We start from the raw sequence: 218,475 nt of genomic DNA on the forward strand, positions 1-218,475 counted from the left end.
CCCGAACTGCGTCCCGCGCCTCATCCCCCACACCGGCTCCCGCGATTGCGAGTCGCCGGGCCTGGCCTGACCCGGGGCCCGTGCTCCCGGGTGGGCCCCCCCCGGGGCGGGGGGCCCCCCTTCGCACTGCCCGTCCGGAGAGCCGTGCGGAACGTCAAGTTCACGCCAAGGTGCCGTCCGACCGGTGAGAGGGGGGTCCTGCCCCGCGCCCCCGTCTGCTTCAATGGGGCCATGGCCAGCTTCCAGAACACCGCGACGGGTCGCCACGACCTCGAGCCCTTCTGGCCTTCCCGTCAGCACCATGACTTCGACCGGGTGTGTTGCCGCGCGGAGAACGCGCAGGCCCTCTAAAGCCGACTCACCCCGGCGTTCGGCCCGCGCGCACGACGTAGGTCCTTCTGCGACCTCGCAGTTCTCGACGATCTCGATGACTCCTCGCGCGAAAGAGTTGACCACTCATGGCGAACACCCGTTCCTTCTCCACCGCTTCCTCCGTGACCGCCGCCCCCTCCCCCGCCGTCTCCGGCCGCCACCGGCTGCGCGCCGTCGACCGGGACGAGGTGGTCGACGTCGCGGACTTCCTGCCGCCGGGCGCGACCTGGCTGCCCGCTCCCCCGCACACCCTGCCCACGCTCCCCGGCCGGCCGCCGATGATCGGCTACCTGGTGCTCGTACCCGCGGACCAGCAGCAGCTGCTCCCGGTGCCCGACGAGCCCGGTCCGCGGCCCGAAGCCGCGTCGCGGAACAGCGGCACCGGCACCGACGCTCTCGTCAGCATCGACGGCGTGCAGCGCACCGCATGGGTCGACGGGCGCCAACTCGACCTGACGTACCTGGAGTTCGAGCTGCTCGCGCACCTCGTCGCGCATCCGCACCGGGTGCACACGCGCGACCAGCTCGTGACCACGGTGTGGGGCTACGGGCACGTGGGCGACGGACGGACGGTCGACGTCCATGTCGCGCGGCTGCGGCGCAAGCTCGGGACCGAGCACCGTCAGGTGATCCAGACGGTGCGGCGGGTGGGGTACAAGTACGCCCCGCCGGCGACGCGGTGACCGACGGACGGTGACGGACGGGCGAGGTGCCGTCCTCCGGCCTCCCTCGGCCTCCCTCGGCCGAATCGTTCTCCCACGGGCAGAAACCGATTCCCTGACGCGCCGCGAGCGGGCAGAGTCACCGGCATGAGACTTCTGGTGCTGGGCGGTTCGGAATTCGTGGGGCGCGCCGTGGTGGAGGCCGCGGTCGCCCGGTCCTGGGACGTGACCGTGTTCCATCGCGGGCGGCACGCGGCGCCCGAAGGGGTGCGGTCCCTGCACGGGGACCGCACCGCGGACGGCGGGCTCGCCGCGCTCGCGCAGAGCGAGGGCGAGTGGGACGTCGTCGTCGACACCTGGGCCGCGGCGCCCCGCGTGGTCCGCGACTCCGCCCGGCTGCTCGCGGGGCGTGCGGGCCGCTACGTATACGTGTCGAGCTCGTCCGTGTACGAGTGGGCGCCCCCGCCCGGCTACACCGAGGACGCCCAGGTCGTCGCCGGTGCCTCGCCGGACGCGGAGCAGACGGACTACGCGCGGGACAAGCGGGGCGGTGAGCTCGCGGCGGTCGACGAGTTCGGCTCGGACCGCTCCCTGCTGGTGCGGTGCGGTCTGATCCTCGGGCCGTACGAGAACATCGGCCGGCTCCCGTGGTGGCTGGCCCGGATGGCGCGGGGCGGCCCCGTGCTCGCCCCCGGCCCCCGCGAACTGCCGCTCCAGTACATCGACGTGCGCGACCTCGCCACCTGGGTCCTCGACGCGGCGCAGGCCGGACTGAGCGGCCCGTACACCGTGATCAGTCCCTCCGGGCACACCACCATGGGAGGGCTGCTCGACGCCTGCGTCCGGGTCACCGGGAGTGACGCCGACCTGCGCTGGACCGCTCCCGAGGTGATCACCGCGGCCGGGATCGAGCCGTGGATGCAGCTGCCGGTGTGGGTGCCGCCGGGCGGTGACATGCATGCCGCGCTGCACAGCGGTGACGTGGCGAAGGCGGTCGCGGCGGGGCTGCGGTGCCGGCCCGTCGAGGAGACCGTCGCCGACACCTGGGCCTGGCTGGAGTCCATCGGCGGGACGGCCCCGCAGCGCCCGGACCGGCCGGTCCTCGGCCTCGACCCGGCGACGGAGGCCAAGGTCCTGGAGACCTGAGGCCTGAGTCACTGAGGCACTGAGGCACTGAGGCACTGAGTCACTGAGGTGTCTGGGGGTGGTGCCAGATACACCCCCGGACGGGTGCCCGGCCCCATGCCCCGTACGGCCCCGGCCGGGGAGACTGGGGGCGTACGGGCCGGGCGGTGGACGGAGAGCGGGATGGACGCATCGGGTGCGGGCGGCGGGCGGGCGCGCCGCGCCCTGGTGGCGGGGGCGCGTGGCCTCGTGCTGGCGGTGGTGGGTTTCGCCGGGTCGCTCACCCTCTTCGTCCTGTCCGTCCTTTCGATCGTGTTCATCGTCCTGGGTGTCGGTGTGCTCACCACGCCCGCGGTGCTCTCCCTGGTCAGGTCCTGGGCGAACCGGCGGCGCGTCCTCGCCGCCGAGTGGTACGGGATCCGCGTCCCGGCGCTGTACCGGCCCTTCCCCGCCGATGTGCGGACCGGGCTCGTCGGGCAGGCGGAGCGCTGCCGCCTGATGCTCGGCGACCCGGCGACATGGCGGGACCTGCTGTGGCTGCTCGTCGACATGACGGCCGGGTTCGTGACGGCGCTCCTGCCGGCCGCGGTCATCTTCTATCCGCTGGAGGGGTACGCCCTCGCGGCGGGCCTGTGGCGCGTCTTCACGGACGGCACGTATGTCGGCTGGTGGTACGGGTTCGTGCCCATCAGCGGTCAGGGCTCCGCGTTCCAGGCCGCCGGCCTCGCCAACGCACTCCTGGTGGCCGGCTACTTCACGGCCCCCCTCCTGCTGCGTGCCCACTTCCAGCTGACCCGCGCGATCCTCACCCCGGACACGGGAGAACTGGCCGCCCGAGTCGAGGTGTTGACGCAGACGCGGCGCGAAGCGGTCGACACCTCGGCCGCCGAGCTGCGCCGCATCGAGCGCGACCTGCACGACGGCGCGCAGGCCCGCCTGGTCGCCATGGGCATGGACCTCGGCACGATCGAGGCGCTGGTCGAGAAGAACCCGCAGAAGGCCAAGGAGCTGCTCGCGCAGGCCCGCAGATCCTCCGCCGACGCCCTCACCGAACTGCGCGACCTGGTCCGCGGCATCCATCCGCCGGTCCTCGCCGAGCGCGGCCTCGGTGACGCGGTGAAGGCGCTCGCGCTGCGGCTGCCGGTCACCACCGACGTCGACGTGGACCTGCCGGGCCGCGCCGAGGCGCCCGTCGAGTCGGCGGCGTACTTCGCCGTCAGCGAGGTCCTCACGAACGCCGTCAAGCACTCGGGGGCCGACCGCGTCTGGGTCGACGTGCACCACACCGGCGCGGCGGGCATGCTGCGTATCGCCGTCACCGACAACGGGAAGGGCGGCGCGAGCATCGGAGCGGGGTCGGGGCTGAGCGGGGTCGAGCGCCGGCTCGGTACATTCGACGGCATCCTCGCCGTCAGCTCCCCCGCGGGCGGTCCGACCATGGTGACGATGGAGATTCCTTGCGCGTTGTCCTAGCCGAAGATCTCTTCCTGCTCCGCGACGGTCTGGTGCGGATGCTGGAGGCGTACGACTTCGAGATCGCCGCGGCCGTCGAGAGCGGGCCCGAACTCACCAAGGCGCTCGCCGAATTGGAGCCCGACATCGCCGTCGTCGACGTACGGCTGCCGCCCTCGCACACGGATGAGGGGCTGCAGTGCGCGCTCGCCGCGCGGCGGGCGCGGCCCGGACTGCCGGTCCTCGTCCTGTCGCAGCACGTGGAGCAGCTGTACGCGCGCGAGCTGCTCGCCGACGGGAACGGCGGGATCGGCTATCTGCTCAAGGACCGGGTGTTCGACGCGGACCAGTTCATCGACGCGGTGCGCCGGGTCGCCGCGGGAGGGACCGCGATGGACCCCCAGGTGATCCAGCAGCTCCTTTCACGGCGGGCCGCGCAGGCGCCGCTCGGCGGTCTGACACCGCGCGAAATGGAGGTTCTGGAACTCATGGCACAGGGTCGGTCGAATGCGGCCATCGCGGGCCAACTCGTCGTCACGGAACGGGCGATCGCGAAACACACCTCCAATATCTTTCTGAAGCTGGGACTTCCGGTGTCGGACGACGACAACCGGCGCGTTCTCGCCGTCATCGCCTATCTGGATCAGGGCCGTTGAGAATCCGCCGGGAAATCACCGGCGCTCTCTTTGAACAAGGGGCCCTCGTGTTGCGTACGTAGCCCCATGGGACGCACATCACGAAAACGGCGCTCGTCACTCGCGACGCGCATGACGGTCGCGTCGGCCGCACTGCTCCTGGGTGGAGGAGGGCTGGTCGCGGTGAACGTCTACGCGTCCGCCCACGAGGAGAACCCGGCGCAGCGCGGCGACGGAGCGCAGCAGCAACAGCAGCAGGTCGCCACGATCGACTGCCCCGACGTGGGCAACGGGCTGTCCGACGTGCCGGACGCCGCGCGGTCGGAGGTCGACGGCGAACTGGCCACGATGGACAGCCAGATCACCGAGTCGTACCAGCGCCTCGCGGCCTCGCGGGACGCGGCGGCGCGGGATCCCAACTTTGTGCAGAACAGCATTCTGCAGCCGTTGAAGGAGCGGCGTTCGACCCTCATCGACCGGATCGGCCTGGAGATCAGCCGGGCCGGCGGGACGTCGCCCGAGGGCATGAAGGACCTCGCGGCCTGCACGGCCAGGTCGGCGGGCACCGACGGCAGCCCTCCGGCGGGCTCGGCCGCGCCGTCCGCCCCCGCGGACGGAGGCCAGCAGGACGGCGGTCAGCAAGGCGACGGCGGTCAGCAGGGTGACGGGCAGGGCGACGGCCAGCAGGGGGACGGCGATCAGCAGAACGGCAACGGCCCCGACGCCTCCGACTTCGTCGACATCAACTCCGTCCAGCCCAACGTCAAGACGCCGCGCAACCAGGGCGCCGCCTCCCGCGGCACGTTCACCACGAAATGCGGGCGCAACGAGAACGGCAAGTTCAATCCCGACAACGTCATCGTGGCGCCCGGCGTGAGCAATGGCGCGCACCATATGCACGACTACGTGGGAAATCAGGCGAACGACGCCTTCGCCAGTGACGACGATCTTGCGAACGGCGACACGAGCTGCCGTAACCAGGGTGACAAGTCGACCTATTACTGGCCTGTTCTGCGCCTCCAGAACGGAAAGGACGAGAACGACGCGCAGGCCGACGGCGGCGGCAAGGACCAGAATGTCGGCGAGATCCAGACCCCTGCCTCGGTCACGCTGAAGTTCGTCGGAAATCCGGCCGCCAAGGTCGTCGCCATGCCACGGTTCCTGCGCATCATCACAGGTGACGCCAAGGCCTTCACCAACGGTGACGCGAACGCGAACGCGTCCTGGAGCTGCACCGGCTTCGAGGACCGCCAGCTGAAGGACAAGTACCCGATCTGCCCGGAGGGCAGCAAGGTCGTGCGGTCGTTCAAGTTCCAGAGCTGCTGGGACGGGCGCAACACCGACAGCGCCAACCACCGAACGCACGTCGCCTTCGCCGACCCCGCCAGCGGGGCCTGCCCGCAGGGCTTCCAGGCGATTCCCCAGCTGCAGCAGCGCATCGTGTACGACGTCCCGCCCGGCCCCGGCTTCGCCGTCGACTCGTTCCCCGAGCAGCTGCACAAGCCCGTGACCGACCACGGCGACTTCATCAACGTCTTCGACGACGGCCTGATGAAGCGCGTCGCGAGCTGCATCAACCGGGGTCAGCGCTGTACTTGACAGCCTGACCCCCCGTCGACTGCTGCGCGGTCAGCTCGCGCGGTGACCGTAGTGCCCGGAGTGCCCGTCCGCCTCGTGACCCCCGCCACCGCTACTCCCCGAGTGGTGCGAGGAGGACTTCTCCACGGTCCCGCCGAGCCGACCGCGCAGCGCTGTGACCGCCTTGTCGCCGCCGACCGCGATCCAGCGGCGGCCGATCAGATACGTGCCGCCGTAGTCGTCGGCCTGGTCGAGCCACTCGGCCTGGCCGCGGTCGGTGGAGAAGGTCGCGAGGATGTAGCGGTCGGCGCCGTCGCCGCAGGTGGCCTGGCGCAGTTCGTCGGCGTCCGTCTGGATGTCGGGCCTGCATTTCGCCCTGGCCGCGAGCTGTTCCAGGCTGCCGGTCGCGGTCTTCGGCACGGTGTCGCCGTGCGATCCGCAGCCGGTCAGGACCGCGAGCGAGACCATCGCTCCCGTCACCCATATGCGCCGCATGCGTCGCGTCATTCCCATCGTTTCCTTCCGTCCCGTGCGGCGACACGAACTCGCCAGCTCCGTACACACCGTTGAGCGAGGGGGGTCACAGGGTTACCGTGCGCCGCATCATCCGACGCAGGGGGCACACCTATGACCGCACCGTCGCGACGTTCCGTCCTCGGCACCGCCGGCGCCATCGGCCTGGGAGCCGCCGCGGGGTTCCCCGTCACGGCTCACGCCGCCGAGGGCCCTGCCTTCGATACGGCTCCCGTACGCTCCGCACTCAACAGGCTGCTCCCCGGACACGCGGACCAGTTCAGCCTCGGACTCCTCTCCCCGCAGGGCGGCGACCGGTTCCGGGTGACCGGCACCCGGGGAAAGATCGCGGTGTCCGGTACGACACCGGCCGTGCTGCTCACGGGAGTTCACTGGTATCTCAAGTACGTCTGCGGAACGCACATCGCGTGGAACGGCAGCCAGCTCGACCTGCCGAAGACGCTGCCGGCGCCCCCGCGCCCGCTGGAGAGATCTACCGCGCTCCCCCACCGGTTCGCGCTCAACGACACGAACGACGGCTACACCGCACCGTACGCCGACTGGCCGTACTGGGAGCGGATGATCGACGTCCTCGCGCTGCACGGCTGCAACGAGGTCCTTGTCATCGCGGGCACGGAGGCCGTGTACGAGCGCGTCCTGAAGGACTTCGGGTACAGCGACGCGGAGTCGCGCGCCTGGCTGCCGGCGCCCACGCACCAGCCGTGGTGGCTCCTGCAGAACCTGTCGGGGTACGGCGGACCGCTCTCGCCCGAACTCATCGCGAAGCGCGTGGAGCTGGGCCGGAAGATCACCGGCAGGCTGCGCGAGCTCGGCATGTCGCCCGTGTTCCCCGGCTACTACGGGCATGTCCCCCACGGCTTCGTGGAACGCAACGGCGGCGACGCGCACGTCGTGCCGCAGGGCAGCTGGCACGGCTTCGACCGGCCCGACTGGCTCGACCCGCGCACCCGGTCCTTCGCCGACGTGGCCGCCTCGTTCTACGGGCATCAGCGGGATCTGTTCGGCGCGGCCGGGCACTTCAAGATGGACCTGCTGCACGAGGGCGGCACCGCCGGTGACGTGCCCGTGCCGGACGCGGCGCGCGGCGTGGAGAAGGCCCTCCAGAAGGCGCATCCTGGAGCCACGTGGGTGATTCTCGGCTGGGAGGCCAACCCGCTGCCGGCGCTCATCGACGCGATCGACAAGAAGCGCATGCTGATCGTCGACGGCGTCTCCGACCGCTTCACGACCGTCACCGACCGCGAGAAGGACTGGGGCGGCACCCCCTACGCCTTCGGCACGATCCCGAACTTCGGTGGGCGGACCACCATCGGCGCCCGCGCCCACATCTGGAACGAGAAGTTCTTCGCGTGGCGCGACAAGGCGGGCAGCGCGCTCACCGGCACCGCGTTCATGCCGGAGGGCACCGACCGCGACCCGGCGGCCTTCGAGCTGTTCTCCGAACTCGCGTGGACCGGGAGCAAGGTGGACCGGGCGGCCTGGTTCTCCGGGTACGCCGACTTCCGCTACGGGGGCAAGGACGCGGATGCGCGGGCCGCCTGGCGCGCCCTGCACGACACCGCGTACCAGCACACCGCGGTGGAGCGCAGCGACGCGCACGACTCTCTGTTCTGCGCCCGGCCCGACCTGGCCGCGAACCGGGCCGCCGAGTACGCGCCCCGCGCCCTCACCTACGATCCGGGGCGCTTCGACGCGGCCCTGAGCGGGCTGCTCGGCGTGGCCGGCGGGCTGCGGAGCTCCGCCGCGTACAAGTACGACCTGGTGGACGTGGCGCGGCAGGCGCTCGCGCACCGCTCGCGGCAGCTCCTGCCGCAGCTGCGGGCCGCGTACGCGCGGAAGGACCGGGACGCTTTCCGGGCCCTGGCGACGCTGTGGCTGAAGCTGATGCGGCTGTCCGACGACGTGACCGGGACGCATCCGGCGTTCCTGCTCGGGCCGTGGATCGACGACGCGCGGCGGCTCGCGACGAGCGACGGCGAGCGTGCCGAGTTCGAGCGCACGGCGAAGGTGCTCATCACGGTGTGGGGCGACCGCGCGACGTCCGATCCGGGGAACCTGCACGAGTACGCCAACCGCGAGTGGCACGGCCTGATGTCCGACTTCTACGTGCCGCGCTGGCAGAAGTGGCTGGACGTCCTGGAGGACGCGCTCGCCACGGGGTCGGCGCCCGCGGCCGTCGACTGGTTCGCGTTCGAGGAGCAGTGGACCCTGGAGCGCAAGGACTATCCGCTGCGGCCCATCGGGGACGCGTACAAGACGGCCGCGCGCGTGCGTGACGTGCTCGCGCGGGCGCCCTACCAGGGCTCGCTGACCGTCACCGCCCAGCCGGCCGCGTTCCCTCCCGGCGGGCACGCGCGCGTGGAGGCCGCTTTCCGCAACGTCAACGGGCTGCGGGCGACCGGCCGCGTGGACTTCACGCTGTCCGGCATCGACGCCGCGCCCGAGGGCCCCACGTCCCTGCCGAGCGTCGCGCCCGCGGGCGCGGGCAAGGTCCGCTGGCAGGCGAGCGCCCCCGGCACGCCCCTGGACCGGCCGCTGCGGCCCCTGCCGTACGAGCTCTCCGTGCGGTACGGGCCGCAGGGCGAGGACCGGGTGACGTCGGTCCACGCGGGCACGCTCTTCGAGGCCGGGCCGCTCGGCGGCGCGTGGCGGACCGTCACCAACAATGCCGCCGTCTTCGGGCAGTTGGGCGACCGGTACGCGATCGACGGGGCCGGCGCCGACCTGTGGAAGGGGACCACGGAGTTCGGCTCGGCGTACCGCGAAGGCGCCTTCGCCGGCGGGTCGTCGGCGCAGGTGAAGGTGACGTCGCAGGCCGCCACGGGCGCGTGGGCACGGGCGGGCCTCATCGTCCGCAACTCCCTGGCGACGCCCGGCTCCCCGGGGTTCCTGAACCTGTCCGTGACGCCGTCCAACGGGGTCGTGCTGTCGTACGACACGAACGGCGACGGCACGCTCGACACGTACCGGCGCATCACCGGGATCAAGGCGCCGGTGACGCTGAGGCTGACGCGGTCCGGCGGCTCGTACACGGGTGAGTGCTCGACGGACGACGGGGCGACCTGGCGCACCGTGGCGACCGTGGCCGTGCCAGGGACGGCGGCTCAGGACGTGGGGCTCTTCATGACGGCGACGAACGGGGGCGGCGGGACGCGCGGCACCGTGGAGTTCGACGGCTGGCAGCTCGGGTAGATCCTGGCGCTGGGTCAGAATGGGCGGGACAAAAGCCGTGTATCCGGTCACGGCTGCGACCTCTGGAGTCCCGCCCATGCCCGCGATCCCCTCCACCACCGTCGCCATCCTCCGTGACCTCGGCGGGATCCCGCTGTCCGGCGGCCGCGCCGTACGCCCGGGCCTCGCCCTGCGGTCCGGGCAGCTCGACCGGCTCGACCCCGCCGCCGATCCGGAGTTCTCCGCGCTCGGCATCCGCACGATCGTGGACTTCCGCACGAACGCCGAGCGTGCCTCCTACCCGGACCACGTCCCCGACGGCGTCCAGGTCCTGGTCGCGGACGCGCTCGCCGACAAGATCGCCCAGACCGGGGCCGCGCCCGCCGCCGCGCAGCTCAAGCAGGTCCTGTCCGACCCGGCGCTCGCCGACGAGAAGCTCGGCGGCGGGCGCGCCGAGGCGCTCTTCGCCGACACCTACCGCGCCCTCGTCTCGACGAATTCGGCGCGGGCCGCCTACCGCACGCTCCTGACCGAACTGGCCGACCCCGACACGGGCCCGCTGCTCTTCCACTGCACCGCGGGCAAGGACCGCACCGGCTGGGCCGCGACGGTCGTCCTGACGCTTCTCGGCGCGGACGAGGCGGCCCTGGAAGCGGAGTACCTGTCGGTCAACTCGGCGGTGCGTGAGGCCTTCGCGCCGCTCGTCGAGGGGTTCACCGCGCAGGGCGGCGACCCGGAGATCGCGCTCGCGCTGATCGGCGTACGGGCGTCGTACCTGCATGCCGCGCAGGACGAGGTGGCGGTGCGGTACGGGGACTTCGAGAGGTACGTGCGCGAGGGACTCGGGGTGCCGGACGAGGCGGTGGAGCGGATCCGGCAGCGGCTGACGGCCGGGTGACGCGGGGCGCGGGTGCCGCGGGGTCCCGGCGAAACCCCTGTGCCACGTGGGCACATCCGTGCCATGGTGACCCGATGAGCAGCGAAGACTGGGAAGTGCGCGTGGCCGCGGCGTGGGCGGGCATCGACGGCTACGACGAGTCCACCGCGGGCGACTTCCGCGCCGTCATCGACGACCTCGTCGCCGAGCTGCCGGACGGCAGCCCGGTCGGCCCGTTCGAGCGCGGCTGCGCCTTCGACTCGACCGGCCACTCGGACAGGGCCGTGCCGCTGTACCAGGAGGCCCTGAAGCTCGGCCTGTCCGGCTACCGGGGCCGCCGCGCGAAGATCCAGCTCTCCAGCTCCCTGCGCAACATCGGCCGGCCCGAGGAAGGTGTGGCGCTTCTCACGCCCGAACTCGACGCGCCCTCCGACGAGTTGGACGACGCCGTGCGCGCCACGCTGGCGTTGTGCCTGTCCAGCCTGGGCCGGGACCGCGAGGGCCTGTCGCTCGCGCTCGGCGCGCTCGCGCCCCATCTGCCCCGGTACCAGAGGTCGATGGCGAATTACGCCCGCCTGCTGGTCGAACCGGAGCCGGAGCCGGGGTGACACCGTGAAGTGACCATCCGACGATTCGCTCGTTCAGCTGAACGTGCAGTCGAAGGTGCAGTCACAGGATGTCGTCCCCCGTCCCGGTCCGGTCGTCGACGTGGAGCAGGCCGAGGCCGCTCTCGTGGAGCACTACCCGCGGCTCGTCCGGCTCGCCTATCTGGTGCTCCCGCCCAGCCTCGGCCGCAACCGCCGGGTGCTCACGGCGCACTCCCTGACCCAGCGCGCCCTGCCGCGCGCACGTACCGCGGCCGACGCCGCGGCCGTCCCGGCGCCCCGCACCGCCGAGGGGCGCAACGGCGATCCGGGCTACGGATTCGTACGGCTCAGGGTCCTGCGCACCGCGCTCGACGCGGGCCGCCCGCTGCGGCGCAGGGCCTGGCCGCGGCGCTCGCAGCTGCCGCCACTGCTCCCCCAGGTGTGGGGCCTGCGGCTCTTCCCGCGCTCGGGCGGTGCCGACGAACTGGCCCTGGACCAGGGGCTGTCCGCGCTCAGCGGCCCCGGCCGCGCCGCCTTCGTCCTGCGCGGTCTCGAACGGCTCGACGACGGGGCCGTACGGAACATGCTGGGCGCGGCCGGCGCCGAGGACCCGGACGCGGCGCTCGCCGAGGCGGACCGCGTGGCCGTGCCCGCGGGCAAGGACGCGCTCGCCCTGCTGGAGTCGACCGAGTTCGACCCGTGTTCGCTCCAGGCCAGGCCGCCGGACCTCATGCGGCGCAGGCAGCATGTGAAGGCCGTGATCGCGGCCGCCGCGGCGACGCTGGTGTGCGGGGCGCTGCTCGGCCTGCCGGGCGGCGGCTGGGCCCCGGACGGGGCCGCGGCGCCCGCGTACGCGCAGAACCCGGCGGGCCTGGCCGCCCTGGATCCGGGCAGGTTGACGAGGGTCCCGGCCACGGCGTGGCAGACGTCGGCCCGCACGGACTTCTCCGTCTGGCCCGCGCGCGGCTCCCTGACCGGCGACCGGCCGCTGCTGCGGCGCGCTCTCGCGGTCTGGGCGCGGCCCGGCGGCTCCGTCCAGGTCTCCGCGACACCGGGAACCCAGGCCGGCGCCCCGCCCGGACCCCCTCAGCTGCTGTACGCGGGCGAGGTCGACCAGGCGCGGATCGTGCTCTTCTACGACGGGCTGCGCATCGTGCGGTACGCGGAGCCGAAGGACGGCACGAGCGGCGCCGCGCTCGACTTCGCGCGGGCGGACGGCGCCACGGGCCCGGAGTCGGGCGCCCTGGTCGTGGACCGGGCCGACGGCAATGTGCGCTATCTGACGGCGCCCTGGGTGCGCGGCGCCGCCGTGCGGAACCTGCTGAAACCGTCGGCGGCACCGATGCCGCTCGGCCGCGCCCCCGACGGCGTGACGGCCCCGTTCGCCAGCCCGGCGCTCGCCCGCGACTGCACGTCCTGGAACGCGCTCGCGCTGCAGGACGACGCGGGCACGCGGCTCTCGACCGATCTCGGCGAGCTGGTGCCCGCGCATCTCACCGCGGGACGCCCGGGCGCGCCGCGCGAGGCGGTCGCGGCCGACTGGCAGCACTCGGCGTGCTCCCTCACCTCCGTACGCTCGCACGGCGTGCGCACCGTCAACTCCTGGGCGTACGCGCGCCAGCAGCTCCCCGAGGGCAGCGGCGCGGCGGACTGGGCGTGCGCGCGGGCCGACACCTGGCGGGGCGGCGGGGCGCGGACGCTGGCCCTGTTCACGGCGCCCGGCGGGACGACGGCGGCGGTCGCCGCGAAGTCGGAGGGGACCCCGGCCTGCGGCAGCCGGGACCCGCTGGTTCTCGCGGGCGTGCTGTGGAAGTCACGGGGCGGCACCTGGTACGTGGTGGCCGCCGCGAGCAGGCAGGTCACGTCGATCGCGTCGTCGGGCGGCGCCCGCGCCACGGACAACGTTCTGGCCGCGCCCACCCGGCAGGGAGCCAGGACGAAGCTGACCGGCCGCACGGCGACGGGCCGCGAGGTGGGCGCCCTGCGCTGAACCCGGCGCCGCGGGACACCCCTTGCTGACACGTCCGTAAAGAAAACGGTGCACGAGGGGTGTACCCGTCCCCTACCCGTCAGTACATTGACGCCATGTCTAATACGCAGAGCCGGGCACCGCGGCCCGTCGCTGACGAGCGCGTCGCGCTCAAGGCACGCAGGGTCTCCTTCTCCTGGGACAGGACACCGCTGCACTGGATACCGGACGACCCTTTCACCACGCACACGATCAACGTGCTGCATCTCCTGCTGCCCGCCGGAGAGCGGTGGTTCGTGCACGTCTACAAGCAGGTCCTGCCGTACATCCGCGACGACCGGCTCCGCGAGGACGTGATCGGGTTCATCGGCCAGGAGGCCATGCACTCGCAGGCCCACGACGAGGTGCTGCCGCACCTCAAGGAGCAGGGGCTCGACCCGACCCCGTACACCGCTCAGGTCGACTGGTTCTTCGAGAAGCTGCTCGGTGACCGGACGCTGCCGCCGGGGCGGGCGCGCGAGTGGTGGCTGATGGAGCGGGTCGCGCTCATCGCCGCGATCGAGCACTACACCGCGTTCCTCGGCGACTGGGTGCTGAACGCGGACGAGCTGGACCGCAAGGGCGCGGACCCCACGATGCTGGACCTGCTGCGCTGGCACGGCGCGGAGGAGGTCGAGCACCGCTCGGTCGCCTTCGAGCTGTTCGAGCACGTCGACGGCGGCTACCGGCGCCGGGTGCGGACCTGGGCACTCGCGTTCTCGGCACTGATGTTCCTGTGGCAGCGCGGGGCGCGCTTCTTCATGGAGAACGACCCGACGGTGCTCGACGGCAAGGCGTCGTTCAAGGAGTTCTACCGGGGCGGGAAGCGGGGCGTCCTGCCTTCCACGGGCGCCATGGTGAAGTCCATCCCGCGCTACCTCAGCCGCTCCTACCACCCCTCCCAGGAGGGCAGCACCGCGCAGGCGGTCGCCTATCTGGCCACCTCCCCCGCCGCCACGGCGGCGGAAGCCCGGACCCCGAACGGAGCCGTCTGACCATGCCCCGCCTCCGCACCCCACGGCTGCGTACCGTCCTGCTCGTCACCGGCACCGCGCTGCTCGCGCGCCGCGCGCTGCGCCGCCGCATCCAGGCGTCTCCGCTGTGGCCGATGCCCGCCCTCGATGAGCCCGTCTCGGGGCGTCCGCGCGCGCGTGCCCTGCGGCTCCTCGTCACCCGGCACGAGTCCGTCGCCGACGGCGTCGTCCAGCTGCGCCTGGAGGGTCATGACCTGCCACCCTGGGAGCCCGGCGCGCATCTCGACCTCGTCCTGCCGTCGGGGCTGATCCGGCAGTACTCGCTGTGCGGCGACCCCGAGGACACCTCGTCGTACACCGTCGCGACCCGGCTCATCGAGGACGGCAGGGGCGGTTCGCGCGAGGTGCACGAGCAGCTCCAGGAGGGGTCGGAGGTCGAGGTGCGCGGGCCGCGCAACCGCTTCCCCCTCGCCGTCGGCGCCCCGTCGTACGTGTTCGTCGCGGGCGGCATCGGCATCACGCCGATCCTGCCGATGCTGCGGGCCCTCGAAGCCCGGGGCGCCGACTGGCGGCTGCTGTACGCGGGCCGCACGCGCGCGTCGATGCCGTTCCTGGAGGAGGCGGAGAAGCTCGGCGGCGAGCGGGGCCGGGTGCGCGTCGTCGCCGAGGACGAGGACGGGCGCCCCGATCTGGCCGGTCTGCTCGCGGATTCGATGCCGGAAACCGCCGTCTACTGCTGTGGGCCGGAAGGACTGATGGAGGCGGTGGCCACGGCGCTTCCCGGCCACTGCGAGCTGCATCTGGAACGGTTCGCACCGCACACGTCGGCCGACGGGAACGGCCCGTTCGAGGTCGAACTGCGCCGCAGCGGCCGCACCGTCCCCGTACCGGCGGGCACTTCGGTGCTCGCAGCGGTGCGCGCCGAGGTGCCGAACGTGTCGTACTCCTGCGAGCAGGGGTTCTGCGGGACGTGCCAACAGCGGGTCCTGGAGGGCGAGATCGACCACAGGGACGAGCTGCTCACGGACTCGGAGCGTGACGACTCGATGCTGATCTGTGTCTCCCGCGCGCGCGGGGAGCGCCTCGTGCTCGACCTGTGACCGGCTCGTGCGGACGTGCTCCGCACGAGGCCGGAATCGCTCGGTAGGGTGTTCGTATGACAACCGGGGTGCGCCGCAGGATGGGAGTCGAGGAGCGGCGGCAGCAGTTGATCGGGGTCGCACTCGAACTGTTCAGCCACCGCTCCCCCGACGACGTCTCCATCGACGAGATAGCCGCGGCCGCGGGCATTTCCCGGCCGCTGGTCTACCACTACTTCCCGGGCAAACTCAGCCTGTACGAGGCGGCGTTGAGGCGCGCGGCGGACGATCTCGCGCAGCGCTTCGAGGAGCCGCAGGACGGTCCGCTCGGGGCCCGGCTCATCCGGGTCATGGGGCGGTTCTTCGACTTCGTGGACGAGCACGGGCCCGGCTTCTCGGCGCTGATGCGGGGCGGGCCCGCCGTCTCCGCAGGCGGAGCCTGCTCAATAAGCACAGCGTCGACGACGAACGCGCTCATCGACTCGGTCCGGCAGGCCGCGTACGTCCAGATCCTCACGCACCTCGGCGTCACCGACCCGCCGCCCCGCCTCGAACTGGTGGTGCGGTCGTGGATCTCGCTCGCCGAGTCCACGGCGCTGATCTGGCTGGACGGGCGGCGCATCCCGCGCCGCGAGCTGGAGGCCCAGCTCGTGCACGACTTCGCGGCGCTCGCCGCGGTGAGCGCCGCGTACGACGAGGAGATGGCGGGTCTGCTGCGCCACATCCTGGCCGACGAGCCGGCCGACGGGACGTTCGGCGACCTCATCGGGCGTCTTCTCGCACTCGCGCCCGCCCCCTCGGGATCATGACTCCATGACGCCACGACTCACGTTCCGCAGGGCGTCCGACGGGCCCGACGACCTCGCCGCGCTCGTCGCCCTGTACGACGGGGCGGCGCGCTGGATGGTGGAGCAGGGCATCGACCAGTGGCAGCCCGGCGAGAAGACCGAGGACCACTTCCGCCTCCGCATCAAGGAGGGCGAGGTGTGGTTCGCCGACGACGCGCAGGGCGCCGGGGCCGGCGCGTACGAGCTGTGGTGGGACGACGAGCCCGCGTGGGGTGTCCGGCCGCCCGAGGCCGGCTATGTGCACCGCCTCATGGTGCGGCGCGGCGCCCCGGCCGGTACGGGCCGCGCGCTGCTCGCGCACGCCGAGGAGCGGGTCGCCGCCGCGGGCCGCGCCCTGTGCCGCCTGGACTGTGTGTCGACCAACCCCCGGCTGCGGGCCTACTACGAGCGTGCGGGCTACGCCGTCGTGGGCGAGCAGCCGTTCAAGTCGGGCGCGGGCGGCAGCAAGTACGCGGTGACGCTCATGGAGAAGCGGGTCGGCTGACGCGAACGCCCGGCACGGCAGGGGCGGTACCCCTGTCGTGCCGGGCGTCCGGCTTTCCTTCCGGTCAGCGCGTGAACACCGCCACCGTGCGCGCCGGAACCTTGAACGTTCCCGAACCGGCGTCGTACGAGGCGGACTTCACCACGGCATCGGCGCCCGCCGCCTGCACCGGGTGCAGCCGGTACGACGTGCCCGCGGCCGCGCCGACGCGCTGCTCCTGTGTCTTCGGTGTGGCGTTGAAGACGACGACGAGGTCACCGAGACGCATGGTGATCACCCCTGGCGTCTCCTCCTTGCCGGAGAGCGGGAAGGACAGCTTCTCCTGCACCTGCCCGGCCGTTGCGAGGCCGAACGTCGGCTCCGTGGTGCGGATCTTCAGCAGGTCCCGGTACGCGGCGGACGTCCCTTCGATGTCCGCGCACTTCGCGGCGGGCACCGAGGTCAGCAGGGGTGTGGCGTAGGGCCACTTGTCCTTGTTGTCGGCGGCCGGCGGGAGTCCGCGCCCGAAGCCGTTGCCGTCGCGGCAGTCCCAGTGGATGGCGTTGAACCAGTCGCCGCTGTCGAAGGAGTTGCGGTCGAGGGACTTGGAACGCAGCAGATCGGTGCCGGCCTGGGAGAGCGCGGGGCCCTGGGAGAGCGCGGCCGTCGCGAGGGCGAGGACCTGCATGCGCGAGCGGTCCGCGGTGGTGGTGGAGGCGGGCAGTTTGTAGGTGAGCGCGTCGTAGAGCGACTCGTTGTCGTGGGCGTCGGCGTAGGCGAGGGCGTCGCCGGGCGCGTCGGCGTATCCGGCGGGTGCGCCGTTGTAGTCGACGTCCGCGCCCTTGACCGTGCGGCCGTCGCTGCCGGTGAAGCTGTAGGCGGCGAGGTTCCCCGTCAGACCGACCTTGATCAGGTCCTGGTAGTGCAGGAGGCGGGCCTTCTGCTCGGCCTCGGTGCCGTTCGCCTTCGAGGAGTTGGGGTCGGTGTAGAGGCCGGAGGCGAAGCCCTGGACGCCGGGGTCGGCGTCGAAGGGGCTGCCGCCGCGCACGGCGTCGCGGGCCCGGTCGGAGAAGGTGGCGATGCCGGTACCCGCCATGTTCTTCTGCGTGGCCTGCACGAAGCGGGCGTCGTCGGCGACCTCGCCGAAGTTCCAGCCCTCCCCGTAGAGGATGATCTTCTTCCCGTCGACGCCGTCCTTCGCGACGGTGAGCGCGTCGAGGGCCTTCCTGACGGCGAGGATGTTGGCCTTGGGGTGGTGTCCCATCAGGTCGAAGCGGAAGCCGTCGACCTTGTACTCCTTGGCCCAGGTGACGATCGAGTCGACGACGAGCTTGCCCATCATCGCGTTCTCGGGCGCGGTGTTCGCGCAGCACGTGGACGTGGCGACGGAGCCGTCGGCCAGGAGGCGCTGGTAGTAGCCGGGCACGATGCGGTCGAGCACCGACGTCTTCGCCTGACCGCTCGCGGCGGTGTGGTTGTAGACGACGTCCATGACGACGCGCAGCCCGTCCGCGTTCAGGGACCCGACCATCTTGCGGAACTCGACGGTGCGTGCGGTGCCGTCCGGGTCACTGGCGTAGGAGCCTTCGGGGACGGTGTAGTGGTACGGGTCGTAGCCCCAGTTGTAGGCGTCCTTGGCCGCGCTCTTGGCAACGCACTCCTGCTGCTGCTCCGAGGCCGCCCCGTACGAGGTCAGGTCGCAGTCGGGGGTGGCCTGTTCGGACTTCTTCTCGGGGATCGTGGCGATGTCGAAGGCGGGCAGGAGGTGCACGTACGACGTGCCGGCCTTCGCGAGCTCGCGCAGATGCCGGCTGCCCTTGCTGTCCTTGTCGGTGAACGCGAGGTAGGTGCCGGGGTGCTTGGCGGTGCGGTCCTCGACGGAGAAGTCGCGGATGTGGAGTTCCTGGATCTGCGCGTCGCGCAGCGGCACGGCCTTCGGCTTCTTCAGCGCCGACCAGCCGGACGGGGCGAGGTTCCTCGCGTCGAGGTCGACGACGAGACTGCGCTCCGAGTCGGCGGTGAGGGCGGTGGAGTACGGGTCGGTGACCTTGTTCGTGACGACCTTCTGGACGGTGGGCGCCCACACCTTCACGGCGTAGCGGTACTGCTTGCCCTGCCACGAGCGCGGGCCCTTCACGGACCAGACGCCGGTCGCGCCGTCGCGGCGCATGGCAACGGTGTGCCCGTCGAGGTCGAGGGCGACGGACTGGGCGGTGGGCGCCCAGACGGACAGGGTGACCCCGCCCTTGGTGAAGACGGGGCCGAGTGACGCCTTGCCGGCCTTCTGCGCGTACAGGTCGTCGAGAACTCCCGCTGTCTGTACGCCCGTTGCGGTCACGAGCGCGCCGTTGGCGATGCGGCGGGTGAGGATCAGCTGGCTCTTCAGGGCGTCGCCGACCCGGTCCCGGTCGCGGGGGTCGACGGTGTAGGCGTCGTACTTCTTCAGCTGCGGGAAGCGGGCGAGCTGGGCGTCGGTGAGCCCGCCGACGGCCTTGTTCAGGCGCAGCCACTGCCCCTCGCTGCTGAGCGCTCCGTCCTTGACGGTGATGCCGCCGTCCTGGGCGTAGACGAGCTGGGCGGACAGGGCCGCCGTGCCGTCCGACGGCAGGGCGACCGTGTCGCGGTCGATCCACTGCGCCTCGGACTTCGCGAGGTCGAGGTCGGGCGCTCCGCCGGTCTGCGGCAGGACGGGGCGGGGCTGTCCGGCGAGGAGCCAGACCTCGTTGCCGTTGGCGGCGATGTCGAGGGACTGGTCGGTGGGCAGGTCCTTCTCGTCGCCCTTGTGGAGGATGTAGCTCAGTGACGTCGCGCCGTCGGCGAGCGGCACCTCGAAGGTGACGCCGTACGCGTCCTTCTTGACAGGCTCCAGGGGCTTGGACCAGTCGGTGGGGTTCTTGGCGCCGGTCCAGGTGTGCAGCCCCCAGCCGTCGTAGTCGCCGTCGGCGCGCTGGTAGTGCAGGACGGCCTTGGTCTTGTCCTGCGGCGGGTAGGTGCCGTCGGGGGCGGTCGTGACCTGGCCGTCCTTGCCCTGCTCGACCCAGACCTCGCCGGTCGCGCCGAGGTCGATGGTTCGCTGCGGGCCGTCGGCGGCGCCGTTCTTCTCGACGGTGTACGTGAGGCTGCCGGAGCCGGCGTCCTTGTCGAGCTTCACCCAGGCGAAGGCGCCGTACGCGTCACGACCGGTGAAGTCCCCTGTTCCGGACGGCGACTTGAGCTGCCAGTCGCCGTAGTCGCCGTCGGTCCGCTTGTAGTGCACGACGGCGTAGGCGCGGTCGACCGCGCTGGGCTTCGCGGGCGCGGGCGCCTGCCCCGCCGTCGTCGCGTCGAGGTCACTGGCGGTGCGTCCGGCACGGTCGACCACAACTGCCTTGTACCGCAGGGGTGTTCCGGCGGCCACCGTGTCGGGGATGTGCTGGGTGATCCGGTACGGCGCGTGGTCGACGGAGCCGAGGGTGTGCCAGGCGCCGTTGCCGGTCTGGGCGGCGAAGACCACGCGGCCCAGCTGTCCGCCGTCGGTGTCGGCCTGGAGGGTCACGGTTCCGGTGGCCCCGGCGGCGGGGGCGTGGAGGGTGACCGAGGGCTTGGCGGCGGGGGCGGGCAGCGGCGTGGCGGCCTTGTAGACGACGGCGGAACCGGCCGGCACGGTGACGGTGACGTCCTTGTCGGAGCCGCTGGTCACGGCCTTGTCGGTGCCGTAGAGGCCGTCGAAGCGGGTGCCGGACGAGCCGGTCGCGAAGGTGGCGTCCTTGGCCTCGGCGGCGTTGTTCAGGGCGACGACGTACTCGGTGCCGGTCTTCGCGTCCGTGCGCGAGAACGCGTAAACGGAGCCCTTGGCGTAGCGCTCGGTCTGGACGCCGTCGGCCAGGGCGGGGTTGTCCTTGCGGAGCTTTCCGAGAGCGGCGATCTCCTTGTAGAGCGGTGCGCTCGTGTCGTAGGAGTCCTCGGCGTGGGTGCGGTTGGTGCCCAGTTCGTCGTCGTCGAGGTAGTCGTCGACCTTGGAGGCGAACATGGTCTGCCGGGCGTCCTTGTCGCCGCCGGAGCCGGTGAAGCCCTGCTCGTCGCCGTAGTAGACGACGGGGTTGCCGCGCGACAGGAACATCACGGCGTTGGCGAGCTTGTCGCGGCGCACGAGGTCGGCGTCCGACGCCTTCGCGTCGTCGGCCTCGAGGAAGGAGCCGATGCGGCCCATGTCGTGGTTGCCGAGGAACGTGACCTGCTCGTACGCGTTCGCCTTGCCGGAGGCGTACTTGTAGTCGTCGGCGAAGACCTTGGCCAGACGGTCGGCGGAGGCGCCCTGGGAGGCGTAGGCGCGGGCCGCGTCCTGGAAGGGGAAGTCGAGGGTCGCGTCGAGGCGGCCGCGGGTGACGTACGGGGAGGTGACGTCGGTGTCGGCGGAGTACACCTCGCCGAACATGAAGAAGTCGGGCCTGCCGTGCTTCTTCGCGTACGCGTCGAGGGCGGTGGCCCACTGCGTCCAGAAGTCCAGGTCGACGTGTTTGACGGTGTCGATGCGGAACCCGTCGATGTCGAAGTCCCGCACCCACCGCTCGTAGATCTTCTCCATGCCGGAGACGACCTCGGGCCGCTCGGTCCACAGGTCGTCGAGCCCGCCGAAGTCGCCGTACTCGGCGCTCTCCCCGGCGAAGGTGGAGTCGCCCCGGTTGTGGTACATCGCCGGGTCGTTGAGCCAGGCGGGCACCTTCTGCCCGGTGTTCTTCGGGGTGTACGGGAACGAGTCGGCGTCGACCTTGCGCATGCCGTCCCGGTCGTCGAAGGGGCGGCCCTGGGTGTCGAGGTAGGGGTAGGCGCCCTTGGGGCGGTAGCCGTACTCCTTCTCGGCGTAGTCGACGGTGTCGGCGGTGTGGTTGGTGATGACGTCGAAGAAGACCTTCATGCCCTTGGCGTGCGCGCGGGCGATCAGCTTCGTGAGGTCCGCGTTGGTGCCGAAGTGCGGGTCGACCTGCGTGAAGTCGGTGATCCAGTAGCCGTGGTACCCGGCGGAGGCGTCCTTGCCCTCGCCCTGGACGGGCCGGTTCTTGAAGATCGGGGCGAGCCAGATGGAGGTGGTGCCGAGGCCCTTGATGTAGTCGAGCCGCTCGGTCAGGCCCTTGAGGTCGCCGCCCTGGTAGAAGCCCTTGTCCGTGGGGTCGTAGCCGGTCGCCGAGCGTGAACCGGTGAGCCCGCCGCGGTCGTTGGAGGTGTCGCCGTTCGCGAAGCGGTCCGGCATGACGAAGTAGAACTGCTCGCGCGTGAGGTCGTGCCGCGCGGGCGCGGCGGCGAGCCGGGCGTCGGACGGCGGCGCGGGCGGCTTCTGGGCGGCCGCCGCCAGGGGCAGGGCCGGGGCCAGGGCCGCGCACAGGGCGACGGCGAGGACGGCCGCTGTTCTTCGCGGCAGGGCGGGGCGTATCACGGGAACTCCTCGGCGGGAGGGTGGCGGGAGGGACACAGGGGTGCACGGACAGGGCCGCCCGGCGCGAGCGGGGAGGACGCGCCGGGCAGCCGGAACGGGGGTTACCGGGAAAGGGGCGGGGCCGGGATCCGGGTCAGCAGCCGGACTTGCCGGCGTACAGGGCGAGGGCCGTGTTCGACCCGAGCATCGCCGTGAACTGGCCCGAACTGTTCACGCTCACCGCCTTGTTGCTCTGCACATCGCAGTACGTGCCCGCGGCGAGCGACGTCTGGTAGGTGCGGGTGAGCGCGGAGGACTCGTGGTTGATCGCGACGTAGCCCTTGCCGCCGCGGCCGAAGGCGATCGCGTCGGTGCCGTTGTCCCACCAGTCGGTGACGGACTGGCCGCGGGTGGCGTTGCGGAAGGCGACCATGGACTGGATCTCGGGCCAGGCGTGCTGGCACTTCCAGCCGTCCTGCCAGCAGGCGTTCACCGTGCCGCCGTTGGGCGGTCCGGCGTCCTTGTCGGTCCATTCGTAGCCGGAGTTGATGTCCGGCGATCCGTAGGGCCAGGCCAGCATGAAGACGTTCGCCAGGGTGTAGTCGGCGCCGTCCTTGTAGTTGAGGGTGTCGCCGCCGCGTTCGGTGTCGTGGTTGTCGACGAAGACGGCGGACTGCCCGGAGGCCATGTAGCCCCAGCCCTCGCCGTAGTTCTTGAGGTAGGCGAGGTTCTCGTTCTGGAAGACGCGCTTGAGGTCGCGGGCGTAGCGGAACTCCTGGACGTCGCCGGTGCCGAGGTACTCGCTGGGCGAGACCGCCTCACCGGCGCCGTAGATCGCCTCCTGCTTCCAGTAGGCGTTCGGGTTGCTGAGCCGCGACTTGATGTTGGCGAGGTCGGCGGCCGCGATGTGCTTGGCGGCGTCGATCCGGAACCCGTCGACGCCGAGCGAGAGGAGGTCGTTCATGTACGTGGCGATGCGGCCGCGCACGTACTCCTCGCCGGTGTCGAGGTCGGCGAGGCCGACGAGCTCGCACTCCTGGACGTTGAAGCGGTCCTGGTAGTTGCTGATCTGCGCGGTGCAGTTGTCCATGTCGGCGGCCGAGTAGGTGCCGGGGTAGTCGTACTTGGAGTACGCGGAGCCGCCGGTGCCGGTGCCCGATCCGGCCGCCATGTGGTTGATCACGGTGTCGGCGACGACCTTGACGCCGGCCGCGTGGCAGGTGTCGACCATGTTCTTGAAGGCCGTACGGTCCCCGAGACGGCCCGCGATCTTGTAGCTGACGGGCTGGTACGAGGTCCACCACTGGGAGCCCTGGATGTGCTCCTGGGGCGGCGAGACCTGGACGTATCCGTAGCCGGCGGGGCCGAGCCGGGCGGTGCACTCCTTCGCCACCGAGTCGAACCGCCACTCGAAGAGGACGGCGGTGACGTCCTTGGTGCCGGGCGGGGCCGCCTGAGCCGTCCCGGCGGATCCGGCGGCCCCTATGAGGGTGCCGGCCGCGAGGGCGAGCGCGGCCGCCCGCGATCTGATAGCCATGTTTCCTCCTGCACGTCGGTGTGCTGATGAGGTGTCCCTGCCAATAGCAGGGGGCTGTGGGGGGATGCCCTCCCCGGCCGCGCGGGGGCCGGGGAGAGCGGTTCAGAACGTCAGACGGTCCACCACACGGTCGTGTCGGCGGGAACGACCGCGTGACCGTCACCGTGCTCGATGTCGTCGGCGGCCGAGCTGGTCAGCAGGACCCGGCCCGACACGGTCATGCGCACCGCGGCGCCCGTCGTGTTCGCGACGCACACGAACGCCTCGCCGTCGCCGCGCGGCTCCCGCCGGAACGCGAGCACGCCCTCGGGCGCCGCCAGCCACTCGACGGAGTCACCCGCGCCGAGCGCCGGGTGCGCGCGCCGCACGGCCAGCGCCGAGCGGTACATCTCCAGGGTCGAGCCGGGCACCCCGGTCTGCGCCTCGACGCTCAGCGCGCCCCAGTTCGCGGGCTGCGGCAGCCACGAGCCGCCCGCCCCGAAGCCGTACGAGGGTCCGTCGACGGTCCACGGGATCGGCACCCGGCATCCGTCGCGGAAACCGTCCTGCCCGGCCGCGCGGAAGAACGACGGGTCCTGCCGCACCTCGTCGGGCAGGTCGACGACGTCGGGCAGGCCGAGCTCCTCGCCCTGGTAGACGTACGCGGAGCCGGGCAGCGCCAGCATGAGCAGGGTCGCGGCGCGGGCGCGGCGCAGGCCCAGCGCCGGCTCCGCGGCGACGCGCTGCTGGGTGCCGAGGCCGGGCGGGTTGGCGTAGCGCGTGGTGTGCCGGGTGACGTCGTGGTTGGACAGGACCCAGGTGGCGGGGGCGCCGACGGGACGCATCGAGTCGAGCGAGCGGTCGATGATGTCGCGCAGCTCCGTCGCGTCCCAATAGGAGGACAGGTACTGGAAGTTGAAGGCCTGGTGCAGCTCGTCGGGGCGCACGTAGTTCGCGGTGCGCTCGACGGTAGGGGTCCACGCCTCGGCGACGAAGATCCGCTCACCGGCGTACTCGTCGAGGATCAGACGCCAGGCGCGGTAGATGTCGTGCACGCCGTCCTGGTCGAAGAACGGCATGATGTCGTTGCCGAGCAGCTTCAGCTGTTCGTGCGCGCCGAGGTCGGGCAGGCCCTCGGCCTTGACGAGGCCGTGCGCGACGTCGATGCGGAAGCCGTCGACGCCCATGTCGAGCCAGAACCGCAGGATGGAGCGGAACTCGTCGCCGACGGCGGGGTGTTCCCAGTTGAGGTCGGGCTGCTCGGGCGCGAAGAGGTGGAGGTACCACTCGCCGTCGGCGACGCGCGTCCAGGCGGGGCCGCCGAAGATGGACTCCCAGTCGTTGGGCGGCAGTTCACCGTTCGCGCCCTTGCCGGCCCGGAAGTGGTAACGCTCGCGCAGCGGCGATCCGGGTCCTTCGGCGAGGGCCCGCTTGAACCACTCGTGCTGGTCGGACGAGTGGTTGGGCACGAGGTCGACGATGACGCGCAGTTCGAGTCCGTGCGCGTCGCGGATCACGGCGTCCGCGTCGAGGAGGGAGCCGAACATCGGGTCCACGGCACGGTAGTCGGCGACGTCGTAGCCGGCGTCCGCCTGCGGGGACGCGTAGAACGGGCTGAGCCACACCGCGTCCACGCCGAGGTCTCTGAGGTGCGGGAGCCGGGCGCGGATGCCTTCGAGGTCACCCATGCCGTCGGCGTTGCTGTCGGCGAAGCTGCGCGGATAGACCTGGTAGATCACCGCGTCGCGCCACCAGTCGGTGGACGCCTGCGCGGGAACGGAGGTCGAGGCGGAGGTCGTGGGGGCCTGCGCCGTGTCGGCAGTGTGCTGACTCATGGTGTCCTTGCTGCGTCAGGGGTTTGCGTGCGTGCGGGAGGCGGGCGGAGCGGCCGGGCTCAGCCCTTGGTGCCGCCCGCCGTGAGGCCGGTGACCAGGTTCCTCTGGACAAGGTAGAAGAACGCGGACACCGGAATGGCGATCAACACCGCAGTCGCCGCCATGTAGTTCCACTGCGCGTCGTGCTCGCTGACGAAGCTGCGCAGGCCCACGGCGAAGGTGTACTTCTCGTCGTCGAGCATGAACGTGGAGGCGAAGGCGACCTCGCCGAAGGCGGTGATGAAGCTGTAGAACGCGGCCACCGCGAGGCCCGGCTTGGCCAGCGGGACGATCAGCCGGGCGAAGGTGCCGAAGGGCGAGAGCCCGTCGATGCGGCCGGCCTCGTCGATCTCGTACGGGATGGTGTCGAAGTAGCCCTTGAGGAGCCACGCGCAGTACGGCACCGCGGTCGAGCAGTACACGAGGATGAGCCCGCCGTACGTGTCGATCAGGCCGAGGTCGCCGAGGATCTCGTACATCGGCACGATCAGGACGGCGATCGGGAACGCCTGCGTAAGCAGCAGGATCCACATCAGCTTGCGGTGGCCGGGGAAGCGCATGCGCGAGACGGCGTAGCCGGTGGTGGCGGCGAACAGGACGCCGACGACCGTCGTGCCGACGGACACGATCAGCGTGGACTCGAGCCACTTGAAGAAGTTGGTGTGCTCCAGGACGAACGAGTAGTTCGAGAAGGTCGCCTTGTCGAGGATGCGCCCGGGGTGGAGGTAGTCGTCCTTGTCCGGGCCGAGCGACAGATAGACCAGCCAGGCGATCGGGAACAGGGCTATCAGACTCGCGACGCTCAGCACGCCGTGCGACAGGAACGTCGCGAGGCGGCTGCGTTCGCCGCGCCGGCGCGCCCTGCGCGGGCGGACGGCTTCGGTGACCGGCTGCGCGCCGGTCGCCGGGGTGTCGACGGTCGTGGTGCTCATGGGGGCGGCTCCTGCGGCGTCAGGCGAGCTGCTCATTGCGGTTCAGCCAGCGGTAGTAGAAGGAGGTGAAGACGGCGAGGAGCGACAGGAGCAGCACGCCGTACGCGGCGGACTGGGCGTAGTCGCGCGGCTGCTGGCCGAAGCCCAGGTAGTAGGCCCAGGTGACGAGGATCTGGGCGTCGGGCGCGGTGTTGCCGAACAGCAGGAAGATGACGTTGAACTGGTTGAACGTCCAGATGACGCCGAGCAGTACGACGGTGGAGCTGACCGGCCTGAGGCCGGGCAGTGTGACGTTCCAGAAGCGCTGCCAGGCGCTCGCGCCGTCCATCTCCGCGGCCTCGTAGAGCACCGGGTCGATCGACTGGAGGCCGCCGAGCAGCGACACCATCATGAACGGCACCCCGCACCAGGTGTTGACCAGGACGGCGGCCGAGCGCTGGAAGAAGGTGTCCTCCAGCCACTGCGGCTGCGGCAGATGCAGCGAGCCGAGCACGGAGTTGATGACCCCGGAGTCCGAGAGCATGATCCGCCACGAGAACACGGTGACGAACGTCGGTACGGCCCACGGCAGGATGAGCAGCAGCCGGTAGAAGGTGCGCCCGCGCATCTTCTGGTTGAGGAGCATCGCGAGGCCGAGCCCGATGACGTAGTGCAGGGCGACGCAGAGCGCCGTCCACACGATCGTCCAGATGAAGTGCGACCAGAAGCGGTCGTAGGAGGTCGGGCCCCACAGGATGTCGGCGTAGTTGTCGAACCCGATGAACTGGTACGTGGCGTCGATGTGGTTGACGCCGATCGTGCGCGCCGAGTTGAGACTGTCGGCGTCGGTGAGCGTCAGGTAGAAGCCCCGTACCAGGGGATAGATCACGAGGACCCCGAGCACGACGACGACCGGCGCGATCATCGCGTACGCGTACCAGTGCTTCTGGTACGAGCGCCGCAGGCGCCCGAACGGGCCGGGGCGCGGCGCGCGGCCGCCGCGCGTCTTGGCGGCCGTGCTGTCGACGGCGACTGTCATGGTTCGGCACCTTCTGGGGATCGGCTGCTCAGTGCGTACGGCGCGGCGCCGCCGGTCCGCCCGCCCCCTCGCGGGCGGAACCGGCGGCAGCCGTCAAAGAGGGGTCACTTGCTGAAGTCGGGGACCAGCTTCGCGAACGAGGTCCGCGCGTTGCCGATGCCCTTGTCCAGGGACTCCTTGCCGGTGGCGACCTTGGGCCACTCGGTGTCGAGCGGGGCCCACAGCGAGCTGTACTCGGGCAGTTCGGGGCGCGGCTGGGCGGCGGTGAGGACCGCCTGGTAGCCGGCGATGCCCGGGTCGGTGACGACCTTCGTGGTGTACGCGTCCTTGCGCGTGGGCAGCGTCGAGTTCTTGAGGGCGATCTGCTCCTGCGTGGACGCGGAGGTCATCCACTTCACGAACTTGAGCGAGGCCTCCTGGTGGGCCTTGTCCGAGCCGGCGTAGACCGAGAGGTTGTGGCCGCCGGTCGGGGCGCCCGCCTTGCCGGTGGAGCCGGCCGGGACGGTCGCGATGCCCAGGTTCTCCTTGTCCTTGAACGCGGAGCCCTTGTAGAAGTTGGTGATCTCCCACGGGCCCTGGATGATCGCGGCGACCTTGCCGTTCACGAACGCGTCCTGGATGTGGGCGTACGCGTCGGCGGTGGCGTCGGCCTTGTGCAGGCCCTTGCCGTCGAAGAGGCTCTGCCAGGCGGTGAGGCCCTTCTTGGCCTCGGGCGAACCGATGGTGATCTTCTTCGCGGAGGCGTCGACGGTGTCGCTGCCCTCGCCGTACAGGAACGGCATGGAGTAGTAGCCCTGCGTGGAGCCCCAGTAGCCGTCGACGCCCGTCTTCGACTTGATCTTGGCGGCGTCGGCCTTCAGGTCGGCCCAGTTGGCGGGCGGCAGGTCGATGCCGGCCTTCTTGAAGAGGTCCTTGTTGTAGACGAGGGCCAGGGTGTCGGTGACCAGCGGCGTGCCGTAGGTCTTGCCCTCGAACTGGGCCTGCTTGATCAGGCTCGGCTGGAACTTGTCCTTGTCGGCGAGGGCCTCGGTGCCGTCGAGCGGCAGGAGGTAGCTCTTCTTCGCGAAGGCCGGCGTCCAGCCGACCTCGGCGCGCAGCACGTCGGGGGCGCCCTTGGAGCCCGCGGCGGTGTCGAACTTGTTCTGCGCCTGATCGAAGGGGACGTTGACGTACTTGACCTTGATGCCGGAGTTCGCCTTCTCGAACTCCTTGACCAGGGCCTTGTACGTCGGCGCCTCGTTGGTGGCGTTCGACGTGTCCCACCACGTGATGGTGACGGGCCCCGACGCCTTGCCGCTGCCGCTGTCGCTTCCGCCGCAGGCCGTCGCCGCGAGGGCGATGGACGCCACCAGCGCTGTGGCCGCTATGCCACGCCGCATGAGATCTCCTAGAGGGTGAAAGCCCGAAGTGGTGGGAGACGGTCCCGTCCGTACCCCTTGCCGACTCGCCGACCGCACCGTTGCCGCCGCCGGGCGACGTGAACGTAACAGCGTTGCAAGCACGGCGAAAGACCTTGCAGAAAAATATTGCAAGGAGATCCAGTCGGTTATCGGTCCGTGACCTGCACTCCGGGGCGTGCGGGCGCGTTGACGGGTCTGACAGGCCACGGATGGCTTGTGCAAGAATCTGCAAGCTCTTGCTACACCGGGCCGGCGCGGGGATCATCGGAACCCCATGGGCCCCACGCGAGCCACATGCCAGTCAGACGAGGGAGCGCCATGACGCAGCAGTCCGCAGCGGGCCGTTCAACTGCCCGCACGCGGCGACCGGTTGACGGTGGGCAGTCCGACGCGCGACCGGTACAGTCCCATCCCGTGACCGCGCGACTGGCCGACATCGCAGCGCAGGCGGGGGTCAGCGAGGCGACGGTCAGCCGGGTGCTCAACGGCAAGCCGGGGGTGGCCGCTGCCACCCGCCAGTCCGTGCTTGCCGCGCTCGACGTCCTCGGCTATGAGCGGCCCGTGCGGCTGCGCCAGCGCTCCGCCGGACTGGTCGGCCTGATCACGCCGGAGCTGGAGAACCCCATATTCCCGGCGCTCGCCCAGGTCATCGGCCAGGCCCTGACCCGCCAGGGCTACACCCCGGTCCTCGCCACGCAGACCCCCGGCGGCTCCACCGAGGACGAGCTCACGGAGATGCTCGTCGACCGGGGCGTCTCCGGCATCATCTTCGTCTCCGGGCTGCACGCCGACACCTCGGCGGACATGCAGCGCTACGAGCAGCTGCGCGCGCAGGGCGTGCCGTTCGTGCTGGTCGACGGCTTCTCGGCGAAGGTGCAGGCACCATTCATCTCGCCGGACGACCGGGCCGCGATGCAGCTCGCCGTCACCCACCTCGTCTCGCTGGGCCATACGCGGATCGGGCTCGCCCTGGGCCCGAAGCGGTTCGTGCCGGTCCAGCGGAAGATCGAGGGGTTCGTACGCACGATGCAGGACCTCCTGCCCCTGTCCCCGGAGGAGATCGAGCGCGACCTGGTGCAGCACTCGCTGTACACGCTGGAGGGCGGCCAGGCCGCTGCCACGGCGCTCATCGACCGGGACTGCACGGCGATCGTGTGTGCCAGCGACATGATGGCCCTCGGTGCCATAAGGGCGGCACGGCAGCGGGGCCTCGACGTCCCGTCCGACGTCTCGGTGGTCGGCTTCGACGACTCCCCGCTGATCGCCTTCACGGACCCGCCCCTGACCACGGTGCGCAAGCCCGTCCCGGCGATGGGCCAGGCGGCCGTCCGCACGCTCCTCGAGGAGATCGGCGGGACGCCCGCGCCGCACAGCGAATTCGTCTTCATGCCCGAACTGGTGGTCCGCGGTTCAACCGCTTCGGCCCCAGGGGACCGTCTGGCGCGCCCCTAGGTAACCAGTCCTCCGCAGGACGTAGAGCGTGCGTGGATGACCCACCCGGGGGATGATCGAGCGGGGGGTCGGTATCTGGCAGACTCTGTCTCTATGGGTGAATCCACCGTGACGACACTGGAAGGCCAACAGGGGGCCACCACATCACCCATGGCGGATGACCGCCGCGATGGGCGGGGACTCCTCGGCCGTATACGCGCACCGCGTCGCCCCAGGCTCTGGTTCGAGATCCTGCTGATCGCGGTGAGCTACTGGACGTACTCCCTGATCCGCAACGCCGTTCCGGAGCAGCGGTCGCAGGCTCTGAGGAACGCCGACTGGATCTGGCGCATGGAGCACCATCTCTCCATCGCCGTCGAGCAGAGCGTCAACCACGCCGTGAATTCGGTGACATGGCTCATCGTCGGCATGAACTACTACTACGCGACACTGCACTTCATCGTCACGCTCGGCGTGCTCGTCTGGCTGTTCCGCTACCATCCGGGCCGCTACGCGGCGGCCCGGATGGCGCTCTTCGCGACGACGGCGGTCGCCCTGGTCGGCTATTACCTGTACCCGCTCGCCCCGCCCCGGCTGATGAACGGCGGCCATTTCGTCGACACGGTCGCGGTCCACCACACCTGGGGCTCGATGGCGTCCGGCGACCTGAAACACATGTCGAACCAGTACGCGGCGATGCCGTCCATGCACATCGGCTGGTCCCTGTGGTGCGGCCTGACGATCTTCGCCCTGGCCTCGGCGCCGTGGGTGCGGATCCTCGGACTCCTGTACCCGGCACTGACCCTGGTCGTCATCGTCTCGACCGCGAACCACTTCTGGCTGGACGCGGTGGGCGGCATGGTGTGCCTCGCGTTCGGCTTCACGGTGGCGCGGCTCTGGCACGGGGCGCTGCCCTACACCATGCCGCGCCTCGTGCCGGCGCCCGCCACGTCCGGGGTCAGGCCCCCCGGTACGTGACGTGACCGCCGACCGCCGTCAGACGGACCGGCGCCTCGGCCACCTCGTCGGCCGGGGCCTCGACCGGGTCGATACCGAACGCCGTGAGGTCGGCCCGCAGACCGGGGGCGATACGCCCGGCGTCCTCACCGGCGGCCAGCGCCGCGTGTGACGTGCAGCCCTCCAGCGCCATGAGCCCCGTGAGCCCCTGCCCGGGCCCGGCGGCGCCCTCGGGGACCCGGGCCATGGACAGGACCCGGCGCACGTCGTAGTGCGCGATCGGCCAGTCCGAGCCCAGCGCGAGCACGGCGCCCGCGTCCCGCAGGTCCCTGATGCGCCAGGCGCGCGAGGCCCGGGTCGCGCCGAGGCGCTTCGACCACTCGTCGCCGTGGTCGCCTCGGGTGTACGCGGTGTGCGGCGGCTGCATCGACGCGGCGACGCCCAGCGCGGCGAACCGCGGGATCGTGTCGTCGGGGACCGTCTCGATGTGCTCGATCCGGTGCACGCCACGGCCGCTCTCGCCCAGGGATTCGACGGTGTCCAGGACGTGCCGGACGGCCGCGTCCCCGATCGCGTGGGTCGCGGTGCCGACGCCCGCCGCGTGCAGGTACCGCACCGCGGCCGCGTACGCCTTCGGGTCGGGCCAGAACGCGTCGGTGCCCTGACCGTGGCAGTCCGCGTGCTCCAGCCACGCGGTGCCGCCCTCGACGGTGCCGTCCATGAAGAACTTGACCCCGCCGACCCGCCAGTGCCGCCCGGCCTCGCGCTGGACGGCGATCAGCTCGTCCAGGCCGGCCTTGTCGACGCCCGGCATGCACCAGGGTGCCAGCCGCAGCCGCAGCGGCAGCACGGCCTCCTCCTCGACCGAGGCGAGCAGCTGCGGGACGTCGCCGTGGCCGAGGTCCATGACGTGGGCGCCGGTCAGACCCGTGGCGGCCATGTCGGACAGCAGCGCGAGCAGCCCGGCGCGGCGCTCGGCGAACGAGGGCCTCGGCATGACGGCGAGCATCAGGTCCATCGCGGCGTGCTCGACGAGGTGCCCGGTCGGGCGGCCGTCCGCGTCGCACACGATCTCGGCGCGCTGGACGAACTCGCGCGGCCCGGTGATCCCGGCCGCCGCGAGCGCGGCCCCGCCGGCCAGCGCGGAGTGCCCGTCGTAGAGGCGGACGAAGGCGGGCGCGCCGTCGAGGACGTCCTCGATCAGGGCGCGGTCGACGGCACGGCCGCCGAACGCGTTGTGGTCGAGCCCCCAGGCGACGACCCAGCCGTCGACGCGGGGCGCCGAGCGCAGGGCCGCCCGCAGCTCGTCCAGGTTCCGCACGCCGGACAGATCCGTTCCGGTCGCCATCTCCAGGCCCCACACCGGGTGGCTGTGCGCGTCCACCAGGCCGGGCACGAGGGTCGCGCCCGTGAGGTCGACGCGTTCCGTGCTTGGTCCGCTCCAGTCGCGTACGACGTCCTCGGTGGCACCCACGGCGGCGATCAGACCGTCGCGGACGGCCACGGCGGTCGCCTCGGGGAGCGCGGGGTCGAGGGTGCGGACGCGGGCGCCGGTGAGGAGGAGGTCGGCTGCGGGCATGGGGGTGAACTCCGTTCGGGGTGGGGCTGTGTCGCGTAGGGGCGGGCGCTGCGGCCTACGCGTCGGCGGACGGTTCCGCCGCGAAACGCTCGTACACGTCGGGCCTGGTGCGGCGCAGGCGCCGGGCGAGGCCGATGCCGAGGACGAAGACGGCGGGGGCCACGGCCATGAGGACCAGGTTGACCAGGGAGGACGCACCCGTGAAGAGGTCGAGGTGGGTGCAGACCAGCACGATGGCGATGCTGAGCAGCACCGTCGCCGCGATCGGCGCGACGACCGTGCGCAGCACGCCCTCCTCGTGGGTGATGCGGCGGAAGTAGAACGGCACGGCGATCGCGGCGAGCAGCTGGAGCGCCATCAGGCCGATCATGCCGGGGGTGTTCACCCACAGGAGCAGCTGCGCGTACGGGTCGGCGCCCGCGGCCCAGAAGGCGAGGACGACGGCCGCGCCGAGCACGGTCTGCGCGACGCCCGCGAGATACGGGGAGCGGTGCTTGGCGTGGACCCTGCCGAACACCTTCGGCAGGACGCCCTCCTCGGCGAGCGCGAGCCCGTAGCGGTTGATCGCGTTGTGGAAGGCGAGGAGCGAGGCGAGGACGCTGGTCACGATGAGGATGTGCATCAGGTCGGCCGCCCAGCCGCCCACGAAGGTGGTGATGGCGGAGAAGAACAGGCCGGCCGGGTCGCTGCCCGCCGCCTGGACGACGTGGGCGTCGCCGAAGGCCTGGATGACGGTCCAGACGATGAACGCGTAGAACAGGCCGAGGAAGGCGACCGCGATGTAGGTCGCGCGGCGCACCGTGCGGCCGGGGTCGCGGGCCTCGCGGCGGTAGATGACGGTCGACTCGAAGCCGGTGAACGCGGCGAAGGCGAAGGCCAGTACGGCGGCGGTGCCGGGGACGAGCACGTTGCCCGGCGCGAAGGACGCGGCGGACAGGCCGTGCGCGCCGCCCTTGAGGAGCACGCCGCCCGCCAGCAGGACGAGGATGCCGGTCTCGGCGCAGAGCAGGACGCCGAGGAGTTTGGCCCCGAAGTCGATGGACCGGAAGCCTCCGTACCAGATGAGCACGAGCCCCGCGAGGGACACGGGCAGCCAGGGGATGTCGATGCCGAAGAGGGCGTGCAGGGTGTCCTGCGTGGCGGTGCCGAGCAGGCCGTAGACGCCGATCTCCATGCCGTTGTAGCCGACCATGGCCAGCAGCGCGGCGCCGATGCCGACGGAGCGGCCGAGGCCGCGCGTGATGTACGCGTAGAAGGCGCCGGCGCTGCGGACGTGGCGGCTCATCGTGGTGAAGCCGACGGCGAAGACGGCGAGCGTCAGGCCGGCGAGGAGGTAGCCGACGGGGGCGCCGATGCCGCCGAGCGCGATGGCGAACGGGGCGACGCCCGCCATGACGGTGAGCGGGGCGGCGGCGGAGACGACGAAGAAGGCGATGTCGGCCGTGCCGAGGGTGCCGGCGCGCAGGGTGGGCTCCGCGGCGGTCGCGGTCGCGCTGTCCAGCGTCTGCGGTGAGGTTACGGGCATGGGGAGGGAAGCCCTTCTGGCGGCGGGGGACGGGGGTCCCGGAGGCGTCGTCCCGGAGGCCGGGAAGCGAAACCTAAAGGCTTTCGGTTTCGGCAATGTAGCCTCCCTTTGGGCATTCGGGAAGACCTCAGATTCGGGGAGCGCACGATGGGACGGCCGAGCAAGCCACTGCTGGACAGGGAGCGGATCACCACGACCGCGCTCGAACTCGTCGACGAGAAAGGCGACTTCAGTGTTCCGCGGATCGCGAAGAAGCTCGGGGTCCAGACGGGATCCGTGTATCACCATGTGGACGGCCGGGACGGGATCGTGGAGCTGCTGCGCGAGCGGGTCGCCGCCGCGATGGACCCCGCGACGCTCGCCCGCGACGAGCGGCCGTGGGCCGAGGCGCTCGCGGACTGGGCCCGCTCCTACCGGGCCGCCTTCGCCGCCCACCCCAAGGCGATCCCCCTGCTCACGACGTCACCCGTGCGGGCCCAGCGCGTCCTCGACCAGTACGAGCTCGCGGCCGGGCTCCTGCTGGACGCCGGGTTCGCCCTGCCGGACGTGATGCCGGTGATCATCGGCCTGGAGAACGTCGTACTCGGCTCCGCGCTGGACATGGCGGCGCCGGAGGCGATGTGGGAGCTGGCCGACGAGACGGCGACGCCGCGCCTTGCGGCGGCCCTGGCCGCGATGGGCGCGGGCCGCGCCGACGCGGCGTTCGAACTGGCGCTGACCGGGTTCCTCACTCACGTGTCCACGCTGCGGAGGTGACCCTCGGGGGCTACGCCCCGTAGAAGCGCTCCTCCATCACCGCGCGCGCCCGGCGCGTCATACGGCGGTAGTCCTCCAGCATGTCGCCGACGTGTCCGGGGTCGTAGCCCAAGTACCGTCCCACGGCCGCGAGCTCACGCCCGTCGGACGGGAACGTGTCGCCCGGACGGCCGCGCACCAGCATGACCGCGCCGCGCACGCGGGACGCGAGGACCCACGCCTCGTCGAGGATCGCCGCCTCCTCGCCCGGGATCAGCTCCGCCGCGCACGCCGCGGCGAGCGCCTCCCGGGTGCGGGTCGTGCGCAGGCCCGGCTCCGCCCACCCGTGCTGGAGCTGGAGGAGCTGGACCGTCCACTCGACGTCGGAGAGCCCGCCGCGGCCCAGCTTCGTGTGCAGCGTCGGGTCCGCGCCGCGCGGCAGGCGCTCGGACTCCATACGCGCCTTGAGCCGCCGGATCTCGCGCACGGCGTCCTCACCGAGCCCCTCGGCCGGGAACCGCAGCGGGTCGATGAGGTCGATGAAGCGCCGCCCCAGGTCCAGGTCGCCCGCGACCGGTTCGGCCCGCAGGAGCGCCTGCGACTCCCACACCAGGGACCACCGCCGGTAGTACGCCTCGTAGGACTTGAGGCTGCGCACGACCGGCCCCGACTTGCCCTCGGGCCGCAGGTCCGCGTCGATGAGGAGCGGCGGATCCGCGCTCGGCAGGGCGAGCAGCCGCCGCATCTCGGACACGACGCGGTTCGCGGCCTTCGCCGCCTCCTGGTCGTCGACGCCCTCGCACGGCTCGTGCACGAACAGCACGTCGGCGTCCGACCCGTAGCCGAGCTCGTGCCCGCCGAACCGCCCCATGGCGATGACGGTGAACCGGGTGGGCAGCTCGTCCCCCCACCCCTCGCGCACGACGGCCCGCAGCGTCCCGGCGAGGGTCGCGGCCGTGATGTCGGAGACCGCGCCGCCGACCCGGTCCACCAGGGCGCCCTGGTCGGCCTCGGCGGGCGTGTCCTCGGTGCCGTACGAGGCGATGATGTCGGCGGCCGACGTACGGAACAGCTCACGCCGCCGCACGCCGCGGGCCGCGGCGACGGCCTGCTCGGCGCCGTCCGCGCGCCCGACCGCGGCGAGCACCTCCTGCTCCAGCTGGGCGTGCCCGCGCGGTTCGAGGCCCCGCTGGTCGCCGAGCAGGGCGACGGCCTCCGGCGCGCGCATCAGCAGATCGGGCGCGAGCCGGCCGGCCGAGAGCACGCGCGCGAGGTTCTCCGCGGCCGCGCCCTCGTCCCGCAGCAGCCGCAGATACCAGGGCGTCTTGCCCAGCGCGTCGGACACCTTGCGGAAGTTGAGCAGCCCTGCGTCCGGGTCTGCGGAGTCGGCGAACCAGCCGAGGAGCACCGGGAGCAGCGTCCGCTGGATCGCCGCTTTGCGGGTCACGCCGGACGCCAGCGCCTCCAGGTGCCTCAGCGCGGCAGTGGGGTCGTGGTAGCCGAGGGCGACGAGCCGTTCGCGTGCCGCCTCGGTGCTCAACCTGGTCTCACCGGAGGCGAGTTGGGCCACGGCGTCGAGCAGCGGCCGGTAGAAGAGCTTCTCGTGCAGGCGCCGCACGACCGAGGTGTGGCGGCGCCAGGCCCGGTGGAGTTCGGTGATCGGCTCGGTCCGCATGCCCATGGAGCGCCCGGTGCGCCGCAGGTCCGCGTCGCCCTCGGGGACGAGGTGCGTACGCCTCAACCTGTAGAGCTGGATGCGGTGTTCGAGGGTGCGCAGGAAGCGGTAGGCGTCGTCGAGCTGGACGGCGTCGACCCGCCCCACGTACCCGCCGTCGGCGAGGGCGGCCAGCGCGTCCAGGGTGGTGCCGCTGCGCAGCGAGAGGTCGGCCCTGCCGTGCACCAACTGCAGGAGCTGTACGGCGAATTCGACGTCCCGGAGTCCGCCGGGCCCCAGCTTCAGCTCCCGGTCGACCTCACCGGCGGGGATGTTCTCGACGACGCGCTTGCGCATCTTCTGCACGTCGGGCACGAAGTTCTCGCGCTCGGCGGCCTGCCAGACGAGGGGCGAGAGCGTCCTGACGTACGCGTCGCCGAGTTCGAGGTCACCCGCGACGGGCCGCGCCTTGAGCAGCGCCTGGAACTCCCAGGTCTTGGCCCACCGCTGGTAGTAGGCGAGATGCGAGGAGAGCGTCCGCACGAGGGGGCCGTTGCGCCCCTCGGGGCGCAGGTTGGCGTCGACGGGCCAGATCGTGCCTTCGACGGTCGTGTCGGAGCAGATCCGCATCATGTGCGAGGCGAGCCGGGTCGCGGCCTGGATCGCCTTGCCCTCGTCGGCGCCCTCGACGGCCTCGCCGACGAAGATGACGTCCACGTCGGAGACGTAGTTGAGTTCGTGGCCGCCGCACTTGCCCATCGCGATGACCGCGAGCCGGCACAGCGCGGCGTCCCCCGGCGCGTCCGCCTGCGCCAGGGCGAGGGCCGCGCGCAGGGTGGCCGTGGCCAGGTCGGCGAGTTCGGCGGCGGTCTGGGCGATGTCGGTCGTCCCGCACACGTCACGGGCGGCGATCGACAGGAGGCAGCGCCGGTAGGCGACCCGCAGGGAGTTCGGGTCGACGGCGTCCGCGAGGCCCCGCTCGAACTCCTCCACACCGGGGTGCAGGTCGGACGGCTCGTAGGTGACGAGGGCCTGCCAGTCCAGCGGGTGCCGGGCCAGATGGTCGGCGAGCGCCTCGGACGCGCCGAGGACACCGAGGAGCCGGTCGCGCAGGGGCTTGGCCGTGATGAGCGTGTCGAGGAGCTCCCGGCGCTCGGGATCACCGGCCTGCGCCTCGACGAGCCGGACGAGCCCGAGGAGGGCCAGATCGGGGTCGGCGGTGGCGCCGAGGGCGTCCAGGAGCAGCGGGTCGGAGCGCACGGCGGAGAGGTCCGGCACGTCGAGGAGCCGCTCGGCGGCGGAGGGATCCGTGAAACCGTGCCGCAGCAGCCGCGTGAACGTACTGCTCCTGCGCCCTTGCGGCACCGACATCGCACGGCCTCCTGTTCGATCACGCACTGGTCCAGAGCCTAAGGCTTCGCCGGTGAGTTCCGCCCGCGTGCGGGGTCTGCCCTTTGACGGGAGCATCGGGAGAGCGGGAGGCGGATCATGACCAACGCGCAACCTCTGGCCCAAGTGGACGGCCGGCACACGGTACGGCCGGACGGGCGCCGGCGCTTCGCACGGCCGGCGCACACTCACGTCCGAGAACGCAGTCGAAAACCGCAGCCGGAAAGGGAGCACCCATGGACTGGACCCTCGAAGTGGTCGTCGTGCCCGTCTCGGACGTCGACCGGGCGAAGGACTTCTACGCGAACGGGCTCGGCTTCGAGGTCGACGTGGACCAGGTCGTCACGGAGGGCGTCCGCATCGTGCAGCTGACACCGCCGGGGTCGCGCTGTTCGATCGCCCTGGAGCAGGGCCTGCCGGGCGCGCCGGGGCAGCAGGCCATGCGGCCGGGGTCGCTGACCGGCATCCAGATGTGCGTGACGGACATCGACGCGGCGCGGGCCGAGCTGCTGGAGCGGGGCGTGGACGTGAGCCCGGTGCAGCACGTGGGGGCCAAGGGCTGGGAGGACGGGCCCGGCGACGTCTGGAACTCGTTCATGTTCTTCGCCGACCCGGACGGCAACGGCTGGACGGTGCAGCAGGCGCCGGCCCCGCTCTCGGAGCGCTGAGGGTTCACCCGCCCTTCACATGTGCGTGGGACAGGAGCATCTTGGCGTGTGCATGCTCTAGCCGCACCGCCGCCGTCTCTCCCCCCACCGGAGGTCTCACGTGCTTGGCAGATCACTGTTCCGACGCGGCCGCACCGCGGCGCTCGCGTCGGCCTTCGCCCTGACCGCCGCCGCGGTCGCGCTCTGGTCCGGCGTGGGCGGCTCGTCCGCGCAGGCCGCGGGGGGCGTCCCCACCCCGGACCACACCGTGGTCGTGGTCTTCGAAAACCACGCCTACAACCAGGTGATCGGCTCCTCCAGCGCCCCGTACATCAACAGCCTCAAGACGAACGGCGCCAACCTCTCGGCCTCGTACGCGCTGACTCACCCGAGCCAGCCGAACTACTTCGCGCTGTTCTCCGGCGCCACCCAGGGCATCACGGACGACAGCTGCTACACGCCGGGCTTCTCCTCGCAGCCCAACCTGGCCTCCGAGCTGATCGCCGCCGGCAAGACCTGGGGCAGCTACAACGAGGGCCTGCCGAGCCAGGGTTCGACCACCTGCTCGTCCGGCGACTACGCCCGCAAGCACAACCCGTGGTTCGGGTTCAGCAACGTCCCCACCTCCACGGCGAAGACGTTCGCGCAGTTCCCCTCGGACTACTCGACGCTCCCCCAGGTCTCCTTCGTGGTCCCCGACCTGTGCAGCGACATGCACGACTGCTCGGTGTCGACCGGTGACACCTGGCTGAAGAACAACCTCTCCGCCTACGCGACCTGGGCGAAGACGCACAACAGCCTCCTCGTCGTCACCTTCGACGAGGACAACCGCCTGGCCGGCAACAAGATCCCGACGGTCCTCTACGGCCAGCAGGTCACCCCGGGCTCGACCTCGTCGACCACCTACAACCACTACGACGTCCTGCGCACGATCGAGGACATGCACGGCCTCCCGCACGCGGGCAACGCGGCGTCAGGCAAGGACATCACGGGCATCTGGACGTCCTGACATGTACGTAGCGGACAGCCGCGCCGCGGCGTCCGCGGAACCCGCCGCCCGGCCACCGGCCGGGCGGCGCGGCACCGCGATCGCCCCCACGGTCCTGGCCCTCGGCTCGGTCAGCCTGATCACCGACATCTCGTCCGAGATGGTCACGGCGGTCCTGCCGCTCTACCTCGTCGCGGGACTCGGCCTCTCCCCCCTCGGCTTCGGCCTCCTGGACGGCGTCTACAACGGCTTCTCGGCGCTGGTGCGCCTCGTCGGCGGCCACTTCGCGGACCGCGGAGGCGGCCGCCACAAGACCGTCGCCCTGTTCGGCTACGGGCTCTCGGCGCTCTGCAAGCCCCTGCTCCTGCTGGCCGCCACGCTCCCCACGATCGGCATGGTCCTGGCGGCCGACCGCACCGGGAAGGGCCTGCGCACGGCGCCGCGGGACGCCCTGATCTCCCTGAGCAGCACCCCGGCCACCCGCGGCAGGGCCTTCGGTGTGCACCGGGCGATGGACACGACGGGCGCCCTCCTCGGCCCCCTCGCGGCCTTCCTGATCCTGCGCGCGACGACGGACGGCTACGACGCGGTCTTCACCGTCAGCTTCTGCGTCGCGGCCTTGGGCGTACTGGTCCTGCTGCTCTTCGTCCCACGCCGGCACGAAGCCGCGCAGGAGACCACCAAGAACAGCCGCCCCGCACCCGCGCGCCCCACCTTCCGGTCCGCGCTCGCCCTCCTGCGCCGCCGCGAAGTGCGCCGCACCACGGTCTGCGCCCTGCTCCTCGGCCTCGCCACGGTCAGCGACTCCTTCATCTACCTGCTGCTCCAGCGCCGCCTCGGCGTCCCCGACCAGTGGTTCGCGCTGCTCCCCCTGGGCACAGCGGCCGCGTTCCTGCTCCTGGCCGCGCCCCTGGGCCGGCTCGCGGACCGCCTCGGCAGCTGGCGCGTGTTCCTTGCCGGCCACGCCGCGCTCCTCGCCGCGTACGGCCTGCTGCTCTCGCCGTGGCACGGTACCGCCCTGCCGTACGCGGTCCTGGCGCTGCACGGCTGCTTCTACGCGGCGACGGACGGCGTCCTGATGGCGGCGGCCTCCACCGCCATCCCCCAGGAGCTGCGCTCGTCAGGGCTCGCCGTCGTCCAGACCGGCCAGGCGCTGGCGCGCTTCGTCTGCTCGATCGGCTTCGGAGCCGCCTGGACGGCGTGGGGCGACCGCACGGCTCTGGGCGCGGCCACGGTCGCGCTGGCGGCGGGCGCGGCGGTGGCGTACGCCTTCCGGCCCACAGCCCCCACACCCGCGGAGGTAGTCCCCGCATGACGACACGCAACAGGCTGCTCGTCCTCGTCGCCGCGGTCATCGCCCTGGCGGCCGTCGCGACCGCCTCGGTCTGGCACGCGGCAGCGCGCGCCGACCGCAGGAACGAGGCGCACGCGGGCGGCCCGATGGTCACGGCGGGCCGGGTGACCCTGCCGGCCGGGGCCTCCGACGTACCCCGCCACCTCGTCTTCCGCAACATGGCGTGGGGCCCCCACCGGGACGAGCTCACCACGGTCCCGGCGGGCCGACCGGACGCGCCCCGCACCGCGTCGGGCGTCAAGTGCCTGCGTTTCTACGCCGCTTCGGGCACGGCCGTCTGCCTGCGGGCCGAGCGGGGAGCGATGCAGGACACGTACACGGCACGCGTCCTGGACGCGCGGCTCAAGGAGAAGGCCCACTACGCGCTGCCGGGCATCCCGTCCCGTGCCCGCGTCTCGCCCAGCGGGCGGTACGCGGCGTGGACGGTGTTCGTGGGCGGCGACAGCTACGCGGGCACGAACTTCTCTACGCGGGCGGCGATCGTCGACACCCGCACGGGTCACCTCACGCCGACGCTCGAGGACTTCCGGGTCGTCAAGGACGGCCGGACCTACCGCGCGGCGGACATCAACTTCTGGGGCATCACGTTCGCGGCGGACGACCGCCACTTCTACGCGACCCTCGCGACGCACGGGAAGACCTACCTCGTACGGGGCGATCTGCGCACCCGCACGCTGACCACCGTCCACCAGAACGTCGAGTGTCCGTCCCTCTCCCCCGACGGCACCCGCATCGCGTACAAGAAGCGCGTGAAGGGCCTTTCGGCGGACGCCCCTTGGCGGCTGTACGTACTCGACCTGCGCACGCTCCACGAGACGCCCCTGGCGGAGACGCGCAGCGTCGACGACCAGGCGGTCTGGAGCGACGCGCACACGCTCACGTACGCGCTGCCGGGCGACTACGGCGCGGACCTGTACACCGTCCCTGCAGACGGCACAGGCGCTCCGCACCGCCTCACGAAGGCCGCGGTGTCACCGGCGTACCTGTGAAGGCCCGCGATCCGGAGCCGCGCATACCGGTGGCAGACGGGCCCGCGACCCACGAGGCTGGGGCGATGGACATGACCCTGGAAGTGATTCAGCTGCCCGTCTCGGACCTGGACCGGGCGAAGGACTTCTACACGAACAAGGTCGGATTCGGCGTCGACGTGGACCGCGAGGTGATGCCGGGCGTCCGGATCGTCCAGCTCACCCCGCCCGGCTCCGGCTGTTCGGTGACGCTCGCCGAGGGCGTCCCGAACCCCACGGGCACCCCGCAGCCGGGCACGTACCACGGCCTCCAGCTCGTGGTCGCGGACATCAAGGCGGCCCACGCGGAGCTGACGGCGCGCGGACTCGACGTGTCGGAGCCCCAGCAGTACGCCCCGGACGACGGCGGCACGTTCATGTACTTCACCGACCCGGACGGCAACGGCTGGGCGATCCAGGAGTACCGCAAGCGCGCCACGCAGCCGCTGCACGAGCTGCTGCACGAACAGCACCAGGGCTGACCCGGCTCACGGCTCCGGGATCAGCCGCACCACCGTCACGACCAGGATCGACCCGGACACGTAGTACCGGACGATGACGCCATGCACGGTCGCCTCCCTGCGGTCCGCCCACCGGCCGATGGGGAGGGACCCGTGCCCGTACGGGTCGACGCCGAGGGTGCGTTCCAGCTCCGCCCTGAACGGCACGGGTCCCGCCATCTTCGCGAGGGTGTCGTCGGCGGGCGGCGCGTACGAGATGCGGTGGCGGCGGCGATGACGGTGGCTCACGCGGCTCCGGCCCTCTCCGCTTCCTCGCGGGCGAGCCGGTCCATGATGGCGTCGGCGGCCGGGTCGGGCACGGCCTCCAGCATCCAGTGCCGCATCACGGCGTGGATCTCGTGCACCCCCGCCGCGTTGATCTCCCGGTCGAACGCGTCGCGCCGGTGCTCCGGCAGGGCGTCGCGGATGGCTGGGATGCTGTTGGGCACCTCGACCTCGACCCCGTCGACGACGGTCCTGAGCGGCTCGGCCATGATGCGCTCCCTTCTCGCTCCCCGACCACGGTAGCGACCGGCACAACGCCAAAGGGGCGGGACGCGTCACGCGCCCCGCCCCTCCGGTCCAAGTGCCTCACAGCACCGGCAGGTTCTTCCGCAGCTCGAAGGCGGTGACCTCGGAGCGGTACTCCAAGCAGTGACGGACGATCCCGCAGGGCCGTGGACAGCATGTACAGCGGCAAAACTGTCATGTAGGTCAACGCCTGCCGCAGTGGAGGTCCCTAATCATCAAGGTTCGCTGCCTAGGTGCCCTTTGGCGTCCGACTCCGACCTTGAAGGGTCAGTGATTCGCGGGCCGGAGCGACTTCCCCAATGCCACCCCGGCGGGGGCGTTGCCAACAGGGATCGGGGAGCCCACGACCGCGTTGGTCCTGGTGTCGATCACCGACACGCTGTCCGAGCCGGAGTTGGCCACGTAGGCGCGACCGCGGAGGGCGTCGGTGGCCACCCAGGCGGGGCCGTAGCGGACGGGGATCGGGGAGCCGACGACCGCGTTGGTCCTGGTTTTGATCAGCGACACGGTGTTCGAGTCGGAGTTGGTCACGTAGGCGCGACCGCGGAGGCTGTCGATGGCCACACCGGCGGGGAGTCCGCCGACGGGGACCGGGGAGCCCACGACCGCGTTCGTGTCGGTGTCGATCACCGACACGGACTTAGAGATGCCGTTGGTCACGTAGGCGCGGCCGCGGACGCTGTCCATGGCCACCCCGGCGGGGCCTTTGCCTACGTGGATCGAGGGCCCGACGACCTTGTTGGTGTTGGTGTCGATCACCGACACGGCGTACGAGTGGGCGTTGGTCACGTAGGCGCGACCGCGGACACGGTCGACGGCCACCCCGGCGGGGCCTTTGCCGACATGGATCGGGGAGCCCACGACGGTTTTGGTCCTGGTGTCGATCACCGACACCGTGTCCGAGCCGGAGTTGGCGACGTAGGCGCGACCGCGGACGCCGTCGACGGCCACCCCGGCGGGGCCTTTGCCGACATGGATCGGGGAGCCCACGACGGTTTTGGTCCTGGTGTCGATCACCGACACGGTGCCCGAGCCGGAGTTGGTCACGTAGGCGCGACCGCGGACACGGTCGACGGCCACCCCGGCGGGGCCTTTGCCGACATGGATCGGAGGGCCGACGAGCGCGTTGGTCCTGGTGTCGATCACCGACACGGTGCCCGAGCCGGAGTTGGCGACGTAGAGGCGATCACTGCGCCGGTCTTTGTGCGGCGCTGCAAAGGCGTGAGGAGCCGTGGCCGACAGGAGGGCGATGGAGAATGCCGCCAGGATGACGCTCAACCGGTCGCGCCACTGGCGCCGTGCGCCACGGCGTGGGGATGCGGGGACGTCGCCTGGCGGAAGCTCAGGGAGAGTTCGGGACATTCTTCCTCCAGGCCGGTCGACTCTTTAGGGCCGTCATGATGAGTGCGACGGCTGAGCAGCAAAGAGCGTCCACGACCGTCACAGCACATCCTTTGGTCCGCCACGGTGCTCTGCCAGCCGGACTGCGCTGAACGTGACCGCTTGCCCCTCGAAGGGTGGCAGCGAACAGTGCCGCAGGCCGCGCGCTGCTCGGCGATGTGGACGTCACGCAGTACGAGCAGGAGTCGTGCGACCTCAGCCACTCCGACACCTCCCGATAGGCGTCCTGGCCAAGCCTCGGAGCACGCAGCTGAGGCCCTGGTCCGGTTACCCCTGTGCCGCTTAAGTGATCCAGGAGGCCTGTCCGGTGGCCCGATCCGACGGCCCACGGCCCACAGACGACCCAGCCCTCCGGCGCACGCGACGGGGCCGCCGGTCATAGACCGACGGCCCCGGGGGCTCGACGCGGCGTGAAACCGCCCTGAGCTGCGCCTACAGCACCGGCAGGTTCTTCCGCAGCTCGAAGGCGGTCACCTCGGAGCGGTACTCCTCCCACTCCTGCTTCTTGTTGCGCAGGAAGAAGTCGTACACGTGCTCGCCCAATGTCTCGGCGACGAGTTCGCTGCGCTCCATGAGGGCGATGGCCTCGCCGAGGTTCTGCGGCAGCGGCTCGATGCCCATGGCTCGGCGCTCGGCGTCGGACAGGGCCCACACGTCGTCGTCGGCGCCCGGCGGGAGCTCGTAGCCCTCCTCGATGCCCTTGAGTCCGGCGGCGAGCAGCACGGCGTACGTCAGGTACGGGTTCGCGCCCGAGTCGATGGAGCGGACCTCGACGCGCGCGGAGCCGGTCTTGCCGGGCTTGTACATCGGGACGCGGATCAGGGCCGAGCGGTTGTTGTGGCCCCAGCAGATGTACGAGGGCGCCTCGCCCCCCGCGCCCGCCGTGCGCTCCGAGCCGCCCCAGATGCGCTTGTAGGAGTTCACCCACTGGTTGGTGACCGCGGAGATCTCGGCGGCGTGCTTCAGGAGGCCGGCGATGAAGGAGCGGCCGACCTTGGAGAGCTGGTACTCGGAGCCGGACTCGTAGAAGGCGTTGCGGTCGCCCTCGAAGAGGGAGAGGTGCGTGTGCATGCCCGAGCCGGGGTACTCGGAGAACGGCTTCGGCATGAAGGTCGCGTTGACCCCCTGCTCCAGCGCGACCTGCTTCATGACCAGGCGGAACGTCATGATGTTGTCGGCCGTGGAGAGCGCGTCCGCGTACCGGAGGTCGATCTCCTGCTGGCCCGGCGCACCCTCGTGGTGGCTGAACTCGACCGAGATGCCCATGGATTCGAGCATGGTGATCGCCTGGCGGCGGAAGTCCATGCCGACGTTCTGCGGGGTGTGGTCGAAGTAGCCGGAGTTGTCGGCCGGGGTGGGGCGGGACCCGTCGAGCGGCTTGTTCTTGAGGAGGAAGAACTCGATCTCGGGGTGCGTGTAGAAGGTGAAGCCCAGGTCCGAGGTCTTGGCCAGGGCCCGCTTCAGCACGTAGCGCGGGTCCGCGAACGACGGGGAGCCGTCGGGCATCAGGATGTCGCAGAACATCCGCGCGGTGCCGGGGGCCTCGGCGCGCCAGGGCAGCACCTGGAAGGTCGACGGATCGGGCTTGGCGATCATGTCGGACTCATACACGCGGGCGAAGCCCTCGATCGCGGAGCCGTCGAAGCCGATGCCCTCGTCGAAGGCCTGCTCCAGTTCCGCCGGGGCCACGGCCACCGACTTCAGGAAGCCGAGGACATCCGTGAACCACAGGCGGACGAACCGGATATCCCGCTCCTCGAGCGTCCGGAGCACGAATTCCTGCTGCTTGTCCATCTTCCGCTTCCACCCATCCTTGCTGGTCAGGCCGCCTGCGTCCGCGCCCTGCGGGACACCGTCGGCAGGCTCCTGAGCATCCCACCACATCACCGTTTCATGCGCGTTGCCGACCTTGATCGACTGGCCGACCAGGGCCCGAACATCGCGCGAACGGCAGACGAATACGACTCCGTGCCCATAGTGCCTGCTGGGGCCCCTCGACCCATAGTCCCTGCCGCCCGGAGCACCGGCTACACGGCATGGCAACGGCCCCCCGCTCCCCACTACGATCAGCGGACCCGTTCAGCCGTCCCGCCCCTTTCCCAGAAGGACTCACCATGGGTTCCGCCAAGAACACCGGCTCCGCGACGCGCAAGGCCCGGATAGAGGAGATGCGCCGCGCCGAACGCTCCCGCGAGCGCCTGCGCCGTGTCCTCGTGATCGTGGTGAGCGCCGTCGTCGTCGTGTGCCTCGCCGGATTCGGGGCGTGGGCCCTCATGAAGGGTGACGACTCGAAGGGCGGGACGGACGCGAAGTCGGCCGCCGGGTCGTTCAAGACCGGCTCGGACGGCGTGAAGACCTGGACCGGCAAGCTGGACCGCAACCACGTCGCGAAGAAGGTCACGTACCCGATGACGCCGCCGGTGGGCGGGGACCACAACCAGGTCTGGATGAACTGCAACGGCGACGTCTACAAGAAGCCGATCGCGAACGAGAACGCGGTGCACGCCCTGGAGCACGGCGCGGTCTGGGTGACGTACACGGACAAGGCCGACCCGGGCGACGTGCAGAAGCTCGCGGCGAAGGTCCGCCAGACGCCGTACTCGCTGATGAGCCCGGACCAGGACCAGAAGGACCCGATCATGCTGAGCGCCTGGGGTCACCAGCGGACCGTGAAGAGCGCCACCGACCCGGACGTGGCCTCGTTCTTCTCGACGTTCGTCCAGGGCAAGCAGACCCCTGAGCCGGGTGCCGCCTGCACCAACGGTCTGTCCCAGTGAGGCGCACGGTCTGGATCGCGCCGGCCGTGGCGGCGGTGCTCGTCGCGGCCGGGGCGGTCACGTACGCGGTCGCCGACGGGGACGGCGGCGGTTCGTCGGCCGTTCGGGTGCCGGGCGCCGAGTCCGCCGACGCCGGGTTCGCGCGGGACATGGCGGTCCACCACCAGCAGGCCGTCGAGATGTCGTACATCGTGCGCGACCGCACCGATGACGAGGAGGTGCGCCGCCTCGCCTACGACATCGCTCAGACGCAGGCCAACCAGCGGGGCATGCTGCTCGGCTGGCTCGACCTGTGGGGGCTGCCGAAGGTGTCCGCGAAGCCGCCGATGTCCTGGATGGGCATGGGTGACATGCCGCCGGGACAGGACGGCGCGCTGATGCCGGGCATGGCCACGAACACGCAGCTCGACGAGCTCCGCAAGGCCAACGGCAAGCGGGCCGAGGTGCTGTACCTCCAGCTGATGACCGCGCACCACAAGGGCGGCGTCCATATGGCCGAGGGGTGCGTCGAGCGCTGCGGGGTCGGGGTGGAGAAGCGGCTCGCGGCGGGCATGGTCGCCTCGCAGAAGTCGGAAATCGACCTGATGGCGGGGATGCTGAAGGACCGGTCGTAGGCAGGGGAACCCCGAGGGGAACCCCCGCCCCGATTACGTACCGCCTCAAATCGCCCTCGAATAGCGTTCCTTGGGCTCTTCTTGGCGCTTCCATTCCCCTTGCATGAACGGTTCGGCGCAACAGTGATCAGTTGCGTGCGCAGCTCGATCGGTGCACGCGCATCACAGTCGCCACACGCGACGAACCACATCGCAGGGGGTTGTATGAGATCCACCCGTGCCGCGGCCCGCGCCGGGCTCAGCCTGGCAGCGACACTGCCACTGCTCGCCGGCGCGCTCGCCATCGCAGCACCCGTCGCCCAGGCCGACCCGAACCCGGGCGCCCGCGACGCACTGACCGGCACCAAGCCGCTATGGGCAACGGCCAAGGCCGACCAGGGTGCCGCGTCGAACAGCTCCACCGTGCACGCCCGCGTCTACCTCGCGGGACGTGACGCGGCGGGCCTCGCGGCGTACGCCAAGGCCGTGTCCGACCCGCAGTCGGCGTCGTACGGCAAGTACCTCAGCGCCAAGCAGGCCCAGGCCCGCTTCGGCGCGACCAAGGCCCAGATAGCCGAGGTCACGAAGTGGCTCGAGTCCTCGGGCCTCACCGTGACCGACGTCAGCAAGCACTACATCTCCGTCTCGGGCGAAGTCGCCGCCGCCGAGAAGGCGTTCGGCGCCCAGCTGCACAACTACGCCAAGGGCAAGCACACCTACCGCGCGCCCACGGCCGCCGCGACGGTGCCCGCGTCCCTGAACGGCGCGGTGCTCACCGTGACCGGCCTGGACAGCGCGCCGCACAAGGCGGACCACGACGAGACGCTGCCGCCGCCGGACGCCGTGTTCCACAACGCCGGCCCCTTCTCGTCGTACTTCGGCTCGAAGACGGCGAGCACTCTGCCGTCCGCGTACGGCCAGAAGGCCCCGTACGCGGTGAAGGGCTACACCGGCAAGCAGCTGCGGGCCGCCTACGGCGCCGGCAAGAAGACCGGCAAGGGGGTCCGCGTCGCCATCACCGACGCGTACGCCTCGCCGACCATCGCGAAGGACGCGGCCACCTACGCCAAGCGCAACGGCGACGCGGCCTACCGCAGCGGCCAGTTGAAGCAGGTCCTGCCCGCGGACTACACCAAGACCGAGGAGTGCGGGGCGTCCGGCTGGTACGGCGAGGAGACCCTCGACGTCGAGGCCGTGCACGCCGTGGCTCCCGCGGCCGACATCACCTACGTCGGCGCCGCGTCCTGCTACGACGACGCGCTGCTCGACTCCCTCGGCAAGATCGTCGACGGCCACCTCGCCGACATCGTGTCGAACTCGTGGGGCGACATCGAGGCCAACCAGACCCCCGACCTCGCCGCCGCGTACGACCAGATCTTCCAGTACGGCGCGATCGAGGGCATCGGCTTCTACTTCTCGTCCGGCGACAACGGCGACGAGGTGGCGCACACCGGCACGAAGCAGGTCGACGTGCCCGCCAACTCGGCGTGGGTGACGTCCGTCGGCGGTACGTCGCTGGCCGTCGGCAAGGGCGACAAGTACCAGTTCGAGACCGGCTGGGGCACGCTCAAGGCCAACCTGTCGGCCGACGGCAAGAGCTGGGGCGCCTTCCCCGGGGCGTACACCTCGGGTGCGGGCGGCGGCACCAGCAAGACGGTGAAGCAGCCGTTCTACCAGAGCGGTGTCGTCCCGAACTCGTTGGCGCGCGCCAACGGCGGCTCGCAGAAGATGCGTACGGTGCCGGACATCTCCGCGGTGGCCGACCCGAACACCGGCTTCCTCGTCGGCCAGTCGCAGACGTTCCCCGACGGCTCGCTCAAGTACGACGAGTACCGCATCGGCGGCACGTCGCTGGCGGCGCCCGTCATCGCGGGTGTGCAGGCGCTGGTCCAGGAGGCCCGCGGCGGGCACGCCCTCGGCTTCGCCAACCCGGCGATCTACGACCGCTCCGGTTCGGGGATCTACCACGACGTGACGGACAAGCCGAACGGCCATGACCTCGCGGTGGTCCGCGTCGACTACGCGAACGGATTCGACGCGGCCGACGGCCTGCTGACCTCCGTGCGCAGCCTCGGCAAGGACAGCTCGCTCAAGGCCGTCCGCGGCTACGACGATGTGACAGGTGTCGGCTCGCCGGCGCCGGGCTACGTGACGTCCTTCGGCCGTCGCTGACCCGAGAAGAGCGGCGCCCGTCCCGGGACATCCCCGGGACGGGCGCCGCCCTCAATTCCCTTCCATTCCCTACTGCTCGACGACCCTCAGGTCGTCGCACCAGCCGCTGCCCTTACCGGTGCGGGTGTAGCAGTAGAGGGTCGCCGAGGTATTGGTGGCGCCCGTCGTGAAGGTGATGCTGCCGGTGCGCCACCCGAAGGCGCTGAAGGCGGGAATCCGGGTCTCGGACCCGCCGAAGTTCTTCACTCCCACGGCGAGTTGGGTGTCGTACGCGTCGACGCGCCCCCAGCCGGAGAGCGTGTACGTGGTGTTCGGCGCGACGGTGATCTTCTGCTCGGCCGTGCTCGGGGTCCCCGAGACGCGCAGGCTGGAACCGCCCCCGTGCGGATTCGCGGTGTCGGCCGCGACGGCCCCCGAGGGCACCCAGGGCGAGACGCCCGTCTCGAAGCCGGGGTCGGCGACCAGGTTGGTCCCGCCCGAACAGGCGGCGTCATCAAACGCAGAGACCTGGTGGGCGCCGATGTCGGGACGACAGGCGACGGGCGCGGGCGAGCCGAAGTAGTCCTTGCCGCCGGAGCCGGTGGTGACCTGCCCGGCGCCGCGCGCCGGGGATCCGGCCTTCAGCTTGTACCCCGCGGGATCGGCGGAGCCCGGGTCGGCGAGGAGCGGGTCGGCGGTCACCTTGCCGGGGTCGGCGGGCTCGGACGCCGGGTGGTTGCCGTACATGACGTTGTTGCGCCAGGTGTGCTCGGCGGGCTTGCCGCCGTAACCGCCGGTGCCGAGGTTGTAGAAGATGTTGTTGCTCCACAGCGTGGTGGACGCCCCACCGCTGCTCTCCACGACCGACGTGGTGGAACCGGCGCCCATGTAGAAGGTGTTGTCGAGGATCTGGGCGGCCGCGTCGCCGACGGCGTACAGGATGCGCGAGCCGTCGTTGACGGAGAGGTTGTAACGCGCGACCGTACCGGCAGTGTCGGCGCCGCTGCCGCAGGCCCCGCACAACAGCAGGAAGCCGCCCTCGTTGTCGTGGCTGTAGTTGTACTGGAAGAGGGCGCCGCGCGTGCCGAAGTCGGCGTCGAAGGCCATGCCGTCGTTCATGCCCGCCTTGCGGCGCACATGGTGGACCTCGTTGTACTGGAAGACGGTCCCGTCACTGTTGATGGTCCACAGGCCCGCGTTGTTGCCGGCCGAGCGCATCCAGATGTCGTACGCCTCGTTGTGCTCGGCCAGCGCGTCCCGGGTCACGCGGACGACCATGCCGTCGCCGCCGATGTCGTGGATCTTGTTGCCGCGGAACACGACACGCGTACTCGCCGTCCACGCGGGACCGCCGGTGCACCCGTATACGGCGCGGCATGCCCAGCTGGACTGGGTGGTCAGGCCCTCGCGGTCGACCTTGTAGATCTCGCTGTTCTGGACGAGTACGTCGTCGAAGCGGGTCGGCGTCGCGGTGCCGGAGACGCGGAACTGGATGCCGTTGCTGCTCTTGGTGTCGCCGCCGTTGACGTCGTGGACGTAGACGTCGTCGAGGACGTAGTGGGTGCCGGTGCCGTGGTCGGCGAGCTCGACGAGGATGCCGTTGCGCTCGGCGTCCGTGGCGCCCTTGTTGGTGACCTCCAGACCACGGATCTCCCACTGCTCGACATTGAGCAGGTGGACAGCGGCGTAGACCGTGCCACCGCCCTCGATCACGGGCCGAGCGCCGCCGGAGCCGTAGGGGGCGACCTTGACGGGGGCGGCCGCGGAGCCCGATCCGGTGGGCTTGAGCTGACCGCGGCAGGTGGCTCCCCGCTTGAAGTAGAGCCGGTCGCCGGGGCCGTAGGTGACGGCGTTGGCCGCGGCGAGGCTGTTGTAGGGCGCGGCGAGGCTGCCGTCGCCGTTCGCGGCGGCGGAACAGTCCACGTAGTAGGGGGTGCTCGCGGACTGCGCGGGGTGGGGCGGATGGCCGGGGTGCGCGGACCCGGCGGCCTGGGCGCCGGGCGGGGAGACGAGGGCGGAGGCTGCGAGCGCGAGACCGGCCGCGAGCGTGGTGCAGGCTCTTCGGAGCCCGGATGTAACCGGTGCCATTCTTGCTCCTGGGGATAGGAGAGGAGTTCGGCAAGTACCGTGCCCAGCAAGGCGGTTGAGGTCAATGCCTGGGACAGGAAACGGTTACATTCACTAGCCGCGCCCCATCCTCCGGCACCCCCGGCACCCCCTGGACGAGCCGAGCCCCACCCCTTCAGGCGAGCCGGGCGAGATCCTCCCGCCGAAGCCGCCCGAGCAGTTCCTCACCGCGCGCGAACCGCTCGGCCTCCTCCACCGCGTACAGCCCCAGCCGGCGCACCTCGCTGCCCTGCGCACCCGCCATGTGCGGGGTGACCAGGACGTTGGGAAGGGTGAGCAACGGGTGCCCCGGGGGCAGCGGTTCGGGGTCGGTGACATCGAGGAACGCGTCGAGCCGGCCGGCGGCGCACTCACGAGCCAGCGCCTCGGTGTCGACGAGCGCACCCCGAGCGGTGTTCACGACGACACCCCCGTCCGGCACGAGCTTCAGCATCTCCTCCCCCAACAACCCACGTGTCTCAGGAAGTTGGGGAGCGTGCACGCTGACGATGGAGCTGCGCCGGCACAGTTCGGGCAGGCCGACGAGTTCGGCGCCGAGGGCGGCGGCGTCGGCGGCGGTGACGTACGGATCGGTGAGCAGGATCCGGTACCCGGAGTCCGAGGCGCGGAGCCCGGCGATGACGCGGCGGCCGATGCGGGAAGCGCCGATGATCCCGACGACGCGGCCGTCGGCGCCCTCGCGCGCGGTGAAGCCGGGCCAGCCGCCGGAGTAGCGGGCGGCGACGGGCAGCGCCTTCTTCGCGGCGAAGGTGATCGCGGCAAGGGTGAAGGCGACGACGGGGCCCGCGTTGGCGTCGGCGGCGGAGGACACGGTGATGCCGGGCCGGTCCCACAGGGCGTCCGAGACGACGGGTTTGACCGATCCGGCGGCGTGCACGACGGCGCGGAGCCGGGGCGCGTGCGCCAGGACGTCCTCGGTGAGCTGCGGGCAGCCCCAGCCGGTGATCAGCAGCTCGGCCCCGGCGAGGACCGCGCGGGACTCGGGGGTGCCGAGCGGTCCGGTCAGCGGCACGGGCGCGAGGTCGGCGCACCGCCCGAGCCGTTGCCGCAGGTCCGACGGGATGACCCGGTCGAGCACCTCGGCGTCCATGGCCAGTGCCGCGATCGGTCGGTGTGCTGCCACGCGCTACCACCCTCCAGCTGCAGATCTCTAGTAACCGGTTACCTCAAGATGTCAGGAGGCTAGGCCCAACGCTGAGAGATGGTCAATAGATCCCGGAGACAAGGGGGTTGACCCGGCGTAGTAACCGTTTTAGATTCCCGCTCACCTTGTTCCAACAACGGAGGGGTTTCCGTGCCCACGGTGGCGAAGGACAGGCCCGAGACCGAGGCGGTGAAGCCCCCCGGCACCCCGGGCAGCGGGTCAAAGACGCACAAACCCAGGCAGGACAGCTTCGGGAAACGGTTTCGGAGCAGCCGCACCTTTCTGCTGCTCATGGTCCCGGGCCTGGCCTACTTCCTGCTGTTCCACTACGGCGCCTTTGTCGGCAACGTCGTGGCGTTCAAGGAGTACGTCCCGTTCGACGGCCTCTGGGCCAGCCCCTGGGTGGGCTTCGAGAACTTCACCCGGATGTTCGGCGACGCGGACTTCTGGCACGCGACGTGGAACACCTTCTACATAGCGGTGCTCCAGCTGTCGTTCTTCTTCCCCATCCCCCTGGCCATCGCCCTGCTCCTGCACAGCCTGACGTCGGACTTCCTGCGCCGCTTCGTCCAGTCCGTCGTCTACCTGCCGCACTTCCTGTCCTGGGTCATCGTCGTCGCGCTCTTCCAGCAAGTCCTGTCCGACACAGGCTTGTTGAACACGTTCCTGGGCGACTCGGGGATCCACACGGTCGACATCATCGGCAACCCCGACGCGTACCGCCCGCTGGTGGTCGCCGAGGTGGTCTGGAAGGACGCCGGCTGGGGCACGATCATCTTCCTCGCGGCGCTGATGCAGGTCGACGAGCAGCAGTACGAGGCGGCGGCGATCGACGGCGCGGGTCCCTGGCGCCGCTTCTGGCACGTGACGCTGCCGTCCATCCGCCCGATCATCGTGCTGCTCCTGATCATGCGGCTCGGCGACATCCTGTCGGTCGGCTTCGAACAGATGCTGCTCCAGCGCCAGTCGGTGGGCCCGGAGGTGGGCGAGGTCCTGGACACCTTCGTGTTCTGGCAGGGAATCGTCGGCGGCGACACCGGATACGCGGCAGCGGCGGGCCTGTTCAAGGGCCTGGTGGGCGCGGTGCTCGTCTTCACCGCGAACCGGGTGGCGCACAAGCTGGGCGAACAGGGGATCTACAAATGACCACAGCCATGAACACCAAGAACCCCACGCGCCCGGCCTGGAAGGAAAGCCCGAAACCAGCCACCCAGGCAGCCAAAGCCGTAGCGATAACCGTCGTCCTGGCCCTGGTCCTGATCCCGTTCCTGGTGATCATCTCCACGTCACTGGCCTCGAACAAGGAAGTAGTGGCCAACGGCGGCTGGGTCCTGTGGCCCACTGACCCGACGCTGCGCGCGTATCGCAACATCCTCAGCGGCGGCATCGTCACCAAGGCCTTGGGCGTCAGCATCGGTGTCACCCTGATAGGCACCCTGGCCTCCCTGGCCTGCACCTCCTTCCTGGCCTACGCACTCAGCCGCCCCGGGGTCCTGGGCGGCAAACCGATCCTCATGATCATCCTCTTCACCTTCCTCTTCCCCCCGGGCATGATCCCGGCGTTCCTCCTGGTCAAGGGCCTGGGACTGCAGAACATGTACGCGGCCCTCATCGCCCCCGTCCTGATCAACGTCTTCAACCTGGTGGTCCTGCGAGGCTTCTTCCAGGGAATACCGGAGGAGCTGTACGAGGCGGCGCGCCTGGACGGTGCGGGCGACTGGACGGTGTTCTGGCGGATCGTGCTCCCGCTGTCCAAGGCGGCCCTCGCGGTGGTCGGCCTGTTCTACGCGGTGAGCTACTGGAATGCCTGGTTCAACGCCTCGATCTACCTGGAGTCCGACCACTGGCCGCTCTCCCAGGTCCTGCGCACCTATGTGATCGGCGGCGCGCAGATCAGCGATACGGGTCTCAGTGAGGCCGGCATGGTCTCGGCCCCGCAGACGACGCAGATGGCGGTCCTGGTGATCGCCACCGTCCCGATCCTCCTCGTCTACCCGTTCCTCCAGAAGTACTTCACCAAGGGCGTGCTCACCGGCGCCGTCAAAAGCTAGCCAGCTGCCCACCTTTCCCGAAGGGGTCCACTCACGTGTCCGGTTCCTCGATGTCGCGTCGCACCCTGCTGCGTTCCATAGCCGTCGGCGGCGCCGCCCTGGCCGCCCCGTCCTTCCTCACCGCCTGTTCCACCGACTCGGGTGGCGGCGGCTCGGTCTCCAACGCGGGCAAGAAGGCGGCCGCGTGGCCGACGTACACCCCCGCCACCGGCGCGAAGCCGGACCTGGCGGCCACCGCGGAGGGCGTCCAGGCGGGCTACACCACGTACCCGGCGAAGCTGGTCAAGGCCGTCGCCGAGAAGCCCGGCACGGGCAAGGAGAAGATCAAGGTCCTCTCCATCACGTACGGCATCCCGCCGAAGCCGGCGGCGCAGAACAAGCTGTGGGCGGCGATCAACGAAGCGCTCGGCGTGGACGTCGAGTTCACCGTGGTCCCGGACGCGGACTTCCGCACCAAGATGGCGACGCTGTTCGCGGGCGACGACCTGCCGGACATCATCAACATCGGCGGCGGCTACGTCCTGCCGCGCGAGGCGCAGTTCGTGAAGTCCCGCTGCGAGGACCTCACCGAGTACCTGTCGGGCGACGCGGTGAAGGACTACCCGAACCTGGCGGGCATCCCGACGTACGCCTGGCAGGGCATGGGCCGGATCTCGGGCCGGATCTTCGGAGTCCCGGTGGAGCGCCCGAAGCCGCAGGACACGATGTACTTCAACGGCCAGGCGTTCACGAAGGCGGGCTACAAGCCGGGCATGTCGGCGGAGGACTTCGCGACCATGGCGAAGGAAACAACAACGTCCAAGAAATGGGCCCTGGGCGCCTCGTCAACCGCGTACTTCGGCTACAAAACACACGCCACGTGGCACGGGGCACCGAACCAGTGGCGCATCAAGGACGACAAGGCGACGTTCTTCGCGAGCACGGACGAGTTCAAGACCACGCTCGAATTCATGTCGAACCTGCGCAAGGCCGGCGCGTACTACCCGGAAGCGACATCCGTCTCGCAGGTGGACCTGAAGACGCAGTTCTGGAACGGCACGGTCCTCTCGATGACCGACGGCTTCCTCTCGTACCCCGGCTCGGCGCAAGGCATCAAGAACGCCTTCGACCTGGACGCACTGGTCCCCTACACCCCCAAAGACACCACACCGGGCTACCAGCAGTCGCAGGGCATCTTCGGCTACACGGTGATCAAGAAGGCGTCGAAGGACCGAGTGAAGATGATGCTGCGGATCCTCGACTACCTGGCCTCACCGTTCGGGACCGAGGAGTACGAGCTGGTGCACTTCGGCCTGGAGGGAACGCACTTCAAGCGGGACAAGGACAACAACCCGATAGCGACACCGCTCGGCCTCGTCGAGTCGAAGGTGAACCTGCCGTTCGTGTACCTCAGCGACGCACCCCAGGTCCTGTACGCACCGGGCTACGGAGACATCGTCAAACGCCTCCACGCGTGGCAGCAGAAGGTGATCCCGATGATGGTGCCGAACGACCGCTGGGGCCTGCAGTCGGACACGTACAACAAGCAGGGGGCGACGCTCGACCAGATCATCAGCGACGGCGTGACGGCCACGGTCACGGGCCGCCGGAAGGTCTCCGACTGGGACGCCGTGTACAAGAAGTGGCTGAACCAGGGCGGACAGCAGGCACTGGAGGAATTCGCCAAGGAGTACAAGGCGGCGCACTGACCGCACTGCATCGTCCATGATGGTCCGGGGCGGCATCGCCCGCCCCGGACGGGCAAGTTGAGGAGACACAACAGTGGGTGAGCGGGTCACCATCCGTGATGTGGCCGCGCGCGCGGGCGTCTCGGTCGCGACTGTTTCGCGGGTCCTGGCGGGCAACTACCCGACATCGGCGGCCTCGCGCGCCAAGGTCCAAAGAGCGGCCAAGGACCTGGACTACGTGGTCAACGCGCACGCCCGAGCCCTCGCCGGCGCCGGACGCAAGACGATCGCGGTCCTGATGTTCGACGTGGTCAGCTCGTTCTACGCGGCCGTGGCGCAGGGCGTGGAGATGGAAGCGGCCCAGCACAACAGACTCACCCTGGTCTGCTCGACGGGCGGCGACCCGGCCCGCGAACTGGCCCTGGTCCAGATGATGCGCGAACAAGCGGCGGAGGCCGTGGTCCTGGTCGGCGGGGTCATCGAGGACGACGAGTACCGCGAGCGGATGGCGCACTACGCGGAGGCACTCGCGGCGGCGGGCTCGCGCCTGGTCCTGTGCGGCAGACCGGCACCGGCACCCGACGTCCCCGCACTCGTCGTGGAGTACGACAACGGGGCGGGCGCACACGCGATAACCAGCCATCTGCTGGGCGCCGGCCACCGGAAGATCGCGATGATCGGCTACCAGCCGGGCAACACCACGGGCGAGGACCGGGTGACGGGCTACCTCAGGGCCCTGGACGATCACGGGGTCCCCCGCTCGGACGCGATCCTGCACGGCATCGGCTTCGGCCAGCACCACGGCTACGAGGCGATGCGGGACCTCCTCGACAAGTGCAACGGCAAGCCGGACTTCACGGCGGTCTTCGCGGGCGACGACCGCGTGGCGGCAGCGGCGATCCGCGCACTGGCGGAGGCGGGCCTACGGGTCCCCGAGGACATCTCGGTGGTCGGCTACAACGACGACCCGGTGGCAGCAGACATCACCCCCGGCCTCACCACGGTGCACATCCCGGCAGCGGAGATGGGCCGCACGGCCGTAAGACTGGCCCTGACGGGCACGTCTCGCCCAGGCCAGCAACGCCACCTCCTGGGCACACACATAGTGATCAGAAACAGCGTCCGCCCGCACCACCACTGAGCGCACAGACCACCGCATACAGACAGCCCCACCGACCGGACAGCCGCGAACGAGACAAGGCCCGGCGCCGAGAATGACGCAGCCCCACCGAGCGACCGACCGCGAACGAGACAAGGCCCGGACGACGGGGATGGCGCAGCCCCACCGAACGGTCAGGCGCCGACGAGACGGGAGGGGACGCGGGGGCATGTGCGCGCGGAGCCACCAGCACCACGTACAGGCAATCAGCTCGCCAACGTGCACCCGTAGAACAGCGAGCACGTACATGCCCCCGCGGCCCCGCACCCAAGAACGCACCTGAGCAGCCCGCACCGAGCCCGCACCCGACAACACACCTGACGAGCCCGCACCGAGCCCGCACCCGACAACACAACGGCCGACGACAGCCGGCACCCGAAGACCGAGCGAGACCCACCCCCTCCACTCCCCAGTCCGAGAGGACATCGCGTCAGTCAGACGATTAAACTGACCACGTGCCTCAACTACGTCTCGCCCTGAATCAGATCGACTCGACCGTCGGAGATCTCGCCGGGAACGCCGAGGCGATCATCCGCTGGACCAAGCACTCCGCCGAACAGGGGGCGCACCTGGTCGCGTTCCCCGAGATGGTCCTGACCGGTTACCCGGTGGAGGACCTCGCCCTGCGCGAGTCCTTCGTCGAGGCATCCCGCCGGGAACTGACCGCGCTGGCCGAGCGCCTGGCCGACGAGGGCCACGGCGACCTCCCCGTGGTCGTCGGCTACCTGGACCGCTCGGAGAAGGCGCAGCCGAAGTACGGCCAGCCCGCCGGCGCCCCCCGGAACGCCGCCGCCGTCCTCCACAACGGCCGCGTAGCCCTGACGTTCGCCAAGCACCACCTCCCGAACTACGGCGTCTTCGACGAGTTCCGCTACTTCGTGCCGGGCGACACGATGCCCGTGATCCGCGTACGCGGAATCGACGTGGCGCTCGCCATCTGCGAGGACCTCTGGCAGGACGGCGGCCGCGTCCCGGCCACGCGCTCCGCCGGCGCCGGCCTCCTGATCTCGATCAACGCGTCGCCGTACGAGCAGAACAAGGACGACACACGCCTCGACCTGGTGCGCAAGCGCGCCCAGGAGGCGGGCTGCACGCTGGCGTACGTCGCCACGATCGGCGGCCAGGACGAGCTCGTCTTCGACGGCGACTCGATCGTGGTGGACGCGGCGGGCGAAGTAGTGGCCAGGGCACCCCAGTTCGCGGAGGGCTGTGTGGTCCTGGACCTGGACCTCCCGGCGGCCGAGCCGGACGCCCCGACGGGGACGGTCGACGACGGCCTGCGCATCGACCACCTGACGATCTCCGAGGACCACGTCCCGGCGTACGAGCCGGAGCTGACCGGCGGCTACGCGGACCGTCTGGACGACGACGAGGAGGTCTACTCGGCACTGGTCGTGGGCCTGCGCGCCTACGCCGCGAAGAACGGTTTCCGCTCGGTGCTGATCGGCCTGTCGGGCGGTATCGACTCGGCGCTGACGGCGGCGATCGCGTGCGACGCGCTGGGCGCGCAGAACGTGTACGGCATCGCGATGCCGTCGAAGTACTCGTCGGACCACTCCAAGGGCGACGCGGCGGAGCTGGCCGACCGTACGGGCCTCAACTTCCGTACGGTCCCGATCGAGCCGATGTTCGACGCGTACATGGGGTCGCTGGGCCTGACGGGCCTCGCGGAGGAGAACCTCCAGTCAAGGCTGCGCGGCACGATGCTGATGGCGGTCTCCAACCAGGAGGGCCACATCGTGCTCGCGCCGGGCAACAAGTCCGAGCTGGCGGTGGGCTATTCGACCCTGTACGGCGACTCGGTGGGCGCGTACGGCCCGATCAAGGACGTGTACAAGTCGTCGGTCTTCCGGCTGGCCGAGTGGCGCAACCGGGCGGCGGCGGAGCGCGGCCAGACTCCCCCGATCCCGGAGAACTCGATCACGAAACCGCCGAGCGCGGAGCTGCGCCCGGACCAGGTGGACACGGACTCGCTGCCGGACTACCCGGTGCTGGACGCGATCCTGGAGATGTACGTGGACCGGGACAAGGGCGCGGACGCGATCGTGGCGGCCGGGTTCGACGCGGACCTGGTGACGAAGACGCTGCGGATGGTGGACACGGCGGAGTACAAGCGGCGCCAGTACCCGCCGGGCACGAAGATCTCGGCGAAGGGCTTCGGCAAGGACCGCCGCCTGCCGATCACGAACAGGTGGCGGGAGTCGGCGTAGTAGCCACCGCCCCCGGACCCCATCCCCAAAGCCCAGCCCCCCGGAGCCCACCCGGTCCCGTCACGTCACGTCACGTCACGTCACGTCACGTCACGTCACGTCACCGACGACGAGTAGGCTCCACCGCGTCCGGAGCCGAAACGACGCCGGGCAGATGCGAGGCCACGAGGAGCCCATGCCCCGTCGTGGCGGATGCGGCAACGGCCCGGGAGCGACGCCGGTCGACCCCGCAGGCAACCCCGGCGACCCCGATCCCGAGGACGGCGAGCCCGGCCCCGGCGACCGCGGGGGACGTGAGCCCGAACCCGGCGGCGAGGGCGAGCCCACCGATCCAGGCGCCGCCGGCGTTGGCGAGGTTGAAGGCGGCCTGGTTGGCGGAGGAGGCGAGGGAGGGCGCGGCGGAGGCCTTCTCCATGACCATGAGCTGGAGCGGCGACCCGGTGATGAAGGCGGCCATACCGAGCAGCGCCACAGCGACCGCGGCGCTCCACTCGGCACGCATCAGCACAGGGAACAGCGCCAGCACCACACTGAGCGAGACAAGCCCCCCGAACAGCGTCCCGCGCAGCGACCGATCGGCGAGCCGCCCGCCGAGCAGGTTCCCGGCTGTGGCGCCGACGCCGAACAGGGCGAGCAGCAGCGTGACGCCGGCCTCGGCGAACCCGGCGGTGCCGGTGAGCATCGGCGTGACATAGCTGTACGCGGCGAAGAGCGCGCCGAACCCGGCGACGGTGGTGCCGAGGGAGAGCCACACGGGCAGGGAGCCGAGGGCCTTGAGTTCACCGCGCAGCCCGCCGGTCTCGCCGTGGCCGTGGTCGGCGGGAACGAGCAGCAGGAGTGCGGCTATCGCGGCGAGCCCGATGGCGCTGACGGCGAGGAACGTGGCGCGCCAGCCGAGCTGCTGGCCCATGAGCGTGGCGATGGGGACGCCGATGACGTTGGCGACGGTGAGCCCGAGGAACATCAGGGAGACGGACCGGGCCTTGCGCTCGGGTGCGACGAGCGAGGTGGCGACGACGGCGCCGACGCCGAAGAAGGCGCCGTGCGGCAGCCCGCTGACGAAGCGCGCTGCCATCAGGAGGTGGTAGTCGGGCGCGGCGGCGGACACGGCGTTGCCGGCGACGAAGAGCACCATGAGCGCGACGAGGACGCGCCGGCGGGGCATGCGCGCGGTGAGGGCGGCGAGGAGCGGGGCGCCGATGACGACGCCGAGGGCGTACGCGGAGACGAGGTGACCGGCGGAGGGGATGGAGATGTGCAGATCGTCGGCGACGTTGGGCAGGAGGCCCATCATCACGAACTCGGTGGTGCCGATGCCGAAGGCGCCCACGGCGAGGGCGAGCAGGGCCAGGGGCATGAAGAAGAGACCTTCCACGGGAAGACGGGCGCAAGACGCGGGAATCCGTAAGTTTACGTGCGGAACAAACTCTCCCGCGCCAAGTATTCCGTGAGGTGAGGCCCCGGTTTCCACCGAGTCAACAACGGGTGTGGGGAGTGAACGCGGACGTCAGGACCGGGTGAGATCGACCTTCGCCGCGATCGGCAGATGGTCGCTGCCGGTCTCGGGCAGGGTCCACGACGTGACCGGCTCCACACCCTTGACCATGATCTGGTCGATACGGGCCATGGGGAACGACGCGGGCCAGCTGAACCCGAAGCCATTGCCCGCGGCACCCTGCGTGGAGCGCATCTGCGACGTCACGCCGTTCAGCGCGCGGTCGTTCATCGTGCCGTTGAGGTCGCCGAGCAGGATGACCTTGCCGAGCGTCTCGTCGGCGATCGCCTCACCGAGCGCGTCGGCGGAGGTGTCGCGCTGGCTGGCGGTGAACCCGGCGTGCAGCTTGACCCGGACCGACGGCAGGTGCGCGACGAACACGGCGACGTCGCCCTGGGGCGTGGCGACGGTGGTGCGCATGGCGCGCGTCCAGCCGAGCTGGATGTCGACGGGCCGCGTCGCGCTCAGCGGGTACTTGCTCCACAGCCCGACGGTGCCGGCGACGGAGTGGTACGGATACGTCTTCGCGAGCGCCTTCTCGTAGACGGGAACCGCGTCGGACGTCAGCTCCTCCAGGGCGACGACCTGCGCCCCGGAGGCGGCGATCGTGTCGGCGGTGCCGGTCGGGTCGGGGTTCTCCGCGTTGACGTTGTGCGTGGCGACGGTGAGGTCGCCGCCGCTCGCGGTCTTGTCGGTGAGGAGCCCGCCGAAGAGGTTGAGCCAGACGACGCCCGGGACCAGGACCGCGATCAGGGCCGTCGCGGACTTCCGCACGACGGCCAGGACGAGCAGGACGGGCACGAACACGCCGAGCCAGGGAAGGAAGGTCTCGGTGAGGGAGCCCAGGTTTCCGAGGGTGTTGGGGATCTGCGCGTGGAAGAGCATCACGAGCGCGACCAGAACCGCCAGCACCGCGAGGACCGCCCCGCGGCGCCAGATCCCCCGGTCACGCCAGCCGCCGGTCAGGCGGCGGAGCGGGTCTCTGGAAGGCTGGTGCCCCGAGCCGCCGCCACCCGTTTCCGTCCTGAACCCCTGCGCCATACCGTCGTCGCCTCACTGCCCTGCCGTGCACACCGACCTCGCCCTGAAACCCTAGGGGATGATCGACGCCCTCCTCGCCGTCCACGACGGCCGTACGGGCACGAGGACGAACGTCCGGGCGCCCGGGGTTCCGGATCGGCGGTGCGCATGGGGCCTCTGTGACGAAACGCGCACATTCAGTCCGGTGGCCGCAATCCGGCGAGCGCGCAGTCGACGATCCGCGCCGAGAGGTCGTCGGCGAGCGGCGCGTCGGGCCGGATCATCGTGCGCAGCAGCATCGGCCCGACGATGAAGTCGTTGGCGAGCTCTATGTCGACGTCGGCGCGCAGCTCACCGTTCTCGACGCCGCGCCGCAGCACGTCGAACATGACGCGACGGCGCGGCTCGATCACGGTGGCGTGGTAGGCGTCCCAGAGCTTCGGCAGGCTCTTCATCTGCGCGAAGACGTTGTGCAGCAGGGCCGAGGAACGGAGGGACACCCCGCGTCTGCGCAGGTGCTCCAGAAGGCTGATCAGGTCGTCGCGCATGGAGATGCCCGGCAGTTCGGGCTCGGGCTCCTCCATGATGCGCAGGACCTCGACGAAGAGCTCCTCCTTGCCGGACCAGCGCCGGTAGATGGTCGCCTTGCCGACGCCGGCGGTGCGGGCGATCCGCTCGATGGACAGCTCCGTGAGCGGGACACCGTCCTCGATCAGCTTGAGGACGCCCTCGACGATGGCCCGCTCGACGGCCTCGCTGCGCGGGCGCCCCCGCACCGCGCGCCCCGCATCCACGTCCACGTCCACGTCCACGACCACTCCGCCTTCCCCGCCGCCCGGTGTAGCGGCGATTGTCTCAGCAGGTCACCGACCTGCCCGGACAGGTGCTGTCAGCGACTCACCCTGACGGTCTCCTCGGTGCTCTCCTCGGCCGCTGCACGCGGCGGGCGCCCCGGCAGGAACAGGACGGTGACGACGGCGCTGAACAGCGCGATTCCGGCCCCGCACAGGGCGGTCACGTGCATGGCGTGCAGGAAGGAATCGTTGGCCGCGCCGACCAGCGCGTCGCCGCGCGGGCCGAGCTTCGCCGCGACGCCGAGGGTGGCCTCGATGGACTCGCCGGCCGTGTGCCGCAGTCCGGCGGGCAACAGGCCGAGCTTGTCCTCGATGCCGCTGCGGTACGCGGTGGACAGCACCGAACCGAGTACGGCGATGCCCAGGGCGCCGCCGACCTGGCGGAACGTGTTGCTGAGCGCGGACGCGGAGCCCGCCTTCTCGCGCGGCAGGGCCTGCATGATGACGACGCTGGTGGGGGTCATGACGTGCGCCATGCCCATGCCCATGAAGAAGAAGTTGACTTCCAGGATCCAGATGGGCGTGTCCGCGTCGAGGATCGTGAACGCGGCGAGCATCGCGGCGAGGATCACCAGGCCGCCGGTCGTCACGGCGCGCACGCCGAAGCGGTCGACGACGAGCCGGGCGCGCGGCGCGAAGATCAGCTGGGCGGCGGCGAGCGGCAGCATCAGGAGGCCGGTCTGCAGCGGTGAGTAGCCGCGCACGCTCTGGGTGTAGAAGACCGAGAAGAAGGTGACGCCCATGAGCGCGAAGAAGACGAGCGCGATGGCCGCGATCGCCGCGGAGAACACCTTGTTCTTGAAGTACGAGATGTCGATCGACGGGTGGTCGCTGCGCTTCTCGTACAGGACGAAGCCGACGAGGACGACGAGTCCGGCCGCGCTGGTCAGGAGGACCGCGGGGTCCGTGAAGTCGGCGAGCTGGCCGCCCTTGATGATGCCGTAGACGAGCAGGACGAGTCCGACGACGGAGAGAGCGACGCCCACCAGGTCGATACGGCCCGGCTTGGGGTCGCGGGAGTCGGGCACGAGGGCCAGCATCAGGACGACCGCGATGATCACGATCGGCACGTTGACCAGGAAGACCGAGCCCCACCAGAAGTGGTCGAGGAGCAGGCCTCCGGTGATGGGGCCGATCGCGATGGCGATGCCGACGCCGCCCGCCCAGATGCCGATGGCCTTGGGCTGCTCGTCGCGCTCGAAGACGTTCATGAGAACGGCGAGCGTCGCGGGCATCACGAAGGCCGCGCCGATGCCCATGATCGCCCGGAAGATGATGAGCTGGACCGGCGAGCCGGACTCGGCGGCGAGGGCGGAGCCGAGGCCGAAGACCACGAGGCCGAAGACGAGCACCTTCTTGCGCCCGAGCCGGTCGCCGAGCAGACCCGCGGTGAAGAGCAGTCCGGCGAAGACCAGCGTGTAGGCGTTGATCGCCCACTCCAGCTCGCCCTGCGTGGCGCCGAGGCCCTTGGGGGCCGGGGTCGAGATCGTCTTGATCGCGACGTTCAGGATGGAGTTGTCGAGCACGACGATCAGCAGGCTGAGCATCAGCACGCCGAGGATCGCCCATCGGCGGCGGTGCACGGCCTCGGGTATGCGCGGCGGCGCGGGAACGGCAGGAGTGGTCATGAGGCTCAGCCTAAGGGTATTTCGATACGAGACCGTCTCGTATTTGAAGTCCTGAGGAAGACTTTACGAACCCGACGGGCGACCCGCTCGCGGGGTGACCCACCCGGCACCCACCCCTCTAGCCATTCCTCGGCACGCGGTGCCACCATGGAGGCGATCCGGGGACGCCGTAAGGGCGCCTCGAGACAACAGAAGGAGCCGTTGCGATGACGCAGCTCTCGGCTGCCCCGAACACCCCTGACAGCAGCAACAAGGCGCTGTACGGGGGCAAGAGCAACCGGCGCATCACGGTGCGCGACATCACGCTCGCCAAGGAACGCGGCGAGAAGTGGCCCATGCTCACGGCGTACGACGCGATGACCGCGTCCGTCTTCGACGAGGCCGGCATCCCGGTCATGCTCGTCGGCGACTCCGCGGGCAACTGTCACCTCGGGTACGAGACCACCGTGCCCGTCACCCTCGACGAGATGACGATGCTCTCGGCCGCCGTCGTACGGGGCACCAAGCGCGCCCTCATCGTCGGCGACCTCCCCTTCGGCTCGTACCAGGAGGGTCCCGTACAGGCCCTGCGGTCCGCGACGCGCCTGGTCAAGGAGGCCGGGGTCGGCGCCGTGAAGCTGGAGGGCGGCGAGCGCTCGCTGGCCCAGACCGAGCTGCTCGTGCAGTCCGGCATCCCGGTCATGTCCCACCTGGGCCTCACCCCGCAGTCCGTGAACACGATGGGGTACCGCGTCCAGGGCCGCGGCGACGAGGACGCGCACCGGCTGCTGCGTGACGCCAAGGCCGCGCAGGACGCCGGCGCGTTCGCCGTCGTCCTCGAACTGGTCCCGGCCGAGCTGGCCGCCGAGGTCACCCGGTCCCTGCACATCCCGACCGTCGGCATCGGCGCGGGCGCCGAGTGCGACGCCCAGGTCCTCGTCTGGACCGACATGCTCGGCCTCACCGGCGGCAAGATGCCGCGCTTCGTGAAGCAGTACGCGGATCTGCGCGGCGTCATGGGCGAGGCGGCAAAGGCCTTCGCGCAGGACGTGGTCGGCGGAACGTTCCCCCAGGAGGAGCACTCGGTCCACTGACCCGGACCACCTGAACCACAGTGGCACCACAGCAGCTCGTCGATCTTCCCCCGTCGGCGGGCTGCTGCCGTTCCCGCCGCCCCTGTCGCCGTTCTACAGGTTGCCTACAAGGGGCTGTCGGCCGCCTGTCGGTGGATTGTCGGTGGCGCCTGGCACCTTGTACGTCATGACGCGAATCGACAAGATCCCCAGCGACGGCGGCCGGACGGCCTCCGTCACCGTGCGGGGGCTGGTCAAGCACTACGGCGAGACCAAGGCGCTGGACGGCGTGGACCTGGACGTGCACGAAGGCACGGTCATGGGTGTGCTCGGTCCGAACGGCGCGGGCAAGACCACCCTCGTCCGCTGCCTGTCCACCCTCATCACCCCCGACTCGGGCACGGCGTTCGTCGCCGGGTACGACGTGGCGAAGCAGCCCCGGCAGCTGCGCCGCGTGATAGGCCTCACCGGCCAGTACGCCGCGGTCGACGAGAAGCTCTCCGGCCGCGAGAACCTGTACATGATCGGCCGCCTCCTCGACCTGTCCCGCAAGGAATCCCGCTCCCGCGCCGACGCGCTCCTGGAGCGGTTCTCCCTCACCGACGCCGCCACGCGCCCCGCGAAGACGTACTCCGGCGGTATGCGCCGCAGGCTCGACCTCGCCGCGTCGATGATCGGCAGCCCGGCCGTCCTCTACCTGGACGAGCCGACGACCGGCCTCGACCCCCGCACGCGCAACGAGGTGTGGAGCGAGGTCAAGCGCATGGTCGGCGACGGCGTCACCGTGCTCCTCACCACCCAGTACATGGAGGAGGCCGAGCAGCTCGCCAACGAGCTGACGGTCATCGACCGCGGCAAGGTCATCGCGGGCGGCGCCATCGACGACCTCAAGGCGAAGGTCGGCGGCCGCACCCTGCGCATCCGCCCGGCCGACCCGCTGGAGCTGCGCCCGCTGGCCGCCGCCCTCGACGACATGGGCCTCACCGGCCTCGCCACGTCGACGGTGGACGCCGAGGCAGGCGCCGTCCTGGTCCCGATCCTCAGCGACGAGCAGCTCACCGCCGTGGTCGGCGCGGTCACGGCGCGCGGCATCACGATCGGCTCGATCGCCACCGAACTGCCCAGTCTGGACGAGGTGTTCCTGTCCATCACCGGCCAGAAGGCCAGTGCCCCGCAGGACACCCGTACCTCCGAGCTCGAAGGGGCCGCCGTATGAGCGCCACCACGCTGACGCCTCCCCTGAATCTCGAGGCCGACTCGCGCATCTCCCTGCGCTCCCACATCCGTCACACCGGCGCGCTGGTCCGCCGCAATCTGCTGTGGATCCGCCAGGACCCCGAGTCGATGTTCGACGCGGTCCTGATGCCGATCGTCTTCACGCTCCTGTTCGTGTACGTCTTCGGCGGCTCCATCGGCCAGGCGCTCGGCGGCGGCCAGGACCAGTACGTGCAGTACGTGGTCCCGGGCATGATGGCGATGATGAGCATGAACATCGCCATGGCGGTGGGCACGGGGTTCAACCAGGACTTCCAGAACGGCATCATGGACCGCTTCCGGACCCTGCCGATCGGCCAGGGCTCGGTCCTCTTCGCCAAGATCGTGGTGGAGCTGATGCGGCTCCTCATCGCGACGACGATCATGATGATCGTCGGCATCCTGGTGGGCTTCGACATCACGAACTGGCCCGGCCTGTTCGCCGCCGTGGGCCTCGCCGCCCTCTTCGGCACGTCCATCATGTGGATCTTCCTGGTCCTCGGCGTCGTGATGAAGAGCGCCCAGGCCGTGCAGGGCATGGGTTTCCTGGTCCTGATGCCGCTGCAGTTCGGTTCGTCGATCTTCGCACCGACGCAGTCGATGCCGGGCTGGCTCCAGGCCTTCACCGACTACAACCCGCTCTCCTCACTCGCGGACTCCGCGCGCGGCCTGATGGTGGGCGGCCCGGTCACGCACGACGTGTGGGTGACGGTGATCTGGTCCGCGGTCCTCACGCTCGTGATGGCCCCGATCGCGATCCACAAGTTCCGTACGAAGAACTGACGTTCAACCGGATCGGAAGATCAACCGCGATCGCGTCCCAGCAGGGCGGCGGCCTCGTCGAGAGACAGGCCGCCGCCCTCGGCGTACGCGGCCTCGTACGCACGGTCGCCGATGACCTCACGGATCGCGGACTCGGCGGACGCGCGGGCGTCGCGCTCCAGGTAGGACCGCACATGCCGGGACGGAAGCTGTCCGTCGGCGGCGCCCATGAGGCGGGCGGCGTCGCGCGCGTCGGCCGTGTCGCCGCTCAGGTTCAGGGAGCGGGCGGCGGTGACCAGGTGCATGGCGGGCATGTGCGGGGCGATCACCAGGGACAGCGGGTCGGTCGACAGCTCCAGGGCCTCGGTGACGCCGGCGAGGGCCTCCTCCGCGAGGCCGTCCTCCGAGTCGAGCCAGGCGTTCATCCCGACGATGAAGCCCCGGAAGACGACGAAGCTCATCGCCTTGAACTCGCCCTGCAGGAGCCGCAGTTGCTCACGCGCCTCGGCGACACGGCCGGTGGATCCGTACCGCCCGGACAGGAACATGCGGGCGGCGGGCCAGGCCTCGTTCGCATGGCGCTTGCCGGGGTCGAGGATGCCGAGCAGCAGCTGCTCGCCGCGCTCGCCGTCACCGTCCTCGATGAGGGCCTGCCCGAGCCGCGCGTTCAGGATCGCCACCTGCGCCTGCGCGCCGAGGCGTTCGGCGCCCTCGATGGCGGCCGTGTAGTCCTCGGCCGCCGCGGCGTACGCGCCGCTGCGCTCATGTGCCTCGCCGCGCGCGGACAGCGCCTCGGCGACGCCCCACCGGTCGCCGAGCCGGGTGAACAGTTCGAGGGCCTCGTCCGCGTCCCGGACGGCGTCGCCCGCCCAGTCGCTGCGGTTGGCGAGGATGTTGGCCCGCAACTGGAGCGTGAGGGCGAGCTCCCAGGTGTAGCCGAGTTCGCGGCAGGTCCGCACGGTGACGTCGGCGAGGTTCCACAGCGCCTCCATGTCGCCGCTCATCATCACCGCGTAGAACCAGAGGTTGCCCGGCGAGCGGCAGGTCTGCGGGAGGCCCGGACTGTACGCCTGCGCGATGGCGCGCAGCTTCGCGCCGCCCTCCTCCGTCTGCCAGGTCTCCATCTCCATGTCCATGTAGGCGAGGCGGAGCAGATGCACCCCGCGCCGCGCCTCCACGAGGAGTTCGGGGCCGAGCGGTGGTGGGACATCGGTGCAGCGCTCGTGGAGCGGGGGCGCGGGGACGGCGGGCGGGGCGAACGGGTCGGGACCGAGCTCGGTGGCCTCCCGCGACCAGTTGCGGGCGTCGACGCGCAGGTCGCGCATCTGCCAGAACCAGGCCAGCGAGAGCACCAGGGAGAGGGTCTCCTGCTCGTCCCGGGCGGCGACGGCGTGCCGCAGGGCGGTGCGCAGGTTCTCGTATTCGCGTTCCAGGCGGGCGATGGCGGCGCGCTGGCCGTGGCCGCGCAGCTGCGGGTCGGTGGTGCGGGCCAGTTCGCGGTAGTACGTGAGGTGGGCGCGCTCGGCGTCGGCCCGGTCACCGGCCTCGCCGAGGCGGTCGCCGGCGTATTCGGCGACGGTCTCCAGGAGCCGGTAGCGCATGGCGCCGGCCTGGTCGCGGGTGTCGTCCGCGTCGTGTGCGTCGTCCGCGTCGTGTGCCTCGTCTCCGGCCTCAGGCTCGTCACCGTCCCAAGGGGCCGCCACCACAAGGGACTTGTCCACGAGTGAGCCGATCGCGTCGAGGGCGCCGGGGCCGCACACCGCCTCGGCGGCCGCGAGGTCGCAACCGCCGCTGAAGACCGACAGCCGGCGCAGGACGGTCCGCTCTTCCTCGTCGAGGAGGTCCCAGGACCAGTCGACGACGGCCCGCAGCGTCTGCTGGCGCGGCAGGACGGTGCGGGCGCCCGAGGTGAGCAGGCGGAAGCGGTCGTCGAGGCGGTCGGCGATCTGGCGGGGCGTGAGCATCCGCAGCCGGGCGGCGGCGAGTTCGATGGCGAGGGGCAGTCCGTCGAGGCGCCGGCAGATCTCGGCCGCGGCCCGCTCGTCGTCCCCGACCCGGAACCCGGGCCGCACGGCGGCGCCCCGCTCGCCGAACAGACGCAGGGCGAACGGCTCCGGCAGCGGCTCCACCGGGTGCAGCAACTCGCCCGGTACGCCGAGGGGTTCGCGACTCGTCGCGAGGACCGTCACGCCGGGGCACCGGCTGAGCAGCTGCTCGGCGAGGTGGGCGGCGGCCTCGATCACGTGCTCGCAGTTGTCGAGGATCAGCAGCATGCGGCGGTGCGCGCAGTGCTCGGTCAGGCGTACGAGCGGGTCCTCGCCGTGCCGGTCGGACGCGGCCCGCAGCTCCTCGGCGCCGGCGCCGCGCAGCACGGTCTCGCGGGCTCCGAGCGCCGTGACGACGGCCTCCGGGACGGCGTCCGGGTCCTCGACGGGCGCGAGCTCTGCCAGCCACACGCCGTCCGGAAGATCCATGCCCTCGGCGGCCTCCTGGGACAGCCGGGTCTTCCCGGCGCCGCCCGGACCGAGCAGCGTCACGAGCCGCACGCGTCCTAGGTCCTCACGGATCGCCCCGATGTCCCCGGTGCGCCCCACGAACGAGGTGAGCCGGGCGCGGAGGTTGCCGGTGGGGGCGGGAGCCTTGACGGGGGCGGACGGGCCGGCGCCCTGCGGGGAGGGGACGGCGGGGTGGGGCGCAAGGAGGTCGGCGTGCAGGGCGCGCAGTTCCGGGCCCGGGTCGGTTCCCAGCCGCTCCGCGAGCTCGACGCGTACCCCCTCGTAGGCGGCCAGCGCCTCGGCGGTGCGGCCCGCGTCACGCAGGGCGCGCAGCCGCAGCGCCTGGAGCGGTTCGTCGAGCGGATGCGCGTCGCACAGCGCGGTCAGTTCGGGCAGGGCGGTCTCGGCCCTGCCCAGCGCGAGTGACGCGGCGAGCCCGGTGCGCCGGGCGTCGAGGTGGCGGGCCTCCCAGCGGGCGGCGTCCGCCGAGCGGTCCGGCAGATCGGCCAGCGCGGGGCCGCTCCACAGGGCGAGCGCGTCGTCGAGGACGGCCGCGGCCTTTCCCGGGTCTCCGTCGGCCAGCGCCCGTACCCCGTCCCTCACGAGCCGGTCGAAGCGGAACAGGTCGACGTCCTCGGAGGTGGCGGCCAGCCGGTAGCCGCCGTCGAGCGAGTGCACCGCGTCGGCGCCGATCGCCCTGCGCAGCCGGCCCACGAGCGCCTGGAGCGCGCCGGTCGCGTCGGCGGGCGGCTCGGCGCCCCACACCTCGTCGGCGAGCACCTGCGGCGGGACGGTACGGCCGGGGCGCAGCGCGAGCACGGTCAGCAGGGCACGCAGCCGCGCCCCGCCGACGGGGACGGCCGTGCCGTCGTCGCGGAGTGCCTGTGTGGAGCCGAGGATGCGGTAGCGCACCGGCCCATTGTCCCCAAACGTGTCGCCGGATCGCGCCCGGGTTTCGGCGGGAGGGCGCTCCGGGGCGCGGAGCATGGGTTTCGGCGGCGGGCAGATACCCGTCGGGGCGGGGCAGTGGGCACGTTTTCGACGGTTTCGCGGAACCCGGGGCCTGCCCCGGCACGTTCCCCCCACACCGCACCACCGATACGGTCAGCCCGTCGACCCCGCACCGCACCAGGCCGCACGCACCCCGGGAGCCATCCTCCATGACCACCGCCGCCACCCGTCGCAGCGATCGCAGGATCAGCCCCGTCTTCCTCGGCATCGCCGCCGTCACCGCCGTCGCCGGCTGGGCCGTGTGGACGGACTTCGCCGCGCAGCCCGGCATCGCCGTCTTCCTGTTCGTGACGGGCGCCTGGATCGTCTCGCTCTGTCTGCACGAGTACGCGCACGCGCGCACGGCCCTGCACAGCGGCGACATCTCCATCGGCGCGAAGGGTTATCTGACCCTGAACCCGCTCAAGTACACGCACGCCCTGCTCAGCATCGTGCTGCCCGTCATCTTCGTGATCATGGGCGGGATCGGTCTGCCCGGCGGCGCCGTCTTCATCGAGCGGGGCCGGATCCGGGGCCGCTGGCGGCACAGCCTCATCTCGGCGGCGGGCCCGCTGACCAACGTCCTGTTCGCCGTCGTGTGCACGGCGCCGTTCTGGCTGGACGCGCTGAACGGGGTACCGGACACGTTCCGCTACGCGCTCGGTTTCCTCGCCCTGCTCCAGGTGACCGCGGCGATCCTGAACTTCCTGCCGATCCCGGGCCTGGACGGCTACGGCGTCATCGAGCCCTGGCTGTCCCATGGCTTCCGGCGGCAGGTGGAGCCGTTCGCCCCGTTCGGGCTGCTCGCCGTCTTCGGCATCCTGTGGCTCCCGGGGGTGAACGAGGTGTTCTTCGACGCGATCCACGCGATTCTGCGCTCCCTCGGTGTCACCGAGTGGGACACCTACTGGGGGCAGGAGTTCTATCGCTTCTGGCAGGGCACCCCTGAGATCCCCGTCGTCACGCAGTAGGCGCGACCGCCGCCTTCGCCTGCTTCTCCGCCTTGGCCCGGCGCACGTAGTACCAGGTCATGTTCGAGGTGAGGCCCGCGAGCAGCACCCAGACGATGCCGAGCAGGCTGCCCTGCACGAAGGTGACCACGGCGGCGACCACCGAGAGGACGCAGACGACTAGGGCGTACAGAGCGAGGCGGGGCATGGGGGTCGGCTCCTGTCGGACGGAGAGGTCGTACGCCGACCAGTGTCCCCCATGCCCCTTCCGCGGCTGCACGTCGACTCCGCGTCGAGCCGTACGGCAGTGGCCGCGCTCTATACGTCGGTGACCCGCAGCCCCGCGTGTGCCTTGTAGCGGCGGTTCACCGAGATCAGGTTCGCGACCAGTGACTCCACCTGGTGCGCGTTGCGCAGCCGGCCCGCGAAGACTCCCCGCATGCCCGGAATGCGGCCCGCCAGCGCCTGGACGATCTCCGTGTCCGCCCGCTCCTCGCCCAGCACCATCACGTCCGTGTCGATCTCGTCGATCGCCTCGTCCTGGAGGAGCACGGCCGACAGGTGGTGGAACGCCGCCGTCACCCTCGAATCCGGCAGCAGCGCCGCGGCCTGCTCCGCCGCGCTCCCCTCCTCCGGCTTCAGCGCGTACGCGCCCTTCTTGTCGAAGCCCAGCGGGTTGACGCAGTCGACCACGAGCTTGCCCGCGAGGTCCTCGCGCAGCGATTCCAGTGTCTTGCCGTGGCCCTCCCACGGCACCGCCACGATCACGATGTCGCTGCGGCGCGCACACTCCGCGTTCTCCGCGCCCTCGACGCCCAGGCCCAGCTCGTCGGCTGCCGCCTCGGCGCGCTCCGCCGCGCGGGATCCGATGATCACCTTCTGGCCCGCCCGGGCCAGCCGGTACGCGAGCCCGCGGCCCTGGTCGCCCGTGCCGCCCAGCACGCCGACCACCAGGCCCGATACGTCGGGGAGGTCCCAGGGGTCCTTCGCGGGCGCCTTCTGCACACTGTCGGTAGAGGTCATACGGTGACCTTACTCAGGCGTACGGGCCAGTAGCGCGGCGACCGGGATCCGTCTGAACGTGATCGTCTCGTACGCGCCGAAGTCTCCCGTCTCGTAGAGGAGTCCGACCGTCGAGGCATCGATCTGTACGAGGTCGGAGTATGCGGCGGGCAGGCCGTCGACCGTGTGGGCCACGCGCCAGGTGACACCCTCGTCCTCGCTCGCCCGCACGCTCATCAGTGCCCTGGACCCGGGGTCCGCCGGGCCCGCGAACAGCAGCACCCTCCCGAGCCTCAGCAGGCTCCCCTCCACCACCGGGCCCACGAGGCCCGCCTGCGGCCGGAACGCCTTGACCAAGCTCTCGCCGCCGTCCTGCGATGTCGCGTCCGCCCTCGTGCCCGGCGCCGGTGAGTCGTTGCGGGCGTTGAAGTACAGCCGCCCGTCGGGCAGTTCGGCTGCTGTCGTCTCGTTCACGTTCACATAGCCGTCCGGGTGGTCGTCCACGTAGCCGAGCCGCCAGGTCCTGCCCCGGTCGTCGCTCAGCAGGCAGTGGCCTCCGTCGTACTTTCCCTCCGTCCCGGTGTCGCCTCCGGCGGGCGGGAGTGAGTGGTTGGCCGGCACCACCACTCGTCCGCTCTGTGTCTGGATCGCGTGGCCAGGGCCTGTGGCGTACCAGCGCCATGTCCTGTCTTTTGCCTGCGCCGTGATCTCCCTGGGTGCGGACCAGGTCAACCCCTCGTCGTCGCTGTGCTGCACCCAGATCCGGCGCCCGTCCTCGGGCTCCACCTCGCCTCGTCTGATCGCCGCTTCTGTGGCCTGCGCCGCGTTCCGTACGTGGACGACCAGGACCCGTCCCGTGTCCAGGACCACCGGCGCCGGGTTTCCCGCCAGGTCGTCGCCGTTCGCCGCCACCACCTGGAGCGGGTCCCAGGTGCGGCCACCGTCCGTGGATCTCTTCAGGACCACGTCGATGTTCCCGTAGTCCTGACTCGACCCCACTCGTCCCTCGCAGAACGCGAGCAGCACGCCGGAGTGTGTCGTGACAGCCGCGGGGATCCGGAAACTCGCGTATCCCTCGCGCCCCGCGCGGAAGGGAACAGACGTCTCAGTCAGCACCCCCCATCCCTCCCCACCCAGAAGGAATTCCCGGTGAACTCGACCTGACGAGTGGACTGTTGCGGCAGTATGCGCAGGCATGGACGCCGTACGGGTCGCACTGCTGCGGGAAGTACTCGCCGGAACCGAGTGGCTGGGCGCCGCGCGCCGCTTCGCGGGTGCGCTGCGGACCTCCGTCGTGCCGCATGGGGGTGGGCTGCTCCTCGTCGGCACGCCCGAGTACGAGCCGTGGCATCTCGCGGCGCATCTGGTGGACGAAGCCGCCTGGTCCGGCATGCCCGAGCTGTCGCCCACGCTCGTGCGGCACCGGGCGGGGGTTGGGGATCCGGCCCATCTTGCGGTGGGGCTCGGGCGCATCGAGGCGGCCCGGCGGGGCGAGACCCTGCTCGTCGTGGCGCCTGGGGCGCCCGGTGAGGAGCTGCTGGAGCGGGTGCATGACGCTCGGCGGGCGGGGGCCACGGTTCTGGCGATCGACTCGGGTGACCGTGATCTGCATGCCATGGCTCACGAGGCGCTCACGCCCGGGCCTGACCTCGACCTCGATACGGCGCAGCATCTGGTCAGCGCGGCAGCGGGTGAGAATCCCGTCGGTGGGCCGGCCCGGGGGCCTCGGCGGCGCTTCCGCGACCGGCTGTCCCGTCTGGCGGATCATCTGACTTCGCCGCCGCCCGCGGGGTGGTAGGGGGCGCTTGAAGGGTGGGTGGGGCGTGCTGGTGCGTTCTTGGGTGCGGAGTGTCGTCGGCCGTTGCGTTTTCGGGTGCGGGGACGCGGGGGCATGTACGTGCTCGCTGTTCTACGGGTGCACGTTGGCCAGTTGATTGCCTGTACGTGGTGCTGGCGGCTCCGCGCGCACATGCCCCCGCGCCCCCTCCCGTCTCGTCGGCGCCCGACCGTTCGGTGGGGCTGCGCCATCCCTGGCGCCCGGCCTTGCCTCGTACGCGGCCGACCGGTCGGTGGGGCTGCGCTGCTCCCTGACGCCCGGCCTTGTCCCGTACGCGGCCGACCGGTCGGTGGGGGTGCTCCTCGGCGCCGGGCCTTGCTCTCGTACGCGGCTCAGCGCCGGTGGGGCGCCCGGTCTGTGTGCGGCTCAGCCGGCTGTGGGGCGCCCCCTCGGCTGCTCAGGATTTGTCGTTCTCGTCCTTGGCCGTGGCGTCGTGCCACTTGGGGTCCGTCTCCCATTCGAGGTTTCGTTCACGCGCCGTCTCCATCGCGTGTTCCGCCTCGGCGCGCGTCGCGTACGGGCCGAAACGGTCCTTGTTGGGGCACTCGGGCCCCTCCTCGACCTTCTGGTGCTCCAGGCAGTAGTACCACTCGCCGGGCTTCCCGACGGTCCGCCTCTTGAACAGGGCCATCTGCGGCTCCTCTCGCCATGACCATGGTCCCCCACAGCCGCTCGATACACTCGCTGGCATGTCTGGCCAGTCGCTGCTCGTACCAGGGGAGCTCTCTCCCACCCGTTCCGTACCCGGAAACATCCGGCGTCCCGAATACGTGGGCAAGCCCGCGCCGACGCCGTACAAGGGTCCGGAGATCCAGACCCCGGAGACGGTCGAGGCCATGCGCCTCGCCGGCCGGATCGCCGCGCGGGCCATGGAGGAGGCCGCCAAGGCCATCGCGCCCGGTGTGACCACGGACGAGCTCGACCGCATCGCGCACGACTACATGTGCGACCACGGCGCATACCCCTCGACCCTCGGCTACCGCAACTTCCCGAAGTCGCTGTGCACCTCCGTCAACGAGGTCATCTGTCACGGGATCCCCGACTCGACCGTTCTCAAGGACGGCGACATCGTCAACCTCGATGTCACCGCGTACATCGGCGGCGTCCACGGCGACAACAACGCGACCTATCTGGTCGGTGATGTCGACGAGGAGTCCAGGCTTCTTGTCGAGCGGACCCGTGAGTCCCTCAAGCGCGCCATCAATGCCGTCCGGCCCGGGCGTCAGATCAACATCATCGGCCGCGTCATCGAGTCGTACGCCAAGCGCTTCGGCTATGGGGTCGTGCGGGACTTCACCGGGCACGGGATCAACTCGTCGTTCCACTCCGGCCTGATCATTCCGCACTACGACAGCCCGCACGCCACCACCGTCATCCAGCCCGGGATGACCTTCACCATCGAGCCCATGCTCACGCTCGGCACCCATGAGTACGACATGTGGGACGACGGGTGGACCGTGGTCACCAAGGACCGCAAGCGGACCGCTCAGTTCGAGCACACACTTGTTGTCACCGAATCCGGTGCGGACATCCTCACGCTGCCCTGACGAGGACTCGTCCGTAGGCCCGCCCCCTCCCATGGGGCGGGCCTTTTGTGTTGCCCCGGCGAGCGATCGGGGTAGCGTTTTTACCGACAGCGCGTCGGGAACCTGATAAGTTAGGCAAGCCTAAGCTTAGTGATCTGGAGGCCTCATGGATACGCCGTTCTCCACTCTGATCCGCACCGCCTCCCACGAGCAGCACACAGAGGCCGAGAGCACCACGTTCATGAGCGACCTTCTCGGCGGAGCCCTCGGCGTCGACGCCTACGCCCGGTACACCGAGCAACTCTGGTTCGTCTACCGGGCCTTGGAGGAGGCGGCGCAGGGGCTGGAGGGGTCCGCCGTCGCCGGTCCGTTCATTCAGGCCGAGCTGTTCCGGGTTCCCGCCATCGAGCGGGATCTGGCCCACCTCCGGGGGACCGGGTGGCGCGACGGCGTTTCCGCGCTGCCGGCCACCCAGGCCTACGCCTCGCGCGTCGCCGAGTGCGCCCGGGACTGGCCCGGGGGCTACGTCGCCCATCACTACACCCGCTACCTGGGGGATCTGTCCGGGGGCCAGATCATTCGCGACAAGGCCGAGAAGAACTGGGGCTTCGCCCGCAAGGGTGATGGCGTGCGGTTCTATGTGTTCGAGGGGGTTCCGAACCCTGCCGCTTTCAAGCGGAGTTATCGCGTCCTGCTTGACGGGGTTCGCGTCGACGAGCTCGAGAAGCTGCGCATCGTGGCCGAGTGCAAGCGGGCGTTCGCCCTCAACACCGCTCTCTTCAGGGCTCTTGGCGAGGAGTTCAGCAGCGCCGCCTGATCAGGTCAGGCGGACCCTGCCGCCTACTTCGATCAGGCCTTCCGGCTGGGGGGCCGTGAGGATCTGGGAGCCTTTGCCCTGTGTGATGTTCAGGGCTCTGTGCAGGTGTGCCGTGAGCAGGAGTGCCGCCGCTCCCGTCGCCTCGTCCTCTTCGATTCCGTCGTTCCTGCCCGGGAACCCTCGCGCCCTCACCCTCCCTGCCGCCGCGTCCTCCCATGCCCAGGCGTAGACCCACTCCCCCGGCGGGGGGACTTGGAGCTTCTCCACCTCCGCTGCCGAGCCGTACTCGCGCAGCGTCCGCGGTGGCGCCCACTCCGGTCGCGCCTCGATCCAGGTGAACTCACCGTCCAGTCGCGTGCCCACCACTCCTGCGGGCGTGACCAGTTCGGGCACGTCCAGGAGCCAGGCCGTGCCGACACACGGGTGTCCGGCGAAGGGCAGGCGCGTGGTCGGCGTGTAGATGTCGATGACGCCGCGCTCGGGGTCGTCCACGAACACCGTCTCGCTGAAGCCCAGCTTCGCCGCCAGGGCTTGCCGCTCGCCCTCGCCGGGGACGTCGCTTCCCTCTCGTACGACTCCGAGCTCATTGCCGTGGTCGCCATGGGGGCCGCAGAAGACGCGCAGCACGTCGTAGTCCGTCACCGGGACAGTCAATCATCCGGTGGGGCGTCGTGGCTTTTTGCCATTCGTTTGCCATTTTTCGGGTCGTCCATGGGTCGCTTGTGGCCGGGGCGCGATCGGTGCTTTTTTGTGAGAGCTGAATCACTGGACCCCTGGGTAGCACTGAGGTAAGCCTCGGTTAAGTTAGGTCCGCCTCACTCACTGTGCCTCACCGTCTTGGAGCCCGCATGCGAGCCGTCCGACTCACTGTTGTCACCGCCGCCGCCACCGCGGCGACCCTGGCCGCCGTCACGGGCTGCACCCAGAAGAGCGACGCCAAGTCCGGTGGCGACCGCGTCGTCGAGGTCACCGCCACGGACGACAAGTGCGATGTCTCCAAGACCGAGTTCCCGGCCGGACATGTCGAGCTGTCCATAGAGAACAAGGGCTCCAAGGTCACCGAGGTCTACGTCCTGTTCCCGGACGACCGGATCGTCAGCGAGCGCGAGAACATCGGCCCCGGCACCAAGCAGAAGCTCACCGCCGAGGTGAAGGCCGGTTCGTACGAGATCGCCTGCAAGCCCGGCATGAAGGGCGACGGCATCCGGCAGAAGGTGACCGTCACCGGCGGCAAGGCCGTCAAGCGTGACGCCCGTCTGGACAAGGCCGTCGCCGCCTACCGGACCTACGCGCAGGAGCAGGCCGACGAGACGCTCCCCAAGGTCACGACGTTCACGGACGCCGTGCGCAAGGGTGACCTGAAGGCCGCGCAGGCCGCGTACGCGCCGTCCCGTATCGGCTGGGAGCGCACCGAGCCCGTCGCCGAGTCCTTCGGTGACATCGACCCGAAGGTCGATGTCCGCGCGGACGGCCTGGAGGAGGGGCAGGACCCGAAGACGGACTGGACCGGCTGGCACCGCCTGGAGAAGGCGCTGTGGCAGGACAAGAAGATCGGCTCGCGGGAGAAGGAGCTGGCGACGCAGCTCGACAAGGACCTCAAGGACTGGCAGACCCGCGTCGGCAAGGCGGACATCACGCCGACCTCCATGGCCAACGGCGCCAAGGAGCTCCTCGACGAGGTCGCCACCGGCAAGGTCACGGGCGAGGAGGAGCGCTACTCGCACACCGACCTCGTCGACTTCAAGGCCAACGTCGAGGGCGCCGAGAAGGCGTACGACCTGCTCAAGCCCGTCGCCGCGGAGAACGACGCCGCGCTGACGAAGGAGCTCGACAAGCAGTTCGCCGCCCTGGACACGCTGCTCGACAAGTACCGCAAGGACAAGACCTCCTACGAGTTCACCTCCTACGACAAGGTCGGCAAGACGGACCGCAAGGAGCTCTCGGACGCGGTGAACGCGCTCGCGGAGCCGCTGTCCAAGCTCGCCGCCGCCGTCGTCGTCAAGTAGCCCTCCGGGTACTCAGGTAAGGGGTCAGGGATGACGGACACCACCACCGATGTCTCGGTCGGATCGGACAACTCCCGTACACCGTCGCGTCGTTCGCTGCTCGCGGTGGGCGGGGCCGGGCTCGCGCTCGGTGCCGCCGCCGCGGGGGGCGCCGTCGCCGTGACGCGGACCGGTGACGATCCGCAGCCGGTCGCCGACTCGGGCGGCGCCGTGTCGTTCCACGGCGCGCACCAGGCCGGAATCGCCACCGCGGTGCAGGATCGTCTGCACTTCGCGTCGTTCGACGTGAAGACCGACGACCGCGACGAGTTCGTGCAGCTCCTGAAGGACTGGACGGAGGCCGCGTCCCGCATGACGGAGGGGCACGCGGTCGGCGAGGGCGCGTACGGCGGGCTGCCCGAGGCGCCGCCGGACGACACCGGCGAGGCGCTCGGCCTCAAGCCGTCCCGGCTCACCCTCACCATCGGCTTCGGCCCGTCCCTGTTCGAGAAGTTCGGGCTTGCGGACCGGCGGCCGGAGGCTCTCGTCGACCTGCCGAAGTTCCCCGGCGACAATCTCGACAAGGCCCGCAGTGACGGCGACCTGTGCATTCAGGCCTGCGCGGACGATCCGCAGATCGCCGTGCATGCCATCCGCAATCTCGCCAGGATCGGCTTCGGCAAGGTCGCCGTCCGCTGGTCCCAGCTCGGCTTCGGCAAGACGTCGTCGACGACTCCGGACGCGCAGACCCCGCGCAATCTGATGGGCTTCAAGGACGGCACCCGCAACATCGCCGGCACCGAGACGGCCCGTCTGGACCAGCACGTGTGGGTCGGCGCCAAGGACACGGACACCAACTCGGCCTGGATGACCGGGGGTTCGTACCTCGTCGCGCGGCGCATCCGGATGAACATCGAGACGTGGGACCGTACGTCGCTCCAGGAGCAGGAGGACGTCTTCGGCCGCGACAAGGGCGAGGGTGCCCCGGTCGGCAAGGCCAAGGAGCGCGACGAGCCGTTCCTGAAGGCGATGAAGCCGGACGCGCACGTGCGGCTCGCGCACCCCGACTCCAACGCGGGGGCGACCATCCTGCGCCGCGGCTACTCCTTCACCGACGGCACGGACGGCCTCGGCCGTCTGGAGGCCGGCCTGTTCTTCCTGGCCTACCAGAAGGACGTGCGCAAGGGGTTCATCCGCGTGCAGCGCAACCTGTCGCACAGCGACGCGCTCAACGAGTACATCCAGCACGTGGGTTCGGCCGTCTTCGCCGTCCCGCCGGGCGTCCGGGACTCCGGCGACTGGTGGGGCCGGGCGCTGTTCTCCAAGGAGGCATGAGGACACGATGTTCGGCAACTACCTGATCGGTCTGCGCGAGGGACTCGAAGCGAGTCTCGTCGTCTGCATTCTTATTGCGTATCTGGTGAAGACGGACCGGCGTGACGCGCTGCGTCCCATCTGGATCGGCATCGGCATCGCCGTCGCCGTGTCGCTCGGCTTCGGTTTCGCGCTGACCTTCGGTTCGCAGGAGCTGACGTTCGAGGCGCAGGAGGCGCTCGGCGGTTCGCTGTCGATCGTCGCCGTGGGCCTGGTGACGTGGATGGTCTTCTGGATGCGGCGCACCGCGCGGCATCTGAAGTCGGAGCTGCACGGCAAGCTGGACGCTGCTCTGCAGATGGGTACCGCCGCGCTGGTCGCGACCGCGTTCCTGGCTGTGGGCCGCGAGGGTCTTGAGACCGCCCTGTTCGTATGGGCGTCGGTGCGCGCGTCGAACGACGGCACGCACGGGCCGCTCATCGGGGTGCTGTTGGGGCTTCTGACGGCGGTCGTTCTCGGCTGGCTGTTCTACCGGGGCGCCTTGCGGATCAACCTGGCGAAGTTCTTCACGTGGACCGGCGGCATGCTGGTGATCGTGGCGGCGGGCGTGCTCGCGTACGGCGTGCACGACCTTCAGGAGGCGCAGTTCCTGGGTGGGCTGTCCAGCACGGCGTTCGACATCAGTGAGACGATCCCGCCGGACAGCTGGTACGGCACGCTCCTCAAGGGCGTGTTCAACTTCCAGCCCGATCCGACCGTGCTGCAAGTCGTCGTCTGGCTGCTGTACTTGATCGTGACGCTCGCGGTGTTCTTCGCGCCGTCAGGTTTTCTGTCCAGGAAGCCCAAGGCCGGGGCGCAGACGCCCCGCGAGTCCGCCAAAGCCTGATCCGGACGCTCGCGCCGCTCCCCTCCCCGATAGGGTTCGGGCCCGGGAAGGGGAAGGTGAAGAGAACCGATGAGCAAGCTCCTCCGCAGGCCTCGTGGTCTCAGGAAGCCGGTTACGGCGGCGGCCCTCGCGACCGCCGTGGCGCTGACGGCGAGCGGGTGTGTGACGGTGCACGGGGAGCGGGAGGTCCTCCCGGCGGCCACGAAGGCCGAGGCCGCCCGCGCCCTGAAGGATTTCACCACCGCGTACAACAAGGCCGACAAGGCGTATGACGGGTCACTCGACGAGGCCCATGTGACGGGCGCGCTCGGCGCGATCGACGCCGCCAAGCTGAAGGCCGGTCACACCAACCACCCCGACGGCAACGCCAACCACTCGGATCTGGAGCTGTCGGACGCCGAGTACGCCATCCCCAAGAAGGCGGGCTGGCCCCGCTGGTTCGTCGCGAACACGAAGGCCAACCGGGGCGGCGACTTCCGGTGGATGCTCGTCTTCACCCGCGACGCTGTGAACCGGCCGTGGCAGGTGGCGTATCTGACCCTCATGTCGCCCGGTGACGTCCCCGAGTTCAAGAGGGACAAGGACGGCTGGGCGCGGCCCGTGACGGCGGACGCCGCGGGGCTCGCGGTGGCGCCGCAGGACATGAGCCGCAAGTACGCGACGTATCTGAAGGACGGCGGGGACGGTTTCGCGCCGGGCCGGCACACGTCGCAGTGGCGGACCACGCGGGAGAAGAACGCGAGCCGTCCGGGCCTTGCCCGGCAGTACGTCGACGAGCCGATGACGTCGGGCGACTACGCGCCGTTGGGTCTGCGGACCGCGGACGGCGGGGCGATGGTGTTCTTCGCGACGCACCACTACGAGAAGCAGACGGCGTCCAAGGGCCTGAGCATCACGGTCGACAACGAGAACGTGAAGGCCCTGATGACCGGCGACGTCAAGCAGTCGCTGACGCTGGAGCGCATCTCGAACCAGGTCGCCGTCGACCCGGCCAAGGGCGGCGACGTCGAGATACTGACGCGGCTGGAGGGTCTGACGGGCGCGAAGGGCAGCTAGGGTCTTTCGTCAATCGAAAGGCCCTGGGGCTCTCTGCGAGGTTCCGGCCCTCTCCCGTCAGCCGCGCGAGGGCCAGGCTGTCGTGAAGTCCTTCTCCTCGCCCACGTAGCGTGCGCAGGCGTCCGTGAGGGCTTCGAGCAGGGTGAGCGGGTCCGGCAGCGGGTGTTCGAGGCCGCGCAGCCAGTCGACGGTCAGGTCACCGGGGAGCCGGGCGGGCGGCACGGGGACGTACGAGCCGCGGCAGTGCCAGCGCAGGCCGGGGTGCTCGTCCATCGTCTCGGGGTGGCAGTCCAGCTCGCAGGGCCACCACTCGTCCTCGTCCTCGGGGGTGCCGCGGGTGGCGGTGAAGAAAAGCATGCGATCGCCGCCGGACTCGGCGACGGGGCCGACGTCGATGCCTGCCGCAAGGAGGCGTTCGAGGGCTTCGCGGCCCGCCTCCAGGGGGACGTCCAGGACGTCGTGGACCATGCCGGTCGCGGTGACGAAGTTGGCCTGCGGCTGATGCCTGGCCCAGCGCTCGATCTGGCCGCGGTCCGTCGTGGACTGCGTCTGCCAGGCGAACGAGACGGGGTGCCTGCCGGGCGTGGGACAGCCGATGCGGCTGCACGAACACCGGTAGTCGGTGGGGTAAGCGGCGGGTGCGAGCGGCAGTCCCGCGTCGGCCGCTGCCAGGAGCAGCGCCTCGCGACCGTCGTCGCCCTCGGTCTCCTTCGGGCGCCTGGCGCGCAGCCACTGGGAGATCCTGCCCTGTCCGCCGGACCGGCGGCCGTACTCCGCGCCCATCAATCCCCTCACCTCGCCGTAGTACCGAGAAGCATGTCCCATGGTCGCACCATCCTGCGCCGCGGGTGGCCACAGTCCACATCCGGGGTACCCGGGGCGATGCCGAGCGATACGAGACGCGGAAGATAATCGGGTGTCATTAGCGGGTTTACGGGGATTTGCGCGCCTACCGTGGTCGGCATGGTCACACGGATTGCGCTGACGGGCCTCGGCGGGCTCCTGGCTCTCGCCCCACTCGAGTGGGGCTCCGGCCCCCTGACCGTCGACAGCCTCCACGGCATCGTCTACACGGCGCACCGAGGCGGCGCCCTGGAGGTCCCGGAGAACAGCATGTCGGGCCTGACGGCCGCCTACGCGCGCGGTACCGCGCAGGTCCTCGACCTCGACACCCGGATGCTGCGCGACGGCACGATCGTGGTCATGCACGACCCGACCCTGGACCGCACGACGTACACGTCGGGCCCGGTGGACAGACTCGACGCGCGGCAGTGGGCGCACGTGCGGATGCGCCCGAAGGCCTCGCTGCCGGGCCGCTGGCGCGCCGAGCCGCTGCCGACGGCCGACGAGGTCCTCGACCGCTTGGGCGGGCGCATCGTGCTGACACTGGAGGCAAAAGACCCGCGGAGCCTGGACGGGCTCGATGCGATGATCCGACGCCGGGGCCTGGTCAGGTCGGTGTTCGTGAACTCCAACGACCCCGCCGTCGCCCTGCGCGCCCACGACATGGGCCTCACGTCGCAGCTGTGGCGCTCGAAGAGCCAGATGCGCACCGACCGCCCGGCGCGCTGGGCCCGGTTCGTCGACCTGCTCGACGTGGACTACCAGGCGCGCGACGCCGATCTCGTACGGGCCGCGCGGTCCGGGATCCCGCGGGTGTGGGCGCACACGGTGAACTCGCCGCGGCAGCGGGACCGGGTGCTGCAGCTCGGCTGCAACGGCGTGATCTCGGACGCGCCGGGCCTGCTGGCCCGCACCCCGTCGGACGTGCGGGCGCGGGTCAGCGCGGGCTGAGCCCGTAGAGGGCGTACTCGACGAGGGCGTCGGCGTAGGCGTGGTCCAGGGGGCCCGTGCCCTGGAGCCAGCGCTGGGCCAGCGGCGCGGAGAACAGGTCGCGGGCGATGTACGGGTCGACGTCGGCGCGGATCTGGCCGGCGTCCTGCGCGGCGCGCAGCCGGCGCGCGTACAGCTCGAGGGAGGGCATCAGGAGGCGGCCGACGAACTCCTCGCCGAAGGCCGGGTTGGCGACGCCCTCGGCGGCGAGGGCGCGGGCCGGGGCGTCGTAGCGGGGGTCGAGCAGCTCGTCGACGGTGGCACGCAGGACCGCCTTGAGGTCGGCCTCGATGTCGCCGGTGTCCGGGATGCCGTCCGCCTCCGCCCAGTCGCCCGCTCCGGCCGCCTCCGCCGCCTGGACGCCGAGGTCGATGAAGGCCTCCATGAGGACCTCCGCCTTGGAGGACCACCAGCGGTAGATCGTCTGCTTGCCCACGCCCGCGCGGGCGGCGATGCCCTCGATGGTCGTCTTGGGGTAGCCGATCTCGCTGACGAGGGCGAGGGCGGCGTCGTAGATCGCGCGGCGCGAGCGCTCGCTGCGGCGGTTGGAGTCGGGAGCGGTCTTCTGGGCCATGGCTCGAATGTATCAGCGAGCGAGGCGAGACGTACCGTCTCAACTCCCTTGACAAGACGATCCGTCTCGCTGACAGTGGACGCCGTTGGCGAGACGCTTCGTCTCGCTCCGGGCGGTTCAACTCCCGCCCGGGACAGCGGACTCGAAGGGAGACCACGATGAGCCGAGGTGGATCCGGGAACATGCTGGGCGTCGGCGGCACCCGCAGCAATCTCTCCCGCAAGACCCTGCGCGGCGGCGGCCGCGGCGGCCGGGTCGGCGGCGGGCTCGACCCGCAGGCGCAGAAACGGGAGCTGCTGCGCAGGCTCCGGGAGGAGCGCACGACGGGCGAGAGTTCGTGACGCCGTCGTGAGAGCGGGGCCCCGACGGGTGACGGGGGCGGCGGGTTGTGTGCCGGTGGCCCGCGGGCCGGTGGGTTGCCGGCCCGCGACCTGCAGGCCGGTGACTCAGAGGGACCACCCGTTCGGTGCACAGCGGTCAGGGCTCCTCACACCGCACCATGGGCGCATCTGCCACTGCGGTCGTGAGGAGCCCTCATTGCCTGGTCGCCGCGCCACACCCCGGCGTTTCCTGATGTGCCCACCGGCACACTTCGAAGTCACGTACTCGATCAACCCCTGGATGGACCCCGCCAAGCCGGTCGACGCCCCGCTCGCGCTCGCGCAATGGGAGGACCTGCGGGACCGCTACCGCTCGCTCGGTCACCGCGTCGACGAGCTCGAACCCCTCCCCGGCCTGCCCGACATGGTCTTCGCGGCGAACGGCTCGACCGTCGTCGACGGACGGGTGCTCGGGGCCCGGTTCGCCCATCCCCAGCGCACCGCCGAGGCCGCGGCGCACCTGGACTGGTTCAGGGAGCGCGGCTACACGGCGGTCCACGAGCCCGTCCACATCAACGAGGGCGAGGGCGACTTCGCGGTCACCGCCTCGTACATCCTGGCCGGCCGGGGCTTCCGCTCCAGTCCGCTCTCGCACCCCGAGGCGCAGGAGTTCTTCGGCCGCCCGGTCATCGGCCTCGACCTCGTCGACCCGCGCTACTACCACCTGGACACCGCGCTCGCCGTCCTCGACGACGGGGCGGACGAGGTCATGTACTACCCGGACGCGTTCTCACCGGGCAGCCGGGCCGTCCTCGAACGCCTCTTCCCCGACGCGCTGATCGCCACGGAGCCGGACGCTGCCGTGTTCGGCCTGAACGCCGTCTCGGACGGCCTGCATGTGCTGCTGCCGCACGCGGCCGTCGGTCTGTTCGAACCGCTGCGGGCCCGTGGGTTCGAGCCGCTCGGAATGGATCTCTCGGAGCTGCTCAAGGGAGGCGGCAGCGTGAAGTGCTGCACGTCGGAGCTTCGCGGTGAGGAGTTGCGCGCCGGCCTGGAGCTCGGGGCCTGAGCCTGTCTGCCGAGTGCGGGCCGCGTCGTGGCTGCCCGCACACCACGGCGAAACAGCAAGCGGCGCCCCCTACGGGGCCGGAGGCCAGGCGTCGCCCCAGTCGGCGTCGCGGGCCGCCCGATACAGCGGCCCGTGCCGCTTCGTCACCGTCTCGCGGCCCAGCGCGCCCTCCGCCTCGCACAGGTCCAGGAGTACCTGGCCCTTGCGGATCTGAGGGCGGCGGGTGATCCGGGCCGCGGGGCGCTCGGGCGCGAACCGGGTCGCGGCCACGTAGCTGAACTTCTCGTCCTCGTACGCGAGGGAGCCGCCCTTGACCTGGCGGTGCAGAGACGACCTGCTGACCCGGGCCGAGAAGTGGCACCAGTCGGTGCCGGGCTCGATGGGGCAGGCCTCGCTGTGGGGGCAGGGCGCGGCGATGTGGAATCCGGCGTCGGTCAGGCGGCGGCGCGCCTCGATGATCCGCTCGTAGCCGTCGGGGGTGCCGGGCTCGACGACGACCACGGCCCCGTCGGGGCTCGCGGCGGCGGCCGCGGCGTCGACCACGGCGCGGCGGTCGTCGGCGGTCAGCTCCTTGAGGACGTACGACACCGTCACGAGATCGGCGCTCTCGATGGTGAGCGCCGCTCCGATACGTGAGCGCTGCCACCGCGCGGAGGCCAACCGGTCGCAGGAACCGGCCAGTTCACGCCCGAGGGCGAGCGCGGGCTCCGCCCAGTCGAGGACGGTGACATCGCGCTCGCCCGCCCAGGTGTCGGCGACGGCCCAGACCGCGGCGCCCGTCCCGCCGCCCACGTCGACCTGGCTCCCGGGCACCCAGCCCTCCGGCGCCGCGTCGGCGAGCGCGCCGAGCGCCGAGCGGACCGCCTCGAAGGTGGCCGGCATCCGGTATGCGGCGTAGGCGGCGACGTCGGCACGGTCCCGCAGGATCGGCGCATCCGTCGGGGTGGTCCCCCGGTAGCTCGCGATCAGCCGTTCGACGGCGCGCGCCGCCTGCGTGGGCGGCAGCCCGTCGAGCAGCCCCGCGAGCGCCGCGCGCAGGGTGTCGGCCGGGGAGGTCGGCGAGTAAGAGGAGAGGGGGGCGTTCACCCTGTGATTCTACGGTCGCGCCGGGGTCCGCCTACGCGCCCACGGCCCGCGCGAGACGCGTCGCCGCCGAGGCGCGCGGCCCGTTCTGCGGGGGCCTGCGGCGCGGGTGGACCGTGTTCGCGAGGAGGATCAGGAACGTGTCCGTGACGCGGTCGAGGACGAGCGACGTGCCGGTGAAGCCGCAGTGTCCGGCCGCGCCGCGGCCCGCCAGCTCGCCCATGAACCAGGGCTGGTCGAGCTGGAAGCCGAAGCCGGGGGCCGTGAACATCAGCTCGACGTAGTCGGGACCGAGGATGCGTGCGGTGCCGTACGAGCCGCCGTTGAGCAGGGTGCGGCACAGGACCGCGAGGTCGTACGCCGTGGAGAAGAGGCCCGCGTGCCCGGTGACGCCCCCGAGGGCCCAGGCGTTCTCGTCGTGGACGATGCCGCGCAGCAGACCCCGGTCGGCCTTGGCCCAGGGGCGGCGCTGGTCCTCGGTGGCGGCGGCGCCGGGGTGCGGGCCGAAGCCCGTCGCGGTCATGCCGAGGGGCCGGGTGATGCCGTCGCGCACGAGAGCGTCCAGGGGGCGCTGCGCGATGCGCTCCAGGACGTGCTGGAGCAGCAGCATGTTGAGGTCGGAGTAGAGGTGGGCGCCGGGCGGGGACGACGGGGCCTCAGTGCGCAGAGCCGTCAGGCGCGCCGCGTCGTCCGGGCAGTCGTACAGCGGGAGTTCGGGGCGCAGGCCGGAGGTGTGGGTGAGGAGCTGGCGGATCGTGACGTCGTGCTCGGCGGCGGCCGTGAACTCGGGGATGTAGGCGCCCACCCGCGCGTCGATGCCGAGGGTGCCGCGCTCCAGCTGCTGCACGGCGGCGACGGTCGTGAACAGCTTGGTGAGGGAGGCGAGGTCGAAAGCCGTGTCGGGGCGCATGGGGACGCGGGACGCGGGTGGGAGCTCGACGCCCCGGTCGGCCGTCTCGTCGTAGGCGAGATACCGCGACGCCCAGCCCGCCGCCTCGTGCGCGGCGACGACCGGGCCGCGGCCGGCGAGGACGACGGCGCCCGCGCACCAGGGGCGCGCCCCGCGGGGCAGTTCGCGCACGTCCTGGACGAGGCGGCGCAGCTCGTCGGGGTCGAGCCCGGCGCGTTCGGGGGTGCCGGGGCGCAGTCGTGGGGTACTCAGTGCTCCGCCTCCCGCGTCGGCTCGGTCCCGCGCCGCCAGGGGCGGCACAGTCCCATGAAGCATGCGATGGCCGCCAGGGCGCAGGCCAGCTGGACCACGGCCATCGGGACGGCGGTGCCCTCGCCCGCGATGCCCACGAGCGGTGAGGCGATCGCGCCGACCAGGAAGGAGGAGGTGCCGAGGAGCGCGGACGCGGAGCCCGCGGCGTGCGGGGTGCGCATCAGGGCGAGGGCGTTGGTGTTGGGCATGGCGAGGCCCATCGCGGACATGAGGACGAACAGTCCGGCCGCGATCGGTACGAGTCCCACGTCGCCGAAGACGCCGGTCGCCATGAGCAGGAGCGCGGCGGAGGCGAGCGCGATGACGCAGAGGCCGACGGCGAGCGCCTTGTCGAGGCTGACGCGGCCGATGAGGAGCTTGCCGTTGATCTGGCCCACGGCGATCAGGCCGACCGAGTTGATGCCGAACAGGAGGCTGAAGGTCTGGGGCGAGGCGCCGTAGATCTCCTGGACCACGAACGGCGAGGCGCTGATGTACGCGAACAGCGCGGCGAAGGCGAAGCCGCCCGCGATCATGTAGCCGGTGAAGACGCGGTCGGCGAGGAGGCCGCGCATGGTGCGCAGCGCCTCGGCGGTGCCGCCGCCGTGCCGCCGTTCGGGGGCGAGCGTCTCGGGCAGGCCCTTCCAGACGAGGGCGGTCAGCGCGATGCCGACGACGGTGAGGACGACGAAGATGCCGCGCCAGTCCGTGATCCGCAGGACCTGGCCGCCGATGAGGGGCGCGACGACCGGGGCGACGCCGGAGATCAGCATGAGGGTGGAGAAGAAGCGCGCCATCTCGACACCGTCGTACAGGTCCCGCACGACCGCCCGCGCGATCACGATGCCGGCGGCCCCGGCGAGGCCCTGCACCAGGCGGAAGCCGATGAGGAGCGGGGCCGTGGGGGCGAGGGCGCAGACCGCGGTGGCGACGATGTAGACGAGGAGGCCGATGAGGAGGGGGCGCCTGCGGCCCCACTTGTCGCTCATCGGGCCGACGGCGAGCTGGCCGAGCGCCATGCCGGTGAGGCAGGCGGTGAGGGTGAGCTGGGCGGTGGCGGCCGAGGTGCGCAGCGCGTCGGTGACCTCCGGCAGCGCCGGGAGGTACATGTCCATGGACAGCGGGGGTACGGCGGTGAGTCCGCCGAGTACGAGGGTGACCAGAAAGCCGGTGCGGCGGCGGGCGGTGAGCGTGGGGCCCGCGACGGGTGGTGCCCCGGGTATGCGCTGCGCTTCACGCGCGGACGCGTGCTGGCGGCCGTGATCCGGCATGCGGTTCCCCTCCCGGTCGTTCATTCGATTACCTATGCTCTCAGCTCAGGTGCATTGGTTGAGACCACATTTCGTGACGTGCCGGCAAGGGCAGTGGCCGGAACCTGGCAGGGGGCCTTCAGTGGTGGAACGTGAGCGTGTGCGGTGGGGCGTCCTGGCGACCGGGGGCATCGCCGCGTCCTTCACGGCGAACCTTCTCGACATGCCGGACGCGGAGGTCGTCGCCGTGGCGTCCCGCTCCGACGCCTCGGCGAAGGCGTTCGCGGAGCGGTTCGGGATCCCGCGGGCATACGGGGACTGGTCCTCGCTCGCCGAGGACGAGGACGTCGACGTCGTGTACGTCGCGACCCCGCACTCCGCACACCGCGCGGCCGCCGGACTGTGCCTGGAGGCGGGCCGGGCGGTCCTGTGCGAGAAGGCGTTCACGCTGAACTCGCGCGAGGCGGAGGAGCTGGTGACACTCGCCCGCAGCCGTGGCCTCTTCCTGATGGAGGCCATGTGGATGTACTGCCATCCGCTGATCAGGAGGCTGAAGGCACTGGTCGACGACGGCGCGGTCGGTGAAGTCCGCACGGTGCAGGCCGACTTCGGGCTCGCGGGGCCCTTCCCTCCGGCGCACCGGCTGCGGGATCCCGCACAGGGCGGGGGCGCGCTGCTCGATCTGGGCGTGTACCCGGTGTCGTTCGCGCACCTGATCCTCGGTGAGCCCTCGGAGGTCACCGCGCGAGCGGTGCTCTCGGACGAGGGCGTCGATCTCCGTACGGGAATGCTGCTCTCGTGGCAGAGCGGTGCTCACGCGCTGCTCAACTGCTCCATCGACGCGGGCACTCCGGTCACCGCATCGATCACCGGCTCCAAGGGCCGTATCGACATTCCGCACGGCTTCTTCTACCCGGACCGGTTCGTACTGCACCACGACGGGCGGGAGCCGCAGGAGTTCACGGCGGAGGCGGGGGACGGGCCGCGCGACAGCCTCCGGCATGAGGCGGGCGAGGTGATGCACCGGGTGCGGGCCGGTGATACGGAGTCGCCGCTCGTGCCGCTGGCGGGGTCGCTCGCCGTGATGCGCACGTTGGACTCCGTCCGGGAGCGGATCGGGGTGCGGTATCCGTCGGAGGGGTAGCGGCATCCCGGATGGCGCGTTGCGGTTTCGCTGCCGGGTGACGGTCCGGTGGGGGGCTTGTCGCGCAGGTGCCCGCGCCCCTGAAGGAAGCTGCCTGCGCCCCTGAGAAGGCGCTTCCCCGCGCGCACCGTCACGCAGAAGCGACTCCCCCGCGCCCCCGAAAGAATCAGGGGCGCGGGGTGGCCGGCCCCCGTTATGCCGGGCGCAGGCCCTGCTTGCCCACCGCCGTCACGAACGACGCCGCCGTGGTGATCGGGGCTCCCGGCGTCGTTACCGCCGGGACCGTCTTGAAGTCGGCGCGGGCCTCGTGCTCGCCGAGCGCGACCGTCACGTAGCCGCGGCGCCCGTTGTAGAACTTCAGGTGCGGGTTGGCCTGGGTGTACGTGCCCCAGTTCGCCGGCTTGTCCGCGCCGTCCTTGCCGCTGCTGATGGACGTGGCGACGATCTCCGTGCCGAGGGTCTTCGACGACGGGTCGTCGAAGTCGTCCTTGATGTCGAAGGCGTAGCCGACGTGCACATCGCCGGTGAGCACCATCAGGTTGTCGACGCCGGCGGCCCTGGCCCCGGCGAGGACCCTCTGGCGCGAGGCGCGGTAGCCGTCCCACGCGTCCATGGACACCTTCGCGGCCGCGTTCAGGTCGAGCTTGCGCTGCGAGAAGGTGACCTGCTGCGGGACGACGTTCCACAGGGCGTGCGAGCGGCGCCAGCCGTCGATGAGCCACCGCTCCTGCGTGGCGCCGGTGATGGTGCGCGCCGGGTCGTCCGACTCGGGCCCGGGGACGTGGGAGCCGTCGCCGTACGCCTGGTTGGAGCGGTACTGGCGGGTGTCGAGGATGTCGAACTGGGCCAGCTTGCCCCAGGTCAGGCGCCGGTACATCTGGGCGTCGGGGCCCTGCGGGAGCTGCGGGCGGCGCAGGGGCTGGTTCTCCCAGTAGGCGCGGTACGCGGAGGCGCGGCGCAGCAGGAACTCGGCGGGCGGGCCGTCCTGCTCGTCGATGTCGTCCGCGTAGTTGTTCTCGGTCTCGTGGTCGTCCCAGGTGACGACGAAGGGGTGCGCGGCGTGCGCGGCCCGCAGGTCCGGGTCGGACTTGTAGAGCGCGTACCGCAGCCGGTAGTCCTCCAGCGTCACGGTCTCGCGGTTGAAGTGGGCGGGCAGTACGCCGCCGCCCGTGTAGGCGCGGGCGCCGCCGGCGGAGTTCACGGCGTACTCGTAGAGGTAGTCGCCGAGGTGGAAGACGACGTCCACGGAGGGGTCGGCGGCGAGGTGCTTGTAGGCCGTGAAGTAGCCGTCGTGGTAGGCCTGGCAGGAGACCGCGGCGAGGGTGAGGGCCGAGGTGCGGGCGTGGGCGGAGGGCGCCGTGCGCGTCCGGCCGGTCCCGCTGACCCACTTGCCGGTGCGGAAGCGGTAGTAGTAGACGCCGCCCGGCGCGAGGTGGTCGACCTCGACGTGGACGGAGTGGTTGAACTCGGGGTGCGCGGTGGCCGTGCCGCGTCTGACGACGCGCCGGAAGCGCTCGTCGTGCGCGAGCTCCCACTCGACGGCTATGCGCTGGGCGGGCAGTCCGCTGTCCGCCTCGTACGGGGAGGGGGCCAGGCGCGTCCACAGCAGGACGGAGCCGGGCAGCGGGTCGCCGGAGGCCACGCCGAGCGTGAACGGGTCGGCGGTGATCTTCCGCGCGTCGAACTCGGCGGCGCTCGCGGTGCCCGCGGCCGGCAGGTTCGTGGCGAAGGCGAGCGCGGCGGCGGCGCCCGTGACGGTGAGGAAGCGACGGCGGCCCAAGTGGCCCGCCGCGGCTCGCAGTTCGGGCGAGTGCTGGTTCGGATGGCGTCCTTCGGCTGTCATGTGGCCCTCCCCTGACGGTTGTTGTCAGAGGAAATTGGAGTGCCGGGGGACGACCGTGACCTGTCATGCGCACGGCCGCCACATGGCGGATGAGTGATCTCCGCGTGACCCCTCCTGCCGTACGCTCCGGGGCCATGAACGCTCAGAACAACGCCCCGGACCAGCGCACACCGACCGCCGCACAGCCCGCCGTACGGACCGCCGTCGTGACCGGCGCGGGCTCCGGCATCGGCCGGGCCGTCGCCGTGGAACTGCTCCGCGCGGGCTGGCAGGTGGCGCTCGCGGGCCGCCGCACCGAGACCCTCGACGCGACGGCGGCCCTCGCCCCCGAGGCCGCGGCCGGGTCGCTCTCCGTACGGACCGACGTCTCGAGCCCCGAGGACGTGGCCGCGCTCTTCTCCGCCGTGCGCGACCGGTTCGGCCGCCTCGACCTGCTCTTCAACAACGCGGGTACGTTCGGGCCCGCGTCCCCGGTCGAGGACCTGGAGTACGACGCCTGGCGCCATGTCGTCGACACGAACCTCAACGGCGCTTTCCTGTGCGCGCAGGCGGCGTTCCGGCAGATGAAGGAGCAGGACCCGCAGGGCGGCCGGATCATCAACAACGGCTCCATCTCGGCGCACACGCCGCGGCCGCGCTCGACCGCGTACACGACGACGAAGCACGCGCTGACCGGTCTGACGAAGTCGCTTTCCCTGGACGGGCGTCCGTACCGGATCGCGTGCGGCCAGATCGACATCGGCAACGCGGCGACCGACATGACGGAGCGCATGCAGACCGGGATCCTCCAGGCGAACGGATCGCTGGCGCCGGAGCCGGTGATGGATGTCGCGGACGTGGCGCGCACGGTGCGGCACATGGCCGAGCTGCCCCTGGAGGCGAACGTGCAGTTCGCGACGGTCCTGGCGACCAACATGCCGTACATCGGGCGCGGTTGAGAAGTTAATCTCCACAAGCGGAATGGAACCTACCGCCCTAATTCAGGGCAGCGCAGCCCGTATGCTCAGCATCTCTCTCCACGAGAACTTCACATTCGGAGCACACCTTGCGCATACGTTCCGCAGCCTCCGCCGCCCTGGCGGCCGGCGTCCTGGCGGTCTCCCTGCTCGCCTCGTCCCCGGCCTCCGCGGCCGCTCACCAGGGCGGTCTGCACCTGGGCTACATCCAGTACGACAGCCCCGGCAGCGACAACCGGTCGAACTCCTCGCTGAACGCGGAGTGGGTGAACATCCACAACAACACCCGCTCCGCGATCCAGCTCAAGGGCTACAAGCTCAAGGACAACACCGGCTACACGTACACGTTCGGCAGCTACAACATCGGCGCCGGCAAGACCGTCAAGGTCCGCACCGGCCAGGGCACCAACGCCTCCGGCGTGCGCTACTGGGGCCGCGGCTCGTACGTCTGGAACAACACCGGCGACAAGGCCCGTCTCATCAAGCCGAGCGGCGCCCAGCTCGACTCCTGCTCGTGGGGCGACGGGCCCGGCGGGATCAGCTGCCACTGAGCCATTTCCGAGGGGGAAGGCGGGCAGCCGTTCCGCGGCCCGGGGGCAAGGGGGACCTGCCGACGGGACCGCAGCAGGACCCGGGCCGCGCTGCGGCTGCCCGCGCTACGCTCCCCCGTCATGAACACCACCTCTGAAGCTGAAGTGCTGCGATACACCGCCTTCGCCACGAACCCCGCGGGCGGCAACCCCGCCGGTGTCGTGCTCGACGCGCGTGCGCTCGACGACGAGGAGATGCTCGCCATCGCGGCGCGGCTCGGATACAGCGAGACGGCGTTCCTGACGCCGGCGCCCGGCGGCGCGCAGCGCTCGTACACCGTGCGCTACTTCAGCCCCAAGGCCGAGGTCCCGTTCTGCGGGCACGCCACCGTGGCGACGGCCGTGGCGCTCGGCGAGATCCACGGCCCCGGCGACTACCTCTTCGCCACGCAGGCCGGCGAGGTGCCGGCGACGGTCGCCCAGGGCGCCGACGGCACCCCGCGCGCGACGCTCACCAGCGTCGAGCCGCACCTCACCGACGTGGCGTCCGACGACCTGGCCGAGGCGCTCGCCGCTCTCGGCTGGCCCGCCGCCGACCTCGACCCGGCGTTCCCGCCGCGCATCGCGTACGCGGGCAACCGCCACCTCGTCCTCGCGGCCGCAACACGCGCGCGGCTCGCGGACCTCTCCTACGACTTCGCGCGCCTCGAGGCCCTGATGCACCGCCTCGACCTCACCACGGTCCAACTGGTGTGGCGAGCCTCGGAGTTCGTCTTCCACGCCCGTGACCCGTTCCCGGTCGGCGGTGTCGTGGAGGACCCGGCGACGGGCGCCGCCGCGGCCGCGTTCGGCGCGTACGCGCGCGCACTCGGACTCGTCCCCTCCGAGGCGGTCCTCACCCTCCACCAGGGCGAGGACATGGGCCGCCCGGGCGAGCTGACGGTGACACTGCGCGAGGGCGACCCTCGGGTCCGGGTGAGCGGCGCGGCGGTGCGGATTCCCGGCTGACCGGGAGTGCCGACCGGGGAGTTAGGCCTGGCCGGTCTCGAAGCGGGTCACCTTGCCGCCCGCCACGACGAACTGCCACTTCGTCCGCATCTCGCCCCAGGCGTCGTTGCGGTAGAGGGCGGTCAGTGCCAGGCCGTGCGCGTACTCCTTCTCGATCTCCATGTGCCCGTTGGAGTCGAAGATCTCGCGGCCGGTCCACTCGTCGATGTCCCGGTCGGACCCGTCGTCGGACATGGTCGCGCCGGGCGCGAGGGCGGCACGGAAGGCCTCCCGGTCGTGGGCGTTCACCGCGGTGACGAAGGCCCGGACGGCCGGGTCGCTGAGCTTGGTTGTCTGGATGGGCATTACGCCTTCTCCTGCCTCTCCTTCCGGCGCTACGGTGCCGGACCTTCCGGTCGTTCGTCGCCGGGTCGGGACCCCGGCCGTACGGGGCCCGGGCCCCCGGCCCAGACTCACACCGCGGCCCGGGACACGCCACCCGAACGGGCCCGCGTACCGGGTGCCGTGGCTCCGCCTGCCGGACCGTAGGACCATGACCTGTCACAAGCGTTGTGTGGACCGCAAAGACCTGGGACTGCTCGTGCTGCGCGTGGGCACGGGCGGTGTGCTCGCCGCGCACGGAGCGCAGAAACTGCTCGGCTGGTTCGGCGGCGGGGGCCTGCGCGGCACGACCGCCGCGATGGAGGCCATGGGCTACGCCCCGCCGAAGGCGAGCGCCCTGGCCGCCGGCCTCGGCGAGGCGGGCGGCGGCGTCCTGCTCGCCCTCGGCCTCGCCACCCCCGTCGGCGGGGCCGCCGCGGCGGGCACGATGGCCGGCGCGGTCGCGGTGCACGCGCCCAACGGCTTCTTCGCCCAGGGCGGCGGCTACGAGTACCCGGCCTTCCTCGGCTTCGTCGCGGCGGGACTCGCGGTGACCGGCGCGGGCCGTTACTCCCTCGACCATGCGCTCGGCCACGCCCTGGACCGGCACTGGATGGTCCCGGCCGCGCTCGTGGGCAGCGCCGCGGCGGCGCTCGCGGTCGTGGCGTCGCGCAACAGGCGGGTGGGCGGGCCGGGTCCGCAGCCGGGCCCGGGTGAGTATTCCCCGGACGTCACGGACGAGTAGCCCGTCCGTGACAGGCTGCGGGGATGTCCGACACCACGCGGCCCAGCGCCCGGCACGACCTCGCCCCGCCCACGTACGACAGCGTGTGGGAGACCGTCGACGGGCTGCATGCCTGGCTCGAATCGCACAACCGCCGCAGCGCGGACGAGGCCCTTCTGCTGCGGGTGCTGAAGCTGTCGGAGGAGGTCGGCGAGGTCGCCCAGGCGGTCATCGGCGCGACGGGCCAGAACCCGCGCAAGGGCGAGAGCCACTCCTGGCAGGACGTCGAGTCGGAACTCTGCGACGTCGTGGTGACGGCCCTGGTCGCCCTGCGCACACTCACCCCTCAGGCCCCCGAAGTGCTGGCGGCGCATCTGCGCCGGGTGGCGGAGAGGTCGCTCGCCTCGTGATCGTCCGGCTGAACGGCGACGGAGCGGGCGCCGGGTGACGTGGCGGCGCAGATCGCGGAGCAGGTGAGCTGAAGCCCCTCGTGTTCGCCGGGGTTAGGCTCGACGTGGATCGCGGTCCGGACGGCCGGGATCACGGATCAGGCGACCGGGATCAGGGATCACCGGAGCGGAAACGGGGGCTCGGCATGGGCAGGTTCGACGGCGGCGAGGTCATCGCGGTCAGCAGCAACGAGACGTACTCCTTCACGAAGCCGAACCGGGAGAGCATCACGCTGCTCGCCGGGCTCGGTGTCGAGGGCGACGTGCACGCGGGCGTCACGGTCAAGCACCGCTCCCGCGTCGCGAAGGACCCGACGCAGCCGAACCTGCGGCAGGTCCACCTGATGCACGACGAGCTGTTCGCCGAGGTCGCCGAGCAGGGCCACGACGTCGCTCCCGGCGACCTCGGGGAGAACGTCACGACGACCGGCATCGACCTCCTCGCACTGCCCGCGGGCACGCTCCTGCATCTGGGCGAGGGCGGCGCCGTCGTCGAGGTCACGGGCCTGCGCAACCCGTGCCTGCAGATCGACCACTTCCAGGACGGGCTGCTCAAGCGGGTCGTCGGGCGCGACGAGAACGGGGCGGTCGTCCGCAAGGGCGGGATCATGAGCGTGGTGCGGACCGGCGGCGTGGTGCGCCCCGGCGACGCGATCCGCGTGGTCCTGCCGGCCGAGCCGCACGTCGCGCTGGAAGCCGTCTGATGATGCCCGAGTCGGAGATCCCCGTCGTCGTCCCGTACGACGCGGCCTGGCCGGAGCGGGGCCGCGCGCTGTGTGCCGAACTCGGCGCGGCGCTCGGCCCGATGGCCCTGCGGACGGAACACATCGGCAGCACGTCGATCCCCGGAATGGCGGCCAAGCCGGTCTACGACCTCCAGGTGAGCGTCACCGACCTGGACGAGGCGGAGGCCGCTTTCGCGGACCCCCTCGCGGACCTGGGCTTCCGGCTCTCCCCCTACCGCCGGGACCACGTGCCGGCGGGCCTGGACGACGTACCGACCCGCTGGGCCAAGCGCTTCTGGTCCCGGCGCGGCACGCCCGCCGAGCCGGTCAACCTGCACGTACGCCTCGCCGGCTCCCCCAACGAACGCCTGGCCCTGCTCTTCCGCGACTGGTTCCGCACCCACCCGGAGGCGGTCACGGCCTACACCCACTTCAAGTACGCCCTCGCCTCCCGGGTCTCCGACACCGGCACCTACGCCGACGTGAAGGACCCGGTGGTCGACCTGGTGGTGGCCGTCGCGGAACCCTGGGCGGCCGAGACGGGGTGGACGGCGGAACCCGGCGCCTGACCCCAACTCCCCCTGGCTGCCGGGTGACTTCCCGATGAACGGATACGATCGCGGGCACCGCACCGGGATGTCCGAGGAATGGGGAGTCGGCCGTGGAGCAACCGCCGCGTCTGGGCGTCGCGATCGTGACGATGGGCAACAGGCCCAGGGAGGTCGACGCCCTCCTGGCGGCGGTGGCGAAGCAGGACGTGCCGCCGACGCGGGTCGTCCTCGTCGGCAACGGCTCGCCGCTGCCCGACTTCACCGGCTCCGGCCTGCCCTTCACCGTCACGACCGTCGAACTCGACGACAACCTCGGCTGCCCCGGCGGCCGCAACGTCGCCCTGGCGCGGCTGCGCGACTTCGGCGACGTGGACGTGGCGGTCGAACTCGACGACGACGGGCTCCTCGTCGACGCGGATGTCTTCCGTACGGTCCGCGACCTGTACACCGGCGACCCGCGGCTCGGCATCGTCGGCTTCCGCATCGCGGACGAGCACGGCGAGACGCAGCGCCGCCACGTGCCGCGGCTGCGCGCGAAGGACCCGATGCGGGGCGGTGAGGTGACGGCGTTCCTCGGCGGCGGCCACGCGTTCTCGATGCGGATGCTCGCCGAGACCGGTGACTGGCCCGCCGACTTCTTCTTCACGCACGAGGAGACCGACCTGGCCTGGCGCGCCCTCGACGCCGGCTGGAAGGTCGTCTACGAGCCGTCGCTCCTGCTCCAGCACCCCAAGACCTCGCCCGCCCGGCACGCCGTCTACCACCGCATGACGGCCCGCAACCGCGTCTGGCTGGCCCGCCGCCGGCTCCCGCTCCCCCTGATCCCGCTCTACCTCGGCACCTGGACCCTCCTCACGCTCGCCCGCACCCGGTCCGCCGGAGGCCTGCGCGCATGGGCGGGCGGCTTCGTGGAGGGCGTGCGCACGCCGTGCGGGGGCCGGCGGCCGATGCGCTGGCGCACCGCGTGGCGCATGACGCGTCTGGGGCGGCCGCCCGTGATCTGAGCGGGTACGCAGGCGGCGGGGCGGGACGTGGTGCGTCGGGAGCCCGACAGGCGCACCCTGGTAATAGCAGTCCCGGAGGTGATCACGATGTCGGCACAGACCGCTGTCGGATGGCATGTCGAGCTGGAATTCGAGGAAGACACACATCGAACGCGTGCCGCCGCGCTCGTCCGGCTCCCCGACGGGAGCGAGGTACGGGCCCATGGCTACGCGAGCCGCCACCCCTCCGACGCGAACCAGCCGCGGGTCGGCGAGGAGGTCGCGGGAGCGAGGGCTCTCAACGAGCTGGCGATGAAGATGCTGACGAAGGCGCACGACGAGATCGACGAGGCGTCGGGCCGGACGTCGCACACGTTGCGGTGAGAGTCCCGGCTTTCCGGTGGGCGCCTCCCCGCCACCGGGCGATTCGGCGCGGTCACGGCGAGGCGCGGCCCTGTGCGCCGCCCCGCCGATGGTCCACGTACCGGCGAGCGGAGGTCCACTGACCAGCAACGGTGTGGACTCGATGGGCTCCTCCCCCTCCACAAGCGCGGATACTGGGCGGTAATGTCGCCATCCGCCGGACGGCACGAGACCGGCGGATGAGCGCGAAGGGGCCCTCATGGCGACGGACATGCCCGCGGAGATGCGAGGGGCCGACGATCGTTGGGAGCGCATGTGGAGCCACCGCGAGCACCTGCTCAAGGTGGCCCGGCGCAGGTCGATGAGCCCGGAGGACGCCGAGGACGCGGTGCACGAGGCGATGCTGCGCGCCGCGGAGCGCCCCGACCTGGACGACGAGCGCCTCGGAGCATGGCTGACGACCGTGACCATGCGGTTGTGCGTCGACCGGTACCGCCAGGTCAACCGTGAGGCCGAGGTGCACCGCAGCCCCACGCTCACCGCGCCGGGTCCGGTGCCCGTCGAGGAGGCGGTGTGCGACCGGGCCGAGGCCAGATGGCTGGCCGTGCGCAGCGGGGAGCTGCCCGCGCGCCAGGCCGAGGCGCTCCGGCTGAAGTCCGAGGACCTCGACGTCGGCCAGGTCGCCGTACGCATGGGGCTGAGCTATCGCACCGTGGAGTCGCTGCTGGCCAGGGCCCGGCGCACGCTGCGGAACTCGCTGGCCGGAACGCTGGGCCTCGCCCTGTTCCTGTGGGGCCGTGGCAAGCTGCGCGCGGGCGGGCACGCGCAGGCCGTGGCGGTGACCTCGACGGCCGCGACCCTGGTGGTGGCGGGGTGTGTACTGCCGTACGTCCATGGCGGGGACGGGCGGGGCTCGGCTTCCCGGCCTTCCGTGTCCCGGACGGAGCAAGCGGTCAGGGAGACCGTGCGGCCGGACGGCGTCGGCCGGGCGGTCACGCCGAAGCCACGTGATCTGTCGGCCGCGTCGCCGTCCCACACGGCGAGGCCGAGTCAGTCGTCCGGCGATCGCAACCGGTCGCTGCTGCCGCTGACCGTGCCGTCGTTGCCGGACGCCTCGCTGTCACCGGTGCCGCCCGTCCCCGACGTCCCCGCCGTTCCCGGTGTGTCCGACCTGCCTCGTGCTCCCGGGCTCCCCGATCCGCCGGCCGTGTCCACGGTCCCGACGACGCTTCCGGCCGTACCGGAGTCTCCCGTCGAGGTACCGACCCGGACCGCCCTGCCGTAGAACCCCGCACTGCCGCAGCACCCTCGAAAAAAATCCGCCGCCACCGCGACGGACGCCGCGCCCCTCCCCGTAGAGCAGTTGTCGGAGCTGCTCCACGGGCCGAAGGGTGAACCGGATGGGTGTCGAGATCTGTGTGGAAGGGCTGACCAAGTCCTTCGGTCACCAGGTCGTCTGGCAGGACGTCTCGCTGACGCTGCCCGCCGGGGAGGTCTCGGTCATGCTCGGCCCCTCGGGCACGGGCAAGTCGGTGTTCCTCAAGACGCTCGTCGGGCTGCTGAAGCCGGACCGGGGCTCCGTGACGATCGCGGGCCGGGACATCACCAAGCTGCGCGAGCACGAGCTGTACGAGGTACGGAAGCTCTTCGGCGTGCTGTTCCAGGACGGCGCGCTGTTCGGCTCGATGAGCCTGTACGACAACATCGCCTTCCCGCTGCGCGAGCACACCCGTAAGTCCGAGAGCCAGATCCGGCGCATCGTGCTGGAGAAGATGGACCTGGTCGGGCTGATCGGTTCGGAGGGGAAGCTGCCCGGCGAGATCTCCGGCGGGATGCGCAAACGGGCCGGCCTCGCGCGGGCACTGGTCCTCGATCCGGAGATCATCCTCTTCGACGAGCCGGACTCGGGCCTCGACCCTGTGCGTGTCGCGTATCTCAACCAGCTCATCGTCGACCTCAACGCGCAGATCGACGCGACCTTCCTGATCGTCACGCACGACATCGCCTCGGCCCGTCAAGTGCCGGACAACATCGGCCTGTTGTTCCGCCGCGAACTGGTCGTGTTCGGGCCGCGAGAAAAGCTCCTGACGAGTGACGAACCGGTCGTACGGCAGTTCCTGAACGGCCGGATGCAGGGCCCCATCGGGATGGCCGAGGAGAAGGACGCCGCGCAGGTCGAGCAGGAGCTGGCGCGGCTCGGTGACGTGGACCGCAAGGCCCGTCACGCCGGCAACGACATGACGCCGCGCCTGCTGCCGGGCCCCGGAATCGTCCGCCCGCCCCGCTGGGAGGCGATCGCGCGGCGCGAGGCCGAGCTGCACCGCAAGGAGGCGGCGGACGCATGAGCCTGTCACCGACCGGGGCGCTCAGGCACTCGGGAAACCTCTTCGCGATGGCCCTGGACGTCGTCCGGACCGTTCCCCGACGGCCTTTCCAGGCGCGGGAGTTCATCCAGCAGGCCTGGTTCGTCGCGAGCGTCACCATCCTGCCGACGGCCCTCGTGTCCATCCCGTTCGGCGCGGTCATCGCGCTGCAGATCGGCAGCCTGACCCGGCAGCTCGGCGCCCAGTCCTTCTCCGGGGCCGCCTCGGTCCTCGCGGTGCTGCGGGAGGCCTCGCCGATCGTCACCGCGCTGCTGATCGCGGGCGCCGGCGGCACGGCGATCTGCGCGGATCTCGGGGCGCGGAAGATCCGCGAGGAGATCGACGCGATGCAGGTCCTCGGCATCGACCCCATCCACCGTCTTGTCGTGCCGCGGGTCCTGGCGTCGATGGTGGTGGCGGTGCTGCTCAACGGCCTGGTGTCGGTGGTCGGCGTCGCGGGCGGCTACTTCTTCAACGTCGTCCTGCAGAACGGCACTCCGGGCGCCTATCTCGCCTCCTTCACCACGCTCGCCCAGCTCTCCGACCTGTGGGCGGCGGAGATCAAGGCGCTCGTGTTCGGCGCGCTCGCCGCGATCGTCGCCTCGTACAAGGGACTTACGGCGAAGGGCGGACCGAAGGGCGTGGGCGATGCGGTGAACCAGTCGGTAGTGATCACTTTCATGCTGCTGTTCGTGACCAACTTCGTGATGACCGCCGTGTACTTCCAAATCGTTCCGCAGAGGGGCTGAGGCATGGCGCTGCTGAAGGCCCTGGAGCAACTGGGCAGTCAACTCTCCTTCTACGGACGCTCGTTGGCGTGGACGGGCCGTACGGTTCGCCGCTACAAGAAGGAGATCCTGCGGCTGCTCGCCGAGGTGAGCTTCGGCCGCGGTGCCCTCGCCGTCGTGGGCGGCACGGTCGGTGTCATCGCCTTCCTGTCGTTCTTCACCGGCACGGAGGTGGGCCTGCAGGGGTATGCCGCGCTGAACCAGCTCGGCACCTCCAATTTCGTGGCGTTCCTCTCGGCGTACTTCAACACCCGTGAGATCGCGCCCCTGGTGGCCGGACTCGCGCTCTCCGCGACGGTCGGCGCCGGGTTCACCGCTCAACTCGGCGCGATGCGGATCAGCGAGGAGACCGACGCCCTCGAAGTCATGGGCGTCCCCTCGCTGCCGTTCCTGGTGACCACCCGGATGATCGCCGGTTTCGTCGCGGTGATCCCGCTGTACGTGGTCGGGCTGCTGTCCTCGTACTTCGCGGCCCGCACCATCACCACCGGCTACTACGGCCAGTCGGCGGGCACGTACGACCACTACTTCCAGCAGTACCTGCCGCCGGTCGACGTGCTGTGGTCCTTCGGGAAGGTGCTCGTCTTCGCCGTCCTGATCATCCTCGTGCACTGCTTCTACGGCTATTACGCGAGCGGCGGCCCGGCGGGCGTCGGCGTCGCCGTGGGCCGGGCCGTGCGCACCTCGATCGTCGCGATCAACGTCCTGGACTTCTTCCTGTCGCTCGCGATCTGGGGCGCCAACACGACCGTACGGATTGCGGGATGAGCCGAAAGAAAGTGCTGAGACTGCGGTTGTACGGCGTCGTGTTCCTCGCTGTGCTCGCGCTGCTGCTGTCCCTGTCCGTCGCCGTGTACCAGCAGGTGTTCACGTCGGTCGTGCGGATCACGCTGGAGGCCGACAGCCTCGGCAACCAGCTCGATCCGCGCGCCGACGTCAAGCTGCGCGGGCTGCTGGTCGGCGAGGTGCGCGCCGTGCACGCGGACGGGACGAAGGCGACGCTCGACATCGCGCTCAAGCCTGAGTACGTCGCGTCCATCCCCTCCGACGTGCACGCGCGCCTGTTGCCCAAGACACTGTTCGGCGAGAAGTACGTCGACCTGGTCGCGCCTGCCGGCTCCTCGGCCCGGCCCGTGCGCGCCGGGGACGTCATCACTCAGGACCGCACCCGCGTCGGCATCGAGCTCCAGCAGCTGATGAACGACCTGCTGCCGCTGCTGCGGACCGTGCGGCCCGGCCAGCTCAACGCCACGCTGTCCGCGTTCGCCACCGCCCTCGAAGGGCGCGGCGACCGGATCGGCGACAACCTCACGCGCGTGGAGGACTATCTGCACCGCCTCAATCCTCATCTGCCGTCCCTCACCGAGGACTTCGCACGCCTTGCCGACGTCGCCGAGGTGTACGGCGACGCGGCGCCCGACCTGATGGAGACCCTGCGCAACACCGTGACCACCAGCCGCACCATCGTCGAGCAGCAAGGCCGGCTCGCGGCCGCACTCTCCACGACGGCCACCGCCGCGGGCACCGCGGACGAATTACTTCACGCGAACGGCGACCGGCTGATCACCCTTGCCCGGGTGTCCCGGCCCACGCTCGGACTCTTCGCCCGTTACGCGCCCGAGTACCCCTGCCTCCTCGCGGGCCTGGTCCGCGAGGAGAAAGCCTCCGAACAGGCCTTCCGGGGCGGAAAGATGCACATCACCCTCGAAGTCGTGAGCCAGCAGGGGGCGTACCGGCCCGGTGAGTATCCCCGCTACGGCGACCGGTCGGGGCCCAACTGCCGTGACCTGCCGCATCCGCCGGTGCCCGCGCCCGGGGTCCACCTCAACGACGGTTCCGCGAAGGGGAGTTCGTCCGGCCCGGTCGGCGTCTCCGCCACCCGGGCCGAGCAGCGCGCCGTCGGCTCGCTCGTCGCGCCCGTCCTGGGCGTGCCCGCCGACGAGGTGCCGCCGGTGGCGACCCTGTTGTTCGGACCGATGGCGCGCGGGACAGCGGTGAGCGTCGTATGAGGACGTCAGGAGCCCGGCAGGCCGCTGCCCCGCTGATCAAGTTCAGCCTCTTCGCGGTGGTGACGATCCTGGCGACGGCACTGCTCGCCGCCACCATCGTCAACATCTCCTTCACCCCCGAGCACACGTATCGCGCGGTGTTCAGCGACGTCACCGGACTGGAGAAGGGCGACGACATCCGGGTGGCCGGGGTGCGGGTCGGCGAGGTCGAGGGCATCCGGATCAAGGACCGGACTCTTGCGGAGGTCACCTTCACGGTCGGCGCGGACCGTCCGCTGCTGCACAGCACCGGCGCGGTCGTCCGCTACCGGAACCTCGTCGGCCAGCGTTATGTCGCCCTGACCGAGGGCGCGGGCGACGGCACCGGGCTGAAGCCAGGGGCCACGATCCCGCTGTCGCGCACCCAGCCCGCCCTGGACCTCAACGCGCTCCTGAACGGTTTCAAGCCCCTGTTCGCCGCGCTCAGTCCCGACGACGTCAACCAGCTCGCCACCGAGATCATCCGGACCCTCCAGGGCGAGGGCGGCACCGTCAACAGCCTGCTCGTGCACACGGCTTCGCTCACTACGACGCTGGCCGGCCGCGACAAGCTGATCGGCTCGGTGATCGACAACCTCAACACCGTCCTGGAGACGCTGGACAAGCGCGGCGCCCGCTTCTCCGGGCTGCTCAAGCAGCTGCGGCGGCTGATATCCGGTCTGTCGGCCGACCGCAAACCCATCGGGCAGTCGCTGGTGAACATCGGCGACCTGACCGACGCCACCTCGGGGCTGCTCAAGGACGCGCGTCCGCCCCTGAAGGACGACATCGCCGAGCTGACCGGTCTCACCGGAACGCTGAACAAGAACGAGAACACCGTGGAGGGCGTCCTGAAGCGGCTGCCGTACAAGCTCAACGCGCTGACGGGGACGGCCTCCTACGGCTCGTGGTTCAACTTCTACCTCTGCGACTTCGACGGCCGGATCGTGCTGCCGAAGACGAAGCAGGTGCTCACCCCTGAGCTGCACGTGGCGAGGGCGAGGTGCGGCGCATGACGAGGCACTTCCTTCCGCGCAGGACCCGTAGGCCACGTCCTGAGCCGCTGGTCAAGGTCCGCATCGAGCCGCCCAGGCTGCCGAAGATACGGCTCCTGCCGCGCCGGGCACCCCGCCCACGCCGCCCGGAACCCCTGGTGAAAGTACGCATCGACCCGCCCAAGCTCCCCAAAATACGGCTCCTGCCACGCCGGGCACCCCGCCCACGCCGCCCGGAACCCCTGGTCAAGGTCCGGATCGACCCGCCGAAGCTGCCCCGCATACGCATACGCCGCCCGCGCCTGGTCCCGTTCCGCGAGCGGAACCCCGTAGTGATCGGAGCCGTCGGCCTCACCGTCCTCACACTGCTGGCCGTGGCCGCGTTCAACGCCGACAGCCTGCCGTTGATCGGCGACGGCGAGACGTACAGCGCGGCCTTCTCGGAGGCGGGCGGCCTCAAGCCCGGCGACGAGGTGCGCATCGCCGGCGTCAAGGTCGGCAAGGTCGAGGACGTCGACCTGGACGGTGACCACGTCAAGGTCACCTTCAAGATCAAGGGCGATCCCGGGTTCGGGACCGGGACCGGCGCCGCCATCCGCGTCAAGACCATCCTCGGCGCGAAGTATCTCGCGCTGGCCCCGAAGGGACCTGGGCAGCTGCCGCCCGGCAGCGAGATACCGCTGAAGCGGACGGTTCCGGCGTACGACGTCGTACAGGCGTTCAGCGATCTCACGACCACGACGGAGAAGGTCGACACCGACCGCCTTGCCAAGGCTCTCGACACCCTCTCCACCACCTTCCAGGACTCGCCCGCCGAGGTGCGGGCGTCCATCAAGGGCCTGTCGAGGATCTCCCGGACGGTCGCCTCGCGCGACCAGGCGCTGGGCAAACTCCTCGACCACGCGAACGGCGTCACGGGCGTGCTTGCCGAGCACTCCGAGGATTTCTCCGCGCTGGTCAAGGACGGCGACAAGCTGTTCAAGGAGGTCAGCAGGCGGCGCACGGCGATCCACAAGCTGCTGAAGAGCTCCGTCGCGCTCGGCATCGAGCTCTCCGGCCTCGTCGACGACAACGACAAGGAGATCGGGCCCGCGCTCAAGGGTCTGAACCGTGTGGTGCGGATGCTCGAACGCAATCAGGCGAGCCTCGACCGGAGCGTCAAGCTGCTCGCGCCCTATGTACGGGTCTTCAGCAACACCCTCGGCAACGGCCGCTGGTTCGACAGCTACGTCCAGAACCTGGTCGCCGCCCCGGTGGTGCCGCGCACGGGAGGCACGCAGTGAAGAACCTCAAGGGACGCGTGGCCATGGTCACCGCACTCGCCCTCGTCGCCTCGCTCACCTACGTGCTGTGGCCGCGCTCCCGGCCCGTGCAGGTCACCGCGTACTTCCCGCGCACCGTCGGCATCTACCCCGGCTCGGACGTCCGCGTCCTCGGCGTGCGGATCGGCGAGGTCGAGAGGATCACGCCGGAGGGCGACCGGGTGCGGGTGCAGCTGTCGTACGACGAGGGCCGCAGGGTCCCGGCGGACGCGCAGGCCGCCATCATCAACTCGTCGGTGGTCAGCGACCGTTACGTGCAGCTGCTGCCGGTGTACCGCAAGGGCGCGGTGCTGCGGGACGGTGACGTCATCCCCGAGACGCGTACGGCGGTGCCGGTCGAACTGGACCGCATCTTCGACAGTCTGCACACGACGGCCGACGCGCTCGGCCCCAAGGGCGCCAACAAGGACGGCTCGCTGTCGCGACTGCTCGGCGTGAGCGCGGACAACCTCGACGGCCAGGGCACAAACCTCAACCGGACGGTCAAGGACCTCTCGCAGGCCGTCACCACCCTGTCCGACGGCCGCTCGGACCTGTTCGGCACGGTACGGAACCTTCAGGTGTTCACGGCGGCGCTCGCCGCCGACGACAAGAGTGTGCGGTCGTTCAACACCAGCCTCTCCGAGGTCGCCGCGCAGCTCGCGGGCGAGCGCAAGGACCTCGCGGACGCGCTGCGGAACCTGGGGACGGCACTCGGCGACGTGTCGGACTTCGTGAAGAAGAACAAGAAGTCGCTGACCTCGGACGTGAAGGGCCTGAGCAAGGTGACCAAGGTGCTCGTCACCCAACGGGCCGCTCTGGAGGAACTGTTGGACGTCGCCCCCACGGGCCTGTCGAACCTCAACAACGCCTACAACCCGTCCTCCGGCACCCTCGACACCCGCAACAACGCGCAACAGGCCCAGGATCCGGCCGCGCTGCTGTGCTCCGTACTGAGGACGACCGGCGACGAGGGCGGCAAGAACCCCGACTGCAAGGAGCTGAAGAAGCTCTTCGACTCCCTGCCCAAGGTGCCCAAGGGCCCCGCGGTCACGGGAACGGTCGACCGGACGCTCGGCGGAATCCTGGGGGCGAGCGCATGAGCGTACGACGCAAGGCCGGGGCGGTCGCGTGGGCCGCGGTCGGCTCGCTGCTGCTGTCCGGCTGCGAGTTCAACGGCTGGTACGACGTCCAGCTGCCCGGCGGAGCCGCCGCCGACGGCCACGCGTACCACGTCACCGTCGAGTTCCGCGACGTCCTCGACCTGGTGCCGCAGTCGGCGGTGAAGGTCAACAACGTCACCGTGGGCGCCGTCGAGAAGGTGGAGCTGGACGGCTGGCACGCGCGCGTACGGCTGCGGATCGCCGACGACGTGAGGCTGCCGGGCAACGCGCTCGCCGGGCTGCGGCAGACCAGCATCCTCGGCGAGAAGTACGTCTCGCTCTCCGCCCCGCCCGGCAGGGCGGCGGTGGGCCGGCTCCGCGACGGCGACCGCATCCCGCTGTCCCGCAGCGGCCGCAATCCGGAGATCGAGGAGGTGCTGTCCGCGCTGTCCGCACTGCTCAACGGCGGCGGAGTGGCCCAGCTCAAGACGATCACCGTGGAGCTGAACAAGGCCCTGGACGGCCGGGAGAACCGGGTCCGGTCACTGCTCAAGGAGCTGAACACGTTCATCGGCGGTCTCGACGAACAGCGGAAGGACATCGTCCGCGCCCTCAAGGCCGTAGACCGGCTGTCGGGCCGGCTCGGGAAGGAGAAGAAGACGATCGCCCGGGCCGTGGACACGATGCCGCCCGCGCTGAAGGTCCTCGCCGACCAGCGGCGCGATCTGACGAAGATGCTCACCGCCCTGTCGAAGCTCGGGAAGACGGGCACCAAGGTGGTCAATGCCTCGCACGACGACACGGTCGCGAACCTCAAGCAGCTGCGGCCGATCCTCCAGCAGCTGAACAAGGCGGGCGACGACCTGCCCAACTCCCTTGAACTGCTGACCACTTACCCGTTCCCCCGCAACGTGGTGGGCGCCGTCAAGGGCGACTACGTCAACCTCAAAATCGCCGCGGACCTCGACCTGAGAGACATCTACGGCAACGTGACGGACGGGTCCGGCAAGCCCGGCAAGGGGCACGGCGATTCCGAGGATCCCAAGGCTCCTGGACTGCCCGGACTGCCCGATCTCCCCGACGTACCGGACGTACCGGATCTGCCGCATGTCCCGGCTCCCACCCCGCGGCCGAGCACACCGAGCCTGCCGTCGCCCCCGTCGGGCGGCGGTGGCGGTGGCGGCGGGCCGCTGTGCCCGCCGGTGTGCACCAGCAGCTACACCACCCCTCGCGGAGAGCTGCCCGAGGGGATCGACCTCGCGCTCGCCGAGCTGATGCTGAAGGGGGTTCAGCCGTGATCACACGCACGGTCAAGGCCCAGTTGCTCGCCTTCGCCACCGTCACCGCCGTCGGGGTGTCGTACGTCGGCGCCGCGTACACCGGCCTGGCGGACCGCGTCCTGGGCCGCGGCTACACCGTGCGGGCGGACTTCGCCGACTCCGGGGGCGTCTTCCCCGGCGCCGAGGTCACCTACCGCGGGGTGCCGGTGGGCCGCGTCGGCGCACTGCGGCTCACCGGCTCGGGCGGGGTGTCGGTGGCCCTGGACATCAAGGACGGCACGCGGCGCATCCCCGCGGACACCCTCGCCGTGGTCGCGAACCGTTCGGCCGTGGGCGAGCAGTACGTCGATCTGCAGCCGCGCACGTCCCACGGCCCGTATCTGCTCGACGGCAGCTCCATCCCGCGCGCCCGCACGCGCGTGCCGCTGCCCACGACGGAACTCGTCCTCGGCCTGGACCGGCTGGTGAACTCGGTCGGCAAGGACGATCTGCGGGTCACCGTCGACGAGCTGGACAAGGCGTTCTCCGGCACCGGTCCGAACCTGAGCCGCCTGGTGGACTCGGGCAACGCGCTCGTGGACTCGGCCTCCGAGTCGCTCCCCCAGACGATCTCGCTGATCGAGGACTCCCGGAAGGTCCTCAAGACGCAGGCCGACCAGGGTTCGTCCATCAAGTCGTTCGCGCACGACCTGGCGGCGCTCAGCGCCCAGTTGAAGTCGAGCGACGGGGATCTGCGCAAGCTGATCGGGAACGCGACGCCGGCGGCGCAGCAGGTGAACTCGCTACTGAGGAACATCTCACCGCGCCTTTCGGTCCTGCTGGCCAATCTGATCAGCGGCGGCCAGGTCACGCTGGCCCGCCTGCCCGGCGTGGAGCAGTCCCTGGTCACCTTCCCCGCGCTGGTCGCGGGCAGCTACACGGTCGTCCCGGGCGACGGCACCACCCACTTCGGCCTCGTGGTGAACGCCGACGACCCACCGCCGTGCACCCAGGGATACGGGACGGCGCGGCGCGACCCCTCGGACACCAGCACGCGCGAGGCGAACACCGACGCGCGCTGCACGGCCCCGCGCGGCGGCAAAACGTCGGTGCGGGGCGCGCAGAACGCCCCCGGCGCGTCGGCCGGTTCCGGCGGTGCGCACCGGTCGGCGTACGTGACGCCGTACATCACGCCTTATGACCCGGAGACCGGCACGGCGACCGGCCCGGACGGAAAGCCCGTCGAGATCGGCTCAACGGGCGGCCAACAGACCGTGTTCGGAAAGGAGTCGTGGCAATGGCTGCTAGTCGGACCGATGGCATGAGCGGGGCCATGAGCAGAACCAAGAGCATGAGCAAAAGCATGAGCGGGGCCTTGAACGGGGCCCTGTCGGGCAGGGCGTGGTCGGTGGGGCTGGTGGTGGCGACCGTCCTCACCACCGCCCTGTCGATCTGGCTGAGCCTCGGGCTCTACGACCAGCACGACAGGGCACAGCGCCGCCAGGACCTCCTGGCCGCGGCCCGCCAGTCGGCGCTGAACTTCACCTCGCTCGACTACCGGCACTACGACCGGGACAGCGCGAACGTCCTCGAGGGCGCCACCGGCGACTTCAAGAAGCAGTTCGCCGCGCAGACCGAGCAGCTGACCAAGCTGGTCGCCGAGAACAAGTCCGTGTCCGAGGGCCAGGTTCTCGAAGCGGGCATCGTCCGCTCCGACGCGCACTCGGCGCGCGTCCTGGTGGTCGCCGACAGCAAGGTGACCAACACGGCCGCGCCCAGAGGCGAGGCCCGCACCTATCGGCTGCAGCTCGACCTGGTGTACCGGGGCGGCCGCTGGCTGACCTCGGACGTCGAGTTCGTCGGCTGACCGCCCCCTCTCCACCCGTACCACCCGTACCACCCTTGAGGAGCAATACCGTGGCGAAGACGACCAACCGAAGCCGCGGCTCCGGTGCCGCTTCCGGCACCCGGCGCACCATGACAGCGGCCGCCCGCGCGGCGGCCAAGCGCGCGGAGCGCGGCCACCGTGAGCCGGGCCCCGCGGCCACCGGCGAGGAGGCCGCGGGCCGGCCCGAGGCACCGCCCGCCGGACGCACCCTGCTCATCGCGCCCAAGGACGAGAACGGCTGGGACGACCCGCCCGAGCCCTCGCCGGAGTCGTTCGACGAGCGGAAGGAGGACGAGCCCGGCTCCGGTAGGCCGGCTCTGCGCGGGCGGCGGCGCCTGCTCACCGCGGTCCTCTGCGTCCTGCTCGTGGCGGGCCTGGTCGCGGCCGGCGTGCTCGGGTGGCGCTACCGGGAGGGAGCCCGGGCGGACGAGGCACGCGGGCAGGCGCTCGCCGCCGCGCGACAGGCGGCCCCGGTCGTCCTCTCGTACGACTACCGGCGTCTGGACCGCGACTTCACCGCCGCACGCGCCCGGCTCACCGGCCACTTCCGCGACGAGTACGGCAAGACCACCAGCACGGTGGTGGGGCCGACGGCCAGGAAGTACCACGGGGTGGTGAAGGCGACGGTGGCGCGGCCCACGAGCGGCGGCTCCCCTGCGGCCTCCGTGGTCTCGGCCTCGCCGGACCACGCCGTGGTCCTCCTCTTCGTCAACCAGGTGACCACGAGCACTCAGGTCTCAGGCTCCCGCGTGGACCTGAACCGGGTACGGATGACGCTGGCCCGTACGGCCGAGGGCTGGAAGGTGAGCGCGGTCGACGCGCTGTGACCTCGGCGTCTTCCCGGAAGCTGAACGGCAGACGAGTCGGGCTGTACGCCGGGTTTTGTCGCCCGGTCGCCTCGCGGCGGCCGGGGAGACGGCCATCCATCTAGGACCGGCGTTGCCGCCGGCCTCGTGCGGTCTACCCGCGGACTCGGGCGAGCAGCCCTCGAACGTCCGCGCAGAGCCACCTCTTCTTGCGAGGAAGCGGCTCCTTTTGACCTTGCTCCAGGTGGGGTTTACCTAGCCGCCTGAGTCACCTCAGGCGCTGGTGGTCTCTTACACCACCGTTTCACCCTTACCGAGGGCCTTGCGGTCCCCGGCGGTCTGTTTTCTGTGGCACTGTCCCGCGGGTCACCCCGGGTGGCCGTTAGCCACCACCTTGCCCTGTGGAGCCCGGACGTTCCTCGGGAAAACCCTGGTGAAAGGGTCCTCACGCGGCCGTCCGCCCGGCTCGTCTGCCGTGCCGACCATGCTACCCGGCGCTCAGGCCGGGGCGAACTGAACCTTCGCAGCCCCGGGGTCCGCCTGCGTCAGCCGTACCCGCAGCCGCTCCCCCAGCGGCAGCGGAGCGGTACCGCCCTCGATGCGGGCGACGACCGCGGGGTCGGTCAACTGGACGGTACCGACGGCCGGTTCGTGGTCCTTCACGTCCACGACGCACGCCTCGAATGTGTCACCGATCCGGTCCTTGAGGAGCGCCGCCTCGACGATGTCGACGCAGCCGCGCTCGACGGCGTTGGCCCGGCGCGTGCCCTCCGCCATCTCCTTCGGCAGGCCGGGCAGCGCGGCGAGCACCCACTCCGGGGGCGGGGTGCCCGCGCAGGCGGCCAGGCACAGTTCCGAGGCGTAGCGGTCGGCGAGGCGGCGCAGCGGGGCCGTGCAGTGGGCGTAGGGCGCGGCGACCGCGGCGTGGACGGTGAGGTCGGGGAGCGTGCCGCCGCTGAACACGGTGTAGCCGGCGCCGCGCAGGAGCGTCGTGCACTCCTGGAGGAAGGCCGCGTGGTGCGGCCTCTTCGGGTCGAGGGAGCGGATGAGCTGGGCGTACGGGACGTGGTGCGGCCAGTCGATGCGCAGGGCGCGGGCCGTGCGGCGCAGGCGGCCGACGGCGCCGTCGGGCGCGGCGGGCAGGGTGCGCAGGATACCGGTGCCGGCGGCGAGCATGAGGTCGGCGGCGGCCATGCCGGTGAGCAGGGAGATCTGGGCGTTCCAGCCGTCGGCGGGGAGCGGGGCGCGGTAGCCGAGCTCGTAGCGGCCGTCACGTTCGGCGATCTCCTGTTCCGGGACGTTGAGGGAGATGCCGCCGCGCTCGGTCTCGAGCTGTTCGCGCAGGCGCCCGATGTCGCGCAGGAGTGCTACGGGTTCCTGGGCGGTGCCGTCGTCGATGGCCCGTTGCACGCCCTCGTAGTCGAGCTTGGCGCGGCTGCGGACGGTGGCGCGGGCCACGTCGGTGGCGACGGTGCGCCCCTCGGCGTCGAGGTCGAGGGTCCACAGGACGGCGGGGCAGGTCTGACCTGGGAGCAGGCTGGCGGCGCCCTCGCTGAGCACGGTGGGGTGCAGGGGGACCTTTTCGTCGGGGAAGTAGAGCGTGGTGACGCGGCGGTGGGCCTCGGTGTCGAGAGGGCCGCCGGGCGTGACGTAGGCAGCGACATCGGCGATGGCGTAGCGGACCCGGTAGCCGCCGTCGCGGCGCGAGAGGTGCATCGCCTGGTCGAGGTCGACGGAGGTCGGCGGGTCGATCGTGAAGAAGGGGATGTCGGTGGCATCCCTGCCGCCCGGCTCCGGCGGGTGCGGGGCCGCCGCGGTCCGTTCCGCCTCCGCGAGGGCGTCGGCCGGGAAGGCCCCGGGGACGCCCAGGGTCGTACGCAGTTCACGCAGTGCGGCACGCAGCGGGGCCTCGGCTGCGCCGGTCACACGGAGATGACGGCGGGGCATGCACCGAGCGTAGGACGGGGCCGGGGTGTCGGCACCCTGTGACCGCGGTGTGCCGGGACCGCGGCGCCGCGTGATCCCGGGCACCCGTGCTCCCCGGCGCCCCAGGTTCCCTGGCATCCCACGACCGCGGGCGCCCCATGGCCGCGGCACCCCATGATCCGCCGCGCCCCGTGTTCCCCGGCACCCCCTTCCCTTCCGTACGCTTTCGATGGGGCCGCACCCCCCTGATCCGCATCACTGTCCCGAGGAGTCCGATCGTGCTCGTGCTGCTGCCGCCGTCCGAAGGCAAGGCCCCCTCGGGCCGCGGCGCCCCGCTGAAGCCTGAGTCGCTGTCCCTGGCGGGACTCGCCGGGGCGCGGCAGGCCGTGCTCGACGAGCTGGTCGAGCTGTGTGCCGCCGACGAGGACAAGGCGCGCGAGGTGCTCGGCCTCAGCGAGGGGCTGCGCGGCGAGATCGCGAAGAACGTGGAGCTGCGCACCGCGGGCGCGCGCCCGGCCGGTGAGATCTACACGGGGGTCCTCTACGACGCGCTCGGTCTCGCCACCCTGGACACGGCGGCGAAGCGCCGGGCTGCACGGTCGCTGCTGGTCTTCTCGGGCCTGTGGGGCGCGGTGCGGGTGAGCGACCGGATTCCGTCGTACCGCTGCTCGATGGGTGTGAAGCTGCCGGGGCTCGGGGCGCTCGGCGCGCACTGGCGCAAGCCGATGGCCGAGGCGCTTCCCGAGGCGGCCGGGGACGGGCTCGTGCTCGACCTGAGGTCGTCCGCGTACACGAGTGCGTGGAAGCCGAAGGGGGAGGTCGCGGGGCGTACCGCGACGGTGCGGGTGCTGCACGCGCAGACGGATCCGGTGACCGGCGTGGAGAAGCGTTCGGTCGTGTCGCACTTCAACAAGGCGACGAAGGGCCGGATCGTGCGCACGCTCCTGGAGACCGGCATCACGCCCGCGGACCCCGCCGAGCTGGTCGAGGCGCTGCGGGATCTCGGCCATGTGGTGGAGGCACAGGCCCCCGCGAAGGCGGGGACGACGTGGGCGCTCGACGTCGTGGTGACCCAGATCCACTGAGCACCAGCCCTCAGTGCATTGCAGCGTGCGCAACGCCCTTTGCGCATGCTGCACGGTGCGGGGCAGGATGGCCCCATGACTGATTCCTCCGTGCTCGATCTCGCCCCCGTCGTACCCGTCGTCGTCGTGGAGGATGTCGCCGACGCCGTGCCGCTCGCGCGGGCGCTCGTCGCGGGCGGCCTGCGGGCGATCGAGGTGACGCTGCGGACGCCGGCCGCGCTGGACGCGATCCGCGCCATCGCGGACGAGGTGCCGGACGCCGTCGTCGGCGCGGGCACGGTCATCTCACCGCAGAACGTCGCCGACTCCGTCGCCGCCGGAGCGCGCTTCCTGGTCAGCCCCGGCTGGACCGACACGCTGCTCGACGCGATGAAGAAGTCCGGTGTGCCGTTCCTGCCGGGCGTCTCCACGACGTCGGAGGTCGTGGCGCTCCTGGAGCGCGGGGTGAGCGAGATGAAGTTCTTCCCCGCCGAGGCCGCGGGCGGTGTGCCGTACCTGAAGTCGCTGGCCGGTCCGCTGCCGCAGGCGCGGTTCTGCCCGACCGGCGGTGTCTCCCTCGGCTCGGCGCCCTCGTACCTGGCGCTCAAGAACGTCGGCTGTGTGGGCGGCAGTTGGATGCTTCCCGCGGACGCGGTCGCGGCGAAGGACTGGGCGCGGATCGAGACGCTGGCCCGCGAAGCGGCCTGCCTCAAGTAGCCCGGACGTCGGCGCAGCAGCCCGGACGTCAGCGCAGGTGCGCCGTCTCGTTGAGAAGGCGCACGCTCGCGTTGCCGTCTCCGTAGTACGCGACCGCCGAGAGCGACGCCGCCGAGAGCTCCATCCGGAACAGTGACTCCGGCGGCGCGCCGAGCGCGAGCCGTACGAGGGTCTTGATCGGCGTGACGTGCGTGACCAGGAGGACAGTGCGTCCCGCGTACTGCCCGACGAGCCGGTCCCGCGTCGCGGCGACCCGGCGGGCGACCGCCGCGAAGCTCTCGCCGCCGCCGGTCGGTTCGGCCTTCGACGAGGCCAGCCAGGCGTTCATGTCGTCCGGGAAGCGCTCGCGGACCTCCCCGAAGGTCAGCCCCTCCCACGCACCGAAGTCTGTCTCGCGCAGGCCCTCTTCGATGTGGACGTCGAGCCCGAGGCGGGCCGCGACGGCCCGCGCCGTCTCCTGGCACCGCTTGAGCGGCGACGAGACGATCGCCTGGACGGTGCCGCGCGCGGCGAGCGCTGCGGCGACCCGCTCGGCCTGCGCGCGCCCCGCCGCGGACAGCTCGGGGTCGGCGCCGCCGGAACCGGAGAACCGCTTCTCGGGCGTGAGCGCGGTCTCGCCGTGCCGCAGGAGTACGAAGGTGGCGGGCGCCCCGAGATCGGGCGCCGCCGACCAGCCCTGGGAGGCGGTGCTCGCCACGTTCCCCGCGGCCCGCGCGTCCGCGTTCCCCCGCGCTCCCGCGAGCGCGGCCCGCGCCTTGGCTGCCCCGGCCGCCGCGTCCCCGGGCGGAGCCCCCCGGTCCGCCTGAGGACGCGGCGTATCGAGCTCGGCGGTCGAGCGCGAGGCCTCCCACTGCTTGCCCCGCTTGCCCGCGTCCATCGCCTCGTTGGCGAGCCGGTCCGCGTGCTTGTTCCGCTCGCGCGGGATCCACTCGTACGTCACCTGCGACGCCGGCAGCACGGTCGCCGCCTCCGCGGCGAGGGGCCGCATGTCAGGGTGCTTGATCTTCCAGCGGCCCGACATCTGCTCGACGACGAGCTTGGAGTCCATCCGGACGTGCACCGACGCCTGCGGATCGAGGGCGTGCGCGGCACGCAGGCCGGCGACGAGCCCCCGGTACTCGGCGACGTTGTTCGTGGCGATACCGATGTACTCGGCGGCCTCCGCCAGGGTCTCCCCCGTCGCCGCGTCGATGACGACCGAGCCATAGCCCGCGGGCCCCGGGTTGCCCCGGGAACCGCCGTCGGCCTCGACGATGAACTCCCGCACCACGAAGGCTCCTACAGGCCGGACTCGGACGTGCGCACCAGGATCCGGTGGCAGTTCTCGCAGCGCACCACGGAGTCGCGCGCCGCGGCCCGCACCTCGTTCAGCTCGGTGATGTTCAGCTCCAGCTGGCAGCCCTCGCAGCGGCGCTGGTAGAGGCGGGCCGCACCGACGCCGCCCTCCTTGATGCGCAGCTTGTCGTAGAGCTTCAGCAGGTCGTCGGGGACGGAGCCGGCGACGATCCCGCGCTCCTTCGTGGCCGTGGCCGTCTCGCCGTCGATCTCCTCGAAGGAGGCGTCGCGGCGGGCCGTCGCGTCGTCGATCTTGCCCTGGACGGAGGCGACCCGGCCGGTGAGCTCCTCGAAGCGCTCCTGCGCGGACTCGCGGCGCTCCATGACCTCGAGGACGACGTCCTCCAGGTCACCCTGGCGCTTGGCGAGGGAGGCGATCTCGCGCTGGAGGTTCTCCAGGTCCTTGGGGGACGTGACGGCGCCGGAGTCCATGCGCTGCTGGTCACGGGCGGCGCGCTGGCGGACCTGGTCGACGTCCTGCTCGGCCTTGGTCTGCTCGCGGGCGCAGTCACTCTCCTCGGTCTGCGCGGCGACGTGCAGGTCGCGCAGCTGCGTGAGGTCCTTGTTCAGCGACTCGATCTCGGCGTGCTCGGGCAGCGACTTGCGCTTGTGCGCGAGCTGCGACAGTCGTACGTCCAGGGCCTGGAGGTCGAGAAGTCGGATCTGGTCGGCGGGCGCGGCGTTCAGTTGGGGGCTCCAGTTGGGATCGGTGTGGCGTTGGACGCCGCGTGGGCGGTCCAGGGGTCGGTGACCGTCTTCGAGACGTGGACGCGAAGTCCCCATCCGCTGCGGTCGGAGATCTCGTCGAGCTGAGCCGCGGCCAGCTCGCACCAGGGCTGCTCGGTGGCCCAGTGGGCGGCGTCGAGCAGCGCCAGCGGGCTCTGTTCGCGGGCCTCCGAGGCTGGGTGGTGGCGCAGGTCCGCGGTGAGGAAGGCGTCGACGCCCGCGGCGCGCACGTCGGCGAAGAGGCTGTCGCCGGAACCGCCGCTGACGGCGATCGTGCGGATCGTCGCGTCGAGGTCGCCACAGACGCGGATGCCCTGCGCGGTGGCGGGCAGCCGGTCGGCGGCCAGGCCCACGAGTTCGCGCAGGGTGACGGGGTGTTCGAGCTCGCAGATCCGGCCGAGTCCGCGGCGGCCCGCGGGGTCGGTCGGGTCCGGCACGAGGGGGCCGGTGACGCGGAGGTCGAGGGCTCCCGCTAGCGCGTCGGAGACGCCCGGGTCGGCACGGTCGGCGTTGGTGTGCGCGACGTGCAGAGCGACGTCGTTCTTGATCAGCGTGTGGACGACGCGGCCCTTGAAGGTGGTGGCGGCGACGGTCGTCGTGCCGCGCAGATAGAGCGGGTGGTGCGTGACCAGCAGGTCCGCGCCCAGCTTCACCGCCTCGTCGACGGTGCCCTGGACGGGGTCCACGGCGAACAGGACCCGGGAGACCTCCGCGTCGGGGTCGCCGGCGACGGTGCCGACCGCGTCCCACGACTCGGCCCGCTCGGGGGGCCACAGCTTCTCGAGCGCGGCGATGACTTCAGACAGACGGGGCACGGTGAAAGGCTACCTTCCCTCCATGCCCCGTCGGCCCTGGCGCACATTCGGCTGCGGCCGGGGGCGGTACGGGCTCACGTACCGCTACCGGCCACGGACAGTCGGCTACCTGGCGTGGTGAACGGCGGACTACTTGACGAGGTAACCGCGCAGGTCGCCGAGGACCTGGTTCGCGGCCGTGACGCCGAGCCCCAGGTACCAGGTCTCGTCCGGGACGTCCTTGGCCTGTCCGCTCTTCACGGCGCCGAGCTTCTTCCACAGCGGGTTGCCCTCGGCGGTGGCGCGGTCGGTCTTCTTCGCGTCGCCGTAGACACCGGTGAAGATCCAGTCGGCGTCGGCCTGGTCGATCTTCTCCGGGCTGACCTCGGTGGCGAGGTCCACGACCTGCTGGTTCTTGGGGCGCGGGATGCCGGCGTCGTCGAGGATCGTGCCGATGAAGGACGCCTTCGCGTAGAGGCGGATCATGCCGGGCATGTAGCGCAGCATCGTGACGGTGGGCTTCTTCTCGCCGATGTCGTCGCCGAGCTTCTTCGCCTTCTTCTCGTACGCGGCGAGGTTCGCCTTGGCCTCGGCGGTCTTGTCGAGGGCGGACGCGTTGAGGAGGTAGTTCTCCTTCCACGTGAAGCCGGGGCGGATGGAGAAGACCGTCGGGGCGATCTTGGAGAGCTGCGGGTAGAGCTTGGCGGCGCGCAGCTCGCTGCCGAGGATCAGGTCGGGGTGGAGATTGGCGATCGCCTCGAGGTTGAGGGAGTTGATCGTGCCGACGTCCTTGGGGGTGCCCGCCGTCTTCTTCAGGTAGGAGGGGACGCCGTCGTCGCCCTCGGTGGGGGCGTAGCCGACGGGCTCGACGCCGAGGGACGCGACGTTGTCGAGTTCGCCGACGTCGAGGACGACGACCCGCTTGGGCTGCGCCTTGAGCTCGGTCTTGCCCATGGCGTGCTCGATGGTGCGCGGGAACTGGCCGGCCTTGGCGGTCGTGCCCATCTTCGCGGTCTGCGAGGCCGCCTTGGCGAAGTCCTCGCCACCCTGGGCGACGGCCTTGGAGCCGCTGCCGTTGTCGGACTTGCCGGAGCCGGAGCCCGAGTCGCCCGACCCGCAGGCCGCGAGCGACAGGGCGGCGACCACGGCGAGGGCTACGGCGGCGGTGCCGCGGGTGCGAGGGCTTGTTCGCAGGGCCATGGGTGTTCCAGCTCCGAACTTCGTGGCGTCAGGCCGCCGTAAATATGGTTAGGCAAACCTAACATCAGGCACTTCCGGACGTGCCAGCACATCCGACCCACCCCTTTCAGGCAGATACGGACATGGCCACCCTTTGGTGTGAAACCTGAGCCGCCAGTGCCACGGCAGCGCGTGCGAAAACTAGCTTCGGCTCGGACGAACCGAAGGTGAGTGATCCCCATGACGGCCTTGGCGATCGAGCCCACGACGGAGCCGGAGAGCGGACCGGGCCCGGCGCGCGGACCGGCCCCGGACAGAGGAAACGATCCGGAGAACGGACAGGACCCGGACCCGGAGCCGGGCGGGACCCCGGACCGGGAGGACGGGCAGGCGCGGGAGAGCGAGCGCGCCACCGAGTACGGGCGCGCGCCCCAGAGTCGGCGCGCCACGGAGTACGGGCAAGCCCGGGCCGCCGACCCCCGGCCGGACGGCACCCCAGGACCTGTGAGCCCGCAAGCGCCGGACAGCACCCCAGGACCGGAGCTCGCGCAAACCCCGGACACCGGCCCAGCCCCGGTGAGCGCGCAGCCCTCCGGCCCCGGCCAAGCCCCCGCGAGCCCGCACCCCCCTGGCCCCGGCCCAGCCCCAGTGAGCGCGCAGACCCCCGGCCAAGCCCCGGTGAACGCCCCCGAGCCCGCTCCCCCCACCCCTCGCCCCGCCTGTGTCATCACCGCCGACGGGGCCTACGCCGCGCGGCTCGCGTCCGACGGCACGTCCTGGTTTCCGGAGCGGTGGACCCTGGACGGGCCCGAGCCGTACGCGGTGCCGTTGCCGGGGAACCAGCCGGAGGAGCCCGGGACCGAGGTCGTCCCGATGGGCGACGGACGCGTCCTGATCCGGCGCGTGGTGGACGGCCGGCACTCCTTCTCGCTGCTGTATCCGACGGGCCCGCGAACGGGCGAGGTGCCTCTCGGTGCGGTGAGCGGCGGGGAGTTGACGCTGCTTCCGCCGGCGCCGGGCGGCAGATGCGCGTACGCCATCGCCGTGGGCGAGCGGTCGACGGGCGTGTGGATGGTGGCGGGCGGGGCGTTCGGGCCCGAGTTCCTGGCCGAGGTCCCGGGGCGCTGTTCGGGCGGGGTGTGGCTGGACCGCGCCGGCCGGATGCTGGCGCTCGACCGGTCCCTCGACGGGGGTCCTGCCAAGACGGTCGCGGTGGACCTGGGGCGGGGCGGCGAGGTCACGCCGCTGCTCCAGATCGCGGAGTCCAGCGCCGACCGGCTGGTGCTCGCCGATCCGGACAGCGGGCTGCTCCTGATCCGCTCGGACGCTCCGTCGCCCGGCCATGAGCGCCTGGGCTGGGGCGTGTTGGGCTCCACGCTGCCGGTGCGCTTCCCGGAGTGTCTGCTCCTGACCGACTGCGCGGTGACGCCGTTCGCGATCCAGCCGGGTCAGACGCTGATGCCGGAGAGCTGTGCGGTGGCGCTGCGGATCGACGGCGCCGCGGGCACCTGGCTGGGCCTGTGGCGGCCCGCCGAGCGCCAGGTGCATCAACTCGCCGCCCCGCAGGGGTGGCTGGCGGGCACGGGCCTGTGGACGCGCGGCGGTGAGCTGCAACTCCCGTACGCCACCGAGTCGGTGCCCTGTGGGATCGCGCGCACGTCGGTGCCGGAACCCGTCGAGGAACTGGCCCCGCAGACGGTGCCCGAGCCGCCCTCGGCGGCCCGTCCCGTCCCGCTCCAGCAGGCTCCTCTCGCCGGTCTCATGCGACGCGCGGCAACCGCCGGGACATGGACGGCACCCGCCGGTTAGACTCGCCCGGCTGTTTGAAGGATCTTGTTACGGGGTGAGTTTTCGATGACCGAGACGATGAACGCGGAGATGACCACGACGGAGTCCAGGGAGGCGGCGGACCGGTCCGCCGGTCCCGGGCGGCACCGTGGTGGTGTGTCCTCGCGCGACGAGAACGCGGCGCCGCACGGCCGGCACCGCAAGGACCAGTCCGGACAGGGCTGAACGGCATGACGAAGGGGCCCGGAACCGTATGGTTCCGGGCCCCTTCGCCATGGGGTCAGGCGCGTTTGAGGCCGAGCACCTCGGCCGCGGCGAACGTCTCGTTCGGCGGCCGGTCCGCGTAGTGCGGGGTGAGCAGCGCGTCCAGCTCCTCGTAACTGAACGCGTCCTTCGCGGTGTCGAACTTGGCGGAGACCTTGGGGCGTTCGACGACGGCGACCATGCCGCCGTGCACGACGAGCAGCTGGCCGTTGACGTTCCCGGCGGCCGGGGACGCGAGGTAGCCGACGAGCGGGGCGACGTGTTCGGGGGCCAGCGGGTCGAGCTCGCCGGCGCCGGACTCCGCGCCCCTCTTGATCGGATAGACGGCCGCGAAGACGTCCTCGGTCATGCGGGTGCGGGCGCGGGGGCAGATGACGTTGGACGTGACGCCGTACTTGCCGAGGGCGAGGGCCGTGGAGGTCGTCAGGCCGACGATGCCGCCCTTCGCCGCCGCGTAGTTGGGCTGTCCGGCCGAGCCGGCGAGGAACGCCTCGGACGAGGTGTTGACGATGCGGCCGTAGACCGGTGCGCCCGCCGCCTTGGAGCGTGCGCGCCAGTGGACGGACGCGAAGTGGGTCGTGTTGAAGTGGCCCTTGAGGTGGACGCGGATGACCGTGTCCCACTCGTCCTCGCTCATCGAGAAGATCATGCGGTCGCGCAGGATGCCCGCGTTGTTGACGAGGATGTCGAGTTTTCCGTACGTGTCGACGGCCAACTGGACGAGCGCGCGGGCCTGTTCGTGGTCGGCGACGTCGCCGAGGTGGGCGACGGCCTGCCCGCCCGCGGCCCGGATCTCGGCGGTGACCTCCTCGGCCGGGGTGGCGTCGGCGCCGCCGGAGCCGTCGCGGCCCGGCTGTCCGAAGTCGTTGACGACGACGCTCGCGCCGAGCCGGGCGAGTTCGAGCGCCTCGGCCCGGCCGAGGCCGCGGCCCGCGCCGGTGACGATCGCGGACAGGCCCTGAAGCGGCAGTGACTCTGAAGCCATCGGGGATCGGGGTCCTCTCAGATTTCGATGCAGGTGCGCAGCGCGGTGCCCGACCGCATCTGGTCGAGGGCTTCGTTGATCTCGGCGAGCTGCACGCGGTGCGTGATGAGGCTCTCCAGGTCGATGCGGCCGGCCCGCCACAGGGCGATGGCCCGCTCGTAGGACGTCAGGACGTCGCCGCCGCCGTACATGGACGGAAGGATCTTCTTCTCGTCGAAGAACAGCTCGAACATGTTGAGCTGGAGGAAGTCGTCGAGGGCGCCCGCGCCGACGATGCACAGGGTGCCGCCGCGCCGCGTCGTCTCGTAGGCGGTGCGGGCCGTGGCGGACTTGCCGACGACCTCGAAGACGTAGTCGAAGCCCTCGCCCCCGGTGATGCGCTGCTTGGCGTCGCCGAGGGCGTCGGGTGCGACGGCCTCGGTGGCGCCGAACCTGAGGGCGGCCTCGCGGCGTGAGGCGACGGGGTCGACGGCGACGATCTGCGCGGCGCCCTTGAGCCGGGCGCCCTGGATCGCGGAGATGCCGACGCCGCCGCAGCCGATGACGACTACGGACGAACCGGCCGCCACGTCCGCGGTGTTGATGGCGGCGCCGAGTCCGGTGGTGACGCCGCAGCCGATGAGGGCCGCGATGTCGAAGGGCACGTCGTCGGGGATGGGCACGGCGCAGCCCGCGTCGACGACGACCTCCTCGGTGAAGGTGCCGGTGCCGGCGAAGCCGAAGACGTCACCGCCGGGGCGCTTGAAGTTGGGGGTGCCGGCGTTCATGAACCCGGCGAGGCAGAGCTGGGTCTGGCCGCGTTTGCACGCCGGACAGGCGCCGCAGGCCGGGAGCCAGCAGACGAGGACGCGGTCGCCGGGCTTGACGTTCGTGACACCGTCGCCGACGTCGAGGATCTCGCCTGCGCCCTCGTGGCCGGGGATGAAGGGGGCGGGCTGCGGCAGCACGCCGTTCATCGCGGACACGTCGGAGTGGCACAGTCCGGTGGCCCTGACCCGGATCTTCACCTTGCCGGGGCCGAAGCCCACCGCCTCGACGTCGTCGAGTACCTCGAGTTTGTCCTGGCCTATCTCGTGCAGTACGGCTGCGCGCATGGCGTGCGGCTCCTCTCCCGAAGGGTCCCGATGGGGTCAGGCGTGTTCGACGATGGTGTCGGCGAGTACGGGCGCCTCGTCCCGCTCGACGGCGGTGACCGTGACCTGGATCCGGCCCTCGGAGCGCCACATCCGGATCCGCAGCGTCTCGCCCGGGAAGACGACTCCGGTGAACCGCGTCGCGTAGGACCGCACGCGGGACACGTCGCCGTCGAGCAACGTGTCGACGACGGCCTTGAGCGTCATGCCGTACGAGCACAGGCCGTGCAGGATGGGCCTGTCGAAGCCGGCGAGCTTGGCGAACTCCGGGTCGGCGTGCAGGGGGTTCCAGTCGCCGGAGAGCCGGTACAGGAGCGCCTGGTCCTCGCGGACGGGGCGGTCGACGGTGCGGTCGGGGTCGCCGGTGGGTGCTTCGAGGCGGGTGGACGGTCCGCGGTCGCCGCCGAAGCCGCCCTCGCCGCGGACGAAGATCTGCGCGTCGCTGGTCCACAGGGGGCCGTCCGCGTCGGCGACCTCGGTGCGCAGGACGAGGATGGCGGCCTTGCCCTTGTCGTAGACGGCGGCGACGCGTGAGGTGGAGGTTGCGCTGCCCTTGACGGGGATGGGCCGGTGCAGTTCGACGGTCTGCCCGCCGTGCAGGACGTGGGCGAGGTTGACGTCGATGCCGGGGGCGGAGAGGCCGCCGACGACGCCCATTCCGGCGCCGGCGACGGTGGCGAAGCTGGGCAGGACGTGCAGCCGGGACTCGAGGGTGTAGCGCAGCTCGTCGGGGTCGGTGGCGGGGGTGCCCGCGCCGAGGCCGAGGTGGTAGAGCTGGATGTCCTTGTGGTCCCAGGTGATCTCGGCGGACCGGGGTTCGGCGGCTACGGCCTTGGCGGCGTCGATCGGCATCAGACAGAGACTCCTTGTGCGGGAAAGACCTCGGTGCGGCCGTCCGCACCGTCGGTCGCACCGAGGTCGTTGCTGGGCCGGAGGAACTCTGGTGGAACGCCACGCGCCCGTTCTAGAACGCGTTCCAGTCCGGCGATCCCATGTATAGCCAAGACCACGGCAGTTGTGAAGACTCCTGACGCCATGTCAGATCCGGTGCGCCTGCCGCCGGGGCGGGCGCCGTGACATTTGTACTGCCCGGCTCCGTACAACCGGCATCTGCCGCGCCCGGCTCCCGGCCCGTAGCGTCCCTGTCATGACGAAGACAGACGGGACACCGGTGGCCGTGTCCTTCACGGGGGCGGTCAAGACATTCGGCGCGGTGCGCGCCGTCGACGGGATCGATCTGGAGATACGGCGCGGCGAGACCGTCGCCCTGCTCGGCCGCAACGGCGCGGGCAAGTCCTCCACGATCGCCCTCCTGCTCGGCCTGGACACTCCGGACGAGGGCACGGTCTCGCTCTTCGGCGGCACGCCCGAGCAGGCGGTGCGTGCCGGTCAGGTCGGCGCGATGCTCCAGGAGGGCCGCGCCGTCCCCCGGGTCACGGTCCGTGAGCTGGTCTCCTTCGTGGCGGGCCGCTACCCGGCGCCGATGCCCGTCGCCGACGCGCTCGCGCTGGCCGGCATCGAGGAGCTCGCGCAGCGGCGCGTCGACAAGCTGTCCGGCGGCCAGACCCAGCGGGTCCGGTTCGCCGTGGCCCTGGCCGGGAACCCGGCCCTGCTCGTGCTCGACGAGCCGACGGCCGCCCTCGACGTGGAGGCACGGCACGCGTTCTGGACGTCGATGCGGGCCTACGCGCGGCGCGGCCACACGGTGCTCTTCTCCACGCACTACCTGGAGGAGGCCGACGCCCACGCCGACCGGATCGTGGTCATCGACCACGGCAGGGTCGTCGCGGTGGGCTCCGGCGAGGAGCTGAAGCGGGCCGCGGGCGGCAGCCTCGTCTCGTTCGACCTGGCCGGGCGCGGCACGGAGGGTCTGTCGCTGCTGCCCGGGGTGACGGCCGTGGAGGTCCGCGGGGACCGGGCCAGGCTGCGTACGGACGACTCGGACGCGACGGTGATCGCGCTGGCCGGACTGGACGCGATCCGGGGCCTCGAGGTCGCGCCGGCCTCGCTCGACGACGCGTTCATGGCGCTGACCAGCGGTTCGGACAGTCGTCCGGGCAGCGGCTCCGACAACCGCACCGGCAGCGGTTCCGACACGGATCTGGAGACGGTTCGATGATCGACTACCTGAGGCTCGAAGTGCGCAGAACCCTGCGCGACACCATGTTCGTGATCTTCGGTGTCGGGATGCCGGTGCTGATGTACCTGCTGTTCACCAACCTCGGCCAGAACGAACCCGAGTGGAAGACGATCTCCATGGTCGGCATGGCCGCGTACGGCGCGGTGGGCTCGGCCCTCAGCACCGGCGGCGGGGTCGCCGAGGACAAGACGATCGGGTGGCTGCGGCAGCTTCGGGTCACCCCGATGACGCCGCGCCAGGTGGTGGCGGGCCGGGCCCTGACGGGGTCGGTGACGGTGCTGCCCTCGATCGCGGCGGTGCTCCTCGCGGGCGGCCTGATCAACGGGGTGCGGCTGGACGTGTGGCAGTGGGCCGCCGTCACGCTGCTGCTGTGGCTCGGCTCGATCCCCTTCACCCTGCTCGGTCTCGGCAACGGCTACCGGCTGACCGCGCAGACCACGGGTGTCGCGAACATGGTGTGCAATCTGGGACTCTCCGTCCTCGGCGGTCTGTGGTTCCCGGTCGCGCTCTTCCCCGGGTGGCTGCAGTCCGTGTCGTCGTACACGCCGACGAACCGGTTCGCGCAGCTCGGTACGGCCGTGGCCGACGGGCACGCGCCGTCGGCCGCCGCGGTCACGGTGCTCGCCGCCTGGCTGCTGGCCTTCGGTTCGTACGCTGTGGTGTCGTACCGCAGGGCCGCGCGGACCATCTGAACGGGGAGCTGGGGAACCATGTCCTTCAAGCACCGAGTCACCTGCCGGATGGTCGAGCTGCGGGATGCCCGCCAGGAGTGGAAGGCGCACCAGGAGGTGTGGAAGGCGGAGTGGCGGGCCCGGGACAAGGACGCGAAGAACAGCGGGGCGCCGGAGGGCGGGCCCATGGGTCCGCCGCCGAACGGCTTCTCGCTGCTGCCCTGGCTCCTGATGGGGCTCGGCGCCTTCTCGAACCTCCTCCAGGGCAAGACGGCCAACCCCTGGATCGGCGGCATCGGCCTGTTCGTCTTCAACAGCCTGTACATCTCGGTCGTGTTCCAGGCCTTCGACAAGAGGCGGCGCGAGGCCCGCTACACGCTCCTGGCGCTGATCGCGATGGGCCTGCTCACCTGCGGGCTCGCGATCACCTACGGCGGCAGCTGGCTGATGTTCTTCCCGCTGCTCGGCCTGGCGACGGGCGCGGTCGTGCGGGGCCGCCGCCTCGGCCAGGTCGCCCTCGGCCTGAGCGCGCTCGCCGGGACCATCGGCGGTCTCAAGGAGGGCTGGGACGCGCTCAACATCGCGTACGGCACGTTCCTGTCCACGATGGTGACCGCCGCGATCCTCTCCCTGGCCGAGGCGGTACGTGAACTGCGCGCCGCCCGCGAGGAGTTGGCGCACCGCGCGGTGGAGCAGGAGCGGCTGCGGTTCTCCCGCGACCTGCACGACCTGCTCGGGCACACGCTGTCCGTGATCGTGGTGAAGTCGGAGGCGGCCCGACGGCTCGCGCACCGCGACCTCGACGCCGCGCTCACGCAGGTGTCGGACATCGAGTCCGTCGGCCGGCAGGCGCTGACGGAGATCCGCGAGGCGGTCACCGGCTATCGCGAGGGCAGTCTCGCCACTGAGCTCGACCGGGCCCGCTCGGCGCTCACGGCGGCGGGGATCGAGCCCGTCGTACGCCAGTCGGGCCCGCCGCTCGCCGCGCAGACGGAGGCGCTGCTCGGCTGGGTGGTGCGGGAGGCCGTCACGAACGCGGTGCGCCACAGCGGGGCGGCGCGCTGCGAGATCTCCGTGGACGGCAACCCGGAGCGCGTGCGGCTCAGGGTCCACGACAACGGGCGCGGCGCCGCAGCCGAGCCGCCGGAGCCGGGCATCGGCGGTACGGGCCTGCGGGGCCTGACCGAGCGGCTCGGCGCGGCGGGCGGCTCCCTGGAGGCGGGCCCGGCCGCGCGCGGCTTCACGGTGAAGGCGGAACTCCCGGTCCTGCCGGGCGAAGTGGAGTCGGACGCGATGCTGGAGCCGGAACGCGCAGGGTGACGGCGACGGGGCGCTCTACCCTGGGCCCGTGAACGAGATGCCCCGGGATCACCGGCCCGCGAAGTCCGTACGAGTGCTCCTCGCCGAGGACCAGGGCATGATGCGGGGCGCTCTCGCGCTGCTGCTCGGCCTGGAGGAGGACATCGAGGTCGTCGCGCAGGTCGCGAGGGGGGACGCGATCGTCGGGACGGCGCTGGAGACACGGCCCGACGTGGCACTGCTCGACATCGAACTGCCGGGCCGCAGCGGCCTGGACGCGGCGGCCGACCTGCGCGAGCAGTGCCCGGACTGCCGGGTCCTGATCCTGACGACGTTCGGCAGGCCGGGCTATCTGCGCCGGGCGATGGAGGCGGGCGCGGCCGGATTCCTGGTCAAGGACGGTCCGGTGGAGGATCTCGCGGAGGCGGTCCGGCGGGTCCTGCGCGGCGAGACGGTCATCGACCCGGCGCTCGCGGCGGCCGCGCTGAGTGCGGGTCCGAACCCGCTGACGGCCCGCGAGTGCGATGTCCTGAAGGCGTCGGTGGACGGTGCGACGGTCTCCGACATCGCGGGCAAGCTGCATCTGTCGGAGTCGACGGTGCGCAACTATCTGTCCTCGGCCATCGGCAAGACAGGGACCCGTAACCGCATGGAGGCGATGCGGGAGGCGCGCCAGCAGGGATGGCTGTGACGGCCTCCCGATCCCTCAACTCGCCGTCTGCCGGGCTTCCTTCGCGCGCGGCATCCACGTCACCAGCAGGACCACCGCCACCAGCAGGATTCCCGCACCCCACCGGAACGCTGCCGCGTACCCGTCGGTGAGGTCCTCGGCCCCGGTTCCCCCGCCGGAGCGGTCGGCCGCCACGGTCGACAGGATCGCGAGGCCCAGCGAACCGCCCAGTGTCCGCGAGGTGTTGACGAGTCCGGACACCAGACCGGCGTCCCCCGGCGCAGCCCCGGACGTGGCGAGCGAGGCCAGGGGCGTCATCGCGAGTCCGGCGCCCGCCATCATCACCATGCCCGGCAGCATGATCGCGGTGACGTAACTGCCGTGCGGGCCCATCGTCGACTGCCAGGTGAACCCGGCGGCCGTGATGAGGACGCCGGACACGGCGACGGCCCGTGCGCCCGCGCGGCGCATCAGGCGCGGGGCGATCTTGGATCCGGCGACGACGGCGAGCGAGCTGGGCACGAGGGCGAGGCCGGCCTCGATCGGGGTGTAGCCGAGGACGTTCTGCGCGTACAGGGTCATGAAGAACCACATCGCGAAGCTGCCCATGCCGCACACGAACATCGCCGCGTTGGCCGCCGCGACCGCGCGGACCCGGAACAGGCCGAGCGGCATCAGCGGCAGCCGCGTGCGCGCCTCGACGGCGAGGAACGTCACGATCAGCGCCAGGGCGACGCCGAGCGGCACCAGGGTCGCGGCGGCGCCCCAGCCCTCGGCCTCGGTCTGCACGACGCCGTAGGCGAGGGTCGCGGTGCCCGCCGTGACGAGGACGGCGCCCGGCAGGTCGAGGCGCCGCTCGCCGCCCGCCTTCGACTCCTGGATCCAGCGGGCGGCGGCCGTGAACACCAGGGCGCCCAGGGGGACGTTGATCAGCAGCACCCAGCGCCAGTCGAGGCCCTCGGTGAGCACGCCGCCGACGAGGCCGCCGGCCGCGCCGCCGCCCGCCCCGACGGCGGTCCAGGTCGCGATGGCCCGGGCGCGGGCGGCGCCCTCGGGGACGGCGGACGTCAGGATGGTGAGCGTCGACGGCGCGAGGACCGCGGCGCCGAGCCCCTGGACGGCGCGGGCGGCGAGGAGCTGCCAGCCCTCCTGCGCGAGGCCGCCCGCGAGGGAGGCGAGCGTGAAGAGCCCGAGTCCCACGAGGAACATCCGCTTGCGCCCGAACAGGTCGCCGGCCCGGCCGCCGAGCAGCATGAACCCGGCGAACGCGATCGAGTAGGCGTTGACCACCCATTGCAGCCCGGTGGCGCTGAGCCCCAGGTCCGCTCGCATGGACGGCAGGGCGACGTTGACGACGGAGACGTCGAGGACGACGAGGAACTGTCCGGCGCAGGCGGCGGCCACGACCAGCCAGGTGGGCGGCGCGGCCTTGCGGGCTATCGCGGTGTCGGCAGGGGCTTCAAGCATGAGTGTCATGGTCTCAGGCCGCCGTCGGTCCGTACATCAGGATTTCGGCGCACCCGGCGCTGGTCCGCGGGGACTAGGACCCCATCCCCATGGCCTAGGACCTGCGCAGCATCGTCACGACGGCGGCGCCCCCGAGTCCGATGTTGTGGGCGAGTCCGACGCGGGCGCCCGGGACCTGTCGCGCACCGGCCTCACCCCTCAACTGCCAGGTGAGTTCCGCCGCTTGGGCGATGCCGGTGGCGCCGAGCGGGTGGCCCTTGGAGATGAGACCACCCGACGGGTTCACGACCCAGCGTCCGCCGTACGTCGTCGCGCCCTCCTCGACGAGCTTGCCGGAGGCTCCCGGCGCGCACATGCCGAGCGCTTCGTAGGTGAGGAGTTCGTTGACGGAGAAGCAGTCGTGCAGCTCGATCACGTCGACGTCCTCGATGCCGAGCCCGGACGCCTCGTAGACGCTGGTGGCGGCGGCGCGTGACATGGGCTGTCCGACGACGTCGATGCAGGATCCGGAGGCGAAGGACTCCCCCGTGTCGGTCGTCATGGCCTGAGCGGTGATCTCGACGGCCTTGTCGCCGAGGTCGTGGAGTTCGACGAACCGCTCCGACACGACGACGGCCGCCGCCGCGCCGTCCGAGGTGGGTGAGCACTGGAGCTTGGTGAGCGGCGCGTGGATGGTCTTCGCGGCGAGGATCTCGTCGACGGTGTACGGGGCCTGGAACTGGGCGTACGGGTTGTTCACGGAGTGCCGGTGGTTCTTGGCCCCCACGGCGGCGAGCTGGGCCTCGGTCGTGCCGTACTTCTCCATGTGCTCGCGGGCCGCGTCGCCGAAGATCTGGGCGGTGGGCGGGGACATCTCGAAGCCGTGCTTCGCGGCCATGATTCCGTAGTGCCGGGCGACGGGTGACGTCTTGAAGTCTCCCCCGTCGGCTCCCCCGCCGAGCGCGCCGCGCTGCATCTTCTCGAAACCGAGCGCCAGCACGCAGTCGTTGATGCCGCCCTCGACGAACTGCCGGGCGAGCATCAGCGCGCTCGATCCCGTGGCGCAGTTGTTGTTGACGTTGTAGACGGGGACGCCGGTCAGGCCGAGTTCGTAGACCGCGCGCTGCCCGGCGGTCGAGGCCTGGAAGCAGTAGCCGACGGGGACCTGCTCCACGTCCTCATAAGAGATTCCGGCGTCGTCGAGGGCCTTGGTCCCGGCCTCTTTCACCATGTCCCAGTACTGCCAGTCGCGGCTCTCGGGCTTCTCGAACCTGGTCATCCCGACGCCGACTATGTACGCCTTGCCCATGGAAACGGCCTCCTGCCAATATCTGACGAGTCGTCAGATACTGGCAGGAGCGGGCCGCCGAGGGAAGAGCTCCCCCGCGCTTCTACGACAGGGCCTAGCGGAAGGCGGCGTGACCCGTGAGCGCCTGACCGAGTGCGAGCGTGTGCATCTCGGTCGTGCCCTCGTACGTGAGCACGGACTCCAGGTTGTTGGCGTGCCGGATCACCGGGTACTCCAGCGAGATGCCGTTGGCGCCGAGGATCGTGCGGGCGGTACGGCAGATCTGAATGGCCTCACGGACGTTGTTCAGCTTGCCGAAGCTGATCTGCGCCGGGTGGACACCGGCGGGCGAGTCCTTCAGGTCGGCCAGGCGCAGCGCCGTCAGCGTCGCCTTGTGCAGTTCGAGCGCCATGTCGACCAGCTTCTGCTGCGTGAGCTGGAACGCGGCGATCGGCTTGCCGAACTGCTCGCGCTGGCCCGCGTAGTCGGCGGCCGCCTGCCAGGCCGAACGCGCGGCGCCGGTGACGCCCCACACGATGCCGTAGCGCGCCTCGTTCAGGCACGTCAGCGGCGCGCCCACGCCCCGCGCCTCGGGCAGCAGGGCAGACGCGGGCAGGCGCACGCCGTCGAGGACCAGCTCGCTGGTCACACTCGCCCGCAGCGACATCTTGTGCTTGATCAGCGGCGCCGAGAAGCCGGGGGTGCCGGTGGGTACGACGAAGCCGCGCACACCGTCCTCGGTCTGCGCCCACACGACGGCGACGGCCGCGACCGAGCCGTTCGTGATCCACATCTTGCGGCCGTCGAGGATCCAGTCGCCGCCGTCACGCCGGGCGCGCGTCGTCATGGACGCCGGGTCGGAGCCGTGGTCGGGCTCGGTCAGGCCGAAGCAGCCGATGGCCTCGCCCGCCGCCATGCGCGGCAGCCACTCCTGCTTCTGCTCCTCGGAGCCGAAGCGGTGGATCGCGAACATGGCCAGCGAACCCTGCACGGACACGAAGGAGCGCAGACCGGAATCCGTCGCCTCCAGCTCACGGCACGCGATGCCGTACGCGCGGGCCGACATGCCGGCACACCCGTAGCCCTCCAGGTGCATGCCGAGCAGGCCCATCTTGCCGAATTCGCGGGCGAGTTCGGGCAGGGCGGGCAGCTCCCCGCTCTCGAACCACTCGGCGATGTGCGGCTCGACCTTGTCGTCGAGGTACTGGCGGACCGTGTCGCGCACGGCCCGCTCCTCGTCGGTGAAGAGCGCTTCGAGGTTCAGCGGATCGACGGGGTCGAGGGCGGCGAACGGCATGATCAGGCTCCTTGAGGGTGGTCGAGCAGGCGGTCGATGGCGGACTCGTCGTAGCCGAGTTCGGTGAGTATGTCCCGGCTGTGCAGGCCGAGAGTGGGCGGGGCGGTGCGCACCGCGGGGCGCTCGCCGCGGAAGGTGACGGGGAACGCGACCTGCTGGAGCGGGCCCACCTCGGGATGGTCGACCTTCTGCACCATGCCGAGCGCCTCGGTCTGCGGGCAGTCGTAGACCTCGTCGAGGGTGCGGATCGGCGCGACGGGGACGCCGCGCGGCTTCAGCAGGGCGCACCAGTTGGCCACGGTGTCGTCGACGAGGACGGACTCCAGCTTGGCGTTGAGGGCCGTGCGGTGCGTGACGCGGGCGCGGTTGGTGGCGAAGCGCGGGTCGTCGGCCCACTCCGGGTGGCCGAGCGCCTCGCTCAGCTTGCGGAAGAGGCCGTCGCTGCCGACGGCGATCACGAAGTGCCCGTCGGACGCCGGGTAGGCCTGGTACGGGACGAGGCTCGGATGGCCGGAGCCGAGGCGGGTGGGGCGTTCCCCGGTGGCGAAGTAGCCGGTCGCCCAGTTGATGTGCAGGGCGAGCTGGGACTCGTACAGGGAGGTGGTGACGTACTGGCCGTGGCCCGTGCGCTCGCGTTCGACGAGTGCCGCGTTGACGCCGATGAGACCGAAGAGGGCGGCGCCCAGGTCGCCCATCGCGTAACCGGCCTTCACGGGCGGTCCGTCGGGTTCGCCGGTCAGGGACATCAGGCCGGCCGACGCCTGGGCCACCATGTCGTAGCCGGGCTCGTCGCGCAGGGGGCCCGTGTCACCGAACGCGGAGATGTGCAGGATGACCAACCGCGGGTAACGCTCGCTGAGTTCGCGGTAGTCGAAGACGCGGGCGAGCGAGCTGCCGGGGCGGAAGTTCTCCACCATCACGTCCGCGTCGGCGAGCATGCGGTGGACGGCCTCCTGCCCCCCGGGGGACTTGAGGTCGAGGGTGACGGAGCGCTTGTTGCGGTTGGCGGCCAGGTAGTAGGTCGCGTCGGGGCCCTTGAAGGGCGGGCCCCACGCGCGCGTCGGGTCGCCGCCGTCGGGGTGCTCGACCTTGATGACGTCGGCGCCGAGGTCGGCGAGCGACATGGTGACGTAGGGCCCGGCGAGGATCTTGGAAAGGTCCACGACCTTCATGCCGGCCAGCGGTGCGGCGGGGCGGGGCTGCTCAGGCATGTGCGGCGGGCTCCTTCACAGTGTTCTCCTTCGCCGGGGTCTCCTGCGCCGGGGTGGGCGCGACCCGTCCACCCTCGGCCAGTTCGGCCAGGTGGTCCAGTGCGGCGCGGGGCGGGGTGTCCGGGTCGTCGAGGAGCGCGGTGCAGGTGCGGGCGACGAGGAGGGCGCGGCCGTTGCCGTTGGTCTCCGTCTCGTGCGCGGCCTGGTCGTACAGGAGGGTCTCCATGACGGCGCGGGTGAGCTCGTCGGCGTACCGGCCGATCCTCATCTCCTGCTCGTCGGCGGGGAATTCGAGGAGGGCGTCGCCCTTCTTGCGCAGCAGCTCCCAGCGGCCCCGCGTCTCGGCGCGGTCTCCGTACGTGTCGGCGAGGGTGCGGTGGGCCCCCTGGCGGCGCATGCAGCGCAGCACGTCGAGCGCGATGACGTTCGAGGAGCCCTCCCAGATGGAGCCGAGGTGCGCGTCGCGCACGAGCCGGGGGTTGACCCAGTCCTCGATGTAGCCGTTGCCGCCGCGGATCTCCATGGCCTCGCCGGTGACGGAGCGGGCGCGCTTGCACAGGGTGTGCTTGGCGAGCGGGGTGAGAACGCGGACGAGCTCGCGGGCCGCCCCTCCTTCACCGTCGGCGGCTCCTTCGTCTGCGGCCGTCAGGCGGGCGGCCGCCTCCAGGACGAGCGCGAGCGCCCCCTCCGTGTCGATGATCATCGGCAGGAGCGTGGCCCGCATCAGGGGCTGCTCGAAGAGCGGCCTGCCGAAGACGTGGCGTACGCGGGTGTGGTCGACGGACTCGCGGACGGCGCGGCGCATCAGGGCCGTGGCGCGCATGGCGTTGGACAGGCGGGAGACGTTGAGCATCTCGGCCATCTGCCGGAATCCGTTGGTGAGTTGGCCGACCGGGGTCGCGTACGCCTCTTCGAGGGTGACCTCGCCGCTCGCGATGGACTTCGAGCCGAGCTTGTCCTTGAGGCGGTCGATACGGATCGCGTTACGGGTGCCGTCGGGGCGCAGGCGCGGGACGAGGAACATGCCGAGGCCGCGGGTGCCCTCGCCCTGGCCGGGGACACGGGCGAGGGTGAGGATCACGTCGGCGCCCGGGTTGGACGCGAACCACTTCTTGCCGGTCAGCGTCCAGTACGTGCCCTGGTCGGCGGCGACGGTCTCCGTCAGGCCGACGTCTGTGCCGCCCTGCTTCTCCGTCATGAACATCGCGCCGGTGGCCCGCAGTCCGGGGTCGGTGGAGGAGAGCGCGGCGATCTCGGCCGCGTACCGCTCGGGGTCGAACAGGCGCAGGATGCGGGCGGCCGAGTCCGTCATCGACAGGGGGCAGGCCATGCCGAACTCGGACTGCACATAAAGGTAGGACAGGGCGTACTTGACGGTGTGCGGCACCTTGGACGGCCAGCCGTGGACACCGGGACGGTGCGACATCGCGGCGAGCCCGAACTCCTCGTAGGCGATGGCGGCGGCGCGGTCGTGGGCCGGGTGGTACTCGATCTCGTCGACGCGGTCGCCGCCGGGGGCGTACTGGACGAGGCGTGGCGGGTTGGCGTCGGCGAGTGCGGCCTGCCGGTCGAGGTCGCCGGCCGCGAGCGCGCCGAGTTCGGTCAGGAGCGGCTCGACGCGGGCCCGGTCGTCGGCGGACAGGACACGGTCGAGGAAGGGGCGCAGCGCGGGGTCGCGGTCGGCGTAGTTCATTCGGGGATCACTCCGGGTCAGGCGTGGGAGGCGGTGCGGGTGGTGACGGCGGCCGGCTCCGGCGCGGCGGCGGTACGGGCGAGCAGCGGCAGGACACCGACGAGGGTCACGAGGGTGTAGCCGAGGCCGAGCGCGACGACGGGCCAGATCGAGCCGGTGGCGTCGAGCAGGTACTGGGAGACGATCGGCGCGGTCCCGGCGAACAGCGTCGTGCAGAGCTGGTACGAGAGGGACATGCCCGTGTAGCGGACCTCGACGGGGAAGACCCGCGCGAGGATGCCGGCGAGCGCCGCGTAGTACATGGCGTGCGGGAAGGTGGCGAGGCCCATGCCGAGGACGGCCAGCCAGAAGTTCCCGGTCCCGACGAGGACGAACATCAGCGGCAGCACGACGAATTCGGGCAGCAGCATCCACAACACGGCTTTGCGTACCGGCCACTTGCTCGCGAGGACGGCGCCGAAGGGCTGCACGACGACCTGCACGACCAGCGCGAGCGAGATGACGGTCAGGAACGACGTGCGGTCGAAGCCGAGGTCGGAGGTGGCCCAGGACAGGGCGAACGTCGTCTTGACGTAGGTGATCGCGACACCGGCCGTACCGGCGAGCACACCGAGCAGGACCAGCATCGGCGAGTGGGTCAGAACGTCCTTGATCGGCAGCTTGGACGTCTGCTTGCGCTCCAGGGCCGCGGCCATCTCGGGGGTCTCGGCGAGCCGCAGGCGGATGAACAGGCCGACGGCGACCAATACGGCGGAGAAGAGGAACGGGACGCGCCAGCCCCAGGACTCGAAGGCGGCGTCCGGGAGCTGGGCGATGCCGAGGAAGGCGAGCGTGGCGAGGAGGTTGCCGACCGGCGAGCCCTGCTGGGCGAACGCCCCGTACAGGAACTTGCGCTTGGGCGGGGCGTACTCGGTGGCGATGAGGACGGCGCCGCCCCACTCGCCGCCCATCGCGACACCCTGGATCATGCGCAGCAGCACGAGGAGGACGGGCGCGGCGACGCCGATCTGGGCGTAGCCCGGGAGCAGCCCGACGCAGAAGGTGGCGGCGCCCATCATGGTGAGCGTGGTGACGAGGGCCTTCTTGCGGCCGTAGCGGTCGCCGAAGTGGCCGAAGATCAGGCCGCCGAGGGGGCGGGCCAGGAAGCCGACCCAGAAGGTGGCGAAGGCGGCGAGGGTGCCTACGGCCGGCGAGGCCTCGGCGAAGAAGATCTTGCCGAGGACCAGAGCGGATGCGGAGCCGTAGATGTAGAAGTCGAACCACTCGATGGTGGTCCCGACGAAGGCGGTGACACCGGCGCGGCGGGCGTCACGGGCCTGGGTTGCGCTGACCCCGGGGACTGGGGCGTCGTGCTGCATGACGAGCGTCCTCTCGTAGCGGCATCCCGCCGAGGAGGGGACGGGCCGGAGGGGGCGGGGCCACCGAGCGGCCAGGGCCCGTCCACGCTCCACGCCCGGCGCTCATCGCTCCGTCGCGAGACGTGGATCACTCTGCACCCGCTCATTAGGATGTGTCCAAGACCAATACCGGGCTCCAGTCAGACGTCATCCGTCAAGATAGGGGGCGTCACGCGCCGGCGTCGGGTGCGTCCGGGGGCGTCGGCAGGACTTCCTCCGCCACGCGCAGGACCGCCTGGAGCGGTGCCGAGCGGTTTCCGGTGCGCCAGCCGAGGGCGATGGGGAGCACCGGCACGTCGTCCCCGACCAGCGGACGGAACACGACGTGTTCCAGATGGATGGCGCGCGCGGACGCCACGACGACCGCGAGCCCGACGCCCGCCCCGACGAGCGCGAGCATGTTGTACGAGTCCGGCGCCTCCTGCGCGATCCGCGGCGCGAACCCGGCGTCGTGGCAGGCCTGCACCATGGCCTCGCGCACGGCCGAGCCACGGGCGACGGGGAACGTCACGAACGGCTCGTGCGCCAGCTCGGCGAAGTGGACCTCGTCCTGCCGGGCGAGCGGATGGCTGTCGGGCAGCGCGAGGACGAGGCGCTCCATCCGCACGACGCGCGCGGTGATCCCGCGCCGCACCGGGAGCGCCACGAACCCCACGTCGAGGGACCCGTCCGCGATCCTCCCGAGCGCCTCGCCGGTATAGGTCTGACCCTCCAACACCAGCTCGATACCGGGAAGTTCGGAGTTGACGGCGCGGGTGAGCAGCGGCAGCGCGGAGTAGCTGCTGGCCCCGGCGAACCCGACGGTGACCCGCCCCACCTCCCCGAGGTGCGCGGCCTGCACGGTCCTGCGCACCGCCGAGGCCTCGGCGAGCAGATGCCGGGCGGGCCCGAGCAGCGCGTGCCCGGCGGCGGTGAGCCGCACGGTCCGGGTGGTCCGGTCGAACAGCTTGACGCCCAGATCCCGCTCGAGCAGCTTGATCTGCTGGCTGAGCGGCGACTGCGCGATGTGCAGCCGTTCCGCTGCGCGGCCGAAGTGCAGCTCCTCGGCGACGGCGACGAATCCTGAGAGGTGACGTAGCTCCACGCAGGTGACGATACGGTGGCGCCGTTGTCGTCCAGCGGGTGAGTGAGGGCTGGTCGCACCCACGCGGCGGAGCCGCAAAGTGTCACAGCCCCGCGCCCCTGACGGGGCGCCCCCGCCTAGTCTCTCGGCAATCCCAGAATCCGCTCGGCGACCACGTTCAGCTGCACCTGCGTGGTCCCACCAGCGATGGTGAGGCACCGCGACATCAAGAATCCGTGCAGCGCCCGCTCCCCCACGCCTTCCCTCAGGGCCCCGGAGGGCCCAAGAAGCTCGAGCGCCAGCTCGGCGACCTTCTGCTGGTGCGGCGTCTGCACCAGTTTCCGTACCGACGCCCCCGGGCCGGGCTCCGCGCCGGCCACCTGTCGCATCGTCGTGCGCAGCCCGATGCAGGCCAGGGCGTGCGCCTCCGTGGCGAGCGCGCCGATCCGCGCCCGGTACGCGCCGTCGAGTGTTCCGGCGCGGGCGATCAGTGCCTCCAGGCCCGTGTCGAAGGTCAACTGGTCGGCCATGTGGACCCGTTCGTTGCCGAGCGTGTTCCGGGCGACGCGCCAGCCGTCGTCCACCTGCCCCACCACGGCGTCCTCGGGGAGCAGCACGTCGTCGAAGTACACCTCGTTGAAGAGCGAGTCCCCGGTGATCTCCTTCAGGGGCCGTACGTCGATGCCCTCGGTCCGCTTCATGTCGACGACGAAGTAGGTGAGCCCCTTGTGCTTGGGGGCGTCCGGGTCGGTGCGGGCGAGCAGGATCCCGTGGTCGGCCCACTGGGCGGCGCTCGTCCACACCTTCTGCCCGTTGACGCGCCAGCGCCCGTCCTCGGTGCGCTCGGCCTTCGTCCGAAGCGAGGCCAGGTCGGAGCCGGCGCCGGGTTCGGAGAACAGCTGGCACCACAGGACGTCGCCGCGCAGGGTGGGCAGGAGGTAGCGGTCCCGCTGCTGTGGGGTGCCGTAGGCGAGGAGCGAGGGGACGACCCAGGTCCCGATGCCGAGGTCGCTGACGCGGACGCCCGCGGCGGCGAGCTCCTGCTGTACGGCGAGCTGCTGGACGGGGCCCGCGCCGAGGCCGTACGGCTCGGGCAGATGCGGCGCCGCGTAGCCGGTGGGCGCGAGGGCGCGGCGGGCGGCGCCCGGGTCGAGGCCGCGTATCCCCTCGACGGCCTCGCAGGTCCGCGCCCGGAACGTCTCCGCCTCCGCCGGCAGCTCCAGGCGCAGCTCGCGCCGCGCCCCGCCCTCCGCGAGCCGCACCGCCCGCAGCCGGTGCGCGTCCCCCGCGCCGAGCAGCTGCCGCGCGACGACGGCCCGCCGCAGATACAGATGCGCGTCGTGCTCCCAGGTGAACCCGATCCCGCCGAGGACCTGCACACAGTCCTTGGCGCAGGAGTACGCGGCATCGAGCGCGGCCCCGGCGGCGAGAGCAACGGCCAGCTCACGCGCCTCGGCGCCGACCGGCGCTTGCGCACCACCCCACCCGTCCCCCGCCGCCCGTGCCGCGTCCCACACCAGCGCCCGCGCCTGCTCGACCCGGACGAGCATGTCCGCACACAGGTGCTTGATGCCCTGGAATTGCCCGATCGGCCGGCCGAACTGTTCGCGGACCTTCGCGTACTCCGCCGCCGTGTGCAGCGCCCATGCCGCGACGCCGCACGCGTCGGCCGCGAGGACGACGGAGGTCAGGTCACGGACGGTCGCCGTGTCGACTGCGAGGATCCGGGCGGCCGGCACCAGGGCGCCCCGGGCGGTGATCTCCGCCGTGGGGCGTGTGGGGTCGGCGCTCTCGTGGACGCGGCTACTGAGCCCGGCGGTGCCCGTGTCGAGGGCGACCCACACGGTCCCGGTCGCGGACTCGGCGGCCAGGAGGAGCAGGTCGGCGTCGCCCCCGGACAGGACGGGCGGCGCCGCCCCGTCGAGGACGAGCCCGTCGGACACGGTGACGGCGGTCAGTGTTCCCGTACCGAGGGCGACGGCGCCGATGCGGTCTCCGGACGCGAGGGACGCGGCGAGGCCGGCGGCCTCCGCGTGGCGCAGGACCAGCGAGGCGGCGGCGTTGGCAGCGAAGGGGCCGGGCAGCGCGGCCCGTCCCGCCTCTTCGAGGACGACCGCCAGGTCGACGAGGTCGCCGCCTCCGCCGCCGTACTCCTCGGGGAGATGGAGGCCGAGCAGCCCCTGGCCGGCGAGTCCGTCCCAGTGGGCGGGGCGGCCCACGGGGGCCGCGGGGGCGTCGAGCAGTTTGCGCACTTCCTCGGGCGGTACGGCGCGTGCGAGCCAGCCGCGCACGGCGTCCGACAGCTCCTCTTGCTCCTGCGTGATCGCGATGCCCATGCGGCGCACGGTAGAACACGTTCCAATCTGACGGAAGGTCAGATGGCGAGCGAGACGTGTAATCAAAAGGTAAAGACCTTCAAGACTTCCCCTTGTACGACACCCGTCGGAATAGTCGCCCCAGGTAACGGGTTCAGCTTGCACGTACCCGACGCGCGAAACCCGCCGCCCGCGCGACGCCTGAACTCTCTGCCTCCGGAGGCACTACGTAATGACGCAGACGACCCAACGGCCGACCGCGCAACGCGGAGTACGCGGAGTCGTCCCCGTACTCGCCTTCGCCGGCATCACCGTCGCGGTGATGCAGACGCTTCTCGTACCGGTCATCAAGGACCTCCCGGTCCTGCTCGGCACCGCCCCCTCCAACGCGACCTGGGTCATGACCTCGACCCTCCTCGCGGGCGCTGTCGCCACGCCGATCATGGGCCGCCTCGGCGACCTCTACGGCAAGCGCCGAATGCTGCTCACCAGCCTCGCGATCATGGTCGTCGGCTCGCTCGTCGCGGGCTTCACCAGCGATCTCATCGTGATGATCGTGGGCCGCGCCCTCCAGGGCTTCGCCATGGGCGCCATCCCCCTCGGCATCGGCCTGATGCGCGACGAGCTGCCGCGCGAGAAGCTCGGGTCCGCGATGGCCCTGATGAGCTCCTCCATCGGCGTCGGCGGCGGACTCGCGCTCCCGCTGGCGGCCCTCGTGGCCCAGCACGCCGACTGGCACGCCCTCTTCTTCGGCGCGGCGGGCCTCGGCGTCGTCGCGATCCTGCTCACCCTGGCCTTCGTCCCGGAGAGCTCCGTCAAGGCCGAGGGCAGCTTCGACGTCCTCGGCGCGCTCGGCCTGTCCGCCGGACTCGTCCTCTTCCTGCTGCCGATCACCAAGGGCAGTGACTGGGGCTGGACCGACCCGATGACGCTCGGCCTGTTCGGCGCGGCCTTCGTCGTGCTCGTGCTGTGGGGCGTGATGGAGCTGAAGCTCAAGGCCCCGCTCGTGGACCTGCGCACCACGGCCCGGCGCGAGGTGCTCCTCACCAACCTCGCCTCGATCATGGTCGGTGTCGCGTTCTACGCGATCTCGCTCGTCCTGCCGCAGCTCCTCCAGCTGCCGAAGGCGACCGGCTACGGCCTCGGCCAGTCGATGGTCGTCGCGGGCCTGTGCGTGGCGCCGCTCGGCCTCACGATGATGTTCACGGCCCCCGTGTACGCGCGCCTCTCGGCGAAGTACGGCCCGAAGATCACCCTGATCCTCGGCATGCTGATCATCGCGATCGGCTACGGCGCCGGCCTCGGCCTGATGAGCGCCGCCTGGCAGACCATCGTCATCTCGGTGGTCGTGGGCGCCGGCATCGGACTCGCGTACTCCTCGCTGCCCGCCCTGATCATCGGCGCCGTCGACGCGTCCGAGACCGGTGCGGCCAACGGCCTCAACACCCTGATGCGGTCCATCGGCACCTCGGTGTCGAGCGCCGTGATCGGCATGGTCCTCGCCAACACGGCGAACCACGTCGGCGGCGCGGCCGTGCCCACCATGCACGGCTTCCGCATCTCGTTCCTGATCGCCACCGCCGCGGTCGCCATGGGCGTCCTGCTCGCCGTCTTCCTGCCGAAGCAGCGCCAGGCGACCAAGCCGCAGCTGCGCGCCAGCAGCGAGGAGGACGCGGCACTGGAGCGCGCCGAGGAGGTCGAGTGGGGGTCCCCCCTGCTCGAGCGAAGCCGAGAGCTTGGGGGATTCCGCGGCCAGGTGCTCGACGCGGCGGGTCTGCCGGTCCACCGTGCCAAGGTCACGCTGATCGACCGGCGCGGCCGCCAGGCGGGCGCCGCACTCACCGACCACGAGGGCCGCTACGCCCTGGAGGTCCCGGCCGGCGGCTCGTACGTGCTGGCCGCCACCGCCGCCGGGCACGCGCCGCGGGCCTCCGCGGCGACGCACCACGGCGAGGACCGGCCGGTCGACGTCGACCTGGCCCTGGAGCTCATCGCGCAGGAGAGTCGAACCGCGGCTCGCAGCTGAGCAGTTCGGAGACATCGGAGCCGACCGGCAGCTCCTTCGGGGACGCGTCGCGGGTGAAGAGGCGGGCAGCACGCTCGCCCCGAACCGCGGCGCGTTCGCCGTTCACCCGCAGCCAGGACCCCTCACGCAGGCCGAGCACCGGCACGTCGTTCTCCTCGAGGAACTCGGTGAGGCGCTCCTCGCGGGTCTCGCCCTTGTGCGTGGAGGCCGGGTCCGGGTCCAGGTAGTGCGGGTTGATCTGGAAGGGGACGAGGCCGAGCGCCTCGAACGACGGAGGCTGCACGATGGGCATGTCGTTGCTCGTGCGCAGGCTGGGCGCCGCCATGTTCGTGCCGGCGCTCGCGCCCATGTAGGGCAGGCCGCCGCCGACCGCCTTGATCAGGGCGTCGCGCAGGCCCGTGCGGTACAGCGCGCTCAGCAGCCGGAAGGAGTTGCCTCCTCCGATGAACACGGCGTCGGCGGCGCCGAGTTCGGCCACCGGGTCGTCTCCCTCGTGGACGCCGCGCACGCTGATCCCGGCACCTTCGAGGGCGCCGCGCACCCGGTCGGTGTACGTGTCGTGGTCCGCGAGCGCGTACGGCACGAACGCGAGACGGGCCTTCGGGGGCAGGAAGCCGGTGACGGTGTCCAGGGCGTGTGCGAGGTAACCGCGGCCGTACTGGGTCGAGTTGGAGAGCAGCAGCAGGTTCAAGGGAGTAGCTCCTCAGGGGTGGTGCAGCACTTCAGGACTGCGGGGCTGTGGCGCTTCGGGGCTGTGGTGCTTCAGGACTGGGGGGCGCGCGGCTTGCGCGTGCGCTGCGGGGGATGGGTGAGCCGCTTCTCCAGGAGGCCCGCCGCCTTGCGCAGGGCGTCGAGCCGGCCCTCGGGCCCGTCGGCGAAGAGCTCCTTGGCGCCGCCGAGGCTGAGGCTGCCGTAGGGCTCGCGGCCCAGGAAGACCGGCACGGCGACCGTCGCGATCCCGGCGTCGTACTCGCCGACCGTCCAGGCGTACCCCTGGGCGCGCACCTGCACCAGCTCCCGCTCCAGCTCGTCCGGGTCGGTGACCGTGCGGTCGGTGAAGCGGGCCATGGGCCGGCCGCGGAAGAGCCGGTGGCGCTGCTCGTCGGGCAGGAACGCGTAGAACGACTTGGCCGTGGCTCCGGCGTGCGCCGGATACAGCTCGCCGACCAGCGGGTAGTAGCGCAGCGGCCCGGACTCGCCCTCGACGGCCGCGACGCAGCGCATGTGGAAGCTGTCCGGCAGACAGAACAGGACCGTGTCGCCGGTCGCCCGGCCCAGCTCCTCCAGGACGGGCGCGGCGAGCAGTTCGAGCGAGCCCGAGCGCTCCCAGAGCCGGCCGAGCCGGAGCACGGCGGGCCCGATGCGGTAGCGCCGGGTGGCCGGGTCGGAGACCAGGAACCCGCGTCCGGCGAGCGTCGAGAGCAGCCGCTGGGCGACCGAGGTGTCCCAGCCGAACTCCGCCGCCACCTCGGTCACGCCCCAGTCGGGCCGCGTCCGCTCGAAGGCGAGCAGCACCAGCAGGGCGCGGTCGACGGTCTGCAGCGCACCCGCGGGCGTCTTGCGGTCCAACGGGATCTCACTCATCGCATCTCACCATTCAGACCTGAATTGCAGATAACGGGAAACAGTTGCGGACAACGCTAACCGATCCCGAATCTTCTGTCAGCACCACCCGACCTGGAGTGAGTGTCGGGAGCGAGAGAGGCCGCCCATGCTGAAGTACGTCCTTGACATCGTCGAACTCCTCGACGACCCGAACGCCGACGGCAAACGCGCCGTGGAGTACCTCGACTCGGTCGCGGGCCCGCAGGGCTCCGGCGCCGAGGTCACCACCGTCACCGGCGAGCGCGGCTCAACCGACTTCGTGCTGGTAAGGATCCCGGGCAGCACGGGACGTACGAGTGGCGGTTCGTCCCGCACGCTCGGCGTGGTCGGCCGCCTCGGCGGCGTCGGCGCCCGGCCCGAGATGACGGGCCTGGTCTCCGACGCGGACGGCGCCGCCGCCGCGCTCGCCACCGCGGCCAAGCTGCTCGACATGCGCCGCAAGGGCGACGCGCTGCCGGGTGACGTCATCGTCGCCACGCACATCTGCCCGGACGCGCCCACCGCGCCGCACGACCCGGTCCCCTTCATGGACTCCCCGGTCGACATCGCCACGATGAACCGGCACGAGGTCACCGGCGAGATGGAGGCCGTGCTCTCCATCGACACCACCAAGGGCAACCGGATCATCAACCACAAGGGCCTGGCCCTGTCCCCCACCGTCAAGGAGGGGTGGGTCCTGCGGGTCAGCGAGGCGCTCGGCGAGCTGCTCGCGGTCGTCACGGGTGAGCCCTTGGTCACATACCCGGTGACCACGCAGGACATCACGCCGTACGGTAACGGTGCACATCACATCAATTCGATCCTCCAGCCAGCCACGGCGACCCCCGCTCCGGTCGTCGGCCTCGCCGTCACCTCGGCCGCCGCGGTCCCCGGCTGCCAGACCGGCGCGAGCCATGAGACCGACATCGCCAGTGCCGCACGCTTCGCCGTCGAGACGGCGAAGGCGTACGGGGGCGGTCGACTCGACTTCCACGACGAGGCGGAGTTCGACAACCTCGTGAGCCGCTACGGCTCCCTGTCCCACCTTCAGACGCTCGGCCGTGAGAGCCGTGAGCCCCGGGAGTCCTCATGACCGCCACCACAGCTCAGAAGCCGGGCAAGAACCTGGGCAGCGACGACTACTCGCTCTCCCGCGTCCCGCGCGACCAGCGCCTGGGCTTCTGGACGATGCTGCTCCAGTGGCTCGCCCAGTCGGGCTCCATCTCGCAGTTCACGCTGGGCGCCACCATCGGCGTCGGCATGACCTTCGGGAACGCGTTCCTCGCCTTCACGCTCGGCGCGGTCATCCTCGAAGTGGTGATCTTCGCGATCGGCCTGGCCGGCATGCGCGAGGGCCTCGCGACCCCGATGCTGACCCGCTGGATCGGCTTCGGCCGCAACGGCTCCGCGCTGGTCAGCTTCGTCATCGCCGTCAGCCTGGTCGGCTGGTTCGGCGTGCAGAACACGATCTTCGGCAACAGCGTGTCCGCGCTCGTCGGCGGCCCGTCCTGGATGTGGTGCGTGGCCGCGGGCCTCGCCATCACGGTCCTGGTCATCTTCGGCTTCCGCTACATGGCGCTCTTCGCGAAGATCGTCACGCCGCTGTTCTTCGCCCTCGTCGCCTGGTCGGTCACGAACGCCCTGATGGACCACTCCATCGGCGAGCTGATCAACTCGCCGGCGCCGGGGCAGACGATCCCGCTCGCCGTCGCGGCCACCGCCATCGCGGGCGGCTACATGACCGGCGCGATCGTCTCCCCCGAGATGACCCGCTACAACCGCAAGGGCTCGCACGTCTTCCTGCAGAGCGCCTCGTCGATGATCCTCTCCGAGTACATCGTCGGCCTCACGGGCGTGCTGCTCGGCCACCTGGTGAAGTCCAGCGAGGTGTCGCACATCGTGCTCTCCACCTCGGGCGCCTTCGGTGTGATCGTGGTCCTGATGTCCACCGCGAAGATCAACGACTGGAACCTGTACGGCTCCTCGCTCGGCGTCGTCAACTTCTTCCAGGTCGTCTTCGGCAAGCGCCTGCACCGCGGCGCCGTCACCGTCGCGCTCGGCCTCGCGGGCACCCTGCTCTCGGCCGTCGGCATCATGACCCACTTCACCGAGTTCCTGTCCGTGCTCGGCGTCGCCATCCCGCCCATCGGCGGCATCATCGTGGCCGAGTACTGGGTCGTACGGCGCATGCGCAAGCCGCTCGACGAGACCCGCGAGTCCGGGACACTGCCCACGTCGTCGCCGACCTGGGTGCCCCTGTCGATCGTGATCTGGATCGCCGCGTTCTGCGTCGGCAAGTACGTGACCGTCGGCATCCCGGCGCTCAACTCGCTCGCCACCGCCTTCGTCCTGTACTCCGTCCTCGGCCTCCTCGGCCTCGTGCGGCCGTACGGCACCTCCACCCTGGACGACGAGGACACCGTCCCCGCCGCCCCCGAAGCGACCCCCGTGGGAGCGGCATGAACACCCCCAGCGCCCTGACCCCCGCATCCGAAGAGGCCCAGGCCGAGGTCGTCGGACTGTGCGCGGAGCTGATCCGCTTCGACACGTCCAACCCGACGAGCGACGAGCGCGCCTGCGCCGACTGGGTCGTGGCCCGCCTCGCCGAGGCCGGCATCGAATCGACCCTCGTCGAGAGCGCGCCGGGCCGGGCGAACGTCATCGCCCGTATTCCCGGCGCGGACAGCACCCGCGGCGCCCTCCTCGTGCACGGCCACCTCGACGTCGTGCCCGCCGACGCCGCCGAGTGGCAGGTGCCCCCCTTCTCCGGCGAGATCCGCGACGGCTACCTGTGGGGCCGCGGCGCGATCGACATGAAGGACACGGTGGCCGTGATGCTGGCCACCGCCCGCCACTTCGCCCGCACCGGCACCCGCCCCTCGCGGGAGATCGTCCTCGCGTTCCTCGCCGACGAGGAGGCGGGCGGCAAGTTCGGCGCGCACTGGCTCGTCGAGCACCACCCGGAGCTCTTCGCGGGCGTCACCGAGGCGATCGGCGAAGGCGGCGGCTTCTCGTACGCGCTCGACGACACACAGCGCATCTACCCGATCGAGAACGCCCAGCGCGGCATGGCCTGGATGGAGCTCACGGCGACGGGCCGGGCCGGCCACGGCTCGTCCCCCAACGACGAGAACGCGGTCACCGACCTCTCCGAGTCCCTCACCCGCATCGGCCGCCACACGTTCCCGATCCGCCTCATCGAGCCCGTACGGGCGCTGCTGGCCGAGGCCGCCGAACTCAAGGGTGTGAAGATCGACTTCGAGGCCGACGACCTCGACGCCGAACTCGCCAAGCTGGGCCCGGTCGCCGACTTCATGCAGGTGGTGCTCCGCAACTCCGCGAACCCCACCATGTTCACCGCCGGCTACCAGACGAACGTCATCCCCGGTAAGGCCACCGCCCGCGTCGACGGCCGCTTCCTGCCCGGCCACGAGCAGGAACTCGTCGACACCATCGACGAGTTGCTCCTGCCGTCCGTGCGGCGCGAGTGGGTCAACCACGACATCGCCATGGAGACGACCTTCGACGGCCCGCTCGTCGACGCCATGTGCGAGGCCGTGCGCGCCGAGGACCCCGACGGCCACCCGGTCCCGTACTGCAACCCGGGCGGCACCGACGCCAAGGCCTTCACCAAGCTGGACATCCGCTGCTTCGGCTTCAAGGGCCTCAAGCTGCCGCACGACCTGGACTACGGCCGCCTCTTCCACGGCGTCGACGAGCGCGTCCCGCTGGAGGGCCTGCGGTTCGGCGTCCGCGTCATGACCCGCCTCTGGCAGAGCTGCTGACCCGGGACTCATCCCCTCGATCGCCGCCGGCCCCGTACGCCCCCGCCGCACCCGGCGACGGGGGCGTACGGCAGCATGGGCGGCCGTATACACATGCCTAGGACAGGGGAACCCATGAGCGCGGCGCCCAAGCCGGAGATCCTCGCCGCCTTCGAGGCCGCCAAGGGGTTCATGCCTCTCGGCGAAGGGCTGGCGCTCTACGCGGCCGCCGCCGAGGCCGCCACGCTCGGGCTCCCGCTCCTGGAGGTCGGCACGTACTGCGGGCGCTCCACGATCCTGCTCGCCGACGCGGCCCGCCAGGCCGGGGTGAGCGCGCTCACCGTGGATCACCACCGCGGCAGCGAGGAGCAGCAGCCGGGCTGGGACTACCACGACCCGGAGACCGTCGACCCGGTCGTCGGCCGCATGGACACCCTCCCCACGTTCCGGCGCACGCTGCACGCAGCCGGTCTGGAGGACCACGTCATCGCCCTGGTGGGCCGCTCCCCGCAGGTCGCCGCCGTCTGGGGCGGCCCCCTCGGCCTCGTCTTCATCGACGGCGGCCACACCGACGAGCACGCCACCGCCGACTACGAGGGCTGGGCCCCGCACGTCGCCGAGGGCGGCCTCCTCCTCATCCACGACGTGTTCCCGGTCAAGATCGACGAGTGGACGGGCCAGGCCCCGTACCGCGTCTACCTCAGGGCCCTGGAATCCGGCGCGTTCACCGAGGTCTCGGCCACGGACTCCCTCCGTGTCCTGCGCCGAACAGGCCCCGGGATCTGAAGAAGGACCGTTAGGCTCACCCACGTGTCATACGTAGGCCCGGACAGCGACGGTTTCTTCGACGGCGACGGGGACGGCCCCCGGCGGCCGCGCCGGTTCAGCGGCGGTCCGCTGACCGTGGCGCTCGCCGCGCTCGTGCCCACGGCTCTCGCCGGGTGGCTGATCTGGCAGGTGGTGGGCGGTCCGGGCGAGAGCGAGCCCGCGAAGACACTGCCCGCCGCGAGCCAGTCGTCGACGGCGGGGGCGGACACGACGTCCCCCTCCCCGTCGAAGTCCGACGACGGCAAGAAGGGCGACGGGTCGCCGAGCGCCACCCCGTCGAAGTCGAAGTCGCCCACCTCCTCCTCGAAGCCCGCCGGATCCGGCCCCCTCAAGGGCAAGGTCGTCGTCATCGACCCGGGTCACAACCCGGGCAACTTCCGGCACACCGCGGAGATCAACCGGCTCGTCGACATCGGGACGAACCGCAAGGAATGCGATACGACAGGCACGTCGACCAACGCCGGTTACACCGAGGCCCAGTTCACCCTCGATGTCTCGCGCCGGCTGCGCACCCTGCTCCAACAGCAGGGCGCCACCGTCGAGTTGACCCAGAACGGCGACCGCTCCTGGGGCCCGTGCGTGGACGAGCGCGCCCGGATCGGCAACAAGGCGCACGCGGACGCGGTGATCTCCGTGCACGCCGACGGCTCCGCGGCGGGCAACCGCGGCTTCCATGTGATCCTTCCCGCATCCGTGAACTCGGGTTCCGCCAACACCACGGCGATCGCGGGCCCCTCACGGGATCTCGGCGAACGCGTCGCGGGCAACTTCCTGCGCGCCACGGGCTCGGCACCCTCGAACTACATCGGCGGCGGCACCGGCCTCGACGTGCGCAAGGACCTGGGAGGCCTCAACCTCTCCACCGTGCCGAAGGTGTTCATCGAGTGCGGCAACATGCGCGACGCGAATGACGCGGCCCTGCTGACGAGTGGCGCGTGGCGGCAGAAGGCGGCGCAGGGGATGTCTGACGGAATCGTGAGTTTCCTGCGCGGGTAGTTCTCACCCTGCGGATCGCGGCAGACACCCCCGCCGCGCGGACGATAGTGTCTCTCTACGATGGGGCCACCCCCGCGCTTCGCACGGCACAGCAGCGACAGCGACGCCTCCGCCGACGACCGGACGACTGACGAAGGACCGACCTGAAGTGAATATCCGCTCCCTCACTCGAGGCGACGGCGTGGTGATCGGAGCAGCGGTGTTGCTGTTCATCGCCTCGTTCCTCGACATCTATTCGATCGACGGGAACTCGAGCAACGAAAGCCTCCCGAACGCGTGGGAGAGCGCACCGCTCCTGATGAGCGTCTTCCTCGCGGGCATCATCGCCGCCGTGCTGATCGTCGTCGCCCGGGGGCTGCCCACCGTACCGAAGGTCGCCGGTCTCGACCTCGGCCAGTTCGGCATCGCACTCGCGGTCTTCGCGGCGTGGAGCGCTCTGGGGAACATCTTCGACCCGGCGGGTGGCTGGAACAACATCGGCACGTTCCCGGACAGCGCGTTCGGTGCCGGCACCGGCACCATCCTCGGCCTGATCGCCGCTCTCGTGCTCGCGGGTGCCGCTGTCGCCACGCCGCTCGTGCCCGCGCTGAAGGGTGCCCTCGTCGGCGCCCCTCGTCCGCAGGCCCCGCAGCCGTACGGCGCGCAGCCTGCCGGTGGCTACGGCTACCCGGGCGCCCAGCAGCCGGGCCAGCCCTACGGCGCCCAGCCCGGTCAGCCGGGTCAGCCGGGGCATCCCGGTCAGTCTTACGGTGCCGCCGCCCAGCCGCAGCAGGCCGCGCCCGCGCCGCAGGCCGCGCAGGCCCCGGCCGGCGACTTCTCGCCGTTCTGGTTCGCGGTGCCGGTGCCGCGTCCGCTGTACGCCGAGGACGGCTCCCCGACGCCGATCGCCGAGCTGGCGCCCGGCACGTGGTACCTGGCCGTCGAGCAGCGCGGCCCCGGCCTGGTGGCCCAGACGCAGGACGGCCGCCGCGGCGTCCTCCAGGACACGACGGGGATCCAGCGCGGCTGACGTCGCCCGGCCTTTCCGTCACGGCCCCTCACCCGTCTTCCGGGTGGGGGGCCGTTGTCGTACAGTCGCCCCCGAACCACTAACTGACACTGCGTCAGAAATGGGAGCGGCCATGCGACTCGGACTCGCGCTCGGCTACTGGGGCCGCGGTCCCGACCCGCGCCACCTCGAACTCGCCCAGGAGGCCGAGCGGTTGGGCTACCACTCGGTGTGGACCGCCGAGTCCTGGGGCAGCGACGCGTTCACGCCGCTGACCTGGATCGCGGCGCACACCTCGCGTATCCGCCTGGGTACGGCGATCGCGCAGATGGCGGCCCGCTCCCCCACGACGACGGCGATGCACGCGCTCACCCTCGACCATCTGTCCGGCGGCCGCATGATGCTGGGGCTCGGCCTGTCGGGGCCACAGGTGGTGGAGGGCTGGTACGGGCGGCCGTTCCCGCGGTCGCCGCTCACCGCGACGCGCGAGTACGTCGACGTGGTGCGGCAGGTCCTGCGGCGCGAGGGCCCGGTCGAGATGGACGGCCGCTTCCACGCGCACCCGTATCGCGGCGAGGACGCCACCGGCCTCGGCAAGCCGCTGAAGCCGATCACGCATCCCCTGCGCGCCGACCTGCCCATCCTGCTCGGCGCCGAGGGCCCGAAGAACATCGCGCAGACGACCCGCATCGCGGACGGCTGGCTCCCCCTGTACTGGTCACCGACGCGCACGGACGCGTACGAGGCCTCCCTCACGGACCTCCCCGAGGACTTCGTGATCGCGCCGATGGCCCGCGTCACGGTCTGCGACGACGTCGCCGAGGGGCTGCTGCCGGTGAAGGCCATGCTGGGCTTCTACATCGGCGGCATGGGCCACGCGAAGCGCAACTTCCACGCGGACCTGATGGCGCGCATGGGGTACGCGGACGAGGCCCGCCGGGTCCAGGAACTCTTCCTCGCGGGACGGCGCGAGGAGGCCGTACTGGCCGTGCCGGACGCCTTCGCCGACGAGATCTCGCTGGTCGGCCCGCGCGGGCGCATCGCCGAACGCCTGGAGCTGTGGCGCAAGGGCCCGGTCACCGACCTACTCGTCCTGGCCCAGGACCCGCACACACTGCGGGTCCTGGCCGAGCTCAACTCGTAGCGTTGCAAGCCCAGTTGGAGACTCTGCACTACGAGCCCGAGGACAGCTCCTTCGCCGACGGCACCTTGTCCTTCACCTCGGCGCCCGCGCTCTTGCCCGCGTCCTTCACCGAGTTGATGACATCATCGAAGGAGTTGACGGCGGCGCCGTCACCCTTGCGCAGCTTGGACGGCAGGTCCTTCAGCTTCTCGATGCCCACCGTGAGCGGCGCGACGGCCTTGGAGAGCAGCGGGTCGCCCTTCGCGTTCTTCACGGCCGCCTTCAGCCTGTTGTACGCGAACGCGCCCGCGACACCCGCCTTGACGAGGGCGAGCTTCCGCCCGTGGGCGCCCTTCTTGAACTTGCCCTTGCGGTACGGCTTCACGATCCACTGGTAGGTCGCGCCGGCCGCGAGACCCGCGTTGGCGACGAAGCGCGTCTTGGCGAACTTCTGCTTCTCGGCGGAGCTGGTGGCGGTCGGTTCCGCCACATCCGCGGCCACGGTGGCTGACGCCTTGGTTTTCGTCGTGTCGTTGCCGCCGCACGCCGTCCCGCCCACGAGGAGGGCGGAGCTGACGGTGAGCGCCACGACGGCGCGGCGTATGGGCAGGGTGGAACCGATCACGACAAACCTCCAGGGCGCGGTGCTGCTGCTCCCTGGCAGCGTCCCCCGGGCCCCATGGCCGTGCCACTCGGGCGGGCCCGTACGGGTTTCACTCGCGGTGGAGCGGTAACCCGTGCTTCATGTCTCCCAGCCAAGCAACGCGAGGCACCAACCAAGCCGCGACGATCGTGATGGTCGTCGCAGACATCCTGGCCGCCATCCTCGGCCTGTGGATCCTGATGTACCTGCTGGACGCCAACCGCGCCAACTCCCTGGTGCAGTTCATCCACGACGCGGCCCTGTGGCTCGCCGGGTGGTCGCACGACCTGTTCACGTTCGACGACGCATGGGCGCGGGTGGTCGCGGGCTACGGCCTGGCGGCGCTGGTGTACCTGCTCGTCGGGCACTTCGTCGCCGGCCGGCTGCGCCGCTACTGAGCGGGGCTTCCCTCGCAGCAGTCCGGTTCGAAGCCCGCCGGGAGGCGGCCGCCGAACACCGAGCAGGTGGCCTCGTCGCCGCCGAGCGCGGCGACGGCGAGCAGCACCGAACCGGCCGTCCACGCGGTCAGTTCCCTCGGCCAGACGGCCCGGTCGTCGAAGACGTAGCCGGTCCAGTACAGGCCCGACTCCGGGTCGCGCAGGTGCTGGATCGACTGGAGGATCTCCAGAGCGCGGTCGGACTCGCCCACCGCCCACAGGGCGAGGGCGAGTTCGGCGCTCTCGCCGCCGGTGACCCACGGGTTGGGGATGACGCAGCGCACGCCGAGTCCGGGGACGACGAAGCGGTCCCAGGACGCCTGGATGCGCTCCTCGGCCTCCGAGCCGGTGAGGGCGCCGCCGAGGACGGGGTAGTACCAGTCCATCGAGTAGCGGTCCTTGTCGAGGAACCGCTCGGGGTGGCGGCGGATCGCGTGCCGCAGGCTGCCGGCCGCCAACTCCCAGTCGGGCTGGGGTTCTTCGCGCTGTTCGGCGATCGCGAGGGCGCACCGCAGCGCGTGGTGCACGGACGAACTGCCGGTCAGGAGTGCCTCGTCGACGGGCGTCCCGTCCGGCTCGCGCTTCCAGCCGATCTGCCCGCCGGGCTGCTGGAGCCGCAGCACGAACTCCATGGCCGCGTACACGGTGGGCCATATCCGGTCGAGGAATGCGTCGTCGCCGGTGGAGAGGTAGTGGTGCCAGGCGCCCACGGCGACGTAGGCGACGAAGTTGGTCTCGCGGCCGTGGTCGGTGATGTCACCGGCGTCCCCGTCGGCGTAGGCCGCGTACCAGGAGCCGTCCTCGTTCTGGTGGCGGGCGAGCCAGTCGTAGGCGCGTTCGGCGGCGTCGTGCTCGCCCGCCGCGTCGAGGGCCATGGCGGCCTCGGTGTGGTCCCACGGGTCGAGGTGGTGGCCACGGAACCAGGGTATGGCGCCGTCCTCGCGCTGCACGGCGAGGAGCCCGCGGACGGTCGCGGCGGCCTGCTCGGCGGTCAGTACGCCGGGCAGGACGAGGAGTTCGGTCTTCTCCGGGCTCGTCACGCCTCGGCCTTGGGCAGGTGCGGCTTGGTGGCGTAGGCGACGAAGCTCTTGCCGACGACCGGGTTGAGGAGCTGCTCGGTGACGCGGGTGAGCGCCGGCTTCTTCATGATGTCCCAGACCAGGAGCTTGTGGTACGCCCGCACGGGCAGCGCCTTGTCGTTGTCGACGCCGAAGGCGCACTTGAGCCACCAGTACGGCGAGTGCAGGGCGTGCGCGTGGTGGGTGCCGTACGGCTTGAGGCCCGCCTCGCGCATCTTGGCGAGGAGTTCGTCCGCCTTGTATATGCGGATGTGGCCGCCCTCGACCTCGTGGTAGGCGTCGCTGAGGGTCCAGCAGACCTTCTCAGGGCCGTAGCGGGGCACGGTCACGGCGATGCGGCCGCCCGGCTTGAGGACGCGGACCATCTCGGCGAGCACGCCCTTGTCGTCGGGGATGTGCTCCATCACCTCGGAGATGATCACGACGTCGAACGAGGCGTCCGGGAAGGGGAGGTTGAGGGCGTCGCCCTCCATGGCCGTGGCCGTGGCGCCGGCGGGGGCCTCACCGGCCTCCTTCATCGCGGCGAACCACTTGGCGACCTCGCGGATCTCCTCGCCGTTCTGGTCGAGGGCGACCACCTGGGCCCCGCGCCGGTAGCACTCGAACGCGTGCCGCCCGGCTCCGCAGCCGAGGTCGAGGACGCGGTCGCCTGCGGCGAGCGGGAAGCGGGTGAAGTCGACGGTCAGCACGTGGCCCTGCTTTCGCGGTCGGATCCTGCACGTTCGAGGGGGGTGGTGGCCGCGGCGCCGATGTTCCGGCCGGCCGGGCGGGCGATGGACTCGCGGTAGAGCTCGGCGGTGCCGAGCGCCGCGCGGGCCCAGGTGAAGTTCCTCAGTACGCGTTCGCGTCCGGCGGCGCCGAGCCTCGCCCGCAGCCGCGGGTCGTCCAGGAGTCTGCTGAGCGCGGCGGCCAGCGCGCCCGCGTCGCCGGTGGGCACCGCGAGGCAGGTCTCCCCGTCGGGCCCGGCGACCTCGGGGATCGCTCCGCCGGTGGTGGCGACCAGGGGGGTGCCGGTGGCCATGGCCTCCGCCGCGGGCAGCGAGAAGCCCTCGTACAGGGAGGGCACACAGGCGACCTCCGCCGACCGTACGAGGTCGACGAGTTCGGCGTCGGTGATGCCCTTGACGAAGGACACGGCGCCTTCGAGGCCGTACTTCTCGATGGCCGCGGCGACGGGCCCGTCCTCGGCGCGCTTGCCGACGACGACGAGGTGGGCGGCCGGGTTCTCGGTGCGGACCTTGGCGAGGGCCTCGACGAGGAAGACGAGTCCCTTGAGGGGGACGTCGGCGCTGGACGTCGTCACGATGCGGCCGGGCACCTCGGCGACCGAGGGGTCCGGCGAGAAGAGGTCGGTGTCGGCGCCGATGTGCACGACGCGGATCCGGTCCTGGCGTACGCCGAGGTGGTCGACGATCTCCTGGCGCGAGGTCCCGGAGACGGTGAGCACGGCCGGCAGGCGGCGGGCGACGCGCTTCTGCATCCGCGTGAACGCGTACCAGCGGCGTACGGAGGCGCGGCGCTTCCAGTCGGGCGCCGCGTCGATCTCCAGCTGCCGGTCGACGGTGATGGGGTGGTGGATCGTGGTGACGAGGGGGGCGCCGAGCGCGGCAGGCCCGCCCAACAGGCCGTAGCCCAGCGTCTGATTGTCGTGCACGATGTCGAACTCGCCGCGCCGCGCCCGCAGATGGCGCCGGGCGCGCAGCGAGAACGTGAGGGGTTCGGGGAAGCCGCCGGTCCACATGGTGCCGACCTCGAGCGCGTCCACCCAGTCGCGGTACTCGCCGCGCTTGGGGGTGCGGAACGGGTCGGGGCTGCGGTACAGGTCGAGGCTGGGCAACTCGGTGAGCCTGAGCCCCTTCAGGCCCTCGCCCTCGTCGAGGACGGGGTAGGGCTGGGAGCCGATGACCTCGACCTGGTGCCCGAGCCGGGCGAGTTCGCGGGACAGATGGCGTACGTAGACGCCCTGCCCGCCGCAGAACGGGTTCCCCTTGTACGTAAGGAGAGCGATGCGCAACGGACGGTCACCGTCGGCGGAGGACCCGGCCCGGGGGCCCGCCTCCATGGCCTCAGCGGTCACTCGTGGTCCCCTTCTCGCGGCACGTTCACGCGAGACTACGCGTGGGCGGTAATCTAGAACAAGTTTCAGAGTTGCCAGCTCTTTGATCCTTCAAGGAGCACAGAATCTACCGGCAGGTAGCCTCGCTGTAACGCTCGGATCAGGTGATTCGCGCCACGACGGAGCCCCCACTGCCCTGCCATGACGAGCCTCTCGAAAGCACCGGATTACGGCTTGACAGCCACGGAACGGGACACATGACAGCGGAAGCGAAGACAGCACATCCGGCGTCGCCACCCCTCACCGAGCGCCAGGAGGCGCGCCGCCGCCGCATCCTTCACGCGAGCGCCCAGCTGGCCAGCCGCGGCGGCTTCGACGCCGTGCAGATGCGCGAGGTCGCAGAGTCCTCACAGGTCGCCCTCGGCACGCTGTACCGGTACTTCCCGTCCAAGGTGCATCTCCTCGTGGCCACGATGCAGGACCAGCTCCAGCACATGCACGCGACGGTCCGCAAGCGCCCGCCCTCGTCCGACCTGCCCTCGGAGCGGGTCGCGGAGACCCTCATGCGGGCCTTCCGCGCGCTCCAGCGCGAACCGCACCTCGCCGACGCGATGGTGCGCGCCCTCACCTTCGCCGACCGCAGTGTGAGCCCCGAGGTCGACCAGGTCTCCCGGCAGACGACGGCGATCATCCTGGACGCGATGGAACTGGACGACCCGACCCCGCAGCAGCTCTCCGCGGTCCGCGTCATCGAGCACACCTGGCACTCGGCGCTCATCACCTGGCTGTCGGGGCGCGCGTCGATCGCGCAGGTGAAGATAGACATCGAGACGGTGTGCCGGCTGATCGACCTCACCACACCGGACACCCGCAAGTAGGCGGCCCCGCGGAGTAAAGGGCCCCGGGGCGCGAGCGGCACCGGGGCACTGAAGAGGGCACGCAAAAGACCTACGAGACGGGTTCCCTGCGCCGGCATGATCCGGATCAGGTGCTGGGGGTCGCCTTCCGGCTCTGCTACTGCCTTCCGGCCTCTCAGCCCTACCGTCGACGTCGGCCACGGCGGATGCCGTTTGCGTCACGCCACAGTCGGCTACTCCGGTCGGACTCCCTCACTCGCCTCATAGGCCAATACCAGAATAGACCGCCCATGTCGTGACGCAACCCATCAAAGGGAACTTTTTTCAGTCTTCCGGCGGAAAAACCGACTCCCCGCTGCCCAGCAACGTGATCATGACGGCTTCCACGGGGCAGCCCTCCGCCGCGGCCAGGATCTTCTCGTTGGCGTCGGCCTCCGCCTCGAGGGGCCTGGACTGCCTGCCGGAGTCGAGACGGAAGGCGCCCGGGGCGTGGTGAACGCATTGGGCCGAGCCGATGCAGACGCCCCGGTCGACCTCGACGTGCCAGCGGTCCCCCATCACGCCTCCCAGCCGGCCGGCAGATGGATCATCTTGTGCTCCAGGAAGGCGCTGTACCCCTCGGGCCCGAACTCCCGGCCGAGGCCGGAGTTCTTGTAGCCGCCGAACGGGCCGAGCATGTCGAGGCTGAAGGTGTTCACGCTGTACGTGCCGGTGCGCACCTGCCGCGCGACGTCGATGCCGTGCGCCACGTCGGCCGTCCACACGCTGCCGCTGAGCCCGTAGTCGGAGTCGTTGGCGATCTTCACCGCCTCGGCCTCGTCGCCGTACGGGAGCAGGCAGATGACCGGACCGAAGATCTCCTCGCGGGCGATGCGCATCGAATTGTCGACGTCGCCGAAGAGGGTCGGCTCCACGTACCAGCCGCGGTCGAGCCCGGCGGGACGGCCGCCGCCGGTGAGGATCTTGGCGCCTTCCTCCTGACCGATGCGGATGTAGTCGAGGGAGCGGCGCTGCTGGCGTTCGGCGACCAGCGGGCCGACCTGGGTCGCCGGGTCGAGCGGGTCGCCGACGACGAGCGCGGCCGCCGCCTCCGTGAGGGCTCCGGCGAACTCGTCGTAGCGCGAACGGGGCAGCAGGATGCGGGTCTGGGCGACGCAGGCCTGGCCGTTGTTCATCCAGGCGGACTGGACGAGCCCGGGGACGGTCGTCGCGAGGTCCGCGTCCGGCAGGACGACCGCCGCGGACTTGCCGCCGAGTTCGAGGGTGACGTGGGTGAGGTTGCGCGAGGCGACCTCCATGACGCGCCGGCCCGCGGCCACGGATCCGGTGAAGGAGACCTTGTCGACGCCGGGGTGCCCGACGAGGTACTCGCTGACCTCGCGGTCCGCGGGAAGGATGGACAGGACCCCGTCCGGCAGCCCCGCCTCCTTCGCGATCTCGCCGAGCAGATACGCGTCGAGCGGCGATTCCGGCGACGGCTTGAGGACGACGGTGCAGCCGGCGAGCAGCGCGGGCGCCAGCTTGGCCGCGGCCACGAACTGCGGGACGTTCCAAGGAACCACGGCCGCCACGACGCCGACCGGCTCGCGCCGCACCAGGATCTTCCCGAGCGCGCCGTCGCGCGTCTCCTCGTACGTGAAGTTCTTCGCGACGGTGATCGCGGAGTCCCACACCATCATCGCGCCGAGCGCCTGCGCGAGGACGCTCCATGAGTACGGGGAGCCGTTCTCCGAGGAGATGAGGCGGGCGATCTCCTCGTGCCGTACGGCGATCGCGTCCTTGATCCGGGTGACGACCGCGATCCGCTCGTCGAGCGGGAGCCGCGGCCAGGGGCCCTCGTCGAACGCCCTGCGGGCGGCGGCCACCGCGCGGTCGACATCGGCGGGCGCGGCGTGCGGCACTCGCCCGAAGACCTCGCCGGTGTGCGGGGAGATCACCTCGATGACATCCGTACCGGACGGCTGCGTCAACTCCCCGCCGATGTAGAGCTGTCCGTGCTCCACGAACTCGTGCTCAAGCCGTTCCCCATGCCCGGTCATGACCGACCGCCTCTCGCGGGACGTTTTCTGACACTGCATCAGAACCTATGGAAACTGATACCAGTTCCAGTTCCAGGAGTCCACGGATCGGCACGGCGACCGTCGCCCAACAAGTCGACCCGGGCGACCATTGGAACAAGTTCTATTACAGTGGCGGGAGTTCGAGGTCGTCGTACGAGAGGTGGGGCCCGATGACGCAGGTGACCGACCACGGTGGAGGCGTCTGGTCCCTTCGGGTGCCCATCCCCGACAACCCGCTCGGCTTCACCCTGGTCCACCTCCTCGACACCGACCGCGGGCCCGTCCTCATCGACACGGGCTGGGACGACCCCGAGTCGTGGGACGCGCTCACCGAGGGCCTCACCGCCTGCGGCACGAGCGTCGGAGAGGTGACGGGAGTCCTGATCACCCATCACCACCCCGATCACCACGGCCTGTCGGCCAAGGTGCGCGAGGCGTCCGGCGCCTGGATCGCCATGCACGAGGCGGACGTCTCCGTCGTGCGCCGCACCCGCGAGAACCCGCCGGAGCGCTGGTACGCGTTCATGGCCGCCAAGCTCGCCGCGGCCGGCGCCCCCGAGGAGCACATGGCGCCGCTGATCGCCGCCCGCGACTCGGGCAGGGCCCGCAGCCTCCCGGGCCTCGCCCCCGCGCTCCCCGACCGCACCATCACCCCCGGCGACCTGCTCGACCTGCCGGGCCGCCGCCTGCGCGCGATCTGGACGCCCGGCCACACCCCGGGCCATGTCTGCCTGCACCTGGACGAGGACCACCCCGCAGGGCTCGCCGGCAACGGCCGCCTCTTCTCCGGCGACCACCTGCTCCCCGGGATCACCCCGCACATCGGCCTCTACGAGGACCCGGACGACGCCACGGTCACCGATCCGCTCGGCGACTACCTGGACTCGCTGGAACGCGTCGGCCGCCTGGCCCCCGCCGAGGTGCTCCCGGCCCACCAGCACACGTTCACCGACGCCCCCGCCCGCGTACGGGAGCTGCTCGACCACCACGAGGAGCGCCTCACCGGCCTGCTCACCCTGCTCGCCACCCCGCTCACCCCCTGGCAGCTCGCCGAGCGGATGGAGTGGAACCGACCCTGGGAACAGATCCCCTACGGCTCGCGCACCATCGCGGTCTCCGAGGCCGAGGCGCACTTGCGCCGGCTGGTGAAACTGGGCCGCGCGGAGGCCGTCGCCGGGAGCGACCCGGTGACTTATGCGCCGGTCTGACCTACGCACTTGACCTGTGCTTTACCCGCGTTGCGCGATCTTTACCGGGCGTGCGAAACAGCCTGCCCGGCGGGCCTTCCGGCGCATGGTCCGCGGGTGGCAACAGGCGTAATGTCTGGCATCTCAGAACTGGACCGACAAGGGGGCGGCCACCGATGGCGCCGGACGAGGCCGTGGTCGGCTGTACGGGGAAGCTGGTCATCGCCACGCGCGGAGCCGATGGCCCGGGCGAGGTACTGGTGCGGGTGCGGGGCGGCAGCGAGACGTTTCTCGCGTGGTCCGACGAACCCCTGGAGCGCGGGGCGACGGTCCTGGTGATCGAGTCCCGCGGCATCCGCCAGGTCGTCGTCATGGCCTGGAGCGATCCGTCGCTCGACGAATGGGCCGACGGCTCCGGCGACACGGGTGACGCCCGCTAAGGAGACTGAAGGATGTTCGGATATCGCGTTCCCGCTCCCGATGAGGCGATGCTGATCTCGGGTGGCAGGCGGGGACTTGGGGGAGCGCCGTTCCGGGTCGTGACGGGCCACGGAAAATTCGTCCTGCCTATCTTCCGCAAGACCCGCTTTCTGTCCTTGGCCATGTCCGAGGCCGAGGTCGTCGAGAAATGCGTGACGCGGCAGGGCATCGCCCTGACCGTCCGCGCGGTCATCGCGTTCAAGGTCGGCAACGACACTGAGTCCATCGTCAACGCCGGCCAGCGGTTTCTCTCCGACCAGGATCAGATGTCGATCCTCACCGGCCGGATCTTCGCCGGTCACCTGCGCTCCATCATCGGCTCGATGACGGTCGAGGAGATCGTCACGGAGCGGCAGAAGCTCGCCGCCGAAGTGCTCGACACCTCGAAGGCCGAGATGGCGAAGATCGGGCTGACCGTGGACTCGCTCCAGATCCAGTCCATCGACGACGGCAACACCGGCTACATCGACGCGATGTCCGCCCCGCACAAGGCGGCCATCCAGCGGCAGGCCCAGATCGCCCAGGCGCAGGCCACCCAGGCCTCGACCCAGGCGCAGCAGGAGGCCCAGCGCAATCAGGCCGAGTACGCGCGGCAGACCGCCGTCGTCCAGGCCGAGTACAAGGCCGAGGTGGACCGTGCGCAGGCGGCGGCCGCCCAGGCCGGGCCGCTGGCCCAGGCGCACGCCGAGCAGGAGGTCCTCGCGGCGCGCACCGAACTGGCCCAGCGGGCCGCCGAACTGCGCCAGCAGCAGCTGGTGGCCGAGGTCGTGAAGCCCGCGGAGGCGGACGCCGAGCGGATCCGCGTGATGGCCATCGCCGAGGCCGAGCGAATGAAGATCCAGGCCGCGGCGGCGGCGTCGTACGACCGGGTCGCGCTCGACCGGATGCTGATCGACCAGCTGCCGCAGATCGTGAAGGAAGCGGCCGGCGGCCTCAAGGGCGCCAACGTGAACGTGCTCAACGGCGCGGACGGCCTCGGTGAGATCGCGGCCGGACTCGTCGGCCAGGGTCTGACCATCCTGGACTCGGTCCGCCGCAACCTGGGCGCACCGGACGGCGACGCCAAGAAGAGCGGCGGCGAGAGGGAGATCCAGCGGTACCTGGGGGCGGCGTCGAGCCCGGCGGACGGCCGCGACGGCGGCGACGACGGGCCGGTCGACATCCGCTGAGCCCTGTCGCCCTCGACAGGCGCACTCGTCCCGGAGGGCCGGGGCAGGCTTCGGTCCGCCCCGGCCCTTCGGCCACCCCGGGGGAGGCCACCTACGGGCCGGTACAGTGGGCGGGTCGTCATCATGCGCGCACGGGGGGAAGCCGGTGCGAATCCGGCGCTGACCCCGCAACCGTGAACCACGTAGGTGGTGAGCCGGACTGCCCCGTGCGGCGCGTGACCGGCTCGTGTCATCGGCCCCCGCCGGTGGCCGGCACCGTCGAGGCATACGGAGCCGGAGCCGCCCGGTGCCCGCGTGTGCCGTGCCGCCCGGCTCCCCGCAGGGAGAGGCACCCGCCCCACCATGAACATTCGCCGCAGCGCCGCGCTCGTGGCGGCCACCGCCGTCATCGGCATGGCCACCGCCCCGGCCGCCCTCGCGGACGACTCCGCGCCCTCCGCGTCCCCTTCGGTGGCGATCCCCTCCGGGCTCTACGGGAAGGCCGACCCGACGTACGACGGTGTCTGGCGGCAGTCGCTCTCGCTGCTCGCCCAGCACACCACCGGTGTGAAGCCCGCGGCGAAGGCCGTGGACTGGCTGACCGGGCAGCAGTGCGCGAACGGCGGGTTCGCCGCGTTCCGCGCCGACACGGGAAAGGCGTGCGACGCCAAGACGCCTCTCGACTCCAACAGCACGGGCGCCGCGGTGCAGGCGCTCGCCGCGCTCGGCGGGCACGACTCCGAGGTCGGCAAGGCCGTGAAGTGGCTGGAGTCGGTGCGGGGCGACGACGGCGGCTGGGGCTACAACCCGGGCGGCGCGAGCGACGCGAACTCCACGTCCGTGGTGATCGGCGCGCTCGCCGCGGCGGGCGAGAAGGTGACGTCGGCGCAGGCCGCGCTCGTCAAGCTGTCCATCCCGTGCGGCAAGGACGGCGGGGGCGCGTTCGCGTACCAGCCGGACAAGAAGGGCAAGCTCGCGGCCAACGCGGACGCGACGGCGGCCGGTGTGCTCGGCGGGCTCGGCAAGGGCCTCGCCGCGGACGGCGCGAAGCAGGCCGGGGCCCCCTCCTGCAAGGGCTCGGGCACCCCCGACGCGGCGCGGGCCGCGCAGAACGGCTCCGCCTACCTGACCGAGGCGCTGGCCAAGGACCACCACCTCATGTCGTCGATGCCGGGCGCCAAGGACCAGCCGGACTACGGCAACACGGCCGACGCGGTCACCGCGCTCTCGGCCGCGGGCCACGGCGACCAGGCCGCGCCCGCGCTGAACTGGCTGGAGAAGAACGCCACGCAGTGGGCCGCGCAGAGCGGTCCCGCCGCCTACGCCCAGCTCGTCCTCGCCTCGCACGCGGCCGGCGCCGACCCCCGTGACTTCGGCGGCACCGACCTCGTGAAGGCCCTGAACGCGACCGGTCCCGCGCCCTCCTCCACGAAGGCCGCGACGCACGAGAAGAAGGACGAGAAGAAGGACGGCGGCGGTATCAGCGTCTGGTACGTCGTCGCCGTCGCGGCCGTCGCCGGTATCGGCATCGGCTTCCTGTTCAGCGGCCGCAAGAAGCAGCAGCTGTGACCACGTACCGCCGCCGCGGTCCGGCCGTCACCGTCCTGGGACTGCTGGGCGTGCTGTGCGCGCTCCTTGCTGGGGCGGGCCAGGCGCAGGCCACCGGCTATCGCTACTGGTCGTTCTGGGACCGTGACGGCTCCGCGTGGGTATACGCCTCGCAGGGCCCGTCGACGGCCCGCCCGTCGGACGGCGACGTACAGGGGTTCCGGTTCTCCGTGAGCGAGGACTCGCAGGACTCGGCGAAGCCGCGCGGGGCCACGTCCTTCGACTCCATCTGCGCGGCTACTCCGGCGCGGGGCGGCGAGAAGCGGGTCGCGCTCGTCATCGACTTCGGCACGGCGCGGGACGCGCCGTCCGGTGAGACACCGCCGAAGCCGCGTACGGCGTGTGCGCGCGTCGCGGACGACGCGACCAGCGCGGAGGCGCTCGCCGCCGTCGCCAAGCCGCTGCGCTACAACAACCAGGCGCTGCTGTGCTCCATCGCCGGCTACCCGAAGACGGGCTGCGGCGAGCAGGTGTCCTCTTCCAACGGCACCGACTCCAAGGGCACCGAGAAGGACGGCGCGGCAGCGTCCGACGGCGGTGGCCCCTCCGTCGGCCTGATCGCGGGCGGCGCCGCCGTCGTCGTGCTCGGCGCGGCAGCGGTCTGGCAGACCCGCCGCCGGCGCGGCTGACGGACGCGGACACGACGACACGATGAGCAGCACCGGCGCAGGTTCACCGCACCCCGCCCCGCGTCCGCGCCTCGCGCGTGGCCCGGGGACGGGGTCGTCCGCGCGCCGTCGTCCCCTCGCCCCACCCCGGGCCCACCGCTCGAACGCGCTGCATCCCGGCGCCTGGTGGCTCTGGGCGCTCGGGCTCGGCACGGCGGCGTCACGGACGACGAATCCTCTGCTGCTCGCGCTGCTCATCGGGGTGTCCGGGTATGTGGTGGCCGCGCGGCGCACGTCGGCGCCGTGGGCGCGCTCGTACGGGGCGTTCGTGAAGCTGGGGCTCGCGGTGATCGGGATCCGGCTGCTGTTCGCGGTGTTCCTCGGGTCGCCGATCCCGGGCACGCACCTGCTCGTCACGCTGCCCGATGTGCCGCTGCCCGAGTGGGCGCAGGGGGTGCGGATCGGGGGCCGGGTCACGGTCGAGGGGCTGGTGTTCGCGCTGTACGACGGCCTGAAGCTGGCCGCGCTGCTGATCTGTGTGGGCGCGGCGAACGCCCTCGCGAGCCCGGCCCGCCTCCTCAAGTCCTTGCCGGGCGCGCTGTACGAGGCCGGGGTCGCCGTCGTCGTCGCGATGACGTTCGCGCCGAACCTGATCGCCGACGTACGGCGGCTGCGGGCCGCGCGCCGGCTGCGCGGCCGGCCCGACAAGGGGCTCCGGGGCCTGGCTCAGGTCGGTCTGCCGGTCCTTGAGGGCGCCCTTGAGCGGTCGGTGGCGCTGGCCGCCGCGATGGACGCGCGCGGGTACGGGCGTACGGCCGAGGTCCCGGCCGCCGTGCGCCGGGTCACCGCGGTGCTGACGCTGGGCGGTCTGGTCGGAGTGTGCGCGGGTACGTACGGGCTGCTGACCGCGGACGGCGCGCGGTACGGGCTGCCCGTGCTGCTCGCCGGGGTGGCGGCCGCGCTCGGCGGGCTCTGGCTCGGCGGGCGCCGCTCGGTCCGCACCCGGTACCGGCCCGACGTGTGGGGCGTGCGGGCGTGGCTCGTCGCCGCGTCGGGGGCGGCCGTCGCCGCCGTGATGATCCGGGCCGGTTCCTACGATCCCTCGGCCCTGGCGCCCGGCGTCGTGCCGCTGGCCGCGCCGACGCTGCCGCTGTGGCCCGCGGCCGGGGTGCTGCTCGGACTGATTCCCGCGTTCGTGGCGCCCGCGCCGCCGCTCGCCGAAACACCCTCGAAGGAGGCTTCATGATCCGGTTCGAGGATGTCTCGGTGACGTACGACGGGGCCGCGACACCCACGGTGCGCGACATCGAACTCGTCGTACCCGAGGGCGAGTTGGTGCTGCTCGTGGGGCCGTCCGGCGTCGGCAAGTCGACGCTGCTCGGCGCGGTGAGCGGGCTCGTGCCGCACTTCACCGGGGGCACGCTGAGCGGGCGCGTCACGGTCGCGGGGCGCGACACCCGTACGCACAAGCCGCGCGAACTCGCCGACGTGGTGGGCACGGTGGGGCAGGACCCGCTCTCCCACTTCGTCACCGACACGGTCGAGGACGAGCTCGCGTACGGCATGGAGTCGCTCGGACTCGCGCCCGACGTGATGCGGCGCCGCGTCGAGGAGACCCTCGACCTGCTCGGCCTCGCCGACCTGCGCGACCGTCCCATCGCGACGCTGTCCGGCGGGCAGCAGCAGCGCGTCGCCATCGGCTCCGTCCTCACCCCGCACCCGCGGGTCCTGGTCCTCGACGAGCCGACGTCCGCGCTCGACCCGGCCGCCGCGGAGGAGGTCCTCGCGGTGCTGCAGCGCCTCGTGCACGACCTCGGCACGACGGTCCTGATGGCCGAGCACCGGCTTGAGCGGGTCGTGCAGTACGCGGACCAGGTCGCGCTCCTCGCAGGTCCCGGCGAACCCCTGCGGCTCGGCGCCCCCGCCGAGATCATGGCCGTGTCGCCGGTGTTCCCGCCGGTCGTGGACCTGGGCCGCCTCGCGGGCTGGTCACCGCTGCCGCTGACGGTGCGGGACGCACGGCGCAGGTCCGGAAAGTTGCGGGAGCGCCTGGCGGAGCACGAGCCGCGCGAGCCTCATGAGCAGCCGCAGGCCGCCGCCTCCCCCGCCTCCCCCGCCTCCCCCGCCTCCCCCGCCTCCCGCCGGACCCTGCTGCGTTCCGGCAGGCAGTCCGAGGTGCCGGCCGTCGCCGAGGTCGCGGGGCTCGCGGTGCGGCGGGGGCGTGTCGAGGCGTTGCGTCACGTCGACCTCTCGGTCGGACCCGGCGAGATCGTCGCCCTGATGGGCCGCAACGGCGCCGGGAAGTCCACCCTCCTGTCCACCCTGGTCGGCCTGGTCCGCCCGTCGTCCGGCACGGCCCTGGTGGGCGGCGTGGTCCCGCACCGCACGGGCCCGCGTGAGCTGATCCGCCGCGTCGGCCTGGTCCCGCAGGAACCGCGGGATCTCCTGTACGCGGACACGGTGGCCGCCGAGTGCGCGGCCGCCGACCACGACGCGGGCGCGGATCCGGGCACCTGCCGCGATCTGGTCTCGCGGCTCCTGCCCGGTATCGCGGACGACACCCACCCCCGTGACCTCTCGGAGGGCCAGCGCCTCACCCTCGCCCTGGCGATCGTGCTGACGGCACGCCCCCCCCTGCTCCTGCTCGACGAGCCGACGCGCGGTCTCGACTACGCGGCGAAGGCCCGCCTGGTCACGGTCCTGCGCGGCCTCGCGGCCGACGGGCACGCCGTCGTCCTGGCCACGCACGACGTGGAACTGGCCGCCGAGCTGTCCCACCGCGTCGCCGTCCTGGCCGACGGCGAGATCGTGGCGAACGGCCCCACCCCCGAGGTGGTCGTGGCCTCCCCCGCCTTCTCCCCCCAGGTCGCCAAGGTGCTCGCCCCGGGCAAGTGGCTCACGGTGGCCCAGGTCCGCGAGGCCCTTGAGTCCGGGTGCCCGACGGAGGACGGGGTATGAAGACCGCACCCGAGACCAGGCGCCCCGACCGCCAGGCCCGCGCCGTGCGCCTCGGCCCCCGCTCCGTGGTGGCCCTGCTCCTCGTCAGTGCCGTAGGAGTGGCCGCCTTCGGGTGGCCGCTGCTCGCGGGCCCTTCGTCGCAGGTCAGCGCGCATGCGCAGGACGCGCCCTGGTTGTTCGCGGGGCTGCTCGTCCTGCTGCTGGGCGTGGTGGCGGCTGCCGTGTCCGAGGGCGGGGTCGGGCCCAAGGCGGTGGCGATGCTCGGAGTCCTTGCCGCGACGGGCGCGGCGCTGCGGCCGATCGGGGCGGGGACCGCCGGGATCGAGCCGATGTTCTTCCTGATGGTCCTGAGCGGGCGCGTCCTCGGGCCCGGCTTCGGGTTCGTGCTGGGGTCCGTGACCATGTTCGCGTCCGCGCTGCTCACCGGCGGGGTCGGTCCGTGGATGCCGTTCCAGATGCTGTCGATGGGCTGGTTCACGATGGGCGCGGGCCTGCTCCCCGGCCCGGACCTGCTGCGCGGCCGCGCCGAGGTGCTGATGCTGGCGGCGTACGGGTTCCTGGCCGCGTTCGCGTACGGCACCGTCATGAACCTGGCCGGCTGGCCGTTCCTGGACTCGCTGTCGTCGAGCGTCGCGTTCCAGGCGGGCGCCCCGCTGCACGAGAACCTGGTCCGCTTCCTCGCCTACTGCCTGGCCACGTCGCTGGGCTGGGACCTGGGCCGGGCAGCCCTGACCGTCGTCCTCACCGTCACCGTCGGCCCGGCGCTCCTGAGGGCGCTGCGGCGGGCCACGCGCCGGGCCGCGTTCGAGGCCCCCGTCGCGTTCGAGGGCACCGAGCCGTAGGGGTTCACCCGCGCTGCGTCACCGAAAGGCGCCCGCACCGTGAAGCACCCCACATGACCCAGGTCACCTACGAGGCGTGGCCGTAGACGCGATCTCTTGACGCGTCCCCACCAAAACACCCCCCGACCTGGGTGATGAGAGCCAGGTCACGCGGGGGATATTTCCCCCACATGCGACCTCAACTAGTAAAAGGGGCGATTGCCACGGGGGTTCGCGCCTGTTGTTCTGGAGGAGTCGCAAGGCGCCGACGGCCCCCACCAGGGCCCCGGCGCCTCTGTACGCCGCAGGGCGTGCGAAGCGGCCCCTGTCCCCCACGGAAGGTTCACGCTTTGTCCGTCACCATCCTCCGCCGCATCGCCGCTCCGAAGAAGGCCCTCGCCGGTGTCGCCCTGGCTGCCGCCACGGCCGGCATGGTCATGGCCGCCGCCCCGGCGTCGAACGCCGCTGCCACTTCTTCGCCGAAGGCGATCGCCCAGCAGAAGATGAGCGCCGCACAGTTCGCGTGCTTCGACAAGATCGTGTCCCACGAGAGCGGCTGGAACCCCCACGCGACGAACGCGTCGTCCGGCGCCTACGGCCTGGTCCAGGCTCTGCCCGCCAACAAGATGGCCTCGTCCGGCGGCGACTGGAAGACCAACCCCGAGACCCAGATCAAGTGGGGCCTCAACTACATGAACGAGCGCTACGGCAGCCCCTGTGGCGCCTGGGCCCACTGGCAGTCCGCCGGCTCGTACTGAGCCCGGCCCGCCCACAGCTGACCTGAGAAGGCGGCATCCTCCCCCCGTGGGAGGGTGCCGCCTTCGTCGTGCGTTCCGGCCCGCCCAGGCGCGGGCCCCCGCTACAGCCGCTGGATGATCGTGCCCGTCGCCACCGCGCCGCCCGCGCACATCGTGACGAGCGCGAACTCCTTGTCCTGGCGTTCCAGTTCGTGCAGGGCGGTGGTGATGAGCCGGGCGCCGGTGGCGCCGACGGGGTGGCCGAGGGCGATGGCCCCGCCGTTCACGTTGACCTTCTCGAGGTCCTGCTCGAAGACCTGCGCCCAGCTGAGCACGACGGACGCGAACGCCTCGTTGATCTCGACGAGGTCGATGTCCTTGAGCGACATGCCCGCCTTGCCGAGCACGGCGCGCGTGGCGTCGATCGGCCCGTCCAGATGGAAGTGCGGGTCGGCGCCGACGAGCGCCTGGGCGACGATCCGGGCCCGCGGCTTGAGCTTCAGGGCGCGCGCCATCCGCTTGGACGCCCACATGATCGCCGAGGCGCCGTCGGATATCTGCGAGGAGTTCCCCGCGGTGTGCACGGCGGTCGGCATGACCGGCTTGAGCCCGCCGAGCCCCTCCATGGTCGTGTCGCGCAGGCCCTCGTCCCGGTCCACGAGCCGCCACATGCCCTGTCCGGCGGCCTGCTCGTCCTCGTTCGTGGGCACCTGCACGGCGAACGTCTCGCGCTTGAAGCGCTCCTCGGCCCAGGCGGTCGCGGCACGCTCCTGCGAGATGAGGCCGAGCGAATCGACGTTCTCGCGGGTCAGTCCGCGGTGGCGCGCGATGCGCTCGGCGGCCTCGAACTGGTTGGGCAGGTCGACGTTCCACTCCTCGGGGAACGGCTTGCCGGGCCCGTGCTTGGAGCCGGAGCCGAGCGGCACCCGCGACATCGCCTCGACCCCGCAGCTGATGCCGATGTCGATGACGCCGGCGGCGATCATGTTGGCGGTCATGTGCGCGGCCTGCTGCGAGGAGCCGCACTGACAGTCGACGGTCGTCGCCGCCGTCTCGTAGGGCAGGCCCATGGTGAGCCAGGCCGTGCGCGCCGGATTCATGGACTGTTCGCCCGCGTGGGTCACCGTGCCGCCCACGATCTGCTCGACGCAGTCGGCGTGGATGCCGGTCCTGCCGAGCAGTTCCCGGTACGTCTCGCCGAGGAGATACGCGGGATGGAGATTGGCGAGCGCGCCTCCGCGCTTGCCGATGGGCGTACGTACGGCTTCGACGATGACGGGTTCCGCGGCCATGAGCTCGTCCTCTCCACACATTCCCGGACCGAACCAGAAGACGTAAGAACTAGAACGCGTACCAGTTCTCCGTGCAGTCTCGATGGTGCTACTCCCGGTACGCAAGGGTCGTGCACATAACCGCGCGCGTAATCGGGCCTACCACGGGTCTTGCCACTTGTAGAACCCGTTACTACGGTGCCGACAAGCTGACGCCCCGTCAGACCGTCACCGGGAGTTGCCCATGCCGTGCCCAGCGCTGCCCGAAGGGTTCGACTTCACCGACCCCGACCTTCTCCAGCACCGCGTCCCCTTCCCCGAGTTCGCCCAGCTCCGGCAGACGGAACCGGTCCGGTGGATCGCCCAGCCGACCGGCATCTCCGGCTTCAAAGACTCGGGCTACTGGGCCGTGACCCGGCACGCGGACGTCAAGTACGTCTCCACGCGCCCGGAGCTCTTCTCCTCGAACCTCAACACCGCCGTCATCCGCTTCAACGAGTCGATCAGCCGCGACCAGATCGAGGTCCAGAAGCTGATCATGCTCAACATGGACCCGCCGGAGCACACCCGGGTCCGGCAGATCGTCCAGCGCGGCTTCACACCCCGCGCCATCCGCTCGCTCGAGGACGCCCTGCGCAACCGTGCGGGCTCCATCGTCGAGACGGCGCTCGCGAACGCCGCGCCCGACGGCTCCTTCGACTTCGTCACGAACGTCGCCGTCGAACTCCCGCTCCAGGCCATCGCCGAGCTGATCGGCGTCCCCCAGGACGACCGCACCAAGATCTTCGACTGGTCCAACAAGATGGCCGCGTACGACGACCCGGAGTACGCGATCACCGAGGAGGTCGGCGCCGAAGCGGCCATGGAGATCGTCAGCTACGCGATGAACCTGGCCGCCGCCCGCAAGGAGTGCCCGGCCAAGGACATCGTGAGCCAGCTGGTGGCGGCCGAGGACGAGGGGAACCTCTCCTCGGACGAGTTCGGCTTCTTCGTGATCCTGCTCGCCGTGGCCGGCAACGAGACGACGCGCAACGCCATCACCCACGGCATGCACGCCTTCCTCACCAACCCCGACCAGTGGGAGCTGTTCAAGCGGGAGCGCCCGGAGACGACGGCGGAGGAGATCGTCCGCTGGGCGACCCCCGTGGTCTCCTTCCAGCGCACCGCGACCCAGGACACCGAGCTCGGCGGCGCGCAGATCAAGAAGGGCGACCGGGTCGGCATCTTCTACTCGTCGGCCAACCACGACCCCGAAGTCTTCGACCGTCCCGACGAGTTCGACATCACCCGCGACCCGAACCCGCACCTCGGATTCGGCGGCGGAGGCCCGCACTTCTGCCTCGGCAAGTCGCTGGCCACGCTCGAGATCAACCTCATCTTCAACGCCGTGGCCGACGCCATGCCCGACCTTCGCCTGACCGGCGACCCGCGCAGGCTCCGCTCGGCCTGGCTCAACGGCGTCAAGGAACTCCAGGTCAGCACCGGCTGACCGCGGGCGGCCGCACGCCGGCCCAGGGAGGCAGGGGCCATCTCCCTACGCCACACCCCTGCCTCCCTGCACGCCCGCACCGCGCTGCTTTACGCGCCCGGTTCCGGGCACTCCGACGGCGAGGGACTGGGTGACGGGGAAGGCGAGGGGGACTCGCCCGGGTCGGGCGACGGGGACGTCGTGTCCGTGGGGCAGTCCGTCGACGGGGTGGGGCTGCCGGGGTCGGAGGGGGTGCCAGGGTCCTGCGGCGACGGGGGGTCGCTCGGGTCGGGTGACTGGGTGGGCGGGTCCGACGGGTCACCGCTCGGGTCCGGGCCGGGGCTGGGGTCCGGGCTGCCGCCGTCCGAGGGCCCGGAGGGGGTCGGATCGGGCCCGATGATGATCCCTCCGCCCTCGCCCCCGCCCTTGCCGGGGCCTTCGCCGCCGCCGACCGGGCTGGTCGCCGGGGTGTCGCCGCCCGCGCCGGGGCTCTTCGGGATCACACCCTTGCCGTCGGGCACGGTGTGCACGCCCTCGCGGTAGAACTCCATCCAGTACAGGACCAGTCGGAGATAGTCGCGCGAGTAGTTGTAGCTGAGGACGGCACGTTCGAGGCCGGCCGCGCGGCCTACGTCCCGGCTGCCGGCACACAGATAGTGGCCCGCCGCCAGCGCCGCGTCGAAGATGTTGTTGGGGTTCTTGTCCCCGTCGCCGTTGCCGTCGGCACCCCAGCGCCGCCACGTCCCCGGCAGGAACTGCATCGGGCCGACCGCCCGGTCGTAGACCGTGTCCCCGTCCCACGCCCCGCCGTCCGAGTCCCTGATCAGGGCGAACCCCTGGCCGTTGAGGGCGGGTCACCACCGGACACCGCCGGATCGCCGGGCACGGCCGACACGGTGCACGCCACGGTGAAGGTCGGCACTCAGGTGCCGGGCACGGCCGTGGTGGGCCGGCCGATCCAAGCGGGTCCTGTGCAGGTGGAGACCACACTGCCGTTCGCCGGACTCGCCCCGCTGTTCCCTGCCGGGACGACGAGCCTGACGAGCGAGGCGACGCTCGACGTCCAGGTCCGGCAGAACAAGCAGTCGGCCGACACGGCCTGGTCAGGACTCACCGCCCACGCCGACGCGCCGGCCGCGGGAGAGGACCTCCGCCTCGGCCACTCCGGAGCGCACGGCCACGGCGACACAGGGCGTCTCGCGATCTCCACGCACGAGCCGCCCTGGTCGCTGCTGTAGGAGGACGTGCGCCAGGCGAGCGCCCCGAGCGGCGCGCACTCCAGGCTCGGCGTCACGGAGCTGCTGTCCAACGTCGTACGCCATGTGCCCGGCGCGCGAGCCGAGGTGCGGCTGCTCCACGACCCGGACACCGGGCACCTACGGGCGGAGGTGAGCGACGAGGGGCCTGCGCTCCCGCCGGAAGCACCGCACTCGGCCGACCCGTTCGCCGAGTCGGGCCGCGGCCTCGCCATCGTCTCGGCGATCGCGGCGAAGTGGGGTGTTCAGCCCTTGGCGGTCGGCAAGACCGTCTGGTTCGAATGCGACGCCTCGTCCGCCTGACCGGTGGCCGCCGCTGTCACCGTCCGCGCCCGGGGCCCCTGGAGCACGTACGTCAGCAGGAAGCCGAGACCGACCACCGTCGCCCCGCCCACCGCGTCGAGCACCCAGTGGTTGCCGGTGGCGATGATCGCGGAGACCGTGCACACGGGGTGGATGAGACCGATGGCCTTGATCCACCACCTGCGCGCGAACACGACGATCACGAGCCCGCACCACAGGGACCAGCCGAAGTGCAGCGAGGGCATGGCCGCGTACTGGTTGGTGAGCGCGGTCAGTGTGCCGTAGTCCGGCTTGGAGAAGTCCTGGACGCCGTGCAACGTGTCGATGAAGCCGAGCGAGGGCATCAGGCGCGGCGGGGCCAGCGGGTAGAACCAGAAGCCGATCAGCGCGAGCACCGTGGCGAAGCCGAGCGCCGAGCGGGCCCAGCGGTACTGCGCGGGCCTGCGGACGTAGAGGATGGCGAGGACCGTGAGCGGCACGATGAAGTGGAACGACTCGTAGTAGAAGTTGAAGAACGACTTGAGCCACGGGACCTGCGCCACCGCGTGGTTGACCCAGTGCTCGATGTCGATGTGGAGGAACTTCTCCAGGGAGTGGACCTGCGCGCCGTGCGCCTCGGCGGTGGCCCGGCCCCCGGAGTTCGTACCGCCCGTCGCGGCGAGCCTGACCTGCTGGTACGCGGAGTAGCCGACGCGGATCAGCAGCAGTTCGAGCAGCAGGTTCGGGCGGGTCAGGACCCGGCGCCAGAACGGCATGAGCGGGACCCGGGACCAGCACGCCGGGACGGGCGTCGCGTACTCGGTGGCCATGGGCGCCCGGTACTCGGGCGCCGTGCGGGACAGGAACGGGACGAGCGTGGCCGCGGCGATGGCGGCGATCAGCACGACGTTGTCGCGCAGCGGATCCGCGAGCGTCGTGTTCGGCAGCAGCATCCTCGCGGGGAGCGTCATCACGAGGATGACCGCGACCGGCCACACGTACCGGTCGGACGCCTTCCTGCCGACGCGGCCGACCATGGCGAGGAGCACCCACAGGAGCTGGTGCTGCCAGGTCGTCGGCGACACGGCGACGGCGACGCAGCCGGTGAGGGCGACGGCGAGCAGGAGCTGTCCGTCCTGCGCGTAGCGCACCGCACGCCGCAGTCCGAGCACCGCGACGGCGGAGCCCAGGACCAGGAAGAGCCCGATCTCGAGGGGGCCCTCCAGGCCGAAGCGCAGGAGCGCGCCGTGCAGCGACTGGTTGGCGAGCCCGTCGGGGCTCGAGCCGAGGCCCGCTCCCGCGACGTGGTGCACCCAGTACGTCCACGAGTCGTGCGGCATCGCGGCCCACGCGAGGAGCGTGCACGCCGCGAACGTGAGGCCCGAGGACACGGCGGCGCGACGTCGCCCGGTGAACCACAGGAGCGGCGCGAAGAGGAGGACGGTCGGCTGGAGCGCGGCGCCGATGCCGATGAGCAGACCCGAGCTCTTCTCGCCGCGGGCGGCGAAGCAGCCGAGCAGGACGAGAAGGACCGGGATGATGCTGGTCTGGCCGAGATGAAGGGTGTTGCGCACCGGCAGCGACAGCATCAGGAGGCTGATCGCGACGGGGGCGGCGAGCAGCGAGGTGCGCCGGGTGACGGGCTTGGGCAGGGCACGGGCGGCGACGAGACCGAGAGCGACGACGAGGCCGAGCGTGCCGAAGGTCCAGGCCCAGCCGAGCGCCTGTTCGGCGCCCCGGGCCAGAGGCTTCAGCACAAGTCCCCCGAACGGGGTACCGGTGAACCGGTCGGCGTCGTAGAGGGAGCCCTTCACATGGAGGACACCTTCAGGACCGATCCAGGTCTCCAGGTCCGTGAGCCGCTCACCGCTGGGGGTGCTCAGGACGGCCACGACCTGCCGCACCGCGAGCACCGCGGCGATCAGCCAGAGGCCCGCCCGGACCATGCCCAACCGCGCTGTCGCGGCCCCCGCCACCAAGGCTTTGCCCGGTCCATGCTCCACGTCTGCCACGCGCCGTCGGCCCTCCCGCCATACGTACCGTCCCAAGAGGCTCGCACCACCCCCGGGGTGAGACGCAGGCAACCCCTGCTTCACTTGCCTGTCCACCGGAATTTGACCGGATGACGATGATGCGGGGTCTGCGTGGTTGCGGTCGAGGGCCGCGACATAGGTCACAGATTTGTCCGTTTGCGACGTGCCGAGGCCGGGGCGTCATGCCTGGCCGGACCCGCTTTTCCCACGCTGTGCAATGACGCGCACACTACCCGTAATGATCGCGGATGCACCTATGGTCGGTTTCTGGCCGCCCCGCCGTGGGCGGCTTCGTCCGTCCCCACGCGGACATGTCCTTGTCCCCTTCGAAAGCAGGCGAGCAGACCCTTGTCGAGTGCCCTAAACGTCGCACCCAGGACCACCGCCCCCGCGAAGGGCGCCTCCCCCGACGTCACCGTCACCGATCCAGCGCTGGTCAAGCGCGCGGTCAAGGCGGCGGCGCTCGGCAATGCGATGGAGTGGTTCGACTTCGGTGTCTACAGCTACATCGCCGTCACCCTCGGCAAGGTCTTCTTCCCGTCGGGCAACCCCACGGCCCAGCTCCTGGCGACGTTCGGCGCCTTCGCCGCGGCGTTCCTCGTCCGTCCGATCGGCGGCATGGTCTTCGGACCGCTCGGCGACCGCGTCGGCCGGCAGAAGGTCCTCGCCGTCACCATGATCATGATGGCGGCGGGCACGTTCGCGATCGGCCTGATCCCGTCGTACGCGACGATCGGCGTCTGGGCGCCGATCCTGCTGCTCCTGGCCCGTCTGGTGCAGGGCTTCTCGACCGGCGGTGAGTACGGCGGCGCGTCCACCTTCATCGCCGAGTACGCGCCCGACAAGAAGCGCGGCTTCTTCGGCAGCTGGCTGGAATTCGGCACCCTCGCCGGATACATCGGCGGCGCGGGCCTCGTCACCCTGATGACGGCGCTGCTCTCCTCCGACGACCTGCTCTCCTGGGGCTGGCGCATCCCGTTCCTGATCGCGGGCCCGATGGGCATCATCGGCCTCTATCTGCGGATGCGGCTCGAAGAGACCCCGGCGTTCGCGGCCGAGCTGAAGAACGCGCACGAGTCGGAGAAGGCCCGGCCCAAGGTGAAGGTGCGCGACATGATCGCGGGCCAGTGGAAGGCGCTGCTCCTGTGCGTCGGCCTGGTCCTCGTCTTCAACGTCACCGACTACATGCTGCTGTCGTACATGCCGAGCTACCTCACCAGTGAGCTCCACTACGACGAGACGCACGGCCTCCTCGTGGTCCTCGGCGTGATGGCGCTGATGATGATCGTCCAGCCGTTCGCGGGCGCGCTCTCCGACCGTGTCGGCCGCCGCCCGGTGATCGCCGCGGGCTGCGTCGGCTTCTTCGCGCTGTCCGTCCCGGCCCTGCTCCTCATCCGTGACGGCTCCCTGTGGGCCATCGCCCTCGGCATGGGCGCGCTCGGCCTGCTCCTGGTCTGCTTCACCTCGGCGATGCCGTCCGCGCTGCCCGCGCTCTTCCCGACCCGGGTGCGCTACGGCTCCCTGTCGATCGGCTTCAACATCTCCGTCTCGCTCTTCGGCGGCACGACCCCGCTGGTCGTCACCGCCCTCATCGGGGCGACCGGGAACATGATGATGCCCGCGTACTACATGATGGCCGCGGCCGTCATCGGTGGTATCGCGGTGTGGTTCATGACCGAGTCGGCGCGCCGCCCGCTGCCGGGCTCGCTGCCCGCGGTCGAGCCCGGCGACCTGCCGCGGACCGTGGCAGCAACAGCCGCGTAACACCAGGAACCGCGCTCCCCCGCGCCTCGTCTGCCCCTTCGCCGCACACGGCACGGACACACAGGGCGCGACATCGGGGGCCGGCATGAGAACCGCACAACCACTGACCATGAGGGCCAGGGCGCTGCTGACCGCCCTGGCCCTCATGGCGTTCCAGATCGCCGCGCTCGTCTCACCGGCGTACGCGTGCGGATGCGGGGCGATGGTGCCGCCCGCGGGCACGGACCTCACCGTGTACGACGAGACGTCCGCGGTGCGCTGGGACGGGCGCAGCGAGCAGATCGTGATGAGCCTGTCGGTGAGCGGCAACGTGCGCGACGCCGCCTGGATCATGCCCGTACCGCACCGCGCGTCCGTCGAACTCGGCGACCCGGGGCTCTTCTCGCAGCTGAGCGAGGTGACGGCGCCCGTCGAGCGGACCCGGCACCACTTCTGGCCCGGCGCCGACGACTGGCCCTTCGACGGCGGGAGCGGCGACGGCGCCTCGGCCGGCGCCCCCGCACCCGGCGGCCCCGTCGAGGTGGTGGGCCGCGAGCACCTCGGACCGTTCGACGTCGCCCGCCTCACCGCGACCGACCCCGACGCACTCGCCGACTGGCTCGACGAGAACGGCTTCCAGCTCCCCGACCGCCTCGACACCGCGCTGCGCCCGTACGTCGACCAGGGCTGGGAGTACGTGGCGATCCGCCTCGCGCCCGCCGACGGCGACAGCGTGCTCGGCGGCGCCCTCGACCCGCTCCACCTCACCTTCGCCAGCGACCGCCTCGTCTACCCGATGCGGTTGTCGAAGCTCGCCCGCACCGAACAGCATCTGCGCCTGTTCGTGCTCGCCGCCCACCGCATGGAGCCGCGCTCCACGATCGGCGGCGACGCGCCGAAGGTCACGTACGCGGGCCGGATCCCGGCGAAGTCCGGCGGACCGCTGCCCGAATTCGCGGGCGGCGAGCGGTACTTGACCGCGCTCACCCAGGATTTCCCGCAGCCGTCGCGCATCTACGACGACCACGAGCTGCGGCGCACCGCCGGCGACGCCACGCACCGCACCGTCGTGTGGGACGACGAACTCCTCACCGCCGGGGGCGTCCCGGTGTGGCTGCTCACCGTTCCGCTGCCCCTGGCCCTGCTCCTGATGGCGGCCGCCGCCCTGTGGTTCCGCCGGCGCTCCCGTCGGCCGGTGCCGCCCCCGCCGCCCGTGCACGCCCCGCCGCCGTTGGGCTGAATCCCACCCGGGCCGCCGCCGCGTGAGCCCATGATGGGGCCATGGCTGAGCACGCATCCGAAGACCAGTGGACCGCCGTCGACGACTACCTGACCGGCCTCCTCGCCCCCGGCGACGAGGCCCTGACGGCGGCCCTCGCGGACAGCGAGGCGGCGGGCCTCCCGCACATCGCCGTCGCCCCGACCCAGGGCAAGTTCCTCCACCTGATCGCACAGATCCAGGGCGCCCGCCGCGTCCTGGAGATCGGCACGCTCGGCGGGTACAGCACGATCTGGCTGGCCCGCGCCCTCCCCGCCGACGGCGTCCTCGTCACCCTCGAGTACGACCCCCGGCACGCCGAGGTGGCCCGCGGCAACCTCGCCCGCGCCGGCCTCGACAAGATCGCCGAGGTGCGGGTGGGCCCCGCCCTCGACTCGCTGCCCGGCGTCGCGGCCGACCACCCCGACCCCTTCGACCTCGTCTTCATCGACGCCGACAAGGCCAACAACCCGCACTACGTCGAGTGGGCGCTGCGCCTGACCCGCCCCGGCAGCGTGATCATCGTCGACAACGTGGTGCGCGGCGGCCGCGTGACGGACGACTCCGGCACGGCCCCCGACATCCGTGGCACCCGCGCCGCGCTCCAGATGATCGCCGACCACCCGAGGCTGGACGGCACGGCGGTCCAGACGGTGGGCAGCAAGGGCTACGACGGCTTCGCGCTGGCCCGCGTACTCCCGTAGTACCCGTTCCTGGAACTGCCTGACGGATCGTCATACCTCGTGGTAGAAACCCACGTTCACGCTGCGGGGCTCATTGCGGTCCAGGACCACGACCTCGCCGGACGCACCCGGCGCGAGAGCCGCAGTCCCTCCGTACACGAGGGGCTGCGGCTCCCCGCCGGTCAACGTGAGGCGCACCTCGGACGAGGGCTCGTGGTGCGAGCCGCGCAGCCAGAAGACGGACCAGGCGCCGTCCTGTCCGCACCGGAATTCGAGATGGACGCGCGAGACGAACAGCCAGTCGTCGGGCGTCGCCAGCCTGCACACGTTCCGGTCGCGCCCCACGCGCAGCACGGCTCCCGGCTCGCTCGGCGCGTCGGCCATCAGCATCCCGGCCGTCGCACCCGCGTCCGCCCCCGCGACGGAGGCCATGGTCAGCTCCAGCACCCGCACAGCTCCTTCGGTCATGGGCGGCCCTTCGGTACCGGGTCCGCCGACGCCGCATCCTAAGTTGTCCCCTGCCCGTGCGGGATGCCCTCTGGGACAATGGCCCCATGACCGAACGCAAGCCACCCGACGTCAGCTTCGAGTCATGGGTCGACAAGCAGATCCGCGACGCGGAGCGCGCAGGAGACTTCTCCCACCTCCCCGGAGCCGGCAAGCCGCTGCCGAGCACGGCCGACACGACGTACGACGAGAACTGGTGGATCAAGCAGAAGATGGCCCGCGAGGGCTACTCCGTGCTGCCCCCGTCACTCGCCCTGCGCAAGGAGGCCGAGGACGCTCTCGCCGCGGCGGCACAGGCCCCTTCCGAACGGATCGTCCGCACCATCGTCACCGACGTCAACGACAAGATCCGCGACATGATGTTCAAGCCCCCGCCGGGCCCGCCCCTCGGCCTGAAGCCGTACGACGTCGAGGAGATCGTCCGCGACTGGCACGAGCGACGCGGGACGCAGGGGACCTGACGCCGATCTCACGCGATGGTGAGCGAGGATGGGCGCCATGAGCATCGTGAAGATCAACGTCCTGACCGTCCCGGCCGAACAGCGCGAGATCCTGGAGAAGCGCTTCGCCTCGCGCGCGGGCGCGGTGGAGAACTCGGACGGCTTCGAGTGGTTCGAGCTTCTCCGCCCGATCGAGGGCACCGACGACTACCTGGTGTACACGCGGTGGCGTGACGAGGCGTCGTTCACCGCGTGGATGGAGGGCTCCATGAAGGAGGCCCACCAGGGCGGCGCGGACCGCCCGAAGCCTGCGGCCAGCGGGTCCTCGGTGTGGTCGTTCGAGGTCGTGCAGCAGGCTTCGCCCAAGTCGTAGTGGAGTAGTGGACTAGAGGCGATCCGCCTCGCCGTCCTCGGTGAGCACCAACCAGCGCCGCCCGTCGATGAGTTCGCGGGCGGCGTCCAGGTGCCCGGCGTGGCAGGCGGTCTCCGTGATGACGTGCAGCAGGACGTCCCGGTGGCTGTGCAGGTGCGGCGGCCCGAAGAGGTGGTGCGGCCACCAGGCCAGGGGCGCCTCCGCGGGCGTGGCGGCGATGATCCCGTCCGCGCGGTCCGTCTCACGGCGGTACCGCTCCAGGACGTCGGCCGCCGGCAGCTCCGGCTCGACCTGCCAGGCGTCCTCAATGGCGTCGAGGCCGTCGATGACTGCCTGATCCCCCGTCAGGACGGCCTGGAACCAGAAGCGTTCGACGTCGAGCGCCAGGTGCTGGACCAGCCCCAGACACGTCCAGCCGGACGGCAGCACGGGCCGCCGCAGCGCCTCGGGGCCGAGCCCGTCGATGATGCCCAGGATGTGGCGGCGCTGTCCGCGCAGGACGTCGAGCAGCGCCTTGATCTCGCCGGTCTCGGGGCTGGTTTCGGAGCTGGTCTCGGCACCGGTCCCACCAGAGGTCTCGTCGGTCACAGATATGTCGGTCACAGGTACCGAGGATGTCCGAACCCCGGGTCCCTGTACAGGTCGAAACCACTTGCGCCCGGCGCCGCACCTTCGCCGACAATGCCCCCATGACTTCGCCGTGGACCATCACCCCTGAGCCGTTCGACTCCGCCGTCGCCGCGGAGCTGTGGCGCGCGTACTACACGGAGGTCAGCGACCGCTGGTATCTGCTGCACGAGGGGCGCACCACCGACCCCGACGAGCTGGAGCGCGAGGTCGCCGCCGACACGGGTGCCTATCTCGCGGCGCCGTGCGGGGTGTTGCTGGTCGCGCGATACCGGGGCGAGCCCGCCGGGACCGCGGGCGTGCGGATGATCGACGCCTCGACCGGCGAGCTGAAGCGCGTCTTCGTGCGGCCACAAATGCGCGGGAAGGGCGGCGGCTCCGTGCTGCTCGCGCAGGTGGAGAGCGCCGCGCGGGATCTCGGCGCCGAGCGGGTCGTCCTCGACACCCGGGGCGACCTGGTGGAGGCCCGGATGCTCTACGCGCGGCACGGCTACCAGGAGACGTCCCCGCACAACGACGAGGAGTACGCCGAGCACTGGTTCACCAAGAAGCTCGCCTGAGGAGCGGAAGCGTGACGCACAGGGGCAGCGTCAGGCGCCGGCCGCCAGTCCGTCGTGCGGACGCTCCGCGTCGGACCCACACAGCTCCGCGTTGAGCTCCTCCACGAGTTTCACCAGGTCCGTCGGCCGGTCCGGGCCCCACCAGTCGCCCAGCAGTTCGGCGAGCGACTCCTCGCGGGACGCGGACAGCCGGGCGGCGACCTCGCGGCCCTCGTCGGTGAGGGCGAGGTCGGGGCCCTCGCGCGTGGCGAGGCGTCTCCCTTCCACCTGCCGGGTCGCCGCGATGATCACGGGCAGCGGTACGGCACTGTGTTCGGCGAGCGCCGACGGCTCCGCCCACCCGTAGCGCTTGATGCGCAGCAGGAGCCAGCTCGAGGCGGGCAGCAGGTCGTAGCCGGCCCGTTCGGTGATCTTCTCGTAGATCTCGCGGCGCCCCTCCCGGGTGCCGAGCACCGACAGGGCCCGCGCCACCTCGTCGTGCGACGAGCGCTGTACTGGGTTGCTGGCCAGGGTCTCCGTCGCGTCCGGCGCGGTGACCGAGCCGCGCAGCTTGTCCTCGCGCAGGAACCAGGCCAGGACGAAGGCGACGAGGGCGACCGGGGCGGCGTAGAGGAAGACGTCCGTGATGGACGACGCGAAGGCGTGCAGGACCGGTCCGCGCAGGGCGGGCGGCAGCTCGCCGATGCCTCTCGGGTCCGACTGGAGCGCGTTCACATCGATGCCTGGAGGCAGGCTGCGGCCGGCGAGGGCGTCCGTGAGTTTGTCTCCGAGGCGGCTCGCGAAGATCGTGCCGAAGATCGCGACGCCGAAGGAGGCGCCGATGGAGCGGAAGAACGTCGCGCCGGAGGTGGCGACGCCCAGGTCCTCGTACGAGACGGCGTTCTGCACGATCAGGACGAGGACCTGCATGACGAGTCCGAGGCCCAGGCCGAAGACGAAGAAGTAGGCGCTCATCTCGCCGGTCGAGCTGGTCTCGTCGAGCTGGTGCAGGAGCAGCAGGCCGAGGGCGGTGACGCCGGTGCCTACGACGGGGAAGACCTTCCAGCGGCCGGTACGGCTGACGATCTGGCCGGACGCCGTCGAGGAGAGCAGCAGTCCGATGACCATCGGCAGCATGTGCACGCCCGACATCGTCGGCGAGACGCCCTGGACGACCTGGAGGAACGTCGGCAGATACGTCATCGCACCGAACATGGCGAAGCCGACGACGAAGCTGATCACCGCGGAGAGCGTGAACGTGCGGATGCGGAACAGCTTCAGCGGCAGGACCGGCTCGGCGGCCCGCCGCTCGACCTGGACGAACACGACCGCGAGGACGACGCCGAGCACCGCGAGGCCGATGATCTGCGCCGAGTCCCAGTCCCAGGTCGTCCCGCCGAGCGAGGCGACCAGGACCAGGCAGGTCGCCACGGTGGCGATGAGGAACGTGCCGAGGTAGTCGATCGTGTGCTTGGCGGAGCGTACGGGGATGTGGAGCGTGGTCGCGATGACGACGAGCGCGACGACGCCGATCGGCAGGTTGATGTAGAAGACCCAGCGCCAGCTGAGGTGTTCGGTGAACAGCCCGCCGAGCAGCGGGCCCAGCACGCTCGTCGCGCCGAAGACCGCTCCGAACAGACCCTGGTACCTGCCCCGGTCACGCGGCGGGACGATGTCGCCGACGATCGCCATGGACAGGACCATCAGGCCACCGCCGCCCAGTCCCTGGAGTGCGCGGAACCCGATCAGCTGCGGCATGTTCTGCGCCATGCCGCACAGCGCCGAGCTGATCAGGAAGATCACGATGGCGATCTGGAAGAGCTTCTTGCGGCCGTACTGGTCACCCAGCTTGCCCCACAGGGGCGTGGCGGCCGTCGACGCCAGCAGGTACGCGGTCACGACCCAGGACAGGTGTTCAAGGCCGCCGAGGTCGCTCACGATGGTCGGCAGCGCCGTCGAGACGATCGTCTGGTCGAGCGCCGCGAGGAGCATGCCGAGCAGCAGCGCACCGATCGAGACCATCACGCTGCGGGGCGCGTGGCCGCCGCCGATCGTGGATCCGGTGCGGTCAACGCCTGGGCCTGCCGTCAGGTCCGTACGGGGAAGGCCCCCGCTAGCGTCCTGGGTCATGGACACCTCCTGAGACACCACGCCGGACACGGCCGGCGGGGGCTCTGCCATCTACCAGAATGGTCGGTGTGCCCCGGTTTGGCCTGTTGAGGCCGGGGGCTCAGGAGGGAGACGGCGGCGCGGGCCGGGGGATGTCGCGACGCGGGCCCGGCAGATGGTGCGGCACGGACCCGGCGGATGGTGCGGCGCCGGGCTCGCCGATACAGGGCTGCGGGACTCGCCGATATGGGGGTTCGGGGCTCGCCTGTACAGGGGTCGGACCTCGCCCATATATGGGGTGCGGGTCAGCCGATGTGCAGCAGGATCTCGCCGGCGGCGCCCGCCTCGACCCGCACCTGCGTCAGGTCGTCCACGACCACCGTGGGGCTGTGCGCGCCCGCGCGGGGGCCGACGCCGACGACGCGCATCCCGGCGGCACGGCCGGCCGCGATCCCGGCCTCCGAGTCCTCGAAGACGACGCAGTCCGCGGGGTCGATGCCGAGCTCGGCGGCGCCCTTGAGGAACCCCTCGGGGTCGGGCTTGCTGGCGCCGACGCTCTCGGCGGTGATGCGCAGGTCGGGCTGGGTGAGGCCGGCGGCGGCCATGCGGCGGGTGGACAGGGCCACGTCGGCCGAGGTCACCAGGGCGTGCGCGAGGCCGCCGTCACGCAGGGAGGCCATGAACGCGGCGGCGCCCGGCACGGGGACGACGCCGTCGATGTCGGCGGTCTCCTCGGCGAGCATGCGCGCGTTCTCGGCGTGGTTCTCGGCCATGGGGCGGTCGGGCAGGAGGAGCGCCATGGACGCGTAGCCCTGGCGACCGTGGACGACCTTCATGACCTCGACGGCGTCGAGCCCGTGGAGGGCCGCCCAGCGCTGCCAGCAGCGCTCGACCACCGCGTCGGAGTTGACCAGCGTGCCGTCCATGTCGAGCAGAAGGGCGCGGGCGGACAGAACAGTGGTGGCCGTCATCGGCAGGGTCCTCCAGGCGTAGGAACAAGGTGACCCCGCCCACCGGTCAGGGTGAATGGGCGGGAGCCACTTTGTTCCTCAACTGTACAAAACGGGGTGGCGACTACGCCAGCGGCCCTGGTCAGGGCCGGATCCACGGCTTACGCCACCGCTTCGTAGAGGCTCCAGACGCCCATGCCGAGCATCAGGACCGCGGCGATCTTCGTGATGAGCGCCAGCGGCACCCGCTTCATCAGGGCCTTTCCGCCGACGATGCCGAGACCCCCGACGGCCCAGAGGGCAAGGACGGCACCGAGGCCGACGGAGAACGGGTCGTCGTAGCGGGCGGCGAGGTTCGCGGTCATGATCTGCGTCAGGTCACCGAACTCCGCGACCAGGATGAGCATGAAACCCGCGCCGGAGACCTTCCAGAAGCTCTGGTCCTTGGGCTTGCGGACCTCTTCCTCCTCCTCGTCCTTCTTCAACAGGAGGACGGCCGCGCCACCGAGGAACAGCACACCGGTCAGGGCGTGCACGAGCTGCTGCGGCAGCAGGGTCAGGACGCTGCCCGCCGCGACGGCGAGCGCGACATGGACGGCGAAGGCGGCGGCGACACCGGCGAAGACGTACGAGGCGCGGTAGCGGGTGCCGAGGACGAGTCCGGCGAGCGCGGTCTTGTCGGGGAGTTCGGCGAGGAAGACGATGCCGAAGACGACCGCCATCACGCTGATGCTGATCAAGATTCCTCAATCGGTCGGGCTGCCCCGCCGAGAGTTCCGTAAGTCCTGAACGACACCTCGGCACGGCAGCGCTCAGGTGCGTACACGGGTGTGCACGCAGGTGAATCACTGCTTTGCCGAAGGTCTCGCTGGCCGGACCGGGTGTACGGGTCCTGCCTCCGGGCGCCGGCTCAGAACGAGCTGAGCAGTATGTCGACGGTCCGGCGAAGAGCTACTCCCCTTCTGCGCCGCCCATCGTACGCGAACTGCTGAGCGAATCGGCATGACCCACGTCACGCCCGGACGCGCCACCCCGGTACCACCGGCCCGCACCAGAAGTCCCGCCCGCTCCACCAGAAGTCACGTCCGCCCCCTTGATGTGTACGCGTCGTTGACGCGACCCTGTCACTCGGCGCACATCTCCCGGAAACCCCGGAGCGCCAGCATGGCCGGGCCCGCTCGGCCAACTTCCCCCCACTTCAAGGGAGTTCACATGCGCATGTTCTACGCGCGTCGACGCGCCGCCGCACTCGGCGCCGTCACCGCCGTCGTCTCCGCCCTCACTCTGCTGAACGGCCCGGCCGCGCAGGCCGCTCCCCCCACCCCGGTCAGCGGGGCCACCGCCCGCACGTACCTCTCCGAGCTCACGGTCAAGGCCGAGGGCTCCTCCGACGGCTACAGCCGCGACCTCTTCCCGCACTGGATCACCCAGTCCGGTGCCTGCAACACCCGCGAGGTCGTCCTCAAGCGCGACGGCACGAACGTCTCGCAGGACTCCAGTTGTGCGGCCACGTCCGGCAGTTGGTACTCGGAGTACGACGGCGCGACCTGGAGCGCGGCGGCCGACGTCGACATCGACCACATCGTCCCGCTCTCCGAGGCCTGGAAGTCCGGCGCCAACGCCTGGACGACCGCCCAGCGCCAGGGCTTCGCCAACGACCTCACGCGGCCCCAGCTCATCGCCGTCACCGACAACGTCAATCAGTCCAAGGGCGACCAGGACCCGGCCAAGTGGATGCCGTCGCGCGCCGCGTACAAGTGCACCTATGTCCGCATGTGGGTGCAGGTGAAGCACTACTACAACCTCACGGTGGACTCCGCCGAGAAGAGCGCGCTGACGTCGTACCTCAGCGGCTGCTGAACTCTCGTGCCGCGGATCTGAATCCCGGCCTGCCGGAACCTCCCCGCCGGCCTCCGTCGTTCCGTACCGTACGGGGCGACTGAGGAGGCTGATCACGTGGCACGGCTGCGACTTGGACCGCTGCTGAGATACGTGGACGAGTCGTCGGCGACCGTCTGGGTCGAGGCGAGCCGTCCGTGCACCGCCGAAGTGCGCTGCGCGGACGGCTCGTCAGGCCGTGCCCGCACGTTCCAGATCTGCGGCCACCACTACGCGCTGGTCCCGGTGACGGGCCTCACGCCGGGCAGCGCGACGGCCTATGAGGTGCTGCTCGACGGCGCCCCGGTCTGGCCGCTCGCCGACTCGCCCGTTCCGCCGAGCACGATCCGCACACCCGCGTACGACGACGCGGCACGCCCCGTCCGTATCGCGTTCGGCTCGTGCCGGTGGGCCGCGCCGCCCGCCGACGACCACGATCCCGTCGGCCCCGACGCCCTGGACACGCTGGCCACCGAGCTCGCCTCCGCACCCGATGCCGAGCGCCGCCCCGATGTACTGCTCCTGCTCGGCGACCAGGTCTACGCGGACGAGATCTCACCGGCCACCCGCCGCTATCTCGCCGCCCGCCGCGACCTGCGCGACGCCCCGGGCAACCAGGTCGCGGACTACGAGGAGTACACCCGGCTCTACTACGAGTCCTGGCTCGACCCCGATGTGCGCTGGCTGCTGTCCACGGTCCCCAGCTGCATGATCTTCGACGACCACGACGTCATAGACGACTGGAACACCAGCGCCTCCTGGCTCGCGGAGATACGGGCCACCGACTGGTGGAACGAGCGGATTCTCAGCGGCCTCATGTCGTACTGGGTCCATCAGCACCTGGGCAATCTGGCGCCCGCCGAACTGGCCGCCGACCCCGTGTACGCGGCGGTGCGCGCGGACCCCGACGGGACGAACGCGCTCAGGGAGTTCGCCGCCCGCGCCGACGCCGACGCGACCTCCGTCCGGTGGAGCTACCGGCGCGACTTCGGCCGCGTACGGCTCCTGATGGTCGACACGCGGGCCGCCCGCGTCCTGGCCGAGACGGACCGGTCGATGCTCGACCCGTCGGAGGCGGCGTGGCTGCGTGAGCAGGCGCTGGAGGGGACGGGGGCGTCACCGGACGACACCTCGGGGGCGTACGACCACCTCCTGATCGGGACCTCGCTGCCCTGGCTGCTGCCGCATCTCGTGCACGACGCCGAGGGGTGGAACGCCGCACTGTGCCGGGGTGAGCGCGGTGCGCGCTGGGCCCGGTTCGGCGAAAAGCTGCGCAGGCGGGCCGACTTGGAGCACTGGGCCGCGTTCCCCGCGTCGTTCGACGCGCTGACGGCGCTGATCGCCGAGGCGGGCAGCGGTGAGGGCGCACCGGCGACGGTGTGCGTACTCTCCGGCGACGTCCACCACGCATACGTAGCCGAACCCGCCTGGCCCCACGACGCAGCGGCCCCGGCCGCGCGGGTCCTGCAGCTGACCTGCTCACCGGTGCACAACTCGATCCCCGGCTCGATAAAGGTCGGATTCCGCTTCGGCTGGAGCCGCTTCGGCCGCGCTCTCGGACGGTGCTTCGCCCGGCACGGCCGCCTCGCCGCTCCCCCGGTCTCCTGGCGCAAGACGGGCGGACCCTGGTTCGGCAACCAGCTGATGACCCTGACCCTGCGTGGGCGCACGGCACGGCTACGCCTCCGGCAGGCGCAGGCGGTGCCGGGCGAAAAGGCCAGGCTGCGGGAGGCGGCGGACACCGTGCTGAGTGAATGACCGTACTGAGTGAATGTTGTGAATGACCGTGCGTGACCAGGCCTGTCGCCCACGGGGCCGCCGGGTGAAGATACGGCGCACACCCGGACTCCGCTCTTCCCTTGACAGGGCGACCCGGCATGATGAGCGGACGTTCCGCTTCCAGCAGCCCCACATGCCCCGGGAGTCCCTCTTTGTCCGCAGTGTGCTCGGCGCCGGCCGCAGCGATAGTCGGCGCGGGCCCGCGCGGCACCAGCGTCCTCGAACGACTCTGTGCTTCCGCCGGCGAGCTCCTGCCGCCCGGTGCCCACCTCACCGTCCACGTCGTCGATCCGGCGCCGCCGGGAGCCGGCAGCGTCTGGCGGACCTCGCAGGCGCCCGAACTCCTGATGAACACCGTCGCCTCACAGGTCACGCTGTTCACCGACGACAGCGTGGACTGCTCGGGCCCGATACGCCGGGGGCCGAGCCTGCACGAGTGGGCCCAGCGCCAGAGCCTCACCCTCGGCCCCGACGACTACCCGACCCGCGCCCTCTACGGCCGGTACCTGGAGTGGGTGTTCGCCGAAACCGTGGGCTGCGCGCCCGACGCCGTACGCGTCGAGGTCCATCGCGCGCGAGCCGTGCGTCTCGACGACGCGGACGACGGCCGCCAGACCCTCGTACTCGACAACGGGCGCGAACTGACCGGCCTGTCCGCCGTCGTCCTCGCCCAGGGCCATCTGCCCACCGCCGCGAGCCCCGCCCAGACGCGCCTCACCGAGTACGCGCGGCAGCACGGCCTGCGCCACATCCAGCCCGCGAACCCGGCCGACCTGGACCTCTCCCTCATCCCCCCGGGCGAACCCGTCCTGCTGAGGGGCCTCGGCCTCAACTTCTTCGACCACATGGCGCTGCTCACCGAGGGCCGCGGCGGACGCTACCGCCGCACATCCTCGGGGGAGTTGCGGTACAAGCCCTCGGGCCGCGAGCCGCGCCTGTACGCCGGTTCGCGCCGCGGCATCCCGTACCAGGCGCGCGGCGACAACGCCAAAGGCCCGTACGGGCGCCACGAACCAGCCGTTCTCACCCCCGAGGTCATCGCCCGCTTCCGCAAGCGCGCGGACTCCGGGGACGCGCCGGACTTCCTGGGCGAGATCTGGCCACTCGTCGCGAAGGAGGTGGAGACCGTCTATTACGAGACCCTGCTGCGCCGCGCGGGAGCGGGGGACGCCGGTTTCCGCGAAGGCTTCCTCGCCGCGCCGCACCAGAGCTCCGAAGAGGCCGACGTCCTGTACGAGTTCGGGATTCCGGAGGTTCTCCGCTGGTCCTGGGACCATGTCTCCCGGCCGCACGCAGAGCTCTCCTTCGGCTCGCCCGCCGCGTGGCGGACCTGGCTCCTGGCCCATCTGCGCGAGGACGCGGCGCACGCCGCGCTCGGCAACACGGACGGTCCCGTGAAGGCCGCCCTGGACGTGCTGCGCGACCTGCGCAACGAACTGCGCCAGGCCGTCGACCACGGCGGGATCGGCGGCGCATCGCGACGCGACCACCTCGACCGCTGGTACACCCCGCTCAACGCCTTTCTGTCGATCGGCCCGCCCCGGCGGCGCATCGAGGAGATGACCGCGCTCGTCGAGTCCGGCGTCCTGACCGTGGTCGGGCCGCGCCTGGACGTGCGGGCCGAGGACGGCGCGTTCGTCGCGCACTCGCCCGATGTGCCCGGATCATCCGTGACAGCCACCACACTCGTCGAGGCGCGGCTGCCGGAGACGGACGTGGCACGCACCGGCGACCAACTGCTCGCCGGGCTCCTGAAGACGGGCCACGTCCGGCCGCACACGCTCGACGGTTACGCGACGGGTGGGGTGGACGTGACACCGCGCCCGTACCGTCTGATCGACCGTCAAGGACGGCCGCACGCAAGGCGGTTCGCGGTCGGCGTGCCCACGGAGGGGGTGCACTGGGTGACCGCGGCGGGGGCCCGGCCGGGGGTCGATTCGGTGACCCTTTCGGACGCGGACGCGGTCGCACGAGCGGCTCTGCGGACGGCTTCCGGGGAGCGCGTGGAACCCGGCGCAGAGCAGCACTCCCGGCCAGATGTTGAACTTGCAAGCGTTGATTAGGGTCCCCTAACCTGTGGCCTCCATCGGTTCGTCCCCAACCGACACAAGGAGTCCCCCATGACTGGACGTCTCAACAGCGCCCAGCCCTACGCCCTCGGCCTGTTCCGCATCATCGTGGGCCTGCTCTTCGCCTGCCACGGCGCCGCCTCGCTCTTCGGCGTCCTCGGCGGAGCGATGGGCGGCGGCACCGTCCCCACCGGCACCTGGCCCGGCTGGTACGCGGCCGTCATCCAGCTCGTCGGCGGCATCCTCGTCGCCCTCGGCCTCGGCACCCGCGCCGCGGCCTTCATAGCCTCCGGCTCGATGGCCTACGCGTACTTCAAGGTCCACCAGCCGGAGGCCCTGTGGCCGCTCCAGAACGGCGGCGAACCGTCCGCGATGTTCTGCTGGGCCATGCTGCTCCTGGTCTTCACCGGCTCCGGCGCGCTCGGCCTCGACCGGCTGCTCACCGCCCGCGGCGAGAGCGCGGAGAACCCGGCCGCCTCGGCGTCCGCCGGGGAGCGGGAGCCCGCCGCGGCTTGATGCTGTGACTGCTTGACGGAGGTACCGGTGCGCGCCGCGCGCCGGTACCCCCCTCCCCGCCGCTCACCTCCCCAGGTGAACCGGCGACCCGACCGACACCGGCTCGACCGGCAATCGTTCGAACGGCATCGCCTCGACCGACACCGGCTCGACCGGGAATCGTTCGAACGCCGCCGGTTCGAACGGCACCGTGAAGCACGCGATCCGGGCGCCCGCTCCGCCCGGTATCCCGTGCAGCACGACGGACCGCGCCTCGCCAGGCCTGAACTCCCCGCCCTGCCGCGCGGTCGCCGCCCCCGCACCGTGCGCGTCCGTGGTGAACCCGAGCCAGACCTCTTTCTCCGGGTTCGCATAGGCCGGGTCCATCGACGGCTGCACCGGATCCTCGCGGTGCTGGTAGCGCCCGCCCGCGGCCGGATCCCCGCCGCACTCCCCCTGGTGCACATGCGCGCCGTACGCGCGCCCCGCGGCCAGCCCCTCGACCCGCACGCTCACGCTCACGCGACCGCCGCGCTGAACGACCTCGATCCGCCCCCGGCAGGCACGAGCTTCATGTCGTACGTCAGCGCGGGCGACGCCACGAAGGCGTTCGAGGGCGAGAACAGCGCCACCTCGCGCACCTCGCACCCACCCTGATCCACCGTCGCACTGCCGGCCGTCCCGCCATCCTCGGTCCCCATGCCCGCCGCCTGCCGCGAGCACGGCCGCCGCCACGGCTACCGCCACGATTTCTGCCACCTTCGTCCGCCCCTCCAGCTTTCGCCCACCCGCTCCGGGCCGGCTCTCCCGCCCCGTCGTCCGTACGGGGTTACCGGGGCGTACCGCGCGTGCGACGCGGCACCCGGGTGAACGTGACCTGGAGAACACCTGAGCCCCTGGTGACTCTCCAGCCACAATCGAGGCGTACGCTGTACAGCTGTCATCAGCCGCCCCTGCCGCTCCCCGCGACACCGCGGCGTCAGTCGCCGACCGGGGAATTCACGAACACGGATCACGGGGAGTCGCGGTGCTGGAGAGTGTGGGGTCGCTGACCGGCGGTCCGTGGATCTACGCGGTGGTGGCCCTCTCGGTACTGCTCGACGTGTTCCTGCCCGTCCTGCCGAGCGGCGTCCTGATCATCACCGCGTCCACCGCCGCGGCGGCCGGCACGGGGGCGGCGGCCGGGCAGGTGACGCCCGAGGTGCCGTCCATCCTGGCGCTGATCCTGTCGGCGGCCACGGCGTCGGTACTGGGTGACCTGGTCGCGTACCGCATCGCCTGGCGCGGCGGCGAACGCCTCGACCGCGCAATCGCCCGCTCCCGCCGCCTGACCAGCGCGCAGGAACGTCTCGGCGGGGCGCTGGCGCGCTCCAGCGGCGGCATCCTCGTGGTCATCGCCCGCTTCGCCCCGGCGGGCCGCTCGATCGTCTCGTTCGCGGCGGGCACGGCTCATCGCCGGGTCCGCGAGTTCCTGCCGTGGTCCGCCCTCGCGGGCGTGGCCTGGGCGGGCTACAGCGTGGCCCTCGGCTACTTCGGCGGCCAGTGGCTCGGCGCGAGCTGGCTGGCCACGGGGGTGTCACTGCTCGCGCTGTTCGCGGCGGGAGCGGGGGCGGCGTTCCTCATGCGGCGACCGGCGGAACGGGCGAGCTGACCCAGCCGAGGCCCACGCCTGGGCCCGTCCCTAGGCGGCAGACTCCGGGGCCAACTGGCGTCCCTGGCCACGGATTTCGAGCCCGTCGAGCAGCTCGGCGGTCGCCTGGGCGACGACGTCCACGGCCCGGTCGAACACCTCCTTGTTGTGCGCGGCGGGCGCCCTGAAGCCGGACACCTTGCGCACGTACTGCAGGGCTGCGGCCCGGATCTCCTCCTCGGTGGCCTCTTCGGGGAGGACGGGCGGGCGAAGGGTCTTGATGCTGCGGCACATGCCTCCAGTCTCGCGCGCTCCCCCGCCCTCGCGCACGCCTTCGGAAAGAACGTACGTTCGAAACACACGTACGAATGAACACGCCCCTCATCGCTCGCCTCAAGAAATCGAACAGGCGTAGCATTGCCGCGTGGCAGCGACCTATGACTTCCCGAGTGACCTCCTGGCGGGCCAGGAGGAGCTGCACCAGGTCAGGGCGGAGCTCCTGACCCTCCTGAAGCGGCTTCCCTGGTCGGTGGACCCTCTCGACGGGTTCAGCGACGACCACGGCTGGCGCAAGCGCGAGCGCCCCGCATCCCCCGGCTGGACCCCGGACGAACAGGCCGAGGTCGAAAAACTCCGTCAACGGGAGCGCGAGCTGGCGGTCTTCGTGACGTGCCACCGCCACTGGAAGGACGTATCGGGCCCGGACACGGTGGACGCCCGCATGCAGCTCAAGCGGGCCCACGAGGCGGGCACCCCCACCCCGGATTGACCGGACCCGGCCGGACCCCCACAGGCGGGGTGATGCTCAAGCGGCCTCGCGCATGGCGGCGGCCCACTCGACCACGAGCGCCTCGTACTCCACCCGTTCCTCCGCGCTCAACCGCCCCCCGGCGCACAGCCAAAGGGCACGTATCTGCTCGTTCACCTCGGCGGCAGGCCGCACGGTCGCGGGTTCGGAAGTCGTGGCCATAACGTGAAGCCTACGTCCACGCACGTGAAGGTCACGTGAAACCCCCGCAGAGTGACGGAAGTTACGACGTCAAGCGCACCGCACGTCGACAACGCACCCACCCCACACGGACATTCCACTCTCCCGTGGGCCCACATAACGGAAGACTCCTTCACGTTCCCTTCACATGGCACATAATGCCCTTTCTGCGCACGCACCATCCCAGGGGGACTACGACATGCGCACGCGCACGAGCGTCACCGCACTCGTCGGCACCGCACTTCTCGCACTCACGGGCTGCGGAGCCGCAACGGTCAGCGACAAACCGGCAGCACCTCAGACCACGCCCGGAACCCCCACCCCGGCCACCACCGCCACCCCGGGCAAGGCCACCGCCACCGAGACGGCAAGCCTGCCGAGCATGACCGGCAAGGGCCTCCAGTACGCCCAGGACCAGGCGCAGGCCGCGGGCTTCTACGGACTCACGTCCCACGACGCCCTCGGCCGAGGCCGCATGCAGGCGTTCGACCGCAACTGGAAGGTGTGCTCGCAGACCCCGGCGGCCGGGAAGCACGCCACGGACACGAAGATCGACTTCGCCACGGTCAAGCTGGAGGAGGAATGCCCGTCGAAGGACGCGGGCACACCGCAGGCGGCCGGGTCGACGATGCCCGACTTCAAGGGCAAGTCGGTGAAGGCGGCCCGCGAGGCCCTCGACAGCGGCTACAGCATCACAGTGAACGACGCGACCGGCCAGAATCGCATCGTGTTCATGGAGTCCAACTGGCAAATCTGCACCCAGAACCCGCCGTCAGGCACCGAACTCGACGGCCGGCCGGTGAAGTTCGACGCTGTGAAGTTCAACGAGCCCTGCTGACACAGACCGCGGGCCGCTGGGGTGCGTTCAGTCCAGGAGGTAGGAGCAACCGTCCTTGTCCGTACGGGAAATCCTCGTACCGCGGACGGACAAGTCATCTTCCTCCCTGACGGTGCATGGGAGCTGAACCTCCTTCAGCCGGCTCCCATGCATCATCCACAGCCCGAAGCAGTCGTCGTCCTGGTCCCGAAGCAGGATCTGAACGGAACCCGGGAACCGCCAGGGCATCTGTTCCAAATGAGCCAGGAGACCAGCCCAGTTGCGTCTCCAGAAGTAGATGGACCACGCGTCCATGCCGTTGATGGGTTCGAAGCACTGGTGCCACTCCCTATGGGCGTCGGGTTGGGTCAGCGGCTCCATCACGTCGTCGCCACCAAACGCGATCACGATCACTTCGCAGTCTCTGCTCATGACCCGCAGTATCGACGCCGGCTGCGACCAGCTCAGGCCCCAAGATGGCGCTGCCGAACCCGAGACAGGCCACAAGCACCGCGCCGATTCCCCAGAGTCCGGGCTGTCGGACCCACCCCTCAAGTCGCCGGCCCGGTAGTCGTCCGAGTAGCAGGAGCCGAGGCCGGCCCAGAACTGTGGCCGACAGGGGCACGGCCCGCGCACAGGTTTGGACGGGGGCACGCACGTCATGAGGTCGGGTTGGGTGGTGTGACTGTCTACTGGCACCGAGGCGAGTCGAATTGAGTACGGATAGTCACGCCGGAGTCATGGTTCCGCCAGTCCTTTACCGAGCATTCAGCGCAGGCGGAAAGGCGGACCTTGAGCGCAGCCGGGCGGTACATTATTGCCGCTCACGTTAAAGTCTGCGCACGTAAGGAACAGATCGTTATATTTGCCGAGCAGGAAGGCCATGATTCCGATCACCACCGTGATGCCGACGGCCATGAAACGCTGAGCTACAGGAAGTTCGTGATAGTCGGAAAGTAGAATTTTCGTCAGCAGCCAGGTTAGATACGGGGCAGCCACCAGGGTAATCAGCGCCTCGAAGTAATGGAGGTAGTGGAAACCGCGGCTTCTTGGTGCCGTCATACCCAGAACAATCCAGAGGGACGGCAGTAGCAATGCGATCCAACTGCCCCAGGGCACGGCAACTCTTCTGCGCAGTACCAGGCCCGAGAGCAGTACGGCCGTGGCCACAGCCCAGAGAGCCAGCACACTGTCGAAGAAGATGTCGTTATAGGCGCCGAATGTGAACGCCGGCCACCAGATAACCAATGTTCCACCCGCCGCCGCGGCCGCGGTGGCTCGCAGAACAGAGTGGACTTCGGGTAGGCCTCGCTTAGCATTCGGGCTCGGATCGCGCGGCTCTCCAAGCATCATTCCGACTCCACAAATTCGCCGTCAAGCCAGTAGGTGACTACTTCTATTCACTTCTTTTTGCAAGATGCATTCAGCCTACTTGACAATATATGGGTGAGGCTTCCCGGGTTATGGCAACACGCCGTTGTGGCAGTGGGCCTCGCGCTGCTTCGCCTTGGCCGCAGATGTCGGTGGAACGACTTTGGCGCTGGAGCCGATTTGGCGCGAGTGATCACGGCCCCTTAACGGGTGATCAGTTCCGGGGCGGCTTGAGCCTGCTTTTCAAGGGCGGCCGTGATCCGAAGCGAAAGCGCCCAGGTCGCCCCGGCTGTAGCGGCAGCCCAGGTGAACAGCGCATCTCGACTGCGCCGAGCTGTCATTGACCGTGCTTGACCGCACGATGTGGCACGGCTGTGGCACACGACCGCTTCGTCCCGAAGCAACTTGGGCGGGGTCTCTGCTTGGGCTGGCTTGCCCATCAGCCGCGCTGATGGTCCGCAGGCGTCCGTGCCCGTCCGCCGTTGTCCGTGGGCGTTGTCACGCAGTCAGATACTCAGCCGGGTCAGCGGCTGACCGCCCTTGCGCCGACGGTCAACTCGACTCAGTGGGCGAAGAGACCCAGGCGAAGGCGTCTGCCGTTCGGGTAGCCAGCGATCCGGTCCGCCACGTATCGGTGATGTCGGCCCAGCCGTCGAGGTAGGCGCTGCGCGCGCCGTGCTCTGCCGCTTGGTCATAGGAGAGGGTGAACCTGTAGACCCTGCCGTCTTCGGAGATGACTTGGCCGTCCTCGTGATCGGGGCCCTCCTGCAAGAGGTCGACGACGATCGTCCGGTCCGGATCGAGCCCCTGGGCCCTCAGGAGCGCCCGCAACCGGCTCCACAGGTCGTAGTCGCTGGTCCGCAGGAGATCGGTGTACTGAAGGACGATGCTTGACACCACGAACCCCGTGATCGGTCCTGCACCTGGCGAAGGGAAGCACACGGCAAGGGCGTAGAGGGATGTTGCCGACGACCGGCTGACGCTCTGCCGAAGCATGCTCAGGCAATCGATACCCGCTTTAGGAGCGAGGGGGGAGAGGTGGGCCGCGACCTGCGGCAACGCGACATCGGTAGATGCTGGCTGTTTCCCCTGTCAGCCACCGGAGTTCCCCGTGACTCCCCGCTCGATCTGGCGCGTTTGTGGCACGCCCGCAGCGCTCAAGCTGTTTCGCGATCCAGCAAGAGAAGCCCGGCTACGTCCCCAGGTCCCCAGTGGCGTCTGGGCTTTCGGGTGGCCGGGCCCGCCATGTGGGGCCTAAAACGGAGGTGCTGCGCGGTGGGACCTTCGCAGGTGAGGATCAGTCCCCGGAAGAACCGAAGAAGCCGACATGGGTGCGTTGACTGTCGGTGTAAAGGACCACGTAGACGCCGGTCCAGCGCATCCGGTCCTCACTCAGCAGCGTCGTGTCCTTGTCTCCGGGCCATCTCGTGCACATGGCCTCAAGGGACCGAGCCATCGCGTCTTCGTATTGCTGCACGGTTGGGCGGTCCGTGCCGAAGTGGTGCACAAGTCGGGCCGCAGGCAGCGGGCGCAGCGTGAAGTAGTCAACCTGTCTGAGCTTCTGAGGGGGCTCAGTCGTCTCGACTATGCGCTGCACGTCCAGAATCGAGTGGGTGCCTTCCTCACCCATGAATTCTTCGTCGGCGTAAAGCTCCGCCCGGCTCTCGTACTCGTTGCCGTCGCCGTACAGCTCCTGAAATACCTCGTCGTGCAGGGCCTCTAGCGTCGCTTCGATGCTTCCTCGGTAGGGAGCGACATAGTCCCACCCGCTGGCGCCCATGGCTTGCCCCTGTTCCGTAGCTGCCGCCTAGTGGGGCCTCACGGTAGCGCCCAGCACCGACAACTGATCAGCGACGCAGACGATCCGCCCCGGCCCACCACGCTCACCACGAGCCGGCCGGCACCCGCGCGCGGCGCCGCGCCGTGCGCGGGCCTTGATGAAGTAGGGAAAGTCTCACCGCGCTGGGCTCAGGCTGGCTTCGTCGATGTCCAGTGACAGCACTTGTGCATGAGTTCCGGCGGCAGTTGGTGATCAGCCCACCCGGATTGATGATGAGAAATGACGGCGCAACAGGTCGCCTCGCGTCAATCATGCGCTGTGACTGGATGAGGGCCCGTCCGTAGCGTTCGTGCATGGCAAACGAGAGCAAGCCGGCCATTCGGGATGACGGGGTTGTGCAATCTCCCCGCATCTTCCTCAGGTGAACGAAGCCGCTCGGCTTGACGCCTCACCCGTGCTGCCGATGGGAGGACTCACCGACCGAGTCCGGTGAGTCCGTCGCCCAGGATGTTGGCGCCCAGAAGGAGAAGCACGATCACGGTGATCACGGTGCTGTTGGTGATCATGAATTGCCTGACACTGTCCAGGAACGACGCCGCGCGCTGTCCGCCGAAGAGATGGATGATGACGGCGCCGAGGACGGTGCAGGATCCGACGAGAACGAAGACAGTGACGGCCACAGTGAGATCGCCATTGTGAGCCCCCGCTTCGACGATCGACGTGGCCGCCGAAGCCGTCAGGACGAGGTTCTTCGGGTTGGCGCCCGACAGCAGCGCACCGAGGAGCAGCGCCCGCAGGGCCGAGACGTCATCGAGTGACGCCATCCAGCGTGGCGTCACGGTCTCGTTGCCGGCACGCGGACGCTGCCACCATTTGCGCGCCCCCAGCACGATGAGGGCCACTCCGGCGAGCACCCGTCCCCAGTCTGCGATCGCTGACGAGGGGCTTTCGGGGTCGTCGGCTCCACCGAACACGACCACGACGAGCGTCGCCACGATCCCGAGCCCGGCGATCCACCCGGCCGTGAACAGCAGGCCGTTGCGCCGGCCCTGCCGGCCGGCCAGGATCAGCACGATCCCGATCAGAGGGAAAGGGCTGAGGGCGACCGCGAGCGCCGCCGGCAGCACGGCTCCAATTGCCTGGATCAGCACCGGCTCCCCTTCCGAACTCCACGCCCAGGACGCTGCGGAAATCCCTCTTGGGACAGTACCGAGCGCACCATCTGCGGCATGACCAGCACCTTTCACCAAGAGCATCTCGATACTGCCCTGGCAAGAGCCACCACGCCTCCCAAACTTGTCGACATCACCCGACCGCAGATCGGGGCGCCTCCCAAACCCATCGACAAGTGACTCACTACTGCTCGATAGAGCCGCTCAGGCGGTGGCCACTCGATTACGCGGATGTCCCAGTAGTCCTTGTACGTGGGCTCCGTCGCCAAGGCGTACCAAGTCCTCCGCGCGATCCTGCACACGGCCGTCGACGACGGACTGATCGAGCGCAACCCATGCCGGATCAAAGGCGCCGGATCAGTCACGCACACCGAGCGGCCGTTCCTCTTCGTTCCGGAGGTGTACCGCCTGGCCGACGCTGTTCCGCCCCACTGCCGCGCGCTGATCCTCCTCGCGGCGTTCTGCGCGCTCCGCTTCGGCGAGCTTGCGGCCCTCCAGCGCCGTGACATCGATCTGGAGGCCCGTACCGTCTCCGTCCGCCGCGCCTACGCCGAGACGCGCGCCGAAGGCCTCACCGTCAAGGCTCCAAAGAGCGCGGCCGGTGTCCGTACCGTCGCCTTTCCGGCCTCCCTCTCCGAGGAGTTGGCGCACCACCTGGCCGAGTACGCCGATGCCGACAGAACTGGGCTCGTCTTCGCCGGGGCCCGCGGTGGCGTCCTGCGCCGGAACAACTTCCGACGGATCTGGCACCGCGCGCTCGCCACGACCGGCCCGGGCGACGTCCACTTCCACGACCTCTGGCACACCGGCAACGCCCTCGCCGCGACGGGCGGCGCCTCCACGCGCGAGTTGACGCACCGCATGGGGCACTCGTCCGTGCGGGCAGCGCTGATCTATCACCACCTCGCCAACGATCGTGACCATGTGATCGCCGACTACGTGGACGGCCAGATCAGGAAGGTGAAGCGGCCCCCGCACGGCCCATCTGGCACGTAAGTGGCACGGTGCCCAAGAGCGGCCGCGAACGACTAAGGCCCAGGTCCCCGGATTCGCACCGGTTGACCTGGGCCTTACTCATGTCCCGAGACTGGTGGGCGCGGACGGTTTCGAACCGCCGACATCTGCCTTGTAAGGGCAGCGCTCTACCACTGAGCTACGCGCCCGGGATGATTCGACAGCCTACCTTGCCCGTGGTGGTACCCCGCAAACCCGTATCGTCCGGCAAAGTCCCAGGGCCCAGAGCGAACTATCCGGCCCGTGTGTTCGTCATTAACCGGTGGGAGAATGACAGCGGGCAGGGCGGATGAAGGCACGGGCGAGGGCAGCACGGGAGAGGGTAGTGACGGCGACACCACCGATGCGGCCGTATGCGTCGTACATGCGACCGCGCGCCGCGCTTCGCGATCTGCTCGGGCTCGTCCTGCTTCCGCTGCCTCTCATCGCCGTAGCCGTCGCTGCGGCACCGGCCGCGTTCGCCGGGGGCGGCACCCGGCGCTGGTTCGGGCGTGGGGAGAGCCAGCGGGCGGAGGCGCAGGCCGCAAAGGATGCCGCCGCGGCCGCGTTCTACGAACTCGACACCGCCCAGCGCGATCTGCGGATCTCCATCGAGACCATCACAGCCGTCGACGACTCTCCCGCCGCGCGCCGCACCGTTTCCGACTTCGAGGCTCTCGGCCGGCGGATCGACGAGGCCAGCCTGCAGTACATCACCGCCGTGGACGCGCACGACCTCGACCGGGACGACCTGGAGGCGTCGGTCGCTTCGCGGGCGCGCGCCGAGCTGAGCCGGGCCACGGACGAGCTGACCAAGGTGAAGCTGGACCTCGACCGGTTCTCGCAGGGCCTCGGGCCGCTGCTCGGGAAGGCCGAGACGCAGCTGGCGCGGCTGGCCCCCGCCGTCGAGCGGGCGCGGCAGGCGCTCCTCGCGGCGAGCAACTCCCTGGACGCCGTGCGCGGCGCCGGGCTCAAGGCCGACGATCTCGCCGCCCGCCTCGCCGCCCTCGGGCCCGAGCTCACCCGGCTCAACCAGGGCGCGGGCCAGCATGGCGTGCCGGAGACCCTGGAGCGCGCCGAGCGGGTCGCCCGGGATGCCGAGGCCGTGCGGGCCGAGGCCCAGCGGCTGCCGGAGCGCGCCGCCGAGATCGACCGCCGCCTCGTGTCGCTGCGGACGCGCGCGCAGGCTCTGACCACGCGGGCCGGGCAGGTCGAGCCCATCCTGAGCGAGCTGCGCAGACGGTTCACGGCCCCCTGCTGGCAGGACCTCCAGCATGTGCCGGAGCGCGCCGCGGAGAACGTAAGGCAGGCGGAGCTGAAGCTCGGCGAGGCGCGTGCGGCGCGGGACGAGCAGCGGTGGCCGGACGCGACGTCGCGCCTGTCGACGGTCCGGGCCCTGCTGAACACGACGGACGAGGACGTGTCCGCCGCGTCCGACCGGCTGCACCGGCTGAACGCCGTGGCGAAGGACCCGCAGCAGGAGATCGACCGGACCCGGTTCGCCGTCCGGGACGCGCAGCGGCTCGCCATGTCGGGGCGCAGCACACCCGAGCCGCGGCACGCCCGCCCCCTCGACGACTCCGTGGGTCGCCTCGACCGCGCCGTCGCCGCTCTTGAGGGGCGCCACCCCGATTACTGGCACTTCCTCACGGAGACGGAGGCCGTCCGGCAGACGGTCGCCCGCGTCGTCACCCAGATCAGGGAGGAGCGGGGGGCCCACTCCTGAGCCGCACCCTCCTGCGCCGCACTCTCCTGAGCTACCCCTCCTGAGCCGGCCGCTGAGCTGCCCCGCCTCTGCCTCTCTCCCCCCGAGCTGTCCCTGTTGGCGGCCTAGGGGCTGCGGGCGGATCCTTGAAGTACGTATGTGCAAGGGAGGCGATCATGGCCACGCATGTACGCGAAGTCCGCCCATCCCGGTTCCGGCACCAGCGCGTCGTCCTCGACGATCATCTGCCCGTCGACCACGGGCTCAGCAAGGTCTACCGGATAGGCGCGGGTCTGATGGGGCTCCTGCTGGTCGCCTTCGGCATTCTGGGGGTCATCGATCACATCGGATTCTTCGACACCGGCGGTGACAAGGTCGCCGGCCTGAACACCAACGGCGCCCTCAGCGTCCTGTCCATCTGCGTCGGTCTGATCCTTTTCGTCGGCATGATCATCGGACGGAACGTCGCCTCGACGATCAACATGACCTTCGGCATCCTGTTCATCCTCAGCGGCTTCGTGAATCTCGCCCTTCTCCAGACCGACTACAACTTCCTCGCGTTCCAGATCCAGAACGTGCTGTTCAGCTTCGTGGTCGGCGTGATGCTCATGGCCTTCGGGATGTACGGGCGCGTCAGCGGAACGCTGCCGCACGACAACCCGTACTGGCGTGCGCGCCACCCGGAAGCCGCCGCCCACGAGGACCGCACACGCGCCGCCCGGCAGCCGCACCCCACCCTCGAGGTCATCCAAGCCGCAAGGGCCACCGAGGTCTCCGGCGCCACCAAGACCACAAAGATCACTGATGGGCCCGGGCGTCGAGAATAATTGATAAATAACCAGCTCACGTGCGAGGCTGCCCCCATGACGCGCAAGGACAGGAGTGGCCCGCGCACGGACAGCCCGAGCCGGGACGGCGCGCCGGGGGTCTCGTACACCGGACGCGGCGTCCACCGGACCGCCGTGGAGGCGCTCGCGCGGCGGATCTTCGACGGGACGTACGCGGAGGAGGATCTCCTCGATCTGCCGGGGCTCATGGCCGAGCTGGACATCAGCCAGACCGTGGTGCGCGAGGCGATCAAGGTGCTGACCACCAAGGGCCTGCTGGACGCCCGACAGAAGCGGGGGACGTTCGTACGCCCGCGAGACGACTGGAACCTCCTCGACAGCGACGTACTGCGCTGGACGATCGACTCCGGCGCGCCCGGCGCCTTCTTCACCGACCTCCTTGACCTCCGCCGCGCCGTCGAGCCCGCCGCGGCCGCGCTCGCCGCGTCGCACCGCACGGACACGGATCTCGCCGCCCTCGACGCCGCACTGAGCGCGATGGCCGCCGCCGAGCAGGCGCCCGTCATGACCGACGCCGGCATGACCGAAGGCGACCCCGTTCTCGCCGTGCGCGCCGACGCCTCCTTCCACACGGCGCTCCTGACCGCCTCCGGCAACCCCTTCTTCGCGCAGATGCGGCGCGTCATCATTCCGGCCCTGGTCGTACGGGACCGGCTCGTGCACGCCGGACAGCACGAGCACCCGCTGCCCGCCCACGCCCGGGTCGCCGACCGCGTGCGCGCGCGGGACCAGGACGGCGCGTTCGCCGCGATGCTCGACGTGATCGAACTGTCCCGGCGCGGACACCCCTGACACCGGCCCCGCCTCCACCCCCGTAACACCCGAGAGGAACCCGTACGTGAAGATCGCCCGCATCGAGACCTTCCTTGCTCGGTCCCGCTGGATGTTCGTCCGCGTGGAGACCGACGAAGGGGTCGTCGGCTGGGGTGAGCCCGTCGTCGAAGGGCGCGCGGAGCCAGCGCGGGCCGCAAATGCCCCGAAACGCCCTTTGGAAGGAACCGAGGAAGAGCACCATGGACTTCACTACCGCACTGCGCGCCGAGCGCCTCGTGGCGATCGTCCGGGGAAGCGATCCCGACGCGTCGTTCCGTACGGTCATGGCCCTGGCCGAGGCCGGAATCCCGCTGGTGGAGGTGTCGCTCAGCGGCCGTGACGCCCTCACGGTGATCCGCAGGGCGCGGGACGAGCTCGGCGATGACGTCTGGCTGGGCGCGGGCACGGTCCTGACCTCCGAGGACGCCCGCGAAGCGGCCGCGGCCGGGGCGAACCTCATCGTGACGCCAGGGCTCGGCCCCGGGGTCGACGAGTCCCTGCGGCAGGGCCTGCCCGTGCTCGCCGGGGTGCTCACCCCGACCGACGTCATCGCGGCCGAGGCGTCCGGGGCGACGGCCCTGAAGATCTTCCCGGCGTCGGCGATGGGCGGCCCGCCGTATCTGAAGGCGCTGCGGGGGCCGTTCCCCCGGACGCCGTTCGTGCCGGTGGGCGGGGTCGACGCGGCGGCGGCGACCGCCTATCTGGAGGGCGGCGCCATCGCGGTCGGGGTCGGCTCGCCGCTCATCGGCGACGCGGCGGACGGCGGGGACCTGGGTCAGCTGCGCAAGCGGGCGGCCGACTTCAAGGCGGTGTGCGGATGACGGCGCCGGGACCGACTCCGGGGTCGAGCCCTCTCCCGGCCATCTCCCCCGTCGCCTCCTCCATCACGTCCCCCGCCGCCTCCCCCGTCGACGTGCTCACCTTCGGCGAGACGATGGTCGCGCTTCGCGGCCGCGGGCCGTTCAAGCTGGGCGGCTCGATGGACCTGTCCGTCGCGGGCGCCGAGTCGAACGTCGCCATCGGGCTCACCCGGCTCGGCCACAGCGTCCGCTGGGCGGGCGCGGTCGGCGCCGACGAGGCGGGCGAACTGGTGCTGCGCACGTTGCGCGCCGAAGGCGTCGACACGTCCTGCGTCACCCGTGACACCGGCGCCCCTACGGGCCTGATCCTGTTCGAGCCGCGGCTGCCCGAGGTGACGCGGGTCCAGTACTACCGTGCGGGCTCGGCGGGTTCGCGGCTCGACGCCGACCGCGTCGAGCGGGCCTTTTCGGCCGGACCGCGGCCCCGCGTCCTGCATCTGACGGGGATCACGCCCGCGCTCGGCACCTCCGCGCGCGATGCGTGCCGGCGCGCCCTGCGACTCGCCCGCGAACACCGCGTTCCGGTCAGTCTGGATGCCAACCATCGCTCTCGGTTGTGGAGTTCTGAGGAGGCCGCCGCCGAACTTCGCGACTGGATCCCCTACGTGGACGTCCTCATCGCCTCCGACGACGAGCTGCCGCTGTGCGCGCCGCCCGGGCCGGACGCGGTCAAGGCCCTCCTCGATCTCGGGGTGCGCGAGGTCGTGGTCAAGCTCGGCGCCGACGGGGCGGTCGCCCACTCGGCCGACGGTGAGCTACCTGTCCCGGCCCGGCCGGTGCGCGCGGTGGACGCCGTCGGGGCCGGTGACGCCTTCGTCGCCGGCTATCTCTCCGCGCGCCTCGACCGCGCCGTGACGACGGGCGCTTTCGCGGTCGCGCAGCCGGGCGACTGGGAGGGGGCCCCCACGCGGGCGGAACTCGGGCTGCTCGGGGCGGGCCAGGGGACCGTCGTGCGCTGACGTCCGTCGGGCGTGGCCGCTAACCTGTGCCCATGCCACGCTACGAGTACCGCTGCCGGACCTGCGGCGACACGTTCGAACTGAGCCGCCCCATGGCCGAGTCCTCGGCCCCCGCGGACTGCCCCGCGGGCCACGACGACACGGTGAAGCTGCTTTCGACGGTCGCTGTGGGCGGCACCGCATCGACCTCCGCTCCGGCCCGCCCCGCGGGCGGCGGGGGCGGAGGCGGGGGCTGCTGCGGCGGGGGCTGCTGCGGGTGACCTCCGGCCGGTGACTTCCAGCCGGTGACCTCCAGCCAGCGGCTTCCGGCGGGTGAGCGTGCGGGTCCCCTAGGCGTACAGGCCGGGGTGCCGGTGGCCCTTACGGGTACGTACGGGGCTGCCGGACCCCCTCGATCAGCTCCCGCAGGATCGTCTCGCCCGCCGCGACACCCCGGTCCTCCAGGGCCGTGACGTGCGGTGCCGTCCAGCCCTCGTCCGCCAGCTCGCCGTGGCCGGGGCGCCAGGCGTGGTCGGCCGCGAGGAGCAGGTCCGCGTCGAGCAGGGAGTCGCCGGCCGCCAGCGTGCGGTCGGCACCCGAGCGGCGGGCCACCTCACGCATGGCCGCACTCTTGGTGAGCGGCTTCGGGACGGCGTAGATCTTGCGGCCCTGGAGGGAGACCGTCCAGCCGAGGCTCTCCGCCCACACGGCGAGTTCCTTGACCCAGCCCTCCGGGAGCAGGGACCGCTCGACCACGAGATACGCGAAGAGGTCCTCGGCGACGCGTTCCTTCAGGAGCCACGCCGGGTCGGCCGTCCGCACCAGATGCGCCCGCACCTCGTCGAGCGGCGCGCACTCGGTGGCGAGCCGCTCGTCCACACCGGCACGCCAGTCCGGGTCGGACACCCCGTCCACCAGCAGGTGCCCGCCATTCGCGCAGATCGCGAACTGCGGTGCGGGGCCCGGGAGATGGATGCGACCGTACTGCTCGCGGGTGCGGGTCGTGGTCGGGACGAAGACTGCGCTGCGGCCGAGTTCGCCGAGCAGCGCGGCCGCGTCCTCGGTGACGTAGGAGAGGGGCTTGCCCTCGTAGACCTCGACGCACAGCAGGCGCGGCGCATGGGCGTCGGGCATGGTCAGGCCGAGGGCTGCGGCGGAGTAGATCAGGGTGCGGTCGAGGTCGCTGGCGACCAGGGTGACGGGCGTCGCGCTCACTTCGCGCCCACCGCCTTGCCGTCCGCGCCGGTGGCGCCCCGCGTGTACTTCGGATGGATCAACCCGACGCAGGTGTAAGCGAGTTCGGCGACCTCCTCGACGGGCACCCCGCGCTGCTCGGCGAGCAGGCGCACGTGGTCGAGGTCCGCGCCGGCGCCCGTGCGGGCGAGTATCTTCCACGGGACTCGGCGCAGCAGCACGCGGGTCGTCTCGCCGACGCCGGGCTTCACGAGGTTCACGTCGTGGATCTCGTACTCCTCGCTGATCCGCTCGACAGCCGCCCAGCCCTCCCAGGTCGGCGCGCGGTCGGCGGAGAGCATCTCCTTGACCTGGGCGTCCACGGCGTCGGCTACCTCGTCGAAGCGGGCCTCGATCGTGTCGAGGAAGTACGTGGAGACGTCCGCCTCGGCGAGCTCGCGGTAGAACTTGCCGCCATGGAAGTCGTTCGGCCCGACGAGGTCGGCGCGCAGCACCGTACGCGATATCAGGCCGGAGACCGTCGAGTTGAGGCACGCGGACGGGATGAGGAAGTCCTCACGGGTGCCGTAGGTGCGCACGCAGGAACCGGGGTCGGCGAGCACCGCGATCTCCGGGTCGAAACCCGGGAACTCCTTGAGCGCTTCCGCCAGTTCCCGGGTGATCGCGCCCTTGCCGGTCCAGCCGTCGACGAAGACGACATCGGCCGGGTCGTGGTGGGCGGCCAGCCAGCGCAGCGCGTTCGCGTCGATACCGCGGCCGCGCACGATCGAGACGGCGTAGTGCGGCAGGTCGAGGCCGCGCCGCGCCTGCGCCCACCGGCGCATCAGCACGCCGACGGGCGTCCCGGCGCGGGCGAGCGAGACAAGTACGGGGCGCGGGGAGCGCTCCGCGAGCACGGTCTCGGTCACGACGCCGACGGCCTGCGCGATCCGCGCGGCGGACACCTCCAGGGCGGACTGGAACAGCGCCTGGTACTCGGCGCTCGGCTGGTACTCGACGGGCAGCGACTCGGCGTAGTGCGCGCCACCGCCCTGTATCGCCTCCTCGCGCTCCTCGGTCGGGGCCTCCAGCTCGACGTCCGAGAGGTCCTGGAGCAGCCAGCCGACCTCGTCGGGCGCGTACGAGGAGAAGGCGGGGCCGCGGAGGGGCTCGGGGAGCGTGGGGGGCACGAGGGGCCTTTCGGGGGCGGCCTTTGCGGGGGTAGCCCTCTCGGGGACAGCCCTTCCGGGGACAGCCCTGCCAGGGACGTACGAGGGCACGACGGCGAGCAGCACGCGCGGGGTGTGCTCGGCCAGCCGCGCCAACAGGCCGTCGGGGGCATGCAGTTGAGTCGTGTCCGCGGTGGAGTCGACGACGGTGACGATCGCGTCGAAGTCGCCGCCCGCGACGTTGTACGCGTACCGCTCGCCCGGCCCGTCGGCCGGGTCGTCGTGGGCGGGGAAGACGAGGCGGGTGCGGATCGCATAGCCGGGATCGTCGACGGCGAGGACCGGCGAACGAGTCGTGGTGGAGTAGCGCACCTGCGCCTGCGTACCCTTCTCGACCTCCCGGGCCAGGGCGAGCGGCGCGTACATCAGCTCCTCGAAGCCGAGGACGAGCACGCGGCGGGCGCCCCCCAGGGGCGCGGCGAGGCGGGCGGCCATCGCCGGCAGCGCCGCGTCGAGCGCCGCGCGGTGCTCCGGCGTGAAGCCGTGCCGGCCCCCGTCGGGCACAGCCGCGGGCCAGCCGAGATCCACCCGCGTCACGCTGCCGGGCTCGGTGCGCGGCTCGGTGCGCGCCGTCGGGACGTCGTCGAGGGACTCGTGGTGGGCGACCAGGGCCTGACCCTTGGCGAGGACGTCGTCGGGGAGCTTGACGGTGCCGGACGCGGACGCGACCAGGTCGACGCGGGCGCCGATCTCACGGGCGAAGTCGGCCAGGCGGTCCCGGTCGTCGGGCGAGCGCATGTCGACGAGGGCGACGATGACGTAGTGATCGCGCGGGTAGCGCTCGTGCAGGGCACGGATCGTGTTCAGGACCGTATTGCCCGTGGAGAACTCGTCGTCGACGAGGACGAGTGCCCCGTCCCCCGCGAGGAGGCGGGGGTCCTCGGGCAGCAGCAGATGCGAGGTGGCGTGCGAGTGGGACTCCTCGAAGCCGCCCGCGCGGGCCACCCCGTCCACGGGGCGCCGCGTCGAGTGCAGATAGGGCGCGAGGCCCAGGCCGTCGGCTACGGAGTGCCCGAGGCCCGTTGCCGTCTCGGCGTATCCGAGCACGACGGCCCGCCGCGCCGCGTTGTCGCCGAGCAGCTCGCGCACCCGCAGACCGAGGTCGTACCCGGCGCGCCAGATCACGGCCGGCGACTGCGGCACGTGTTTGCCCAGGACGTTCGACACGAGCAGATGGGCCCGCTTGGGATTGCGGCGCAGGGCAAGGCCCAGCAGCCCGGATATCTCCTCGTCTCCGACGAGCTCGACTCCGAGCCGCTGTGCGACCCATGTCCCCGACCAGACCACTTCGCCCCTTTTCGTTGCTTTCATCATGACTCGCGCGCTCGTCACGCGGGCAGGCCTGCGTTGAGCAGCTCCACGAAGCCGACGTCCTCATGGGCGACGCCGAAGGCCTCCGCCCGCTGGAGAGTCCGCTCGGCCCAGGCCCGGTGCGGCTTCACTTCATTCATCTTGTTCGTGTACGCGGACCTGAGGACGCCGCCACCGCCCCGCTCGGGCCGCAGAATGTCCTGGGCGTCCCCGTACTCCTCGTGACTGACCACGGACAGTGCGTGCACGGGCATCACGTGCGAGGGATGGATGCAGGTCTTGCCGAGCAGGCCGTTGGCCCGGTCCAGCTCGATCTCGCGCAGCAGGCCGTCCATGTCGTGCTCGATGAGCGCCTGGCGCAGCTCGACGGCCCGGCTCTCCAGGAAGGGGCTGCGGCGCAGCTGCGGCTTGAACATCCGCTCCTGGTGCCGGAAGTACTCCCAGACAGGGCCGGTCACGGTGAAGCCGGTGCCGTCGGCGCGGCCGAGCAGATTGACCACGTCCCCGATCACGGAGGCCACGATCTGGACGTCGTACGCGGTCATGTCCGGCGGCCTGCGCAGCCCGTACGCGGAGCAGAAGTCGGTCACACCGAGGCGCAGGGCCAGGACTCGGTCGCGGTACTTGTCGACGGTGCGGGCGATCCCGGCGAGGGTGTCACCCCGCGTCTCCAGATGCAGGAGCTCGGGCGACTCCAGGACGGGCATCGCGAAGAGGCGCCGCCCGGCGGCCGCCTCCGCGGCGGAGAGCGCCTCCAGGAACGACACGCCCCGCTCCTCGGTGAATTTCGGCAGTACGAATCCGGACAGCAGCCGCACGGCGGGGCCGAGGCGGTGCACGAGGTCGGTGATCTGCCCGGCGGCGCGGACGCGGATGAACAGCAGCGGAGGCTGTGCATCCGGTCGGGCCGCGAGGTCGGCGAACTGCCTGACCAGGTTCTCCTCGGCGTCCGCGACCTCGGCGTCGTCGATCGAGTCCTCCAGGCACAGCACCATCGAGACGACGCCCCGGCCCGCCTGCTTGAGGACGTCGTCGGCGAGGCGCGGCCGCGTGGCCGGACTGTAGAGCGTGGCACCGAGGGCCGCCGCGAGCATGCGGGGCGACGAGTCCGCGGTGAAGTCACCGGGCTCCCGGTAGAACAGGCGCTGCCGCACCTCAGGGGCGATATGCCCGAAATGACGCATGAGACTCCCCCGTCGTGCCGCTCAGGCCCGAATTTAAGTGGCCGGTAATAGTACGTAGGGACCCATGTCAAGGGTTCCCACCGGGCATGAAATTCAGGTAACCCACCCATGTCGAGTATGTCGCTCGGCCCCGCCATCTCGGGCCCCCGCGTTGTCCTGGCCAGGACAGGGAAGGCAGGATGACCGCATGACGCACGCGATGCTGAAGGGGTCGAACGTCCCTCTCGAAGCCACGGCGGTCCGCGCCGTGCTGCACTGGACCAGCGGCCAGGGCGTGCCCGACGTCGACGCCTCGGCCCTACTCCTCGGCCCCGACGGTCGCGTACGGTCCGACGAGGACTTCGTCTTCTACAACCAGCCCCGGCACCCCTCGGGCAAGGTCTGGCGGCTCGGCAAGAAACGCGTCACCGACGGACTCACCGACACGATCCAGTCGGACCTGGCCGGCCTCGGCCCCGAGGTCGGCCGCGTCCTCCTCGTGGCCTCGGCGGACGACGTCCCCTTCGACCGCGTACCCGCCCTGCGGATCCTCCTGTACGACGCCGCGGCCGCCGAGGGCGAGCCCCTCGCCCACTTCGACGTGAAGCCGGAGACGGGCGCCGAGACGGCACTGATCTGCGGCGAGCTGTACCGGCGCGGCGAGGGCTGGAAGTTCCGGGCCCTGGGCGAGGGCTACTCGAACGGCCTGGTCGGCCTGGCCACGGACTTCGGCATCTCGGTGGACGAGTCGGAGCCGGCGACGGATCTTCCGGCGTCGTCCCCGCCGGGCCCGATGCCGGCCGCCGAACCGTCGTTCCCGTCACCGGCCCCCGACACCTCGTTCACGGGATCGGCGTCGGGGTCTGCGTCGGGGTCGGGGTCAGGTTGGGGATCCGGGTCGGGTTCGGGTTACGGGTATCCGCAGGCGCCCGCGCCGCAGCCCCTCGCCGCCCCGCTCCCCCAGACCGCGCCCCAGCCCGTCTCCCAGCCGTCGTACGGGTATCCGCCGGCGGCGCCCACGCAGCCCGCGCCGCTCGCCATGCCGGTGCCGACGACGCAGCCCGCGTACGGCTATCCGCAGCCGGTGCAGCCGCTGCCCGACCCGAACTTCGCCCTGCCGCCGCAGGGCCCGCAGTTCATCTCCCGCTGAGACCGCGACCGGCCCCGGGCGACTCGGGGCCGGACAGGGGCCGGGACAGGGCGGCGGGGCAGATGCCCCCGCGTCGGGCCTAGCGCTCCCCGACCTTGGACTTGTACCCCCGGCCCCACTGAAGTCCCCACCCGTACAGCCGGTCCAGCTCGGCCTGGAACCCGTACACGAACTTCACCTCGCGTCGGACGATCAGCTCACCCTTGACGTTCTCGATCGTGACGACGGCGCAGGAGCGGGCCTGTGGGGCGCGCTCGTCGAGGCTGATCTCGACGCGTGGTCCGTTGCTCGGATAGAGCGTGACGTGGGCATGCGTACGGTCGAACGCCGGTGTCTGGTCGTAGATGTAGACGAAGACAAGCAGTCGCTTGATGGACTCACGGTGATCGAGATTGACGTAGATCGTCTCACCCGACGCCGAGCCGAACCGGTCGTCCCCGCTGAGCTTCACGTACGGCGGCGCGTTGAGCGCGCCGAAGAAGCTGCCGAGCGGCTGCACCACGCCCTTCTCCCCGTCGGTCAGTTCGTAGAGACAGCCGAGGTCAAGGTCCACATTGACCATGCTCTGGGTATGGGCCTGCACCACATCGGGCTTGAACAGCTTGAAGGGGTGCCGCAGCAGGCTCTCGCGCTCGGGGCCGCCGATGTCCGAGGTCCGCATCCGCCAGGACAGGTTGATGCGCAGATTTCCGGTGGCCGCCCCCTGTTTGGTGAGCGAGACAACCGGGTGCCGCTTGGTGAGTTCGATGGAGTTCGATGCGGCGCTGCCCGACTCGAACTCCGCCGCACGCCCCCGCCACAGTCCGTCCCAGAAGGACATTTCGCCCCCAAGTGCCCATGTTTCATGGTCCAGTTACGCCGACGGGGCGGCCGGTGAGGAGTTCTCCTCGCAGACCGCCCCGCTCACAGCGTTCCAGGATCAGAGCCCGGACGAAACCTCAGCCTTCTCGCCCGGGGCCGTCGCTTTTCCCTCGGCGGCCGCGATTCGCTTGTTGCGGCGCACCGACGACCAGAACGACCAGGCGATCAGGACGACGCCGATCAGGCCCGTGATGACCTCGTTGATCTCGTACTGGATGGTGACCAGCAGGATCACGGCGAGCGCGCCGATCGCGTAGTGCGCGCCGTGCTCCAGGTACACGTAGTCGTCCAGGGTGCCCTGGCGGACCAGGTAGACCGTGAGCGAACGGACGTACATGGCACCGATACCGAGACCGAGCGCCATCAGCACGATGTCGTTGGTGATGGCGAAGGCGCCGATGACTCCGTCGAAGGAGAACGAAGCGTCGAGGACCTCGAGGTAGAGGAACATGAAGAACGCGGCCTTGCCCGCCATCGCTATGGCCGGCGTGGCCTTGCCGCTCTTCTTGGCCGCTTCCTCGGCCTCGTGCTCGCGCTCCTCTTCCTCCTCCAGGCGGTTTTCGAAGTACCCGGAGAGACCGCCCACGATGAGATACGTGATCAGACCGGCGATGCCGGAGATGAGCACTGTCTCGGCCTTGTCCACATGGACGCCGCCGTGCTGGTGGGCGTGCGTGGCCACGGTGAACGAGGAGATCAGGAGCACGATCATCGCGATACAGACCGACAGCATGTCGACCTTGCCGAGCTTGGCGAGCGGACGCTCGATCCAGCGCAGCCACTGGACGTCCCGCTCCTCGAAGATGAAGTCGAGGAAGATCATCAACAGGAACATGCCACCGAACGCGGCGATCGACGGGTGCGCGTCGGTCACCAGCTGCTGGTACCTGTCCTTGTCGTTGAGCGCGAGCTTGACCGCCTCGATGGGGCCGAGCTTGGCACTGACCGCGACGATCACGACGGGGAAGACCAGTCGCATACCGAAGACGGCGATCAGCACACCGACCGTGAGGAAGATCTTCTGCCAGAAGGCATTCATCTTCTTCAGGATTCCGGCGTTTATCACCGCGTTGTCGAAGGACAGCGAGATCTCGAGGACGGCAAGGATCGCGACGACCCCGAATGCTGTCCATCCGTCGTAGAACACCGCCGCGACCAGGCCGAGCGCAGTAATTGCGAACGACCAGCCGAAGGTTTTCAAAACCACTGGCTACCCCATCAAGTGAGTACGGGTCTCCCCCGCGCCGGTAGGACGGGGCTCCCCCGCTCCGCGCACGGCTTTACGAAACATTGACCCCGAAGTCTAGAGCGATGCCGCGGAGGCCCGACGCGTACCCCTGCCCAACGGCGCGGAACTTCCATTCGCCGCCGTACCGGTACACCTCGCCGAAGATCATCGCGGTCTCCGTGGACGCGTCCTCGCTCAGGTCGTAGCGGGCGAGTTCCTGACCGTCCGCCTGATTGACCACGCGGATGAACGCGTTGCTGACCTGGCCGAACGTCTGTCCTCGGTTGTCCGCGTCATGGATCGAGACCGGAAAGACGATCTTGTCGCAGAACGCCGGCACCTTGGACAGGTCGATCAGGATCGACTCGTCGTCGCCCTCACCCTCACCGGTGAGATTGTCACCGGTGTGCTCGACGGAGCCGTCCGGACTGGTGAGCTGGTTGTAGAAGATGAACCACTCGTCGCCGAGCACCCGGCCGTCCTTGCACAGCAGCGCGCTGGCGTCGAGGTCGAAGTCGGCTCCAGTGGTGGAACGCGCGTCCCAGCCGAGTCCGATCAGCACCTGCGTGAGGTTCGGTGCGGCCTTGGAGAGGGAGACATTGCCCCCCTTGGCGAGCGTGACGCCCATGATCGTGGTCCTCCCCGGTGTGATGTCGCTTGAGTTGTCGAGCGCGTCCGGCGCCGCACTCGCGTGCGGCGCCGGACGGTCACGCGGTCGTACTCGGCTCAGACGTTGACGCCGAAGTCCTGCGCGATGCCGCGCAGGCCGGATGCGTAACCCTGGCCGATGGCGCGGAACTTCCACTCCGCGCCGTTCCTGTACAGCTCGCCGAAGACCATGGCGGTCTCCGTCGAGGCGTCCTCGGAGAGGTCGTACCGGGCGATTTCCGCCCCGCCCGCCTGGTTCACGACGCGGATGAACGCGTTGCGCACCTGACCGAACGACTGCTGGCGATTCTCGGCGTCGTAGATCGAGACCGGGAACACGATCTTGTCCACATCGGCCGGGACGCCGGCGAGGTTGACCTTGAGCTGCTCGTCGTCACCCTCGCCTTCACCCGTGGTGTTGTCGCCGGTGTGCTCGACCGAGCCGTCCGGGCTCTTCAGATTGTTGAAGAACACGAAGTTGGCGTCACTGCTGACCTTGCCCTCCGTGTTCGTCAGGATGGCGCTGGCGTCAAGGTCGAAGTCCGTGCCCGTGGTGGTACGAACGTCCCACCCGAGGCCGATGATGACCGCGGTCAGGCCAGGAGCCTCCTTGGTCAGCGATACGTTGCCGCCCTTGCTGAGGCTGACTCCCACGATTCCTCCCATTGGTGTCGGGGGCGGGGAGCCCCGTCGTGCATTGGTATCGGATCAACGTCTGGATCCTAGTGACCGGTTCCCGGCAGCCACAGGCTCCGCACCCGAAGAATCCCAGGGTGTCATCCCCGGGACATCCCCGAGCGATGCGCGAAGCACACCCCCGTGACCCCTGAGGGGTCAGAGGGTGTCGATCGCCTTGACGTATTCGTTGAGGTCGCGGGCGTCCGGCAGGCCGTTGACGACGGTCCAGCGGACCACGCCCTCCTTGTCGATGATGAAGGTGCCGCGCACCGCGCAGCCCTTCTCCTCATCGAAGACGCCGTACGCGCGCGAGGCCTCGCCGTGCGGCCAGAAGTCCGACAGGAGCGGGTACTCGAGGCCCTCCTGCTCGGCGAAGACGCGCAGGCTGAACGGCGAGTCGTTCGACACGGCGAGCAGCTGGACGTCGTCGTTGACGAACTTCGGCAGCTCGTCGCGCAGGGCGCACAGCTCGCCGGTGCAGACGCCGGTGAAGGCGAACGGGTAGAAGAGCAGCACCACGTTCTTCTCACCCCTGAAGTCCGAGAGCCGCACGGTCTCGCCGTGCTGCGTCTTGAGCTCGAAATCCGGAGCCTTCGTGCCGACCTCGATCGTCATGGTCAAGCTTTCCTTCCGTGGAGCCGTTCGGGTGAGGCCCAGCCTAGGCGCCGCGGGCGGTACCCCGGCGTGGGGCCCCGGCGCGGGCCCCGCATGTGGCCCGGGCAAGCGTGCGGCCCCCGTCGACGCGTCATGGCGTCGGCGGGGGCCGCACGGAGTGTCTGCTGGGGTCTTTCGTCGGCTAGCGCTTCTTGGCGGCCGCCTTCGGCGTGACGAGGCGGCTGCCCGCCCAGTCCTTGCCCGCGTTGATGCTCTTGGTCTGCGAGAGACCCGCGGTCTGCGCGGCTTCGTTGATGTCGCTCGGCTCGACATAGCCGTCGCGGCCGGTCTTCGGGGTCAGCAGCCAGACAGGGGCACCGTCGTCGACCAGCTGGCTGGCGTCTACCAACGCGTCCGTCAGATCGCCGTCGTCCTCGCGGAACCACAGCACCACCGCGTCAGCGACGTCGTCGTAGTCCTCGTCGACGAGCTCGCTGCCGATGACTTCCTCAATGGACTCGCGGAGCTCCTGGTCGACGTCGTCGTCGAAGCCGATCTCCTGGACCACCTGCTCGGGCTGGAAACCCAGCCTCGCGGCAGGGTTGGTCCGCTCCTCCGCGTGGTCCGCGGTCGCGCTCACGGATTGCCTCCTGATCATGTTTACGAAGTTGTCTGCTGCTTCGCGCGTGCGCGAAGCGTTGGCGGTAGTCCACACGGGCGGGGCGGATCGCGCAAGTACCCGGCCCCCGAGACCGCCGAAACGGTGACGTTCCAGGCGGTGTCACCGCATCTTCAGTCAAGGATCCCCGCAGGCCGGTGATGTATGCCACACCGATCTGTCGGATTTGCCCACCCTGTGGATGACGGTCGTCCACCTCGGCCGAACGGCCTCACGAAACTGGTGAACCACATGAGCGTATCGTTGCGATTTGGCCGCACCCGTCCGGGGAACCCCGGGGAATCACTCCGATTACCCCGCGGTAGAGGTGACGATTGTGCCCCCGAGGTACACGATGGGGAGCGGCGCAGCCCCATTGCACCCCAATTGCACATCTCGACCGACAGTGAAGGAACAGCGTGGTTTCCGGATCCGATCGCAATCCGATCATCATTGGCGGCCTCCCCAGCCAGGTCCCGGACTTCGATCCCGAAGAGACCCGGGAATGGCTCGACTCCCTCGACGCCGCCGTCGACGAGCGCGGGCGCGAGCGGGCCCGCTATCTGATGCTCCGGCTGATCGAGCGCGCCCGCGAGAAGCGTGTGGCCGTGCCCGAGATGCGCAGCACGGACTACATCAACACGATCGCGACCAAGGACGAGCCCTTCTTCCCCGGCAACGAGGAGATCGAGCGCAAGGTCCTGAACGCGACCCGCTGGAACGCCGCGGTGATGGTCTCCCGCGCCCAGCGCCCCGGCATCGGGGTGGGCGGCCACATCGCCACCTTCGCCTCCTCCGCCTCGCTCTACGACGTGGGCTTCAACCACTTCTTCCGTGGCAAGGACGACGGCAAGGGCGGCGACCAGATCTTCTTCCAGGGCCACGCGTCGCCGGGCATCTACGCCCGCGCGTATCTCCTGGACCGCCTCACCGAGGGCCAGCTCGACTCCTTCCGCCAGGAGAAGTCGAAGGCTCCGTACGGCCTGTCGTCGTACCCGCACCCCCGACTGATGCCGGACTTCTGGGAGTTCCCCACCGTCTCCATGGGCCTCGGCCCACTGGGCGCGATCTTCCAGGCGCGGATGAACCGCTACATGCAGGCCCGCGACATCGCCGATACCTCCGCGTCGCACGTCTGGGCTTTCCTCGGCGACGGCGAGATGGACGAGCCCGAGTCGCTCGGCCAGCTGTCGATCGCGGCCCGTGAGGGCCTCGACAACCTGACCTTCGTGGTGAACTGCAACCTGCAGCGTCTCGACGGCCCGGTGCGCGGCAACGGCAAGATCATCCAGGAACTGGAGTCGCAGTTCCGCGGCGCCGGCTGGAACGTCATCAAGCTGGTCTGGGACCGCAGTTGGGACCCGCTGCTCGCGCAGGACCGCGACGGCGTCCTGGTGAACAAGCTGAACACCACGCCCGACGGCCAGTTCCAGACGTATGCCACCGAGCCCGGCTCGTACATCCGCGACCACTTCTTCGGTGGCGACCACCGGCTGCGCGCGATGGTCGAGAACATGACCGACGACCAGATCCTGCACCTGGGGCGCGGCGGCCACGATCACAAGAAGATCTTCGCGGCCTTCCAGGCGGCCAAGGAGCACAAGGGCCAGCCGACGGTCATCCTGGCGCAGACGGTCAAGGGCTGGACCCTCGGCCCCAACTTCGAGGGCCGCAACGCGACCCACCAGATGAAGAAGCTGACGGTCGACGACCTCAAGGGCTTCCGCGACCGGCTGCACCTGCCGATCACCGACAAGCAGCTCGAGGACGGCGCCCCGCCGTACTACCACCCGGGCCGCGACTCGGAGGAGATCCAGTACATGCACGACCGCCGGCACGGGCTCGGCGGCTATGTGCCGACCCGTGTCGTGCGGTCCAAGCCTCTGGCGCTCCCCGACGACAAGACGTACGCGAGTGTGAAGAAGGGCTCCGGCCAGCAGTCGATCGCCACCACCATGGCGTTCGTCCGACTGCTCAAGGACCTCATGCGGGACAAGGAGATCGGCCGCCGCTTCGTACTGATCGCGCCGGACGAGTACCGCACGTTCGGCATGGACTCGTTCTTCCCGAGCGCGAAGATCTACAACCCGCTCGGCCAGCAGTACGAGTCCGTGGACCGCGAGCTGCTGCTCGCGTACAAGGAGTCGCCGACGGGTCAGATGCTGCACGACGGCATTTCCGAGGCGGGCTGCACGGCCTCGCTGATCGCCGCGGGATCGGCGTACGCGACGCATGGTGAGCCGCTGATCCCGGTCTACGTCTTCTACTCGATGTTCGGTTTCCAGCGCACTGGTGACCAGTTCTGGCAGATGGCCGACCAGCTGGCGCGCGGCTTCGTGCTGGGCGCGACCGCCGGCCGGACGACCCTGACCGGTGAGGGTCTGCAGCACGCGGACGGTCACTCGCAGCTGCTCGCCTCGACCAACCCGGCCTGTGTCGCCTACGACCCGGCCTTCGGCTTCGAGATCGCGCACATCGTGCAGGACGGTCTGCAGCGGATGTACGGCGCCACCGCCGAGCACCCGCACGGCGAGGACATCTTCTACTACCTCACCGTCTACAACGAGCCGCTGCAGCATCCGGCCGAGCCCGCCGATGTCGACGTGGAGGGCATCCTCAAGGGCATCCACCGCTTCAGCCCGGGCACTTCGGGCACCATCCCGGCGCAGATCCTCGCCTCGGGTGTCGCGGTGCCGTGGGCCCTGGAGGCGCAGCAGATCCTCGCCACGGAGTGGAACATCAAGGCGGACGTCTGGTCGGCGACCTCCTGGAACGAACTGCGCCGCGAGGCCGTCGAGGTGGAACGGCACAATCTGCTGCACCCCGACGAGGACCAGCGCGTCCCCTATGTCACGCGGAAGCTGTCCGGCTCGGAGGGCCCGTTCGTCGCGGTCTCCGACTGGATGCGGTCCGTGCCCGACCAGATCTCCCGCTGGGTGCCGGGCACGTACCAGTCGCTCGGCGCGGACGGCTTCGGCTTCGCCGACACGCGCGGCGCGGCCCGACGCTTCTTCCACATCGACGCCCAGTCGATCGTGGTGGGTGTGCTCACGGAGCTGGCCCGGGAGGGCAAGGTCGACCGCTCGGTCCTGAAGCAGGCGATCGACCGCTACCAGCTCCTCGACGTCACGGCGGCTGACCCCGGCCCTGCGGGCGGCGACGCGTAGGGGCCTGGTCCCGACTGTCGCAGAGGTTCGAGGTGCGGTGCGGCCACAGGGGCCGCACCGC

The 218,475-nt window shown here is 71.0% G+C and carries 199 protein-coding genes, 1 tRNA gene, 1 other RNA gene, 3 pseudogenes and 1 riboswitch; of the genes and pseudogenes, 118 read left to right on the forward strand and 86 right to left on the reverse strand.

Annotated features, from left to right (window positions below):
* Nucleotides 1-458: 458 nt before the first annotated feature.
* The 5 genes from ACWFR4_RS02375 to ACWFR4_RS02395 all read left to right on the forward strand — a co-directional run bounded on the left by ACWFR4_RS02375 (nt 459) and on the right by ACWFR4_RS02395 (nt 5,845).
* On the forward strand, nt 459-1,055 hold the full coding sequence (locus ACWFR4_RS02375) for a winged helix-turn-helix domain-containing protein (protein ID WP_453650322.1): 597 nt from the start codon (nt 459-461) through the stop codon (nt 1,053-1,055).
* Nucleotides 1,056-1,181: 126 nt separating this feature from the next.
* On the forward strand, nt 1,182-2,180 hold the full coding sequence (locus ACWFR4_RS02380; RefSeq protein ID WP_453650324.1) for an NAD-dependent epimerase/dehydratase family protein: 999 nt from the start codon (nt 1,182-1,184) through the stop codon (nt 2,178-2,180).
* Nucleotides 2,181-2,342: 162 nt separating this feature from the next.
* A complete protein-coding gene (locus ACWFR4_RS02385) occupies nt 2,343-3,632 on the forward strand; it encodes a sensor histidine kinase (protein ID WP_453463719.1) in 1,290 nt (429 codons plus the stop codon).
* Entirely contained in the window at nt 3,617-4,267 is a 651-nt protein-coding gene (locus ACWFR4_RS02390) for a response regulator transcription factor (protein ID WP_453650326.1), read from the forward strand. Before ACWFR4_RS02385 ends, ACWFR4_RS02390 begins: the two co-directional genes overlap by 16 nt.
* A 66-nt stretch (nt 4,268-4,333) precedes the next feature.
* Nucleotides 4,334-5,845: a DUF1996 domain-containing protein gene (locus ACWFR4_RS02395; RefSeq protein WP_453650328.1), complete on the forward strand. Its 1,512-nt coding sequence runs from the start codon at nt 4,334-4,336 to the stop codon at nt 5,843-5,845.
* A gap of 30 nt (nt 5,846-5,875) precedes the next feature.
* Here ACWFR4_RS02395 and ACWFR4_RS02400 read toward each other — a convergent pair whose 3' ends face one another.
* Entirely contained in the window at nt 5,876-6,337 is a 462-nt protein-coding gene (locus ACWFR4_RS02400; RefSeq protein ID WP_453650330.1) for a hypothetical protein, read from the reverse strand.
* Nucleotides 6,338-6,451: 114 nt separating this feature from the next.
* Between ACWFR4_RS02400 and ACWFR4_RS02405 the strand changes: the two genes are divergently transcribed.
* The 8 genes from ACWFR4_RS02405 to ACWFR4_RS02440 all read left to right on the forward strand — a co-directional run bounded on the left by ACWFR4_RS02405 (nt 6,452) and on the right by ACWFR4_RS02440 (nt 16,386).
* Entirely contained in the window at nt 6,452-9,550 is a 3,099-nt protein-coding gene (locus tag ACWFR4_RS02405) for an alpha-N-acetylglucosaminidase (protein ID WP_453650332.1), read from the forward strand.
* A 76-nt stretch (nt 9,551-9,626) separates the two neighbouring features.
* On the forward strand, nt 9,627-10,427 hold the full coding sequence (locus ACWFR4_RS02410; protein WP_453650334.1) for a tyrosine-protein phosphatase: 801 nt from the start codon (nt 9,627-9,629) through the stop codon (nt 10,425-10,427).
* Nucleotides 10,428-10,501: 74 nt separating this feature from the next.
* The gene (locus ACWFR4_RS02415; protein WP_453463702.1) at nt 10,502-11,014 is read left to right on the forward strand and encodes a tetratricopeptide repeat protein; all 513 of its coding nucleotides are present in this window, start codon (nt 10,502-10,504) and stop codon (nt 11,012-11,014) included.
* Between the two features lie 55 nt (nt 11,015-11,069).
* Nucleotides 11,070-12,983, forward strand: coding sequence for a hypothetical protein (locus ACWFR4_RS02420; RefSeq protein WP_453463700.1), 1,914 nt, complete (start codon nt 11,070-11,072; stop codon nt 12,981-12,983).
* Between the two features lie 95 nt (nt 12,984-13,078).
* Entirely contained in the window at nt 13,079-13,996 is a 918-nt protein-coding gene (locus ACWFR4_RS02425; protein ID WP_453463697.1) for a metal-dependent hydrolase, read from the forward strand.
* A gap of 2 nt (nt 13,997-13,998) precedes the next feature.
* On the forward strand, nt 13,999-15,075 hold the full coding sequence (locus ACWFR4_RS02430; RefSeq protein WP_453650336.1) for a PDR/VanB family oxidoreductase: 1,077 nt from the start codon (nt 13,999-14,001) through the stop codon (nt 15,073-15,075).
* Between the two features lie 56 nt (nt 15,076-15,131).
* Entirely contained in the window at nt 15,132-15,863 is a 732-nt protein-coding gene (locus ACWFR4_RS02435) for a TetR/AcrR family transcriptional regulator (protein ID WP_453463692.1), read from the forward strand.
* Nucleotides 15,864-15,867: 4 nt separating this feature from the next.
* The gene (locus ACWFR4_RS02440; protein WP_453650338.1) at nt 15,868-16,386 is read left to right on the forward strand and encodes a GNAT family N-acetyltransferase; all 519 of its coding nucleotides are present in this window, start codon (nt 15,868-15,870) and stop codon (nt 16,384-16,386) included.
* 64 nt (nt 16,387-16,450) lie between these two features.
* Here the strand turns inward: ACWFR4_RS02440 and pulA are convergent, their stop codons facing one another.
* The 6 genes from pulA to ACWFR4_RS02470 form a co-directional block, all read right to left on the reverse strand.
* On the reverse strand, nt 16,451-21,775 hold the full coding sequence (gene pulA, locus ACWFR4_RS02445; RefSeq protein WP_453650340.1) for a pullulanase-type alpha-1,6-glucosidase: 5,325 nt from the start codon (nt 21,773-21,775) through the stop codon (nt 16,451-16,453).
* A 133-nt stretch (nt 21,776-21,908) separates the two neighbouring features.
* On the reverse strand, nt 21,909-23,291 hold the full coding sequence (locus ACWFR4_RS02450; RefSeq protein ID WP_453650342.1) for an alpha-amylase: 1,383 nt from the start codon (nt 23,289-23,291) through the stop codon (nt 21,909-21,911).
* Between the two features lie 110 nt (nt 23,292-23,401).
* Nucleotides 23,402-25,105 carry a glycoside hydrolase family 13 protein gene (locus ACWFR4_RS02455; RefSeq protein WP_453650344.1) on the reverse strand — a complete coding sequence of 568 codons (1,704 nt, stop codon included), beginning with the start codon at nt 25,103-25,105 and terminating at the stop codon, nt 23,402-23,404.
* 59 nt (nt 25,106-25,164) lie between these two features.
* A complete protein-coding gene (locus ACWFR4_RS02460; RefSeq protein WP_453463678.1) occupies nt 25,165-26,076 on the reverse strand; it encodes a sugar ABC transporter permease in 912 nt (303 codons plus the stop codon).
* 19 nt (nt 26,077-26,095) lie between these two features.
* Complete coding sequence (locus ACWFR4_RS02465) at nt 26,096-27,094, reverse strand: carbohydrate ABC transporter permease (protein WP_453650346.1); 999 nt, start codon at nt 27,092-27,094, stop codon at nt 26,096-26,098.
* Between the two features lie 104 nt (nt 27,095-27,198).
* Nucleotides 27,199-28,473: an extracellular solute-binding protein gene (locus ACWFR4_RS02470; RefSeq protein ID WP_453650348.1), complete on the reverse strand. Its 1,275-nt coding sequence runs from the start codon at nt 28,471-28,473 to the stop codon at nt 27,199-27,201.
* Nucleotides 28,474-28,908: 435 nt separating this feature from the next.
* On the opposite strand from ACWFR4_RS02470, the gene ACWFR4_RS02475 reads away from it, so the two are divergent.
* Nucleotides 28,909-29,946, forward strand: coding sequence for a LacI family DNA-binding transcriptional regulator (locus ACWFR4_RS02475; protein WP_453467969.1), 1,038 nt, complete (start codon nt 28,909-28,911; stop codon nt 29,944-29,946).
* Nucleotides 29,947-30,039: 93 nt separating this feature from the next.
* The gene (locus ACWFR4_RS02480) at nt 30,040-30,903 is read left to right on the forward strand and encodes a phosphatase PAP2 family protein (protein ID WP_453467967.1); all 864 of its coding nucleotides are present in this window, start codon (nt 30,040-30,042) and stop codon (nt 30,901-30,903) included.
* Here the strand turns inward: ACWFR4_RS02480 and ACWFR4_RS02485 are convergent.
* Complete coding sequence (locus tag ACWFR4_RS02485) at nt 30,884-32,461, reverse strand: amidohydrolase (RefSeq protein WP_453650350.1); 1,578 nt, start codon at nt 32,459-32,461, stop codon at nt 30,884-30,886. The genes ACWFR4_RS02480 and ACWFR4_RS02485 overlap by 20 nt on opposite strands.
* Before the next feature lie 55 nt (nt 32,462-32,516).
* On the reverse strand, nt 32,517-33,986 hold the full coding sequence (locus tag ACWFR4_RS02490) for an APC family permease (protein WP_453650352.1): 1,470 nt from the start codon (nt 33,984-33,986) through the stop codon (nt 32,517-32,519).
* A 147-nt stretch (nt 33,987-34,133) separates the two neighbouring features.
* Here ACWFR4_RS02490 and ACWFR4_RS02495 point away from each other — a divergent pair, with 147 nt between their 5' ends.
* Nucleotides 34,134-34,742 carry a TetR/AcrR family transcriptional regulator gene (locus tag ACWFR4_RS02495; protein WP_453650354.1) on the forward strand — a complete coding sequence of 203 codons (609 nt, stop codon included), beginning with the start codon at nt 34,134-34,136 and terminating at the stop codon, nt 34,740-34,742.
* Nucleotides 34,743-34,752: 10 nt separating this feature from the next.
* On the opposite strand, the gene ACWFR4_RS02500 is transcribed toward ACWFR4_RS02495, so the two are convergent.
* Nucleotides 34,753-37,746, reverse strand: coding sequence for a bifunctional [glutamine synthetase] adenylyltransferase/[glutamine synthetase]-adenylyl-L-tyrosine phosphorylase (locus ACWFR4_RS02500; RefSeq protein WP_453650356.1), 2,994 nt, complete (start codon nt 37,744-37,746; stop codon nt 34,753-34,755).
* 254 nt (nt 37,747-38,000) lie between these two features.
* Here ACWFR4_RS02500 and ACWFR4_RS02505 point away from each other — a divergent pair, with 254 nt between their 5' ends.
* The 5 genes from ACWFR4_RS02505 (at nt 38,001) to ACWFR4_RS02525 (ending at nt 42,242) form a co-directional block, all read left to right on the forward strand.
* Nucleotides 38,001-38,432 carry a VOC family protein gene (locus tag ACWFR4_RS02505; protein ID WP_453467957.1) on the forward strand — a complete coding sequence of 144 codons (432 nt, stop codon included), beginning with the start codon at nt 38,001-38,003 and terminating at the stop codon, nt 38,430-38,432.
* A gap of 100 nt (nt 38,433-38,532) precedes the next feature.
* The gene (locus tag ACWFR4_RS02510) at nt 38,533-39,420 is read left to right on the forward strand and encodes an alkaline phosphatase family protein (RefSeq protein WP_453467954.1); all 888 of its coding nucleotides are present in this window, start codon (nt 38,533-38,535) and stop codon (nt 39,418-39,420) included.
* A 1-nt stretch (nt 39,421) separates the two neighbouring features.
* Nucleotides 39,422-40,714, forward strand: a complete 1,293-nt coding sequence (locus tag ACWFR4_RS02515; RefSeq protein WP_453650358.1) for an MFS transporter — start codon at nt 39,422-39,424, stop codon at nt 40,712-40,714.
* Nucleotides 40,711-41,742 carry a TolB family protein gene (locus ACWFR4_RS02520; protein ID WP_453650360.1) on the forward strand — a complete coding sequence of 344 codons (1,032 nt, stop codon included), beginning with the start codon at nt 40,711-40,713 and terminating at the stop codon, nt 41,740-41,742. Before ACWFR4_RS02515 ends, ACWFR4_RS02520 begins: the two co-directional genes overlap by 4 nt.
* Before the next feature lie 65 nt (nt 41,743-41,807).
* Nucleotides 41,808-42,242 (forward strand): VOC family protein, encoded by a 435-nt coding sequence (locus tag ACWFR4_RS02525; protein ID WP_453456789.1) that lies wholly within the window; start codon nt 41,808-41,810, stop codon nt 42,240-42,242.
* A 6-nt stretch (nt 42,243-42,248) separates the two neighbouring features.
* Here ACWFR4_RS02525 and ACWFR4_RS02530 read toward each other — a convergent pair whose 3' ends face one another.
* The 4 genes from ACWFR4_RS02530 to glnA all read right to left on the reverse strand — a co-directional run bounded on the left by ACWFR4_RS02530 (nt 42,249) and on the right by glnA (nt 45,986).
* Nucleotides 42,249-42,440, reverse strand: coding sequence for a hypothetical protein (locus ACWFR4_RS02530; protein ID WP_453456923.1), 192 nt, complete (start codon nt 42,438-42,440; stop codon nt 42,249-42,251).
* A 65-nt stretch (nt 42,441-42,505) separates the two neighbouring features.
* Nucleotides 42,506-42,754, reverse strand: coding sequence for a hypothetical protein (locus ACWFR4_RS02535; protein ID WP_453456792.1), 249 nt, complete (start codon nt 42,752-42,754; stop codon nt 42,506-42,508).
* Between the two features lie 304 nt (nt 42,755-43,058).
* Entirely contained in the window at nt 43,059-44,069 is a 1,011-nt protein-coding gene (locus ACWFR4_RS02540; RefSeq protein WP_453650362.1) for a YncE family protein, read from the reverse strand.
* Between the two features lie 555 nt (nt 44,070-44,624).
* Nucleotides 44,625-45,986 carry a type I glutamate--ammonia ligase gene (glnA, locus tag ACWFR4_RS02545; protein ID WP_453456801.1) on the reverse strand — a complete coding sequence of 454 codons (1,362 nt, stop codon included), beginning with the start codon at nt 45,984-45,986 and terminating at the stop codon, nt 44,625-44,627.
* 320 nt (nt 45,987-46,306) lie between these two features.
* Between glnA and ACWFR4_RS02550 the strand changes: the two genes are divergently transcribed.
* From ACWFR4_RS02550 to ACWFR4_RS02560, 3 genes are all read left to right on the forward strand, one after another.
* Nucleotides 46,307-46,969, forward strand: a complete 663-nt coding sequence (locus ACWFR4_RS02550) for a DUF3105 domain-containing protein (protein ID WP_453650364.1) — start codon at nt 46,307-46,309, stop codon at nt 46,967-46,969.
* The gene (locus tag ACWFR4_RS02555; protein WP_453650366.1) at nt 46,966-47,583 is read left to right on the forward strand and encodes a DUF305 domain-containing protein; all 618 of its coding nucleotides are present in this window, start codon (nt 46,966-46,968) and stop codon (nt 47,581-47,583) included. Before ACWFR4_RS02550 ends, ACWFR4_RS02555 begins: the two co-directional genes overlap by 4 nt.
* 204 nt (nt 47,584-47,787) lie before the next feature.
* Nucleotides 47,788-49,734: a S53 family peptidase gene (locus ACWFR4_RS02560; RefSeq protein WP_453650367.1), complete on the forward strand. Its 1,947-nt coding sequence runs from the start codon at nt 47,788-47,790 to the stop codon at nt 49,732-49,734.
* A 69-nt stretch (nt 49,735-49,803) separates the two neighbouring features.
* Here ACWFR4_RS02560 and ACWFR4_RS02565 read toward each other — a convergent pair whose 3' ends face one another.
* Nucleotides 49,804-51,801: a carbohydrate binding domain-containing protein gene (locus tag ACWFR4_RS02565; RefSeq protein ID WP_453650369.1), complete on the reverse strand. Its 1,998-nt coding sequence runs from the start codon at nt 51,799-51,801 to the stop codon at nt 49,804-49,806.
* Between the two features lie 154 nt (nt 51,802-51,955).
* The gene (locus tag ACWFR4_RS02570; protein WP_453456926.1) at nt 51,956-52,930 is read right to left on the reverse strand and encodes a hydroxyacid dehydrogenase; all 975 of its coding nucleotides are present in this window, start codon (nt 52,928-52,930) and stop codon (nt 51,956-51,958) included.
* A 345-nt stretch (nt 52,931-53,275) separates the two neighbouring features.
* Here ACWFR4_RS02570 and ACWFR4_RS02575 point away from each other — a divergent pair, with 345 nt between their 5' ends.
* The 5 genes from ACWFR4_RS02575 (at nt 53,276) to ACWFR4_RS02595 (ending at nt 60,071) form a co-directional block, all read left to right on the forward strand.
* Entirely contained in the window at nt 53,276-54,130 is an 855-nt protein-coding gene (locus tag ACWFR4_RS02575; protein ID WP_453456929.1) for an ABC transporter permease, read from the forward strand.
* Entirely contained in the window at nt 54,127-55,035 is a 909-nt protein-coding gene (locus ACWFR4_RS02580; protein WP_453456815.1) for a carbohydrate ABC transporter permease, read from the forward strand. Before ACWFR4_RS02575 ends, ACWFR4_RS02580 begins: the two co-directional genes overlap by 4 nt.
* A 50-nt stretch (nt 55,036-55,085) precedes the next feature.
* Complete coding sequence (locus ACWFR4_RS02585; RefSeq protein WP_453456817.1) at nt 55,086-56,723, forward strand: extracellular solute-binding protein; 1,638 nt, start codon at nt 55,086-55,088, stop codon at nt 56,721-56,723.
* A 73-nt stretch (nt 56,724-56,796) separates the two neighbouring features.
* The gene (locus tag ACWFR4_RS02590; RefSeq protein WP_453456820.1) at nt 56,797-57,843 is read left to right on the forward strand and encodes a LacI family DNA-binding transcriptional regulator; all 1,047 of its coding nucleotides are present in this window, start codon (nt 56,797-56,799) and stop codon (nt 57,841-57,843) included.
* A 473-nt stretch (nt 57,844-58,316) separates the two neighbouring features.
* Entirely contained in the window at nt 58,317-60,071 is a 1,755-nt protein-coding gene (locus ACWFR4_RS02595) for an NAD+ synthase (RefSeq protein WP_453456823.1), read from the forward strand.
* A gap of 100 nt (nt 60,072-60,171) precedes the next feature.
* Here the strand turns inward: ACWFR4_RS02595 and ACWFR4_RS02600 are convergent, their stop codons facing one another.
* The 4 genes from ACWFR4_RS02600 to ACWFR4_RS02615 all read right to left on the reverse strand — a co-directional run bounded on the left by ACWFR4_RS02600 (nt 60,172) and on the right by ACWFR4_RS02615 (nt 65,068).
* Nucleotides 60,172-61,428 carry an MFS transporter gene (locus ACWFR4_RS02600; RefSeq protein ID WP_453650371.1) on the reverse strand — a complete coding sequence of 419 codons (1,257 nt, stop codon included), beginning with the start codon at nt 61,426-61,428 and terminating at the stop codon, nt 60,172-60,174.
* A gap of 150 nt (nt 61,429-61,578) precedes the next feature.
* Nucleotides 61,579-62,607 carry an endonuclease/exonuclease/phosphatase family protein gene (locus tag ACWFR4_RS02605; protein WP_326713293.1) on the reverse strand — a complete coding sequence of 343 codons (1,029 nt, stop codon included), beginning with the start codon at nt 62,605-62,607 and terminating at the stop codon, nt 61,579-61,581.
* Between the two features lie 176 nt (nt 62,608-62,783).
* Entirely contained in the window at nt 62,784-63,392 is a 609-nt protein-coding gene (locus ACWFR4_RS02610) for a TetR/AcrR family transcriptional regulator (protein ID WP_453456829.1), read from the reverse strand.
* A gap of 83 nt (nt 63,393-63,475) precedes the next feature.
* Nucleotides 63,476-65,068 carry an MFS transporter gene (locus ACWFR4_RS02615; protein ID WP_453456831.1) on the reverse strand — a complete coding sequence of 531 codons (1,593 nt, stop codon included), beginning with the start codon at nt 65,066-65,068 and terminating at the stop codon, nt 63,476-63,478.
* 206 nt (nt 65,069-65,274) lie between these two features.
* Between ACWFR4_RS02615 and panB the strand changes: the two genes are divergently transcribed.
* The 3 genes from panB (at nt 65,275) to ACWFR4_RS02630 (ending at nt 68,157) form a co-directional block, all read left to right on the forward strand.
* Nucleotides 65,275-66,141: a 3-methyl-2-oxobutanoate hydroxymethyltransferase gene (gene panB, locus ACWFR4_RS02620; RefSeq protein WP_453456834.1), complete on the forward strand. Its 867-nt coding sequence runs from the start codon at nt 65,275-65,277 to the stop codon at nt 66,139-66,141.
* A gap of 166 nt (nt 66,142-66,307) precedes the next feature.
* On the forward strand, nt 66,308-67,336 hold the full coding sequence (locus ACWFR4_RS02625) for an ATP-binding cassette domain-containing protein (RefSeq protein WP_453456836.1): 1,029 nt from the start codon (nt 66,308-66,310) through the stop codon (nt 67,334-67,336).
* The gene (locus ACWFR4_RS02630) at nt 67,333-68,157 is read left to right on the forward strand and encodes an ABC transporter permease (RefSeq protein WP_453650373.1); all 825 of its coding nucleotides are present in this window, start codon (nt 67,333-67,335) and stop codon (nt 68,155-68,157) included. The genes ACWFR4_RS02625 and ACWFR4_RS02630 overlap by 4 nt, the downstream gene beginning before the upstream one ends.
* A 20-nt stretch (nt 68,158-68,177) precedes the next feature.
* Here ACWFR4_RS02630 and ACWFR4_RS02635 read toward each other — a convergent pair whose 3' ends face one another.
* Nucleotides 68,178-71,543, reverse strand: coding sequence for a BTAD domain-containing putative transcriptional regulator (locus tag ACWFR4_RS02635; RefSeq protein ID WP_453650374.1), 3,366 nt, complete (start codon nt 71,541-71,543; stop codon nt 68,178-68,180).
* A gap of 248 nt (nt 71,544-71,791) precedes the next feature.
* On the opposite strand from ACWFR4_RS02635, the gene ACWFR4_RS02640 reads away from it, so the two are divergent.
* Nucleotides 71,792-72,592, forward strand: a complete 801-nt coding sequence (locus ACWFR4_RS02640) for a site-2 protease family protein (RefSeq protein WP_453456842.1) — start codon at nt 71,792-71,794, stop codon at nt 72,590-72,592.
* Here ACWFR4_RS02640 and ACWFR4_RS02645 read toward each other — a convergent pair.
* From ACWFR4_RS02645 to ACWFR4_RS02655, 3 genes are all read right to left on the reverse strand, one after another.
* Nucleotides 72,582-72,779 carry a hypothetical protein gene (locus ACWFR4_RS02645; RefSeq protein WP_453650376.1) on the reverse strand — a complete coding sequence of 66 codons (198 nt, stop codon included), beginning with the start codon at nt 72,777-72,779 and terminating at the stop codon, nt 72,582-72,584. The genes ACWFR4_RS02640 and ACWFR4_RS02645 overlap by 11 nt on opposite strands.
* A gap of 110 nt (nt 72,780-72,889) precedes the next feature.
* Nucleotides 72,890-73,594, reverse strand: a complete 705-nt coding sequence (npdG, locus tag ACWFR4_RS02650; RefSeq protein WP_326713286.1) for an NADPH-dependent F420 reductase — start codon at nt 73,592-73,594, stop codon at nt 72,890-72,892.
* Nucleotides 73,595-73,603: 9 nt separating this feature from the next.
* Nucleotides 73,604-74,686: a sialidase family protein gene (locus ACWFR4_RS02655; protein ID WP_453456931.1), complete on the reverse strand. Its 1,083-nt coding sequence runs from the start codon at nt 74,684-74,686 to the stop codon at nt 73,604-73,606.
* 82 nt (nt 74,687-74,768) lie between these two features.
* Here ACWFR4_RS02655 and ACWFR4_RS02660 point away from each other — a divergent pair, with 82 nt between their 5' ends.
* Nucleotides 74,769-75,371 (forward strand): hypothetical protein, encoded by a 603-nt coding sequence (locus tag ACWFR4_RS02660; RefSeq protein WP_375991346.1) that lies wholly within the window; start codon nt 74,769-74,771, stop codon nt 75,369-75,371.
* A gap of 436 nt (nt 75,372-75,807) precedes the next feature.
* On the opposite strand, the gene ACWFR4_RS02665 is transcribed toward ACWFR4_RS02660, so the two are convergent.
* Nucleotides 75,808-76,041: a hypothetical protein gene (locus tag ACWFR4_RS02665; protein ID WP_116502387.1), complete on the reverse strand. Its 234-nt coding sequence runs from the start codon at nt 76,039-76,041 to the stop codon at nt 75,808-75,810.
* Nucleotides 76,042-76,099: 58 nt separating this feature from the next.
* On the opposite strand from ACWFR4_RS02665, the gene map reads away from it, so the two are divergent.
* Nucleotides 76,100-76,957 carry a type I methionyl aminopeptidase gene (gene map, locus ACWFR4_RS02670; protein ID WP_384674585.1) on the forward strand — a complete coding sequence of 286 codons (858 nt, stop codon included), beginning with the start codon at nt 76,100-76,102 and terminating at the stop codon, nt 76,955-76,957.
* A gap of 145 nt (nt 76,958-77,102) precedes the next feature.
* Nucleotides 77,103-77,753 (forward strand): biliverdin-producing heme oxygenase, encoded by a 651-nt coding sequence (locus ACWFR4_RS02675; RefSeq protein WP_453650379.1) that lies wholly within the window; start codon nt 77,103-77,105, stop codon nt 77,751-77,753.
* On the opposite strand, the gene ACWFR4_RS02680 is transcribed toward ACWFR4_RS02675, so the two are convergent.
* Nucleotides 77,754-78,395, reverse strand: coding sequence for a PhzF family phenazine biosynthesis protein (locus ACWFR4_RS02680; RefSeq protein ID WP_453650381.1), 642 nt, complete (start codon nt 78,393-78,395; stop codon nt 77,754-77,756). It abuts the gene before it with no gap.
* A gap of 206 nt (nt 78,396-78,601) precedes the next feature.
* On the opposite strand from ACWFR4_RS02680, the gene efeO reads away from it, so the two are divergent.
* The 4 genes from efeO (at nt 78,602) to ACWFR4_RS02700 (ending at nt 82,994) form a co-directional block, all read left to right on the forward strand.
* Nucleotides 78,602-79,759, forward strand: a complete 1,158-nt coding sequence (gene efeO / locus ACWFR4_RS02685; protein WP_453650383.1) for an iron uptake system protein EfeO — start codon at nt 78,602-78,604, stop codon at nt 79,757-79,759.
* A 30-nt stretch (nt 79,760-79,789) separates the two neighbouring features.
* The gene (efeB, locus tag ACWFR4_RS02690; protein ID WP_453456858.1) at nt 79,790-81,073 is read left to right on the forward strand and encodes an iron uptake transporter deferrochelatase/peroxidase subunit; all 1,284 of its coding nucleotides are present in this window, start codon (nt 79,790-79,792) and stop codon (nt 81,071-81,073) included.
* 7 nt (nt 81,074-81,080) lie between these two features.
* Nucleotides 81,081-81,938: an iron uptake transporter permease EfeU gene (gene efeU / locus ACWFR4_RS02695; RefSeq protein ID WP_453456861.1), complete on the forward strand. Its 858-nt coding sequence runs from the start codon at nt 81,081-81,083 to the stop codon at nt 81,936-81,938.
* 69 nt (nt 81,939-82,007) lie between these two features.
* Nucleotides 82,008-82,994, forward strand: a complete 987-nt coding sequence (locus ACWFR4_RS02700) for a hypothetical protein (RefSeq protein WP_453650385.1) — start codon at nt 82,008-82,010, stop codon at nt 82,992-82,994.
* Between the two features lie 57 nt (nt 82,995-83,051).
* On the opposite strand, the gene ACWFR4_RS02705 is transcribed toward ACWFR4_RS02700, so the two are convergent.
* Nucleotides 83,052-83,777 (reverse strand): bifunctional DNA primase/polymerase, encoded by a 726-nt coding sequence (locus tag ACWFR4_RS02705; protein ID WP_453456934.1) that lies wholly within the window; start codon nt 83,775-83,777, stop codon nt 83,052-83,054.
* A gap of 180 nt (nt 83,778-83,957) precedes the next feature.
* Here ACWFR4_RS02705 and ACWFR4_RS02710 point away from each other — a divergent pair, with 180 nt between their 5' ends.
* On the forward strand, nt 83,958-84,788 hold the full coding sequence (locus ACWFR4_RS02710; protein WP_453650387.1) for a glycerophosphodiester phosphodiesterase: 831 nt from the start codon (nt 83,958-83,960) through the stop codon (nt 84,786-84,788).
* On the opposite strand, the gene ACWFR4_RS02715 is transcribed toward ACWFR4_RS02710, so the two are convergent.
* Entirely contained in the window at nt 84,775-85,401 is a 627-nt protein-coding gene (locus ACWFR4_RS02715; protein WP_453650389.1) for a TetR/AcrR family transcriptional regulator, read from the reverse strand. The two genes, ACWFR4_RS02710 and ACWFR4_RS02715, sit on opposite strands and share 14 nt — an antisense overlap.
* A 158-nt stretch (nt 85,402-85,559) precedes the next feature.
* On the opposite strand from ACWFR4_RS02715, the gene ACWFR4_RS02720 reads away from it, so the two are divergent.
* Together ACWFR4_RS02720 and ddaH are read left to right on the forward strand one after the other, a co-directional pair.
* Complete coding sequence (locus ACWFR4_RS02720) at nt 85,560-85,742, forward strand: DUF6243 family protein (protein WP_453456868.1); 183 nt, start codon at nt 85,560-85,562, stop codon at nt 85,740-85,742.
* Between the two features lie 196 nt (nt 85,743-85,938).
* Nucleotides 85,939-86,790: a dimethylargininase gene (ddaH, locus tag ACWFR4_RS02725; RefSeq protein ID WP_453456870.1), complete on the forward strand. Its 852-nt coding sequence runs from the start codon at nt 85,939-85,941 to the stop codon at nt 86,788-86,790.
* Between the two features lie 69 nt (nt 86,791-86,859).
* Here the strand turns inward: ddaH and ACWFR4_RS02730 are convergent, their stop codons facing one another.
* Genes ACWFR4_RS02730 through ACWFR4_RS02740 form a run of 3 tightly spaced genes read right to left on the reverse strand, consistent with a single transcriptional unit; the run spans nt 86,860 to nt 90,345 of the window.
* Nucleotides 86,860-87,876, reverse strand: coding sequence for a small ribosomal subunit Rsm22 family protein (locus tag ACWFR4_RS02730; RefSeq protein WP_453456873.1), 1,017 nt, complete (start codon nt 87,874-87,876; stop codon nt 86,860-86,862).
* 31 nt (nt 87,877-87,907) lie between these two features.
* On the reverse strand, nt 87,908-89,098 hold the full coding sequence (locus ACWFR4_RS02735) for a serine hydrolase domain-containing protein (protein WP_453650391.1): 1,191 nt from the start codon (nt 89,096-89,098) through the stop codon (nt 87,908-87,910).
* Nucleotides 89,032-90,345 (reverse strand): multidrug effflux MFS transporter, encoded by a 1,314-nt coding sequence (locus ACWFR4_RS02740; RefSeq protein ID WP_453650393.1) that lies wholly within the window; start codon nt 90,343-90,345, stop codon nt 89,032-89,034. The genes ACWFR4_RS02735 and ACWFR4_RS02740 overlap by 67 nt, the downstream gene beginning before the upstream one ends.
* A 124-nt stretch (nt 90,346-90,469) precedes the next feature.
* Between ACWFR4_RS02740 and ACWFR4_RS02745 the strand changes: the two genes are divergently transcribed.
* On the forward strand, nt 90,470-91,468 hold the full coding sequence (locus ACWFR4_RS02745) for a Gfo/Idh/MocA family protein (protein WP_453650395.1): 999 nt from the start codon (nt 90,470-90,472) through the stop codon (nt 91,466-91,468).
* A gap of 193 nt (nt 91,469-91,661) precedes the next feature.
* Here ACWFR4_RS02745 and ACWFR4_RS02750 read toward each other — a convergent pair whose 3' ends face one another.
* Nucleotides 91,662-93,311, reverse strand: coding sequence for an alkaline phosphatase D family protein (locus tag ACWFR4_RS02750; RefSeq protein ID WP_453456883.1), 1,650 nt, complete (start codon nt 93,309-93,311; stop codon nt 91,662-91,664).
* Between the two features lie 134 nt (nt 93,312-93,445).
* Here ACWFR4_RS02750 and ACWFR4_RS02755 point away from each other — a divergent pair, with 134 nt between their 5' ends.
* The 3 genes from ACWFR4_RS02755 (at nt 93,446) to ACWFR4_RS02765 (ending at nt 95,805) form a co-directional block, all read left to right on the forward strand.
* On the forward strand, nt 93,446-94,249 hold the full coding sequence (locus ACWFR4_RS02755; RefSeq protein ID WP_453650397.1) for an SDR family oxidoreductase: 804 nt from the start codon (nt 93,446-93,448) through the stop codon (nt 94,247-94,249).
* Between the two features lie 107 nt (nt 94,250-94,356).
* Complete coding sequence (locus ACWFR4_RS02760; RefSeq protein ID WP_453650399.1) at nt 94,357-94,818, forward strand: lamin tail domain-containing protein; 462 nt, start codon at nt 94,357-94,359, stop codon at nt 94,816-94,818.
* Nucleotides 94,819-94,938: 120 nt separating this feature from the next.
* Nucleotides 94,939-95,805 carry a PhzF family phenazine biosynthesis protein gene (locus ACWFR4_RS02765; RefSeq protein WP_382998129.1) on the forward strand — a complete coding sequence of 289 codons (867 nt, stop codon included), beginning with the start codon at nt 94,939-94,941 and terminating at the stop codon, nt 95,803-95,805.
* A 21-nt stretch (nt 95,806-95,826) separates the two neighbouring features.
* On the opposite strand, the gene ACWFR4_RS02770 is transcribed toward ACWFR4_RS02765, so the two are convergent.
* Nucleotides 95,827-96,150 carry a nuclear transport factor 2 family protein gene (locus ACWFR4_RS02770; RefSeq protein WP_327577481.1) on the reverse strand — a complete coding sequence of 108 codons (324 nt, stop codon included), beginning with the start codon at nt 96,148-96,150 and terminating at the stop codon, nt 95,827-95,829.
* 187 nt (nt 96,151-96,337) lie between these two features.
* Here ACWFR4_RS02770 and ACWFR4_RS02775 point away from each other — a divergent pair, with 187 nt between their 5' ends.
* From ACWFR4_RS02775 to ACWFR4_RS02860, 18 genes are all read left to right on the forward strand, one after another.
* Nucleotides 96,338-96,910, forward strand: coding sequence for a DoxX family protein (locus tag ACWFR4_RS02775; RefSeq protein ID WP_453456890.1), 573 nt, complete (start codon nt 96,338-96,340; stop codon nt 96,908-96,910).
* 23 nt (nt 96,911-96,933) lie between these two features.
* Nucleotides 96,934-97,299 (forward strand): MazG-like family protein, encoded by a 366-nt coding sequence (locus ACWFR4_RS02780; RefSeq protein ID WP_389529955.1) that lies wholly within the window; start codon nt 96,934-96,936, stop codon nt 97,297-97,299.
* 185 nt (nt 97,300-97,484) lie between these two features.
* Complete coding sequence (locus ACWFR4_RS02785) at nt 97,485-98,042, forward strand: MOSC domain-containing protein (protein WP_453650402.1); 558 nt, start codon at nt 97,485-97,487, stop codon at nt 98,040-98,042.
* On the forward strand, nt 98,042-98,632 hold the full coding sequence (locus tag ACWFR4_RS02790) for a GrpB family protein (RefSeq protein WP_453456899.1): 591 nt from the start codon (nt 98,042-98,044) through the stop codon (nt 98,630-98,632). Before ACWFR4_RS02785 ends, ACWFR4_RS02790 begins: the two co-directional genes overlap by 1 nt.
* Before the next feature lie 131 nt (nt 98,633-98,763).
* A complete protein-coding gene (locus ACWFR4_RS02795) occupies nt 98,764-99,618 on the forward strand; it encodes a glycosyltransferase family 2 protein (protein ID WP_453456937.1) in 855 nt (284 codons plus the stop codon).
* Between the two features lie 87 nt (nt 99,619-99,705).
* Nucleotides 99,706-99,981: a DUF1876 domain-containing protein gene (locus ACWFR4_RS02800; RefSeq protein ID WP_100592570.1), complete on the forward strand. Its 276-nt coding sequence runs from the start codon at nt 99,706-99,708 to the stop codon at nt 99,979-99,981.
* Between the two features lie 238 nt (nt 99,982-100,219).
* Nucleotides 100,220-101,245 carry an RNA polymerase sigma factor gene (locus ACWFR4_RS02805; RefSeq protein ID WP_453650404.1) on the forward strand — a complete coding sequence of 342 codons (1,026 nt, stop codon included), beginning with the start codon at nt 100,220-100,222 and terminating at the stop codon, nt 101,243-101,245.
* A 115-nt stretch (nt 101,246-101,360) separates the two neighbouring features.
* A complete protein-coding gene (locus tag ACWFR4_RS02810; RefSeq protein WP_453456904.1) occupies nt 101,361-102,305 on the forward strand; it encodes an ABC transporter ATP-binding protein in 945 nt (314 codons plus the stop codon).
* Nucleotides 102,302-103,072 (forward strand): MlaE family ABC transporter permease, encoded by a 771-nt coding sequence (locus ACWFR4_RS02815; RefSeq protein ID WP_453456907.1) that lies wholly within the window; start codon nt 102,302-102,304, stop codon nt 103,070-103,072. Before ACWFR4_RS02810 ends, ACWFR4_RS02815 begins: the two co-directional genes overlap by 4 nt.
* 3 nt (nt 103,073-103,075) lie before the next feature.
* Nucleotides 103,076-103,879, forward strand: a complete 804-nt coding sequence (locus tag ACWFR4_RS02820; protein WP_382475889.1) for an MlaE family ABC transporter permease — start codon at nt 103,076-103,078, stop codon at nt 103,877-103,879.
* Nucleotides 103,876-105,120, forward strand: coding sequence for an MCE family protein (locus tag ACWFR4_RS02825; protein ID WP_453650406.1), 1,245 nt, complete (start codon nt 103,876-103,878; stop codon nt 105,118-105,120). Before ACWFR4_RS02820 ends, ACWFR4_RS02825 begins: the two co-directional genes overlap by 4 nt.
* Entirely contained in the window at nt 105,117-106,154 is a 1,038-nt protein-coding gene (locus ACWFR4_RS02830) for an MCE family protein (protein ID WP_453456912.1), read from the forward strand. The genes ACWFR4_RS02825 and ACWFR4_RS02830 overlap by 4 nt, the downstream gene beginning before the upstream one ends.
* Nucleotides 106,155-106,435: 281 nt before the next feature.
* Nucleotides 106,436-107,416 carry an MCE family protein gene (locus tag ACWFR4_RS02835; RefSeq protein ID WP_453650634.1) on the forward strand — a complete coding sequence of 327 codons (981 nt, stop codon included), beginning with the start codon at nt 106,436-106,438 and terminating at the stop codon, nt 107,414-107,416.
* Between the two features lie 23 nt (nt 107,417-107,439).
* Complete coding sequence (locus ACWFR4_RS02840) at nt 107,440-108,537, forward strand: MCE family protein (protein ID WP_453650636.1); 1,098 nt, start codon at nt 107,440-107,442, stop codon at nt 108,535-108,537.
* Nucleotides 108,534-109,835: an MCE family protein gene (locus ACWFR4_RS02845; protein ID WP_453650408.1), complete on the forward strand. Its 1,302-nt coding sequence runs from the start codon at nt 108,534-108,536 to the stop codon at nt 109,833-109,835. Before ACWFR4_RS02840 ends, ACWFR4_RS02845 begins: the two co-directional genes overlap by 4 nt.
* Nucleotides 109,832-111,121, forward strand: a complete 1,290-nt coding sequence (locus ACWFR4_RS02850; RefSeq protein ID WP_453650410.1) for an MCE family protein — start codon at nt 109,832-109,834, stop codon at nt 111,119-111,121. The genes ACWFR4_RS02845 and ACWFR4_RS02850 overlap by 4 nt, the downstream gene beginning before the upstream one ends.
* A 38-nt stretch (nt 111,122-111,159) precedes the next feature.
* On the forward strand, nt 111,160-111,663 hold the full coding sequence (locus ACWFR4_RS02855) for a hypothetical protein (protein WP_453650412.1): 504 nt from the start codon (nt 111,160-111,162) through the stop codon (nt 111,661-111,663).
* A 50-nt stretch (nt 111,664-111,713) separates the two neighbouring features.
* Complete coding sequence (locus tag ACWFR4_RS02860; RefSeq protein ID WP_453650414.1) at nt 111,714-112,511, forward strand: hypothetical protein; 798 nt, start codon at nt 111,714-111,716, stop codon at nt 112,509-112,511.
* A 28-nt stretch (nt 112,512-112,539) separates the two neighbouring features.
* Here the strand turns inward: ACWFR4_RS02860 and rnpB are convergent.
* Both rnpB and ACWFR4_RS02870 read right to left on the reverse strand, forming a co-directional pair.
* Nucleotides 112,540-112,959: RNase P RNA component class A (gene rnpB / locus ACWFR4_RS02865), an RNA gene on the reverse strand.
* Between the two features lie 29 nt (nt 112,960-112,988).
* Nucleotides 112,989-114,437: an RNB domain-containing ribonuclease gene (locus ACWFR4_RS02870; protein WP_453650416.1), complete on the reverse strand. Its 1,449-nt coding sequence runs from the start codon at nt 114,435-114,437 to the stop codon at nt 112,989-112,991.
* 257 nt (nt 114,438-114,694) lie between these two features.
* Between ACWFR4_RS02870 and yaaA the strand changes: the two genes are divergently transcribed.
* Nucleotides 114,695-115,501: a peroxide stress protein YaaA gene (yaaA, locus tag ACWFR4_RS02875; protein ID WP_453468189.1), complete on the forward strand. Its 807-nt coding sequence runs from the start codon at nt 114,695-114,697 to the stop codon at nt 115,499-115,501.
* A gap of 75 nt (nt 115,502-115,576) precedes the next feature.
* Nucleotides 115,577-116,197: a bifunctional 4-hydroxy-2-oxoglutarate aldolase/2-dehydro-3-deoxy-phosphogluconate aldolase gene (eda, locus tag ACWFR4_RS02880; protein ID WP_453468190.1), complete on the forward strand. Its 621-nt coding sequence runs from the start codon at nt 115,577-115,579 to the stop codon at nt 116,195-116,197.
* A 28-nt stretch (nt 116,198-116,225) separates the two neighbouring features.
* On the opposite strand, the gene ACWFR4_RS02885 is transcribed toward eda, so the two are convergent.
* From ACWFR4_RS02885 to ACWFR4_RS02900, 4 genes are all read right to left on the reverse strand, one after another.
* The gene (locus ACWFR4_RS02885; protein WP_453468191.1) at nt 116,226-117,467 is read right to left on the reverse strand and encodes a bifunctional RNase H/acid phosphatase; all 1,242 of its coding nucleotides are present in this window, start codon (nt 117,465-117,467) and stop codon (nt 116,226-116,228) included.
* Between the two features lie 8 nt (nt 117,468-117,475).
* Nucleotides 117,476-118,219: a zinc ribbon domain-containing protein gene (locus ACWFR4_RS02890; protein WP_453468195.1), complete on the reverse strand. Its 744-nt coding sequence runs from the start codon at nt 118,217-118,219 to the stop codon at nt 117,476-117,478.
* Nucleotides 118,216-119,073, reverse strand: a complete 858-nt coding sequence (locus ACWFR4_RS02895) for a Nif3-like dinuclear metal center hexameric protein (protein ID WP_453468192.1) — start codon at nt 119,071-119,073, stop codon at nt 118,216-118,218. Before ACWFR4_RS02895 ends, ACWFR4_RS02890 begins: the two co-directional genes overlap by 4 nt.
* 129 nt (nt 119,074-119,202) lie before the next feature.
* Nucleotides 119,203-120,252: an ABC transporter substrate-binding protein gene (locus tag ACWFR4_RS02900; RefSeq protein ID WP_453650418.1), complete on the reverse strand. Its 1,050-nt coding sequence runs from the start codon at nt 120,250-120,252 to the stop codon at nt 119,203-119,205.
* Between the two features lie 657 nt (nt 120,253-120,909).
* Here ACWFR4_RS02900 and ACWFR4_RS02905 point away from each other — a divergent pair.
* Together ACWFR4_RS02905 and ACWFR4_RS02910 are read left to right on the forward strand one after the other, a co-directional pair.
* Nucleotides 120,910-122,040: a hypothetical protein gene (locus ACWFR4_RS02905; RefSeq protein WP_453650638.1), complete on the forward strand. Its 1,131-nt coding sequence runs from the start codon at nt 120,910-120,912 to the stop codon at nt 122,038-122,040.
* A 45-nt stretch (nt 122,041-122,085) separates the two neighbouring features.
* Entirely contained in the window at nt 122,086-122,244 is a 159-nt protein-coding gene (locus ACWFR4_RS02910) for a hypothetical protein (RefSeq protein ID WP_453650420.1), read from the forward strand.
* Nucleotides 122,245-122,299: 55 nt separating this feature from the next.
* Here the strand turns inward: ACWFR4_RS02910 and ACWFR4_RS02915 are convergent, their stop codons facing one another.
* Genes ACWFR4_RS02915 through ACWFR4_RS02925 form a run of 3 tightly spaced genes read right to left on the reverse strand, consistent with a single transcriptional unit; the run spans nt 122,300 to nt 125,253 of the window.
* Nucleotides 122,300-123,268: a 3-oxoacyl-ACP reductase gene (locus tag ACWFR4_RS02915; RefSeq protein ID WP_453650422.1), complete on the reverse strand. Its 969-nt coding sequence runs from the start codon at nt 123,266-123,268 to the stop codon at nt 122,300-122,302.
* A 17-nt stretch (nt 123,269-123,285) separates the two neighbouring features.
* Nucleotides 123,286-124,362, reverse strand: coding sequence for a Zn-dependent alcohol dehydrogenase (locus ACWFR4_RS02920; RefSeq protein ID WP_453650424.1), 1,077 nt, complete (start codon nt 124,360-124,362; stop codon nt 123,286-123,288).
* Nucleotides 124,363-124,398: 36 nt separating this feature from the next.
* The gene (locus ACWFR4_RS02925) at nt 124,399-125,253 is read right to left on the reverse strand and encodes a MaoC/PaaZ C-terminal domain-containing protein (RefSeq protein WP_453650426.1); all 855 of its coding nucleotides are present in this window, start codon (nt 125,251-125,253) and stop codon (nt 124,399-124,401) included.
* A 295-nt stretch (nt 125,254-125,548) separates the two neighbouring features.
* On the opposite strand from ACWFR4_RS02925, the gene ACWFR4_RS02930 reads away from it, so the two are divergent.
* Genes ACWFR4_RS02930 through ACWFR4_RS02945 form a run of 4 tightly spaced genes read left to right on the forward strand, consistent with a single transcriptional unit; the run spans nt 125,549 to nt 129,202 of the window.
* Complete coding sequence (locus tag ACWFR4_RS02930; RefSeq protein ID WP_453464050.1) at nt 125,549-126,520, forward strand: ATP-binding cassette domain-containing protein; 972 nt, start codon at nt 125,549-125,551, stop codon at nt 126,518-126,520.
* The gene (locus ACWFR4_RS02935) at nt 126,517-127,233 is read left to right on the forward strand and encodes an ABC transporter permease (RefSeq protein WP_453464053.1); all 717 of its coding nucleotides are present in this window, start codon (nt 126,517-126,519) and stop codon (nt 127,231-127,233) included. Before ACWFR4_RS02930 ends, ACWFR4_RS02935 begins: the two co-directional genes overlap by 4 nt.
* An 18-nt stretch (nt 127,234-127,251) precedes the next feature.
* The gene (locus ACWFR4_RS02940; protein ID WP_453650428.1) at nt 127,252-128,532 is read left to right on the forward strand and encodes a sensor histidine kinase; all 1,281 of its coding nucleotides are present in this window, start codon (nt 127,252-127,254) and stop codon (nt 128,530-128,532) included.
* A 37-nt stretch (nt 128,533-128,569) separates the two neighbouring features.
* Nucleotides 128,570-129,202, forward strand: a complete 633-nt coding sequence (locus tag ACWFR4_RS02945; protein ID WP_453464098.1) for a response regulator — start codon at nt 128,570-128,572, stop codon at nt 129,200-129,202.
* Between the two features lie 15 nt (nt 129,203-129,217).
* On the opposite strand, the gene ACWFR4_RS02950 is transcribed toward ACWFR4_RS02945, so the two are convergent.
* The 8 genes from ACWFR4_RS02950 to ACWFR4_RS02985 all read right to left on the reverse strand — a co-directional run bounded on the left by ACWFR4_RS02950 (nt 129,218) and on the right by ACWFR4_RS02985 (nt 140,912).
* Nucleotides 129,218-130,657: a DHA2 family efflux MFS transporter permease subunit gene (locus ACWFR4_RS02950; protein ID WP_453650430.1), complete on the reverse strand. Its 1,440-nt coding sequence runs from the start codon at nt 130,655-130,657 to the stop codon at nt 129,218-129,220.
* Nucleotides 130,658-130,742: 85 nt separating this feature from the next.
* Nucleotides 130,743-131,936 carry a lipid-transfer protein gene (locus ACWFR4_RS02955; protein ID WP_453650432.1) on the reverse strand — a complete coding sequence of 398 codons (1,194 nt, stop codon included), beginning with the start codon at nt 131,934-131,936 and terminating at the stop codon, nt 130,743-130,745.
* 94 nt (nt 131,937-132,030) lie between these two features.
* Entirely contained in the window at nt 132,031-133,212 is a 1,182-nt protein-coding gene (locus ACWFR4_RS02960) for an acyl-CoA dehydrogenase family protein (RefSeq protein WP_453650434.1), read from the reverse strand.
* Between the two features lie 2 nt (nt 133,213-133,214).
* Nucleotides 133,215-134,423, reverse strand: coding sequence for a CaiB/BaiF CoA transferase family protein (locus ACWFR4_RS02965; protein WP_453650436.1), 1,209 nt, complete (start codon nt 134,421-134,423; stop codon nt 133,215-133,217).
* Nucleotides 134,416-136,116 carry an acyl-CoA dehydrogenase family protein gene (locus ACWFR4_RS02970; RefSeq protein ID WP_453650438.1) on the reverse strand — a complete coding sequence of 567 codons (1,701 nt, stop codon included), beginning with the start codon at nt 136,114-136,116 and terminating at the stop codon, nt 134,416-134,418. Before ACWFR4_RS02970 ends, ACWFR4_RS02965 begins: the two co-directional genes overlap by 8 nt.
* A gap of 17 nt (nt 136,117-136,133) precedes the next feature.
* On the reverse strand, nt 136,134-137,474 hold the full coding sequence (locus ACWFR4_RS02975) for an MFS transporter (protein ID WP_453650440.1): 1,341 nt from the start codon (nt 137,472-137,474) through the stop codon (nt 136,134-136,136).
* A gap of 208 nt (nt 137,475-137,682) precedes the next feature.
* The gene (locus ACWFR4_RS02980; RefSeq protein WP_383530023.1) at nt 137,683-138,597 is read right to left on the reverse strand and encodes a LysR family transcriptional regulator; all 915 of its coding nucleotides are present in this window, start codon (nt 138,595-138,597) and stop codon (nt 137,683-137,685) included.
* Between the two features lie 116 nt (nt 138,598-138,713).
* Nucleotides 138,714-140,912, reverse strand: a complete 2,199-nt coding sequence (locus ACWFR4_RS02985; RefSeq protein ID WP_453650442.1) for an acyl-CoA dehydrogenase — start codon at nt 140,910-140,912, stop codon at nt 138,714-138,716.
* A gap of 211 nt (nt 140,913-141,123) precedes the next feature.
* On the opposite strand from ACWFR4_RS02985, the gene ACWFR4_RS02990 reads away from it, so the two are divergent.
* Nucleotides 141,124-142,917 (forward strand): MFS transporter, encoded by a 1,794-nt coding sequence (locus ACWFR4_RS02990; protein ID WP_453650443.1) that lies wholly within the window; start codon nt 141,124-141,126, stop codon nt 142,915-142,917.
* Here ACWFR4_RS02990 and pepE read toward each other — a convergent pair.
* The gene (gene pepE / locus ACWFR4_RS02995; RefSeq protein ID WP_453650445.1) at nt 142,880-143,608 is read right to left on the reverse strand and encodes a dipeptidase PepE; all 729 of its coding nucleotides are present in this window, start codon (nt 143,606-143,608) and stop codon (nt 142,880-142,882) included. The two genes, ACWFR4_RS02990 and pepE, sit on opposite strands and share 38 nt — an antisense overlap.
* Nucleotides 143,609-143,679: 71 nt before the next feature.
* Nucleotides 143,680-144,501 carry an IclR family transcriptional regulator gene (locus ACWFR4_RS03000; protein ID WP_453650447.1) on the reverse strand — a complete coding sequence of 274 codons (822 nt, stop codon included), beginning with the start codon at nt 144,499-144,501 and terminating at the stop codon, nt 143,680-143,682.
* A 127-nt stretch (nt 144,502-144,628) separates the two neighbouring features.
* Here ACWFR4_RS03000 and ACWFR4_RS03005 point away from each other — a divergent pair, with 127 nt between their 5' ends.
* The 7 genes from ACWFR4_RS03005 (at nt 144,629) to ACWFR4_RS03035 (ending at nt 152,221) form a co-directional block, all read left to right on the forward strand.
* Complete coding sequence (locus tag ACWFR4_RS03005) at nt 144,629-145,594, forward strand: DUF1177 domain-containing protein (RefSeq protein ID WP_453650449.1); 966 nt, start codon at nt 144,629-144,631, stop codon at nt 145,592-145,594.
* A complete protein-coding gene (locus ACWFR4_RS03010) occupies nt 145,591-146,964 on the forward strand; it encodes a cytosine permease (RefSeq protein WP_453650451.1) in 1,374 nt (457 codons plus the stop codon). The genes ACWFR4_RS03005 and ACWFR4_RS03010 overlap by 4 nt, the downstream gene beginning before the upstream one ends.
* Nucleotides 146,961-148,286: a M20/M25/M40 family metallo-hydrolase gene (locus ACWFR4_RS03015; protein ID WP_453650453.1), complete on the forward strand. Its 1,326-nt coding sequence runs from the start codon at nt 146,961-146,963 to the stop codon at nt 148,284-148,286. Before ACWFR4_RS03010 ends, ACWFR4_RS03015 begins: the two co-directional genes overlap by 4 nt.
* Nucleotides 148,287-148,400: 114 nt before the next feature.
* Nucleotides 148,401-149,051: a class I SAM-dependent methyltransferase gene (locus ACWFR4_RS03020; RefSeq protein ID WP_116502337.1), complete on the forward strand. Its 651-nt coding sequence runs from the start codon at nt 148,401-148,403 to the stop codon at nt 149,049-149,051.
* 24 nt (nt 149,052-149,075) lie between these two features.
* Entirely contained in the window at nt 149,076-150,089 is a 1,014-nt protein-coding gene (locus ACWFR4_RS03025) for an N-acetylmuramoyl-L-alanine amidase (RefSeq protein ID WP_453457360.1), read from the forward strand.
* A gap of 148 nt (nt 150,090-150,237) precedes the next feature.
* Nucleotides 150,238-151,098: a hypothetical protein gene (locus ACWFR4_RS03030; RefSeq protein WP_453457363.1), complete on the forward strand. Its 861-nt coding sequence runs from the start codon at nt 150,238-150,240 to the stop codon at nt 151,096-151,098.
* Between the two features lie 112 nt (nt 151,099-151,210).
* Complete coding sequence (locus ACWFR4_RS03035) at nt 151,211-152,221, forward strand: LLM class F420-dependent oxidoreductase (protein WP_453650455.1); 1,011 nt, start codon at nt 151,211-151,213, stop codon at nt 152,219-152,221.
* Between the two features lie 28 nt (nt 152,222-152,249).
* Here ACWFR4_RS03035 and ACWFR4_RS03040 read toward each other — a convergent pair whose 3' ends face one another.
* Nucleotides 152,250-152,822 (reverse strand): hypothetical protein, encoded by a 573-nt coding sequence (locus ACWFR4_RS03040; RefSeq protein WP_453457497.1) that lies wholly within the window; start codon nt 152,820-152,822, stop codon nt 152,250-152,252.
* 122 nt (nt 152,823-152,944) lie between these two features.
* On the opposite strand from ACWFR4_RS03040, the gene ACWFR4_RS03045 reads away from it, so the two are divergent.
* Nucleotides 152,945-153,241, forward strand: coding sequence for a hypothetical protein (locus tag ACWFR4_RS03045; protein WP_453457367.1), 297 nt, complete (start codon nt 152,945-152,947; stop codon nt 153,239-153,241).
* Here ACWFR4_RS03045 and ACWFR4_RS03050 read toward each other — a convergent pair.
* From ACWFR4_RS03050 to ACWFR4_RS03060, 3 genes are read right to left on the reverse strand one after another with little or no spacing between them, the layout of a single operon-like run.
* Nucleotides 153,235-154,320, reverse strand: coding sequence for a prenyltransferase (locus ACWFR4_RS03050; RefSeq protein WP_453457369.1), 1,086 nt, complete (start codon nt 154,318-154,320; stop codon nt 153,235-153,237). The two genes, ACWFR4_RS03045 and ACWFR4_RS03050, sit on opposite strands and share 7 nt — an antisense overlap.
* The gene (locus ACWFR4_RS03055) at nt 154,317-155,048 is read right to left on the reverse strand and encodes a class I SAM-dependent methyltransferase (protein WP_266564762.1); all 732 of its coding nucleotides are present in this window, start codon (nt 155,046-155,048) and stop codon (nt 154,317-154,319) included. The genes ACWFR4_RS03050 and ACWFR4_RS03055 overlap by 4 nt, the downstream gene beginning before the upstream one ends.
* A complete protein-coding gene (locus tag ACWFR4_RS03060) occupies nt 155,042-156,436 on the reverse strand; it encodes a glycosyltransferase family 4 protein (RefSeq protein ID WP_453650457.1) in 1,395 nt (464 codons plus the stop codon). The genes ACWFR4_RS03055 and ACWFR4_RS03060 overlap by 7 nt, the downstream gene beginning before the upstream one ends.
* Before the next feature lie 236 nt (nt 156,437-156,672).
* On the opposite strand from ACWFR4_RS03060, the gene ACWFR4_RS03065 reads away from it, so the two are divergent.
* Complete coding sequence (locus ACWFR4_RS03065; protein WP_453457374.1) at nt 156,673-157,293, forward strand: TetR family transcriptional regulator; 621 nt, start codon at nt 156,673-156,675, stop codon at nt 157,291-157,293.
* A gap of 303 nt (nt 157,294-157,596) precedes the next feature.
* Here ACWFR4_RS03065 and ACWFR4_RS03070 read toward each other — a convergent pair whose 3' ends face one another.
* A complete protein-coding gene (locus tag ACWFR4_RS03070; protein WP_453457377.1) occupies nt 157,597-157,830 on the reverse strand; it encodes a ferredoxin in 234 nt (77 codons plus the stop codon).
* Nucleotides 157,830-159,311, reverse strand: coding sequence for an aldehyde dehydrogenase (locus ACWFR4_RS03075; RefSeq protein ID WP_453650459.1), 1,482 nt, complete (start codon nt 159,309-159,311; stop codon nt 157,830-157,832). The genes ACWFR4_RS03070 and ACWFR4_RS03075 overlap by 1 nt, the downstream gene beginning before the upstream one ends.
* 191 nt (nt 159,312-159,502) lie before the next feature.
* Here ACWFR4_RS03075 and ACWFR4_RS03080 point away from each other — a divergent pair, with 191 nt between their 5' ends.
* The 9 genes from ACWFR4_RS03080 (at nt 159,503) to ACWFR4_RS03120 (ending at nt 168,900) form a co-directional block, all read left to right on the forward strand.
* Nucleotides 159,503-160,540 (forward strand): MBL fold metallo-hydrolase, encoded by a 1,038-nt coding sequence (locus tag ACWFR4_RS03080; RefSeq protein ID WP_453457382.1) that lies wholly within the window; start codon nt 159,503-159,505, stop codon nt 160,538-160,540.
* A gap of 155 nt (nt 160,541-160,695) precedes the next feature.
* A complete protein-coding gene (locus tag ACWFR4_RS03085) occupies nt 160,696-160,959 on the forward strand; it encodes a hypothetical protein (protein ID WP_453457384.1) in 264 nt (87 codons plus the stop codon).
* Between the two features lie 12 nt (nt 160,960-160,971).
* Nucleotides 160,972-162,168, forward strand: a complete 1,197-nt coding sequence (locus ACWFR4_RS03090; protein ID WP_453457387.1) for an SPFH domain-containing protein — start codon at nt 160,972-160,974, stop codon at nt 162,166-162,168.
* Between the two features lie 136 nt (nt 162,169-162,304).
* A riboswitch (cobalamin riboswitch) is annotated at nt 162,305-162,389 on the forward strand.
* A gap of 121 nt (nt 162,390-162,510) precedes the next feature.
* A complete protein-coding gene (locus ACWFR4_RS03095) occupies nt 162,511-163,716 on the forward strand; it encodes a prenyltransferase/squalene oxidase repeat-containing protein (RefSeq protein WP_453650460.1) in 1,206 nt (401 codons plus the stop codon).
* Entirely contained in the window at nt 163,713-164,384 is a 672-nt protein-coding gene (locus tag ACWFR4_RS03100; RefSeq protein ID WP_453650462.1) for an SCO2322 family protein, read from the forward strand. The genes ACWFR4_RS03095 and ACWFR4_RS03100 overlap by 4 nt, the downstream gene beginning before the upstream one ends.
* 22 nt (nt 164,385-164,406) lie before the next feature.
* Complete coding sequence (locus tag ACWFR4_RS03105) at nt 164,407-165,609, forward strand: energy-coupling factor transporter transmembrane component T (protein ID WP_453650464.1); 1,203 nt, start codon at nt 164,407-164,409, stop codon at nt 165,607-165,609.
* Nucleotides 165,606-167,321, forward strand: coding sequence for an ABC transporter ATP-binding protein (locus tag ACWFR4_RS03110; protein ID WP_453650466.1), 1,716 nt, complete (start codon nt 165,606-165,608; stop codon nt 167,319-167,321). Before ACWFR4_RS03105 ends, ACWFR4_RS03110 begins: the two co-directional genes overlap by 4 nt.
* Nucleotides 167,318-168,163 carry an ECF transporter S component gene (locus tag ACWFR4_RS03115; protein ID WP_453650468.1) on the forward strand — a complete coding sequence of 282 codons (846 nt, stop codon included), beginning with the start codon at nt 167,318-167,320 and terminating at the stop codon, nt 168,161-168,163. The genes ACWFR4_RS03110 and ACWFR4_RS03115 overlap by 4 nt, the downstream gene beginning before the upstream one ends.
* A 329-nt stretch (nt 168,164-168,492) precedes the next feature.
* The gene (locus tag ACWFR4_RS03120; protein WP_453457404.1) at nt 168,493-168,900 is read left to right on the forward strand and encodes an aggregation-promoting factor C-terminal-like domain-containing protein; all 408 of its coding nucleotides are present in this window, start codon (nt 168,493-168,495) and stop codon (nt 168,898-168,900) included.
* 101 nt (nt 168,901-169,001) lie between these two features.
* Here the strand turns inward: ACWFR4_RS03120 and ACWFR4_RS03125 are convergent, their stop codons facing one another.
* Entirely contained in the window at nt 169,002-170,171 is a 1,170-nt protein-coding gene (locus ACWFR4_RS03125; protein ID WP_453457407.1) for a steroid 3-ketoacyl-CoA thiolase, read from the reverse strand.
* A gap of 223 nt (nt 170,172-170,394) precedes the next feature.
* On the opposite strand from ACWFR4_RS03125, the gene ACWFR4_RS03130 reads away from it, so the two are divergent.
* Complete coding sequence (locus ACWFR4_RS03130) at nt 170,395-171,639, forward strand: cytochrome P450 (protein ID WP_453457409.1); 1,245 nt, start codon at nt 170,395-170,397, stop codon at nt 171,637-171,639.
* Nucleotides 171,640-171,728: 89 nt separating this feature from the next.
* Here the strand turns inward: ACWFR4_RS03130 and ACWFR4_RS03135 are convergent.
* Both ACWFR4_RS03135 and ACWFR4_RS03140 read right to left on the reverse strand, forming a co-directional pair.
* Nucleotides 171,729-172,472, reverse strand: a pseudogene (locus ACWFR4_RS03135) (lytic transglycosylase domain-containing protein); the annotation flags it as partial.
* Nucleotides 172,473-172,540: 68 nt separating this feature from the next.
* The gene (locus tag ACWFR4_RS03140; RefSeq protein WP_453650470.1) at nt 172,541-172,912 is read right to left on the reverse strand and encodes a DUF397 domain-containing protein; all 372 of its coding nucleotides are present in this window, start codon (nt 172,910-172,912) and stop codon (nt 172,541-172,543) included.
* Here ACWFR4_RS03140 and ACWFR4_RS03145 point away from each other — a divergent pair.
* Entirely contained in the window at nt 172,863-173,177 is a 315-nt protein-coding gene (locus tag ACWFR4_RS03145; RefSeq protein ID WP_453650472.1) for an ATP-binding protein, read from the forward strand. The genes ACWFR4_RS03140 and ACWFR4_RS03145 overlap by 50 nt on opposite strands.
* Here the strand turns inward: ACWFR4_RS03145 and ACWFR4_RS03150 are convergent.
* Nucleotides 173,120-175,168: a bifunctional glycosyltransferase 87/phosphatase PAP2 family protein gene (locus tag ACWFR4_RS03150; RefSeq protein WP_453650474.1), complete on the reverse strand. Its 2,049-nt coding sequence runs from the start codon at nt 175,166-175,168 to the stop codon at nt 173,120-173,122. The genes ACWFR4_RS03145 and ACWFR4_RS03150 overlap by 58 nt on opposite strands.
* A 369-nt stretch (nt 175,169-175,537) precedes the next feature.
* Between ACWFR4_RS03150 and proP the strand changes: the two genes are divergently transcribed.
* From proP to ACWFR4_RS03165, 3 genes are all read left to right on the forward strand, one after another.
* Nucleotides 175,538-176,953, forward strand: a complete 1,416-nt coding sequence (gene proP, locus ACWFR4_RS03155; RefSeq protein WP_453457417.1) for a glycine betaine/L-proline transporter ProP — start codon at nt 175,538-175,540, stop codon at nt 176,951-176,953.
* 85 nt (nt 176,954-177,038) lie between these two features.
* Nucleotides 177,039-178,172, forward strand: coding sequence for a DUF2330 domain-containing protein (locus ACWFR4_RS03160; RefSeq protein WP_453650476.1), 1,134 nt, complete (start codon nt 177,039-177,041; stop codon nt 178,170-178,172).
* Between the two features lie 41 nt (nt 178,173-178,213).
* The gene (locus tag ACWFR4_RS03165) at nt 178,214-178,894 is read left to right on the forward strand and encodes an O-methyltransferase (RefSeq protein WP_453457423.1); all 681 of its coding nucleotides are present in this window, start codon (nt 178,214-178,216) and stop codon (nt 178,892-178,894) included.
* A gap of 30 nt (nt 178,895-178,924) precedes the next feature.
* On the opposite strand, the gene ACWFR4_RS03170 is transcribed toward ACWFR4_RS03165, so the two are convergent.
* Nucleotides 178,925-179,320 carry a hypothetical protein gene (locus tag ACWFR4_RS03170; protein ID WP_453457500.1) on the reverse strand — a complete coding sequence of 132 codons (396 nt, stop codon included), beginning with the start codon at nt 179,318-179,320 and terminating at the stop codon, nt 178,925-178,927.
* 107 nt (nt 179,321-179,427) lie between these two features.
* On the opposite strand from ACWFR4_RS03170, the gene ACWFR4_RS03175 reads away from it, so the two are divergent.
* The gene (locus ACWFR4_RS03175; protein ID WP_453650478.1) at nt 179,428-179,841 is read left to right on the forward strand and encodes a DnaJ family domain-containing protein; all 414 of its coding nucleotides are present in this window, start codon (nt 179,428-179,430) and stop codon (nt 179,839-179,841) included.
* Between the two features lie 37 nt (nt 179,842-179,878).
* On the forward strand, nt 179,879-180,193 hold the full coding sequence (locus ACWFR4_RS03180) for an antibiotic biosynthesis monooxygenase family protein (RefSeq protein ID WP_227294460.1): 315 nt from the start codon (nt 179,879-179,881) through the stop codon (nt 180,191-180,193).
* Between the two features lie 12 nt (nt 180,194-180,205).
* On the opposite strand, the gene ACWFR4_RS03185 is transcribed toward ACWFR4_RS03180, so the two are convergent.
* Nucleotides 180,206-180,796, reverse strand: coding sequence for a DinB family protein (locus ACWFR4_RS03185; RefSeq protein ID WP_453650480.1), 591 nt, complete (start codon nt 180,794-180,796; stop codon nt 180,206-180,208).
* An 86-nt stretch (nt 180,797-180,882) separates the two neighbouring features.
* Here ACWFR4_RS03185 and ACWFR4_RS03190 point away from each other — a divergent pair, with 86 nt between their 5' ends.
* Complete coding sequence (locus ACWFR4_RS03190) at nt 180,883-181,380, forward strand: GNAT family N-acetyltransferase (RefSeq protein WP_453650482.1); 498 nt, start codon at nt 180,883-180,885, stop codon at nt 181,378-181,380.
* Between the two features lie 30 nt (nt 181,381-181,410).
* On the opposite strand, the gene ACWFR4_RS03195 is transcribed toward ACWFR4_RS03190, so the two are convergent.
* The 3 genes from ACWFR4_RS03195 to ACWFR4_RS03205 all read right to left on the reverse strand — a co-directional run bounded on the left by ACWFR4_RS03195 (nt 181,411) and on the right by ACWFR4_RS03205 (nt 185,158).
* Nucleotides 181,411-183,489, reverse strand: coding sequence for a DHA2 family efflux MFS transporter permease subunit (locus tag ACWFR4_RS03195; protein ID WP_453650484.1), 2,079 nt, complete (start codon nt 183,487-183,489; stop codon nt 181,411-181,413).
* A gap of 284 nt (nt 183,490-183,773) precedes the next feature.
* A complete protein-coding gene (locus ACWFR4_RS03200) occupies nt 183,774-184,445 on the reverse strand; it encodes an HAD-IA family hydrolase (RefSeq protein WP_453650640.1) in 672 nt (223 codons plus the stop codon).
* A gap of 134 nt (nt 184,446-184,579) precedes the next feature.
* The gene (locus ACWFR4_RS03205) at nt 184,580-185,158 is read right to left on the reverse strand and encodes a TMEM165/GDT1 family protein (protein ID WP_453457440.1); all 579 of its coding nucleotides are present in this window, start codon (nt 185,156-185,158) and stop codon (nt 184,580-184,582) included.
* 472 nt (nt 185,159-185,630) lie between these two features.
* On the opposite strand from ACWFR4_RS03205, the gene ACWFR4_RS03210 reads away from it, so the two are divergent.
* From ACWFR4_RS03210 to ACWFR4_RS03225, 4 genes are all read left to right on the forward strand, one after another.
* On the forward strand, nt 185,631-186,278 hold the full coding sequence (locus tag ACWFR4_RS03210; protein WP_266564690.1) for an HNH endonuclease family protein: 648 nt from the start codon (nt 185,631-185,633) through the stop codon (nt 186,276-186,278).
* A gap of 96 nt (nt 186,279-186,374) precedes the next feature.
* Nucleotides 186,375-188,054, forward strand: coding sequence for an alkaline phosphatase D family protein (locus tag ACWFR4_RS03215; protein ID WP_453650486.1), 1,680 nt, complete (start codon nt 186,375-186,377; stop codon nt 188,052-188,054).
* 122 nt (nt 188,055-188,176) lie between these two features.
* Entirely contained in the window at nt 188,177-190,138 is a 1,962-nt protein-coding gene (locus ACWFR4_RS03220; RefSeq protein WP_453457502.1) for an FAD/NAD(P)-binding protein, read from the forward strand.
* A gap of 57 nt (nt 190,139-190,195) precedes the next feature.
* The gene (locus tag ACWFR4_RS03225) at nt 190,196-190,660 is read left to right on the forward strand and encodes a DoxX family protein (protein WP_453457446.1); all 465 of its coding nucleotides are present in this window, start codon (nt 190,196-190,198) and stop codon (nt 190,658-190,660) included.
* Nucleotides 190,661-190,723: 63 nt separating this feature from the next.
* Here the strand turns inward: ACWFR4_RS03225 and ACWFR4_RS03230 are convergent, their stop codons facing one another.
* Nucleotides 190,724-191,155, reverse strand: coding sequence for a hypothetical protein (locus ACWFR4_RS03230; RefSeq protein WP_453650488.1), 432 nt, complete (start codon nt 191,153-191,155; stop codon nt 190,724-190,726).
* Nucleotides 191,156-191,157: 2 nt separating this feature from the next.
* Nucleotides 191,158-191,340: a hypothetical protein gene (locus tag ACWFR4_RS03235; protein ID WP_453650490.1), complete on the reverse strand. Its 183-nt coding sequence runs from the start codon at nt 191,338-191,340 to the stop codon at nt 191,158-191,160.
* A 326-nt stretch (nt 191,341-191,666) separates the two neighbouring features.
* Here ACWFR4_RS03235 and ACWFR4_RS03240 point away from each other — a divergent pair, with 326 nt between their 5' ends.
* Nucleotides 191,667-192,290 (forward strand): DedA family protein, encoded by a 624-nt coding sequence (locus tag ACWFR4_RS03240; protein ID WP_453457455.1) that lies wholly within the window; start codon nt 191,667-191,669, stop codon nt 192,288-192,290.
* 30 nt (nt 192,291-192,320) lie between these two features.
* On the opposite strand, the gene ACWFR4_RS03245 is transcribed toward ACWFR4_RS03240, so the two are convergent.
* Nucleotides 192,321-192,563, reverse strand: coding sequence for a DUF2277 domain-containing protein (locus ACWFR4_RS03245; protein ID WP_116502304.1), 243 nt, complete (start codon nt 192,561-192,563; stop codon nt 192,321-192,323).
* 130 nt (nt 192,564-192,693) lie between these two features.
* On the opposite strand from ACWFR4_RS03245, the gene ACWFR4_RS03250 reads away from it, so the two are divergent.
* Nucleotides 192,694-193,038, forward strand: a complete 345-nt coding sequence (locus tag ACWFR4_RS03250) for a hypothetical protein (protein WP_453457458.1) — start codon at nt 192,694-192,696, stop codon at nt 193,036-193,038.
* A gap of 36 nt (nt 193,039-193,074) precedes the next feature.
* Here the strand turns inward: ACWFR4_RS03250 and ACWFR4_RS03255 are convergent, their stop codons facing one another.
* Complete coding sequence (locus ACWFR4_RS03255; RefSeq protein WP_453457460.1) at nt 193,075-193,239, reverse strand: hypothetical protein; 165 nt, start codon at nt 193,237-193,239, stop codon at nt 193,075-193,077.
* Between the two features lie 217 nt (nt 193,240-193,456).
* Here ACWFR4_RS03255 and ACWFR4_RS03260 point away from each other — a divergent pair, with 217 nt between their 5' ends.
* Nucleotides 193,457-194,095, forward strand: a complete 639-nt coding sequence (locus tag ACWFR4_RS03260) for a PASTA domain-containing protein (protein ID WP_453650492.1) — start codon at nt 193,457-193,459, stop codon at nt 194,093-194,095.
* A gap of 27 nt (nt 194,096-194,122) precedes the next feature.
* Here the strand turns inward: ACWFR4_RS03260 and ACWFR4_RS03265 are convergent, their stop codons facing one another.
* The 5 genes from ACWFR4_RS03265 to ACWFR4_RS03285 all read right to left on the reverse strand — a co-directional run bounded on the left by ACWFR4_RS03265 (nt 194,123) and on the right by ACWFR4_RS03285 (nt 198,376).
* Complete coding sequence (locus ACWFR4_RS03265) at nt 194,123-194,506, reverse strand: hypothetical protein (RefSeq protein WP_453650494.1); 384 nt, start codon at nt 194,504-194,506, stop codon at nt 194,123-194,125.
* Nucleotides 194,507-194,842: 336 nt separating this feature from the next.
* Nucleotides 194,843-195,427, reverse strand: coding sequence for a hypothetical protein (locus tag ACWFR4_RS03270; protein WP_453457469.1), 585 nt, complete (start codon nt 195,425-195,427; stop codon nt 194,843-194,845).
* A 570-nt stretch (nt 195,428-195,997) separates the two neighbouring features.
* The gene (locus ACWFR4_RS03275) at nt 195,998-196,342 is read right to left on the reverse strand and encodes a hypothetical protein (protein ID WP_453650496.1); all 345 of its coding nucleotides are present in this window, start codon (nt 196,340-196,342) and stop codon (nt 195,998-196,000) included.
* A gap of 400 nt (nt 196,343-196,742) precedes the next feature.
* Nucleotides 196,743-197,225 carry a hypothetical protein gene (locus ACWFR4_RS03280; RefSeq protein ID WP_453650498.1) on the reverse strand — a complete coding sequence of 161 codons (483 nt, stop codon included), beginning with the start codon at nt 197,223-197,225 and terminating at the stop codon, nt 196,743-196,745.
* A 473-nt stretch (nt 197,226-197,698) separates the two neighbouring features.
* The gene (locus tag ACWFR4_RS03285; RefSeq protein ID WP_453650500.1) at nt 197,699-198,376 is read right to left on the reverse strand and encodes a GAP family protein; all 678 of its coding nucleotides are present in this window, start codon (nt 198,374-198,376) and stop codon (nt 197,699-197,701) included.
* Between the two features lie 78 nt (nt 198,377-198,454).
* On the opposite strand from ACWFR4_RS03285, the gene ACWFR4_RS03290 reads away from it, so the two are divergent.
* Together ACWFR4_RS03290 and ACWFR4_RS03295 are read left to right on the forward strand one after the other, a co-directional pair.
* Nucleotides 198,455-198,577, forward strand: a complete 123-nt coding sequence (locus ACWFR4_RS03290) for a hypothetical protein (protein ID WP_453650502.1) — start codon at nt 198,455-198,457, stop codon at nt 198,575-198,577.
* A 78-nt stretch (nt 198,578-198,655) separates the two neighbouring features.
* Nucleotides 198,656-199,393 (forward strand): annotated as a pseudogene (locus tag ACWFR4_RS03295) (tyrosine-type recombinase/integrase); the annotation flags it as partial.
* Between the two features lie 92 nt (nt 199,394-199,485).
* On the opposite strand, the gene ACWFR4_RS03300 reads toward ACWFR4_RS03295, so the two are convergent.
* Nucleotides 199,486-199,560, reverse strand: a tRNA-Val gene (locus ACWFR4_RS03300).
* A 215-nt stretch (nt 199,561-199,775) separates the two neighbouring features.
* Here ACWFR4_RS03300 and ACWFR4_RS03305 point away from each other — a divergent pair.
* The 7 genes and pseudogenes from ACWFR4_RS03305 (at nt 199,776) to ACWFR4_RS03335 (ending at nt 204,835) form a co-directional block, all read left to right on the forward strand.
* Complete coding sequence (locus ACWFR4_RS03305; RefSeq protein ID WP_453457507.1) at nt 199,776-201,116, forward strand: hypothetical protein; 1,341 nt, start codon at nt 199,776-199,778, stop codon at nt 201,114-201,116.
* A gap of 155 nt (nt 201,117-201,271) precedes the next feature.
* Nucleotides 201,272-201,922: a DUF4383 domain-containing protein gene (locus tag ACWFR4_RS03310; RefSeq protein WP_453457476.1), complete on the forward strand. Its 651-nt coding sequence runs from the start codon at nt 201,272-201,274 to the stop codon at nt 201,920-201,922.
* Between the two features lie 36 nt (nt 201,923-201,958).
* Complete coding sequence (locus tag ACWFR4_RS03315) at nt 201,959-202,735, forward strand: FadR/GntR family transcriptional regulator (protein WP_453650504.1); 777 nt, start codon at nt 201,959-201,961, stop codon at nt 202,733-202,735.
* A 46-nt stretch (nt 202,736-202,781) separates the two neighbouring features.
* Nucleotides 202,782-202,913 (forward strand): annotated as a pseudogene (locus tag ACWFR4_RS03320) (galactonate dehydratase); the annotation flags it as partial.
* A 43-nt stretch (nt 202,914-202,956) separates the two neighbouring features.
* Nucleotides 202,957-203,577: a bifunctional 4-hydroxy-2-oxoglutarate aldolase/2-dehydro-3-deoxy-phosphogluconate aldolase gene (locus ACWFR4_RS03325; RefSeq protein ID WP_453650506.1), complete on the forward strand. Its 621-nt coding sequence runs from the start codon at nt 202,957-202,959 to the stop codon at nt 203,575-203,577.
* Nucleotides 203,574-204,575 (forward strand): sugar kinase, encoded by a 1,002-nt coding sequence (locus ACWFR4_RS03330; RefSeq protein ID WP_453650508.1) that lies wholly within the window; start codon nt 203,574-203,576, stop codon nt 204,573-204,575. Before ACWFR4_RS03325 ends, ACWFR4_RS03330 begins: the two co-directional genes overlap by 4 nt.
* A gap of 32 nt (nt 204,576-204,607) precedes the next feature.
* Nucleotides 204,608-204,835 carry an FmdB family zinc ribbon protein gene (locus tag ACWFR4_RS03335; protein ID WP_116502294.1) on the forward strand — a complete coding sequence of 76 codons (228 nt, stop codon included), beginning with the start codon at nt 204,608-204,610 and terminating at the stop codon, nt 204,833-204,835.
* Nucleotides 204,836-204,935: 100 nt separating this feature from the next.
* On the opposite strand, the gene ACWFR4_RS03340 is transcribed toward ACWFR4_RS03335, so the two are convergent.
* The 3 genes from ACWFR4_RS03340 to ACWFR4_RS03350 are packed head-to-tail and all read right to left on the reverse strand — an operon-like array spanning nt 204,936 to nt 209,451.
* A complete protein-coding gene (locus ACWFR4_RS03340) occupies nt 204,936-205,769 on the reverse strand; it encodes an HAD family hydrolase (RefSeq protein WP_453457484.1) in 834 nt (277 codons plus the stop codon).
* Nucleotides 205,766-208,270 carry a phosphoribosyltransferase gene (locus ACWFR4_RS03345; protein ID WP_453650510.1) on the reverse strand — a complete coding sequence of 835 codons (2,505 nt, stop codon included), beginning with the start codon at nt 208,268-208,270 and terminating at the stop codon, nt 205,766-205,768. The genes ACWFR4_RS03340 and ACWFR4_RS03345 overlap by 4 nt, the downstream gene beginning before the upstream one ends.
* Nucleotides 208,271-208,284: 14 nt before the next feature.
* A complete protein-coding gene (locus tag ACWFR4_RS03350) occupies nt 208,285-209,451 on the reverse strand; it encodes an HpcH/HpaI aldolase/citrate lyase family protein (RefSeq protein ID WP_453457488.1) in 1,167 nt (388 codons plus the stop codon).
* A 187-nt stretch (nt 209,452-209,638) separates the two neighbouring features.
* Between ACWFR4_RS03350 and ACWFR4_RS03355 the strand changes: the two genes are divergently transcribed.
* The gene (locus ACWFR4_RS03355; RefSeq protein WP_453457491.1) at nt 209,639-210,580 is read left to right on the forward strand and encodes a TerD family protein; all 942 of its coding nucleotides are present in this window, start codon (nt 209,639-209,641) and stop codon (nt 210,578-210,580) included.
* Between the two features lie 79 nt (nt 210,581-210,659).
* Here the strand turns inward: ACWFR4_RS03355 and ACWFR4_RS03360 are convergent, their stop codons facing one another.
* The 6 genes from ACWFR4_RS03360 to ACWFR4_RS03385 form a co-directional block, all read right to left on the reverse strand.
* The gene (locus ACWFR4_RS03360; protein WP_116502289.1) at nt 210,660-211,400 is read right to left on the reverse strand and encodes a TerD family protein; all 741 of its coding nucleotides are present in this window, start codon (nt 211,398-211,400) and stop codon (nt 210,660-210,662) included.
* Nucleotides 211,401-211,499: 99 nt separating this feature from the next.
* Nucleotides 211,500-212,648 (reverse strand): DUF475 domain-containing protein, encoded by a 1,149-nt coding sequence (locus ACWFR4_RS03365; RefSeq protein WP_453457494.1) that lies wholly within the window; start codon nt 212,646-212,648, stop codon nt 211,500-211,502.
* 73 nt (nt 212,649-212,721) lie between these two features.
* Entirely contained in the window at nt 212,722-213,297 is a 576-nt protein-coding gene (locus ACWFR4_RS03370; RefSeq protein ID WP_100591940.1) for a TerD family protein, read from the reverse strand.
* Between the two features lie 98 nt (nt 213,298-213,395).
* Nucleotides 213,396-213,971, reverse strand: a complete 576-nt coding sequence (locus ACWFR4_RS03375) for a TerD family protein (protein ID WP_100591939.1) — start codon at nt 213,969-213,971, stop codon at nt 213,396-213,398.
* Nucleotides 213,972-214,151: 180 nt separating this feature from the next.
* A complete protein-coding gene (locus ACWFR4_RS03380; RefSeq protein ID WP_100591938.1) occupies nt 214,152-214,610 on the reverse strand; it encodes a peroxiredoxin in 459 nt (152 codons plus the stop codon).
* A gap of 181 nt (nt 214,611-214,791) precedes the next feature.
* Nucleotides 214,792-215,229 carry a DUF3052 domain-containing protein gene (locus ACWFR4_RS03385; protein WP_100591937.1) on the reverse strand — a complete coding sequence of 146 codons (438 nt, stop codon included), beginning with the start codon at nt 215,227-215,229 and terminating at the stop codon, nt 214,792-214,794.
* A 437-nt stretch (nt 215,230-215,666) separates the two neighbouring features.
* Between ACWFR4_RS03385 and aceE the strand changes: the two genes are divergently transcribed.
* Nucleotides 215,667-218,414 (forward strand): pyruvate dehydrogenase (acetyl-transferring), homodimeric type, encoded by a 2,748-nt coding sequence (gene aceE / locus ACWFR4_RS03390; RefSeq protein ID WP_453650512.1) that lies wholly within the window; start codon nt 215,667-215,669, stop codon nt 218,412-218,414.
* The last annotated feature ends 61 nt before the right edge of the window (nt 218,415-218,475 follow it).

It is taken from the genome of Streptomyces sp. NPDC055140 (assembly GCF_053607285.1).

What these genes read in the sequence shown, in the direction of transcription:
- ACWFR4_RS03380 (WP_100591938.1), bottom strand. Translation starts at nt 214,610, where the DNA reads ATGACGATCGAGGTCGGCACGAAGGCTCCGGATTTCGAGCTCAAGACG.
- ACWFR4_RS02660 (WP_375991346.1), top strand. Translation starts at nt 74,769, where the DNA reads ATGGACGCCGTACGGGTCGCACTGCTGCGGGAAGTACTCGCCGGAACC.
- ACWFR4_RS03290 (WP_453650502.1), top strand. Translation starts at nt 198,455, where the DNA reads ATGACCAGCACCTTTCACCAAGAGCATCTCGATACTGCCCTGGCAAGA.
- ACWFR4_RS02515 (WP_453650358.1), top strand. Translation starts at nt 39,422, where the DNA reads ATGTACGTAGCGGACAGCCGCGCCGCGGCGTCCGCGGAACCCGCCGCC.
- ACWFR4_RS02630 (WP_453650373.1), top strand. Translation starts at nt 67,333, where the DNA reads ATGAGCGCCACCACGCTGACGCCTCCCCTGAATCTCGAGGCCGACTCG.
- ACWFR4_RS02585 (WP_453456817.1), top strand. Translation starts at nt 55,086, where the DNA reads ATGTCGCGTCGCACCCTGCTGCGTTCCATAGCCGTCGGCGGCGCCGCC.
- ACWFR4_RS02920 (WP_453650424.1), bottom strand. Translation starts at nt 124,362, where the DNA reads ATGCGCGCAGCCGTACTGCACGAGATAGGCCAGGACAAACTCGAGGTA.
- ACWFR4_RS02800 (WP_100592570.1), top strand. Translation starts at nt 99,706, where the DNA reads ATGTCGGCACAGACCGCTGTCGGATGGCATGTCGAGCTGGAATTCGAG.
- ACWFR4_RS02565 (WP_453650369.1), bottom strand. Translation starts at nt 51,801, where the DNA reads ATGGCACCGGTTACATCCGGGCTCCGAAGAGCCTGCACCACGCTCGCG.
- efeB (WP_453456858.1), top strand. Translation starts at nt 79,790, where the DNA reads ATGACGGACACCACCACCGATGTCTCGGTCGGATCGGACAACTCCCGT.
- ACWFR4_RS02795 (WP_453456937.1), top strand. Translation starts at nt 98,764, where the DNA reads ATGGGCAACAGGCCCAGGGAGGTCGACGCCCTCCTGGCGGCGGTGGCG.
- ACWFR4_RS03225 (WP_453457446.1), top strand. Translation starts at nt 190,196, where the DNA reads ATGACTGGACGTCTCAACAGCGCCCAGCCCTACGCCCTCGGCCTGTTC.
- ACWFR4_RS03085 (WP_453457384.1), top strand. Translation starts at nt 160,696, where the DNA reads ATGGCGCCGGACGAGGCCGTGGTCGGCTGTACGGGGAAGCTGGTCATC.
- ACWFR4_RS02435 (WP_453463692.1), top strand. Translation starts at nt 15,132, where the DNA reads ATGACAACCGGGGTGCGCCGCAGGATGGGAGTCGAGGAGCGGCGGCAG.
- ACWFR4_RS02450 (WP_453650342.1), bottom strand. Translation starts at nt 23,291, where the DNA reads ATGGCTATCAGATCGCGGGCGGCCGCGCTCGCCCTCGCGGCCGGCACC.
- ACWFR4_RS02975 (WP_453650440.1), bottom strand. Translation starts at nt 137,474, where the DNA reads ATGCAGCACGACGCCCCAGTCCCCGGGGTCAGCGCAACCCAGGCCCGT.
- ACWFR4_RS02815 (WP_453456907.1), top strand. Translation starts at nt 102,302, where the DNA reads ATGAGCCTGTCACCGACCGGGGCGCTCAGGCACTCGGGAAACCTCTTC.
- ACWFR4_RS02700 (WP_453650385.1), top strand. Translation starts at nt 82,008, where the DNA reads ATGAGCAAGCTCCTCCGCAGGCCTCGTGGTCTCAGGAAGCCGGTTACG.
- ACWFR4_RS02380 (WP_453650324.1), top strand. Translation starts at nt 1,182, where the DNA reads ATGAGACTTCTGGTGCTGGGCGGTTCGGAATTCGTGGGGCGCGCCGTG.
- ACWFR4_RS02430 (WP_453650336.1), top strand. Translation starts at nt 13,999, where the DNA reads ATGCCCCGCCTCCGCACCCCACGGCTGCGTACCGTCCTGCTCGTCACC.
- ACWFR4_RS02775 (WP_453456890.1), top strand. Translation starts at nt 96,338, where the DNA reads ATGACCTGTCACAAGCGTTGTGTGGACCGCAAAGACCTGGGACTGCTC.
- ACWFR4_RS02990 (WP_453650443.1), top strand. Translation starts at nt 141,124, where the DNA reads ATGACGCAGACGACCCAACGGCCGACCGCGCAACGCGGAGTACGCGGA.
- ACWFR4_RS02780 (WP_389529955.1), top strand. Translation starts at nt 96,934, where the DNA reads ATGTCCGACACCACGCGGCCCAGCGCCCGGCACGACCTCGCCCCGCCC.
- ACWFR4_RS02490 (WP_453650352.1), bottom strand. Translation starts at nt 33,986, where the DNA reads ATGCCCGTAACCTCACCGCAGACGCTGGACAGCGCGACCGCGACCGCC.
- ACWFR4_RS02710 (WP_453650387.1), top strand. Translation starts at nt 83,958, where the DNA reads ATGGTCACACGGATTGCGCTGACGGGCCTCGGCGGGCTCCTGGCTCTC.
- ACWFR4_RS02505 (WP_453467957.1), top strand. Translation starts at nt 38,001, where the DNA reads ATGGACTGGACCCTCGAAGTGGTCGTCGTGCCCGTCTCGGACGTCGAC.
- ACWFR4_RS03075 (WP_453650459.1), bottom strand. Translation starts at nt 159,311, where the DNA reads ATGACCGGGCATGGGGAACGGCTTGAGCACGAGTTCGTGGAGCACGGA.
- ACWFR4_RS03105 (WP_453650464.1), top strand. Translation starts at nt 164,407, where the DNA reads ATGAGCAGCACCGGCGCAGGTTCACCGCACCCCGCCCCGCGTCCGCGC.
- ACWFR4_RS03255 (WP_453457460.1), bottom strand. Translation starts at nt 193,239, where the DNA reads ATGGCCACGACTTCCGAACCCGCGACCGTGCGGCCTGCCGCCGAGGTG.
- ACWFR4_RS02525 (WP_453456789.1), top strand. Translation starts at nt 41,808, where the DNA reads ATGGACATGACCCTGGAAGTGATTCAGCTGCCCGTCTCGGACCTGGAC.
- ACWFR4_RS03035 (WP_453650455.1), top strand. Translation starts at nt 151,211, where the DNA reads ATGCGACTCGGACTCGCGCTCGGCTACTGGGGCCGCGGTCCCGACCCG.
- ACWFR4_RS03090 (WP_453457387.1), top strand. Translation starts at nt 160,972, where the DNA reads ATGTTCGGATATCGCGTTCCCGCTCCCGATGAGGCGATGCTGATCTCG.
- ACWFR4_RS03310 (WP_453457476.1), top strand. Translation starts at nt 201,272, where the DNA reads ATGGCCACGCATGTACGCGAAGTCCGCCCATCCCGGTTCCGGCACCAG.
- ACWFR4_RS03315 (WP_453650504.1), top strand. Translation starts at nt 201,959, where the DNA reads ATGACGCGCAAGGACAGGAGTGGCCCGCGCACGGACAGCCCGAGCCGG.
- ACWFR4_RS02750 (WP_453456883.1), bottom strand. Translation starts at nt 93,311, where the DNA reads ATGACAGCCGAAGGACGCCATCCGAACCAGCACTCGCCCGAACTGCGA.
- ACWFR4_RS02945 (WP_453464098.1), top strand. Translation starts at nt 128,570, where the DNA reads ATGCCCCGGGATCACCGGCCCGCGAAGTCCGTACGAGTGCTCCTCGCC.
- eda (WP_453468190.1), top strand. Translation starts at nt 115,577, where the DNA reads ATGACTGATTCCTCCGTGCTCGATCTCGCCCCCGTCGTACCCGTCGTC.
- ACWFR4_RS03260 (WP_453650492.1), top strand. Translation starts at nt 193,457, where the DNA reads ATGCGCACGCGCACGAGCGTCACCGCACTCGTCGGCACCGCACTTCTC.
- ACWFR4_RS02500 (WP_453650356.1), bottom strand. Translation starts at nt 37,746, where the DNA reads ATGTCGGTGCCGCAAGGGCGCAGGAGCAGTACGTTCACGCGGCTGCTG.
- ACWFR4_RS03350 (WP_453457488.1), bottom strand. Translation starts at nt 209,451, where the DNA reads ATGCGTCATTTCGGGCATATCGCCCCTGAGGTGCGGCAGCGCCTGTTC.
- ACWFR4_RS03080 (WP_453457382.1), top strand. Translation starts at nt 159,503, where the DNA reads ATGACGCAGGTGACCGACCACGGTGGAGGCGTCTGGTCCCTTCGGGTG.
- ACWFR4_RS02405 (WP_453650332.1), top strand. Translation starts at nt 6,452, where the DNA reads ATGACCGCACCGTCGCGACGTTCCGTCCTCGGCACCGCCGGCGCCATC.
- panB (WP_453456834.1), top strand. Translation starts at nt 65,275, where the DNA reads ATGACGCAGCTCTCGGCTGCCCCGAACACCCCTGACAGCAGCAACAAG.
- ACWFR4_RS02600 (WP_453650371.1), bottom strand. Translation starts at nt 61,428, where the DNA reads ATGCCCCTGGCCCTGCTCGCCCTCGCCGTGGGCGCCTTCGGCATCGGC.
- ACWFR4_RS02830 (WP_453456912.1), top strand. Translation starts at nt 105,117, where the DNA reads ATGAGGACGTCAGGAGCCCGGCAGGCCGCTGCCCCGCTGATCAAGTTC.
- ACWFR4_RS02535 (WP_453456792.1), bottom strand. Translation starts at nt 42,754, where the DNA reads ATGGCCGAGCCGCTCAGGACCGTCGTCGACGGGGTCGAGGTCGAGGTG.
- ACWFR4_RS02955 (WP_453650432.1), bottom strand. Translation starts at nt 131,936, where the DNA reads ATGGGCAAGGCGTACATAGTCGGCGTCGGGATGACCAGGTTCGAGAAG.
- ACWFR4_RS02645 (WP_453650376.1), bottom strand. Translation starts at nt 72,779, where the DNA reads ATGCCCCGCCTCGCTCTGTACGCCCTAGTCGTCTGCGTCCTCTCGGTG.
- ACWFR4_RS02400 (WP_453650330.1), bottom strand. Translation starts at nt 6,337, where the DNA reads ATGGGAATGACGCGACGCATGCGGCGCATATGGGTGACGGGAGCGATG.
- ACWFR4_RS02825 (WP_453650406.1), top strand. Translation starts at nt 103,876, where the DNA reads ATGAGCCGAAAGAAAGTGCTGAGACTGCGGTTGTACGGCGTCGTGTTC.
- ACWFR4_RS02625 (WP_453456836.1), top strand. Translation starts at nt 66,308, where the DNA reads ATGACGCGAATCGACAAGATCCCCAGCGACGGCGGCCGGACGGCCTCC.
- ACWFR4_RS02385 (WP_453463719.1), top strand. Translation starts at nt 2,343, where the DNA reads ATGGACGCATCGGGTGCGGGCGGCGGGCGGGCGCGCCGCGCCCTGGTG.
- ACWFR4_RS02425 (WP_453463697.1), top strand. Translation starts at nt 13,079, where the DNA reads ATGTCTAATACGCAGAGCCGGGCACCGCGGCCCGTCGCTGACGAGCGC.
- ACWFR4_RS03000 (WP_453650447.1), bottom strand. Translation starts at nt 144,501, where the DNA reads ATGAGTGAGATCCCGTTGGACCGCAAGACGCCCGCGGGTGCGCTGCAG.
- ACWFR4_RS02720 (WP_453456868.1), top strand. Translation starts at nt 85,560, where the DNA reads ATGAGCCGAGGTGGATCCGGGAACATGCTGGGCGTCGGCGGCACCCGC.
- ACWFR4_RS03325 (WP_453650506.1), top strand. Translation starts at nt 202,957, where the DNA reads ATGGACTTCACTACCGCACTGCGCGCCGAGCGCCTCGTGGCGATCGTC.
- ACWFR4_RS02520 (WP_453650360.1), top strand. Translation starts at nt 40,711, where the DNA reads ATGACGACACGCAACAGGCTGCTCGTCCTCGTCGCCGCGGTCATCGCC.
- ACWFR4_RS02715 (WP_453650389.1), bottom strand. Translation starts at nt 85,401, where the DNA reads ATGGCCCAGAAGACCGCTCCCGACTCCAACCGCCGCAGCGAGCGCTCG.
- ACWFR4_RS03110 (WP_453650466.1), top strand. Translation starts at nt 165,606, where the DNA reads ATGATCCGGTTCGAGGATGTCTCGGTGACGTACGACGGGGCCGCGACA.
- ACWFR4_RS02570 (WP_453456926.1), bottom strand. Translation starts at nt 52,930, where the DNA reads ATGGACGCCGAGGTGCTCGACCGGGTCATCCCGTCGGACCTGCGGCAA.
- ACWFR4_RS02855 (WP_453650412.1), top strand. Translation starts at nt 111,160, where the DNA reads ATGAGCGGGGCCTTGAACGGGGCCCTGTCGGGCAGGGCGTGGTCGGTG.
- ACWFR4_RS02470 (WP_453650348.1), bottom strand. Translation starts at nt 28,473, where the DNA reads ATGCGGCGTGGCATAGCGGCCACAGCGCTGGTGGCGTCCATCGCCCTC.
- ACWFR4_RS02840 (WP_453650636.1), top strand. Translation starts at nt 107,440, where the DNA reads ATGGTCACCGCACTCGCCCTCGTCGCCTCGCTCACCTACGTGCTGTGG.
- ACWFR4_RS03305 (WP_453457507.1), top strand. Translation starts at nt 199,776, where the DNA reads ATGCGACCGCGCGCCGCGCTTCGCGATCTGCTCGGGCTCGTCCTGCTT.
- ACWFR4_RS03195 (WP_453650484.1), bottom strand. Translation starts at nt 183,489, where the DNA reads ATGACCCAGGACGCTAGCGGGGGCCTTCCCCGTACGGACCTGACGGCA.
- ACWFR4_RS03005 (WP_453650449.1), top strand. Translation starts at nt 144,629, where the DNA reads ATGCTGAAGTACGTCCTTGACATCGTCGAACTCCTCGACGACCCGAAC.
- ACWFR4_RS02675 (WP_453650379.1), top strand. Translation starts at nt 77,103, where the DNA reads ATGGATACGCCGTTCTCCACTCTGATCCGCACCGCCTCCCACGAGCAG.
- ACWFR4_RS02915 (WP_453650422.1), bottom strand. Translation starts at nt 123,268, where the DNA reads ATGGCTTCAGAGTCACTGCCGCTTCAGGGCCTGTCCGCGATCGTCACC.
- ACWFR4_RS03270 (WP_453457469.1), bottom strand. Translation starts at nt 195,427, where the DNA reads ATGATGCTTGGAGAGCCGCGCGATCCGAGCCCGAATGCTAAGCGAGGC.
- ACWFR4_RS03245 (WP_116502304.1), bottom strand. Translation starts at nt 192,563, where the DNA reads ATGTGCCGCAGCATCAAGACCCTTCGCCCGCCCGTCCTCCCCGAAGAG.
- ACWFR4_RS02790 (WP_453456899.1), top strand. Translation starts at nt 98,042, where the DNA reads ATGATGCCCGAGTCGGAGATCCCCGTCGTCGTCCCGTACGACGCGGCC.
- ACWFR4_RS02965 (WP_453650436.1), bottom strand. Translation starts at nt 134,423, where the DNA reads ATGCCTGAGCAGCCCCGCCCCGCCGCACCGCTGGCCGGCATGAAGGTC.
- ACWFR4_RS03175 (WP_453650478.1), top strand. Translation starts at nt 179,428, where the DNA reads ATGACCGAACGCAAGCCACCCGACGTCAGCTTCGAGTCATGGGTCGAC.
- ACWFR4_RS03220 (WP_453457502.1), top strand. Translation starts at nt 188,177, where the DNA reads ATGAGCGGACGTTCCGCTTCCAGCAGCCCCACATGCCCCGGGAGTCCC.
- ACWFR4_RS02770 (WP_327577481.1), bottom strand. Translation starts at nt 96,150, where the DNA reads ATGCCCATCCAGACAACCAAGCTCAGCGACCCGGCCGTCCGGGCCTTC.
- ACWFR4_RS03265 (WP_453650494.1), bottom strand. Translation starts at nt 194,506, where the DNA reads ATGAGCAGAGACTGCGAAGTGATCGTGATCGCGTTTGGTGGCGACGAC.
- ACWFR4_RS03015 (WP_453650453.1), top strand. Translation starts at nt 146,961, where the DNA reads ATGAACACCCCCAGCGCCCTGACCCCCGCATCCGAAGAGGCCCAGGCC.
- ACWFR4_RS03020 (WP_116502337.1), top strand. Translation starts at nt 148,401, where the DNA reads ATGAGCGCGGCGCCCAAGCCGGAGATCCTCGCCGCCTTCGAGGCCGCC.
- ACWFR4_RS02440 (WP_453650338.1), top strand. Translation starts at nt 15,868, where the DNA reads ATGACGCCACGACTCACGTTCCGCAGGGCGTCCGACGGGCCCGACGAC.
- ACWFR4_RS03160 (WP_453650476.1), top strand. Translation starts at nt 177,039, where the DNA reads ATGAGAACCGCACAACCACTGACCATGAGGGCCAGGGCGCTGCTGACC.
- ACWFR4_RS02935 (WP_453464053.1), top strand. Translation starts at nt 126,517, where the DNA reads ATGATCGACTACCTGAGGCTCGAAGTGCGCAGAACCCTGCGCGACACC.
- ACWFR4_RS03010 (WP_453650451.1), top strand. Translation starts at nt 145,591, where the DNA reads ATGACCGCCACCACAGCTCAGAAGCCGGGCAAGAACCTGGGCAGCGAC.
- ACWFR4_RS02550 (WP_453650364.1), top strand. Translation starts at nt 46,307, where the DNA reads ATGGGTTCCGCCAAGAACACCGGCTCCGCGACGCGCAAGGCCCGGATA.
- ACWFR4_RS02805 (WP_453650404.1), top strand. Translation starts at nt 100,220, where the DNA reads ATGGCGACGGACATGCCCGCGGAGATGCGAGGGGCCGACGATCGTTGG.
- ACWFR4_RS03180 (WP_227294460.1), top strand. Translation starts at nt 179,879, where the DNA reads ATGAGCATCGTGAAGATCAACGTCCTGACCGTCCCGGCCGAACAGCGC.
- ACWFR4_RS02785 (WP_453650402.1), top strand. Translation starts at nt 97,485, where the DNA reads ATGGGCAGGTTCGACGGCGGCGAGGTCATCGCGGTCAGCAGCAACGAG.
- ACWFR4_RS02615 (WP_453456831.1), bottom strand. Translation starts at nt 65,068, where the DNA reads ATGACCACTCCTGCCGTTCCCGCGCCGCCGCGCATACCCGAGGCCGTG.
- ACWFR4_RS02755 (WP_453650397.1), top strand. Translation starts at nt 93,446, where the DNA reads ATGAACGCTCAGAACAACGCCCCGGACCAGCGCACACCGACCGCCGCA.
- ACWFR4_RS02460 (WP_453463678.1), bottom strand. Translation starts at nt 26,076, where the DNA reads ATGAGCACCACGACCGTCGACACCCCGGCGACCGGCGCGCAGCCGGTC.
- ACWFR4_RS03070 (WP_453457377.1), bottom strand. Translation starts at nt 157,830, where the DNA reads ATGGGGGACCGCTGGCACGTCGAGGTCGACCGGGGCGTCTGCATCGGC.
- ACWFR4_RS02455 (WP_453650344.1), bottom strand. Translation starts at nt 25,105, where the DNA reads ATGAGTCAGCACACTGCCGACACGGCGCAGGCCCCCACGACCTCCGCC.
- ACWFR4_RS03330 (WP_453650508.1), top strand. Translation starts at nt 203,574, where the DNA reads ATGACGGCGCCGGGACCGACTCCGGGGTCGAGCCCTCTCCCGGCCATC.
- ACWFR4_RS02910 (WP_453650420.1), top strand. Translation starts at nt 122,086, where the DNA reads ATGACCGAGACGATGAACGCGGAGATGACCACGACGGAGTCCAGGGAG.
- npdG (WP_326713286.1), bottom strand. Translation starts at nt 73,594, where the DNA reads ATGACCTCTACCGACAGTGTGCAGAAGGCGCCCGCGAAGGACCCCTGG.
- ACWFR4_RS02820 (WP_382475889.1), top strand. Translation starts at nt 103,076, where the DNA reads ATGGCGCTGCTGAAGGCCCTGGAGCAACTGGGCAGTCAACTCTCCTTC.
- ACWFR4_RS02665 (WP_116502387.1), bottom strand. Translation starts at nt 76,041, where the DNA reads ATGGCCCTGTTCAAGAGGCGGACCGTCGGGAAGCCCGGCGAGTGGTAC.
- ACWFR4_RS02960 (WP_453650434.1), bottom strand. Translation starts at nt 133,212, where the DNA reads ATGCCGTTCGCCGCCCTCGACCCCGTCGATCCGCTGAACCTCGAAGCG.
- ACWFR4_RS03165 (WP_453457423.1), top strand. Translation starts at nt 178,214, where the DNA reads ATGGCTGAGCACGCATCCGAAGACCAGTGGACCGCCGTCGACGACTAC.
- ACWFR4_RS02740 (WP_453650393.1), bottom strand. Translation starts at nt 90,345, where the DNA reads ATGCCGGATCACGGCCGCCAGCACGCGTCCGCGCGTGAAGCGCAGCGC.
- ACWFR4_RS02605 (WP_326713293.1), bottom strand. Translation starts at nt 62,607, where the DNA reads ATGGCGCAGGGGTTCAGGACGGAAACGGGTGGCGGCGGCTCGGGGCAC.
- ACWFR4_RS02735 (WP_453650391.1), bottom strand. Translation starts at nt 89,098, where the DNA reads ATGCTTCATGGGACTGTGCCGCCCCTGGCGGCGCGGGACCGAGCCGAC.
- ACWFR4_RS02495 (WP_453650354.1), top strand. Translation starts at nt 34,134, where the DNA reads ATGGGACGGCCGAGCAAGCCACTGCTGGACAGGGAGCGGATCACCACG.
- ACWFR4_RS03370 (WP_100591940.1), bottom strand. Translation starts at nt 213,297, where the DNA reads ATGGGCGTCACGCTCGCCAAGGGGGGCAATGTCTCCCTCTCCAAGGCC.
- ACWFR4_RS02580 (WP_453456815.1), top strand. Translation starts at nt 54,127, where the DNA reads ATGACCACAGCCATGAACACCAAGAACCCCACGCGCCCGGCCTGGAAG.
- ACWFR4_RS02705 (WP_453456934.1), bottom strand. Translation starts at nt 83,777, where the DNA reads ATGGGCGCGGAGTACGGCCGCCGGTCCGGCGGACAGGGCAGGATCTCC.
- ACWFR4_RS03280 (WP_453650498.1), bottom strand. Translation starts at nt 197,225, where the DNA reads ATGGGCGCCAGCGGGTGGGACTATGTCGCTCCCTACCGAGGAAGCATC.
- ACWFR4_RS03235 (WP_453650490.1), bottom strand. Translation starts at nt 191,340, where the DNA reads ATGGGGACCGAGGATGGCGGGACGGCCGGCAGTGCGACGGTGGATCAG.
- ACWFR4_RS02480 (WP_453467967.1), top strand. Translation starts at nt 30,040, where the DNA reads ATGGGTGAATCCACCGTGACGACACTGGAAGGCCAACAGGGGGCCACC.
- ACWFR4_RS03130 (WP_453457409.1), top strand. Translation starts at nt 170,395, where the DNA reads ATGCCGTGCCCAGCGCTGCCCGAAGGGTTCGACTTCACCGACCCCGAC.
- ACWFR4_RS02765 (WP_382998129.1), top strand. Translation starts at nt 94,939, where the DNA reads ATGAACACCACCTCTGAAGCTGAAGTGCTGCGATACACCGCCTTCGCC.
- ACWFR4_RS02810 (WP_453456904.1), top strand. Translation starts at nt 101,361, where the DNA reads ATGGGTGTCGAGATCTGTGTGGAAGGGCTGACCAAGTCCTTCGGTCAC.
- ACWFR4_RS03360 (WP_116502289.1), bottom strand. Translation starts at nt 211,400, where the DNA reads ATGTCCTTCTGGGACGGACTGTGGCGGGGGCGTGCGGCGGAGTTCGAG.
- ACWFR4_RS03335 (WP_116502294.1), top strand. Translation starts at nt 204,608, where the DNA reads ATGCCACGCTACGAGTACCGCTGCCGGACCTGCGGCGACACGTTCGAA.
- ACWFR4_RS02640 (WP_453456842.1), top strand. Translation starts at nt 71,792, where the DNA reads ATGACCACCGCCGCCACCCGTCGCAGCGATCGCAGGATCAGCCCCGTC.
- ACWFR4_RS02870 (WP_453650416.1), bottom strand. Translation starts at nt 114,437, where the DNA reads ATGCCCCGCCGTCATCTCCGTGTGACCGGCGCAGCCGAGGCCCCGCTG.
- ACWFR4_RS02375 (WP_453650322.1), top strand. Translation starts at nt 459, where the DNA reads ATGGCGAACACCCGTTCCTTCTCCACCGCTTCCTCCGTGACCGCCGCC.
- ACWFR4_RS02950 (WP_453650430.1), bottom strand. Translation starts at nt 130,657, where the DNA reads ATGACACTCATGCTTGAAGCCCCTGCCGACACCGCGATAGCCCGCAAG.
- efeO (WP_453650383.1), top strand. Translation starts at nt 78,602, where the DNA reads ATGCGAGCCGTCCGACTCACTGTTGTCACCGCCGCCGCCACCGCGGCG.
- ACWFR4_RS02485 (WP_453650350.1), bottom strand. Translation starts at nt 32,461, where the DNA reads ATGCCCGCAGCCGACCTCCTCCTCACCGGCGCCCGCGTCCGCACCCTC.
- ACWFR4_RS02900 (WP_453650418.1), bottom strand. Translation starts at nt 120,252, where the DNA reads ATGGCCCTGCGAACAAGCCCTCGCACCCGCGGCACCGCCGCCGTAGCC.
- ACWFR4_RS02575 (WP_453456929.1), top strand. Translation starts at nt 53,276, where the DNA reads ATGGTCCCGGGCCTGGCCTACTTCCTGCTGTTCCACTACGGCGCCTTT.
- ACWFR4_RS03210 (WP_266564690.1), top strand. Translation starts at nt 185,631, where the DNA reads ATGCGCATGTTCTACGCGCGTCGACGCGCCGCCGCACTCGGCGCCGTC.
- ACWFR4_RS02930 (WP_453464050.1), top strand. Translation starts at nt 125,549, where the DNA reads ATGACGAAGACAGACGGGACACCGGTGGCCGTGTCCTTCACGGGGGCG.
- ACWFR4_RS03115 (WP_453650468.1), top strand. Translation starts at nt 167,318, where the DNA reads ATGAAGACCGCACCCGAGACCAGGCGCCCCGACCGCCAGGCCCGCGCC.
- ACWFR4_RS02410 (WP_453650334.1), top strand. Translation starts at nt 9,627, where the DNA reads ATGCCCGCGATCCCCTCCACCACCGTCGCCATCCTCCGTGACCTCGGC.
- ACWFR4_RS02415 (WP_453463702.1), top strand. Translation starts at nt 10,502, where the DNA reads ATGAGCAGCGAAGACTGGGAAGTGCGCGTGGCCGCGGCGTGGGCGGGC.
- ACWFR4_RS03045 (WP_453457367.1), top strand. Translation starts at nt 152,945, where the DNA reads ATGTCTCCCAGCCAAGCAACGCGAGGCACCAACCAAGCCGCGACGATC.
- ACWFR4_RS03095 (WP_453650460.1), top strand. Translation starts at nt 162,511, where the DNA reads ATGAACATTCGCCGCAGCGCCGCGCTCGTGGCGGCCACCGCCGTCATC.
- ACWFR4_RS02465 (WP_453650346.1), bottom strand. Translation starts at nt 27,094, where the DNA reads ATGACAGTCGCCGTCGACAGCACGGCCGCCAAGACGCGCGGCGGCCGC.
- ACWFR4_RS02940 (WP_453650428.1), top strand. Translation starts at nt 127,252, where the DNA reads ATGTCCTTCAAGCACCGAGTCACCTGCCGGATGGTCGAGCTGCGGGAT.
- ACWFR4_RS03125 (WP_453457407.1), bottom strand. Translation starts at nt 170,171, where the DNA reads ATGGCCGCGGAACCCGTCATCGTCGAAGCCGTACGTACGCCCATCGGC.
- efeU (WP_453456861.1), top strand. Translation starts at nt 81,081, where the DNA reads ATGTTCGGCAACTACCTGATCGGTCTGCGCGAGGGACTCGAAGCGAGT.
- ACWFR4_RS02925 (WP_453650426.1), bottom strand. Translation starts at nt 125,253, where the DNA reads ATGCCGATCGACGCCGCCAAGGCCGTAGCCGCCGAACCCCGGTCCGCC.
- map (WP_384674585.1), top strand. Translation starts at nt 76,100, where the DNA reads ATGTCTGGCCAGTCGCTGCTCGTACCAGGGGAGCTCTCTCCCACCCGT.
- ACWFR4_RS02395 (WP_453650328.1), top strand. Translation starts at nt 4,334, where the DNA reads ATGGGACGCACATCACGAAAACGGCGCTCGTCACTCGCGACGCGCATG.
- ACWFR4_RS02560 (WP_453650367.1), top strand. Translation starts at nt 47,788, where the DNA reads ATGAGATCCACCCGTGCCGCGGCCCGCGCCGGGCTCAGCCTGGCAGCG.
- ACWFR4_RS02530 (WP_453456923.1), bottom strand. Translation starts at nt 42,440, where the DNA reads ATGGCGGGACCCGTGCCGTTCAGGGCGGAGCTGGAACGCACCCTCGGC.
- ACWFR4_RS02985 (WP_453650442.1), bottom strand. Translation starts at nt 140,912, where the DNA reads ATGGGCATCGCGATCACGCAGGAGCAAGAGGAGCTGTCGGACGCCGTG.
- ACWFR4_RS03345 (WP_453650510.1), bottom strand. Translation starts at nt 208,270, where the DNA reads ATGATGAAAGCAACGAAAAGGGGCGAAGTGGTCTGGTCGGGGACATGG.
- ACWFR4_RS03065 (WP_453457374.1), top strand. Translation starts at nt 156,673, where the DNA reads ATGACAGCGGAAGCGAAGACAGCACATCCGGCGTCGCCACCCCTCACC.
- ACWFR4_RS03355 (WP_453457491.1), top strand. Translation starts at nt 209,639, where the DNA reads ATGACGCACGCGATGCTGAAGGGGTCGAACGTCCCTCTCGAAGCCACG.
- ACWFR4_RS03190 (WP_453650482.1), top strand. Translation starts at nt 180,883, where the DNA reads ATGACTTCGCCGTGGACCATCACCCCTGAGCCGTTCGACTCCGCCGTC.
- ACWFR4_RS02970 (WP_453650438.1), bottom strand. Translation starts at nt 136,116, where the DNA reads ATGAACTACGCCGACCGCGACCCCGCGCTGCGCCCCTTCCTCGACCGT.
- ACWFR4_RS02845 (WP_453650408.1), top strand. Translation starts at nt 108,534, where the DNA reads ATGAGCGTACGACGCAAGGCCGGGGCGGTCGCGTGGGCCGCGGTCGGC.
- glnA (WP_453456801.1), bottom strand. Translation starts at nt 45,986, where the DNA reads ATGGACAAGCAGCAGGAATTCGTGCTCCGGACGCTCGAGGAGCGGGAT.